The following is a 230686-nucleotide window of genomic DNA, read 5'->3' as shown; positions in this document are numbered from 1 at the left end:
TTTACTTTGTTATGTTCTTTCCCCTGAATCGTCTCTAATTAAAAACAAGACATGTTCCCCTTGCTTTTTAAAACACTTGTTTTATTCAAAATCGTTTAGTTTGGTTTTGATTTCATGTATTTTAAATGTAAATTTGAAATACAGTCTTGACGTTTATTTAAGAATGTCTCGATGCCTTTTTTCCTTGGATCATTCTTGCCTAAAATTTTGTTCTGTTTAACTAAACGGGGCACTATAATTGAACTATAGGTTCATAGAAAGAAAACAAAATATTATAAGGAGGAATTTTGTGTTTCAAACCTTAAATCATTTTTTAAAATCTTGGGAGTTCGAAGCCGGTGCAACACAGAAAATACTAAATAGTTTAACTGATGAATCACTTAAACAGGAAATAACTTCAGAAAGTTGGACTTTAGGCCGTATTGCTTGGCATACTGTTGCTGCCATTCGCATCATTACCTCAAACACAGACTTAACGTTTCATGCCCCAGCTGAAGATTATCCTGTTCCTACTTCGGCTCAGTTTATAGCAGACAGTTATCATCAAGCCAGTAATGCATTTGTAGAGGCATTAAAAACCCAATGGACTGACTATACACTCCAAGAACGTATCAACTTTATTGGGCAACAATTGCCGAATGGTTCACTTTTGATGTTTTTAATTCAACATCAAAATCACCATCGAGGACAAATGACTGTTCTTATGAGACAAGCAGGGTTAAGTGTTCCAGGTATTTATGGTCCAGCAAAAGAGGAATGGACAAAATTTGGTTTGGAACCCCCGCAAATGTAATAAAAAGAAATTAACCAAGCATGTTTTGATCAATCTTATTTCAAAACATGTTCTTTTCTTTTGTTCATTTATCTGTTGTTATTAACATAAATTTGATTAATTTTTATTCCAAAACTAGACTAACTAAATAATATTGCCTGCGTGATCAGGATTATTCGACTTCATCCATTTTTGCTTAAGATCAGCTTTTCCCATTGTTTACACTTTATTTGACCTCACATTATTTTATCCATACTTTTCACATCTCTTTTCTGATTAAAATTATTGTTTTATTGAGATTCCTCATTAAAAAAAGCGCTCTGCTTTATGCTGCAGGTGCGCTTCATCTCTCAATATATGAACATAAGGTGCTATTTTGTTTGTATCGCCAATGTTGCTGCATTCAATAATAGAACCTTTTATTCAAGAGGTAAGAATTAAAAACTCTTAATAGTTCTCTTCCACTCTTCCTTTAAAATAGCGTAATAATATTCATCCCACCATTCATTGTCTTTGGGAATACATTTTTTAAAAAAGCCTTCTCTTCTCATACCGATTTTCTCCATAACTCGGTATGATGGAATATTCTCAGGCTGACACGTAGCTATAATCCTATGTAAGTTCATTTCTTTAAATCCATATTCCAAGATAGCTTGTGCTGCTTCAGAAGCGTACCCTCTATTTTGATAATTTGGATTAAACACCCACCCAATCTCATATGTATGTTCACCAAAATACTTATAAAAAACAATATGACCTATAAGATAATCTTCATCTATTAGTACTACAGGAAATTTTTCAGCGTTATCACCTTTGTTTTTATTTACAAATTTTTTAGCATCTTCTTCAGTAAAAACCCCTTCTGGTATGTACTTCATAACATTAATATCTGATGTATACTCATATACAGCTTGCCAATCATTTAATTCAAATTCACGTATCAATAACCTTTTTGTTGTTATATACATTAAAGTGACTCCCATCAAAAGTACTTAAACTTAATGTTTATTTCAATATTAAGACAACAATAACCTCTTTAAATACTATTCTTATTCAACAACTCAAGAAATCTCTGACCAGTGAACAGGCCATGGGATATGATTCATCACAATAAAAGCCCCGCCCTTCTCTTTAATGGGGGGATATTTTTTTGTTTTTTAAGGTAACATTAATCTTCCTTATACGTTTAAATATGATAAAATTTTACATATTAAGATAATTAATCTAGGAGGGATTCTGTTGGAACAAATGATCTTTTCTTCCAAGGTCGGAGTGAAAATGAATGAGTGGTACAAATACATAAGAATGAACCATGAAGAGGCCGTTACTTTTTATGAGAAAGCGCTTTATGCCCGCAAACAAATTCAGCGAGGGGATTGTCTTTATGAAACTTAAACATGCATCTGTCTTAATTTTAGCCATTGTTTTAATTGGATTTGCTAGCATTTATTTAACTATCACTCAAAAAGATGTCCAGGAAGCACGTAGAGGTCATACAGCCAGTATTGGTTATACTGATAGTCATTCGTTTGGGGTTTCTAGTAGAGGTCATACATCTAAAATATGTATTAATTCCCCTTCTAAATTTTGAAGAGGTTTTATTAAAATTTTTGTCCGCCAGTAAGTCCAGCTCTGTGAAATACTGTTCCAGCAGGTGTATAAGAACCTGCTCTCAGGATCGCTTTTGATCCGTATTACTTCTAATCCCATCCATAACGAATCCAAGCTTTCTTCTCTTTTCGTTAGCCAATTCAAATAAACTCAACTGCTGATTAACATATCCTCAATATTTGATAACATGACTGAGTTACTTCGTACAGAAAAACTTCTTAGAGAGCATTAAGCAGCATCTATAAATATCAAAGGTGATATTTGTGGGAAGATTAAATGTCTTCGACCATAAAGCAAAATAATAAATCATTCCTCTTTCCAATTTTCTAAAAATAAAGGGATGATTTTAAGAAATATCTCATCCCTTTATTTTTAATTAATCCAATAAAGCCTGTGCTGTTTGTTCATCTGTCACCAATACATGGACTAACTTGCCTTCCAATGCTGCTTTTATTGCCTGCACTTTTTCTAATCCACAAGCCACTCCAATAACAAGTGGAATCTCCCTTAATTGATCTAATTCCAACGCAATCACTCTTTCATTCCATGAACTAAGAGATGAGCGGCCATTTTCATCAATGAAATTATAACAAATGTCTCCGACGACATCCGTATGATCAAAATACTCCTGATGTTCCTGACCTAGATAAGACTTCACCATAGTTGAATGTTCAGGAGTTCCCCCGATTCCAACAATCGCTATATGGGATTTGGATGATAAGTTAAAAATGTCTTGTATAGAAGTTTGCCTCATAAATATGTCTTTTGCTTCTTTAGAATCTACCATTACGGGAGCATGAAGAAGCTTGTATTGTGCTTGTAGACTCTCTGCTAGCTTAGCTACAATATGATTAGCATGTATATCTACCCGTTCGTTTCCCATTCCTCCAACTAGCGGAACAAATGTAGCGGACGGATAGGGCTGGCTAGAGGTCATGGCCTTCGCAACTTCATATAAAGTGGTTCCTGCGGAGACCCCTATCGTTTGCCCGTCTCTCATAACTCGCAACAAGTATTTACATGCTGCAGATCCCAATCTGCTTTTCGAGGATTCGCCTCCCAGATTGGGAATGCATACGACTTCACGCAATCCATATAAACGTTCAACTTTTCCTTCGAGTTTTCTATAAGGATGTATCATTTCATCATGAATAATAATTTCTACGATTCCCAAATCTCTTGCTTTTGAAAGATATTTAGATATAAGAGAGCGACTTACACCGATTTCTTCCGCAATCTGTGATTGATTATGTCCTTCCTCATAGTACATGTGAGCTATTTTAACAAACAACCTATTATCTTCAGGTAAGTTCAAATTCGTAACTCCTTTTTTTCTTAATATGTGATCAGATCTCTAGGGGCTCTTATGACATTATTATTTAAATTCAATGACACTGCCATTTTTAACTTGCGGAAGCACGTACGGGCTTGCAAACACAGCACCAGGAAGAACTTCTCCGTTAGGCTCGTTGAAGTAAATAGAAATATGACCAAGTTCCTTTAAATTGTTATTGGCTGCGGATCCTACAGCAGTAATACTAAATTCTTGATCATCAACTTTTAGAATATGCCCTTCTTTAATCGGGCTTTCTGATTGATCTTCTTTAACCTCATGAATGACAGCCACGTCTCTTAACCCCTCTGGTGTTTGTGGCCCAAATAAAATCATTATCTTTTCTTCCTCAAAGGATAAAGCTAATTCTCCAATTTCTTTTACAATTGACTTATACATACTCATACCTCCATTTGATAATCATTTTAAATTTATTAAAACATTCCAATACTTGCGACATATGCAATTATAACAGCAAGAACCCCAGTGATAAGACGACTATATAAAACTGCTGGTACACCATATTGTACCGTTTCTGCTTTCGCCTCGCCAAGCGACAAACCAACTGGTATAAAGTCAGCTCCCACTTGGGCATTAATAGCAAATAAAGCCGGCAAGGCAAATTGAGGCGGAATATTTCCTTTAGCGATTTCAGTTCCAATTAAGACTCCTATAATTTGGGCTATAACGGAACCTGGTCCGAGCACTGGCGATAGGAATGGTAAGGTACAAACAAATGCCAGAATGATTAATCCCCACAAAGAACCAGCCAAAGGTGACAAGATGTGAGCCATAGCATCGCCAATACCTGTGTAGTTAATTATCCCAATGAGCATACTCACAAAAGCCATAAATGGAATGATGTTTTTGATAAGCATGTCTATTGAATCTCGACCAGCTTGATAAAAGGTTCCTGTTACTTTTCCAATTCCTTTCGAAAATCTCATCAGGAAGTTATCTCTATCTTCTCGCTCTTCTTTTTTTACATCATTCTTACTCACATTTTCCTTCTCATTTGTATTGAGTTGGCTAGGTTCTGATGTACCTTGGGATTCTGATGGGATTTCTGCTTGCTCGCCAGCCAACCTGATTTCTTTTTCTGTAACACCAGAAACAAAGATATCTTCTTTAATATGTTTAGCCAACGGACCTGAAGGTGAAGATGGAAGGACATCCACTGTAGGAATGCGTTTCATCGGATAAAGTCCAATTCTTGCTGTTCCCCCACAATCAATAACAACACACATCATTTCATCTTCTGGAACTGAATTTTTAAAGCCGTCTATAGCTTCTGTTCCCGATACCTGAGCAATCTTTCTTGCGACTGGGTGAATCCCTCCGCCTGTAATAGAAACAACCTTCGTCTTTTTTCCATGAGGTTCAATCCTTAGGCCTGTTCCCCAGCCACCAGAACCTTTTTCAACAAAAATTGCACGTTGCTTATTCATCTTATTAGGATTTTCTTTATGACTTGTGTTGATTTGACTAGCTTCCGATGTCTCTTCAGTTTCTGAAAGGCCCTCTGCTTGCTCGTCAGCTAATCTGATTTCTTTTTCTGTAACACCAGAAACAAAGATATCTTCTTTAATATGTTTAGCCAACGGACCTGAAGGTGAAGATGGAAGGACATCCACTGTAGGAATGCGTTTCATCGGATAAAGTCCAATTCTTGCTGTTCCCCCACAATCAATAACAACACACATCATTTCATCTTCTGGAACTGAATTTTTAAAGCCGTCTATAGCTTCTGTTCCCGATACCTGAGCGATCTTTCTTGCGACTGGGTGAATCCCTCCGCCTGTAATAGAAACAACCTTCGTCCTTTTTCCTTTAGGTTCAATTCTTAGACCTGTTCCCCAACCACCAGAACCTTTATCCACAAAGATTGCACGCTGTTTATTCATGATCGTTCCCCCTTGAGTCATGGTGATTTCTCCTTCAATTAAGAATTCGCTTCCATTCTATTAGCCAGATATTTTGTGATAAGTTCAGTAATAACCCCGCGTAAAAGCATGATGACAATCGCTATTAGGAAATAGCGAACGGCAAGATCAGACATAGGGTAACCAGCCTCTTTTATCCCGTTAGCAATTCCTAAATAGACGAAAAGCTCTCCTGCATTTGCGTAAGGGAATAAAGCTGTAACAGGATGAAAGAAAGTAACTAGTGAATCGAAAAACGCTGGTTTTTGTTTTTCTGGTAAAAACCTTCCAAAGGTATAAGCCATCGGGTTTGTTAATAGTAAGATTGATAGGATAGGCATTAATGTATATCTTAATAACGTATACTTTGCGGCGAACTGAATAACCTTATTGACTCTTTCTTCTCCTATGAACTTAATCATTGCATAGGTAAATGTTAGTAGTACAACTAGAGTAGGAACTATTCCAGTCATTAAATCCATAAACTGTTTACCACCGGCATCAAACATTCCTATAAAGTGTTCGCCGAACCATTGAATCCATTCCATAGAAATCAACACTCCTTTCCATTAAAGCATAGAGATATTTTTTGTAGAAATTGACAATAATGCATTTTCTGCAGCCTTTGAAAGGGCTGTATTAATTGCTGGTAATCGCCTATAATTCCCTTTTTGATTTGTTTTACATTCTTGTAAATCATCTAATACAGTTCCTATATGTTGCCCCTTATATTTACTTATTTCTTTAAATTTAGATAAAACTGAATAACCATTGACCACATGGCATTCCTGAATGATATAGTGACTATCAACGACAAGCATAGCAATGGCTCCAGGTCGAAACTTTCTTCTTTCCGTACCAGAAAATAAATAATATCCTTGTTTTTCTCTGTAAGTGCTTACAATCTCACTCATACTCTTTCTATAATAACGAACTTGTATGAAGGTAAATACATATTGAACGACTAGCAAAAAGCAGAGAATGAAAACAAATCTCATAGGATGTCATGCCCCTTTTTAAGTTCTATTTGGAAGAAAAAGGGCGCGGACAAAACTCTTTTTCAGAAAGAGTTTTGCTGCACGCCTATGAACTTACAAAGTAGTTACAATTTTACTATCAGCCGTCTCTGCCGGGAATAAACTATCTTGTAGCGATCTTAATTTCCAAACTGTTGTTGTAGGGTCTAATTCTACATCATCAGTTGTTAAGAATTGGCCTTGACGAATATCTTTTTTCGCCACAACATTTCCGCTGATTAAACCAATTGGAATATGATTATTTCGCTTCAAATCTTGATGAGTTTCAAGAACCCCGCGTACAGAGTAACCCCCAATACCATCTAGTGCTTCTCCGGCTTTCATATCACGTTTTGCAACGGCAACCGTATCAGAAATAGGAGCCCCTAGTGGTTGAATAGATCCTTCATTTTGTAAAACAGCTTTTGCGATAGTAATCGGCGTTTCTAAACTAGCTAAATGATATGGTCGATATAAAATGTGATGGTCTCTTTCCCCTTTTTTCAATAAGTAATCCAACTCATGCGCTACAGCATCATTTTGCCCTTTTACAATTACAAATACTCCAGGTGCAAGCCCATCTACATAATCAACTACCCCAAAATGATTTAACATCCCACCATTTTCTTTAAGGTCTAAATCTTTAATAACTGAATCTAGATCTCCAGAAATCCCATGCATTCCAACTACATCCGGTACAAATCCAATAGCATTAGACAATAAATTCATTTCAGCCATTGTCTTAGTACCATCTTGGAAAGCAGTAAGCATATGAGAAGCCATTTTTTTCTTATTTGCTTCTTCTTGCGCAGTGCTAGGGTTTGCTGTGACATTTAATTTATTATTTTTCCCTTTGCCAGCAACCAGAACTTCCATTCCCATCGTTTTGGCAAATTCAAATAATTCAAGTATTGCCGCCGGCTCATCCCCAGCAGAACCACTGTAAACTAGGCCAGCATTAGTAAACATTTGATGCATTACTGAACCGATAGTAATATCCACTTCTACATTCAATAAGACAAGATGCTTTTTAGACCTTAAGGCTTCAAGTGAAATGTTGGCTCCTACTTCTGGAACCCCTGTTGCATCAACGACGACTTCTATATTGGCAGATTGAATAACTTCACGAAAATCATTTGTTACCATAATGGATTCTTTTCTGGAGGACTGTGAATTATAGTAATTTGCAGCTCTTTCTGCTGCTTCAATATTTATATCACTAATTCCAGTTACGCTCATACCAGGAATATGAGAGATTTGACCAATCATCCCAAATCCCATTTGTCCAGCACCGATGACTCCTACTTTAATCGGCTCGTTGGCACGTTCTCTTTCTAAAAGTTGTTGATAAATTGACATATGTTACATCCCCTTTGTGAAAATTCGAAAAATTAAAATCGTAAAACGTTTACATTTTGAATATAAAACAACCTGCATATCATGCTATCAACAATTAACATTAGTTACACAACATATCAAATAGAGTTTTTCTGTAACATTTGTTACGTCGTTTAACATTTGTTAATTGTTGTGAGTTTATTGTAGAATGTTATGAAAAGGCTGTCAATAAAAAATGAAGAATATAAGAAAGGTTGTATGTAACAAAATGAATAGAATCGATTATTATTACAATGATGATGCTCCAAAACCACTAAAAATTGTTCCTGCTGTCTCGGCTGTCGTTCTTCATAAGGAAAGAGAAATCCTACTTCAGGAACGTGTTGATAACGGAAAATGGTCTTTACCTGGTGGCAATGTTGAACCGGGAGAAACAGTGGAAGATGCCATAAAAAGGGAGGTTATGGAGGAAACTGGTTTAGATATAGCAGTAAAACATCTAGTTGGCGTATACAGTGATCCCAATCATGTTATCGCATATCAAGATGGAGAAGTTCGCCAACAGTTCTCCCTTTGTTTTTTATGTGAAAAGACAGGCGGAAACATAGCAGCGAGTAATGAATCAAAAAAAGTAGAATTTATTTCGATAAGCGAATTGGATATATTGAATATTCACATTACTCAGAAGATAAGAATTCAGGACGCTCTCTGTGGAAACACTAAAGCCTTTATACGATAGCTCAAGCCAAGAATTATAAAATCTCGATAGTCGTTAATAAGGGGATGCTAACTTATTTTGTATTCAGTGTCGTGATGAGACTCTCCATGTTATTTCTTATATCAATAATAAAATGAAAAGCGTTGAATGCGAAGAATGTCATCGTATACACAGAATAAAGATAGATATCGTGAAATAATTTCACAAAGAGATTTACGAGATGTATTCTTGGATCTTCAGCTATCATAAAAAGTACCGAGCCTGTTTTGATTCGAAAATCTTTTTTAAGTTCAGAGATGCAGCTAACACTACACTTCCCTGTCTCTCCGTATTCTTTACAACAGCAAGTTCATAAATAAAAAATAGACCTCCCTTGAGTTAGGAATCTTCAAGGGTTAGGTCTACACAGATTGACCATTGAGCAAGCCATTTGATGGGCAGCTTTTTGACAAAGCCGGGGTGTTGCTGTTCCTCGGTCTTTTTATTTTGTGCATTTCCAACAATTGCGATTCTTTTTCTTATTGGAATTACCTTTATCCTATTTATCCTTGTCCGATCATATAACCTTCCAATTAGCAGTCAACCAGAATACTATTGATGTTCTTCAGATAAATCCTCATATTTCCGTTCCTCTTCAAGTTCTTCATGGCTAAATAAATGAATTCCTCTACCTCTAGTTGTTTAATTGGATACTTCGCTTCGAAGTTTTGAAGTTCCTTAAGAGTTGCTTTGTTCATCTAAGTGACTTTTTGAGATATTTACAGTCTTATAACAAAATTAGTCAATATACATCTCCCCATTTTGTTCTTTTAATGAGAATAAATGTTCGTTTTGGCATTCCAATTCCAAAAGTTGTGAACAGAACGTGATAGGCGTCCTTTTCACTGAATATAATGCCATAAATTCAAAAAAGAGGTGCCTCCAAAAAGTGAATTCTCTAACGAATGATGACATGGTGAAGATCATTAGAAACGGACTTAGCGCATCACATCATCCAAAGCGTATTATTGTTGCGGGAGCTGGATTGGCCGGTCTTGTATCAGCATCTTTGCTGAAAAATGCCGGTCACAAAGTAACGATTCTTGAAGCGAGCGGCAGAGCAGGCGGCCGTGTCTGCACGTTGAGATCTCCCTTTAGTGATGGTTTGTACTTTAATGTTGGTCCGATGCGCATTCCGAATATCCATATGTTAACCTTAGAATATATAAAAAAATTCAGGCTGCCGACAAATGTATTTATCAACAAAAGCCAAATGGACATCATTTACACGAACGGAATTAAAACACGTCTCCATCTTTTTGAACGAAATCCTCAGATATTAAGATACCCCGTTGCACCAAACGAACAAGGGAAAACCGCGGAAGAGCTGATGCTTTCTGTATTGCAGCCTATTCTGCATTTTATTAATCAAAATCCAGAGAGAAATTGGCGGATTGTTGAAGAACAATACAAAAATGACTCGTTAAGCTCTTTTTTAAACACATATTTTTCATATGGCGCGATCGATATGATAGGAGTCCTTTTGGATATGGAAGCGTATATGGGTATGTCCCTTGTTGAAGTGTTACGGGAATCCATCTTTTTCACTTCACCAACTCACTTCTATGAAATAACAGGCGGAATGGATCGGCTTCCTCTCGCGTTTCTTCCTCAACTAAAAACAAATATTCTATACCATCAAAAAATGATGAAAATTTCTCAAGATGAGCACAGCGTTACGGTCCATTGTCAGCATCAACAAACAGCAGAACATGTAGCGTTCACAGCTGACCTTGCTATTGTAACCATTCCTTTTTCAACATTGCGATTTGTCAAAGTCGAACCATACCATTCCTTTTCCTACTATAAACGGCGGGCAATCCGCGAACTGAACTATATAAGCGCAACCAAAATCGGCATAGAGTTTAAAAGCCGATTTTGGGAAAAAGCCGGGCAGCGCGGCGGGAAATCTATTACTGATCTTCCGATTCGATTTTCGCATTATCCAAGCACTGGTATTGGAGCAAATAGACATGCTGTTGTTCTGGCGAGTTATACATGGGCAGACGAGGCACTGATGTGGGACAGTCTTTCAGAGAGAGAGCGTATTCAGTATACGTTACTGAATTTATCAGAGATATATGGCGATATTGTATGGTCTGAATTTGTGTCCGGCGCTTCTTTTAGCTGGAGTCAGAATCCTTATTCTGCGGGGGCCTTTACAGCTATGGAACCCGGACAAGAATTAGAACTGTACCCCTATATCCCTGTTCCTGAGGGAAGAATCCATTTCGCTGGCGAACATGCCTCACTCACTCATGCGTGGATGCAAGGCGCAATTGAGTCTGGAATCCGTGCCGCTTATGAAGTTAATCAATTATCTTAGATTCCGCTCACCTCGTGTGTTAAAGCCGATTGAAATAAAAAAAGAGATGATTCTAACAGTCAGCAGAAGATTTTGTTCGCCTTTGTTTTTAAGTGCGTTTTAAGTGAGATAAGTGGAACTAGAGTTAATTCATTATTGGTCTCATCATTTAATCATCTCTATATACGAATTGCGTTGCAGACCTTCGTTTTTTATCGCATCTAAAACAGAAAACGTATACTCTTCTCATGCTAAAACGAATAAAAGTTTCAAAAGAGTTCTGTCACACACTGGTTCTTTAAGTTTTTTATGGCCTGTCTACTTAAAGAGGTAAGACTACTTTAGGAAATTTTCATTTAATTAAGACCTCCTATCTTGCTTATAAAATAGGCTACCTGTTTTTATAAATCAACTCTTCCACCAAGTGTTTAGATTTCGGTGCGTTTCCTCTTTAAGTTCAATTGCTGCCTTGTCTAATACTTCAACTGTAGGAATAAGCTCTTTTTTATTCAATGCCAAAAAAGTCGTGAGATTCATATCTGCACTATGAAACATATGCATTGAAATTTGTAATATCATACTCGCTGTTTCAAGTGTATATTCATCGGACGCACCTTCTGCATTTCACTGGTACATTAAAAATTCTTACTGCTGCTTTATATACAATACTAGTGATCTCTTACTAATATTTCTTGAAAACCAGTATAAATCCAAAAGGAATTTTGTAACAAATAAAGAATTTGTAAAGATAAGCGCAAAAGAGATGCATGCCCCTTCCGAAAATTGCGCTTATACTAATAGAAAGAGGTATCTTTAGAATGGTTCATTTTAAAAATTGTCCTGATCCTTCTCTAAACGCCAATTCTCAGTCTCAACCCAAATTTTCATCCGAATTAGAACATATTAAGACAAGAATGCAAAACTTTATTAAGCATTCCGTTACAGATCAGAATATCGAAGTTACTGACGCGAGGGTGACAGCTGAAGGAGAGATCACCTCTCTTTTAAAAGAACGTCTTGACAAGGAATACTACAAACTTTTATCTAAGATCACCCGGGAAGTAAATGTGGCAGACTTCGGCGCTGTTCCAGACGGAAGAGACAATACGGAAGCTTTTCGAAAAGCAATTGGGAATGGTCGCGTCAAAGTGAATGTTCCCGCCGGAGAATATCTTGTTCAAGGGATCAAACTTCCATCCTGGACAACAATTGTGGGACAAGGTAAAGGAATTACTGTAATTAAATTGCATGAAGACACTCCAGCACATGAATGGGTGATTACAAATGATGATTATCAAAATGGGAATCGTAATATTTTCGTCCAAGGAATGTCGTTAGACTGGAATCCAAGTAGACAATGCGGCGTGAGAAATCCGGGGGGACAGTTCTCGAGTTGTTTAACTTTTGCTAAAGTTGAATATGGTTGGATCAAAGATGTGGAAGCTATTAACGCAGGACTTCATGGTATTGATATTACATCGCCAACGTATGATCATTTGCCTGATACCGATTGGACAAAAGACGGGTCAAGATATATTTGGATCGATAACTGTGTGACATACGGTTCAGGAGATGACGGCATTACCACCCATTACAGCGAATACATCTTTATTTCAAACTGCCATTCAGGAAATCCGCGAGGAACTGAGTTTGCAGAAGGTGTTTCAAACTCCAACGGAATAGAAATCGACGACGGCTCTAGGCATGTGTGGCTTTTGAATAACTTTACAAGCGGAAACATTCGCGGAGTAGAAGTAAAAGCTCATGAACTCTGGCCGGCCTCTCAAAATGTCCATATTATAGGACATGTTTCTTATCGAGATGTGCGCGCATTTGATCTTCGGCATATTGGTCACCATCAAATCACAGATCCTGAAAGCACAACAGCATACGATGTCACACTCATTGATTGTTCAGCAATTGAACCAGTTTTCAACTCGCTTTATGATGCTGTTACGCCAAGAGCTCTGGTTATTTCGGCATATAAAAACATTAATGTAAGCGGGTTCACAGCAGTTGGTGATCCTGACTATGACTATAAAGGTTATCCTGTCATAGCTTTGCAATATCGCAGTCAAAATATCACCATTAATGGTATAAAAATTCGAGGATTTAAGAAAGCTGGCGTTGATATTAATTTATCAGGTGGAACAAATAAAACTGATTATGTTAAAATTTCAAACTTCGATATATATCATTCTGCTCCCAAAGGAATTTCTATCGGTGGCGGTCTCTATAATGTGAATATACTAAATGGAACGATGATTACTGATAATGGGACCGTTGGTATCCAGTCGCCTAATAATCAGGCCACAATTCTCGGTGTACAATCAGAAGGTTATAGTGTGGCTGCCTCCATCAAAGGTCAAACGTACCAACAGGTTCCAATCAATTTAAAAGGAGGCGTACAGCTTGCAACCACCTCTGGCTTTGCCTTTAACCAAACAAGCGCAGTTATCGCGGGTACCGGTGACATTACAGCCCGAGGAGAAAGGAATGCTGTCATCAGCGCTTCAGGAGGTTCCAGCACAGAAGGGTCTCGTGCTTTAATTGCATCTTCAAACAATGCACATATTAAAGGAAACAATGTGTCAAGAACAATACTATCTTCTGAAAGTATTATACTGGAAGAACCATATACCGTGGCAGGAGGTCACCGATCAATAAAATGGCTTCTTGACTCTATTGGGGGAAACGGGACATTTGCCGGTGCGATTAGTTCGTCTTTAGGTGGATATGGAGAGTATTTTGAGAGTTCAACTGGACAGTTAATCCATACAGGCACAATCGTGACTTTAAGAGGTGAAAAGATAGCGCCTGCTTATGCGGGAGATTATATGCTTGGCGTTATTTCAGAAACTGCAGCATTCATTTCAGGAACATCCAGTTTTGCCTGGCAGGGCCGCTATTTGACAAATGAGTTTGGCGGATTCATTTACGAGATTATGACTGATAAAGAAACCGGTGAACTCATACGTGTGCCTAAACAAAATCCAGATTACGACACTGCGCTGGAGACAGATTATCATTCACGGGCAGCAAGAGACGAATGGCATGTAGTAGGATTGGTAGGCCAGCATTATGTGCGTATTGACGAAACTGTCGGTCAAGGAGATTATCTTACGGCACATAATGGGATAGGAACAAAAGCATCAGAAGGCAGCTGGAAAGTAGTGAAAATAACCTCTGCCTACTCATTGGAAAAAGGATATGGTATTGCTCTGACCGTCATCAAATAGTGAGCACTGGGACCAACTCAATCTACGTTTGGCTAAAGATTAAATCTATATCAAGGCGTTTTTTCTTCCCAGTATGTTAATATCAAGTTTATTCAAGTTATATTCTTAACCTGATTTCGTTCGTTTTCTATATCGTAGACTGTTATAATCAACTTTAATATTATGAGTCAAAAAGTTTAGATAACTTCTCTTTAGAAATATTATTGAAATTTAGTGCAAATACCTTTATAAAAGTATTATTTAATAAATTAATGATAAAACTGAAATTTCAGATTCTCGATAAAATCTTCTGTTGTCAAAAAAAGTAAATATCGCAATGACAAAGTAACCCTTGCATTCCTTCACCTGCCATGCTATTTCATATAGCGATGAGCTGAATTGTGTAAGCCGATGTACATGCCCTTTGCGGCGCACACGAATGTGGCGTGTCAAAAGAGGTACTACAAAGCTTTACACAGCGAAGTTCATCGCTTTTTTTATTTGGTCAGGTCACAGGTGAGGTCACGCATTTAACAATAAATCCATCTTATCTGCTGCTTCTAATTGCATTGATTGAAGTGCGTGACTATATATTCCAATGTTTGTTTAATAATTATTTACCATATCCGAGGCATATATTGGGATTCCAACTAAAAGACCGTCGATTATTAGTAACTCACAATAATAACAATGATTATAAAAATTCTTAAGGAACGATCAGCAGCCCGTTAGCTACCCCTGATTAAAGATGATCTGTTACCACACTGTTACGTTAGAACTTCCACTACTTTGATATCCCTCTGTCGCTAAGACTTGGTAAGACCAATTACTACCCAGATTCATTCCATGACTCTTCCATGCGTTAACATGATTGCTGAAAGTGATTGTAGCGTTGCTTCCAGTAGGTCTCTTCGACTGGCGAACACTCCAATACTGTGTAAAAGTAGTGTTTTCGCCATCAATGGAAGGAGCATTATAACGTGTCGTTGTATATATGTCATATACACCCCCATCACTGTATACCGTACCTTTATACGTTCCAGTAGGTCTATAAGTACCCCATGAATCCACTACATAATATTCTATGAGAGGTGATCGCGTCCAACCATATAAAGTCAAATATCCATTGCCTTTCGGCGCCCAAACGCCAGCGTTATAGTTTATTGTCCTAAATGGAGAACCTGTAGTCCAACCTTTACCAACAACAAAATTACCGGTATTAGACCAATTCACACTGTAATTTCCGCCAGACCCATTGACAGCGTTTACTATTCCGCCCCCATCCGTCCAATTTTGCCAGTAGTCTGTGCTAGCTGCGGAGGCGGTTGCCGAAAACAAGCTTATACTCATTAAAGCTGCCGTTAATCCAACTAAGAAATTCTTTTTAAACTTAAACATATGTTACCTCCTATAATATTTTTTCTGACTTTGACATGAGGTAGCACTCGTATATATTTAAAACATTCTTAATTACTAACGCCAAAGCTTTTGATCGTTCCCTTCAATATAATACCATGAATTCACGAGTGAATATTATGACTATTTGTAATTTAATTACAAAGGACTAAAATTACATTATAGGTAGTCTTGTTCCACCATAGCCTTATCATTTTTCGTACAATCGCAATTCTTGTTTCTAATCTGATGGAATAATATTTGTAATTAATCCCCATTCGAACCATTTATCACAAAGAAAATACACATTAGAGATTGTGAAGTCATTGTAGCTTCTCCAGATGGTGCTCCTGACTTTGAAGCTGTAGTGGAACGTTTTATGTCCAAAAAATCAGCCCATAAGATTGTTTACTCTGTCTTCGATGTTATCTTCAAAGACGGTCAGTTAATTGCCTCTAAGTCGTTCATTTGCCTTGGCCAAAGAATAAACTTAGAGGCAATCGTACTCAATAAAGCTGACTCCCCTTATGAGATTAATAAGCTGAAAGTGATCAATTATGATTATACTGAAGTTCTCATAACCGGCTACAATGAAGCTGCAGCTGGGTTTATGTAATTCATTCCACATGCAGAACGAAGTAAGTTCCACGCTATGAAACAAGTAAAGTCTGAGACTCTATAGTGGAATTAGGTTAATTCATTACAAGATAATATTAAAATAATTTAAGGGAGTTCATGAGATTGTTAACACGTACTCCTTTTACAATACTTACTATAATCAAAAAGCACGCACTACCTTCTGTCCCGTTCAAGCTAGCTGTGAAGGTATTCCAACATTGGTTAATGTCAATTGTAAATACCAATTTAATAATCACAATCCTCTCAGAGATTTTTATAATTGTAGCATTTTTCCATTTTTTACACATGTTAAATATCGACAATCACTCAAATGATTTAATAATTGAATGGCTCTGTTAAATTTTAATGTTGATAAATACACAAAAATAAAAGGAAACCATAGTAAATAGGGTTTCCTTCAATCTTGTTTATGTAACGCGCCCGATTCTGGAACAATTAACTGTCTTATATAAGACGGTTGTCTAAAGATTCGATTGCCAGTTTTAGTGCAGTTAAGCGACGCTCATTTAATGTTTTTTGAGAACTGCCTTCTTTTGCTTTTGCTATTTGTTTTTCAATAGATGGAATGATATCTTGTAGAACTTCTTTAGAAGTCAATATGATTTCTTGCTCATAGCAAAAATCTTCACCATTCCAAGTACCTTTTAGGCTTTCTAAACCAATTTTTACTGCGCTTAGTCTCTTTTTGACAAGGGTTGTGTTTGAACCTTTTTCTGTCGTGCTTTTATAAGCATTTGAAAGTTTAATAAAAGTTGACCCCAAGGATTCAATAGACAAATCTTGGATTTCTTGGCTGACAGTCTTCATATTCAACCCTCACTTTTCGTTTTGCTCGTTGTCGATATACTGTGAATTTTTAACGACAAGGGGATTTATGTATAGTATAATATTTCCTGTACATAAAGTTTGCTCACTCAAGGGAGTCTTGCTCATCCCCTAATGAAAGGGGGTGACGCTATGTCAACATTCCAGGCATTAATGCTAATGCTTGCATTCGGGTCATTTATAATTGCCATGTTGACGTATATAAATAAAAAATAGACCTCCCTTGAGACTGGAATCCTGAAGGGTTAGGTCTACCTAGAACAACACCGAGCAAGCCCTTTGATGGGCAGCTTTTTGTACATGCCGGGGTGTTGGCGCACCTCGGTCTTTTTTATTTTATGCACTTTAATTAAACAAATGCATTTTTTATACGCTAAAACGTATAATCTTCATCCTAATTATAACCAGATGACAATGTTATTTGCAATAGAATTGCTTTATGGATAAAACCATTATTTTATTTAGTGTTCAAGTTATAGTTGCTCATAAGCGCTGCAATATGAGGATTAATGGTAGTAGTCACTGTATATATTAATTCATCAAACTGTTTATAAAGATCCTTATCAAGAAATTCTTTAATTACGACAGGGAAAAAATCACAAACCATAAACTCAATTAACGCTAACAAGTTTTTATTATTTAGATATAAACAAATTAAAAAATAATCGTCAAATACAACAGTCCCTTCAGTTTGTTTGAAACTAAAATCGGCTCCGTGCATAAACTGCTGTCTTAAGAAATCCAATGATTCAAACGGGGGGGAACTAATAATTTGACTTAACTTATCTGTTAGTAACTCGTCAAATCGACCTTCTTCATTCTTTATCAAAAGTTCAGCAACATTTTTAAAATAAGTTTTGCTCCCATGTAAAGAATAAGTTTTAGTAAAAAACAAGCCTAACTTATCATGAACAGAATATGTTCTTGTTAAACATAAATTCATAAAATATTGGTAATCATCTAAATTGATCATCTCCAATATTTCAATAGGCAAGTAATCTTCTACATTTTTCACCCTGTATAATAAAAAGAAATAAGAAAAAGCACGGAATACTTCATGAAACCTAAACACAATATCGCTAAGTATGTTTAATAGAGGTTTAATTTGATTTTTTTGTTTCATAAAAGGTAATAAATAATCATAGTAATTACTTATTACATTAACGAAGCCCTCATGCGCTTTATTATTATAAATAATATAATCAAAAATTCCCTGTTCTTGAACTGAAGGTAACTCAACAACTGGGAATTCTTTTATTCTGTATTTGTCAATATCAATATTAGATATGTTTATCTCTGTATTAAGAATTTCGTAATAAAACGCCTCTAATATTTCAAAAATCTTATCTTCAATAACCGAAAAATTTAAAGTATCAAACAAGGACACGTTACCATACTCAGGATTCAATCCATGGTCTATATTTTTTCTAAATTTCATGAGTAAATTATAATTATGGTTCCCCAATAAATCATTTATAAGTCTGTATACTTTATGAGTTCTATATTCCGCCACCTTTTTGGCCTCTTTTTGAATTCTCTCGAAATTGGCGGAGATATAATTATCTGGTTTAGTGAATCTAAATTTTACAAGTGTAGCAATATTGTTTATAGCTACTGACAAATAATAAACTCTGTTAAAGTTAAAGAAACTTGGAGAAAAGAACAAATTTATCCATGGATCATTATTAAATTTCAAACGTTTACTTTTATATTCTCCACATAAAACAGCATACTTTAAATGAGAAAATCCAAGTTTTATAAAATGCTGCATAAAACCGTTATATATAAGTTTGAAGTATTCGTCTTCATGCGCTTTGTTTTTATAAATCTCTAAGGTGCGCTTATATTCTCTATCATCTAGTTCATCTAAATCTTGTAATAAAGAATCTATTTTGTGTTTCTCCATTTATGTAAGGTCTCCATTTCTATAATTTTAACCGATTATTGTTTCTGCAAAATAATAACAGAGTATCCACCATATTGCGCCTCTTTATCAATTTAACACTTGCAATACTTTTGTTTAATAGATTATTCAATTTCAACACCATCATATGCATCGCCTAATGATATAAAATCATCCCTTAACCAATACCAATGCCGCCCCTTATTATCAAGCAACCGTTGAATTAAATCAGTAAACGAGGTGGCTATTACCTGTGTTTCACCAACAATTCCATGCCGATCAAAAAAGCTGTCGTAACATTTACCTTTACGATCGTCGTTTAAATCAATTGTCAGATATTCTCCTTTTCCATCTGTACAAACAATATACCACTCGGATGAAATATCTTCTTCACAAAGTTCCCCGACAATAACGGGATTAGCCAATTTAAACTCATCTGGACTTACTATGTATATTGGGTAATCCGCATTTTCAAATAAAACTGCTCCGCCGCATTGCTCATAAAACTCGCTAACATCTCTTGGTAGTTGATGCTTCTCGTCTATTACCGGGAGACCCTCAGCTTCAAACAGCCGACAGTCTGATGTAGAAGCAATCTTCTTGATTAACATATCAGTGCTCATGTCCACACCTACTTTCTAAAGTTGTATTGATTAAATGCGCTATAATATTGCTGTCTCGCTTCTTTAGGAACATTAGCAGCATCGAACATCTTCTCAGTAAGTTCTTGTATTTATCTGGGTGATACTTCTTTCCAATTTACTTTACCGCCAACTTTTTTCCCTGTTTTTTCGTACAACCATTCTCTATAAACTTTCTTGGTAGCATTGTGTTGCTCCTTAGTTAAAGCTACTGTTGGCGTATTACTACCTCTACTCACATAATTCGGAACATTATGTTTAGCCCATACATCCATTACACCATGATGATTCTCTAAAGGACTGTTACTTGGTCTATAATCAACGACATCGAAAGGTTTTACTTCTTTATCTGATCCTTTAGCAAAACTCATTAGTTGATTTTTTAAGTTTTCTCCATCCACTACATTGTATGGCACGTCCCCTGCCATAGCAAGATTGTACTTAGGGTTATAAGGCAGCAAATCTGGTATCTTAACGTCCTTGATTTTTTTCCCTGCTTGACTTGCTTTATTTATTACCTTACCCGCCGCATCTGCTTTGTTAATAGCTCCTGCACCTTTGGTTCCAACAACAGCTACAGCCACTGAACCAACAGCATACGTCACCCATCTGGATCTAGAATAGGCATCTCCATTCACCATATCTTTTTGATACGATTCTTCTATTGCTGCTGAAATGGCATCATATGTTTTGACTGGATGAATAACTGCATTGCCCAGTGCTGACAATGTTTCTCCTGGATCGGTGATGAAGTCCCATATGCCGGTTACAGTGTCTTTACCAACATCATATAAACCTACTCCTACACCTTTTACGATATCCCAGGTGATTTCTCCTGCCCCTTCTAGCTGCTTTGCTTGTTCGATTTGCACCGCAAGCTGAACTTGAGCTGGCTCAAGATTCTCGTAGCCTACTTTCTTAGCGATCTCTAAATACTCATCAGGATCAGACACACCATCATTAAGTTTTTTCTTTAATTCTTTGATTTCTCGTTCTTTTGCTTCTTCTTTTTTCACGCTTAAATAAGATTCAGAATGCTTCTCAATATCGCCTTTTTTCTTATGTATGTCACTTTCTCTGTACGCTTTGGCGTTATAGTGAATCGGAGTGGCATTTTTCCCCTTCCCTGTTGATTCCTGCAACTTTTTAAAATCTTGCTGAATGAATTGTTCATTAGGCTCAGTCTCTGCGTACTCTGTTTTTAAATCCTCATCAATCTTGTTAAGCTTATCGATTGTTTTTTCACGTTTGTCATCTGCAGAAGAAAGTTTGTCTTTGAAGTCTTCTGTTGAGAATATATCAAGTGGAAGAATATCATTGATGTCGTTTAAGATGTCTTTCATCGCTTTCTTCTGTTCAGACATAATATATTTTGATTTTGTATATGCATTTACAAGTTCATGCTCTAGAAAAGATTCTTCTATGTAAGCATCTGACAACTTTGCTTCTTCAAGTTTTCCAGAAACGCTGCTTAAAAAAGCAATTTTCATATCAATTAAATCAATCCATTGGTCTGTAACACCAACATGATCATGATAAAATGCTTTAATGTTGTTAGCACCCTTACCTGAAAACTCGCTGTCATCTAAGTCAGCTACGGACTTAAACGCTTTTTTGAGCTTCACCATTTGTGACCTTAGTTCCTTGTACTCTTTGGTTCTTTTATCCGCTTCAGAGAGTAATGAATCAGCTTCAAATACCTTCATTTCATTCTCCTTTCATGCTTACTCTATGTAAATTTTACCACAATAATCTATTTGAATAACAGAAAAAGACAGCCAAAATGACTGTCTTATACATCACACTATCTTGTTCTATAATAATTTTCTGCGGTATAGTAGCGCCATTCCCAAAAAGTTGCCCCATTGGATTCTATATACCGATCTAGAAATATCTCAAAATTTAAATTTAATGTATATTCCCCTATTTCTAATATAAAAAGATAGTTGGGATCCCCTTTATCCAATTTATCTTTGTCGATCATCAAATGGCACCCTTCTAATAAGTGACCAATTGGAATACCATTGATTCCTTCAAACAAATCCTCATATTTTAATTCTTCTTCAATCTCTTTAAGGCTAAATAAATAAAGTCCTCCACCTATATTCTCCCCATCAGAAAGAATTTCAAAAATTTTCGCACCGTTATGTAGTGTCAAGAACTTCTGATAATCCTCTGGAAGGGTAAGCTGGTGTTTAGCCTCAAAGCTTTGAATGTCATTCAGGGTTGCTTTGTCCGGTGAAAAAGTAACAAGGAACTCCATGATATCACCTTCTGAACAAAACAATTTAATGGCTCCTTTTTCATCTAAGAGACTTTTCAAACCATTTACAGTCTTATGAATAAAGTTAGTCAAATAAATCACCTCATTTGATAATGAAACTTAAATACTTTAAGCATTAATGATTTTACTCATAATAGAAGCAGCATTAGTGGTACACAAAATGTAAGTGTTATTTACTGTTTTAATTACTACCCTATCCGTAGAGCCATAAGGAAACCCAATCCTGACTGCGCTTTTCTCCTCTCCCCCATAGTTTGGGTCAACGTTAATTTCTTTGATTGGAATTTCAATTTTGGATAGCTGCCAATTGATAATTAAGTTTTCATTTGTTTTTTCAACGTTGATTCCCAGCATAAAACATTCCCCTTTTGACTATGAATTCAGTAAAATTTTAACATACGCCAGAAAGTCTTAAAGAGAAATGCAATGATATTAAGGAAAAATTAAATTCACAATAACCGCATTCACTTTGAGCCTATCGTTGGCAGCTTGTAGCACAAATGATGCTGAAAAAGTACGCACAGAAAAAGAAATTCAACAAGTCTGGAGAAATTTCCATTCAAGCTGTGCCACCATCAACAAAATAAAAGGTTGTAGATCGTTTTAGAGGGAACCCTAAGAACATAGACACAGCAGCTGAATTATAGCAAGAATTTCTATAGGTTTACCTAGTCTTAAATACTCCTGGGCTGGTATATTCGCTCAAGCTGTTTTTGGAACATCCTATCACAAAAAACCAACTCGTTATTACTCAATACTAATATGAATATGTACATCTACAATGACAGTAAATATAGCAAAATAAGATACGAATAAAAAATTACAAAGTAACCCTTGCATTCCTTCACCCGCTATGCTATATTCATATAGCGATGAGCTGAATTGTGTAAGCCGATGTACATGCCCTTTGCGGCGCACACGAATGTGGCGTGTGGTGCATCGCCTCAATACGCAAAGACGTTTGCCTTAGGCAAACGTCTTTTTTATGTTATCCGATTTTTGTGCCGTTTGGGACAGGCTGATCCGGCTTCAGCAGGACGACGTCACTCTGGCCGGGAATCCCGCCAAGGACCAGCACTTCCGATTTAAATCCGGCAATCCGGCGCGGCGGAAAGTTGATGACTCCTATGATTTGCTTGTTGATGAGATCTTCCGGGTGGTAACGCTTCGTAATTTGCGCACTCGATTGTTTCATGCCGATGTCTGCTCCAAAATCAATCACAAGCTTAATCGCCGGGACTCTTGCTTCAGGAAATTCTTCCGCTTTTACAATAGTGCCTGTTCTGATATCCAATTTCTCAAAGTCCTCAATGACTGCCATATCAATAACTCCTTTTTCTCCTATTATAAAAGAGCTTTCTAAGGCTCGTTTAACCATAGAGCCATCATTTTTTATCCAAATATAAGGTGCATCGATACAGCCGGGGCGGCATGCCTGTACTTTTTGTAAACCACCTTGTGAATGAAGAGAGATTTTGAAAGCCCAGCGCTTCGCTCACGACAGTAAGGGTTTCCTTTTTCTCCATCAGCATTCGTTTCGCTTCATCGAGACGAAGATTGGCAATATAGGTCTGCGGAGACTTCCCCGTCTGCTTCTTGAACCAGCTTGAATAGTAGGCTGGGTGGTAATGCTCGATTTCTGCCAGCTTTTTAATCGTCAGCCGCTCAGATAAATGGCTGTGAATGTAGGCAATTGAGGCGTATGTATAGGATTGCAGCTTTTCTTTTATGTATTGAACAAGCATATGCAGTGAGTTCGCGGTGCCGGCCTTTTCTTCCTCAGTCAGCAAGTACCTGATCGAAGACCAGAATGGATCGAGCGCAGCTTCAATTCCCGATCCTGCACGATACTCGTTAATTTTCAACGTATGAAGCGGAACATCCAGTACAAGACATTCATTTCTGCCGATTGACCGGAAACGATGCTCGCACTCAGGCGGAATATATAAAAAATGATCCGGCTTTAATTTCACCTCGCGTCCCTCTGTCTCAAGATCAATACACCCTTCAAGCGGAAAAAGAAATTGACTGTATTTATGCTGATGTGAATGATAAAGGCGTGTATATGTCCGTTTTTCGCAAATTATGTCTTGAAGCAAGTCCATCAGCAATCCCCTCCTTTGATCATCTTTTGATCCGGTAATGGTGTTCTGATATATGAAAAAATCCGATTTTTTCCTATAAAGAAACTGCCGCCAGATTTTCTTTCAGCACTTGCAAATAGATGTGCTTCGCTCCGTTATTGATTGCCCATTCAGTCAATGCCCTGATCACTTGAATTCATGCCCCTTTTCCTCTTTGCTCCTTGGCTATAACGATGTTACTGAGTCCCCCGTAGCCATCAATAACAGAAGCCGTTCCAAGCGCTGTCAGGTTCCCTTGGTCATACATCGTGAAAAAGGTTTTACACCGCGACATGCGCGAAAATATGTGTGTAGCCTTGATGCCGCTCCGGCGAAAATCCTTCTAATTAAATAAATGTATCAAGCCAAACGGGCGACGGCTCCTGTTCCCACTTGTAGGTAAATCGGCTGTTTTCATCTGTATGGCTCATGATGTCTAGGCACAATGCTGTCATTTGAAAGCACTCGTCTGCCTTTTCATACCCGCTGTCTGCAAGCCCTTTCGGAGATGCATGGCTGATTTGAAAACAAACGGGCAAGCCTAAGCATTTATAAAAATGCTCGGCTGCTTGCCGGAAATCTCCTTCAGGCATTTCCCTGATGTCCACACGCTGTTCGCCCTTTTGGCACGCCAAAGTTCGCTCTGAGGAGCCATTGTCCCATGCTTTTCTGAATTTAAGCCCACCATGATACTGCCGCTAACTGCTCAATTTTGTGAATGTCCTGTCTCTCCCCTATGTATACTCCCATGATATTATACAATATTCAGAAATATAAGACATCTATTAAATAGTTTACATAACATTTTTATTGTTCATTAATAATCCTGACAAAAACGTCCGAATTGAAAATGACAAGCTTTCTGAAATATCCTCTTCACGTTCAAATGCTTCTTTTGCGATCAAAGCCGTAAAGCCATGCAACAGGCTTCTTAACCCCCTTGTCGCGTGAATCGCAGTCTTTTCGTTTGCATAGCCGTTTTCAATGAGCAGCTTCGAGACAAGCTGGACAATATGATCTGAGACAATTTCCATCCTTTTGTCCTGAACCTTGAGCAAAGCTGCTTCATAATATCCGGGATTTTCAACTGCAAAATCCACATATGCATGAGCTAAAGAAAGCATAGCGGAATCACCCTTTTGTTCTATTATGGAGTCTGCCATATGATCTAAAAGCTTTGTCAGCCCGCTGACAGCGAGCTCTGTTCTGATCGCTTGTAGCCCGTTGATATGATTATACAGCGACGGAGGGCGTACATTCATTTTTTTAGACAATGCGGCAAGTGTGACACTATTCAAGCCCTCTTGATCGGCAATCTCCGCTGCGGCGTCTACAATCATTTTTTGGCTCAATCCAATTCTCGGTGACATGTTCATCATCCTTTCTTTGCTTTTTGGATCGCCTGGCGCATCCGTTCTGCGGGTGACCTAAGGAAATTCCCATGTCCGACAGCGAGACAGGAAGGCGACTTGTCGGCGAGCAATTGTGCGCTTTTGATGGCTTCCTCCTTATTCCATGTGGCGAAAGCGGGAAAAGGAAACGCCCATTTCATCTGACCTGATACAGCGATTCCTCCGCGCAATTGGAACGCATCTCCAGCTATGATAGTGCCGTTTCTCGTATCAAGAAATGACATGCTGCCCGGTGTATGCCCCGGTGTAGGAATAGCGAGCAGTGAACCTATTGTTTCACCGCCTGTCAGCAGATGGTGAGGCTTTGTTTGCACGTGTTTCGGAATACCTCCTTTTATAGGTGTCTGCGGCTCATCATGACGCAGCGATGTGTCGCCTTGCATCAGGAAAGAATCCCGTTCTGAGATCATCACCTTTGCGTGAGGAAATGCTTGTGTCAATGCATCCAGTGATCCGACATGATCACCATGGGCATGGGTCAGTAAAATATGCTGAAGCGGTTTTCCCAGCTGATTTACAGCTTGAATGATTCCTTTATAGCTGCCCAGCAGTGCGGCATCAATCAGGGTGACTTCGTTTTCTTCCTCTACTAAATAGCAATTGACCGGAAATAATCTCGGAAAAAAAGTCAGCTGCCAAACCGTTTGGTACTGAGTAACTCTCATCTTTTCATTAATAAAACTAATGGTGTTAGTTTTATTATTAACTAACACCATTAGTTTATCAAGAGTTATTATTTATTTATGGCTACATAAATATTAACCTGCGCCCGGTGAGGTACTGCTGCACTTTGATCATACACCTCAAAGTCACCTGTAAATGTACGCAGATAACGCTTATCCCAAGCCCAAATCTCCTTCCACGTTTCAAGCACAACCTCTTCAATAGGGCCGATTCTGGAAGTGAATACAGCATAAGCGGAAGCCGGCAGATCAATGTTTTCATAGGGTTCTGGAAGAGTGCGGCTGTCCTCCTGAAACGTTCCGACTGAAAACGTGTAAAACCCATTCGTCTCCTGCTCGTAATTGGAATATAAGGCGATAATGCTTTGATCTTTTTCAGCCTGTGAGAAAAGAATGCTCATATCCTGCTGCCAGAATTGATCCCACAGTGCCGGGATCCGCCTTTCTTCCGTCATTTCCAATGCGTTGCTTGTCCGCCGTGAAAGTCCGGCAAACCGTTTCTGTTTTAAGTGTGTCATATGTGAAAAACTCATACGATCCCTCCTTTTTACTTAGATTATAAAAAAAGAAACCTGACAGCAGTATGTCAGGTTTCATATACTTTTTGCATCTGGTGAATGGTATCTTTTATTTTATCCCGTATATGAAGAGGTTCCAGAATCTCAATATCCTTTCCAAACTGCAGCAAAAAACCGATCAGCCATTGATCTTCAGGAAGAGAAATCACGGCCCTGCAGTTCTCAACTTCATCACAATGAAGAACATCATATCCGAACCATTCACGTATGCGCTGACGTGCTGCCGGCTGAACAAGAATGACCAGTTCAGTTAAACGGTCCTTTTGGTACCAGTTCTTATCCCACGGCAAAGTCTCCAGCTGAATATCTTTTCTGATAAAGGACTGATGTGAGATGGTCAGATCTTTCATTCGGTTCAGTTTAAAAAAGCGAAAATCGTTTCTAACTAGACAATAGGCATATAAATACCAGTGCCCCGCCTTGCAAACCAAAGTGTAAGGTTCCGTTTCACGAAGAAGTGTTTCTCCGCTTGCGTTTGTATATGTAAATGATACCGTCGACAATCGATCAATGGCGGCACTGATTTTCTCACGAAGCGCCTTTTGATCCTCAGTTCGGCCCCAAGCCGTCATGTCAATAAACCATTTTTCTGTTTGGTGCTTAAATGCTTCAGCAGATTGCTCCGGTATGAGGTGCTTGATTTTTTGATAAGCTGTGCTGTGAGAAACAGGTTCGTACATAGATGAGACACTCTGCAAAGCAGAAGCAATCGCAAATAGTTCCTCCTCTTTCAGCCACTCTCTCTCAAGCCGATACGTTTCCATAATGCCAATTCCGCCCCCGGAGCCCTGTGAGGTCACAATCGGAATACCAGCCCTATTGATCGTATCAATATCACGGTAAATTGTTCTGACGGATACTTCAAACATCTCAGCAAGTTCAGCGGCCTGCACTTGTTTTTTGCTGATTAATAACACAACAATTGCTAACAAACGTTCCAGTTTCATTTTGTGCACCTTTTCTTCTATTGTTTTCCAGAGAAATTAATCATAACATTTTTATAACGCTTGGGCATATCTATTATGCGGCCCAAAGAACCTCCGCATATGTTATGAAAACAGGGGTTTCCCCTTCTTTTTTGTGTTCAGTATTGTTTTCAGCTACTATTTTGAACTGGATAAGCATACACTTCTCAACGGAGGGGATTTCACATCATGCATCTTACACTTCAGAGCATTTATCCTGCCATGATTATTATCTTTTTTCTGTATAAAAAAATTAAAAGGTCTATTGGATATCAGCCGCTGAAGCCTCGCTGGCTGTTTACCCGTATGATTCTTTTCTCACTGTTTGCTTTTGGTCTTTCGATCTTCAGCGTCATTCACCCTTTTTTATATGGATATCTCATTTTCGGCATTCTTGGCGGCTGGCTCCTTGTCTTTTTCGCCAAGAAAAATATCTCCTTTGAAAAACGCAGAGGAAAAATCTATTTTCGCACTCATATTTGGGTAGAAATGATTCTTTTAACCTTATTTCTATCAAGATTTCTTTATCGAGTGACAGAGCTCTATCTTACCTCGCCTGATCTAAACAGCCTTGAATCGTACAGTCAGTCAATCGGAACAGATCCTCTGACAATTGGCGTCTTTTTTCTGATAGCTGTTTATTATATCGGGTTTTCCTCTTTTGTCATTAAGCTCAGCAGAAATGAACTCGATCAGAACAGACGCAATAAAGAAAAAGACATCCTTGCCCGCTAGCAGCGATTAAGCAAGGATATCTTTTTTAATCATGTTGTGTATGATGGATCATTTGCTGAAGAACATCTAAAACGTGTTCATCCTCCGGAGAGTAGTAAATGGATGTTCCTTCTCTGCGCGATTTGACAAGCCGGAGATTTTTTAAGAATCTGAGCTGGTGGGAGACAGTAGATTGCAGTAAATTCAGCTTTTCCGCAATTCCGTTTACAGCATGTTCACCCTGGGATAATAAATGGAGAATCCTGATTCTGGTAGGATCAGAAAGCGCTTTGAATGTTTGTGCGACTAGAAACAGCGTTTCCTCGTCCAGATCAGCAGCTGCCCGGTCCGTTTCTCTAAATTCAGTCATGTGTATCACCTTTCTTTATTCATAGTTTTATCTTATAACAAATGTGCTTGGGTGCAAACCAGTCCACTTGTATTCCAATTCAATCTCATAGTTTAAATTTATGTTTCAAATCAGGTTTTTACTTGGTCTGATATACCGTTCTGTGTCATAATAAAAAGGTCATATTGCTTCAAACATTAAGGGTGAAACACAGTGAAGAAAAAGAGAAAAGGCTGTTTCGCTGCTGCGGGTTTTATAATGATTTTTGTCTTTGTCACCGCCTCTTTTTTGTTGATGTTGCTTTTTTTCAACCGGGATTTAATCAAAAAACTTCCGATCGATACAAAAACGATTGTTTTGGAACGTTTAACCGATTATAAACCGCTGGTGGAAGACGAGCTTGAAAATCAAGGACTCTCTCATTATACATCACTCATACTTGGCATGATGTATCAGGAGTCAAAAGGAAAAGGCAATGATCCCATGCAGTCCTCTGAATCTCTGGGGTTAAAACGCAATGAGATAACAGACCCTCAACTCAGTGTTAAACAAGGCATCAAGCAATTTACCCTCATGTACAAGACCGGTAAGGAAAAAGATGTGGATTTGGATACCATTATTCAAAGCTATAACATGGGGGCAGGTTACATTGATTTTGTAGCTGATCATGGAGGCGCGCATACTGAGGAATTGGCAAAACAATACTCCGAGCAGCAAGTCAAAAAAAATCCCGATTTGTATACTTGCGGGGGAAATGTGAATAATTTCCGCTATCCGTATTGCTACGGTGATTACACGTATGCAGAAAAAGTAAAAGAAAAAACAAAAACTGTTGAAGAATCTTTACAGGTTGCAACACTTGAAACTATGGAATCAAAGGCTCATGAATAGGAGTCTATCAATTTATTGGCAAAAGCCCAACTGATTTGGGCTTTTGCCATATTTACAAGCGCAAAAAAAGCCATACTCAGTATGGCTTTTAATAATACGGTGATATCATCAGATATACTACAACGCCTGTAAGGCTTACATACAGCCACAGAGGCATTGTCCATCTGGCTATTTTTTTATGGCGCTCCACCTGCATGCTGAAGCCTCTGATTAGTGTAAATAGCGCAAGCGGCACAATGATTGCAGAAAGGAAGATATGCGTAATTAAGATAAAGAAGTAAATCGAACGCATAATACCTTCTCCGCCATACAGCGTATTCTCTGCAATCGAATGGTAAACAACATAACAAATCAAAAATAGTAATGTTGTAGTGAAAGCGGCTAAAATAAAGCGTTTATGAGCTTTAATGTTTTTCTGTTTAATCATAATCAGCGCGGCCAATAAGAAGATAAACGTAAAGCTGTTGAATATCGCATTCAGCATAGGCAAAATGTGAATATTCGCATGGCTGAACTGATCTAATTTAGGCATAAAAAACAGCACTGCGATTAAACCGTTAATCAGAACTGTCAGCGTAAGGACAATCCCCGTATAATTTTTTGGTTTATTTTCTGTTTGATTCATTTGATGACCTCTCCTATTTGTACTGGCTATCCAAATCGTATGCAAATTCGAAGAGGTTGTCAACGTTTTCGTATGCTTCGTCAGAAATTAGACACACTTCAAAGGCCGGCGGCTTGTAGCCCCGGCCCTGTTAGGTTCACGCCTCTTTGATTAAATGCTCAATGGCCTTATGTTCATTTTCATTCAGAAGGTTCTTTTGAATTTTTGAATGAATCGGTTTATTCATATGCTGATCCAAAATATCCGCTGTTTCTTTATCACCGGCGATGACCATTCGTTCCCATCTTTTCGCGGCCGCTTTTTGATCAAGGTTGGCAGCCAGCCGCTTATACAGTCTTGTCTGGTTCTCTGTTACATGTTCCCTCATTCGGTCCTCTTCAAACGGTACCGCTTTTTTTGCAGAGGAATGGCGATTCTCCCACGACTCATTGATGATATCATACTCATAATGCTCAACCGCCTCAATTTCACCTAATACGGTTTCAATAATTTTCACTTCATGCTGCTGAGTTAAAATAAACGCCGTACTTGGGTACGTTTGGCGTAACCCTTTTAGCTGGTCCAGAACAGCTGTTTCTTCCCAGTAAAATCTTGTTTCTACAGGGATTTGAAGCTTAATTGGTTCCCATATACCGCTATCGGAAACAAAAAACACGAGACTGCGGGGCATGTCTTTTCCCATTTCATTGAGGTGTTGCTCAATTTTCGTTCTGATACCTTGCAGACACTTCTCTTCCTCTGGATCACTTGCTGCCAAATACTCTTTTAATCGGCCGAATCCTGACTTTAGGGCAATCTTCCATTCTCCCCCCTGCTGCTCTGGATCTCTCATGTCTGTATTAAGATATAGGGAGAGAATTTTATCGGGCGGTTCCAATTGGACATACTTTAATTTCTTAATCAATGAATCAATCGCCATTCTGATTCCTCCTTTTTCAACAAGTTAGTTTTCTTTTTCCTCTCTTAGAAACGATCAAACCTTACTTTGCGCTAATTTCTAGTAATAATGGATTTGTTATTTACAGACGCCCCTCTTATCTAATACAATTGGTAACTGTGTTTCTAAAACTGTTTTTTTGAAAGGAGTTTGATCTTGTTTACTGTTAAAGAAAAAAATCGCGAAGAACTTGAGGAAGAACTACATGATTTAGAATTTCAAATTTACCGCATGCAGGAGAATATGAAGGATCTATCTAAAGATGCCAAAGTGCTTGGTATTGATCAATCGAAACATGAAGAATGGATGATTGTTTCATCGATTGATGATGGCCAAACATGCAAAATTATGCTTACTGATTGTAAAACGGCTTACAGAGGTAAAGACTCTTTTTCAATTGTAGCGTCTTACAAGGAAGATGCCATTCATATCGGCGACATAAAAGGCCCTCCGAATCAGGGGTTTGGTTCTATTTGCATGAAATATTTAAAAGATATCGCCAGAGACCACAATATCCCGAAAGTCACCGGCGACATTGCCAAGCGTGATTGGAATCATGTAGACCGGCTGATTCATTTTTATGAAAAACATCAATTCCAAGTATGCGTCGATCATGATACACAATCAGGCAGCATTAAGTGGGTTGATTTGTAAAAAGGCCTGGAAGAACGAGCCAAGATGTGCTGTAATGGTGTAAAACCATTGATGGAGGAATCTATGTACGCCTCAAAACTGAAAAAGGGAGACGAAATCCGGATCGTGTCTCCCGCGACCAGCATGTCTAAATTATCAAATGAAGCAAAAATTCAAGCAAAAACCACATTAGAACGCTTAGGTTATCGAGTAACCATCGCTGAACACGCAAATGAATGTAACGAATTTGATTCATCCTCTATCGAATCAAGAGTTCATGATCTGCACGCTGCCTTTTTCGATCCAGGTGTCAAAGCGATTTTAACGACACTTGGAGGTTTCAATTCAAATCAGCTGCTGCGCTATCTTGATTTCGAAAAAATCAAACAGCATCCAAAACTTCTGTGCGGCTATTCCGATATAACGGCCCTCGGCAACGCCATTTATCAAAAAACGGGTCTTGTTACGTATTCAGGTCCCCATTTTTCAACATTTGCAATGAAAAAAGGGCTCGATTATACAAAAGATTATTTTCTTTCTTGCTGCGCTTCGGACGACCCGTTTCAGATTCATCCTTCGAGCGAATGGAGCGATGACCGCTGGTATTTGGATCAAGAAAACAGGCACTTTTATCCTCATAACGGCCCTGTTGTGATTCAAGAGGGTTATGCGGAAGGCACTTTGATTGGCGGAAACCTATGCACGCTTAATTTGCTGCAGGGAACGGAGTATTTTCCAGAAACAGAAAATACGATTTTATTGATAGAAGATGATTATATGTCAGACATCCACATGTTTGACCGCGATCTGCAATCACTCATCCACCTCCCCGCTTTTTCTCATGTGAAAGCGATTTTAATCGGCAGATTTCAACAAGCATCAAATGTATCAATAGAGCAGGTAACAGCCATGATTAAAACAAAAAAAGAATTATCCGGCCTCCCAATCATCGCAAATATAAATGCCGGACACACCTCGCCAATTGCCACGTTTCCTATAGGGGGAACATGCAGGGTTGAAGCTGTTGCGGGTACATCACGAATATGGATCGACAAACATTAATCAGCTTGTAAATTTTTTTACAAGCTTTTTTAGCCAGTTGTTTGTTTTTCTTCTTCACAACAAATTCATCACCTTCAACTTGTTTACCTTTATGTACGTTTAACAGTTTATTCCGTGGTCAGCTATATTTTCTGGCATTTGATCAATTAATTCTAATAGAGGTTCAACATGCCTTTCCATCTTTTCGCTTCTGCATTAACCCGTTCAGAAGAAACATAATTAGAAATTTCTTCTGCGTTAGCCATAGGTATTGTAACTAGCAGCGAAAAATAAAGAGAAACATATTAAAATGACCAACTGTTAATTTTTTTCACGATAAAACTCCTTTATAATATTTTAGTACATATTAAATAATTGGCGGTTCGTTTGTGAAAAAGTTTGTTTTTTCGATACTATTGATAGTTGTAGGTTCATTTATTATTAATATGTTCGCAGATAATGAATGTATTTCAACAATAGTTATTATTATTGGACTAATCGCAATTATTAGTATGGCCATGGTTTTAAGAATTACTTATGGTAGGTCTCTGAAAAAGTAATTCTCCCTAAAATCGGTGTAATTATAATAAACAAAATCGACTCAAACGTTGAGGGGGTTTGATAATAAGATATAACTCCAACTATAGTTAATATTATTAATATAACTAAGATGCTCCATAATGCTACTTTAACGCCTTTTGTCATATTAAGACCACTCCCTGTTTAATGGGCTATTGTACCGTCACAACACTTGCCCATTTTTTTAAATTAAATTCTTCCTTTTGCTGTCACAAAAACAAAGGGAAAATATAGACGGACTGGATGGCAGCTTAGAATTTATAGATATTTTTCTAGTCCAATAAAAATGAGAATGAAGGAGTTGTGATCGCGCTGATAATTGAGGATTACAATTCCAACGATTGAGCCCCAAGCAAAGTCTGAGAAAAATGACAAAGATGGTATAAAAATAATCGTTGCTAACGCTGATTTATAAGTTTCTTCAAAATGATATCCTCCTTTCGAAAAATGAATTACAATAAAAATGGTAATTTCATTAAATTTAACTAAACCGCGGAAGGTGGTACTGTGAGCAAAGATCATTCTTCAAAATTCATTAAAGCAATTCAGTATCTCACCCTTATTGGAATAATTCTGTTGATTATTCCGTCTGGTCTTAATCCTTGGTATTTGAACTTTGTTCTTATATTGTTTGGAATCAATATTAGTGTTCGATCAGTTGCTCTTTTGAAATCTGGCAGAAAGACTGAATTTGCAGTTACTCTGGTAGCTTGTTTGTTTTGTGTAGTGTTTGGTGTTTTTAGAATGTTTTTATAGGTTGAGGAAAAGGCGGGCTCAATGTCTGCTTTTTTTATTCACCAAATAAGAGGCGTCCGGATCGCTCTGAAATCACGGTAACACATAGTTTGGATATACAGGTTTAAAATTCCATAATCATCCGAGATGCAAGCCGCACGAGGAGCCATGACAAATGTCATATATGATGCATGATGTGTGCTACTACAAAAGCCTTCTCTGATTAGCGTATACTTAACCGAGACACACAATGAGAGGATACTTACTATGACTGAACAAACCATTGCACATAAACAAAAACAGCTGACAAAGCAAGTCGCTGCTTTTGCTAAACCCGAAACAAAAAACAGCCTGATTCAGCTTTTGAACACGTTTATCCCTTTCTTCGGACTGTGGTTTCTTGCTTATTTCAGCCTCAATGTCTCCTATCTCCTTACGATAGCATTAACAGTAATTGCCGCAGGATTTTTGACGAGAATTTTTATCATCTTCCATGACTGCTGCCATCAATCATTTTTCAAACAAAAGCGCTTTAACCATATTCTCGGTTTTGTGACCGGTGTCCTGACTTTATTCCCTTACCTTCAATGGCAGCATAGCCATTCGATTCATCATGCGACAAGCAGCAATCTGGATAAACGCGGGACAGGTGACATCTGGATGTTAACAGTAAACGAATATAAAGCTGCATCTACACGAACAAAGCTTGCATATAGGCTTTATAGAAATCCGTTTATCATGTTTATTCTCGGACCGATTTATGTTTTTCTGATTACTAACCGTTTTAACAAAAAAGGCGCAAGACGTAAAGAACGTGTAAACACATATCTTACGAATCTGGCAATTGTGGCATTGGCTGCTGCTTGCTGTCTGATCTTTGGCTGGCAATCGTTTTTACTGGTGCAGGGCCCTATTTTTCTAATTTCAGGTTCAATCGGGGTTTGGCTGTTTTATGTGCAGCATACCTTTGAAGATTCTTATTTTGAAGCAGATGAAAACTGGAGCTATGTCCAGGCAGCTGTGGAAGGCAGTTCATTTTATCAACTCCCGAAACTGCTTCAATGGCTCACAGGCAATATCGGGTACCACCATGTTCACCATTTGAGTCCAAAGGTGCCTAACTATAAGCTTGAAGTTGCTCATAAACATCACGAACCATTGAAAAACGTACCGACAATTACCTTAAAAACAAGTCTGCAGTCACTTGCATTCCGCCTTTGGGATGAAGATAAAAAACAATTTGTATCATTTCGGGATATCAAACATATCCCTTCCAGCCCTCCGCCTGATTCAACAGAAAAACAGAAACTGCGGAACGCCTGATGATGAAGGAGGTCTTCTCTTATACACAAGAAGGCTTCCTTTTTATTGTTCGAGGGTGCATTCTGGCTTTCGCAATGATAAAGTTACATGTAAGATGAAAAGTTGAAAATGAGGGAATATCATGATAAAAAAACATTTTACATTTCAAAAACTAAGCGGGATTACGCCTTATATATGGACGATATTTTTCATCCTTCCCTTCTACTTTATATGGCAATCATCATCTACATTTGTTATCATCATCGGCATCATTTTGACGCTTTTATTTTTTTCGATATATAGATTTGCTTTTGTCTCAAAAGGCTGGGCCATTTATTTGTGGGCGTTTTTATTAATCGGCATTTCAACAGCCTCCATTACGCTGTTCAGTTATATTTATTTTGCTTTTTTTATCGCTTATTTTATTGGAAACATAAAAGAACGTGTCCCTTTTCATATTTTATATTACGTCCATTTAATAAGCGCTGCCGTCGCAGCCAATTTCAGCCTCGTATTAAAAAAAGAATTCTTTCTGACTCAAATTCCTTTTGTCGTCATTACCCTCATCAGCGCGATTTTATTGCCGTTCAGTATTAGAAGCCGCAAAGAACGCGAACGACTCGAAGAAAAACTCGAGAATGCAAATGAACGGATTGCTGACCTGGTGAAATTAGAAGAGCGGCAGCGAATTGCCCGTGACCTCCACGATACACTTGGGCAAAAGCTTTCTCTAATCGGTTTAAAAAGCGACTTGGCGAGAAAATTGATATACAAAGACCCTGAACAAGCAACACGTGAACTAAAAAGCGTTCAGCAAACTGCAAGAACTTCTTTAAATGAAGTCAGAAAAATCGTATCTTCCATGAAAGGCATCCGGCTCAAGGATGAAATCATAAACATCAAACAAATTCTCGAAGCAGCCGGCATTACGTTTATCTACGAGGAAGATCAATTGCCGGATAATATCTCATTGCTTAATGAAAACATATTAAGCATGTGCTTAAAGGAAGCTGTCACTAATGTCGTCAAACACAGTCAGGCTAAGACCTGCCGAGTCGACATTCAACAGCTCTGGAAGGAAGTTGTCATTACAGTCACTGATGATGGAACGTTTCAAGGTGAAGAGAAATACTTTTCAAAAGGACATGGCCTGCTTGGCATGAGAGAACGGCTTGAATTTGCAAACGGGAGCCTACACATTGATACAAAAAACGGCACCAAGCTTACCATGTCAATTCCTAATAACTCAAAATAAACAAAAAAGGATGGCTTACATGATTAGTATATTTATTGCGGAAGATCAGCAAATGCTCTTGGGCGCTTTAGGATCACTTCTGAATTTAGAAGACGATATGGAAGTTGTCGGCAAAGGTACAAACGGTCAAGATGCTGTTGATTTTGTCAAAAATCATCAGCCTGATGTATGCATTATGGACATTGAAATGCCCGGAAAAACGGGGCTTGAAGCTGCTGAGGAGTTAAAGGATACAGGCTGCAACATTATTATCCTCACCACTTTTACCAGACCCGGCTATTTTCAGAGAGCCATTAAAGCCGGCGTTAGGGGCTATTTGTTAAAAGACAGTCCGAGCGAAGAGCTCGCGAGCGCCATCCGAAGCGTCATGAACGGAAAACGCATCTATGCACCTGAGCTGATGGAGGACATATACAGCGAGGCTAACCCTCTTACAGACAGAGAAAAAGAAGTGCTCGAACTTGTGGCTGACGGTAAAAACACAAAAGAAATCGCTCAGGAACTCAGCATCAAAAGCGGGACGGTGCGAAATTATATTTCAATGATTCTTGATAAACTTGAAGTGAAAAACCGAATAGAAGCCATTACCCGGTCAAAGGAAAAAGGCTGGTTTAAATAAAAAGGATCTTGGCAGGTGCCAAGATCCTTTTTGCTAACCCGCAATTCCCCATGGTGAAAACACAAGGTACGTCGCCGCAACTAAAATCAGAATGATACAGGACGCCAGCTTTACGTGCTTCCAAGATGTTATATCCACTTGCGGGTTGTGATCGAGCTTATAGTCCGTTTCCCTGGGATACAGCTTTCCTGTCAGAAGCATCACAGCCACTGAAAATGGAAAGAGTACGGCAAGGATGTATAGAAAATGAATGTGCCCTAAATAGATTTTTGATAAGCCATATAAAACAATATGGGCTGGTATAGCTATTTTCACAGCTAAAGCCGGCACTTTTTTTGTAAAGAAGCCAATGACGATCGCTGCTAATATCGGAACATTAAAAAATCCGAACATCTCTTGAAGATAGTTGTACAGCCCTGATGGCGCATATAAAATAAAGGGTGCGATGACAATCGATACCAGCCCGAGAACCGCGACAAAAATCCGCCCTGTTTTGACGAGATCAGCGTCATTTGCATGAGGCTTAAAGACCGGTTTGTATATGTCCAGAGTAAACAACGTAATGGTACTGTTCAGAGAGCCGTTAAACGAGCTTAAAATCGCTCCGAATAAAATAGCAGCGAATACACCGGTAAGCGATGCCGGCAATAAATCGACGATCAGCCGGGGATATACACTGTCAGCATTTTTAATCCCGCCTCCATATAAATGAAAGGCAATCACTCCGGGGACGACTAAATAAAACACGCCAATAAGTTTAAAGAAACCTGCTAAAAGAGCGCCCTTTTGTCCTTCAGCTAGATTTTTCGCTCCTAATGTCCGCTGAACAATCGCTTGGTTAACAGCCCAATAAAAGAGATTATTCACTAATAGTCCTGTTAAAATCGTCGGCCACGGCACATCCGCCGAATTGCTGATATCAATTGAATTGAGTTTGTCTGTATGTAAAGCCGTCAGTTGTGCAACTCCGCCCCTAAAGCTGCCTTGTCCGACTGCAAGAACTCCTAATATCACAATAAAAAAACCGCCTAAAATTAATCCGATTCCGTATATGGCATCTGCTGATGCAGCAGCTTTCAATCCGCCAAAAAAAATATAACAGCAGCTCGTTACGCCAATGATTAAGGATATCAGCAAAACAGCCATAAATGTGCTGATGCCAAATGTATCTGTAATGCGGAAGACTTGATTTAACACGAGAGCGCCTGAATACAGTACTGTCGGCAGGAATGAAACAGCGTAGCCGATGATAAGCAGCACCGAAACGATCTGTCTTGTTCTTTGATCAAACCGCTTCTCTAGAAAATCAGGTATGGTAGTAATTCCTGTTTTTAAATAACGAGGCAAAAAGACAAGCGCCAGAAAAATTAACGCAAGCGGCGCACTCGCTTCCCATGACATCGCTGTCATAGATCCTGCATAGCTTTGTCCATTTAACCCAACCATCTGCTCTGTTGATAAATTGGTTAACAGCAGCGAGCTTCCGATATATAACGCAGTCAGACTTCTTCCTCCGAGAAAATATCCATCGGACGATTGCAAGTTAACCTCCTTTGTTCTCCGCCATGAAAATAGAAATATCCCGATATTGATAACCAGAAAAGATACAATAATCCAAAGCAACAGTCAGCAACTCCTTCTGCAAAATAGTTAGATGATAGGGACATATACCATCTACCCATTTTTCACACGCGAAAAACATCAGGACCGCTTTTCTTTTATCAGCATAAGATAGAAACATCTTTACACAGAACGAAAAAAAGACACAAGCCAAAAGCTCGCGTCTTTTATCACAAACTATATGATTAGTTTAAGATTTTTACACTTACAGTTTTGACGCCCCAATTGGATGCATCACTTTTATTTGGTACAAATACATCGATTTTGTTACCTTTAATAGCGCCGCCAGTATCTCCTGCTGTTGCTTCACCGTAGCCTTCAACATAGACTTTAGAACCTAGAGGAATCACATTAGGATCAACCGCGATAACTTTCGCGTTCGGGTTCTTATTTAAGTCAATGCCTGTTGCTGTAACGCCGGAAATGCCGCCGTCGTTAGCAGTGTAAGCAGTAGCAGTAACTGTTAGTTCTTTTGAAGCTTCTTGATGATTTGTATTTGATTGAACAGCCTTTTCTTCTGTAGGAACAGAAGTTTCTGCTGCAGCCTTTGTTTCTTGTTTTGGTTGTTGTTGAACTGTTTCTTGTTTAGGTTGCTCTTTTTGCACAGCTTCTTGTTTTGTTTGAGTTTGAGGTGCGCTTGTTTGCGTATTCTCAGTAACTGCGTTTGCTGCTGTTGCCTGACCTTTTACTGAAAGTGTAGATCCAGCATAGATCATATCAGAGCTTAGGTTATTCCAAACTTTCAGGTTGTTGACAGTCGTTCCGAATTGTTGAGCAATCTTTGTCAGCGTGTCTCCCGCTTTAATTGTATATTGCCCGGTAGTGGTTGTTTCTTCTGAAGAAATGGTCAGTTTTTCTCCTGTAATGATTTGATCAGAAGTTAACTTGTTCCATTCTTTTAAGTCCTTTAGGTTCACTCCGTTTTTCTGAGAGATTCCCCAGAGCGTATCACCCTTTTGCACCGTGATTTCTTTTGCAGAAGCGTGAGCTCCGAATGCAGTTGATGAAAGTGCAGCAACTGCTACAAAGGACATAATCGTCTTCTTCATAAGTAAATCCTCCCTTGTTAGCTTTTTATTGGCGGCTAACAGGTGCTATCGTAACACACGTAAATGTCAAATCAATAACAAAAAGATATGATTTAGATTACAGTTCCTTTACATGAAGGATTTCTCTCGGCTGGAAAGACTTGCTGAACCCCTGATATAATAGGCTTCGCAAGTCTTTTTAATCTGAGGCAAAAAAGAGAAAATAAAATGTGTTTTTTATAGAAAAAAAGATTGATTTTCTGTTTTTTTAGTCTGTCACCCTTGCATAAGCTTGTATTTCTTGTAAAAAAAGCCGTCCGTATTTTGCTCTTTTTTGTTCTCCGACTCCTTTTATAGACAAAAGTTCCTCGTCATTTACGGGCTGTTTGCCTGACATTTCTTTTAACGTTTGGTCAGAGAAAACAACAAAAGGCGGAACACCCTGCTCTGCCGCAATATCTTTGCGAACCATGCGCAGACGCTCAAACAGCTCATCATTTTCAGTAATCGCTGCCGCTTTTAATGCTTCTTTTCTTGTGACTGATAATTCCCCTCTCAGTACATTCCTTCCTTTACTGCTGACTAAAAGAGTCGGAAACGTTCCATCTGACATTCTAATGAAATCGTCAGAAATAAGAAATTCGATAAAATCACTGATTTCCCCTACTGATTGGTGTTTTAATATCCCGTATGTTGAGAGATCGGTAAAGCCGTTTTCAAGAACTTTTTTATTTCTAGATCCGGCCAGCACCTGTGCAACCATCGTCTTGCCAAACCGTTCTTTCATGCGAATGATACACGATAAGACCATTTGCGCCTCTCGTGTCACGTCATGGGCCGTTCTAGTATCAGTACAGTTTCCGCACTGTCCACACGCATCAGGCTCCTTTTCTCCAAAATACATAAGGATAAAACGCTGCAGACAATCTTCCGTGTGACAATAGTCGACCATTTGTCTCAGCTTTTTCAAATCCTGCTTTTGTTTCTCTTCATGCTCTGATTGTTCTATTAAAAAACGCTGTACCATAATATCCTGCGGTGAAAACAGGAGAACACATTCACTTTCAAGACCGTCCCGCCCAGCTCGTCCAGCCTCTTGATAATAGCTTTCCATATCTTTCGGAATTTGGGCATGCAGCACAAATCTAATATTGGATTTATCAATGCCCATTCCAAAAGCAGAGGTTGCCACCATAACCTGCAGCTCATCATTAAGAAATCTTTCCTGCTGCTCTTTTCTCACATCGTCAGCCAAGCCCCCGTGATACCGCCCTGCACTGATCTGATTTCGTTTCAGTTTCTCATAAATCCGATCAGCTTCTTTTCTGGTCGCTGTATAGACAATGCCTGCTTCATGTTTGTTGTTTTGCACATATTCATCAATAAAACGATCTTTATTTTCTCCTTTTGCTACTTTAAACGTTAAATTGTCTCGGGAAAATCCGGTATATACCGTATGATCTTTTTGAATATGCAGCTGTTTGCAGATATCCTCATGAACTTCGGGTGTGGCCGTTGCTGTTAATGCTATGATGACAGGTTTGTCATGTAATTCTCGGAATAATATTTCAATATTTCTGTAGCTTGGCCTGAAATCGTGTCCCCATTGAGAAATACAGTGAGCCTCATCTATTGCGACTAAAGGAACATCAATGCCCTGCAAAATCCGAATAAACTCTGTAGATGTTAATCGCTCCGGTGTAATGTAAAAAAGCTTATAAGCCCCTTCTTTGAGCCCGTTCAGCCTCTCATATATTTCCTGATTGGATTGTGTGCTGTTAATGTAGGCAGCATTAATTCCCGCTTCTTCTAACGCATCGACTTGATCCTTCATCAAGGAAATCAACGGAGAAATGACGATCGTTGTCCCTTCAAACATCAGGGCCGGAATTTGATAGCAAATCGATTTGCCTCCTCCCGTCGGCATAATGCAGGCCGTGTTTTGCCTCGCTTCCGTCACCGAGCGGATCGCTTCCTCTTGGCCGCTGCGAAGCTTTTCATAGCCAAAATAATGGGCCAGAAGGGATTGGGCTCTATGTAACATAACGTGTAAACCTCGCTTTTTCTTGAATTTCTCCCATCATATCATAAAAAAGTGCTCTTCATTTCTTTCAAACAGAAACTGAATTTTCACGATATCAAGCTTTTTTAGATAAAATAAAAAGCCATTTCCAAAAAGGAAATGGCTTTCGCTACGTCTTGCCGTATGCAAGTAAGAAAGTTTTAAACCACCACTCCTCAAAGTGGGTGTTTGCAGAAGCGTTCCTGTCGTCCTCTACAATGGAGGCGTGACATTCCGGCTTCGATATAAAACTCCCTATTACAGCTTAAAGGTTAAAACTTAATTAACAATACGCACAAAGTAGCTTCTTTTATATAGTACATCATCAGCTGATTTTTATCAAGGGGCCAGAACAATTGTTCAGAAAAACTTTTTCCAGCGATTAAAACTGCTTTTTCGCTATTATATATGACAATTTGACAAACACAAAATATATTACAATAAAAAAACAGCCTTTTTCGCTAAGAGGAATGATCACTTTCTTCTATATAATATGTAAACAAAAAACTCCTATCACAACGATAGGAGTTTTGGCATAATTAGAATTTTGCAGCAAGATCTTTTGCTTCTTGTAAACCTTTTTCAACGATTTCTTGTGCTTGATCAGGCGCTGCGTTATGTCCTTCGATGACAACTGTGTGCAAGTCTTGAACACCCCAGAAACCAAGAACTGTTTTCATGAAGTTTAATGACATTTCAAGTGCAGCCATTGGTCCTTCAGAATAAACACCGCCGCGCGCGTTAAGAAGCGCAACTTTTTTGCCGCCCATTAAACCAACTGGCCCTTCTTGTGTGTATTTGAATGTAACGCCTGCACGAGACAGGTAATCAACATAAGTATGAAGCACTGCCGGCACTGTGAAGTTCCAAAGCGGGAATGCGAAAACAACTTTGTCAGCTTTTACAAACTGATTCAGATATTTGTCAGCAATTGCTGCTTGTTTTTTCTCTTCTTCTGTCATTTCCATTCCTTGACCTGCTTTAAATGTTCCGTTAATCATATCTCTTCCAAGGTAAGGAAGGTTTTCTTTATGAAGATCTAATTCAACCACTTCATCCGCAGGGTTGTTTTCTTTATAAGCAGCTAAGAAAGCTTCGTAAAGTTTAGTTGAAACGCCTTCTTCAGCTGTACGGTCGCTTGTTTTTACAAATAATACTGTAGACATTTGTATTCCTCCCGGTAAACTTTTTATATTTACTTACTAATAGTATGTTACTTTCTTTTTCACTAGAAGTCAAACATTTTATTTTAAATATGAGATTTCTCCCCAAAAAAAAAGCAAGTACATCTACTATCGGTGTACTTGCTTGCCATTTTCACTTCGAATCTTGTTCCCGATCCAAAATTTCATACGTCTGAGAGCTTTTTTGATCAACTGTTTCTTCATTGGATAGATCTTTTATCTGTTCGTGAAACTCTCTTTCAAATGACGGAGCATCTGTCTCCAAATCATCCTCCGCATCAGCTTGAGCTTCAACTGTCATTCTTGCATAGGGAACAGCTTCAAGCCTTTCATAAGGAATGTCTTGGCCAGTTTTTTCACATACTCCGTACGTTCCGTCTTTCATTTTTTGTAACGCATGGTTGACCTCTTCCAACAGCTCCCGGTCAATTTCTCTCACCGTTTGGTCTGTCATCCGATCTGTGACGAGCGTGCCGTGATCTCCCATATGGTTGTCAATTCCATTGGAAAGCTCCCCCACTTCTTCCGTCATTGATTTTGTTTCCTTTTTTTCGTCAGACAATTCTTTTTGCATATCGAGCAATTTATGGTAGAGATGCTGTGTTTGTTCTTTTGTCAGTGCCATGTGTATCCTCTCCTTTCTATCCTGATTCCCGTTTTGCCGCCTGTCAAACATGGGAACTTTGATAGAAAGTTGAGCTGCTGCTTTTTTGAACGAATCGTAATCGCAGGCGGTAATGATATTTCAGGTATTCTCTTTTTGAGGTACACAGTATGTGCACTCTGCTCTGTTTTTATATAAAAAAAGCCTAACCATTTTTGAACGGCTGGCTCATCAAATATTCAGCTGCACAAGTGCTTTGTCAGCACCGCTTGAACTTCGCTTAAATCGGTGTCTTTTGCAAATTCTAATTCAAAGGTTTTGCTTCTTGTCATCAACAATAATCCAGTGTCGGGATCAAACATGCCCGCTTCTTGGATCGCAAAGCTTTCAATTGTTTTATATGGGAGAAATACACGAACCTTCTTTTTAGAAAACATCTTATTGTCAAAGAAAATGATCCGTTTATTTGTAAAGCAAATTTGATCAACTCGGAGCTTATAAATCGATTCTATTCTTTCCCCTTCAACAAGCAAAGCTTCAAGCTTCTTTGCGTCTGTTGATCTGCTAACAGAAAAAATACCCAATGAAGAACCCCTCTTTCTGCATTTATCTAATTGTTTTAACATTCATTACATAAAAATAAGTCCTTTATCCCTATATAAGAATACGACATAGAAGACATTTAAACCATTACGAACAGATTACATTTTTCAATTTTTTGATTTGTTTTCCGTCTTTTATGCTGTTGCATCAAGTAATACGCACGTACAAAGAAAAAAGTTTCAATATTCAGCAGTATTTTTTGAAAAATTGGTTTTTTACGTTTTCTTGAATTTTGTTTTATTTTTCCTGTTTTAACCATAAAAAAACCGCAGCCCAACTGCGGTTTTATATTTCATTAAATTTTCTGCTCATATTTTAAGGATTCAGGCATTAAACCTTTTCGAAGTATTCTTTATAATAGCCGCCGACTTTATTCGTATTGTCGATCACAAACAGAAACTCCTCTGTTTCATTTTTCACTTCATATTCTTTTCCCGGAGTTAAAACGCGGTTCACGATATATTTTTTTGCGTTTGTCTGCACACATTTCACCTTTTTGATTGTTTCTTTTTCAAGCCAATTGTTATGAATCATAAATGAAATCTCCTTTACTGATCTATAAGCTTATTGTAGCTTTTTTCTTTTGTAAATTGCAATATCGGTTATTCATTGATTTTGACTTGTTTTCTATTATAGAATGTTTGTATACGCTTACTCTTACAGCAAATGTCATATCTTCTTTCTGCTATTGAATCAAGGAATCCATGTGCTATCACCAAGAATCTCAAAACAGACCATAAAAAATGACTGGAGGTTTGTTACGAATGAGTTCTTTAACGATGCAAGTGACGAAAAGGCTGGAGACATTTTTGCAGGGAACAAAGAAGCTTTATATTGACGGAAAGTTTGTTCCGAGTGCCTCAGGGGCAACCTTTGACACTCCCAACCCGGCGACCGGCGAAACCTTGATGACGCTGTATGAAGCCCAGGCTGCGGATGTAGACAAAGCGGTTAAAGCTGCCCGCAAAGCCTTTGACCAAGGCGAATGGAGAACCATGTCTCCAGCTTCCAGAAGCAGACTGATGTATAAGCTGGCAGACTTAATGGAAGAACATAAAACTGAGCTTGCTCAGCTTGAAACGCTTGATAACGGGAAACCGATAAACGAAACGACGAATGGAGATATTCCGCTGGCTATTGAGCATATGCGCTATTACGCCGGCTGGTGTACAAAAATAACAGGACAGACGATCCCGGTTTCCGGCGCCTATTTTAATTATACGCGCCATGAGCCTGTCGGCGTCGTCGGCCAGATCATTCCATGGAATTTCCCGCTCCTGATGGCGATGTGGAAAATGGGTGCGGCTCTTGCGACAGGCTGTACAATCGTGCTCAAACCGGCTGAACAGACACCGCTTTCAGCTCTTTATTTGGCAGAATTAATTGACCAAGCCGGCTTCCCGGACGGTGTCATTAATATCATTCCGGGATTCGGTGAAGATGCGGGAGAAACGCTGACGAACCATGAGGCGGTTGATAAAATTGCCTTTACCGGTTCCACTGAAATCGGAAAGAAAATCATGGCCACCGCTGCGAAAAGCATTAAGCGGGTTACATTGGAGCTGGGCGGAAAATCACCTAATATTCTTCTGCCGGATGCCAATTTGAAAAAAGCCATCCCAGGCGCTTTAAACGGTGTGATGTTTAACCAAGGCCAAGTCTGCTGTGCGGGGTCGCGTGTGTTCATTCATAAAGACCAATATGATGAAGTTATTGATGAGATGGTGTCCTATGCTGAATCACTCCGCCAAGGAGCGGGACTTCATAAGGATACACAAATCGGGCCTCTCGTGAGCAAGGAACAGCACGAACGGGTTCTTTCCTACATTCAAAAAGGAAAAGACGAAGGAGCAAAAGCAGTGACTGGCGGAAGCTGTCCTTTTGAAGAAGGGTATTTTGTCGCACCGACAGTGTTTGCGAATGTTGAAGACGAGATGACGATCGCAAAAGAAGAAATTTTCGGACCGGTGCTGACTGCGATTCCGTATGAAACAGTCGATGAAGTCATTGACCGAGCGAATCATTCAGAATATGGACTTGCGGCCGGACTGTGGACAGAGAACGTCAAGCATGCCCACTATATCGCGGACCGTCTTCAAGCGGGAACCGTCTGGGTGAACTGCTATAATGTGTTTGACGCGGCGTCTCCGTTTGGCGGTTATAAACAGTCAGGGCTCGGACGAGAAATGGGATCATATGCCTTAGATAACTACACAGAAGTCAAAAGTGTATGGATTAATCTCGAAGACTAACATGCATGTCAAAAAAACTGCTGCCAGCCAGCAGTTTTTTTTCTTTCTGTAATGGCGGCAAAAGACGCTGAATATATATGCTTCTGAAGGAGTTGAGCGTGATGAGCACACTTCAGAAGAAAGTGAGGCGTTTTCAAAATAAAACCGTTTCAGAGTTAAAAGACAGGCAAAATGCTGATGGTTCGTGGACATTTTGCTTTGAAGGACCAATCATGACAAATTCCTTTTTTATTTTGCTCCTCACCTCACTTGATGATGGTGACCATGAAAAAGAACTGATATCAGCGCTTGCAGCCGGCATTCGTGAAAAACAGCAACCCGACGGCACATTCATCAATTATCCCGATGAAACGAACGGAAATCTAACGGCTACAGTCCAAGGATATGTCGGAATGCTGGCTTCAGGATGTTTTCACAGATCTGACCCGCACATGAGAAAAGCAGAACAATTTATCATCGCCCATGGCGGACTGAGGCAGGTTCATTTCATGACAAAATGGATGCTTGCCGCCAACGGGCTCTATCCTTGGCCTGTATTGTATTTACCATTATCGCTCATGGCGCTTCCCCCAACATTACCGGTTCATTTCTATCAATTCAGCGCCTATGCCCGAATTCATTTTGCTCCTATGGCTGTAACACTTAATCAGCGATTTGTTCTTAAAAACCGCAATATCCCATCTCTTCGCCATCTCGATCCGCACATGACAAAAAACCCTTTCACTTGGCTTCGATCTGATGCTTTTGAAGAAAGAGATCTCACATCTATTTCGTCACATTGGAAACGTATTTTTCATGCACCCTTTGCTTTTCAGCAGCTAGGCTTACAGACAGCGAAAACATATATGCTGGACCGAATTGAAAAAGACGGAACATTATACAGCTATGCGAGCGCAACCATATTTATGGTTTACAGCCTTCTGTCACTTGGTGTGTCGCGCCACTCTCATGTCATCAGAAAGGCATTGAAAGGCCTTAAATCGCTAGTGACAGAGTGCAGCGGGATTCCTTATCTGGAAAACTCTACTTCCACTGTTTGGGACACTGCTCTGATCAGTTATGCCCTTCAAAAAAACGGCGTGGCCGAAACAGACGGCCCTATTACAAAAGCAGCTGCCTTTTTGCTAGACCGCCAGCATACCAAAGTAGCGGATTGGTCTGTCAAAAATCCGGATGCAAATCCCGGCGGCTGGGGATTTTCAAACATCAATACAAACAACCCTGACTGTGACGACACTGCAGCCGCATTAAAAGCGATTCCCCGCAGTTATTCTCCTTCAGCTTGGGAGCGAGGAGTGTCTTGGCTTTTATCGATGCAAAACAATGACGGCGGATTTTCAGCTTTTGAGAAAAATGTGAACCATCCTCTGATCCGCCTTCTCCCGCTTGAATCCGCTGAGGACGCGGCAGTTGACGCTTCAACCGCCGACCTTACCGGACGTGTGCTGCACTTTTTAGGCGAGAAAGCAGGCTTCACAGAAAAACATCAACATATTCAGCGCGCAGTGAACTGGCTTTTCGAACATCAAGAACAAAATGGGTCATGGTACGGGAGATGGGGTGTTTGCTACATATATGGCACATGGGCTGCTCTTACGGGTCTGCATGCCTGCGGGATTGACCGGAAGCACCCTGCTATACAAAAGGCCCTGCGCTGGCTCAAATCCATACAGCTAGATGACGGCAGCTGGGGAGAATCCTGCAAAAGCGCCGAAGTCAAAACGTACGTCCCGCGCAATAGAGGAACCATTGTACAGACAGCCTGGGCTTTAGACGCTTTGCTCACATCCGAAAACCCCGAACACCCATCTGTGGTGAAAGGTATGCAATATCTTACTGACAGCAGTTCTCATGGCGTCGATAACCTGGTGTATCCAACAGGGATCGGATTACCAAAGCAATTTTATATCCGCTATCACAGTTATCCATATGTATTCTCTTTGCTGGCTGTCGGGAAATATTTGAATTCTATTGAAAAGGAGACAATAAATGAAACGTGAATCTTATCAAACAGAGATGTTCAATTGGTGTGAAGCCCTTAAGGACCAGATTCAAAAGCGAGGAGAGCTTGATCAGTTTGAAGATCAAATCGACAAGATGATAGCAGCACTGGAAGATGACCAAACAACAGAAGAAGATTGGTATAAGCAGGCTGCTGCTCTTTATCGGGATATTACAGAATCAGCGGATGCAAATGAAAGACGCGCATATGTCCCTATAGGGAAACATGTGCTTCCAAAGCTTCCGTACAAATATTCCGCCTTAGAACCTTATATTTCACGCGACATTATGTTCCTTCATCATACGAAACATCACCAAAGCTATGTTGACGGTCTGAATAAAGCAGAAACAGAACTTAAAAAAGCAAGAGCGACAAAGAATTATGACTTGATCACTCATTGGGAAAGAGAGCTTGCATTCCATGGAGCAGGCCATTATTTACACAGTATTTTCTGGTTTTCGATGCATCCAAACGGAAAACGGCGTCCTACAGGAGCATTGTTCCAAATGATTGATCTTTCATTTGGAAGCTATTCCGCTTTTAAAGAACATTTTACTCAGGCCGCAAAAAAAGTGGAGGGTGTCGGCTGGGCCATCCTAGTCTGGGCGCCTCGATCGGGACGGCTGGAGATTTTAACGGCAGAAAAGCACCAGCTCTTCAGCCAATGGGATGTGATTCCTCTTTTAGCGCTTGACGTATGGGAACATGCCTACTATTTGCAATATAAAAATGACCGGGCGAGCTATGTCGATCACTGGTGGAATGTCGTGGATTGGCGTGAGGCAGAAAAACGTTTTGAACAGGCAAAAGAAGTCGTTTGGAAACTCTATTAAAAAAAGCCCCCTTTTCCTGGGGGCTTCGTGTTTTAAAAAATGCCTAACACATGCAAAAATACGATGATGATGGCAACAGGAGATAGATAACGAATGAGCAGCAGCCAAACTGCAAACCACTTTCGTTTAAGGTTGGAACCGCTTTTCAGCTCGTCAAACAAATCCTGTTTCGGTATTTTTAACGGGACAAATATAGAAATCAATAACGCGCCTAACGGCATTAAAATATTGCTCACAAGATAGTCGGCCGCATCAAAAATGGACAAGTGAAAAATAGTAACGTCACTTAATACACCGTATGATAGTGCAGACGGCACACCGACAATAAAAATAGCAATTCCGCCTAACCAAGCGAATCGTTTTCTCTTATTGACATCGCCTTTAGAAAGCACTGCGACCAAAATTTCCAGCATTGAAAAAGCGGATGTCAGTGCCGCGAATAAAAATAGAATTAAAAATGCTAATAAAAAGATAATTCCGAACGGCATTTGATTAAACACAGTCGGCAGCACGTTAAATAACAAAACCGGCCCTTGGTCTGGTTTGAGGCCGAATGAAAATACAGCTGGAAAAATCGCAATTCCGGCCATTACAGCAACAAGCATGTTCAATACCGTTACTGATACAGCAGATTGCACAAGATTTTCCTGTTTCTCTAAATAAGAGCTATACGTTACCATGACAGATACGCCGACACTTAATAAGAAAAAGGATTGGCCCATCGCATATAAAATCGTATTCGCGTCAATTGCTGTTATGTCGGGCATCAGGAAAAACTTGAGCCCTTCCATGGCGCCATCAAGTGTAACGGAACGCACCATTAATATGACAAATAATATAAAAAGCGCCGGCATTAACACTTGGCTGGCTTTTTCAATTCCGCTGCTTACCCCTTTGGCAACAACTAAAATGGTGATCACCATAAAGAGCAGCTGGCCTCCTACAGCTAAATAAGGATTTGAAATTGTACTTGCAAATATCGTATCAAAACCAGATGTTTGCGATAATCCGCCAGTGAAGCCTTTTGTAATATAAATTAAAATCCATCCGCCGACAACGCTGTAGAAAGATAAAAGAATAAAACACGTCGCCATGCCTAAATAACCGATCCAATGCCACTTCGTTCCCGGAGCAAGTGTTTTATAGGATTGAACGGCATCTTTCTGTGTTTTTCTGCCTATGATGAATTCACCAAACAATAAAGGCAGTCCGATTAAAACCGTAAATAAAATAAAAATAAGTAAAAATGCGCCTCCTCCGCCGGTTCCCGCTACATATGGAAATTTCCATATCGCGCCAAGCCCGATAGCTGATCCTGCCGCGGCCAAAATAAAGCCGAGCTTCGAAGACCATTGATTCGCTTCCTTCACCCTATCACTCCTAATTTTATCAAACCATTATAAAGATTCATTGTAAGAATATCTTCCTATATAGTCAAGAACATTTTCATTAGTTTACATAATATATTTATCGTCATCTATAAAAAGACATTCCAACTACTGATATTGAATTATTCAGAAAATTAATTATAATAAGAGGATGTTGAAAATCCGTCCAGAATTTTTGCTGAAGTTCTTGATCAATATGTAAGGAGTGTTTTTATGGGTATTATTAGAAAAGTAAGTCATTTCGCGGGACAAACCTTCGGCATATGGGTCATTGTTTTTGCCGTGCTGGGATTTTCTTTCCCGTCTTTTTTTACATGGATCAGTTCTTATATTACGATTCTTCTTGGCATTATCATGTTTGGAATGGGGCTTACACTGCAAGCCGATGATTTCAAAGAGCTGCTCAGAAAACCTTGGCATGTCATGGTTGGGGTGGTTATACAGTATACCATCATGCCGCTTATTGCTTTCGGCCTGGCAGTTGGACTGCATCTTCCAGCAGAAATCGCAGTGGGTGTTATTCTTGTCGGCTGCTGTCCTGGCGGCACAGCCTCTAATGTCATGACTTTTTTAGCAAAAGGAAATGCGGCCCTTTCTGTTGCTGTTACAACAATTTCTACCTTGTTGGCACCTGTTTTAACACCGGTTTTGATTATGCTGTTTGCCAAGGAGTGGCTTCCTGTCTCACCGGGGTCTTTGTTTATTTCAATCTTGCAGGCTGTGTTATTTCCGATCATTGCAGGCGTGATCGTCAAAATGTTTTTCAGAAAACAAGTGGCAAAAGCCGTACATGCCCTTCCGCTTGTTTCTGTCATTGGCATCGTTGCGATTGTCTCAGCTGTCGTCAGCGGCAACCGGGAAAATCTGCTTCAATCAGGGCTGCTCATTTTTTCTGTTGTCATGCTGCATAACGGTATCGGTTATGTGCTTGGATTTCTTTGCGCAAAGCTGTTAAAAATGGATTATCCATCTCAAAAAGCGATTGCAATCGAAGTCGGCATGCAAAATTCAGGACTTGGAGCGGCACTTGCCACGGCTCATTTCGCACCGCTATCAGCCGTACCTAGCGCGATGTTCAGTGTATGGCATAACCTTTCAGGTTCCATGCTTGCAACGTACTGGTCAAAAAAAGCGAAAAAGAAACAAACAGCATCTAGCAGCAATCTGTCTCTTTAAATACAGATGAAAAAAAGGTACATCACGATGAAGTGATGTACCTTCTTTTATTATCCCTCTAATAAAAGCTGTTCAGGATCTTCCAGTAGATTTTTAATTGTCACTAGGAAACCAACCGCTTCTTTACCGTCTACAATCCGGTGATCGTAAGATAAAGCGATATACATCATCGGACGGTTTTCGAAACGCTCTTCATCAATTGCGACAGGTCGCAGCTGAATCTTATGCATGCCCAGTATACCGACTTGAGGGCTGTTTAAAATCGGAGTCGACATCAGTGAACCGAAAGTACCTCCGTTTGTAATGGTGAAAGAGCCCCCCTGAAGCTCGCTAAGGGTTAATTTATTATTTCTTGCTTTTTTCGCAAGCTCGCCGATTTCTTTCTCGATTCCTGCAAATGTCAGGCGGTCCGCATCCCGTACAACCGGAACGACAAGGCCTTCATTAGCCGCAACAGCAATCCCGATATCATAGAACTTCTTAACGATCAGCTCATCGCCTTGAATTTCCGCGTTCAGCAGCGGATATTTTTTCAGCGCAGCGACAACCGCTTTGGTGAAGAAAGACATAAAGCCGAGTTTCACTTCATTTTGCTCAAAGAATTGATCTTTGCGGCGTTTTCTGAGATTCATGACAGCCGTCATGTCTACTTCATTAAATGTAGTCAGCATTGCGGATGTTTGCTGTACCTCTACAAGGCGTTTTGCAATCGTTTGTCTGCGGCGTGACATTTTTTGCACATCGACAGGTTTGTCAAAGCTTTGCTGTGCTTTTTGAGCCTGAGGCTGCTGTTTTTGCTGAGAAGCCGGTTTTGATGCCGGTTTTTCGTAAGCTTCGACATCCTGCTTGCGCACTCTTCCAAGCGGATCTCCCGTTGGAACCTGAGACAGGTCAATGCCTTTTTCTCTTGCCAGCTTACGGGCTGAAGGAGAAGCGATCGTTCTTGACTTTGCTTCGGTTTGCGCTTCCTCGCTCACCTCTTGCGCCGCTGGTTCAGCCTGCTTCTCTTCTTCCTTGCTTTCAGCTTTCTCTGAAGGAGCAGGGGCAGAACTTTCACCCGCGCCTTCTGAAATCGTACCGATAATTTCTCCGACCTGGACGGTATCACCCGAATCTTTCAATACCTCTTGAAGTACACCCGATTCTTCTGCTGTCAATTCAACATTTACTTTATCCGTTTCTAGTTCAAGCAGATATTCACCCTGTTCTACATAATCACCAGGCTGCTTTAACCATTGGGCTATTGTTCCTTCTGAGATTGATTCTGCTAATTCAGGTACCTTAATTTCCGCCATTTTTTCATTTCCCCCTTAGTTTTTGCGAGTCAAGCTATCAGATACAATACGTTCCTGTTCTTTTTTATGAACTGTCGGATCTCCCTCTGCAGGGCTGGATCGTCTTCTTCGTCCAATATATTGAACGCTTACTCCCTTTGGTGCAATTTCTGTCAAATACGGGCTGATATAACTCCAAGCCCCCATGTTCTGCGGTTCTTCCTGCACCCAAACGATTTCTTTCAGGTTCGGAAGTTTTGCAAGTAATTCTTTGACTCCTTTTGCCGGGAATGGATACAGCTGTTCAATTCTCGCAATGTGAAGCCATTCTTTACCGTCTTCTAACTTATTAAAATGGTCGCTGATGTCTATGGACACTTTACCGCTAGATAATACAAGTCTGGTTACTTTTTCATAGTCATGAGAAAGTCCGGACTGTTCGTAAACAGGCTGGAAGCGGCTTTCGCTGAGCTCCTGCACTTCGGAAACTGTATTCGGATTACGAAGAAGGCTTTTCGGCGTCATAATAACGAGCGGTCTGATTTCTTCACGAAGCAGCATTTTAGCCTGTCTTCTAAGTATATGGAAATATTGTCCGGCGCTTGTCAGGTTGGCAACCGTCCAGTTGTTTTCCGCGGCAAGCTGCAGGAACCGTTCGATTCTTCCGCTTGAGTGCTCAGGCCCCTGTCCTTCGTAACCGTGCGGAAGCAGCATGACTAATCCGGATTTTTGACCCCATTTCGCGCGGCCGGCCGAAATGAATTGGTCAAAATACACTTGAGCAGCGTTGGCAAAATCTCCATACTGCGCTTCCCATAATACAAGCGTCTCCGGTGAATGCACGTTATAGCCGTATTCAAAGCCGAGAACCGATCCTTCAGACAGCGGGCTGTTATGAACTGCAAAAGATGTACCACAGTCTGATAAGTTATGAAGCGGCACAAACTCTTCACCCGTCTCACTGTCATGAAGCACTAGGTTTCTTTGGGCAAACGTTCCTCGCTCGGAATCCTGCCCTGTTAAACGAATCGGTGTTCCGTCTTTCAAAATTGAAGCAAACGCGAGTGATTCAGCCAAAGACCATTCCACTTTTCTGTCATCATCGAACGCCTTGGCGCGTCTTTCTAAAATGCGCTTAAGCTTGCCGAAAACGTTAAATGACTCCGGCCAGTTGACCAATTCGCCATTCAGCTTGCGGAGCACATCAAAATCAATGGATGTGTCCACATCAGGAAAACCGTTTGAAACAGGCTCTGGAAGTTCAATCTCACAGGCGGTTTGTTCCTTTTTAGCCGGCACTTTCTGATAAGCATCCTCAATACGCTTCGTTACTGATTTTTCGATGTTTTGTACAACATCATTGTCAAGCACGCCTTCATTCACAAGCTTTTCGGCGAAAATTTGTTTGACAGTCTGATGTTTTCTGACAGCATCATACAGCATCGGCTGAGTAGTTGATGGCTCATCCATTTCGTTGTGCCCATAACGTCTGTACCCGATCAAGTCAATCAGAAAGTCCTTGTTGAATGTTTTTCGGTATTCCACCGCAAACTTAACAGCTGAAAGACAGGCTTCAGGATCGTCCGCATTAACGTGGACAATTGGGATTTCATAGCCCTTGGCCAGGTCACTGGCATATTTTGTTGATCTTGATTCAGCGCTTTCTGTCGTGAATCCGATCATGTTATTGGCGATAATATGAATCGCACCGCCTACTTGATACCCTTTTAAAGAGCTTAAATTCAATGTTTCAGCGACAATTCCTTCCCCAGGGAATGCTGCGTCTCCATGAATTAAAATGGCAAGCGATTTTGTTTCGTCTTGAATCGGATATCCGCTTTGTGTTCTCGTTTCCTGTGCCGCTCTTGTGCTGCCTTCAACAATCGGATTGATAAATTCCAAGTGGCTCGGGTTGTTTGCTAACGTAATGCGCGCTGATTTTGTTGCAGCGTCTTGAAGCTCCCGATTCGCCCCCAGATGGTATTTGACATCGCCTGTCCATCCGTAGCTGATTCCGATTGACCCCTCAGACGGGACAAGATCTTTGTTCGGCGCATGCTGAAATTCGGAGAAAATGATTTCATACGGTTTACCGAGCACATGTGCCAAGACATTCAGGCGCCCCCTGTGCGCCATCCCGATGTTGACACTCGTCGTTCCTGATTTGACAGATTGTGCAATAATGTCATCCAGCACTGGAACAAGAGCGTCCAAACCCTCAATGGAAAAGCGCTTCTGTCCGACGAATGTGCGGTGCAAAAACTGCTCGAAACCCTCTACTTCTGTCAGTCTTTCCAGCACAGCCGACAGCTTTTCAGCTGAGTTCTTCTGGAACAGCTCACCGGATTCAATCATCTTTGTCAGCCACTCGCGCTCTTTGAAGTCATGTACATGGTCAAATTCAAATGAGATGGTTCTTTTATACGTATTTCGTAAATACTGAATGGCTTCTAAACCGTTCGTAATGTTTTTAGGAGCGTCTTTGCAAATCACTGACGCAGGTATTGCTTTTATTTCCTCTTCTGTTAGCCCGTAATCGGATAATGGAAAGAGTTCACTCTTTTTCCCATCCTTTCTGAGCGGATTGACGGAAGCGTTTAAATGGCCATAGGTTCGGATATCTTCTGCAAGTCTGACTGCGGCTGCGATCTTTTGAATCAGATCGGCTGTAACACGTCCCTTTTCTTCTGTTCCCGAGGCCTCTTTTATATCGTTTGGCGGAGCACCAAGCTCGTCGAACATTTCCTTTAGATCCGGATCAATGCTGTTCGGATCCTGGGTATACTGATCGTAAAGCTCCAGCGCATAGCCGAGGTTCGGACCGTAAAAATCTTCCCAATTCATTCGTTGTTTCATACTATTTTGAAACATTTGAATATTACCCCCAACTTAGATAATCAAGTGATTGATTCACTATCTTAAAATAACTTTCGAACGCTGTGTCCAAAATTATGTAATAAAAACGCTTCCAACGATATTTTACCACTGTTTGCAATTTGATTCTACCTTGATTGTTCACAAAATAGTAAAAATCCTTTATAAAAAACCAAAAATTTAATCATTTGAAAAAAGAAACACCAAAAAGCATAGGATCAAGAGCTATCCTATGCTTTTATGGAGCAGTTTTTTCAGCAGCGGATACAGAACATCCGGGAGCTGATCGACATCCGGGACAAATATACTGAATTTTCCGTACATATCCTGAATGGTCTTCATTTGTGATTCTTCTATTTCTGTGTTGGAGAGAAAAACATTTATGACTTCTATCCCTCTTTTTCGCGCTTCAATCACCGCTTCACTAGTATCGACAATTCCGTTTTGTTCATAGCCAAACGCGGCCGGCTCTCCATCCGAGAAAACAATCAAGAACTTTTGAGACTCGCTGCGCTGCAGCATTTTTTTCGTCATCTGCCGGATCGCATAGCCGTCACGGTTATCTTCCTCAGGCTCAAGCTGCAAAATTGCCGGCCCTTCCTCTTGTCTTAATGATGTTTGAAACGGAATAACCGTATTGAAATAGTTTGGCTGGCTTGTTTCAGACGCATCATTTGTGTCCTCCCAAAAACCGACAATCTGATGCGGAACCGCTACGGATTTTAACGCTTCGTGAAACAGCACGATTCCCCGCTTTGTCTCGTCCATTTTGTCGAACATGCTGGCTGAACAGTCGACCAGCAACGTGAAAACTGCGTCAATTTCTGAAGAAGGTTCTTGCTTTTTGTAGAAAAGACGCGGATTTCGCTCAGTAAAGTAACGGAGAAGCTTATTGTTCAGCCTTCCGGCATGAAGGTCTGTTCTCGGCAATGTTTTTTTATGCTCCAGCGTTTTTTGAATCATTTGTTTCAAACGCTTTTGATACGATTCAATCGTTTTTGCCTGCTGTTTATAAGAAATCCCTTCTTCAATGGTTGCCGGCTGCGGTTCTTTGTAAATCGGAAATGCGTATTTATTTTCTTTGCCGTCAGCCGTGCCCGCTCCGTTCGGCTGGTCTTTCTGGGACTCCAGCGCTTCCAGTTGGGAATAGTCTTTCCGTTTTGTTTGTCTGGCTGATCCTTGGACAGATCCAAGGGCTTGATCTCCATCGTCGCCTTCTCTTGAAGCATCTTTTCCTAAATCTGATTTAGCGCCATGTTCAATATCAAATTGAAGGAAGCTTTTAGATGGGGCTTCTGTTTCCCGGTGCCACGTCGGCATTTCTTCTTCATGAATATCCTCATCACCGTTTGACTTTTTCGGAAGCGTGATGGCATCACTCAGCTTAGGCGCTTTTTTCTCTTCCTCAAATAACGGCTGTTCTGCAGCTATTGCGTAATCAAGCTCAGGCAAAAAGAAGTAGGTGTTCAACATGTCTTTATCGAGCACCTCTTCAAGCCCGTCCATGAGGTTTTCAACAATTTTCATAACCTGCCGTGTCGAATCTGCTTCATACACGCGCAGGAGCTGCTGCTCAATAAACGGGCGCATCAGATCGATATCTTCACGCATGGACGGAAGGGTTTCGAGCGGTGATTTCGCTGTTAGCTTGACATAGATCGCGCAAAAGAGGGCATCCGTAAAAATGCTTCGTTCCAAATTCAAGGTCAGCTGGGTGGAGAAGTGTTTTCTGTACATATCTTTTCGCTTTGCAAATACATGTTTCGTACCCGGACGCTCGTGTTTGATGCATTCTTCAATTCTGATGTCCTCAAGCAGCATAAACAGCTGCTTAGCAAAGCTTTTGAACGTCAGATGCTGATGAATATCATCCAAAAAGTTCGCAAACTCTTGCAGCGAGCTATATCTCGTTCCGACCGAACGCAGGTAGACGTCGCTTTTCAGACCCGCTTCCATGTCCTCAGCTGCCCTGTCTTTCCAAAAATGACTCATATAAATTTTCTTTTCAAATGGATTGTAATACGACTGGACGCCATACTCCACTTCTACCGCTTCACTCTTGGTGAGTGTTTTGGCCAAATCAGTGAGCATCATAAATAAAAACGAATCAATTGTGCTGTCGTTAAATTTGATAAATTTCATCGCAGCTCCCTCATTCAAACAGAGTTTCTGCGATATTTCGGACGGCCGCCTTTTCCCGGTCATCATCAAGCTTCTCTACAATTCCCCGCTCAATGGCGCGGCGCGGCGGAATATAAGCCGCTAAATCACATGTATCAATTAACGCTCTGATGGATGCAGCTTCTTCAGATACCTGTCCGTTATTGGCCTGGACGATCAGGTCAGAAGAAAGCGTGATAAACCGGTCAATCAATTTCTCATCTTTCAGAGCTGACTGAGACGTGAGCACTTGTTTCAACAGCTCGCCTTTAATATAAGGAACGTCAATGATGACAAAACGGTTTTTCAAAGCTTCATTCAGCGGAACAGTTCCAACATAGCCTTCATTGATGGCTGCAATGACTCCGAAGCCGCCTTTAGCCCGTATGACCTCGCCCGTAAACGGATTTGTCATCATTTTTCTGTAATCTAATACACCGTTTAATATGGGAAGTGTTTCGGGCTTTGCCATATTGATTTCATCTATATAAAGAAAATGGCCTTCTTTCATGGCTTTTGTGACAGGCCCAGAAACAAACTCGATCGTTGCCTGGCCAGATTGATTTTCAATCGTTTTATACCCGACTAAGGCTTCAGCGTCCAAGTCCACTGAACAGTTGACACTGTGCATCGGTTTATGAAAATAGCTGGACAATGTTTCTGCCAGCTTTGTTTTCCCTGAACCTGTAGGCCCTTTCAGCAGGACATTTTTCTCCATGGCTAATGCGATGATGGCGTCGAATAAAATCGCTTCATCCTCCGCCTCATAGCCTGACGTCCCGATGAGCGACTGAAACTCTTGGGAAATCGGCTGGTCTTTATATAATAAAAGCTTTTTTTGTATCTCTTCCGGCAATGTTAAGTGCTGTAATTGAGTTGTCATAGTCAGATTCCCTTTCCTATTCATATTCCATTAACGAGTATACTAAAAAAGCCCCTGTATGCTCAATACAAAAGGGCTTGGATGATTTTACTGTTTCTCGTTATGGCCGGAAAGGGCTCCACAGACGATACGCGCACCTGAATTTCCGCTTGGATTCGTCAAATAATCGTCGGCATGTTCATGAATAATAAACGCACTCCCATCATGATCGAGAATATTTAGCTTACTTCCTTTTTTCAGTGAGGTGTCCGGCGCATTCATAATGACATCTACTTTTCCATCGGCACCGACTTCAAGGTTCGGCAGATCTCCGGCATGATACCCCATCGGATTGTTGAAGCCGTGTTCTTTATTCAGCGGATTAAAGTGGCCTCCCGCTGATTCAAAATCCGGCCTGACACATGAACCTTTCTCATGAATATGAAAACCGAGTGAAGTGCCGGGGCGCAGGCTGTTTGCGGAAATGTGAATATCGAGTCCTTCGTCATCTGATTCTTTGATTTCTATAAAACCGACTGCTTTGCCTTCTCGATTAACCAGCTGGACATGATGACCAAACGCTGACGTTTCAATCACTTCTTTTTCCGGCACCCGCTTAGGAGGGTCTTGAGGGTTTTTTTGTCCGCATCCCGCAACTCCCAGTGCCGTCAGCATCATAAACAGCAAGAGACGGTGCATACTGTCTCCCCCTTGTTTTTTCTAACAGTGTGGTCAATCATTGTCTGATCTAAACAAAAAAGCCTATAAAAAGGCTTTTTTTCATACTCATTTTTAAAAATAGCTTCTTGCGCCCAAGTAGCGCTGTTTCCAATATGAATTGCTGAGATTGGAAATGTCGACGCCCGATGAGCTTGCATGAATAAAGTCTCCGCCGCCCAGGTAAATCCCCATATGAGAAGGACCGGATTTATATGTGGTAAAGAAGACAAAATCGCCTACTGACGGCTGGCTGACTTGTTGCATCACATTCCAATAGCCTGCCGTACTTAATCTTGATACCGATGATACTTTATTAATGAGGTAATAAATATAACCGCTGCAATCAAAACCGGCAGGCGTGTTTCCTCCCCAGCGGTATGGCACCCCGACATATTTTTTCGCTTCTGTTATCATTCTGTCAATCTTCGAGCCTATTTGAATGTTTGATCCCGAATTGTCTTTTGGCTTTGTCTGATTTGAATTGTCAGGTTTTGATGCTCCCGAAATCGTCAGAACCTGCCCGATTTGCAGAACATCAGATAATAAATTGTTTTTATCACGGATGCTTTGCACAGTAACTCCGAGCTGATTCGCGATTTTCCACAGCGAATCGCCTGCTTTCACCTTGTATGTAGCTGCTTTTGGAGAATTGGAGTTTGACGGCTTCTTGGGAACGCTGCTTCCGCTGTCAGATGAACTGTTCCCTTTTATTTTGAGTACCTGTTTAGGGTACAACGTATCTGATGTTAAGCCATTTAAGGTTTTTAATTCGGCTACTGTCATATGTAAGCTGTTAGCGATTTTCCACAGTGAGTCACCAAGCTTAACTGTATATGTACTTTTTGACGGGCCTGAAGAATTGGAACCGCTGTTTTTTTTCGATCCGTTTGAGCCGCTTGAACTGCTTGTCCCTCTGATCTTAAGCTTCTGTCCGGGCCGAATGAGGTCACTTGTCAGGCTGTTTATACTTTTAAGCTCTGAAACACTCATTTTATGATTTTTAGCAATCATCCATAACGAATCACCAAAGGCAACTGTGTAAGTTGACGTTTTGCTCGAGTGTGATGGGGATGTCGCGCTTTTTTTGCTGCTCTTAGGAATCTTAAGGCTTTGTCCGGCATAAATCACTGTTGATTTCAATTTGTTTTCGGATTTCAGAGCTGATATTGTCGTATCGTACTGGCGGGAAAGTTTCCAAAGAGAGTCACCGTTTTTCACTTTAATCGTTTTTGCTTCCGCGGGTGCTGCGGCCATCGATGACCCAACAACTGCGGAAACAGCCAAGCCGGCTACAATCTTCTTTTTCATTCATTCAACCTCCTAAACTGTTTATGCGCAAAAAACAGCTAGTATTTTCTTTCCAAAAATGGCACACATCAGTTTTATCGTCACTTTTTTCAGCAAGTTAAACCCTTTTCAAACAATTGGCAGCAATTTCAGCATCGTTCGACCTTTACACTTTCAAACAAACACCTAATATTTTACTTTAGTTGCATCTGCTTTTCGAAAGTCTAAGGAACTATTTAAGCGAGGGGTATAAATGATGGTTTTCTATTGGTGAATGGAGCAGATTTTCCTCCTTTCTTGTCTGTTTTTCCTATCAATTCTCTATCGGCTTGTCAAATCCCTTCCTCTGCATTCTCAGGAAAAAATAAAAAGCCTGTTCTTTTAATAAGAACAGGCTTTTTATACTATGCGTTAGCTGATTGCGTTTTGTGTTTCACAAATTGAAGAATACTGTCGGCCGCTTTTTTAGAACCGCCTGCCGCTTTGAGTGATTGTCCAATTTCTTTTGCCTTTTCAGCATACACAGGATTATTCATCACTTCTTGAATCGTTTCTTTCAGAAGGCTTTCAGATAATTGTTCTTTTTTCAGCACTTTTCCTGCGCCGACTTTTTCCACTTGGTTTCCGACGGCAAATTGGTCAGCTCCCATCGGAATGACAACGAGCGGGGTTTCAAAATACAAACCTTCACTTGTGCTGTTCATTCCGCCGTGGGTTACAAATAAGCTGGCTCTTTTCAGGATCTCAAGCTGAGGGACATACGGGCGTACAATGAAATTCTTCGGAATGTCGTTTAATTCACTTGTTTTAATATGCTTGCCGATGGAAAGCACGACTTTACCGTCAAAGTCTTTACATACCTTAAGGCATTGATTAAAAAACTGCTTTTGATTGTTAAAAATGGTTCCCATTGAAATTAACAGCACGTTTTCATTGTCAATCTGATCAAATGGGAAATCATTGTTTCCGGCTCTTTCCGTAATTGAAGGACCGACAAATACATAACGATCGCCAAATTGCTCAGCCAGTGGCTGAAATTCCGTTGATGTGAAGACAATTGTCAAGTCCCCATCTGCTAAAAAAACGTCAAATGGCTTCTTGATCTCTGCTTGAAAATCAGCATTTAATGTTTCTGCAAGCTGCTGATAAGATTCATAATGGGGAGAATCTTCAAGTGACTCTTTCATGTACGCTCCCATCATTTGCTTAGCAAATTCCTCATTCATTGCAAAGGTTGTACACAATGAAAATTTCGGCAGCTTCAGCAAGTTGGCAATGATTTTACCGGCGAGGAGATGGTGATCATATATGACATAGTCATACGATTCATGTTTGACTTCATCATAAATATGAGTGACGATATCAATACTGCCTTTCAAAAAGGCGCAGGTCATTTCTGTGAAATCTCTTTCTTCATCTCCGATTGCGTTTTTTCCGAAGTAATCTTCCCGAAAATCATGGTACTCACGAAACTCAACATCAAGCGCCGCAATTTTTTCTTTGTATTCCTTTACTGCATAGTAAGTGATATGTTCTCCCCGGGATTTCAGCTCCTTCATTACACCGATAGACGGATTTATATGCCCTTCACCGGGAAAACCGATCATTAATACATTAGCCATGCGGCAACACCCTTCCTTTAAAATGTGTATCATATTTTTTATACGATACTACAAATACAAAATCAGGTAAAGTGTTTAACCTAATTAATATTAATCATATATAACTTTTCTACCAGTTTATATTTTCTACCTTCAAGAAAAAAGCATTCAGCTTGAAGTGAATGCTTTAAAAAAGGTCCGAATTCAGTCATATTGACTCACAGTAGGATGCATCATCAGGCCCTTTTATTTATTTTACGTTCTTGGCGAAATTAACGGATATAATACACCGTCTTTGGCAAACGACATCTTCCCTGTCTCTTCTGAAACAACGAGCACAAGCGCATCCGTATACCCCGACATTCCAAGAGCCGCGCGGTGCCTGGTTCCCAGATGGACATCCACTTCCTTTGTTGTCAGCGGGAGCACATTAGCTGCTGACACAAGTTTGTTTTCCCTCACTAATAAAGCGCCGTCATGAAGAGGATTTCCGGGATAAAAGATACTCTCAATTAAGGAAGCGCTGATCTCTGCATAAAGGGAAGTTCCTTTTTGAATAAAATGTTCAACCGGGTCCGCTCTTTCAATGACAATTAAAGCACCGTGCTTATGTTCCGATAAGGCTTTAATCGCCTTGGCCAGCTCGATAAATGCCGGCGTAAATTGCTCAATGTATGATTGCAAATAAAAGGATGATGCGATGCCCTGCATATCCTGAAAAATGTGTCCCAATTCATCCAATTCACAAAGAAGGCACTGATCTTTTTCGTGAAGTGTTTTTAAAATGAGCGACGCTTCAACTAATATTTCCTCTAAGTATACTTGTATTTTTCCCTTAAATGCATTTTCCGGCATGTGTTCATAACGCATAGACCCTTCATCTCCTTTTCAAATTTCCACCTTTTCACGCATGCTTATCTTATTGATGCACATTCTATTGGTAAAGGAGGGATGTAAAGAATGGAAATCGAAAGAATCATTCAGTATATTTGCACCTTTTTAGGCGTGATTTCGCTTTCTTTTATTTATGCCCAAATGTTTAGAAAAACGAAGCCGTCAAAAAAAGAATAGGTCCGGCGTTCATTGCTTTTTATACATAAAATGTTATAATTTCTCTCGTTATGAAAAAGAAACGGAGATCAATGTATGAAAGAAACTCTAAACGCACGGCAAAAGACCAAACAGCTTTTGCACATTTTCATTCCCATATTCATTACCCAGGTGGGGCTTTCTCTTATGACTTTTTTAGATACGGTGATGTCAGGGAAAGTCAGCCCCGCTGATTTAGCCGGCGTCGCCATTGGCTCAAGTTTTTGGACTCCTGTTTATACAGGACTTGCAGGTATTTTAATGGCGGTTACGCCGATTGTCGCTCAGTTATTAGGCGCTGAAAAAAAACAGAAGATTCCTTTTACTGTTTTACAGGCTGTATATGTGGCTGCGCTTCTTAGCATCGCCGTTTTAGCGATTGGGTATGCTGCAGTTGACCTTATTCTTGGCCGCTTACACCTTGAGGCTCAAGTGCATGAGGTTGCCAAACATTTTTTAGGCTTTTTATCACTGGGAATTCTCCCTTTATTTGTTTACACCGTTTTGAGATCATTCATTGACTCATTAGGGAAAACAAGAGTCACAATGATGATTACACTCAGTTCTCTTCCGATCAATTTTGTATTGAATTACATATTCATCTTCGGGAAATTTGGGCTGCCGGCACTTGGCGGCGCCGGCGCCGGACTAGCGTCCGCGCTTACATATTGGTGTATCTGCATCATCAGCTTCTTCATTATTCATAAAACCGCGCCGTTTTCCGAATATGGAGTTTTCCTTACTATGTATACATTCTCTTGGAAAGCATGCAAAAATCTGCTCAAAATCGGTCTGCCTATTGGATTCGCCGTGTTTTTTGAAACAAGCATTTTCGCAGCTGTCACGCTTCTGATGAGCCATTTTCATACAGTGACCATCGCGTCCCACCAGGCAGCCATGAACTTTGCTTCGCTTTTATATATGCTGCCGCTCAGCGTGTCCATGGCTTTAACGATTGTTGTCGGCTTTGAAGCCGGTGCAGCCCGTTTTAAGGATGCACGCTCATATAGCTTGATCGGCATCATGATGGCGATCGGCTTTTCTTTATTGACTGGAGCCTGTATCCTTTTATTCAAAGAGCAAATTGCCGGCTTGTACACGTCTGACCCCGATGTACTCCGGCTGACACAGCACTTTTTAATTTATGCACTGTTTTTTCAGCTTTCCGATGCTGTTGCCGCACCGATCCAGGGTGCGCTCAGGGGGTATAAAGATGTGAACTATACGCTTGCGGCCGCTTTTGTTTCTTACTGGGTCATTGGCCTACCTGTCGGTTATACGGTCGGTACGTTTACAAACCTTGGCGCATTCGGCTATTGGATCGGGTTAATTGCAGGACTCGCCGCCGGAGCAGTTGGACTGTTTTTCAGGCTGGTTAACCTGCAAAAACGTTATTCACAAAAACAATACATTTAAAAGAGGTGATATACATGGCAAAAAACATGAAATTATACGAATATCTTTCTCAGCATGCGGAGACGATCAGTTCAATGTGGTATGAAACCATTGAGGAGACTGATCCAAACTCCATATATGCATCAGCAGACCCTGATGTCATTCAGAATTTAAAGAGCCAGAATCTTGCCTTCAACTATAAGATAAACCGTATATTTATAGATGATGAAGAGGTGTACCTGCCTATACTGAAAGAATGGGCTTTTGAAGTAACACAGGATCACGAGCATTTAAAGACTCCTATCCACTATATTATCCGGGAGTTTGTCAGAGTGAGAGATTTATATGTTTCCTATGTGAAAGAATTTGTCCATATCAATCAGGACACTGTGAAAGGCGAAGAAGCTGAAGACCTGTATCATTCCCTTATAAAAGCGTTTGATCTTGTGATTCATATTTTTATAGAAGAAATGTACAAAAACACAAGCCTCCAGCTTCAGGCTCAAAAAGACATGATTACGGAATTGAGCGCGCCGGTCATCGTGCTTTTTCACAGCGTCGGGCTTCTGCCTTTAATCGGAGATATTGATACTGTCCGCGCAAAACTGATTATGGAAAACACCCTGCATCAATGTGCGGAGAAAAAGGTGACGCAGCTGTATATTGATTTATCAGGGGTAGCTGTTATTGATACAATGGTTGCCCACCAGCTGTTCAGTCTGATTGAGGCGCTGCGCTTAATCGGCGTATCATCAACTTTGTCGGGAATCCGTCCGGAAATTGCGCAAACCGCGGTTCAGCTAGGTTTGTCTTTCGAAGATATTTCTTTGAGATCAACCCTCGCGCAAGCGATTGCATCGGACTTAAAACTAAAAAAGGTATAAGGCTTAAGGCCTTATACCTTTTTGATTAATCATTCCATTGATACGTCCAATATACTTCTTCTTCAAACCATGTTGCCATAACAGGTTCATTGTTTTTTAATTTTTCTTCAAGCTCTCTAAGCATGCCTTCTGTTTGAGTTCGGTGAGCTCTTAACGCATTCAATTTAATATCAGCTACTTCTTTGATATCAAGTACGACATCAGCTTCGCCGAGAACTTCTTCTCTATTGCGTGTAATCGCCATGCAGAGTGTGCGCGGACGGTCTTCTTTCTTTTTGCGGTACAATGCACGAATGACCGCTTCCCCGCATGCATCATGGTCAGGGTGCACACCGTGTTCAGGATAAAAAGTGACAATTAAACTTGGTTTTACATCATCTATGATCCCTTCCATGATATCAGCTAAATACTCATCGTCCTCAAATTCGAGCGTTTTGTCACGGAGCCCAAGCATCCGAAGGTCATTGATATCCATTTCTTTGCAAGCGTTAATGAGCTCTTGTTTTCTTAGCAGCGGTAACGTCTCCCGATTCGCGAAAAATGGATCGCCCATATTTCTGCCCATTTCACCTAAAGTGGCGCACGCGTACGTAACGGGAATGTCTTTTTTTCTGTTTAAGGCAATCAGGCCTGCCACTCCGTATGATTCGTCATCAGGGTGAGGCAGGATTACAAGTACGTGTTCTTTCATTATTTTTCACCCTTTTCTTTAAACTGTGAACGGTTTTTCACTGATTTGCAGAGAAATAGCCAGTTTACCGCCCGGCAGGTGTCCCGCCATTAATAAACGGTTTTCTTCATCTACAGTGTATTCAGTCAAGCCTTCAGCATAAATCCAGCCTTCTTCTGTTTTTAAGCCAATACGGTAAGGTCCGCTGCCTTTGATTTTTGCCTGATGATAGGTGACTTTTGCATTGCGGATATATGCAACAACCGTCATGTTTTTTTCATTTAAGTGCGCTGAATAAGAACCGGTTGTGGTTTCTAAATGGATATATACAGGGCGGTCCGCATATCGTTCTAAAGATGCTTGCACATCTTCTTTTATGATTGCTTTCATGATTGCTCCCCTCTTTCTTCTTTTAAATGCTCTGCACGTTCTGTATGTAATTTGATCAGCTGATATTTCACAGCCGGTTCGAGCTGTGAGTTCACAATGCGCTGGATCGCAGCATAAAATTTTTCGAGCATCGGTTTCCGGAGTCTCGGATGTGTTCGTTTATCCAAGAGCTCTAGGTCAATCGCCTCTGCTACAGCTTCTGGGGGATCACTTGCGAGAGATCGGTTGTTCCAAAGTGAAGCGTAGGCTTTCACTATCTCTTTATCATTGTCCATCGTCTCGCTCCTTTATGTCTTACATACATGAAATGATTATACATAATATATGCTTCAGCTGAAAAGCCAAAGGCCTCAATGGCTTTTTGATGCCCGTTTCCAATTTATTTGTGAAAACGTAAACAAGAGCAAAGCAGCCCATATACAGCTGAATGTAAAAGCCTTCGAAATTGAAAACGGCTCATGATAAACAAACAGCCCGATCAGCAAGGTAATGGTCGGTGCGATATATTGTAAGATGCCGACTTGGTACAGCGGCAGCCGTTTAGCTCCTTCCGCAAACAATAATAGCGGCAAAGCCGTAAACACACCGGCAAAAAAGAGAAGCATCCAAGTCCCGCCGCTTCCCGCACCCGCGGGATGGATATGGCCGCTCAGCAGCAAATACCCCAAAGCAATCGGCATAATCATGAATGTTTCCAGCGTTAAACCAATAGCGCTTGACAGGCTTGTTCTTTTTTTGCTGAACCCGTACAGCCCGAAGCTGAATGCGAGCAGAAGCGCAACATAAGGAATGGAGCCGTATTGGAATGCTGAGATGATAACGCCGGCCGCTGCAATCGAAACCGCCATCAGTTGCAGGCGATTCAGCTTTTCCTTTAAAAATAAAATACCGAGGAGCACGGATACAAGCGGATTAATGTAATAGCCAAGACTAGCCTCAAGCAAAAAGCCATGGTTGACGGCCCATATGTATACAAACCAGTTAATCGAAATCAGGATGGAAGCGAGAAATAAAGAAAGGATGCCGCCCTTGTTTTTCAAAGTGCGCAGCTCCTGCCACCCCGTTTTCCATTGACGCAGGAAAAAAAGCACGATACACATAAAAACAAAAGACCATATGATACGGTGAGCCAAAATATCAAGTGCCGGCAGCTGTTCGAGAAGCTTCCAATAAAGCGGAAACAGCCCCCACATGATAAAGGAAACGGATGTGAAGAGAACACCTTTTTTAGTTTCTGAATATTGCATTGATATCCCTGCCTTTCTTTAGAGCAACTTAGATTATATCACGTGAAAGATCGGGCGGGCATATACTATTTTGTCCGTGAAGAAAGGGTGTGACGACGATGTTTGAGTGGAACAAGTACTTTCCTTTCCACAATCAATTTTCCAAGGAAGCGTTAAAAAAAGCAGATCCAAAAGAAGTTGAAACATATGTAAATCGTGTAATGGAAAGTGTGTTCGGCAGTGATTATGCGGCGCAATTTCCTTTCCGCGATCCTCTCCCCAAAAAAGACCAGCCCGCCAAATCTGACGCTAAACCTGATATCGATCTAATTGAAACAACAGACCATGTGTTTGTAAAGGTGCCAATCAGTGAAAGCCAGCTGGAACAGTTGAAAATTAAACACACTTCTCACGCATTAATGATAGAAAATTTCCCGAATTTGGACCATCCCAAAAAGATAAACCTGCCTTGTTTAGTCAAACGCAAAGGAACAAAAGCCGTCTATAAGGACGGCCTTCTGGAAGTGATGTTTCAGAAGCAGCATGACTACAATATGTCCGAGGTAGAAATCATTCGATAAAAAACGGCCTGCACCGATGCAGGCCGTTTTTGTTAATAGAAACCGGGGTATCCGCCGTATGGCACGCCGGCACCAAAACCGTACGGTGCGCCTCCGTAACCGTAAGGGCCAGGTGGATAAGCATAGGGACGAGGATAGTTAAACAGAGCACTCCCGAGAAAGCCGCCTAATAAACCGCCGACTAAAGGAGCGCCAAACAAGAAAGGACTTCGCGCCGGGTATCCGGCTGGACCTGGATTCCCGCGATAATAGGAATGAGGGTACATGATTTTTCCTCCTTTATGTCTGCCTATATGTAAGATATTCAACAAAGAAGAAAAACGATTGGGCTAAGACCTCAATCTAGGTATTGTTACATCACAAGCTTTGCCAATACACACAGCCAAGCCCTGTTACTGAGAGAACTGTTGTAAGCAGCGGTCAAGCTTGAAATTTCTTTCATGCTCAAACCGAAAAATCCCTTTACCATCCAAAATCCAGCATCATTTACATGACATGCGATGACATCCCGCTCCTGTTTGCAGTGCCATTAATGCCGGGTTTACATAAGCTGCCATTCCCGCTTCAATTGAAAGAACGATTTTATTGATATCCATCCCAAGTCCGATGGCTACTAAAAATAAAACTACAATAAGTGAGACAAACGGATTTCATTTTACTTTAATAATGAGAAATAACAGAATCAGCACTCCGGATAGAAAATGCTTTCAATAATAACTAAAAAATGTCTTGGGTATATGATTATTATCTTTTGGTTAAATGACATATTCAAACTAATCTCCTAATCTATGTTTGTCAATCATACTATGAGTTTTTCTCGATCCCCTTTACCTATCCAAATGATTTTCTAGTTATATATTGATTAACTTTTGGTTATATGTTATGTTTTTTTAAGTTAGCCCAGTCTTAATATCTACTAATTGTCTGGAAGCAAACAATGTGAAAACAGACAGACACAACTTCACATGAGGAGGAAATTCACATGCCATTATTACGTTTTGATTTAATTGAAGGCCGTGATGAAAAAGCATTGCAATTGTTATTAGATACTGCTCACCAAGCGATGGTCGAAGCGTTCGGTGTTCCGGAAAGAGACCGTTATCAAATTGTCCATCAGCATCCGGCAAACGAGCTTATCATCCAGGACACAGGATTAGGATTTCAAAGAAGCAAGGATCTGGTCATTATCAGTATGACAAGCAAAACAAGAACAGAAAGCCAAAAGGAAAAATTGTATGCCCTGCTGGCTGAAAAGCTAGAAGCAGAATGCGGCATTTCCCCAGAAGATTTAATGGTTTCAATTACCGAAAATGGGGACGCCGACTGGAGTTTCGGTCTTGGTGAGGCGCAATTTTTGAATGGAAAACTATAAGATAATGAAAATGGCATAAAGTTTGCACGTAACAACCGGCTGCTCCATAGTAAAAAAGAGAGAGTTTCATCAGATACTCTCTCTTTTCTTCACTCATTTCTTTTTTATAAAAGCGGAAATCACCAAGACGAGGTATAGCGGAGTAATCCTAATGTGGTGGATGGAGCCTGGCTTCCCTTTTTTAAAATCCAGTTTCGATGCCAATGTAATTCCAATGGAAGCTGGCTGGGTTTTAAGCGTAAATATAAAATTCAGGCAGATAGAGTTCCGCTTTACTGATGTGCAAAACGAGATAAAACATCATCCCCATTAATCATAGGTTAGCTGCTAATAACTTTGTCACTCCTATTTTTGTATACCATCATCATATTAACCTTTTGCAAATCTGTAAAAGCTATTCTAACGAATATAAAAAGTCATGTAAACGGCATGAACCGTGAACCACCCCTCATATGACTTTTTCGTTGAACATAGGGTCTTTCCCGGACGTCTCTTTCCTTATTTCTCTTCTTCGCACACTGTTTCACCGGGCTCGCAAAATTGATCGGCCCACGCCTGCATCTCTTGGAATACAGCTTGAAGCGCTGTTCCTTTTTCAGTCAGCGTATAAATGACTTTGACTGGCGTTTCAGGAAGAACCTGCCGTTCGACGATCTCGTTTTGTTCAAGCTCCTTAAGGCGCTCCGCCAGCATTTTTTGGCTGATCATCGGTATTGTTTCCGTTATCTCTTTAAAGCGTTTCGGCCCATCCATTAGCACATGGATGATCAGACCGTTCCATCTTTTTCCCAGCAATGAGAAAGCAGATTCCATTTTAGGGCACATAGTATTTCCCACAAGTCCTCATCCCTTCATCTATTGTTTGACATGTATTCGATGATCCATTACAATAATCTTTCAAGTTACATTTAGTAAGTTTCTAACTTTTCTATTATCATACCACGTTTATCCGAAGGAGGAAACACTATGACGAATACTCTGGATGTTTTAAAAGCACGTGCATCCGTAAAGGAATATGATACAAATGCCCCTATCTCTAAAGAGGAGCTGACTGAGCTATTGGACCTTGCCATAAAAGCGCCTTCAGCTTGGAACCTTCAGCATTGGCATTTTACAGTATTCCACAGCGATGAAGCAAAAGCGGCGCTTCTTCCTGTAGCCTATAATCAAAAACAAATCGTTGAGTCTTCTGCTGTTGTTGCCATTTTAGGCGATTTAAAGGCAAATGAAAACGGTGAAGAAGTATACGCTGAATTGGCAAACCAAGGTTATATTTCAGATGAAATCAAACAAACATTGCTCGGCCAAATTAACGGTGCCTACCAAAACGAGCAATTCGCTCGTGATTCCGCTTTCTTAAATGCTTCTTTAGCCGCTATGCAGCTTATGATTGCCGCAAAAGCAAAAGGTTATGATACTTGCGCAATCGGCGGATTTAACAAAGAGCAGTTCCAAAAGCAATTTGATATCAGTGAGCGCTTTGTTCCGGTTATGCTTATTTCAATCGGCAAAGCAGTAAAACCTGCCCATCAAAGCAACCGCTTGCCGCTTTCAAAAGTATCAACTTGGCTGTAAGGATATGAAAAACCTTAGTCCGAATGGGACTGACCCCCGTTTTTGAGACAGGGATCAAAACACCTTTCAAACAGCCAATTGCCGATAGCTTATCGGTGATTGGCTGTTTAGTTTCGTTTGAATTCGAATATTGTTATAATAATAAATGTATTCTTTGACAGTGCGTTCTACGATGGCGGTCGTGGTTCGATCAATGCTGTTAAGATAGAACGTTTCAGACTTTAGTGAGGAATGAAACGATTCGATGGAGGCATTATCAGCGGGCGTCCCTTTGCGGGACATGCTCATGGTAATGCCTTTTGTTTTAACAGCTTTCTGATACTCGTAAGATGTATACACAGATCCTTGGTCACTATGTAACACGCAGTTCTCAGGCAGTGTTGGCAGCTGATCAAGTGTGTCTAAGACAAAGTCTGTGTCCTGCTTATCTCCAATCGTAAAAGCAACCACTTCTCCATTGTATACATCCAATATACTGGAAAGGTACAATTGTTTCTGTCCATAAGGCAAATATGTGATGTCCGTTACTAGTTTTTCAAGAGGGCGATCAGACTGAAAGTTCCGATCCAATATATTATGGGCTACGGCATATGGCTGCCCGTTTTTCTTGCGTTTCTTCATCTTAACCCTGCACTGCCACTGATTTTTCTGCATGATACGCTGAACCGTTTTATGGTTAATGCACATTTCCTTTTTTAATAGGGCGGTGATTTTTCGATATCCATATCGATACTTGTGCTTTCGGCATACTACGCCAATTTGTTTCTCTAAATGCCGTTTGGGGTGATCTTTCGTCAGATTCTTCTTCCAACGATAATAAGACGCTCGTGAGATACCTAAATGAACACAGATATCCTGCACGGTCATTGTGCTGTGCAATCCTTCTACAAGTTCGACTGACGTTTGGCTATCAACTTCCTTTCCAATTCGTTGTACTTTTTTAAAACTTCATTCTGTTGTCTCAGGTAACGATTCTCTGCCTGCAGTTTCTCTAATTCGGAAGAATACTCCGGACCTTTTCCATAAGTGTATTGCTTACCAACAGGCTGTTCAAATCGATGTGTATCACCAGCCTTATACCATCTGACCCATGTCTTAATCTGCGTATTATTTTTGATATTCAACTCCTGCATGATCTCTTTCATAGGTACGCCTGCCAATCTCATTTCTACAGCCTTCTGTTTCACTTCAAGCGGATAACTCACTCTTGTCCCCATAGAAAAAACACCTCCAAGTCTAATTTCGGATAACAACGATCCGTTTTCAAACTTGAAGGTGTTTTTTATTTGTCTCATTTTATGGGGTCAGTCCCGAATGACGGACTAAGGTTTTTTTATACAATCGCATCTTTGTACCATTCGCGAGCCTGTTCAGCTTCATGCTGCGTCAGCTGATGACCCCCACCCTGCCAGAAAACGGAGGCTGATGCCCCGCTGTCACGTAAATAGCGGTGAAGCTCTTCTGATTCTTCCTTCGTGCAGAGAGGGTCGTATTTCCCGGCACCGATAAAAACAGGGAGTCCCGTCATATCAGGCAGCTCGATACCGCGAATCGGAACCATCGGATGATGGAGAATTGCCCCTTTTAAGACATCTTTATAATGGAAAAGCAGGCTTGCCGCAATATTTGCGCCGTTTGAATAACCGACCGCAATCACTCGGTCGCGATCAAATTGATGCGTTTCTGCAGCCTCGTCGATAAAATCTTTCAATTCTCTTGTCCGCTCCACGAGGTCCTTTTCATCAAAGACACCTTCACTCAGACGTTTGAAAAATCGCGGCATTCCATTTTCAAGCACAGATCCTCTGACACCAAGCAAATGGGCATGAGGGTCTATAAACCGTCCCAATGAAAGCAGATCATGCTCATTTCCGCCGGTGCCATGCAGCAGCAGCAGTACGTTGTCAGATGTCCCTTTTTCATAAATATGCTTCATCGTAAATTCCCCCTTTTAAAGTTCAGGCAACATGTCTGTTATCTGTTGTCTATGTTTCTTCAGCCATTCAGGCAGTTTTAATGAGGTCCCCAGCTCAACAAACGTTTCATCTGTCATAAAACCCGGTTCATCTGTGGCGATTTCAAATAAGATACCGCTTTTCTTCCTGAAATAAACGGATGTAAAGTATTCTCTGTCAAGGATTTGTGACGAATGCTGTGACGTGATGCAATCCTTCTGTTTTCATTTTCCCACTTCTATTTATCTCGATTTCGAGATATTTATCATTTTAAACCTTTATTAAGCAGGATGCAAACGATGTGTTTTGATTAAATAATTCAAAAAAATCATTTTTTTCTAATAATTTTCTTGTGATCTTTTCTTACAACTGCTATTATAGTGAGAATTATCATGTTTCAGGAGGAAAGTAAATGGTTAAAAAAGCACTTATTGTTATTCTCATTCTTTTGCCATTCGTTCAGCTTGCGCTATTGCCGCTTGTGAATCGAATTGAACCGATTATGTTCGGCCTTCCGTTTTTCCACCTTTGGCTGCTATTGTGGATTATCATTACGCCGTTATGCTCGTTTGGCATTTACCAGATGCAAAAAAAAGATGGAGGGCTTGAATAATGCAAGGGAATCTCACTGCACTTCTCATTACAGCTGTTATCGTTTTAACCGTTGTCTGTATCGGATTTCTCGCCGGAAGAGACAAATCCTCACGCGCCTCGGTGGAAGAATGGTCTGTCGGAGGCAGACGCTTCGGCGGCCTTCTCGTCTGGTTTTTAGTAGGCGCTGACCTTTATACGGCATATACTTTCTTAGGGTTAACCAGTACGGCATTTACGGGCGGAAGTATTGCGTTTTTCGCCATTCCTTATTCTGTTTTGGCCTACTTTATCGCCTACTTCTTCCTGCCGAAACTTTGGAAAGTTGCGAAAACTCATAAATTAACAACACTGGCGGATTACGCCCGGGAACGGTTTGACAGTAAGCTTTTGGCAAGCCTTGTTGCCATTGTCGGTGTGCTCATGCTTATTCCGTACATATGCCTTCAGCTGAGCGGCATTCAAGATACGCTTCAGGTTGCTGGCACCGGATTTATTAACGTAAAATTCGTTGTGATCATCTCATTTATTCTTGTTGCTCTTTACACATTCTTCAGCGGGATTAAAGGGCCTACATTTACAGCCATCATTAAAGACATTCTAGTGTGGGTCATTATGCTGTTTATGGTAGTGTCTCTCCCTCTCATTCATTTCAACGGCTGGACGCCGATGATTGACACGTTAGTGAAGGAAGCGCCGCAAATGCTGACGATACCGGCAGAAGGGCCAAAAGGCATTCCTTGGTTTATCACAGCGTCTATTGTTTCCGCCCTGGCACTTTTTATGTGGGCACATGCAGCAACAGGTGTTTTTACAGCGAAAAGCGCCGATGCAGTAAGAAAAAACAGCATGTTTTTGCCGCTTTATAATATTGTGTTAATTTTGGTCATTTTTCTTGGCTTTATCGCCTTCCTTGTCCTGCCGGAAGATACAGATCCAAGACTGGCGCTCCTGCATTTGATTCAAACATCTTACGGCGGGGTGGCACAAGGTTTTGCATATGCCACTATTGCTCTTGCTTCATTGATTCCTTGTTCCATCATGGCAATCGGGGCATCAAATTTATTTGCCAATAACCTATATCGGGATTTGATTCATCCGAATGTGTCCCAAAGCAAGCTGACCCTTGTCACACGTTCAATGGTGTTTGTTGTTATCGGCCTTGCACTTCTGTTTGGAATGCTGTTCCCGACTGCCCTAGTGACACTCCAGCTGTTAGGCGTATCCGGCATGGTGCAAATCTTCCCGGCGATTGCTGTCAGTCTATTCTGGAAACAACAAACGAAAGAAGCGACGGTTATCGGATTATTAGCCGGTCTTGCGGTAACGTTTATTGTGTATACCACTCAATCTGCACATGGCATTTATGAAGGATTCTGGGGATTAGCAGCCAATATCATCGCTGTGGTGATTCTCAATCCGCTGTTCGCCAAAAAGGCAGGGTCCAATCCTGTTATTGAGGGGTTATTTGGTAAAAAACAAGCGCCTAATCCAAATCAGAGGGGCGCATAAAAAACCCCCTGCGCGGCAGCCGCGCAGGGGGTTTTTTACATTTCTTTTTTCAGAGTTTCAATTGCTTTCTCCATTTGCGTATCATTATTTGACAGCTTCTTTTGAAGTTCTGTCATTAATTTCGTTGTTGTATCGCCAGTCAATACGCCTGTTTCTTTTAGCTTCTCTTTTTGCTGGAACTGTTTGACGACAGATACAAAATCCTGATCATACGTACTGTTAACCTTTACCTTGTAGCCAAGTGCTTTGAACATTTGCTGAGCCACTTTGACGTTTGTGCCTGAATCACCGGATTTATACGTTTTATCCGCGTCCAAATACGGGAGCTTCGCGTAATCAGGCAGCTCTGCTTTCATCTGGGGCTTGACCCCCTTTTTGTGAATCCATTCACCGTCAGCAGTCAGCCATTTGGCGACTGTCAGTTTGACGGTAGAGCCATCATCATATTCTTTTGCTGTCTGTACCGTGCCTTTGCCAAAGGTCGTTTCCCCGATTAACGGTATGCCTGACGATTCATGAAGGGCAGCGGCCATAATTTCCGCGGCGCTGGCTGTGCCGTCATTTATTAAAACGACGGTAGGCTTGGTCACTGTTCGTTCTTTTTCGGCCTTCATCACTTCTTTAGAACCGTTTTTATATTGAACCTGCATGATGTTTTTTCCTTTATCAATGAACAGGTTGCTCATTGTAATCGCCTGCTCCATTAAACCGCCCGGGTTGCCCCTCAAGTCTAAAATAAAGCCTTTGGCGCCTTTTTTCTCTAAACTATCAATGGCATTTGTCAGCTCTTTAGCAGTTGTTTCAGAGAAAGAAGTAATTTGGATTTCGCCGATTTTGTTGTCTTTCATCTCGGAATAGACGGTCTCTACAGGAATGGTATCGCGCTTAATGGAAAGATCGATATGTCCGACTCCCGCTCTATTCAGCTCAAGCTTCACTTTTGTGCCCTTTTTTCCACGGATTAAAGCGACGGCTTCATTTACATTCATGCCTTTGACGCTTTTTCCGTTCACCTTAAGGATTTGGTCCTTCGGTTTGATTCCGGCTTTTTCAGCAGGTGAACCTTTAATTGGCGACACAATAAGGATTTCACCGTCTTTCTCCTCTACTTGTGCTCCGATCCCTTCAAAGGATGCAGAAATTGTTTCGTCGAATGATTTTGCTTCCTCTTGATCCATATATGTGGAATACGGATCATCCAGAGATTCAATCATTCCTTTAATTGCTCCGTCTACTAATTTTTCATCATCTGTCTTTTGGTAGTAATCACTTTTGATTTGCTCATACGCTTTATTTAACTTGTCGAACTGGCTGTCTCCCGCGCTAATTGATTTCTGGCCCAGGATACTGGAATTGCCCGTAATAAATAAAGTAAGCGCCGAAGCGACAACCGCAGTGATCAGCACAATAAAAAACAGTTTAAATTGCCGTTTCAATTAAACACCACCTTTTTCTTCTTACATTATTATCATGGACGAATTCTTATTCGTCAACTCGGAGCAAAAATGAAAGAGAAACGCCCTTCTTTCGCTTTTCATAAACCTATGTCTTTATACGACATATGATAAAGAAAAAGGAGGATTCGAGATTGAGCCGATATTTAGAAATGCTGTCCTTATTCGGTGTCGCAGGAGCTCATCCAGGCGGGCTGGCTTTTTCAAAAGCGGTCTTGCAAAAAGCTGCGCCCTCCCCCGATCAGCCGATTCTTGATGCCGGATGCGGAACAGGACAAACAGCGGCTTATTTAGGACATTTGCTGTATCCTGTAACAGTTGTTGATAAAGACCCTATCATGCTTGAGAAAGCGAAAAAAAGATTTGCAAATGAAGGGCTTGCCATCCCTTCATATCAGGCGGAGTTGGAACACCTCCCGTTTTCTTCCGAGTCCTTTTCATGCGTTTTGTCAGAGTCAGTCCTCAGTTTTTCCCATCTGTCATCCTCTCTTCAGGAGATTTCAAGAGTATTGAAGCCCGGCGGGATGCTGATTGGTATTGAAGCAGCTTTAAAAAAACCGATGCCACCTGCAGAAAAAAAGCGAATGATGGATTTCTACGGTTTTACTGACTTACATGAAGAAGCCAAGTGGCATAAACTCCTAAGGAGTTATGGCTTTCAAAAAACGGAAGCGATGTCACTTCTTCCCGACGACATGGAATTTGAACCAACCACTGAAATGGATTTATCGCAAACGATTGCTCCCATCTATTACGATACGCTTCAAACACATTATGAACTTATGCAGATCTATAGTGAGTACATGGGTCATTGTATCTTTATCGCGTATAAGTAAAACGGCGTATCACCCCCTGTTTTCGTCCAACCTTTTTATCCTATCTATCATATGCTGATAGAAAGTCAGTATAGGAGGGAAACAATATTGGAGAGATATTACCATCTTTGCAGAAACCATCAAGGTAAAGACGTCAGAATTACAGAGAGAGGCGGGAGAGTTCACGTCGGCAGAATTACCCGTGTAACAAGAGACAGAGTTTATATCGCTCCTCCTGTCGGTGCAGGGCCTAGAGGTTTCGGTTACGGCTATTGGGGCGGCTATTGGGGATACGGAGCAGCTTACGGTATTTCCCTCGGTTTAATTACAGGAGTGGCTCTGGCTGGTTTATTCTTCTGGTAAGCATAGAATCATTGTCTGACCAAATGCTAGATTCACTAGACACAATGAAGCCCGCTTACCAATTGTAAGCGGGCTTTCTCTTTTAGATTTTCTTCACTTTTTCAAAGTACTCTTCCAGCGTTAAATCATTGTCGTGGATGTCCTTTGCGGCCTTTTTGCCTACATAACGCAGATGCCATGGCTCATATTCATATTTTGTGATATCTTCTTTATTTTTAGGATAGCGAATGATAAAACCATATTTATAAGCATTGTCTTGCACCCATTTTCCGTCGGACGTGCTTCCGAACGCTTCATTTATCTGAAAGCCATTACTCCGGCTCGAGATGTCCATCGCCAGGCCTGTTTGGTGCTCGCTTTCACCCGGGTAAGCGACCGCTTCTCTTGCCTTCTTTTCCCCTTTTAGGTTTACTTCATTGTTAAAAATGACTTTCTGTCTGTCATACGCACGGTACCCCGAGACAGCTACCAGTTCATAGCCTTCCTTTTTCGCAGCATCGAACATCGTTTTTAATGCGTCGGCCGCTTCCTTTCTGATGTAACGTTTTTGAATCTTTTCTTCAAAAGAAAACTCTACATCAGGTATAACAAGATCGCTAGGTTCATAGTTTTCAGGCAATGCGTATTGTTTATTGACAAGCGCGAGGATGTTTTCTGGATTTTGAATGGTTTCCAAACCGTCTACTTGTTTAATATCATTGAAATATTTGCTTTCCAATGAAAACTCACTGTCCTGAGTGTTTGCTTTTTTGCTGTCAGCTGTTTTTTGTTCTGTTTGCTTCGTTTCTGCTGTGGTTTTCGTATCCTTTTGAGCATCTCCGTTCGATATGCTGCAGCCGGCTCCGACGATTGCCGTTACACTCAGAGCGGCAGCCAGTGAGAACCATTTACCGGACTTTTTCATTTACATTACCTTCCTTTTATTAATCGTTTCCGCATTCATAAAGAAGAGGCTGCCGGCACCCAGCACGCCTCTTGATTTATTTTACTGTGATACGGAATGTAAAGCCACTTCTATCATATCATGAAATGTGGTTTGACGCTCTTCCGCTGTCGTTTCTTCTCCTGTTAATACGTGATCACTCACGGTGAGAATTGACAGCGCTTTTCTTCCGTGCTTCGCTGCTAATGTATACAATGCAGTCGTTTCCATCTCTACGCCCAGCACACCGTATTTTGCAAGCTTTTCGATTTGCGAATCGTCGTTGTAGAACTGGTCAGCTGTAAATACGCTTCCTACACTCACCGGCACGCCTTTATCCTTTGCGGCATCATAAGCCTTTTTTAAAAGTTCGAAATCGGCGCAAGGCGCATAATCGATGCTTCCGAAAGCGACTCTGTTCATTTGTGAATCAGTGGAGGAGGTCATAGCCAAAATGACGTCCCGCACTTTGACATCTTTACGGATAGCGCCGCAAGAACCTACTCTTATTAGATTTTGCACATCGTAGCTTTGCATTAATTCATTCACATAAATTGAAATAGACGGAACGCCCATTCCCGTTCCCTGCACGGAGATTTTTTTGCCTTTATATGTACCTGTAAATCCATACATGCCTCTGACTTCATTGTAGCATTCTACATTTTCAAGATACGTTTCAGCAATAAATTTTGCTCTGAGAGGATCTCCCGGCAAAAGCACTGTATCCGCAATCTGTCCTTTTTCAGCACCTATATGTACACTCATCTCATATCCTCCTAAATCTAAATTATCATCCAGTCCGTTCATTTTACAACGAATGTCATGATGAAACAAACTTCAGCATTGATTATAAAGGAATATGGCGCAAAAAGAAATGTTCCGAGGCCGTTTGGGCACTTCCGGAGAAAAACGGGATAATCGAGGTGTTTATTTGAAAACCTAACCGCAGGAAGGAGGGATGAGACATGGGTAAAAAACAGCGCAATCGGATCACCGGCCAAAAAAAGAACAATCACATACCTGCAAAAGATGTCATTGCAGCTGAAGAGGCGCACGGGAAAGAGTATTCCGCTGCCAAACGCAAGCCTTAAACTGCAGAAAACTGCGGGTTTCCGCAGTTTTCTTTTTGTTATGTCGTCTGCACAATCAGACGATTGATTTTCCTCCATCCGGCGGGAAGCAGTTTGTAATATGTTTTCCCTTTTCTGCCTTCATCAATCAGAATCACGTCTCCTGTGGCCACAAATCTCGCGTCATAATCACTTGGAACGGTGTCAAATACATTAAACAAAGAGAATGCTCTTTTCAGCACGTCTTGATGATCGCTCCCGTTCAGTTCAGTTCGATAGACGGCTCTGTAGCCCTTTTTTTCGCCAAACCGGGGTGTTTGAAATATTGTCACGTCATAGGAACAAGACTTCTTTTTGAACACGGATAACATCATCAAGATCCCCTCCCTTTTATTTCTTTAACATATTGGCGTTTTTGCCCGGTTTTCCTTTCTCTATTTTTGTCGAAACCGCTTAATCTTTTCGTCAAAACCTTTTACTAGGAAAAACAGAAGCAGGCCGAGACTAAAGCCTCCTAACACGTCAGAGACAAAATGCACCCCCAGATAGACTCTGCTTATGCCGACCAAAACAGTGATCACGACTGCTATGGTATATACCATTTTTTTATGTTTGGACAAAAACGGGAGGTGCTTCACTAAAAAATAGGCAATGACAGGATAAACATAGGCAGCATTCATGGAGTGGCCGCTCGGAAAGCTGAAGGATGATTCATGAACCAGCGGTGCAAAATCAGGCCTCACTCGTTCAATCCATTCTTTTATGACTTTATTTAACAGCCGATCTGCACCGAATACCAAGAACATCAATAGGCCGTCCCATGTTTTTCTGTAAAAAAACAGGCCCGCTCCAATGATCAGGATAAGAGGGAGGAGAAAAGAAGAAGCACCAAGGTGCGTGATCCCTGTCATGACCTCATTAAGCCATGGCTGGCGGATCAAAATAGCCGCCCTGCTTATCGCTTCATCCGCAGATTGAACAGCATTTGTATGAATGGCCGCAGCTAAAAAAAGAAAAATAAGAAACAAGCTAACAGGCTTGTACAACATTTTAACCACCTCAATTTTCACAGAAGTCATAGAACATGAATAATAAAACCGGAGCTGACCACTCCGGTTTTAAGCCTCAATCATCTTCATCCAGCTCTTCATCTATCATACATTTTTCTATCAAATAATCAAAGGTAATGTCAGCGATTTCAAACAGCTCATCCTCACTAGGTATGTAGCCCCGCCGCGCAAGCTCTCTGTAAAAAAATTCAGCGATTTCTTCCGTATCAATCACAAGATCTATTTCTTTCATCTCCGTACCGCCTCCTTTTTTATGTTTTATGAAAAAACAGGCTGAATTATACCCAGTGTTCTAAACAATTCTTTCAGTCATATACATTGAATAAAAAAACAAGCCATGGGAGGCTGACACTATGATTGCTAAAATGATGGAAGCACTGGACGGAGACAGATTTGATATCTTAATGGAAAAAACGCTCAAAGGAATGACGCATGTGATGATTTGGGGCTGTCTGCCTTATTTTTTATATGTCTTAATCCGTATGTTCTCAAACTAACTGAAATGCTCTTTTAAACTTTCCAGAACAAACATCATCATATCTTTATATTCTTCATCTCGAAACATTTCGTACAGAATCTTGTAGTCATTATAAATATCCAGAAGCTCATCTACAATTGATACAGCAAGGATGTGAAGGGTATCTTGATCTTCATCATCGCCTTCAAACTGAAGAAGAGCAGACGATGCGATATCTTCGCCGATCTCATGGCCAGTTTCTCCGACATAGTGGACAAACAACATCTGGTGTACAAACTGGTCCATTTCATATTTTCTCAGCACCAGTGTGAGATCCTCTTCCTCCGTTTCAAGCCACTCTCCATCCTTTAAACGGGTCAGCTCATAAATGATATCTTCCCAGCCATCTTCTAAATATCTCCAAATTTCTGTTCTGTGACCGATAATGCGAAAGAGTTCTTTTCCATAATCTTTCACATAAACGACATCCCCAATAAGGAATTCATACTCAATATCAAGCTTTTCCATGTCGACAATGACACCCTCATAATCTTTGTACAGCTGAATGGACGATTCAAAGTATAAGACTTCATTATGATTGACTTCATAAAGATAGTGTTTATCAATTTGGTGTACTTTAGTGACGGTGCCGACTGTTCCATACATAATGACGACTACGATATCCCCTACTTGGAATTTCGGTTTATTTTGCTTCATGGTGTCTCCCCCTCGCCGCAACATTTCTCATACGCTATCGTATGCCGGGTGACGCCAATTCGCATGGGCATGAAAACCAAAGGAAATATCCAATTATGGTGTGGATGAGGACATAAAAAAATCCGCAATGATCTGCGGATAAATAGCTGCTATCTGCCGTGCACTTCAGCCTCGTATTGATCCCAAGCTTCATCAAACGTTGTCATCGTGTGCAGGTAATCAGCGCTCAGCTCCAAATATGAACTGATTTCATGATAATCGGTTGAGGTTTTCGGAAAGCTGTGATCCTCATACGCCTGATTGGCAAATTCACTGATGCTGTCCTGCGGCTTCGGCTGTCTGTATTTTAATAAATAGTGATAAAAGGATTTCATGGGTTTCCCCTCCTGATGTCTGTCTTTTGTTGTTCTATTATACAGTTCAAGTGTAAAATTACAACAAAAGAATACCAAAACATCGTTTAGGAGAAGTCAAAATAGTTGCGTTTCAGAATCCTTTCTGTCTCCATGAGCTGCTGATACGCCAGACTTCCAGGCAGGTTTTTGGTTTGAATCAAAAGCAGCTGATCCTCAATCTCCTTTATTGTGGTTTCCTCTTGATAGGTCATCCCGCAGGAAGCACACACCATGGCTGGTGTGTCAGTCAGCTCTATGGCTCTTGTTCCGTCAGGGAGCTCCCAGTACACCGTGTTCCTGCCGGGTACTGCTTCAAGCTCTCCGCACCAATCGCATGTTTTCATGAAGAATCCCCTCCGTTTTCAGCCTCTTTCTGTTTTTTCTGCTGCGCCAAAAATTTCTTTTCTTTTAGCTGATCTCTTTTCTCACGCCTATCTTTTAACGTTTCATGCTCCGGATTCGCTGTGAACGTCTCTCTCCTCTTGATTCTGGCCACGTTTTCCGGTGTAAATGAAACCTCTTTGTCAGCAAAAATAGCACTCAGCCCGATCGGCTCCTTTTTGTCAGCGGTTTCAGGGAAAACGGACTCAAAATAGGCGTCAGCCTGGTTAGGGATATAATTCTCCGGTTCTGGATATGACGTAATCACACCTTCAAAATTTCTTAAGATGACTTTGTCAGGGCTTTGCGACAGTACATAGTTTGGCTGCAGGGCGATTTTCCCCCCGCCGCCTGGTGCGTCAACGACAAAGGTCGGAACCGCATAGCCTGAGGTATGGCCTCTCAGCCCTTCAATGATCTCCAAACCTTTGGAAACGGGAGCTCTGAAATGCCCGATGCCCTCTGATAGATCACATTGATAAATATAATAAGGACGGACTCTGATTTTCACCAAGTCGTGCATGAGCTTTTTCATAATTGGAACCGAGTCATTAATACCGGCTAGCACCACGGCCTGATTTCCGACCGGCACGCCTGCGTTCACCAGCTTTTCACAGGCCTCAACGGATTCCTCTGTCATCTCGATGCTTGTGTTAAAATGGGTGTTCAGCCAGACTGGATGATATTTTTTCAATATCTCGCACAGATGATCGGTAATGCGCTGCGGAAAGACGACCGGCGCCCTTGTTCCGATTCTAATTACTTCCAGATGCGGGATGCTGCGCAGCTCCTTTAAAATGTATTCTAAAATTTGGTCATTGATCAAAAGCCCGTCACCGCCAGAAATTAAACAATCGCGGATTTCAGGTGTTTCCCTGATATAAGCAATCGCAGCATCTAGCTGTTTTTTAGGAACTCCCATTCCGATTTGTCCGGAAAAACGCCTTCTTGTGCAGTAGCGGCAGTACATGGAACATTGATTCGTGACAAGAAACAGCACACGATCGGGATAGCGGTGTGTCAGACCGGGTACCGGTGAATCTTCATCCTCATGGAGCGGATCTTCCAGATCGTATTTTGTTTTGTGCATTTCTTCAGAAAGCGGTACAGACTGCATACGGACCGGGCATCTCGGATTATCGGGGTCCATTAAAGAAGCATAGTAAGGTGTAATATTTAAGGGGATCGTTTTGGTAGAAATTCTGACGCCTTCCTCTTCATCCTCGGTCAAGTTAATCACTTTTTTTAAATCATCAACTGTTCTTACCGTATGTGTCAGCTGCCAAAGCCAATCGTTCCATTTCTCTTCCGGAACGTCCTTCCATAACTCGATCTCCTTCCAATGCCGTTTCGGTTTATACCATTTGCTTGCCAAATGAATTCCTCCTCGTGCATTATTTGTCTTACAGGTGCTTGCTCCAAATATTCATGTTTTCAAGACCTTCGGCTATATAGCAATTATTGATCAGCCTTCCGCCATACTGATAACCAGAATGGTACAACACAGCATTCATCCCAAAAGACGCAGCACGGGCGAGAGAAAATACGTGAAAGATTTCCTTCTCGGCCATTTCTTTTTCTAATTCCTCGATTAAAAAGCTTGTCAGCGAATGGCCCCGATATTCCGGAAGCACAGCGCAGTCGGTCATTTCTGCATGCCCAAGCTCTGGATTCATGTCTGCGCTTGCTGCGCTGATCAGGCGGTCATGATCAAACATGACATAATACATCGTATTTTCATTCATCGTCTTTTCAATATATGCGGGATCAAAAACCGGGGTCGGGTACGTACGAAATACTTTTTTATACAGCATCGAAAGCTGGTACATGTCATTTGTTTCTGCTTTTCTCATTGTAAAGGATGGCCTGTTTTCAGTGCGGGGGTGAGGTGCTGTGCGATATAAGGCTTCGATCATCTCCTGTTCCTTTATATAAGAATCTGTTTGACTCCGTTTTTCTGTGAGGTAACGGACCATGACACAAGCCGGATGGCCGAGATAATAGCCCTTTAAATAACCCTCCGGCGCAAATAATTGTTTGGCAAGCACAGCCACATCATGCTGTTTCGTATAGATGATAATTTTTTCCGCGTCCTCTTCTTTTGCCGCCGCCACGATATCAGGCAGGGCCTTCTCTATGGCTCCGTCATAACGAACGACTCTCATTCGTTTATTAAAGCTGTCATGGTCCAGAACTGCTGTGACACCGTTACTCTTTATCGACTTGAGCATCCTCATTCTCCCCCTCCCCGCCTGTATGAAGCCCGCACCAATCCATAACAAAAAGTGCAATAATTTTAGCAGATTCTAGCATGGCTTCAATCTCAATGTATTCATTTGCCTGATGAGCTGTTTTTGTTTCCCCAGGCCCGAAGACAATCACTGGCGTATCGCCTGCATGGTATAAAAGCCCTCCGTCCGTTCCCCATGGCGAGGCTTCGATGATGGGCTCTGTCTGTTTCATTTTTTGATAAGCTGATTGCAGTACTGAAATTAAAGGGTGATCATCAGGTAAATCATTCGGGAGCCATTGAGCGCCGAACCACTCTACTGTAATCGGATGGCGTTTAAACCATTCATCACGGTAATCTAAATCCTTCAGCCAGTTTTCCAATTCAAGTTTAACTGCTTCTGGTTTTTCATAGGGCGCAATTCCGCATCTCCCTTCTATGACGACACGGTCTGCAACTGAAGATGGCCATGCGCCGCCTGAGATGGTGCCGATATTCACCGGTACCGGTATTGGGACATGATCATACAGCGGATCTGAGATTCTCGCATTGCGGACTTTTTCCAGCTCCTGTATGGCTGTGATAACGTGCATGCTTTTTTCAATCGCACTTACCCCTTCATAGCGTGTGCCTCCATGTGCCGCTAATCCCTTCACTGTGATCCGAAACCACATCGACCCCTGCTGCTTGATAAAAAGTTTCATATTCGTCGGTTCCGGAATCAGCGCCCCGTCAGCCCGATACCCTCTCATGATGGCAGACAGTGTTCCCGCGCCGCCGCACTCTTCATCTACAACGCTTTGAAACAATACATCTCCCTTCAATTTAACATTGCAGGCGTGCAGGGCTTCTAAAGCAAAAAGAAGGGCTGTATTGCCGCCCTTCATATCCGTTGAGCCGCGGCCGTATATTTTACCGTTTTCTTCGACAGCTTGAAACGGTTCATACTTCCAATCCTTCACGCTTCCTTCAGGCACAACATCGATATGACCGTTTAAAATCAGCGACCGCCCCCCGCCCGCTCCCGTTTTTTTTGCAACGATATTCGGACTCTCGTCAAAATCGGAACGGTCTGATTTAAAATAGGGATGCTGTTTTAATTGCTTTAGGCTTGGCTCCCACACGTCAATGTCCATTTGAAATTGCCGCAGCTTCTCAAGCACAACAGCTTGGGCGTTAAATTCTGAGCCCAATGTGCTTTTTTCTCCAATCAGCCTTTTGAGAAGACGAATGGCTTTGGCCGAATGCTGATCGAGCCACCCGATTACTTTTCTCTCAATGTCTTGCATCCTCATTCCCCCTTTAAGAAAAAGGCATATCTATTTTGATTTCAGCTTCAGTCAGCCTCGTCACCTCGTCGATTGTCGAGCCATTCATCAGCTCTTTTAATATGAAATGATGGGCTCCGACTTCAAGAACCGCTTTTTCAGTAATGATCAAATTTACACAGCCTGCTGCAGTTAGCGGAAGCGTGCATGTTTCTGTTAATTTAGGCCTTCCCTTTTGATCTGTATGACTCATGACGACAACCACTTTTTTCGCTTTTTGGGCCAGTTCCATCGCTCCACCCATGCCCGGCACCTTTTTTCCCGGGACAAGCCAATTAGCCAAATCGCCTGACTGGCTCACCTGCAGGGCGCCTAAAATCGTAATGTCAATTTTGCCTCTTCTGATCATCGCAAAAGACATCGTTGTATCAAAATAAGAAGCACCTTTTACAGCTCGGACAGGAAATCCCGCTGCGTTGCATAAATGTTCATCCTCTTTTCCCTTTTCAGGGCTGTCGCCAATGCCAAGCACACCGTTTTCAGCCTGCAGCATGACCTGCATGTCAGGCGGCAAAAAGTTCGGCACCAAGGATGGGATGCCGATACCGAGATTTACAATCATGCCCGGCTTGATTTCAGAAGCGGCCCGTTTTGCGATTTGTTCTCGCTCTGCTATTCCCAAGCCCATTTCCACTTCACTCCTTCGCTTCTCACAACCCCCTCGACAAAAACCCCCGGTGTGACAATCATTTCTTCTGAAATCTCCCCCATCGGGACGATACGCTCAGCTTCAACAAAGGTTCTACTTGCGGCCATTGCCATAAGCGGATTCATGTTCCGCGCTGTTTTGTCATACGTTAAATTGCCGAATTCATCCGCAATGTGCGCATTGATAAATGCAAAATCTGCCGTCAGCGCCTCTTCAACCAAATATCGCTTTCCAGCCACAGACACAATGTCCTTTTTTTCATAAACCATTTGATTCGCAATCCCGATGTCAGTTAAAATCCCGCCGAGTCCCGCTCCGCCGGCGCGAATTCGTTCTGCAAGCGTTCCTTGGGGTGAAAATTGAACCTCTAACGTCCCGTCTGTCATCTGTTTTCCCGCTACAGGATTAGAACCGATATGCGATGCAATCAGGGTTTTGACTCGCTGATTGACTATAAGCGGGCCGATCCCTATTTTCGGAAAGCCGGCATCATTGCAAATGACAGTTAAATCCGTTACACCGCTGTCCAATATAGCTTCAATCAATGAAGGAGGCGAGCCGACTCCGCCAAAACCGCCAAACATTAGGACCGACCCGTCCTGAACACCTGAAATTGCTGTTTCGACGCTGATTGTTTTTTGAAATGGCGTCATTTAATTTCAATCCCTTTTCAGTTTTTTTTCGACCGCTGCAACTGTTTCTGAAAAAATTGATATGAGCTCTTCAGCCTCGCCGTCTGACATGGTAAAAGGCGGAGCAATAATGACAGCATCTCCTTCCCCGCTGTCTATTCCCGCTTTGGCAGGATAAACAATTAGTCCGCGTTTTTTCGCTTCGCCGACAATACGCTGGGTAACCGCCTGCTCTGGCGAAAAAACGTTCTTCGTGTTCTTGTCTGCTACAAATTCAACGCCTAATAGCAGTCCTTTTCCGCGAACATCACCAATGATGCCGCTTTGAGACGCTGCCTCAACAAGCTTCTTTTTCAGTACAGCTCCCTTTTTTTCTGATTGCTTGATCAAGCCGTGCTTTAATACATACCGCAAAACTTCCAGAGCGGCTTTGGCTGAATAGGGATGTGCACTGTATGTGTGGCCGCTCATAATCACACCTGAACCTTGTTTTATCGTTTCAATAATAGAATCAGATACAACAGCAGCGGCAATAGGCGCATACCCCGCACCTAGCCCCTTCCCCAGTACAGCAATATCAGGAACGGTGCGCCAATGCTCTGTCGCGAGCATCCTTCCTGTTCTTCCAAGCCCTGTCATCACTTCGTCTGCAATAAAGAGCACTTCGTGTGTGCGGCATACCTCACTTAATCTCTCATAATATCCCGGAGGCGGGGTGATCGCTGCACCTGCGGCACCAATAATAGGCTCAGCCACAAAGCCGGCGATAAATTGGCTTCCGATTCTTTTGATCGCAGTTTCCAGTTCATCAGCGGCAGTCTGAACAAAGTCCTCATCCGTTCCATGATTCCGCCTATACACATGAGGAGCTGAAATAGCGGGATAGCGTTCAATGAGATGGGTGAACCGGTATCTCCTTTCATAAAAACCAGATAATGAAAGCGCTCCCAAAGTTATTCCGTGGTAACTGCTCCACCGAGACAAAAAGATGGATTTTTGTGTTTGCTTTTTTTCCTGCCAATATTGAATGGCGATTTTCATCGCTGTTTCTATGGCTTCTGATCCGCTGTTGACAAAAAAAGACCAATTCACATCTCCCGGCAGCTCCTGCGCCAAGAGAGCGGCTAATTGCTCGGCAGGCTCGCTTGTAAACTGTGAGCGGTAAGCAAAAGACACTTGATCAAGCTGTTCTTTCAGCCTCTCAGTCACATCACGAACCCCGTGGCCGATATTGCATGTCACCGCACCTGATGAGCCGTCAAGATATCTTTTTCCGGTCTGATCATAAACATATGAATCCTTCGCATAACTGACAACCGGATAGGCCGAACTAAGCTCCGGCTTAATCAAATAACTGCTCATGCTCCCACCTCAACAAACCTTTTAACATATTATATGAGTGTCCAAATTGCGGCATGACGTCCCCGCAAAAACTTTTCACACAAAAAAGAGCCTTCCTTAATATAGAAAGGCTCTTTTGGAATTTCGCCCTCTAGCAAATAAAAGCGGCTCCGACAATAATTAATAAAATGAACAAGACAACAATCAATACAAACGTATTTGTCCCGCAGCCAAATCCGTAACCGTATCCAGGGTATCTATGCATGCTGTTTTCATCCTTTCTTATCACGATATACGGCATTTTATGCGGGCCAAGTCCCAAATGGTTTGTGCAAACGCCTATTTCATGTAAGGAAATAATGAAAAACAGTATGCACCCGCTCATATTTTTTAAACGTCAGCTTTTCATAAAAACGGGTTGCACCGTCAGTGCTTGTAGCCACTAAATAGGCTGCTTCCATTCCTAGTGATTTGGCAATGGACAGCATTTCTTTCACTAAGATACTGCCATAGCCCTTTCTTTGAAACTGATCCAAAATGGCGACTTCTTCAATTTTAGCTGTTTTTTCTTGCGGATGAATGAACAGCTCTCCGCATCCAATGGGAATCCTCTGTGATGGGTCGCTGTAACAAACAACAAGGATGATCGTCCCCGCTTCATAAAAGGGATATTTTCTTTTTAATTTTTGTTCAGCGATCGCTTCCCCAATATAAATGGAATCATAAATTTTCATGATAGAAGATCCATCGCTGAGGCTTTTTGCCGTTCCCCATGCCGTTAACGGATGTCCCATCTGCCCTTTCCAGTCACTAAGCTTCATGTCATACAACAGCTCATCCTCGACAACAAATCCGCTTTTGACAAGCGATTGCTTCAAACCGAGCGGAAAAACATGCTGAGGCGACGCTTTTAAATGGAGATAATTCGCATTAAGCAGCTTTGGTACGGATGGCAAAAAGTTCAGTAACCGCTCTAACGGAAACGTATCATGAAGCTGAACAAAGTTATGAGAAAAAATTTGCGGAAGCTTCGGATCTTTATATACGCTGTAATGATCAAACGATGCCGATTCAGACGTTAACAATATATATTGCTGTTCCGTTTTTGAATAATGTCCTGTCATGAACGTCTCCTTTTTATGACCTATGCTTTTACTCAGTTGCAATATTCAAATTCTTTATAATCTCATCGTACACTGGATAAAACGGCTTTCCAATTGGAAATTGCTGAATATTTCGGAAAGAAGCGGAGATTGGCTTATGATGTAAAAAGAATTTCCTTACTACTTGTTCACGAATCGGATGAAAAACGCCGTTAAGAAACAAAAACGGCTCGCGTTCTATGAAAAAAAGCCTTCGACCAGGCGGATTTTCGATCAAACCAGATCGTTCCCGCGTAATTGGCAGCCCTTCCGGCAGCGCCTCCAGTTCTTCTTTTTCAATGGTCACTATGTCTTTTCTTTTAAATTGATAAAACTGAAAAGCATACTGACCCAAAATGCGTCTTTTTTTTCCGGCTTCGATATAGAATATTGCAGGATGACCAGCTTCCTTTACTAAAATATAATTCGGAATCTTTAAAATGTTTCCGATTTTATATTGGAATAAATACGGGTCTGGAACGGCCACAGTCCGATTTAGATACAACGAATCCCACCTTTCCCCGACAGGATGCCTCACACCCTGATCAATAAAATATACGTTTTGACCTGAACCCTTTACAAAAGATCCGTCAATCAAATCGGCGGGCAGAAACCGATACGCATTTTGAAATGAATCGGGGGTTTTATAGGTTGTATCTAATACTTCATTTATCGGCAGAAATGGAGCAAAGTTGTTGATTCTGGCCCAAAAAATTGAGTCGCCATGATTCCAATGCTTCATATCATCGTCCCAATAGCTTCCATATATATGGTGAATACGATCAAGTAATGAACGGCGATGCATAACTGAGCAATGATCGACTTGAAAAGCGGCCTTATGAAGCACTTCATTGGCATTTCTATAGAAATGGGAGATTTCCTCTCCCCTTTCGTTTACTTGTACAACTTTTTGTTTTGAGTAAACGGCCTGCGCCTCAGGATTATGTGAAAACATCTGTACCATACGGCTCAGCCGCTCAGGATGATACACAGTGTCATCAGTGAGATAGGAAATGTAATCGCCGCCGGTAAATGGGAGCGCGGTGTTAATTAATGTGGCATAACGGGTTGTTTTAAATCGAGCTGCGGGATCTACGAAACTGTTTTCATAACGAATGCGAGGGTCATGAAGGTACTTGTGAATCACCGCAGTTATTTCTTCATTAGAATGATCATCCATGATAAAAAGCTCCCAGAGATCATACGTTTGCTTTATGACGCTTTCGATCGCTTTTTGCAGATAAGCAGGTTTGTTATAACTCGTTAAAATAATGGACACTTTCTCTCCCATCTATACAGCCCCCTGTTGCAAACATAAAAACGGCTCCGCACAAGCAGAGCCTCTGTCATCATTTAAAAAACATCCCAGCTTACAATACTTGAGAGTGCGACATGAGATCTCGTATGATTTAATGGGTTTTGAAAATAACCAAATCAGTCAGAACCTCTTTTACGATGACGTTTTGAAGCGTATCTCCATTCAACAGATGAAATGTTGATACCGGTACGCCAAGCTCTTTTGCAAATACGAGCTGACGTCTGAGATCAGATGGATTTGCTTCAGTAGCGAATTGACGAATGAGCAAAATCAGCAAAAACGAAATAAAATGCAGTTCATCTTAATTCGCGTGTTTCTCTCAATCCAAACAATCGCTGACCTTTTTACTCTCTGTTTCACAATATGAACTGACTTCGATTTATGGTATAGGCTATATCCACTCTTTTAAAAAATCAGCATTTTGCTTAAATATATGAAAAATAGGTCAGGTACGGCGTTCGACTCATACCAAATGGCAGCCAAAAGAATATGATTAACGTGAGTTCACTATTGAATAGGAGGTGTATGTGATGAGCTCTGAAAACGCCCAATTAAAAAAGGATTTGATTAAGAGCCTTTTAAGCCCTTTATTCTCAACTCAAGGAGGAGTAAACGTGGATAATAATCTTAAAGAATTGCTTGAAGCTGCGATCGATCAAAAAGTAGATCAAAGTGAAATGATTACGGCTGAATCTACTTCCCTTCCGGCAAGATGGATTTTTGCCAGAATTACGCCAGGCACTACGATCAGCATTGTGACTGATTCGGGTGATATGATCGGTCCGGTTGTCTTCGTTGCTTTCGACCAAGTTCACGGTATCGTATTTGTAACGCAGGAAAGCTCCGTTACCCCCGAAGGCCAAGCTACAACATTAATTGATGTAGACAAAGTAGAAAGTGTTACGTTCTTTTCATAAGATCTGATGAAAGTTTTGTATATCCAGTCGGGATACGGAGGAATATACAGATATTTTGACCGCTGGGCTGAAGAATGTTTTCTGAATACTCATACAGAGTACATGTCTGCAGATACACTGGAAGCAGAATCTCTAATAAAGGTTGAAAAGTTCCAGCCGGACTTCGCACTCATGATGGTTGGAGACCGTGTTCCTCACGACTGGCTGACCTGGTTAAAGGATAAGGGTATTCCTGTGTTTGTTTGGCTGACCGAAGACCCATTTTATATTGATATCAGCCTTCGGGTGATAAAGCACGCTGACGCCATATTAACGATTGAACAAAATGCCGCTCTTTATTATCGGGAGCTCGGCTGCCAGAACGTCTACTATGTTCCGATTCCAGTTAATCATCGGCTGTTTAAAAAAATGGACACAGAACATTCTTTTCATTCAAATCTGCTTATCATCGGCTATCCTTATCCTAATCGGGTTCAGCTTATGAAAGAAGCGGTACATCTGCCTTTCACCGTTCGGGTAATCGGAAAGGAATGGAGAAAATACCTGCCTAAAAAAGTGCTCAAACAGCCGCATATTGATATCGTCAGCACATGGGTTCCACCCGAACAGGCCGTTCATTATTATAACGGGGCAGATATCGTGATCAATGCGCATCGCCCCTATCATTTTGCTTTCAATAAAAATAATATCCGCATCAAAAACGCCAGTTTTAATAACCGGACGTTTGATATCGCTGCATGCGAAGCATTTCAATTAACAGATTTACCCGCGGCACATCCTTTTTCATCCTTTATTTCTTATCACAGCATCAACGACTTTAAGGAAAAAGCCGCTTTCTATATCAACCATCCTGAGGAACGGCAAAAAGCTGCAGCATCCAATTACAAAGAGACCGTACCCGCCCTTACGTTTGATGAGCTTCCTGCAAAACTAAAGGCGATTCATCTGGCGCTTACTTGAAAAATCGTTCATTGTTATGAACGATTTTTTCATTCACAGAAAAAGCAGCTGAATGAGCTGCTTTTTTTAGCCGTCAGAACGGTCCCTCATCTTCCTCGGATTCACCTGTTTATGAAGGTCAGGCTTTTCGCCTAGATGCTGTGCTATCTGTTTCCACGACACCATTTTGAAATTTTGATTGACGGCTTGTCCATTGTCAATATTTTCACCGTCCTGAGCGACAAAAATCCCGTACGGATATTTTGGGCCCAGTCCGAAACCGAGAACATCAATACCGTCCGTATCACTAGTACCGTCTATCTTTTCGCCATCTGCAATGTCAAAGTTGGCTACATAGCGATTGCTTCCCTGCCGTTCATACATTGCATAGCTGTTATTCCCTTGACTTGAGGCCATGAGATATCCTTTGCCGTCTGGCGCATAATAGATCGTCAGTCCTTCAATATCAGCTGTCAAACGTTCTCCTGTCGCACGGTCGACAACCTGCCCCTTTGATCCTCCGTCTGGCTCAGCATTAAATTTCCAGATGGCTTCGTTTTCCTCTGCTATATACAGGTTCCCGTACTCATCATCCGCAACAAGGCCTTCAGTCTGAGAATTCAATTTAAATTCACGCACTTTTTTCCCTGTTACATAACCCTTTCCATTGTCAACAATTTCATACTGCTCAAATTCTCCTTGTTTGCCTGTCACTAATGCGTAAAATGCTCCTGTTTTCTGGCTGTGATACAGGCTGAAGCCGTATACCTCAGAAATATCAGTTGAAATCGGATGGTTTGGGTCTGTAATGCTTTTCAACTTTCCTTTATCCCCGTCAATTTCATATACTTCGATTGTATTTTTTCCTTTAGACCGGTTTGAGGCGGCAGCAATATCAATTTTTTCTCCGTTCAATGGAAATTGATAACGCAGATCGACATTATTGAGCTTGCCAAACTCGTAAGATTTGAGCTGTTTGCCGTTTAAATCATACACGACTAGTCCTGACTTCTTATTTGTCGTGATCAACTTGCTTTTTTCCGGATGCTTTTCATGCACCCAAATGGCCGGGTCATCTGCTGCGTCCTCGCCAGTAGCGACAGGATCTGTCTCCGTTTGCGCCGTCACTTTAAAATGATGTTCCGCTTTCACGTGATGAGCCGACACCGAGTTAGTTGTCAGGCTAAGCAATAAACCCGCAGCAGTGCTTAGCAGCATTGTTTTTGAAACCTTCAATTTGGTCCCCTCCTTTTAATCACTATCACTCCTTATTGTAAAATATATACAGTCGTTTAATAGAGAGGAAAATGAACCTTTTTTTATAGTATTTCTGACTCATAAATCACTTTCCCACCTAAGAAGTACGTGAAATGGCTCCTCAAATTTACTTTTGAGGTGCGAAATAAAACCAAAGTGAATATTTAGTACATTGTTTATGTAGTTTTATATTTTGTCTGTTACGTCTATCTTTCCATTTTCTATTAAAAAAGAACACTTTGTGACATGATCATTCCCCTAAATTTTGTTTTATTGGTTGCTTTCATTAACTCGATTACAAAGTTGAACATATGATGCATGGTAGAGAAACGAGAGTTGGAGGATAAGCCATGCCTAAACAGCAAACAGCAGAACTAGAACCGTTTTTCCATAACAAAACAGTTTTAGTCACTGGCGGAACAGGTTCAATCGGGAGTCAAATTGTCAAACGCCTTTTGCTGCTAACACCGAAACAGGTGATTGTATTCAGCAAAGACGACAGTAAACAGTATGTCATGAGTCAAAAGTATGCGGGGGATAAGCGGCTTTCATTTGTGCTCGGAGATGTGCGCGATCACAGAAGGGTGAATCAGGTGATGAAAGGCGTGGATATCGTCTTCCACGCAGCTGCGCTGAAACAGGTTCCGACATGTGAAGACCATCCATTTGAAGCGATCCAGACAAATCTCATCGGAGGACAGAATGTGGTGGAGGCCGCCCTATTACACCGGGTCCAGCATGTCATTAATATCAGTACCGATAAAGCTGTATTTAATGATACTAACTACAAATATACAAAAAAAGAAAGGGCTATTCTGATTTTCTCAGAGCCCTTTCAAACAAGAATTGTGCGATCTCCTTATAAAACGCTTCTTTGTCATCACTACCCTTTGTTTGCTCAATAAACCTTATTGAATAATTCTTCTTATGAACAACCTTAATTGTTTTCTTCTTCAGTTCTTCATATTCATCATAAGGCATTTATCGTACCCCCGTTTTCACAGGAGTATTATATGTATGTAACGGTTTGTCTCTTGACTGTTCATTCTTAATTAATTCTCCGCAAAGCTTGTTTAAATAATATGTATAATTCACTTTCTTTTTCATCCATCGCACTTCTGTACCGATCTCTTCACAAATCGCAATCGGGATACTGGACTTGTTAACTTTATTCTTATATGTATGTTCCGCCTGTTTTTCAGCTATGTTCTTATATGTAAGGAAGTCATCAATATGTACGAAATAAACCTTGTTCTCTGGCTCTCTAAATTGAAACAGGAAACCAGGAATTATATTTGGGTATTGTGCTGCCTCTTTTAAATGTTTAATCTGTTGCCCTTTTATGATCTTCTCACTGAAGGAAATGGACTTGTTCTTTGTCGACTTAAGCTCAAAGGGGAACAAGTATCCGTTAAAATGCAAGAAACAGTCATATTTGTTTTTCGATACTGCTGCCCCTCTTTTCAAGAGCATTGGGTTAACATCTTTAATCCGGTAAAAGAACAACTTCTGATCAGCTGCAGATTTTTCAATGTTCGCTTCAAAAACTTTCCCTTGATTGTTTGCTCCCAATCAATCACTCTCCTAATCTATATTGAAGGTAAATTATGTATGTGCTAAAATCGTTGCTGAAAGAGGTGTACATAGTGAAAAAACAATGGAGACCAGTTGATTCAAGACTCAATGAGCTTATGCATGAATATAGCGTTTCAATTGAAGACCTTGTTGAACGTACTGGATTACCTAAACAGCGTATTAATGATTATGTAAGTGGTTTTAAATCAAATATGAATATTGGAACAGCAATGACATTTGCTGATGCCATAGGTTGCTCTATCGAAGAGCTTTATGTTTGGAATTTTAAAGAGCGCAGACAATTATTCAAATAACTTACAAGGTGGTTCCCTTTTTGACCCACCTGATTTCCTGCATTAATTCCTCATTATTGTCAGCTAAGTTAATTAAGTTACGATGTGCTCTTTGCAAATCTTTTTCTTCAATGGCCTCCTTCACTGTCTTCATTTGTCTATCCATCTTGTTATACAGTGTTTGAATTGAATGATAAGCCTCGTTAATCTTCTTTATCCTCCACTAATTTTATTTTCATTCTAAATAAAAGACCGATTTTATTTAGATCTTAATTGATTAACTTCATTTTCTAGCCATTCAACATATGAAATCTCTTGAGTGACTTTTGCATATTCATTTAATAAAGAACCTTCTTCTGTAAAATCAAACGCAATTTCTGTTTTTTCATTAATAGGTAAGTAAATAGCTTCAATTCCGTTTTTCGGATAAAAAGAAGTGTCAAACCACGTTAAAACACAATTCCCTTCATCATCTCTCCAATCATGACACGCAACGCTTCGATTGTATGCTTCAAAAGGATTTAAATCTATTAAAAATCTAACGCTATCCTCATATTCTATAGAAGCTCCTATGATTTTTCCCATCATCATGGTATCGACTGATTCTTCAATCCATTCATACACATTATCATTAAATTTAATAATTGGTTTTTTACCTTCTGATACAAGTTCATATAATTTAATCGTCTTCATTGAAACAATCCTCCCCAAATTACTCCTGCAGCTATAGCAGCTATAAAGACAGAAACAAATTTCATTATTATGAAGAATTTGATATGCTTTGTTTCATCTTCAGTTAAGTTCAAATCTGATAAAGCGAATAAACCAAACATAATCAACAAAATCCAAGCTGTTACAATCATCTACTTAGAACCTCTTTCGACTGTGTAACCACTAGTAATGTCATTTAAGATCGTGCTGCTTGGGGACAGCTTTTCACTCTCAATATCTTTATTTTTAGTGTAATTAATGAAATCCTCGAACTGGATCAAATACACTCCGTAAGCTGTGTTATTCAATTTATCAATGGTATCGTCACTTGGTTTCAAAAACCAGCTGTCAGTACCTTGGCCATACACTTCAACAATTTGAACAATCTCATTCTTATACTCAAAATAAGCCAGCTTATTTTCAAATTCACATTCCTCATCAATTGGATTTCCTACTTGATTTGAAGCATATTCCATCATTGAAGTAAGCATGTAACCTAATTCAACGTCCGAGAAACTTAGTTGAGGTTTAGGTGTTCCGTAATAAATATCTGCTTCATTTAGAGATCCCCTTTGATTAACTTCTTTAATGATCTCTTCGATAGCAGTATAGCCTTCATGAATGATGAAATCTCTTCGTATCTCGTCCTCTCGTTTATATTCCTCTAAAAAACTTGTTATCTTAAACTCTGTATTCTTCATTTAACTCCTCCTTACATAGGTCAATGTATTGCTGAAGACTGCTCACAAATGAAATTATGCAACTTCTTATTTCCTCTGGATCTGCAAAGTCCATTTCGCTTTTTAGGATATACTCATCAAGTTCCAACATTGCAAGGAAACGGTCATCTTTTGGCAAGTTATTAAAGTTAATACTCTTTAATTTAGGAATTCCTTTATTTATAAACCATTCAACAAAAAGGATATCCTTGCTTTGTCTTTTAGCCTGGGACAAAAAAACATAAATATCTTTAGAATTCTTTATATTGAAGTAAATGTGCAAGCTCTCTTTCATAAGGTCAAACAGTCGCAGTAAACAACAGCTAATTTTAGACTCTGAATCAGTTCTATAATTTAAATCAAACCAGGTTAATTTGTTCTCCACTTAATCCCTCCTTATATAAATCAATTATTTCTGGTGCCCGTTGAAAGAAAGTAATAATGCAACCTCTAGCGTCAAAGGGGTATTCGCAATCAATTTCAGCACTGGATATGTAGTTTTCGTATTCGATGCTCGATATTAGTTTAGGATTATAGGGCAACTCGACTTGTAAGTACCTCCTCAGATTTGGTAGCTTCTCATTGACATACTTTAAGAACCTCTTCTCATACTCAGGAACCTGTTCATATAGTTTGTTTATCAGCTCTTCAATCGAATCTGTTTGGACTTTGTAGATATTCTCGAACAGCGCTTTGTTTATTTCCATCAACTCACTTAAAGTTTTTACGGTTTTCTGATTTCCAGTCAGAGTAACTCCCCACCATTCAATTTCCTTTGAAATGTTTTCTTGCATCTGCCCCCATAAGAAATTGCTATTGAATCCTCTTAGTGTATTAGTAAGTTGAACCGCCTCGATATGTGAGCCATTACAGAAATGAATGTCTGTCTTACTCCCTAAATTATTGTTCATTGTTGGTTAACCTCCTTAAACGTTCAACTTCAGCAACTAGCCATTCTGCATAACTAATGTGAATTTTCATCACCTTGGTCGATCTAAATTGCCGAGACATTACTTCAACAAATTTCTTAACTTCTTCAAATTCAATTTCTTTCATTGAGTCTATCCCTTCTAAATGAAATCAACATTTTAATTGGTCTTTATGATTTAGAAAAACAAATTCATCCCCATTTTCAATAATCCATTTATTTATTTTTCTTACATCATCAGAGTTAATATATAAAGTGCCTTCATCATTCCCAAGGATAAGACATAAATTTTGGGTGAGTGGAAATACATCGCCTTCAATTCCATAAAAACTTTTAGATTTTACTAAAGGATTGTCACATGTAAGGAATTTCTCTCCTTCTTTAGCAATTAAGAGTACCCATCTTTGTTTTTTAGTACTTTGGATAAGTCTCGTATCCGCATGATTAAATATTGAACATAACAATCTTTATTAACATTCACTGTGATATTGTAATTTCTAGCTTTCTCTAAACTTATATTTGTAACGACTTCATTTGTATCTTTATTTAAGACCTCAAATTTGAATATATTTAAGTAATCATTTTTAAATAGTTCTCCATTTTTGCCTTTTTCAATTGATTGTTTGATTTCATTTATAATTTGTTTTTTATTCTTTGGGCTTCTCAATGATTGAGCTGCGATAAAATATGACATACATTCCTTTTCATAGCTGACATATTCTTTTTTTAAGATTTCTTTAATAAGAAAGTTGTAATCTACTTCAATTAACTCCCCAAATATCTCTTCTAAATCGTAAGCTTTTTCATCAGTGTTTGGTTTAGTATATGCGTATATATTCTTCACAACAGATACTTTCCTGATATCCTGTTTTCTGATTTCATTTTTTGCTTTGTGAAAAACAAGGATGTTATTTTCATGAGAAGTAAAATGTTTAAGATAAGTTTTTGGTACCGTATGCTGTCTAACTGGTTTCGTATTTTTCATTACACACTTCCTGTCTGAATAAAATTAGAATTTTATTTTAACTCATTTGACATTCAGAGCCTTTTCTGTAGTTTCAAAAGCCTCTAATAATGCATATTCATCTTTATACATTGCAGACGATAAATTCTTTTGTATAGTTGCTCTACAGACTTTTAACGCCAACTCATAATGTTTGTTTTTATCCCGAAGATTCTTGATTGTATTGATAGCCTTCTTTGCAATTTTAACTACATCTTCATCTACTTCTAAATCGTCTGCTAAATCATATAACTCAATTAATGCTTTATCTACCAATTTCGTCACTCCCTTTGTATAAATCCAAAATTCCGTACATTATAACAAGATTTTTACATCTGTTGCAGATACTAATAAATCTCGCTCATTTTCTTTCATTCTTTCCTTTGTATTGAACCAAAAAAGACCTTTAACTCCGTGCTCTACTACAAAGCCTTTTATTCTCATATTGCACAATAAATATAATGCTTTCTTTTTGTTTTCATCATTTATTACATGCCTAAAATCTTTCATTTATACCACCTCTCAACAAGATAAAATTTTTGATTTAGATCTCAAATGTCTTTACTTCAAACGTTTTATACGAATCTTCTTCTTCACCAGGTATCACATTGACACTTGGATAGGTATCATAGTCATACGGGTATCCGATACAATTCATGTGAAAGCTCGTTCCATCTTTGTCAAACTCAGCTTGTAAATGATCATGGCCACAAATCCAATGTTTAGCGTTAATAAACGGTACATCAACCATATAGCATGTGTTAGGTTCAAACGGGGAATAAGGATTGTGAACAGGTGGAACATGAGACACAAATACATCAACTTGGATGTTTTTTAATGTTTCATACCAATCCATTGATTCTTTCCACATCGCTCTTACTCCATCTACTTTGTTGTAACCATTAATACAAATGTAATTTGAGTCATTAGAAACTCCTTTAAAGAAATCCCATCCATCAAGTCCTTTTGGAAGGTACCACATTACATCTCCTGCAAAGACTTTACCTTTGTATGTTTCAGTTGTCTTAATTAATGGAGTTACATTTTTTATGTTGGCAGCCTTTTTGATTAGATCATTTAACCTTCCAATTGAGTCTGAATACTTTCTTTTTTGATTCTTGCTAAGTAAATAAAGATCATGATTACCATATGTAAAGTAAACCTTCTCGTATTGCTTTGCTGCCTCATCTAAAACCCATAATGTTTGTTGATTCCATTCAGTAAAATCACCGGCAATGACTAATACCTCCCCATTACCGTTTGAGATTAACCTATTTACGATTTCTCTTGTTCGCTTCTCCCACTTAATCTGATTTACATTCCAAGGGATCCAATGATTTATATGGAGATCAGATACATAATCAATTTTCATTTTGTCCCCCACCTTTCTCAATGAAAAAATTTATTTCTTTGGCGTGTATAAATTAAAATAATCTCTCCATAATATGATTCAAACAAGCTTGTTTTCATTACACTTTAGGAGATGAATAAGATGGCTCAACAAAGTAGATCAAGATCAAACAACAATAATGAGTTATTAATTCCTCAAGCAGCTTCAGCAATTGAACAAATGAAACTTGAAATAGCTTCTGAGTTTGGTGTTCAATTAGGCGCTGAGACTACTTCTCGTGCAAACGGTTCAGTTGGTGGAGAAATCACCAAACGTTTAGTCCGTTTAGCTCAACAAAACATGGGCGGTCAATTTCATTAATTTTCATGGGAGTGGCTTTTGCTACTCCCTGATACCTTTCTCTTTAAAATACAGATTTCATTTAGATTATATCCAGCGCTCCATCACAATAAGGACATTTGCCATTCTCCTCTTCGCATGTACACATATAATTCACCTCCGACATCTCCTCAAATATCATTTAATTGTTGTTTCAGATCAAAGAATTCACCGTGAAGAAATTTAAATTTATCCTTATTTATGTATGCTTTGTCATCATTAAGTTTAAAAAGATCTAAGTACTTTCTTTTATTTCTCTTAATAATTCGTAAAGCAATCGTACAACTTACCCACTCTTCATCTACCAATTGGGTTAATACTTCACTAAGTTCGAATAATAGCTGCAGTTTTTCTTTGTTTTGCTGTGTTTCAAGTCTTAAAAGATCCCTCTGTTTTTCAAGTAAAGTTGTTTCAATTTGATATCTCTTTTGCTCTAAGGCTGATATTTGTTCGTTGGTGCTATGTATCTCACTTTCCTTTACCAATAAATCACCTCCTTAAAAGTTTAAATAAAGAAATTTACACTCAGTTCAGAAATTTCACCATAATTTCACAACATTCACCATTTATTTCAAGATTAACTGCTATAATAAAGAAGTATCATAATTTTCTAATAAAGGGAGATGTTTTTGGTGAAGAAAACAGCAATTGCTTTAGTTTCAACTCTTGGTCTTACTGGTGCAGCTGCCTCAGCCGATGCTGCTACTAAAAGTGAGCCAACTACCCTATCTCAAAATAATCTAGAGGCGTTAGCCAGTACTAGCAGTTTTCATACGCTAGGAACAGCTACAGCAGTTAAAAATGGGATAGGAAAAGCTTATTTAGGATCATCTAAATCAGGAAGCTTGTCGTATAAAACTGTTGTAAATTCATTTACTCCTAACAATGTTACAAAAATATCAATTATGGGTTATCAATACTCAGCAGGGAACGGAAACAGTTCTGCTAACGTCACTTACATCTTACGCAAATCCAATGGAACTGAAGTTGCTCGAGTCACGCCAAGTGGTGGCAACTATATAAGTAGCCAGTTCTACAAAGTGTTTAGCGTTAACCTGTCTGATGTGTCAGGTAAATCACTTTACGTGGAAGCAAAAAATAACGATAGCAACGCTGGTGTAACAGTTAATGTGGATGTTTACTGGGACTACAATACTTAATGATCTGAGAGGGCTCCCCTCTCTTTTTTGTTTTCTGGATAAAATATTAGTTTTATTGAAATGCATATGTTTTGATTTTATTCATTGAATTAAGTAACTTTTATTTCACCCTCCTTATTATCATATTATACATATTTTTTAACTTTGTCTATGATTATTTTCAAAAGTTATAAAGGAATAATTGTATTTGTTCTTTTCATCGGCTTTATTATGCTGTTTATTAGTCAATTTCCACCGATCATCTAACATAGGAAAATATGAATCTGCTTCTTTTGAGACTGAGTCAACAATTGTCAAATACACTTTATCAGCGTAGGGCAAGAATGCTTTGTATATCATACTTCCCCCTATCACCATCACTTCCTCATCAGTGTTAACTTGACCTTGAATGAGCTTTAAGACCTCCTCAATTGAATGATATACAAATGACGAATAATCTGGCTTAAAGTTCTGACCCCTAGTAAGTATAATATTCCTTCTATTCTGCAGAGGCTTACCTGTCATACCGATAATTGATTCGTATGTTGATCTTCCCTGAATACATATTTTCCCCTCAGTTTTTTCTTTGAAGTGTTTCATGTCAGCAGGCAAATGATTCAGTAATTTGTTTTGATATCCAATGGCCAGATTTTTATCACAGCAAGCAATCAGAGATAGCATTAAACTGCTACCTCAAATGAAAGCTTGTTCCCATGCTTATAGTTGATTAACTTGAAATCATCAATGGTAAAGTCATAAAAATCTTTAACTTCAGGATTGATCCATAGTTTAGGTGCTTCAAACTGTTCTCTTTCCATTTGAATTTTCAAATTGTCTATATGACGTGTGTACACATGGCAATCACCAATATTAAAGATATATTCACCAAGCTCATAGCCTGTTACTTGAGCAATCATGCGCTGCAACACATTATACTGGAATACATTGAATGGATTTCCCAAGGCCATATCATTGCTCCGCGCTCTTACCTCAAGGTGGAGTTTCCCTTGTTTTACGTACCACTGTGTCTCATATACACATGGTGTTAAGGCCATTGAATCTAATTCATCAGGATTCCATAGCATTGTAATGTGTCTGCGTGAAGATGGATTGTTCTTCAATTGATGAAGAAGATAATCAACCTGATCCACTTTTTCTCCATTTAGATTTCTGTTCTTCTTTCCCAGCTGAAATCCATATGCATGTCCGATAGTGCCGTCTTCTTGTTTCCACTGATCCCAAATATGTACGCCCATCTTGTTTAAATCATTAACATCATTAGATTTCAGCTGCCAAATCCATAGCAACTCTTTAATGGCTGTTTTCCAGGCAATCTTTTTTGTCGTTAAAATCGGAACCTCTGAGTTGTCGAATCTCATTTGCTTACTCATTACACTTAGAGTATGTGCCGGTGTTCCATCTGAGTCCCACTTGGTTCTCACCTCAAATTCTTCGTCTGAGATTCCATTATTTATAATATCCTTTATAATTGAATTATATTGTTTATCGAATTGAGTCATGTTTCTCAGTCCTTTTTTTGAATTGTATATGAAAAAACAAAGCATTAATTAAATATTTTATAAGAATACATCTGCCAAATAAAATACAACAAAAAGAAAATTCCCACAAACAAACAGCCAGTAAATATATGTATTTTGCTTAGTTTTTTCACCGTCTAATACATCTAAAACTTTAAACATGCTAAGGACAACATAAATAAGTGAAACTGCTGTCCATGCAAGCATTAGAATGTTATCGTGTGAAACTAATCCAATATAAGCCAAAGGTACAATGAAAGATATTCCCTTGAGCAAAGTAAACAGGTAAATCAAATTCTTATTCCGTTTCAAATTTTCTAATGTTGAATTATCGAGCACATTCTTTACTTTTCTATACGCATTACCTTCTCCTCGAACAATCAATCTGACCTCATTAATGTTTAATGCAATTAGATAAGCTACTAGAAATAAAGTTACATATGTTATAATAAACATCTCCTAATTTTATATTTGCATTTGATTAACTATTACTCACCCTCAAATTCAACACCATTAATATTTGCTTTTATTCAAATAGCTCCCCTTTAAAACCATTCACTTGATCAGCAATACTTTCTTTAATTGCATGCGGTAACTGATCAATCCCTTTTACAATCCGTTTCTGACCAGTTTTCCTGATTTTTGTAGTCATCTCTTTAAAACACTCTAAAGCAGTATCTGAGATTTCATCATATAGCCCCTGAATTTTCACTAATACACTTAAATATTCTTCGTCACCTTCTTCAAATAGTGACAACCCTTCTTCAAGTTTGTTGATCTTTTCAATACTTTTTAATATTTTATTTTTATCCTTTAACAATTAATCACCCACCTATTTTAATTATGGTCGATCATCTTCAAGAAATTAGATGCTGCCTTTTTGTATCTCAGATCTTTTTCATACTCAGCAACTTGTCTCATATGCTCAATAAATTCATCTTCAAGTCCTTGTAACTGAAGAAATCCAAAACAAAGACCGTTCCTATACAGCATGTCATCATATTATGCTTGTAAAGCTCTTTCTTTGTTGTTAATGATCTCTTTCCTCTATTGATTTTAGATATAAGTATTCTTTTATTTAAATGCTTAATCCATCGACACCTATATCCTAAATGTGGTAAAATCGACGTCAATTATTAAATCTGTAAAAACAAAGAAAGGAAGTATTGATATGTATTTGAGTATTATAATTTTAGCATCCATGCTTTTATGGGGTGCAGTTATCCATGAACTAAGTAAACCACCAAAAAAGCAAAGCACAAGAAAAATTGTTTCTTTGACATCTTTAGGTTCTTTATCGACTTTAGTTATTACTATTTCACTTTTTCAAAACTTCCCTTTTTAATTAAATCCTTCGTATTAAAATATTCATTTTAAACATAATATTTATATGTACCTTGGCTGAAACCTCCATTGTTCAGATCACAGCATGAGTACAGCCAAGGTTTTTAAATTTGCTTATTTCGTTCCCGTAGAACCGAGTCCTCCTCTATCCTCGTTTCCCAAATGCTCAACTTCAACCAATTCAACCGCCCGCATTTTCTTCATGATTCTAAATTGACAGATACGATCACCCTTCTTAATCTCTGTATCACGCAATGCATAAGCAGGAAAGAACCAAAAATCATTGTCTCCCTTGTATGACTCATCGATAACACCCATTGAGTTTGTTTGAATCACACCAAAGTTCTTATACGTACTCGAACGAGGAACGACATGTGCTTCATAACCTTCAGGCAATTCCATGGCCACACCTAATGGGACAAGTTTAAATTCATCTTTTTTGATCACTGCATCTTCAGCTGCACGAAGATCAATCCAATCACCTTGCTCAATTTTGCTGATTCTTGTTTGTGTTTCATCTAAGTATTTGATTTTAATTTGCATTATGTAATAGCTCCTTTTGTTTTTGGTATGTAAGTTCTTGTATTGCATTCTTCAGTTAAACAAACAGTTCGTTATTGTTCGAACTTTGCCCTCAACTCTTCATATAGTTTACGATCACGTTCTTCTTTCTCTTTGAGATACTTTTCTCTTTCAACATCTTGCTTCTTTTTTAGCTCATTCTCATACTCTTCCCACTCTGTTTCATCAATCACTCCTTTGTCATGCAAGTCTTTTTTTAGAGGATGTAATATTTTCTTAGCTTCATGCGGGTATAATATTCTTGTCTCATAGCCATCATCCCAGTCAGATTGTTGACAAACCGTAAACACGCCTCCATCTTTAGTAATAATCGTTGTTTGCTCACAAAATTGATTTGCCCAAACATAAGCAACTTCTTTTCCGATTAACCCTTCCTGATTTTCAATGAAATACATTTATTTGCTCCTTTAAATTTAAGTTTGTTTAAAATTACCCTTTTATTTGACTATTCAAGGTCAACTTTATATTCCTGGGTAACTGTGTGCTCGGGTAAAAAGAAATCGTATGAACTATCCTTAAACAATGGAGATTCCCCAAACATGAACCTTACAAATTTATTCTCATATTCATAATCGTACTTTTTCACATATGGAGTCTTATAGTCTCCTTCTTTTACTCTAGAAGCTTCTGCTTTAACTTTATGTACTGATTTAAATCCCTGCTTTTCACTAACGAAATAGAAATATTGTGTATCGTCAATGATTCCTGAACCAAGTACAAAATTACCGCTGACATTCGAGGAGTCTTTAATTGAATAAACATTTGTTTTTTCTTGCAATACCGCTCGGTTATCAAAGGGACAAATCACCCCAATCAGTCCAACACAAAAAAGTGTAACAATGGCTGCCACGATCCCACAGAACAAAGAATAAATCAATTCCCCGTATGTATCTATTAAAACAGCTATTGTTGTTATAACAAGCACAATTCCAGCCAATATCAATAATCCCACTAATTTATCTCCTCTATTTTTAATTATAAAGTTTTAGCTCCTTGACCCAATCGGGTAGCTCTTCAGGTGTCATAATGCCGTAGTTAACACAAGTCAGAGTATTAGGTTGAAGCTGTGTATAGCCTTTATCCCTAATAACAGCATGATCTCCTTCACTTTCAAGCTCTTCAAGTTTCCATTGTGGGCATTTTAAAATAATTTTCTTTTGTTCTTTCATGTATTCATCTAGGCTTATAATTTCTCTTCCTTCACTTAATGGCTTGACCGCTTTGTGATATACATAGCTCATTACTGCATGTCCAACCTGCCCTGCTAACTTCCCTTTGCTGATTTTGATATCCTCGTTAACTAAAATATACATTCTATAATCTCTCATATTTAACCTCATTTATTATTTTTACTGAACGATTTCCCACTGTTCCACATTCAAACTCTTTACTGTATGAGGAGATACTTCATCGCACCAGATGACTGGTGTACCGGTGTTGTCTGCACTATCTCCATACACTATGTAATTGCAATTAGTTTCAAAATGCCAATCACCTTTAAGGCATTTAAGTGTGTCACCAATCTTAATTAAAGACTTTTGTTCTTCTGTGATTTTAAACAACCTCCCTCACTAACTCATCAAGCTCATCAGGTTTAAAGCCAATGCTTCGGTTTACTTCCTCTCCTTGATCACTCAGTAAAATGGTTACCGGTACTCCCATAACACCAAATCTAGCTGCTACTTCTGGTTCCTGTGTAACGTCCACTGTCTCAAATTGAATATCTGCTTGTTCTAAGTAATTGGACACCATTTTACATGGATTGCAATTAGGCTGCTCTAATTTAATTAATCTCATTGATACATCCTTTCTCGGTAAAAATGAAATCTGAATCCTTTAATGGTTCAACCGTTGCTTTTTTGTACCCATTCCCTTTAGTTGAAAAAAAGTCATGGGATTTAGTCTTTGTGCTCAATCCATTAATAACAATTGGGTTAACATCTTCTTCCTCGAACAGATGATCGAATCCCAGGTTGTTTAAAGCTTTATTTGCGTTGTATCTGATGAATTTCTTTACATCTGGAGCTAAAACAACCTGATCATAGACATCTTCTGTATACTCCAATTCATTTTCATAAAGCTCCTGCAGCAAGCTTAAAGCCCATGCATACAGTTCTTTTTGCTCCTTAGGCGTTTGTTTCTTGTATATCTCTTGAGCTAACAATCCGATGTAAACGCCGTGTATCGCCTCGTCACGGATAATAAGGTTGATTATTTCTCCACTTTGCATGAGCTTTCCTTGTCCGTAAAAGTAAAGTGGATAATAAAACCCTGAATAGAACAGAAAACTCTCCAGGAACACAGATGCAACCATTCCTTTAAATAAAGAGATTTCATCGTTTTTCTTAATTGATTTATAAATTGAAACAATTATTCCCGCTTTCTTTTGAAGAAACTTATTGTTTTTTACCCATTCAAACACTTCGTTGATCTGCTCGGTTGGAGCTAATGTAAGAAAGATATTGCTGTAAGACTTCGCATGAACAGCGTTTTCCATCATGGCCATGAAGTTTAAAACTGCCTTTCTTTGATGTCCATCTACATGTTCTGCAATGATAGGCATGCCAGTGTTGCCTTGTTCTGTATCCAACAACGTCAAACCAGCCAATACCTTCATATAAGTGTCCTGCTCGTTTTTTCCGAGGTACTTCCACGTTAAGAGGTCGCCATTTAACGAAATCTCTTCCGGAAGCCAGAATTGCTTAACGTTTTGGTTATAGAACATTTGCGTAAAGTCGTCTTCGTGACTCGACCAATCGGCAGCCGTGTGGATTGCGTTTGCGTTCGTCAATTATTCGTCCTCCTTTAATTTCGGATACCCAATAGCTATTGCAATGTAATAACAATATAAAAAGAACGCCTCCTTTTCCTTTTTAAAGAATATAGGAATCCGTCTTTTCCTCCCCTTCTCATACCAAACCGTTTTCCCTAACGCAAATATCATTCGAAAGTTTCCAATGCTTATAGATTGATATCGGAAGACCTCACCGGCTTCTGTGATACGTTTGTCTCTATAGACCTTTAGACTACGCATGATAAACAGCCCTCCTGCCCCGTATCCTTTGTTCGCGCATAATACAACGTTTTGATTCCTTTGTGATGCGCGTATAAGTCAATCCGGTTCAGATCGCGCGTCGTCATCGTATCTTTCAAGAACAGCGTAAACGAAATGCCCTGGTCGACGTGCTGCTGAATCGTTGCGATCATATCGACGACCTTAAACATATCCATGTCGTACGCTTCCTTGTAGAAGAACCAATTCTGCGGCGATAGCCCCGGCATAGGATAATACGTCTTACTGTTACCGTATGTACGTTCCTCTATTCTCTCCATAATAGGCATTACACCAGCTGTGGATGATTGAACATATGAAATACTTCCGGTAGGTGCAATAGCCTGCCTATACGAATGGTATAAGCCATATTTCATCACATCTTCTTTAAGCTTCATCCAATCTTCAATATTAGGAATATGTTGATCTCCAAACAGCTTTTTAACTTTTTCAAATTTCAGGCTATAATCATTCGTTACGTACTTTTCGAAATACTCACCTGATTTATAAGTCGAACCATCAAACTTGTAGTATGTCTCCCCTGTTTCTCGTGCAATTTCCATTGAACGTTGCAGAGAGTAGAAGTTAACCATCATAAAGTATGTATTAACAAAATCCTTAGCTTCTTCACTTTCATAAGCAATATTATTTTGAGCTAGAAATCCATGGAGGTTCATCTGCCCTAGACCAATTGATCTCATTAGTGTATTTGCTCTCGCAACTGCTGGAGCATTTACAATGTTTGTTTTCCTTGTGACAGTTGTCAGTGAGTCAATTGCTATTCTGACTGTTGAAGCAATTGATTGATTACTCATTACATTTACAATGTTCATTGAGCCAAGATTGCATGAGATATCTAAGCCAATTTCATCTTCTTGATCGTAATCTGTATAGACTGATACTTGGGATGATTGGAGGACTTCAGAACACAAATTCGAAAATTTCACTTTTGAAATATGTTCATTTGGATGAACTTTATTTACATTGTCAGCGAACATAATGTACGGATAGCCTGATTCGCTTCTTAAAATGGCCAATTGCTCTAACAGCTTCCGAGTATTCCCTTTAGCTTTTCTAACTCTAGGGTTTTCGACAAGCTCATCATACATTTTATTGATGTCCATCTCATCAAGATACTGTCCATATTCTTTGTAGACTGAATGAGGATAGAACATGTAATAGTCCTTATCTTCTCTTGCCAATTCAATAAACTTATCAGGAACAACTACACCAATGGATAGTGTTTTAACTCGGACATCTTCATCAGCACTTATTTTTTTGGTCAACTATCCCCTTATTTCTAAGGGGGCTGGACTATATCTTCATCTTAGTAAGATGCTTTGCGCTTCAACCGGCGCTAATCTCCGGCTTACAATTAGTCTCTACACCTTCCGAGCACCTGAAATAATTTTTGAATTTTGGGTTGTTTACACGACTATTTATTGTGTTTCTGCTAATATTTAGTCGCCTACCTGCTTCTGACATAGAATGATAGTAAACTCCGTCTACAATAATCCCGACCCTATTTCCGTTGTTAAGACTAAGCTTAAGACAAGTTTCTTTTGTCTTTTTTCTTCCCTTACGAGATAAAGACATTTTTCGCTTAGTTTCCTCAGTGTGCTTCCTTCCATCAAAACGCTTCTTTATCTTGCTCCGCATTTTCTCCATATGTTCAGGCTTATCGTACCAATAATTATTTTTCCCTGAATTAATTTTGGATGAGTTACGTCTAACCGCCTCTGAATGAGTCTTCCCAAACATAGGATTTTTTTCTCCCTTGTAAGACATTCCAAATGCATTGTCATAAAGATTGTACAACTGTTCTTTTTCAGAATTGGATAGGAATTCCTGTTCTTTTTTATATAGATCAAAACGATTTATGTTGTTAAAGTGATATAAAACTTCAAACAGAAAATTATTCTCTCCATATGTATCAAAGTCTTCTTGTAATGGCTTATTGTGGTGTGAACCAGACTTTAGTAATCTTAAATGCTCTGTCTTCCTTTTTCTAAAATTTGCGCTACTTCCTATGTAGAACTTGCCGTTTTTAATATTTCTTATTTTGTATACAGCCTTCAATGTTTCACCTCCTTTCGTGCTCGGCTTGGCACGGGATTGCCACCACCATTGTGTGCTGAGGTTCCCCCGTTAGCCCTGATCCAGGACACCGCTTTTGCTTGCGTTCACAAAGTTTTCACTGCCATATTGCTATAACAGGCGACTACCAATTAATCGAGAAAATCAATAATGTCTGGATGGAATACACTTAGATAAGCCGCTCCTGACCCTTGCCTTTGTCCCATCTGATCTGCATATCTAAAAGCAGTATCCAATAGCTTCATGACACCTACGACACCCTTAGTCGCATTCTTTACGTCTTTAATCGCTTCACCTTTGGCTCTTAGTTTGTTTAGATTCAATGCTACTCCTCCACCTAACTTAGAAAGCTGCATGGAGATATCAATGGCTCTAGAGATAGCATTCAAGCTGTCATCCACTTCAAGTAAGAAGCAGCTCACCATTTCGCCTCTTCTCTTACGTCCAGCATTAAGAAAAGTAGGTGTTGCCGGCTGATACTCTTGTTTCATCATAGTATGTACTTCCTCAACTGCTTTCTCGTAATCACCATCAGCACAATATAGAGCTACAATTGAGACACGATCCTCATACCTTTCCAGGATCTTTGTTTTATCGTTTGTCTTCAAAGCGTAGTCATTGTAGAACTTAAAGGCACTCATAAAAGAAGGGAATCTGAATTTGTAACTGTAAGCAATCTTATATATTGATTTAATCTGCTCAAATGTATATTTGCTTAAGAATTCTTCTTCGTAATAATCATTATTAATTAAATAATCAAGTTTCTCTTTTAGATCATGGAAAAAGACTGTGTTTTGATTTATGTAATCAACAAAGTAACTATGTACGGCCTCCTTATCCTTTTCGAATTGATACTTCCCATCTTTCTGAATCATGATCTCATTATTGAGCTTGATCCACTTTGGTATTGTGTTTATCAATAAGTTGTACCTCCTGAATGATCTTCTGTAAGTCTTGTTCCGTTCCACTAAGTTCAAACTTTAATAACAATGGTGTGTGGAACTTAGCTGAAAGCTTGTCTCCAGCTAAACCATAGTTATCACCCCAAACCCTGTTACCACTAACAGAAACTCCTCTAATTTTATTTTTATTATTATTGATGAAATTCAAAGTCCTTTCAGGTACTTCCCCAAAGCCTATCGTATATGTAATATGTATGAACTCTTGATTGATGATCGTATCATCAGTTATTTCAATTGCCTCAATATCTAACTTGTGTTGCAACGCTTTTACAAACCTTCTTACATTGCCAGTTTTACTCTCATATGTAATGATCACTAATCGTTATATGCCCCTGTAATTAATCTTGTAGTTGTACATTCAGCTTCATTTTCAACATGGTAATATGCTTCAGCTATTTCACTATTAATAGCTCCCATCTCAGCATAACCTTTGGCCATTTGAGCCTCATATGGAGACAATTCCTCCAATTCAACAGGGATATAGTTATCTTTTTGGCTTTGCGGGATAACCATTTGATGTCCTTCTAAGTCAGTTGCAATAAGTTCTCCCTTAAATACTGTAAATGACTCACCATTTTGCATATGTATCTTCTTATTTTCTTTTGCTTCTTCCATAGTCACCAGATCATTACGCTTTACGTATAACTGTCTAGCTGCCCCCATTTTACATCTCCTTATTATTTGTTTTTATTTTGAATAAAACTATGATTTTATCTAGATTCTTATTTGGCTTTCCTTTGGCTTTATCTTTGTTAGATTCACCTCCTTAAAATATATCTAATGTTTCTCGTTCTGTTCTTTTTTGTGCCTTATAAGGTACCCCTTGCCTCAAAATATGAATTTTCCATAAAAACAAATCTATATATTGTGTTTTCTGAATTTGATAGTATACTATATTTAGTATTACAGAACATATTTTCCCTCGACAGGTGGTGATTTCCTTGGCGAAAACAAGTAGCCGGAGAGTTTCTTCTCCAAAAATGGCTTCAAAGGCATCCAAAGTCCTAAAGTCTAAATCTTCAAGCAAAACTGCTAAGAGCTTAGCAGCTTCAGTTCTTTCACAGGCTAAGTCTAAGAAAAAATAGGGATGGCTTTTGTCATCTCTTTTCTCTTTAAAATCATCCTTTTATTTAAATTCATAGAACTGAAAATTTAATCTTTATTAAATCAGGAGTAATTTCAGTTAAGCTTTTACTTGCCCTAATAATCTTTGTTTCTCCTTGACGACTAGTGACCTCTAAGAATATGGGAACTTCATTGTTATGAGTACTAGATTCTCTAGGTTCAGCATCAACTTGATTAGCAACCTCTAAGAATACACTCCCTTCCTCTTCATACATTTCGCAATCATCAAAATCCCCTATAAATGTTTGTTCATTGGGAAGGTACCTGTTGTCAGTTGTTTTATACAGCTTCTCATTCTTCATTTTCATTTTTTCATCCTTTCGATAAAATAAAACTTTTATTTAGATTTCCCTTTGTTCTGCCAATGGAGTTTAATTTTTTTGTAGCATCACGCTTAGTTTCGATAATCCCATTTTCAATTACTGTTTACTCTAAGCCAGTTTTGCCACCACTTTATTTTTAAATCTCCATTCTTCAAAGCCTTTAAATTGTTATGAAGGTTGTCGGGATGAATTCCATAAACCATTTTTCCTTTAATAAAAATAGCTACCCCTTCATTTTTATAAAAATCATAAGTTGGTTCCCCACTGTAGTCCTTCTCTTCTTCCAATACCGTAAAATCATTAGATAAAGCATTATAGTATGTAATTCGATTTTTCTCTGAGTTTCTTACAAAATCAACTAATATTGAAATTTGTTTTTGAGTTTCTCCCTCATACTTATTGCTGTGCTTGTAATGACATAATAAATTTTCAAATTTATAAAGCTCAGCCTTCCCAATCGTTTTGATTAACTCCCTTAATGCAGTTCCAACCTTATAATTAAGCTTAATTTTATTCATGAAAAATCCCCCTCGTCATCCTTTAATTAAGAAGTACCAAAATCTCTTCCAACACGATGTTTTACTCACATCATTTTGTTTTTCAACACGCTGATTCTCTTGTCTGACATGCTGCTGCCATTCTTCTTCAAGTTTCGTTTGCTCTTGAATGGCTTTTTCTAAGCTTTTTTTGTCTTCAATTATTTTAATGATCTTATCAGTCTGATACGTCCATTCATTATTTGTGTTCCGCTGCCGGTCAATTACAACAACATATTCATTTAAACCAGGGATATATACTTTGCCTCCAATTTCAATTGGCACTAAATCAATAACCCCTTCGAAGAAACAGTTGAATTCTATTTTTTCCTTTTCAGAAAAACGACCGAGTACATCCAATCCATATGTTTTATTGATTATCTGGCCTTCAAACTTGGCTTGATGTCGTCCCACTTATTCACCTCCTTGTAAAAGATGTTTCTTTACAAATTGAAGGAGTGTATCAACGTCTTTCGTAGTTGCTTTATCATTGATCAAGAAGAAATCTGCTATAACATATTTTGAATAGTCACCACCGCCATGATATTCATCTGCCACAATTACTTTTAATTGAATATTTTCGGTTATAGGAATCATATGAACATCTGTTCCATCTGTAATTGGAAAGTCTAAAGGGTACATATCAATATCGTTTTCTGTTAAGTATTCGTTAATTGAATATAGGATTTCTTCCCCTTCAATTTCATCAAAGCTGCCAGTATAGTCGGGAAGTCGCTTTCTAAAATAATCACTTAATTCATTGTTTAAATTGGTTCGCTTTCTCTCAATCAGACCCGTCATACCGACCATTAAGCCTTGTTCTTCCGCTTCTCGAACTATAACCCAGTCTGCTTTTTTGAGCTTCATGTTTATTCCTCGTTTCTATATAAAAATTGAATTTTATTTAGATTACTTCATAATATGTTTGTGATATTCCATAATCATTTCCTTTGCAAAAAACCGTTCCAGTTTCTAGCGCAATCACCTCTTTAACTACCCATTCACTTCCAACCGGATATATAATGTGCCCCCAATGACCTTGTGCTTCCTTTATGATTCTAATTTTGTCTCCTTTTTTAATGCTCATATTTCTCCTTTTGACTCCTCATTATTTGTTTCATCAAAACTTGTTAATCTAAATTCTCCATTACAATTTTTAGATAATCTTTATAGTCAGTAGCAACCACACTGTCTCCTTTAACAAGCTGTTCAGTTTTAACTCCAAAGAACCACCTGTCACCTATCCATTGACGACCAGTCATGTTGTTTAAACCAAGTTCATCATGAGATCTAAAGGGATTCACCTCTTCAATTTGCTCAATCATAGCTTTTATTACTTTAAAGTATTTAGATCGTTTTTTTAAAGCAAAGAAGCCGTCTACTGGATTTTTAACAATGTCGTTTTTAAATACTTCATACGCTTCTGTTCCTTCGTAGACTCCGAAATACTCAGAGTGATAAAACGAAAAACCCTCTTTGACTCCATACTTTTCTTCAAATTTATCAAAGAATGCATTAATATCTTCTTTTCGTTTCTTCTCAGACTTATACCAGTCGCTCTCCTGTTTAACTTCGTAAATTGGTGCATCTAATGTTTGCATACTTTCATCTCCCTTTGTTTTCTTCTTGTTTTAATTTGTCGTGTACTGCGCTTCCCCGGGAAATTAATTTCTATTTCCAATTAGGATTCCTTGCTCCTTCCCACCTTTTTCTGTTAATCCAATCCATCGTAACTGGTTTAAAGTCAGTATTCTCAACACTTACACATACATGACTTAGCTTTTCTAGACCAGTTTCCTCACTGTGTGTATGTCCTTGTACATTGCAGCATACTTTAAATTCCTCAATTAATCTGTTCATATTTCCCTGAGAAATTGGTTCATGAGTAAGGATGTAATCCTCATAGAGATACATCCTATGTGGATCAAAACCAAGTCTTCTAAACTTTGTATCCGAAATTCCTTTGTCATGATTTCCTCTAATAAGTATGTTTCTAGTTTTCTTTAACCGACTCACTATGTACTCAATTCTTTTTGAATTACAGAAAAACATATCTCCAAGCCAAAAGACTGTATCCCCTTCGCTAACCGTTTTATTGAAATTCTCAATAATCACATTGTCCATATGTTCAGTATCTTTAAATGGTCGTTATCACCTTCATATTTGATGATATTCTTATGGCCAAAGTGCGGATCACTGATGAACCATGTATTTGTCATTAAAATACCTCCCTCTCTTTACTCACTTATTCATGAGTAGATTCACGATTAGCTTTCATTGTAGCGACAAAATTGTTATCAAAAGCTTTTTCAGTTAATACATGCTTACTGTACGGTTCAACCAATGTCCATAACCCTCTACCTTCTGTTTCAATTCTCATTGCGAATTTTTCTGCTTCTTCCAGGTTTGTGAAAATCAAATCTTCTCCAGTAACAAAATTGTTATATACTTTTCCATTGTTTTGATCTCCATCACGTCTAACTACGATTACCCATTTTTCTTGATTCACTCATCATCTCTCCATTCTCGATAAAAGGAATATTTTATCCTCTATTTTTGTATTTGTTGTTCAGTCCTAAATAATCTAATGTCTTTTTTACACTTAAATTGCTGCATTCATTCTTCACTCTCTCGGAATAACTCTTTGCACAACGTTCACAACAGTTTAAGTTTTCATAAGTTTTTTCATCACTGATTCTAAGACAAATTGTTTTTCCGCTTATGTACTCTTTACAGATGTCACATATATGATTCATTAACACTCTCCTTTGTCTTAATTTAAGTTTATTATATACATATTCTTTGTATTTGTCTATTGGTTTTTAAATAATTTCTTTAATGTTTTTTAGCTTTGCAAAAACAGACATTATATCTTTATCACACCGCTCCCAAACACGCTTTTCTTCAGGCCTTAAAGTGTTTTCTAAGTAAATATAAAGCTTATCCAATACTCCTTCAGCAGCATCAATATCATCAATTACAAGATCTCTAACAATATCCTTAATGATACCCTCTCCTTATGAAAATATGGTTATGGCTTTTCCATTGTCATTTTTTATGTATGGAGAATATTTTCGCTCAAGATAATTCCTTGACGTTCCTTCTCCCAGACTTACATTATAAATATTCCTTACCTTATGTACTTCATATGCTTGTTCTTTTGCTTGTTCAGGTGATAGCGCCTCAATAACTAGAGACGCATTCTCACCTTTGCTGTCTTTACACCTTACATAATACTTTTTCAATAAACATCCCTTTATCCTTTCGTTTTTTCTTGAAACAATTCAATGAATCAAGCCTCGATATGTATTTGGTTTAATATTGTGTAGATCGATTAGGTTAGTTAACCGCTCGATTTCCTTACTCATCACATAACATTGATCAACATAAAATTTCTTTGGCATAATCACAAACTGACCATCTTTAAATCCTTCCGCACCGGCTTCTTGCATTGCCGCTGGAAAGATATCAATTAAACTCCCTTTTTTAAAGCTCTCAATATACTCATCTACTGAAATATTGTGCAAAACCCTAGCTAATACTCCATTGGTCTTTTCATCGTTATGTACGTAAATGCTTTGTGTATGTGGTTCAATAACTACAAAATCAAGAGCGTTTACCAAGTCAATTTTTTCTTGATCAGTTAGCATATTCACTCTCCTTTTAAATACGACTTGAAAAACTCACTTAAGTTATCAGCCATAGCTGCAGCAACTTCAGAAAAGTATTTATGTCTTTTCTCCTCTGATTTCAAAAACTTAACTGTCGTTTCTGCAATTTCTTTAATCCTGTCTTCTTTGATATTTCCATTCCTAACACGCTCTTTAATTTCCTCTGTCTCTCTTTTTAAAGACTCTGGGTAACTATCCATCTGCTTCACCTCTCAATTCCTCTTATTTTGCATTTGTATAAAAGACAAATTTTATTTAGTTTTTGAAATTTAGTGCTTTCTCTACCTGGATTCCTAATTTATATGCAATTAGAGATGGAATACCGCTGCATCTCTCGTATTGCTTGTCTAGTTTTATACTGTCATCAAAATAAAACCAGTCTGGGACAGATTGTATTCTTAAGCACTCTCTAACTGTAAATCTCCTTGGTGGATCGCAATCATAATCATCAATTTTTCTAATATCGTAATTTGAAGGGCTGGGATGTAAAGGCAGTTGTCTTGCAGTAGCTACTATGGTAAAACTCGGTTCATCCCATTGTCTTTGTCTGTTTCTTGATAAGTATCTTGATGAGAATCCCCCATTGTAATATGTATTGTGATTTTTAATTCCATTGTCTTTATGAGGAGTGGGAAGATCTCCAATAGCATCTTTTAATGTCTTTCTTTCTGAGTATGGAACTTTTTCAGGAAACTCGAATTTTCCTTCTACATCATTCCTTATACCAACTATAAATACTCTTTCCCTTTCCTGAGGAACTCCGTAATCATAACAATTCATCAGTTTCCATTGCACTGTATACCCAATGTCAGAAAAACTAGTGATAAGCCATTCAAAGAACTTTTCATGCTTTTTATATGTCATCCCTTTTACGTTCTCAACTATGAAAGCTTTCGGTTTCTTTTCTCTGATCAGCCTATAGAAATGTGCTCCAAGGTCTCCATTTTTTAAATCTAACTCTCCTCTTCCTGACCCTGCCTCACTAAATGGAGTACAAGGGAAACCACCTACAATAAGATCGGCATCCATGATATCACTGCCAGTAAGTTTTCTTACATCTGCTAATCGTGCATGATTTCCTATGTTCTGATTGTATGTGTCAACTGCATATTTTTTATTGTCAATTGCATCAACAATAGTGTAACCTGCTTGTTTTAGACCGACTGCGCCTACTCCAGCCCCACAGAATAAATCCACTACTGTTAATCCATTATTTTGTCTCTTGTTTATTTCAACTTCCTCCTTATTTTACCGCTATAATCCCAACGAAATTGCACCATTTAAAAAACACATCAGTATCCTTAAAACCAGCTTGGTGTAACATTTTTAAATTTTCATTCAAAGATAAAGGCTTCAAAATACCTCTTATTGCTCTAGATTTATCCATGACTTGTTTTTCATTCAGACCGTTTTCTATTTTTTTCTCGTGATAAAGCTCAATCCACATCTCATTGAAGAACGGATTATTGCCTTTAATTTTCTCAACAATTATGTATGCCGAACCTTCATTTAATCCGCGATAGACTTTATCCAGAAGAACGTTTCTTTTATGTATGGAAATAAACTGATTTGTTAAAATTGACGTTACTAAACTAGCATTCTTTATTTCAAATGAATCATCTAGTATGTCACCTTCAATTATGTTGGCATCAATATTATTCTTATCCATATTGACTTTAGCTTGTTCAACCATCTCTTTAGAACTGTCAATGCCAATTAAGTTGAACAGCTTATTTGGAGATGACCTTTCTATATTTTTTAAAAACTCGCCCGTTGAAGTACCGATGTCATAAACATTTGTATAATCTTCAATAAACCACTGACTTGTTGAGGATATGAGCTTATGTATTTCATCATATAAAGGAACATGTTCTCTTACATGTGAGTCAAAGGTTTTTGTCACGTCTTGATCAAATTTCCAGCCAGAAACCAACAATATAACAACTCCATATATTTTATTTTTACTCTAAATAAAATTGATCATTTATTCAGTCTGTACAAAATATCCAATGTACCCTGGCTCTTTGGGTTTTAATTCGCCCCAAATATTTTTATTCTTATCTACTATTTGAAGCTTGAATTTATTGTCTACACTCTTCTCAACTAACTCTAATTCATATTCATCAATATATTTTTGAGCTTCATTTTCATTAAATGACCAAGCTGCCATGTCTTCTAATAAACGGTGTAATTGTAAGGACATTTTTCTACGCAATTCCAGTGTTTGATTTCTAAATTTTAATTTAAGCAACCCTTCTCCACCCTTTCTGATAAATAATCAGTTTCACAAACACTTCACACATTTCAAATATTTAACATGCTAGACTAGAGTTGTAATCACAATCAAAACCTAGGGGGTAATTCTTATGAAAAAATTTTACAAAGGATTGATTGTTTCTGCTTTATCCCTTACAACACTAGCTCTCCCTGCATTCACATCACAAGCTTCTGCTCTTGAACCTATTAAATCTAACCAAGTTGTACAACAAGGGGATCCTATAGCTACAGTTGACTACCATATGCTAAGGAATTCTAATGTCTCCCTGTTAAAAGGTTATACACGTTGGGAAATAGTATCTGGCAGCAACCTAATTAGCATTAGTTCAAGTGGTATTGTATCTTCTTATTCATCACTAGGCACAGCAGTAGTTTACGCATATGACATTAATGACAATTATGTTATTTATAAAATTACTGTCGAAGCACGTTAGTTTACTAGGGAGTGTTAGTTCACTCCTTCCTTTTTTGTTTTACTCAAATAATTGAATCAAATCCTCTACAATCTCATCGCTGCCCCATTGTTCAGTATCCCATGAATATGTATGTAATCCAGCACTGCTCATAACTTCTCTGTATAACTCCAAAATTGAATCGATGTCTTTTCCTTCTATATACTCATCTCCCCGAACGCTTAACCGTTCCTTAATAATGTTTTGATCAGCATGTAAGTATACAACCTTAGCTTTCACTTTAATTTTATCCTCAATAAATCTAAGCTGGTGCTCTGTAAGGATCGAATAATCTTTGAAATTCTTTGCATAAACCAAGTTAGAATAAACAAACCGGTCGATAATCACATTGTCTTCATCAGCTAATTTGTTGAAGTGTTCAAATAATTTCTCATTTCCACTTGTGGCCAACTCAAAGCTTGAACCTTTGATAATTGGATACTTCAGTTCTTTGCTTAGCTTTGCTGCAACTGTTGATTTAAAGCAGCAATCAGGCCCCTCCAAGATAATTAATGCCATTAATCCTCCACCTTTCTTATTTTATGAAATCCAACAACCTGGTAAGTGCCATCAGGATACTTTACTTCTACCTGGTTGTATCGATAATCAACTTTCGCAACAGCTCCAATCTCGTCTGTAAAATCAACAATTACCTTTTGACCTTTTTTAAACATAAGTTAAACCTCCCTTTAGTGGTGTTAATTCATGTTCTTTAAAGTAAGTAATGTCACCTGTTTCATCACTAACTGCATAGTCATATGTAGCTGAATGTAAATGCTCGATAATCTTTCCTTTTCTCCCCACATGATGTGGGCATCCATATCGTGCATTATTGTTAATTTCTACAGCTAGCCCAACAGGATAACTCCAGTATTTAGGCAATTTAATACCACCTCCCCTCAATAAAAAACCTCTTAATCTTCTATTACTATTCTAGAAACCTGTTTTTCATTAAACCCAAGGGACGACAAGAACCTCTTAAAATCATCTAACAACAATCCAGGGATTTCCCCTTTATGTTCTTCAATAATCGACGGTTTATAAGTCTTATTTAATTTGGTTACCTGTCCATATTCGTCTGTAAATGACATTTCAATTTGAATACACTTCAATTATCTCACCCTATTTTTTAATTTTGTCTTGAAATTTTAACTACTTGTTGCCATAACAACATCATCAAAACTCCTTTCATCATAAGTTCCATCATAATAACAAAGTTCCACTGTCTTTGTTTCGGGATAGATCGCTTCAATAACCCCGCACTCCCCAGTTGATTTGACCTTAGCCTCTTTATCTAAAATGAACATTCTCTTCACTCTCTCTATGTAATAGTTTTCCTTGGGATATATTTCATGTTATGTATTGCATCGAACGAATTGTTGAAATGTTTATACCTTTCAGTCATTTGGATCGATTTACCAGCTGACTCTGACAGTTTTACGACCAAATGCGTTTGCTTCTTTTTCGCTATCCATCAGAATATCAATACGATTGTTTTTAATGTCCCCTCCTGTATCTATTGCATATGCTTGAAAGCTATTTCCTTCATATGAAACTTGCACTAATGAATACAAAGGAATTACTTCTGGATCAACAGCAATTATTCTTTTTCCATTGTAATAGGATGTGTTTGATACATCGTAGCCGGTTCTTGTTTTCCCTGTGCACCCTGTAGAGCAAAACGCTGTATAAGCAGTAGCAACAACTTCATGACTCTTCATTGCCTTTGCATTTGTACTTTTTGAAACTGCTTTATCAACATCTCTCTTCGTATTGTTTTTTTGCACTTTTTTTGTTTTTGTATGTTTTGCTGCTTTTTTATTTTCTTCTGTTAGATATGTAATCATCGCATTAAGATACTTTTTTCTACTTTCAGCCTGCTTTTCTTCCTCACTCTTTAGCCTGGGAAGGATTCTTGGAACGTCCATTTCATGAATAAGTTTTTGCCTCACCTCTTTTTTATTTAAATAAAATGACTCTTTTATTAAGACTTGACTATCTTGATGTGTATACAAGTTTTTAGCGCTATATACGAGCCCTACTCCTAACAAACCAATTGTAGCAAAAAGTGTCATTTCGTTAATTCTATCATATACATATTTTTTGTGTTTGTCTATAAGTTTTTTGAAAATTTTCATCTCTCCTATCATCAGTTAAGATTTATATTTCTGCCCTTTTAGTTGTCAAACTCATATTTCCTTCATTATCAACATTGTCTATTCTGCAGACAGTGTGATTATATATACTATCTTTATAGACTTTCGGAATGAAATTGTTACCTCTTCTGAAACCAGTAAACATGAGCAATGTTCCTCTGGTATACCAAGATTTCTCGACCACCTCTTTCTTTCCGCCGCCAATGGATCTAGAAATCTGTTTATTGTAATGGCTAAAGCTGCCTGACCACTGTTTAACTGTAACCACCCCTGTAGGTGTTAGAAGAGTAATTGTATGTTTGTTTTTATCCCTATCTAAAACAGTACCTATAATCCGTGTAGTCTCATATTCATAGAGAGTTTTCCCTCTCCATTGATAAGGTTTACCTTTAACCGGCTCTTCTGGCAGTTTATAAAAGTCAGCAATATCATACTTGGCAAAGTTAGCTCCAGAAAGCTCATGGTCATTATAATAATAGCTCAATGAATCCATTTCCCACTTACCTAATGATCCATCGGCATATTTTTCCCACTCTTTTATTAATAAACAATCATTCAGTTTCTTCAGTGGCTCTTCTGTTGTTATCCAGTCTTTGATTTTGGACATTTTGCTGTCATATTCTTTTTTAAACACTCTTTCTGATACAACTAGCTGTCCATTAATCATGTCAACAATTCCGCTCTCGCTAAAATGCTGATTGTAAAAGTTGGATGACATATCATCTAATAAGAAAAGCCTGTCTTTTGGAGATTTCACTGTCTTGTATACCTTTTTACTAATGTAATCTTTGAAACGAAAGAATCTAATTTCTAAAGCATATTCTTGGGGAACAATATCATTTTCAATTAGCATTTTTAAATTTGATAAAGTAAGTTTGGTTTTAGGCTCAGATATCTGTCCAATAAAAGATTTCATTATTTCTTGTCTATTACCGAAAGAGTCAAAACAACCGCCTTTTATTAGTTGGATTACTTGTCCCTTTTTAAGGATACGACTTCTAAACATTCTTTCCATGAAGTCGTTAAAGTCACTGTATGGCCTATTTGCAATTAACTGATGAACAACATCGTCTCCGATTCCATTCATTCCTTTTAACCCAAATACAATAGAATTACTATCTATATCTGCTTTAAAACCAAAATTTGCATTATTAATATCAGGTAAATCAACTTTGATTCCTCTTTTTCTAATATTCCCTATAGCTGCGGCCACTTTCCCATAGTTTGTGGCGGCTGATTTTTTAGTAGCCTGATCTTCTTCGCTTTCAATACCACCGCTATTTACAGTTAGACACGCTGTACTCCAATACAATGGGTTGTATTTATAGTTAAGGTTTAATTCTTGAAGAGCGATAATAGAGTATGCAAGTGTATGAAGAGTGCTGAACGAGTATCCGAATTGTCTTTTAAATTGGACATCCCAAACATATTTCAACATGTTTTCAGATGTTCCTAAGCTTCGCCCTTTCTCAAAAAACATTTTCTTTATCTCATCAATCATTTTTTTGATTTTTTTGGCTATCCCTTTTCTTAGCTTATTAGACTCTTCAATACTAAATCCAGCAATTTCTTTATCCATGGATAGCATCATAACTGATTCCTGTGTATCTGCTATCCCGTATAAACCTTCTTCTGGTTTATATAGATGTTTTTTTAGTACATCTATTTCTTTTGAGCTTAAATTGTGATTTCTCATTTCTTGATACCATTGGTTGATGTCTTTTTTAAATCTTACATATGTATCTACAAGTTGTTCTTCTCCTTCTGACATCAGTCTCATTAAAGAATTCGTTACAGCTGTTTCCAATAAATTTTTCGGCTTAACTTTAACAACGGATTGGTTGCCCACTTCTGTATCAAACTGAAACAAATCCATTATTTCTCCTTCGCCAGCCATTTCCCATATTCTCTTAGAGTTATACTCCAAAGTATCTGGATGCAGATACTTATTATAAGTTCTTTTTAAAGTTCCTTGAGATTGTATTTGATTGTCTTCAATAAGCTGATCTAAAGCTACTCGAATTTTATCTAAGCCTTCAATAGTCAACAGATCATATTTAACTGAACCCATTGCTTCACTGTCGCCCATATTGAACTGTGTGATATATGCTCCTTTTGGTGTCCTCATCATTGCGTTTGATTTGGTATATTCATCATTGAATATTAGAACACCAGCTGCATGAGAAGATCGTTTGTTAGTTAAACCTTCAATTTTAAGACAGGTTTCTTTCAAATTAGGAAATCCCTCAACCTCTCTAATAAATTCCTTAATAGGCTTTCTTCCTAATTCTTCATTGCCAAAGAAGCAATCGGAGAGAGTCCAGTTGGCTCCCCTTTCAAATGGAATCATTCCACTTAAATATTGAGAAATATCGTTATCAATCCCTAAACCTCTGCAAGCAGTTTGAAGTGCAGATTTAGATTTCTCAGTTCCAAAAGTGCAAATCTGCAGTACTCTTTTTTCTCCAAACTTGTCCCTTAATGCTTTCAGGATTCTTGGACGCTTAGATCCTTCAGTATCAATATCGATATCCGGCAAATCTGGTCTCGATTTATGTATGTGGCGCCAATGAGGAAGGTTGTACTCCATTGGGTTAATTTGCGTAATGTCTAACAAGTAATTTACTAAGAAACCTGCAGCGCTCCCCCTTGCTGCTCCAACTAAGCTGTCTCCTCCACATTCATCATCCCAAATTGTATTGATGATTTCTCGGACGGTAACATAATAAGATGACATAGCCTGTTTTAGCTTCTCACTAATTTCCCATAGCTCACCCAATTCTAAATCAATCCGTTTTAAAATTGAGTGCAACTCTTTTTTAGACATATCCTTTTTCATTAACTTTGTCTTAAAACCATCTTCAATTAGCTTTAACAAATACCTGTCCTGTTCTTCATCAGATTCTGCCATTAATTTTATATATTTATATTTCTCATAAGCCGGCTTGAACAAATGGGATAATTCAAACTCAGGTAAAGCCATTTTTGGAATAATTGGTTCGTGCTCAATAGTATAGTCTTCAATCATCTCTCCTATTAGCAATGTGTTTTCAATGGCCTCATTGATGATCTCTTTGTCCATGTAGTTCATTCTCTCATGAATTTCATCAACATTCTGAACAAAACATGCCTCATAAAAAGAGTCGACTTCTCTCTCTCCATCCTTGGCGTTTAAAAAGGCTTGATGAATTGCCCTATCTTCCGGTCTAAGAAAGTGTGCATCAGTTGTGACAATCATTTGCAAGTCATACCCGTTGGCTATATCTATCAGCTTCTTGTTACAGTAAATCTGTTCTTCACTCAGTGCAGGTTGAAGCTCGATAAAAAACTTATCCTTCCCAAAAACCTCTATACACCAAGTTATAAACTCATGAATCTTTAGTTTGTGCTGCTTAATTGACTGAGAATCACCAGTTTCTTCAAAAGCCTTTATCTTTAACAGGTGAATGTTTACCTCAGACCCCAAGCAAGCTGTGGTAGCAATGATGTGGCCTGGATCTTTACTTAATAGCTCCTCTACATCCTTTTTTACTGTCGGCACTCTTTCCATTGTTCCTGTATAAAATGAGTTTTCCCAGGCTTGAGAAGACAGTATTCTTAACTGCTCATGTCCTTTTGGATCAATTGCCAACATCAAGAAATGCGGAAATTTTGTCACTCCCGATTTATAGTTATCTCGAACTTCCTCTAAAGAATCGACTAGGTACGCTTCATTGCCCAATATCAGTTTAAAATCTTCTGGCATATCCCCCTTCTTTTTCATTTCTCTAACTGTTCGAATAGCATCTAAATGTGCTGAGAGGACTTCATGGTCTGTTATGGCCAATCCCTTATATTCCATCTTTACTGCAGTTTTGAGCAGTTCTTTAACTGAGTTTGTTGAGTCTAGAAGCCTTATGTTACTCCTATCTGTGTGACAGTGACATCCTATCAACTTTTCTCCCCCTTAAAACACAAGTTCTTTTTGTTTTGTGCGAACCACCTCCAATTCATAAATCTCGATTTGAGGTGTTTTCTTGCCTTTGTATTCATTTGCCTTTGCTTTGCCAATTACATTAATGACTAACGTTCCATTTGATGCAGTAAGCTGATTAAAGTAATTCTCATCACTTTTAAACCTTATGTATTCAATATCGCCATGCTTAAATTTAACAGTTGTCTTATTCTTTTTCCCTAAATGCTCAATTTGTTCGACTTCAATTTCAAGATCCGTTATAGCTATTAAGGGTTCTTCAACTTTGTAACCCCAATAGTCTTTGTAACCATCAAGTTGAAGGATAAATTCTTTTCTCAATCGTTTTGCTGGGATCTCAAAATCAACATTCTGAATATCTTCTTCGATATTTATGTCTTTAAATTTTTCATTCAGCACTTTGTTCACCAGGATTAAGTTCTGTCGTTTAATTGCAAAGCCAGCTGCATTTGGGTGACCTTCAACAAACTCAAATAATCCAGTATCTATAAGCTCTTTCTTAAAATCCTTTATAAACCCTTTATCATATCCTCGTATAGAGCCACTCAAGATATCTTTACCTTTTTCGGGATCGTTTCTGGCTAACAAGACCGGCTTTTTATATTCTTCTGCAAGCTGATTGGCCACCAGTCCAGTTAGGCTTTTATCTAGAATTCCTTCAATGTAAACAATCAGTACTTTATTCGCTGTTAAACTTTTCTCCTCTATTCTATTTTTAATTTCAGCTCCAGCTGCATCTGCAATCCGTTTCTGCTTTGCTTTTAGATTTCCTAGAATCCTAACTGTGTCATCATGTATTGACACAAGCTCAGTTTCACTTTGTCCACGTTTTTTGTAGGGTACCTTTTCTTTAGAAAGGAGGAATGCTCTCATCATTTGATCTTTTTCTTCACTGCTTCCAACCCTAATGGCAGCGTTAATTAAAGGGTTAATAAAGAACTGTGTATTCTGTATGCTCTTGTCACCCTTGGTTGAAAACTCTTGCTTCTTAAACAGTTTCTTTAATAATGGATGTTTTATTTTCTTCAAGCCTTCATTCATAAAATACCTGGTTTCAAGGTTTCTTGAATCAGCCGAATCAGCAATGTTACCAATAGATACAAGGTCTAAGAATTGTTCGGCTTCATTTTTATTTAGCTTTTCATCAATTGCCTGGCAAAATTTATAGGCCATTCCTGCACCTGTCAGAGTTTTATTCGAATAATTAGGCGAAAGTTGATTATTTACTACGATCGCATGTTCAGACACTCGTTCACATTCATGGTGATCAATAACAATTATTTCTGTGCCTCTCTTATTAAGAGCCTCATGTTCCTCAAATTGACTTGAACCTGCATCTGGGATTATGACTAAGTCAACATCATCAGGAATTGTATCAATAAAAATCCCATGCTCTTTCCCATCTTGAATTCTGTAGTGTATATTAGCTTTCGGACAAATCTTCTTTATGTAATTTATAATGATTGAGCTGGATGTGTATCCATCAACATCACTGTCTACCTGAACAAACAATTTATTTTTATTATTTAAATGCCTGATAAGACAATCTGCAGCTTTATCAATATTATTAAGCTTTGAATGATGAATAACTGAATTGTGATCAACATTAACAAACAACTTTGGATCTTCTATGCCTCTATTTTTTAAGATAGTAGCTAAAGGATCGAAATTATAATCATTGTCGCCAATTAGTCTATACTCCATTAAACTCCCCCTTCATCTGTGCCAATCTCAATTTTCCTTCTCATTAGCTCCTCTAGAGTTTCCTTTCCCTTGTCAGCTGGGCTGTCCTTGTAATCCAGTAAGCCTTCATAATCCCACAAAACATACACACGAACATAAGGAGTAAATTTTGCTGCGAGCTTTAGAATTTTCTTCTGATATTCAACCAATTTTTCTTGATATTTCTCCTCTGTCTCATGTTCTTTTGGTGGTCGGTATTTATCAAGAGCAATAAAAACTTCTTCAACACCAAGAGACAATAAAATGTCACGGTGAAAATTAGAAATATTACTTGAACAAACAGCACAGGTGAAGTTTGATTCACCGTAAAAGTCTTGGCATTTTAATACTGATTTTTCTGATTCGAAAATCAATACTTTCTTGAACCTTTCTATCGAATTTTTTGTTTTATGTAATCCATATAGATTCATCATTGTTTGGTGGTTATATAAGATATTGCCAACTTTTAAAGGCATATATTTATAGCCTGCATCAACTTCTTCTTTAATCATTGAGCGCCTACGTATACCAATCAACCTATTATTTAAATCTCGATGGGGAATGGTAATCCCTTCTGTATGTGGTCTAAAATAGTACCCAATCTCAAACTCTTTTAATGTCTTATGACTTATTCCCTCACCTAGCCACAATTGGTGAGGATAAGGCACAAACACATCTAGAACAGTTTCATTAAAGCTGGGGAGCTCAATATGTATTTTTTTCTTCTTTTTGAACTTCCCCATCCATTCCCAGTCATCAATCAAATCATTGTTTATGTATGTCTCTCTATTCCCGAATCCAAATGTTCTTCCTGCTATTTTGGCAACATATTCGATAGCCTGGTTAAAAGAAATATTAATTCCTTTTTGGCTTTTTGCTCTTATAACAAGTTCAAATACATCAAAATTATCTCCACACTCTGTATAACAGTGAAACTGTTTTGCTTCATGATAGTAATACAGCTTATAACTTCCACCAGCAGCATTGTGACAAACGGTTCTGTAGATTGGATTTCCTTGTTGATCCCACTGATTGTTCTCACTACCTAAATCTTTTAAAATCTTATGTATATCCTCAATGGTCAGGCTTTCTTTTACTCTGTCTTTATCATACTTCAAAGGGCGCTACACCCCTCATCCTGCTTTTATATTCAATTTCTCAACTGTGATTAGTTCATTGTCAAGATTTGTTGTGAAACAGTCCTTTATCCGCATGTTGCCCATATTGATATAAGAGAAGACTTTAACTTTGTCATACTCATTTCCCCTATTTTTAAATACATGTGTAACAAAATTTGGCTCTGTATAAAATCCTTCTTTTAAAATTGGATCAATTGCATCCTTCTCTTTTTTACTTAAAGGAAGAATAATCATTGCAGCATCTGTTTTATCTGCGATAGCCTTACTTCCTCTCAAATAAGAAGCATCTATTACTTGTCCTTTTAACCATGCTTCTTTCCAATCACCATTCAACTGAGTTGCGCTCATCATATAGACATCATATTTGTTACATAAGCCCTTTAACTTATCCGACATAAGCAAAAGAATTTGGTCTTCCCTTAAATTGACCCCACTTTTTTTGCTCATCTCTGAAAAAATGGTTACTGATGAGTGTATATAATCGAAATAAACGTACTCTACATTGTTTTTAATGACGTTCTTTTCAATGGTTCTTTCAATCTCCTGAACATTAAAATCAGGCAGATGTTCAAACCATATGTTAGACTCCTGAAGAACTTTAGCAGCCTTACGCACAAGTTGTTTTTCTTGTTCATTGATTGTGTTTCTAAGGATTTTTTTCTCTTCTACACCACTAATGTAGGCAAGTGCTAAGCTTTGCAATTCTTCGGCCATCATTTCTGTTGAAATAACCGTAGAACTTTCACTCCATGGGTTTGATACCCATTCCTTCTTTTTAGGATCATAAAGTTCGGTTGCACTTAAGCGACAAGCGTCAGCGACCATGTTTCTTGTTTTACCGCCACCTGTAATACTTGAGCGCAGATAGAACTTTTTCTTCCGTGATCCCCGAAAAATTGAAGTAAGCATTTCGCTATTTAATGGAACTCCAATATCCGGCGACTCTTCGAATGAATCCAATAATTCATTAATACCTTCTCCACCCTGGATTCCCACACTTTCAGATGAAGTTCTGAATTTTTCTTTTATGTCTACAATCTTCATTTCATAAGCTGCTAAAATCTCATCAATCGACTTCTTATCAAACTGTTCTTGCATCTTTTCCTGTTCTTTTGGGTCAATCAGAGATTCATCATATATTTCCTTAATATCGAATCCCAATCCATCCATTTCTCTAAGCAGACTAAACTTTTTTAATCTTTTATAGTGGTAATCAAAGTTTTCGACAACTGCCAACTCTTGAATTCTTTCTATATATTCATGACCGTTATTATCATGGAAAATTTTATACTGAATATCGTAATCCTTTAGATATCCATCTATTTCAACCTCATTCAATACTTCAGTTCCTTGATGAAATAGATTGCTCATAGCAAAAAACAATATTGAATGAAACCTTGAAGGAAAATCATCCGAAGTTATCTTATATTTATTGCTCTCTGACAAGATTGTGGGATCTTTTAGAATACTCCCTAAAACTTGAATTATTGCCTGTTTGTCTTGTAGCAAATGGACTCTCCTTCCTATAGCGTTGAGATATCAACTAGCCCTCTTTTCTTTCTCATTCCTTTTTTTATGACCAAAGTAATTTCTTCTCTTTTATGATTCTTTGGGTCTTCAGCTGATTTTCGGATGGCTTTTTGTCTAATGTAATGCCGCTTTGCTTCATCATAAACAAATGGAACGATTCCAATGCCATCTCCTTCTCTGGGTTGATTGTCCAAAGTTTCATAAAAGTATCTAAGCGCTAGTTCAATGCCTTTAAGCTTATACCCATATTCCTCTTGATACTCTTTAATTTGTTTCAACATCATGCCAGTTGGAGATGTAAGACCATATAAATTGCATATGTATTGAATTAACTCTTTTCTGCGATCTGCTTCTTGCTTCCAGGTATTGAAACACTTTTCATGGTAATATCTTTTTTTATAAGGAATGGCTGAGTCTTTGTCTAACTTGGTCTCGCAATATGGACATTTAACTTGTCTCCCCAAATAATCACTCCTAATAAGGAGGAGAGAATAATCCCTCCTCTTTTATTCAGCTAGAAGGTCTTTTAGATCATCTAGAATTACAGACATAACACCTACTTGCTTACGGCTGCACTCAGTAACTTTTACACCCTTACCTAAATGTTTTTCTGTAATCTCATTAACTTCTTCTAAACGACCTTCTTCATTAAGCTTCATGCCAATTTCTTTAATTTGATCCATTAATGAGTTGAAATCAAGTTCTTCTGAAGCGTTGTTTTGTTTTTGCTCTTCGTAAGTAACAGCAACAATTCCTTCTTCTTGCTCCTGTCTTTCGACTGCCTCAATAATTGCTTTTTCTAAGTTTTCTGCAGTAAATTCAGGAAGGTATGTGTCAATGTAATCAAATCTGCTACGAGCAAAATGTTTTTCAGTTTCAGCCAACCAGGCGCTTGATTTGATTACCTTTCTATCTTCATCAACACCATTAGAACTTAGATAGAGAACAATATCACTGTTATCAATTACTGGAGCTAAAACTCGTTTATCTCCCTTTGGATGTATTTTACCTTTTTTGTCTTCAGCAGCATGAGCAATAAAGATAACCGTAAATCCTACGCCAATTAATTTATTGATTTCTTCCCATACTTCAGTTTCATACTCTTTCCAAAGGCCAAACCCATCATTACCATCTTTAATCCGTTCTACATCATATTGCTCGCAGACATATCTAGTCGCATATTTAGCAAAAGCGTCTACTTCATCAACAATGATTGTCTGATACATCTCTTTGGCCTTTTCAGCATTTTTGGTTAACTGCTTGTTTACTTTTTTAAAATCAGCCCAACTATTGATAGGCATGAATTGGACACCGGCAATGGCATTTAATCCTTTTTCGAATGGCAGATATAACGGTTTCTTCATCCGAGTGCTTTGCTTAGTTTTACCTAAGTTGTTAGAACCGTAGATTGTAATAACTTTTCCTTCTAATCCTTTTGCTACTACAGAAACTTGTGGGTTGAAAATATTGATTGCCATTTCAGTTCTCCTTTTATTTTGAATTTGTCGGGTGAGTCGGAGCTCACCCCAGTTATGTATTAGATTAATGATCTATTATATTTTAGAAAGGGAGATCATCATCTGAAATTTCAACCGGCTTTGAAGGCTTGTTATTAGGAGCACTTCCACCAAAGCCAGATTTTTTATTGCTTTCATTGCTGCTTTCGTTCTTAAGTCCTTCTAGATAAGTCTCTCTTTCAGTCAATGCTTTTTTAATTACTTCTGGATTAAAAGCATTTTTACTATCTTCATCATAAGGATCGTTCCCACCTGTAACTAGATACTCTCTTTTTGTAATGGAGGTGATTTCTTTTTTGTCTTCTCCAAATGCAGCAGTTTTGGTTGTTACTTTTTGTTCTTTATAATTAATAATCTTTCCGAAGACATTAACCGTAGATCCTTTTTCATAATTGTTTTCAACATATTGAGAACCTTCTTTAGTCACTACAAAAGTAAAAGGAATGACTTTCCCGCCATACAAAGGGATATAACCATTTAAATTAACTCTTCCTGTTTCTTCTCCTTTTACTTTTTCTTCAGTTACATTTTTAACAAATAGTTCAACATCAAATTCAGCTTTAGGATTAAATTCTTCATTAGCGTCTAGTCTGTTTACAAAGTTGGTGGTTAACTGTGGGTACGCCTTTAAAATCCCTTGAGAGTAATATTCATTTAATCCAATCTTTCCTTGGGTGATTCGCACTTTATCAGCTTGTTCTCTCCCATGTTCTGCAATGGACTTATAATCACTTATGATTGTTTGGTACCCTTTTGCAATAGCATTATCTGTACCATCAGCTTTCTTATATTTTGAAAAACCTTTAACAGTATGTACTTCGTTAGGTGCAACCTCAATATCTAATTCAATATTTAGTCCATTTCCATTTTTCCACTCAGTGTGTCTTACTTCTGCCAGAGTTCCTTCTAGTGTTACAACGTTTGATGCTTCACGTAAAACTGTTTTGTTTTCTGTCATATATTTTTATCATCCTCTATTTTTATTTTTGTCTATTGTGATTTTTCTTTGAATATGTAATTTTGCTAAACTTGCAGTCTTTAATTCCAAGTTCTTTGCTGAGTTCTATATACCTTCTTTTTGGGAACTTCCAATCAGTTTGGGCAGAAAAGCATCCTGACTTATTTACAATTTCAAATACCTGCTTTTTTCTGTTAACTTTGATTATCATATTTCCGTAAGCGTACTCTGTGCAAAATAAACGTTTTTTAACTCGCTCAGGATGAGTTTCTTTGACAAGTGAGACATTCCTTATCATCTTTAACAGTGCCTGATCAGGAGTAATTGTCTCGTTGTCTTTAACGTTTTCTCTGTAATAACTTAATGCTTTCTCTGTTATCCCAAGTACCTCCAAGTAATTCGCCTCCTTCCCTTTAACTTGATTTTATTATATACATATTTTTTATCTTTGTCTACATGTTTTATAAACTTTTATATTTTTTGTTCATTTACAATCTTTCTAATTCGAATAAAATTATCATTTTATTGAGTATAAGTGTCAAAGAGCCACACAATGGCAGCTCCTAGAGTTGATCAGCCTCCGACTCTAACTTCCATATTAGCTCATCCCCCAATAATATTAATCACTTTTTAACCCCCAAAACCATTTTAATACTCTCCCTTAGGATTAAAGAGAATTATATCATGGATTTATAATATTTAAACAATTTCACTCCATAGCCACATATCCATTGTTTGCAATGTAAATCCATCAGGTAGGTTCTTCATTTCCACATTAACATTGAACCTCTTGCCGGTTGTTTTATGTACAATAGCCAGTTCTTCTCCATTAAAAAAACGTACTATAGCCTCATCAAATGCAATTGGTTGATTAACCACGTATCCCTCTTTTAATGCTCTGATAAACAAATAAGGATCATTTTTATACAGCTCATAAAGAATGTTCGCATATTGTTCGTTCTTGTCTCTAAGTAGTTCAAAATTAATCAATGGTATGTATAAGTCTTTGTCTGATAAATTTAATTTATTTCTAAAGTATTTAATTGCTTCATCTTGCTCTTTAGAAATTATGTTTGGCATTCAGTTGGCCCCTTTATTCGTTATTTATTAACGGGCTAGTCTAAGTCTAAACTAGCCCATCTTGACTCTAATTAAAATTCCACCAGACCATCGTCCTTAACCCCTTCAGCTATTAAACTATAAGCAGCCAGAAGATGCTCTTTGATTTTCTCTTTTGTTTCTTCCCCGAAAGCATCAAAACCAATTTTAACATCGTTTGAGTAATTAATTTTCCTATTCCCTACTTGAACTACATTTTCCTTTTTAATTTCAGCAATAAAATACTCATTAGCGAGAGTTTTTCCTAAATACTCCCCTGTGAATGGATCATAATCATCAAAAACCTCATACCGTATTTCTCCGATTCTAAGCTTCTGCTCACTCATACTCTCATCCCCTGTTTTGTAATTTTTGGTACTGTTAAATTATATACCAAATCACAAAAGGGAACAAGCGTTCTTATTTGTGCTTTTTATTTATAATCGATTACTGTATCATCTAATGCTAATCTAGGTGTGCCGCTGTCGTATGTATTATGTATTAAAGTTGTACTGAAAGCATTAAACGTTGCATATGGATGCGAAAGAATTCTTGAACCAATACCTTGAACATCATTCCTAATTAAACGAACCTTTTTTGTCCCGTTTAAATATATCCCATAGCCTTGATCTGAATCTCTGTTAAACATGATTTCATTTCCTCTAACCATATGCTCAGAACCGCCTATTAAGTGGATCGCAATGATTGCCTTGCAATTATATATCTGGTTATCACTTATTCTGATATTGTACATATCAGCTGCTCCCATAATTGCAACATTTCTTGGTTCAAATATCTCATTCCTTGTCAGGAAGACTTCTGAATCTTTATCCCAATATACTCCGTAACCTTTTCCACTTAATAAGAAATCATTCTGCTTAATTCTGATGGATTGAGACCTTTCACAATATAGACCTCCATATAGATTGGAAAACTTATTGTTTATAAAGGTGATATCATTAGAATCCATCACTTTAATCGCATATGCTGAAGTTGTACCTTTCCCTTTATTATTGCTTACTTTAATATCTGATGAATTTCTCACCTGGATCTGAATACAATCGCTGTTCTGTATTCTGTTGTTTGAAATGGAAACATCTTCGGCCATATGTGTTGCTATTGCACAATTTGAAGCGTTCTTTACGGTATTATTATCAATCGATACCCCTTTCCCTCTAATCATCATGCCTATTTTAAACCCTTGAATATTGTTATCAGTTATTTGAATTCTGTTGCCAGTCTCAGTGCTCGAAACGCCTACAGAGTCTATTCCATACTCCTTAGACTCCCCTTCATTTATTATCTTGTTACCCTTAATACTCACATCTGTACTGTAGCCATATGAAATAACATTGTCACAGTAGTTATCTTTGATGGAAACTTTACCGCTTGTATGAGCAGTAACCGAACCACGTCGATTTTTTCTAAACCTGCAATCAGAGATTGTTAACTCATAAGGATGATCATACTTTCTTCCGTTTTCTCCGTAGCCCTCTAAATCAATACCTAGTTGAGGGCCAATTGTATCTCCTCCAGCTTCCTCTATATCACAATCTTCAACCAATAATCCTTCACAACCGTTAGTAGCTAAATTGTTCCGTCTCCCTCTTTTCAGTTCGCATTTTCTTACGGTCACACTTTTGGAAGGTGTATAAATCATCCCTGGATAATTCATCATTCCGTGTGCTGCAATCCAAATGTTGTCTCCAATACAATCTGAGATTTTAACATTTTCAATCAAAACATTTTTGCTCCCATGAACGTGTATTCCAAATCCCCATTCATGTGTTTTTCTATCGGTATCATTTAGAGAATAATCATGTTGATATCGGTCGCCTATAATACGACCTCCTCTAATTATTACGTTCTCTGCAAGCCCAATATAAAAACAAGCATAGCCTTGATACCCATTAGGATTAACTTGAAATACTGCTTGTGGATCTAAAAGAAGCTCCATATTGGATGGGATTTTAATTCCCCCGCCAATTTCAGGATTTCGTTGATTTAATGCATTTACTGAATCAATAATAAAATTCCCTTTTGGAATTTCCACAATAGGGAAATTATTTTTTGATGCGTATAAAAGAGCCTCATTAAACCCTTTAGTTGTTTCATTTGGATTCGAGTTAAAGGCATTTATTCCCCACTGATCAAAGTCAACATAGTATCGTAAGGTATTATTAGACAATGTCATGGTGCTACACCGGCCATACAATACACATTTTCATTAATGAATTTAGTTAGAACAGCAATATAGTCATAAAAAACTTGATTCTGCGTTCCATTGCGTCCAGCCAGTGTAAAAGTATTAAACATTTCTCTTCGTTGTTCAGTGCTTATTTCAAGTTGAATACTCATACCAGTGCTATTTTTATTAGCAATGTTCTGCTCATTTGTGCCAGCTAAACGGGAATCTTCAGACAGCAATTCTGCAGAAAAGCCTGCATCGGTAAGTAATGATGTAATCTTTGCTGCTTTTTCTCTGTCTGTCCCACCAACTAAAGTGTGTTTCTTACTTGATGCATACCCATGAATTGAGATTGTTAAATCATGCTTACTCAATAAATCTAAAGCTTGAGGTTCATCAAAATTCGTACTTGTAATATGCAACTCAGAAGCTCCTGGTATTCCTTAAAAATTCAAATAGATAGGCAGAGTAAGACTTACTTAATTCTCTTGCAAGCTCACTAGTCCCTCCTTCAATACCTCCACTATGGGGAGCCAGAATAAGCACTCTCCTGTCAACATCGGTAGTTAGAATGTTATAGCTCAAAGGTGACTCATTTTCTTTCAACTCTTCAAAATTACTATACTTATCTGCAGCTAGAACTGAACTGGGATTACATAACGCAAACAATGAAGTAGCTAGGATTGGAAAAGACTTCTTGTCTGTGATATACTTATATAGCTTCGTAACCTTGCGAAGTGTCAGGTAGAGAAGGTTAGGCCCGCCAAAGCTCGCCTTCTCTGCCCCCTTAACCTCTTTTTCTTCTATTCTGTTTTTAAACTTCAACAATTAACAACTCTCCTTATATAATTTTATTTTTATTCTTTATTTTCATCTTATAAGCAATCACATTAGTACCACCCCCTTATCTGAATAAAAAATTACTTTTATGCAAACTCCATACTGATGCCAGTATCTTTTAACAATTCAATTTGTTCCGTTGGAACATCCGATTTCACCATACGCCACCCGACTAAGGTCATTCCGTAATAAAGATCGGTTAGTTCAACTTCATCATTCAACTCACCTTTTAATCGAATCATTCGATCTTTATATTTTTCATGACCAACAATATCAAAGCTCTGATTATAAATTGCATATGTTTTACCGTCTGCTTCGTTGTCTTGATATGGGGTATAGACTACCCTGCCGTCAGATAGGCTTGGATCAGTTTTCAACCATTCATATACCTCTTCATCAGATTGAGCAAGCACGTATGTAAAGATACCCCGCTCACTTCCCTTGGGTGCAAAGTGCTCTAGCATAATTTCATATAAGTTCATTTCATTACCTCCCTGGATTCTGGTTAAAATATCGTTTTTATTTAGATTCTTTCCTTATCCATTTTCTTACCTTCACTTCTTTTAACTCCACTTCATAACAATCCACTTGATCATCAAATTCCCAAGGTCTCTCACATTGATTTTCAGTTGCACCTTTACTATAGAAAGTTTCAAAAAAGCGACCCTGATATGAGAACACAATTCTATAGTGAATGCTCCACCTAGACGTGTCAGTGATTTCTTCTAAAATTGAGGATTCCGGCAGTCCCAGTTCATTTACCATGTAATCTTTGTCCAATTTAATTTTCATTTAAAATAACTCCTCTTCCTTTGCAGCATTTACATTCGACTAAAGGCTCGTTGATTTTAGCCATCAGATCATCTAGAAATTTCTTAATATTACTCTTCAAATCCTCAACGTCCTTACCACTAAAAGGCTCTACAATTGGGTAGCTCTGATAGGCTTTAGGTGCAACATTGTAAATTTCAACTTCCCGCTTTGCTTGAAATCTTTTCTCAAGTTTAGGCTTTCTCCGTTTGTACATTGCATTAAGATCAACTATATACTCGTGAGGTTTGTAAAGCTCCAAAACTTTGACCACAGTTAAACAGAAATCATAATCACTCGTGATTCTTGCAAATTTAGGGTTTATATTGGCTTTAATATGGTTTCTGATAATCTTATAGCTTTCTTCTCGGGACAAGTAACACGGCTTTGTTTCAAGAAGCATTGGATGAGTTTGAATTCTATCCAGTAAGTTATAATTCAAGTTAAAATTATGACTTTGCAACTTAAGTTCTCCGTCAATTTCTTCAATTACGTTCATTTCAAACTCAATTTTTTCATTTTGTTGTGGGACTTCTTCAAATTTCAATTCATATAGACCTTTTACTTCGTAGTATTCACTTTCTTCATCTATGTAAGAAACATTAATTACTTGTGGTGTTAAATCAGTTTCCTGGAATCCCTCTTTTAATTCATACCTATGATTGATTTTTTTAGCTGGCATTTGCCTTTCAATGGCCCTAGGCTCCTTATCTAACTTAAACCAGTCTGACTTATACGTTTCAGTTGCCCGTTTTCCATCGAAAAGCAATTCATCTAATTTACTATAAAAATGTCTCTTGCCCTCAATATTGTCAGACACCAAAAAACAGTTGTTTGTTTTAATACCAATTAGCTTCATGAAAATTCCCCTTTTTTAATTTTATTTTTATCTTAATAAAATCTCTGTTTTATCTAGATTTCTGTTTACTTACTTCTTCTAATTTTATTTTTATCAAACAAATCAATAATGTAAGTCTCATACATGTCATCCCAATAAGGATCTGTTCTCGCTATGTATTTCTTTGTTCTTCCGTTCTCCTCAACCTTAAAGGTTTGCCCTTTTTGAATATCAGTGAACTTTTTCTTTGTCCAGATTCCCCTGATCAACACTTCAACTTCTTTAACCTCTACTGTTTGCTGCATCACATTCCTCCTTTTTGATTTTTCGTGTATCAAGCCTGTACAATATTCAAAAACCCTAAAGGATGATGAACATGTGTGGCAGGTTCACTTTATTTTCTGAGTTTGATGACATCATTGAGCAATTCAACATAGATCAATTCTTACCTGAAGGTGAATATCACCCTAGCTATAATGTCGCTCCTTCACAAAACATCCTGACAATCATTAACGATGGATCCAATAACCGTCTGGGCAAACTTAGATGGGGTCTTATCCCTCCATGGGCTAAAGACGAAAAGATCGGCTATAAAATGATTAATGCCCGTGCTGAAACATTGTCCGAGAAACCCAGCTTTCGAAAGCCACTCGTAAGCAAACGTTGTATCATCCCCGCTGACAGTTTTTATGAATGGAAACGCCTTGATCCAAAGACTAAGATTCCTATGCGGATTAAAATCAAATCATCCAATCTCTTTGCTTTTGCTGGTTTATATGAGAAGTGGAATACACCTGAAGGCAATCCTTTATACACTTGTACAATCATCACGACAAAGCCTAATGAACTTATGGAAGACATTCATGATCGGATGCCGGTTATCCTTACTGATGAGAACGAAAAGGAATGGCTCAATCCTAAAAATACTGATCCTGATTATCTACAAAGCTTACTGCAGCCATATGATGCTGATGATATGGAAGCATATCAGGTTTCATCTTTAGTGAATTCACCTAAAAACAATTCACCAGAGCTCATTGAATCCCATTAAGTACCACTGCCATATCGCTTTATATATCACCTTCTCTTAGCTAATATGTTCTAAGTAGGAGGTGATATTTTGTTTGTATCGCCAATGCTATTGCATTCAATTAAAGAGCCTTTTGATGACGAGAGCTATATCACTGAGCTTAAATTTGATGGAATCAGACTCATCCTTTCTAAATTTGATAATCAGATTAAGCTGTATACTCGTCACAATAATGAAGTAACAAGCAAGTTTCCTGAACTCCTGGATTTAGATATCCCTAATGAAACAGTACTCGATGGTGAAGTTATTGTAGCTGCCCCAGGCGGTGCTCCTGACTTTGAAGCTGTAATGGAACGTTTCATGTCCAAAAAATCAGCCCATAAGATTGTTTACTGTGTCTTTGATGTTATTTACAAAGACGGTCAGTCAATAGCAGCTAAGCCGCTCACTGAGCGTAAAACAGTTCTGAACTCACTTGAACTGAATCATCCAAATGTTTGTGTTATCGAAGGAATTCAAGGTAACGGACTAGCTTACTTTAACCTGGCCAAAGAAAAGAATTTAGAGGGAATCGTAATCAAGAAAGCTAACTCCCCTTATGAGATCAATAAACGTTCGCATAATTGGCTTAAAGTGATTAATTATGATTACACTGAAGTTCTCATAACCGGCTACACGAAGAACGATATTAAATTCCTTCTGTCTTATCCTGATGGAACTGCAGCTGGATTTATGGAATTCATGCCGAACGCGGAACGAAGTAAGTTCCACTCTATGAAACAAGTAAAGTCTGAATCTGATGAGTATGTATTTATTGAGCCTATATTATGTAAGGTTAAGCACAGATTTAAGACTAAGCACGGAAAACTCCGCATACCTTCCTTCGAATCCTGGAGAGTATAATCTCTCCGTTACATAATTCCTTAAGCCCAGCCTTTAAAAGCAAAGTGAAAATTTAGTACATGGATCAATTAGTATTCATCCATTTATCGAAACTATAAGGATAATCAACATTCTCTATAAACCCTATTTCTTTTGCCTTCTGACGGATTTTCATACATCCTTCATAGCTGTAAGCCCATATTTCTTTATAATCCCTCAGTTCGCCGCATTTCCCTGTTATGATGAACTTTCTAAAACTGTTGACCAGTTGCCACATGTTGCCTCCATGCGAAAAGCCGTTTGGACTACCGTATCCCATTTCATATGGGTAAACGTCAGCTCCCGTGTAATCATCAACGAAAAACAGTTTCTTCTTAAACCTGAAATACGCTATGCGATTCATTGACTTACAGAAGAAAGTACATCTATCAATGCTTGCGATAAGCTTTATCAAATCGTTTATGTCGCTCATTCTTTTCAATTGCTCTGCTGATTCCATCTACACCCTCTCCTTCCATAAAATAACTTTTTTATTTTTACTCTCCGATCGTAAGACAGAATTGGATTATTTGTAAAAATTATGCTATATTAGTAATACATTCGAATATTCAAGGCTGCTCCTACACCAAAAACAAGCCAGCGATAAAATACTCCTTCTTATTATTTTTTATCTTAGTATTAAATTTTTTTACAGGGGCTGATTTTATGTTTTTAATAAACAATTCTTTTGACTTTATGAGCAACGTAACAACACTAGTTGATTTTGCTGGCATTGTAGGTGCGGTAGGCTCTGCCTTGAGTATTTGAATAATAACTATCTTTTATTCAATCTCTATATTCAACCCAGTTGCTCCCACTTTAATTTCCTTCATCTCTCCAATCTGTGGCATATATAAATGTTTCTTTTCATTCACCGAAACAATTTCACCCTTCCAACAACCGTTTTGCACAAAGAATTTTGTCCCAATTGGTAAAGTTCGAAGATCTGCGTTCTCTATGTATTCTCCTTCCTCTCTATACACCTCTCCTTGTTCAGAAACCCTCCTTTTAGAAACTTTAATATCGATTTTGTATAGTGAATTTTCATCTTCAAGCATTAATTTATGTAACCAATCAGTTACTTTTGATTGCCCATCAATAACGTTAACCGTATCGAAAATCTTTCTGTACATGTCATTCCTCTTCTCTTGAAAAATACTTATCTACCACTTGTTTTTCTAAGTAAACGACACCGTCTATTAATATGCCTCTATGTACATCTACATCTTCAACAGTAACGGTTCCGCCTTTCCAGAAGTTATTTAGGCAATCTTCTTTAACAGTTAATGTTTGACCCTTATAATAATCTTTCGAATCTTCTTTATTACTATTCAATTCAAGAATTTGGCCATTAAATTGAATTGTCACACCATCAGCAATTATCTTATCTCGCCCAACTTTACTTAGCGATTCCGCTAAAATAACAAACTCCTGATTATATTCTCCTCCATTAACATCCACTGTAATTGAGTATTGATTTCTTTTATTCATTGATTTCCCTTCCGACTTCATCAGCTTGCCTAATAGTATCTAACAGTTCTTTCTTCTTGAAATACGTCTTTTCCAAACGATCCACTTCTTTTTGTAATTCAGTAGCAGCATCATACTTCAAAATCCATTCTCCTACTCCATAGACTTCTCTTTGTTCTTTCTCAAACGTTTTTATGTGATGGCCTTCAAACCAAACCCTTACTCTTATTCCGTTTTCAAATTCATTATTAAAAGCTGCTTCTTTTTCGGATCCCACATAAATGCATTTAAATTTACTGTTATCGACTACATATGTATTCATTAATTTAACTCCTTCACCTAGACTAATGCTTTTTCTTTCTGTCTTTCGATCAACTTTCGAGAAAATTTTTGAGTTCTTATTTTGCGTTTCTCCTCAAGTATCTCTCTTTCGTTGGCTTCTAACATCTTCTTCAGACTCAGATTTTTTCTAATAAGCTCTTTCATTCTGTCCAATTTCTCATCCCCCTTTAAGCAAGATATTTCTTTCTATGCGGTCTTTTATGTATGAAATCAAATGCTAAATCAACTTTCTCCGGTTCCCTTTCCTCTGTTACTCGCTGCGTAACAACAATTAGTTGACCATTTTCTTGGCGATCAATACTCTGCACTGAATATCCTTTAGCAGCGTAATATTCTCCGATAATCTCATCAACTTGGTTGCTAAGCAGATTCCTCTTTATCATTTCCATAACCCCCACTTATTTTATTTTTACTCTTTAAACATTTATATGTATTCCATCCGCAGCCATCAAATACGCTTATGTCCGCTCCTAGGTGCCATTTAAACCAAACTATGTTAAACCAAGCTGTTTCAATTATGTATTTAATGTAGCCTATCCTCTTATCCTCCGTTCTGAATAAAATAATCCTTTTATTGTGATTCTGTGATCTTATTTAGAAATCTCATCCTTTCCTTCTTTGTTCTTGTTGAATTGTAGCTTTCCCTTAAAAAGTCCTGAAACCTGTGAAATGGGATAGGTTTTAAACCAAGGTTTCTCACTTGATTACAATAACCCCCATAGTATTCTTGCTCATATCCTCTCTGTTCGGATCTGTAGTTAAAAGGATTCAATGCTTTATTACCTCCCGCTGGGTTATTAAGGTGTATATGATATATCTAATTCAAAATCACATTTTGGATGCAGTCTCCAAATTTGATGTCCTAAATATGTTTTCCTAGCGTAATTCAGACAGTTCCTTGTACCACTTTTAGTTCCATCATAAACAGCTACTATTGCTTCACTGTGATCAATCATGTATTCATTTCGCTTTTGCATCTTAATCGGCGAAAACTCTCCTGGTTTATCTCCACTAACTTTATATTTATCTAATTCTTCAACATTAATAATCTCATCTGCTACATCAAGCATACGTTTGTACCACATTTTTTGGTCTGCAGACCAAACTTTATCTTGTTCCTTGAAAGGTGTTGCAATTATGTTTTTGATATGAGGGTATTTCTTCTTTAGAATATGTACGCACCAGCAAGCAGCCTGATCAGTTCCTAACGCTCCTCCAGTTATAAACCTGGACTTTTCTTCTTTTATGATTAACTCCTCAATGACTTCAAGCAGCTTATCTTTGAGTTTGAGCATTGTTGGATTTTTCATATCGTAACCACCCAATTTGTTCGGCCTATGACCAGTGAAGCAAACTGTCTTCTTTCTCAGTGTTTCTCGTTCATCTAAAAGCCACTCACGTTCTTTTCTCTCATCAGCCCACTGCTTTTTCCATTCAGGATCATTTAGCTTTGCAAAATCAATTGCCATGATTCATTTTCACTCTCCTATAAACAAATCTTTTTAAGCTGGTCATCTAACTTTCTAAACAACTGCTGAACTTTATCAAACTTTTCATCTTCAAAAATAATAGCATCTTCTTTAAGAACTGCAGCTTTTGACAAAGGAGTGTTTGAATCATGATGTACGCTGTGAGCTATCACTCCTTTATTTAATACATCGTAATACATACCTATCTTATCTCTGTACCAGTAGCTTGTATCTGAACATTTCATTATCCTCAGTTTCATTAACTATTCACCTTTCTTTTTCGTTAAAACAGTCTTTTTATTTAGTGTAAGAATGCTTGACAGACCCACTTGTCTAAACCCTCATTCCTTTAAAGTTTCTTCACCGTCTGCTGGATTAAAACTCGCTAATCTTTCAAATTGCTTTGAAAAGTGCTTAATCTTTTTAATCCTAAGTCTAAGGAACCCTCTTTAAGTTCAACCTCGCAGATGTACTCCATTGTTGAACGACTCCCGCATATTCCACAAAACGCCCTCTGTCTCTTATAAAATTTATCAATGGTAGTGGTACGGCCACAGCCAGTTCTGCAAATGTACTTGTAATGTGTCAAAAAAATTCTCTCCTTTCTTTTCCAATAAAATTTTACTTTTATTGAAACTTGTGTTTATTTTTTAACAGCTCTTCTTTGATTTCTGCGTAATCTTTCCCCAATTGAACCAATACTGAAATAGCTTTTTCAGCTTGTACTACTTTTCTAAGATCTTCTGTAGTCATCGCATCTCTTAGCTGATCCTTTTCATCCAAATCATATACTTCCATTAAACCCTTTTTGTTTTTATCAAAACACACCATATACACTAGTTGGGTAAAGTTTGTGTATGCATGAGAATCCTTCATGTTACCTTCATAAAACTCCTTAATTGCATCTGTGAGTTGTTTTCTTTCTGTTCTTGCGATTTCTCTTTGTGCTGCCCAGATAGCAATTTGCTTTGGAGTTGCTTCCTCTACATTCAACAAGTAATGTCTAATTGATTTTCCTACTTCTGATTCAGTAAGCAACATACCTAGTCTAAGCAGGCCTCTTCGATTAACGATTTGCAAACTTCTGACTTTTGGACTTATCAATTTGCGAGGTTCATCATGAACCTGACAAAATTCTTTTAAACTCTTACCTTTCAAAACTCTAATTTCAGCATAATCATTAAATTCATTTCTGTTTCTTTTGATGACAGTTTTAATCGTATCAACAGGTACCATATAGTACTCCGCTGCCATCTCAACTGTAATCTCTGTAGAGCTCCCTAGAAGAGGCACAGCTTTTATTCGATCCAAAATCTCATCCCGGTACATATGTTGTTCCCGGATAGTTCTGTGTTCAAATACTCCCATTTCATTATTTTCGTTAATGGTTGCTTCAATTTGTTCACTTTTATTTTCTTTTTCCACCTTAATCACTCTCCACTTATTTTTAATTTAGTTTAAAATGCATCTTTTATATAGATCTCAATACTTCTCGGCAAGGTTACCAACCTTCTTCATAGAAAATATCATCATATAAAACTTTTGATTCATCGGCCATTTCTCTCTCTTCTTGGTATTCATCCATATGATTAGTAATAAACTCACTTGCTTCTCTAATTGTATTACCGGTGAATCTTGCACTTATGTATTGCTCCATGCGTCCGATCAGTCTCAACTGTTTTTCTGTTGCTCTAATCACTCCGCGCCCTCCTTTCCTCTAATTCTGTATCGTGTTTTACAATCCTTACTAACTTGTTTCAATTCTGCAGTGAAACAGTCAAGACAAATATTTTCTTGTTTTCGGTGGTCGCCAGTGTTTTGTTTTAGCTGTTTAATATCTGATCGAAAAGCAAACCTTAAAGGCTTTTCAAAGATAGGCACAGCATTTTCATGTGTATCTAACCCACACGTTTCACAACATAAATTCTTCATAATAAATTTTCACTCCTCACTATCGCCGGACGGCCTACATTCTGTATTATTAATTAATCCCTTATTCCAATCTCGATAAAACTTACATTTTATCCACTAATTTTATTTTTGTTACCTGAGTGAAAATTTCACCATTCAATATGTACCTACTTCTTTACTCTTACTCTCTTCTTCTCTTAACATATCTTCAGCTATATACATCCCCTCGTAAGCATAATCAATTATTGAATGAAATTCTCCGATTACCCTTCGTAAATTTTCTTCTTCTTTGTATGCTTTTAATTGCAAAACTGTTTTCATTAATTTTTCGAGCTTTTCCTCAAGCAACATAGCTCTCTTTACCAACTCCTATATACATATTATTTGTATTTGAATAAACTATAACCCATCAATTAATATCTGTCAATTAGATTCGGCCAATTTATGTGACCGAATCTAATTTTAATCTGAGAACATAAAGATCAATTCATTGATGTCATCCCTAAGCTTAACGAGGCTTTGTGGTGTAACTGAAATTGTAATATCTAATTTCTCTCCCTTGAAACCAAGTAGGAATTGATAATGTTCTGAAGTCAGCATTTTTTTTGTAAGTCTTAGACTAACCTCTTTGTAATTATCTTGATCAACAAATATATTCAAAACAATACCTTCATTCTCCTCTTGCTGCTGATTACATTATGTTTAACGGAGTCTTTCTTTTTTTTTATTTTTACTTAGGCAATTCTTCTGTATTTGTTATTTCATATTCCATATCATTTAATTTAAAACTTTCAACTGATCCATCAGCTTTTAAAAACGAAACTTCTTTAGATAAGAGTAGATTTTCACAAATCCTGGTGACCAATGTTTCTGAGACTTCTGGACTATCTGCTTTGTTTTTAAGTACAATCTCCAGATTAAGTGCAATATTGTTTAAATAACCTGCCATCCTCATTCTCCTATGTTCAATTTTCTGTGATAAACCCTTAAGGCGTTAAGGGAACGTGCGTTCTGTTTTGTATAATCATTATACATAGAAAGTAGGTGTTATGCTAGTGGTTATTTATCAGCTTCATATGGTATGATATGTATTATGTCTTTCCATAACAGAACGCAGGAGGATGTCCGATTATGATTAAAGTTGAGATCGGGCAATGCTTGATACCTGAACTATGTAGAAAGAAAGACATTACAATCAATGAACTTTCAGAGATAACTGGAATTAAGAAACAGCAGCTGAGCGACTATAATCGGTTGGTTAAAGTAGACATGTCTATTAGAACTGCAAAAAGAATTGCGGCTGCTTTAGATTGTAATGTCGAAGACCTCTATGAATTCAAGGTTGAAAGGCATTGAAACGACTAAGACTTTGGTCTTGGTCTCCTCCTTAGTAAACCATATGGTTTACATGACCATCTTACTACATTTAAACATGCATTTAAAGTGATTATTTTGTCTATTTTTGTCGAAATGCGAATTTTTTCACAATTCTTCGAGATAAAAGAAAAAATCCATTTAACCAATATAGTCAAATGGATTTCATATTTAAATCGTGGTCTCTTTTAGACCTAGTTCTTCTGCGTAATATTTCTTAACTTCTTCCTCATTAATATAATCTTGCATTGAATAAACTGCTCGATATTTCGATTTTACTCTTAAATTAAAGTCATCTATAATCTGATACCTTACAGAGTTATCAATAACCCCTTTCTCTTTATAAAGTTGATATGCTCTATACAAATGACCAGATCTAACAATAGTGTTTGGTGTTAAAAAGTTAATTTTAAAGAACTCAGATATATCAGTAATTAAATTAGTTATAACAAATTTGCTTGCTTGGCCGTCTCCTTTGTTTGACGTTCTTTTTGTTTTAACTACATAATCATTTTCAACTAAAAAGACTTCTTTTGTTTGGCCTTTTGCCTTCCCATTCTTTAATTTATATTTAGTTTCCTGAGCTGCATTTAAGGCAATAACAAGACATTCACTACTTACTTTTAGTTTTCGCTCACCGTGTTTTGAATCATACAGGGTTAAAACGTTACCGTTTAGCATTGCATCCTCAACTTGCTTCTTCGTTAAACTTAACAATTCAGAATGAGCTAAACCTGAAACCCCTTCAAACAACAATCTTAATACAGCCTTAGATTGATAATTAACTAATTGACTTTCCATTTCCTCTAATTCACTATAAGTAATATATAATTTTTTATCCCCGAGACATTCATAAAGCTCTTCTTCTGAAATAGTTCTTGCTAAATTGGTTAATCCTTTACTTAACTTATATGAAATTGCCCAATCAATATACAATGACAATAATGCTAAGGTTCTCCGAACACTACCGATAGTGGTTTGATCGAATGATCGTATTAGCTCTAAAATTTGCATTGATGTAAAATCATAAATGTCTTTATTATATAAAGTCTCAGTAATCTCTGCTTTTGCAAAAATAGGCCTCATCTGCATAACCATACCCTCAGATAAAGTATCTAAATATTTTTCCTTAATCTCACTATTGAACATTGCAGCAAACAACTCCTAAGTAATTACTCGTCTATTTTTAAATTATTAAAGAAATCCCATATCTTTTGTGGTGATTTAGCGTTTCCATTCTTATCTACTACACCTAATTCATCCCACAACTTATTTTTCTTACTAAAGTCTATAGAGCTTAAAACATCATTAATCTTACTTTCTAAATCGTCCAGACTTACCCCATCTAATTGCAATTTCTTAGCTAATACCACATATCCATTAAAGAACAAATAGTTGTTTACAAAACTTCTCTTCCGTTCTTTTGCTATATCACCTAAGAACTCATCTACATATTGTGTAGCTAAAGCATCAAAGAAAGATGTAAGGTATCTTGCAGTTTTTAATATATCTGCCTGAGTAGAAAAATCTTTTTTAGAATAGCTTCTTTCAATTGCCTTTTTGAAGTCAGAAAAAGTTATAAGTAAGTTCTGATTCTGATTTATCCAGTCTCCATTTGTCTTTATATAATCACCAATTATGCTATTATCCTGAATAAACTTAACAATTTTATTTGAATAAACATTTTGGCTCATCTCAGCCACTTTAGATTTTTTAACTGGGTTTATTGTGTTTTGCTGCCCAAAATGCTCTCTCGCCCTTTTTTGAGTGTAGTTATAGATGTCCACTTTAAAGGTTTCTTCATACAAATGATCTAACTCAGGATGTTGTCTAATAGCCATAGTAATACCTATTAGCCGGTGATACCCGTCTAAAACGTCTAAAATGGTGTCTTCAGTCACTGTAAGCGACATACTGTCTTCATCATATATTAATTCTTCTCCACTACTTGCACTTCCAACACGTGCATTAAACGTAAAAACTGATTTAATTAATTTCCCCTCTAAGAACAGATCCTTTATTTCCTCAACCGATTGTTTATTGAGTTGCGGTACTGGTATCTCAATATTTGAGCCCTCTAGTTTTTTGGTTTTGTTCGTTCTTTGAGCATTAGGATTATAGTGTAATAACTTATTTTCAAATAACATAAACAACTCTTTAGCAGTGATTGGGAAGAAATAATTATCATCCGAATACTTTACAACTTGTTTGAATGTATACGGAAATTTTATATCTTCCTCTACAGATCCTTCCCATAACGTTTCAATTTCTTTCATATCCGTTTCTGTGAAGTAATTTCGTGGGTTAAACCTTTCACTTTCAAGAACAGAGTACAGTGACTTGGCTAAAAAGTACATATACTCTTTAGAAATTTCGACTTCTGGATTTTCTATATCGTAAATTAACTTTTGTGTTGTTCCTGGAGTAATTTTATTTTTAGCCATCTCTAATTGAATATCGTTAATAAAAGATCTTATGTGCTTATTTTTTGAGATAGCGTCTTTCATTTCTGAAAGCAGTTTCTCATTTGCAGACTGATCAAAGATCACTGTCATATAGCCTTTCACCTCATGTCATGTTGCTAAATTTAAAGTTACCAAAGGCAATCTGGTTAATCAAGAAGAATTATCAATAGAACAGCGTAATAAATGATTACCGCTCATTCATATGCTTTATAAACTTTTTTAATGTAACAAGATCAGTGTTTTCAAAAAAACTAATAAAATCCTCTTTAGTTGCTTCATATAGTGGATTTAAATCGATTTTTTCATCCATTGTTACACCAGCAGAGTTCGCTATGTTAATCTTTCTGCTCATGTATCTCTCTGTTGTTAATGTGTTTTTATGATTTCCTTGTTCTTTTGCTGCAAGTAAATCATGTCCAGAATTCTCATAGACATAGTCAATTCCTACACCCTTAAATGAGTGTAAGACTAATTCTCTTTCAGGAGGTATACCTAACCTTTTCTTCGACCTTTTCAATGAGTGTCGCAAAGATTGTTCCGAAAGTCCCTGAAAAACCAATTCATTTTCACTGACATCCTCTTCCTTCAGCTGCAACAATTCCTCATAAAATACCTGGTTAATGCCTGTAGACACAACCTGAGATCCTTTATCAATAACCGTTACTATATAATGGCCTGTACTTTCATCAAGCTTTATATCTTTCCATCTCGCACGCAATATCGCACTTACACGAAAAGAAGTTCTGATGGCGAATTTAACAAACAGCTTTTTCATTAAAGGCTTCTGTCTTTCATTTATATACATATCCTGGGCAATTCTTTCCGCTTCTGTCTGGGTTGTTTTATCCCAGTTTTTAGTTACTGTTTTAAGCCTTTCGACAGTATTGAACACCGACAAATCAATATAGTCCTTATAATCATGCTCTAAATATGTATAGAGCATCTTCAGGGAGGTCATTTTTCTGTTAATACTATTATTAACTAATCCTTTTTCCTGAAGATACTTAACATAGTTGCTTAATTCGCTTTTACTTACAACTAAATCATCGGGAACTAAACTTTTGACATCTTTCCCTTTAATCACACTAAAGAACTGCTTAATATCCCCTTCATAATTCTTTCTGGTGTTAGACACTCTTCTAGTTGATGAAGGCATTATATAGTTAGAATTCCCAGAGCTACTTCTTATATCTTTATTGATTAAAAAGCCCTCGATATCATCGTAAACCGCGTAATTTTTTAATTGTTTAACTTTATTTTGCATTATCTTCTCCTCCTTTCTTATCTAATAACTCATCAATAGAGACATTCAACACCAGAGCGATAAGCTTTATGGTTGTAACATCTGATTCATCTGGCATTTCAATGATTTTGTTTAATGTTTGAAAATCAATCATTGTCTCCCTCGACAATTCCTCTATTGTGATGCCACGTTTGACCATTAGCTGTTTTATTCGCTCTGACATGTCAACCTCCTATTTTTATGTATACTATAGACTGCAGTGCGTGTATGTTATGGTTTATAAATGAACTCTTCAAATTCAATTGCTATATGTCTTTTTAAATTCTTAACAAAATGTATTAGGGATCTAAAATGTGGATTATTTTCAATGCTTCTTTTTAGTCCATCTCCTCCTAATAATACTCTATTTAGATCTTTTAATAATGCTGCTATCTCTATTTTTGCACTATGTAGATCATCTTCAGTTTTTGCATTAACAATTATTTTTCTTATGTTTAGTACACACTCTATGTAAGTTTGTTTCGCATTTAAAACAAAATCGGCATCAATATCTTTATGATTTGTAGACCTAAGTTCTACAGCATGCATCATTAATCCTCCTTGTATTCGCTTAGCAATTTCATGTATCCTTTAGTTAGTTGTTTTCTAACATTTTCATTCTTCATTATTTTTGACTTTTCAATGCTTTTTTCATGAAAGAATAAATCATTTTTAACTAAGCTTTCAACTTTCTTTTGGTAAATGGTTTTATGCATTGTCATACTGTTTTTTAAGTAACTAATTGCGGACATACCACCAACCTCCTATATACATATTTTTTATCTTTTGCATCTATAGCAATTGTAATGCATTACATAAGGGAAGTAAAGATTTTTTTAACGACAAATAGCACATTCTACGCAATTTTTTTTGCGAATGTGCTGTTTTGTAATGCATTTCATTGTACTGTTTTGTAATGCATTTCATTTTAAATTAGGGTGTATGTACTTGAAGTTGATCACTAGATGTTATAAAAACTTAATATTTAAGTGATGGCCTTAAAACTACAAAAGACGCTTAGCTCAAAAGAGCCAAACGTCTTCCTTTTCTGGTTAATTTAATTAAGTAAATAATAATACTAATAACTTTATGTGTCAATGGATTTTATGCTCCACGTGGCATTCCAGCTACTTCATAATCACCTGAAGCTTGTTGGATTGAAGAATCTGCGCTTATGTAAGAAGTGCCTAGTGCGCCCAAGACAACTAAAGCCATAATAAGTTTTTTCATCGTCTCACCTCCTTTAAAGTAAAAGTAAATCTAAAAGTTTTTGATTTTCACCCATTTTTTGCAGTTCCAACAACGGCAGTCTAATAAGGAATTTGTCATTAGACTTTTTAAAATACTCGATTGAAGAATAGAAACATGCTTTATTTTGTTCGAGTCTCCCTTTCAAATAATGATGCATTGCAAGCTCATTATCGTTATGACGTAAAAGATCTAGTTTATCCAAAACTTCTTTTGCTTTGGAATTTTCATTAAAGTTGATAAGACAATGAGCTTGCTCCTGCAAATCCATAATTGACTCAGATTCAAAATTAATCCACTTATTTTCTTTGCGCCATACATTATTTAAGAAGCACAAAGCCTGCTGGAAAATCATGTTGTAATTTTCATTTTGAAAAGAAACGCTTAGCCCTTTTAAAAAGTATTCATGAGCCAATTCATAATTCGAAAATAAAAGAGAGTTACCAATTGTTAAGTAGCTGAAAACCTGAAATCTCTGGATATTTGTACTTTCCAATGCCATTTCAGAGTACTCTCTGCACTCCTCTAATGAATTTTCATTTAGCTTTATATTAGACATTAGAACATGAACTCTTGTTTGATATGTATTTCTAATGTACATGTTCTCAGAAATCTCACTAAGGTCAATTTGTTTTATAAGTTGGGCCATCGGAGAAAAGTTACCAGTGCTTAAATAATGATAAAGCAGCAAGAGTCTTGAGAAAGAATTCATTTCAGGTGTTTTAATATTTAATTTACCGAGTCTTTTCACTGCCTCAAATTCAGTAATATCACAGTTAGACAGTTCTCTATGTATTTTATACACTTTTCCATATTCTTTACTTTTCATATTACTGCAAGAAATCATTGATTCTATTAAAACATCTTCTATTTCAAAAAACATATTTGCATCAGCATACTCCAATGCACTTCTTGCTGCCTTTGTCTTAACATCTAGGTTTAAACAGTAATCTTTCATTAATTCATATTCACGGTCTGGATACTGACTCTTAACAATGTTGACTATTGAAGAAAATTCATTAAAAGTTTTCCCATCATGGTTTAAGAAGTCATAAAGAGGATTGGGGTTTTTAAGGTCAGCTACTGTTGCCCATTTATTCATTAAAGAGTTGTCATTTTCCAAGTCTTTCTTCATAGCTATCCTTATTAACTCCATTATTTCCCCTCATTTCTTTTTGTTGTCTTTATTGGTTAACTTAATAATACTATAGATCACATTACGAGTCAATTATTTTATACATATTTTTTGTATTTGTATTCTCTTTAAAATTCCTATTTTATTGAGACACAATGAGGGTTAATCCTCATTGTGCATAATTGGCCAAATACAGCTTTCCACCTTTATTTTAAGTTCTTCTTGTGCTTTATCATCTAACTTGTTGTAAAGCTCCCTTATGAGCTTTCTTTGATATTGAATATGTTCAATTAAATAGTCTTTATTGTAATTCTTTTTTAACCCTGGTTTAGTCAGTAACCATTCGTCTTCATACCCAATAAACTCAAGCAAAAGTGTCTTAAATGCCTCGTTTTCTTTTTCCAGAATCTTAAGCCGCTCTTTTGTTATATGATCTGCAGTCATAATTTCATTCTCCTTAACTATTTGTATAATCAAGCGTTGACATCCACTGCAAAAATTGCTGATAAGGATAATAGACTGTTCCTTTTAATTCCACCTTTGGAGCACGAGGTAATTTTTCTAGTAACTCTTTAACCTCCGCTTTACTTAGACCAAGGTGGTAATGCAAATCAGACTCCTTAGTTAAAGTTGGATAGTCTGAATAACTTTCTTTAGGATTTTTGAAGTTTTTCAAACCATCGTTAATAAAGTAACCTAACGCAACCAAGCCAATTCCTATTCACATGATATCCAAAGGTAACACCTTTTCACTTATTTAATCAGAATCACAATTATTTTATTTAAACATTCGTAAAAATATGGAGTTCATCCATGTGAAGCCGTAACATTTTATGTCATGATCAATCGTAGCTATTTTTTTCTTCAAAATAAATCTTAAATCGTTTGGTTTCAGTTTACCTAGATTATACTTATAACATGAATGGATTATTTGTTTTAGTTCTTCTCTATCCTTTTGTCTGAAAGAAATACCCTCATTTGATATATCTTTTTTATCTCGTTTAAGCAATTCATCTGGAATGTTTTTTTCAAATTCAGTGTGAATCATATATCTCTCAAGCCTAGTTCTCAAGGCCGTAAGAGAGTCTAATACAAGAGTATCGTGCATTCTAAAAGTAAAATATAATAGACCATTATAAACGGTAAAACAAAAGACATAATTTCTAAATATCTCAAAGAAATTCAGTTTTTCTTCTGATATACCAAATAAATATATAAGAATTGTGGTAGCTGTTACTGCTTCTATTAAGTACAGAGTAGTATGGACAACTGTATGCTTATTCATAGTTGGTTTTTTATTTTTAAGAAACACAGTAATAGTTAATAAAACAAATAGAAAAATAATAATCGAGACTGATATCCAAATATAATTCATACTATATACCTTCTTTATAGGTTATACATTTTTAAATCATTTAAACCTCTCTATAATGATATTCGGAGTTCTATTATAATACATCTATACTTTTTAGTTTTCGTGTATTCGCACGCCTAAGGCATATGAAATGTGTATTGTGAACTCCCTTAGCTTATGTTTTATCAAAGGCATAGGAAGATAAACAAATCAGTAACTAGTTCATTTGGCGTCATCCTATGTACTTTTACAGTGTCAAGAAAACGACACGAAAATTAAGCAGGCTCTGGTTCTGATTTTAAAGTTTTTATAAACTGCATTGTTGATAGAGTGTTAAATAGTCTTACAGCATCTGCTTTACCCCATTTTTGAGGATCATCTCTCCCATGAAGAACCCAGTTCCTATTGATGATTTCTCTTCTATTTTTGTAAAATTCGTGTCTTTTAAAAAGCCTTTTATCGAAGAATTTCAATGCAGAATAGCAAGATATAATTATGAGCTTATCTGTTTCACTTGAAAAACTATTCTTAAAATCACCTATCAACTTCCAGCCAACTTCTGCGCTTTTAGCTACTTCGCTTATTTCCCCTTCGACGATGGTCATGAGAGTTGGTATCAACATTCTAAATTTACCATTTTCATAAAGCGAGAAGGAATCTTCTATAAGTCCGTGCCATTTTTTATCCAAACCATCTAGCAACGATCTTTTTAATCCTCTCATCTCTTTAAAATCATTTTCTTCATAATACGATAAGAAGAAGTTATCTATTTCTTCTTGGCTCATAGTTAAAAATTCATCATTAAGATAAATATGCGTTGGAATTTCTCCTGTTAAAGTCCATCCATGAAGAGAGTTGTGGTCTGTAACTTTTTCTATTCTCTCATAATCAATATTAATTTTTGGTAATTTAATATTGATATGAGGTAGTTTAGGTATTGAAGGCATTGATAAAGATACTGTTGCGGATTCAATTAATTTCTGCTTTTCGATCATTTTTGATTTAACAATACCATCTACCTTCATTTTAGGAGCAACTAAAGAATTTCTAGTCGCCAAATGGACGATACTTTTTTGTGGTGCAGATGAAAATGAGTTAGTCATCCTCAAGATAGCTCTATTTCTTGCCTCTATCTGTGACATTATTTTTGAAAAATCATTATAATAGTTTGTAAATTTCATTTTGCACTCTCCTCTTAATGAAATAACTTTACTCAAATGTCACTTCTGCCTTTTTATTGATATCCTCATCAAACTCATACAAGTAACGACCTGTCTCAGGTTTAACCTGCCATCGCATTGTAAACTGCCATATTCATTTACCCTTATTTGTATATGCATCGAATGAGTCTTTCCTATTTGTCATAATTTCTATTTCTCCGTTTTTAAATGTTATAGTTGCCTCCATTAACGAAACCTCACTCTCGATAAAATGATTATTTTATTACTATTATACTACAATTTTCCACCCAATTGCTCCAAAACCTATACCGGTTCCCATTAACTAACTTCCTCAATAATAATCATTGAATGAAAGATAAAAAATAATCCTCATCTCCTTAAGATGAGGTCTCAATTATAAACCTATAAGCTTATTTCAAAACTCCAATTTCATACTCCGCTTTTATCTGTATTTGACTAGTTCTAGCCACTACTTTCTGTGCTTCTTGTGGATACCAAAGATTAAATTGCTCAAGGCTAATTAATTGATACACCCTATTTATTATAAAAAAAGCCATGTTACAGTAAAAAGGCATTTCTTCAAAATTCCTTACTGAAACCCCTCCATTTCCACCGGAAACTTTGATGTTCCTTAAGGTAGCCCCAGCATGAATAAAATCAGAAGCAGTTTTATAAAGCATGATATACAAGGTTTCAATTCCTAACTTCCTAGATAACTCTCTTAAATTTTTACAGTTTGTATATAATGAATACCATTGCTTGGGTTTTTTCTCGATCCAATCCTGATAAACCTCTTTTACTTCATCTTTTTCAAGAAATTGATATAAATATTTTGTCTTATCATGATCTAACGAATTTTCATCAAGGTTAAAATGAGGCAATTCTTTTCTTAACACTTTAAATGTTTCTTTCCCTGAATTCGTAGAGGTATTGAACATATTTCGATATTTAATCTCTTGTTGAATATAATGAACATAATATGCAATAATTCCTTCTTTTCTCGGTTCCGTATACGCATGTTCAAAATAAACTGCTGCTTCAAATAATGACCTACATAGCGGAATAATTCCTTCAGTAGCTCCCTTTTTGCTCATAATAGATATGCTATCGATCATATTTAGTATATGTATAAAGATAGTAAATAAAGGAGTGCTCAGTTCATCTTCTTTAAATTCCTCAAATAACTTTTTATACATCTCTTCTCCAAAATCCACATACGAATCAAATGTTCTTCCAATAGAGTCAAACTCTTTTTTAATATCCTTATCTAATTTCCTATTTATTAAGCTTTTTTTCAAATAGATTCCTCCTGATTACATTTTATCTTTTTGGATTATTGAACTTAAAGCCGTTTCCATTCCACATACTCAAATCGCTTTTGATACAGGTCTTCAAGTATAGCAGCCCATTCAATCCAACCTTCTGCAACAATGCACTTCTTTTTCTCATCCTCAATCCACTCTATCCAATACACCTGAACACCCCTAACGTTTTACGACTTGTATTTCCCTTACCTCACATTGTACATTACACTTTGTTTTGAGCTCACTTGCTACCTCAATGACTTCATACATTGTTTGCAATTTAGAAGCGCCGTGGATGTCTCTAGATGTCAAAAAACCGTCCTCATCTAACTTAAATGATTTGAAGTATTCCTTGTTTTCAAACTGCAGTACATAAAAATAATCAATCAAAGGCATAAATCAACCTCTTGTATATAATTTTGTAATCCTCATTACAAATGGCAGCAGACGCATTAACATGAAAAAGGCAATAACGTTAAACTTGTTTTCGAAGAACAGGTTAGTCAAATTCCTTTCCATGCCCGCTGCTGTTTCTTTATCCATGAGTTTTTAAACTCTTCATCATAGACCTGATTAACAAGTCATATTGACATATATGTAAAGGCATAAAATACAGCAAATATCATTAATACCCAACCGAACAATAGAATTAATTGGCTACCTTTATCTTCTTTATAGCCTAGTTTTCCTACCTTAATAAATAATAAACCGACAGCAACAATGAACAACCAAACAAAAAACACAGGTTCTCGCCCCCTAAACTATTACATTTTCTTTTGGATGATATATCAGTATTGTTTATTGATTTGATAAGTTAAATCGTTTATAACGTTATAAAGATATTCCGTTTCTAATTTGTGTTGTTTGATTTCTTTTTTAAGTGCCCTAGCAGCTAGGTGAAGGATTATTGTTATAATTGTCGACCAAGCAAAAATCTTCTGTGTTTCAATTGGTGCCAGGAATAGAAATATGATACAAGGAGCAGTGAATAACCAGCTAAATATTATTGTCAGCATTATCCGATCTAGCCACTTTTCTTTTTTACTAATCAAAATTGATAAATAATTTATCTCTTGAAAGCACTGTTCTTGGATACTTATTAAATCTTGTGAACTTTCCTGCTTGGTTAAATTAATCACTATATGTTGCTCCTATGCTTATTAATTTCATCTGTATCATATAGAAAGATAGCATCATCCCACTGATATCCAGCTAAATCTCTGCATGACATTTTCAAGTGGATAATCCTTTTTATTTTTCCCTGATCTTACGATTTCCAATGAAAATTCTCTTAAATCCCTATCTGTTTTACCAAATAAACTTGAGGATGGAAGCTTCATGTAGCGTTTAACCTCTACCCCTAGTTTTAAATTCCGTTTAATTGATGCACTGTGAAAAAGCTTAAATGATTGTTCTGCACCTAGGTTTTCATAAGACTTACTTTCGTCTAAATATAGATTGATTTTTGGATTTGTTTCATCCAAATCAGGAAGCAACTCATCCTTATGGATTTCAATTTCAAAAATAAAAAAATAAGGAGACTCAGTATCCTCAATAATAGTTGCTAAGTTCCCAAAATAAGCGGAAACTGAAAATTTGTCTGACACATATATGTAGCCATCCGTTGTCTTTGTACGTTCTAGAGTATGGACTCTATCAACTTTATGTTTAATTAATTTATCAGCTAATATTTTTTGCGCCCGTTGTTCTGATGTTCCGTGATAGACAATCATGAATTTGCTCCTTTAATTAATTTTCAATATATGATCGTAGTTTCATTTAAATAATTTTTTGCAAAATATCTCTCATTAAATTTTTATCTCTATTATTTTCAGTCTTTCCCCTGTTTACATCTGCATCAGAAAAATGTGTATTTGTTGTTCCTGCCTGTTCCCTGTCTAAACAATATTGAAAAACGTCTCTGTCATCTTCCTCTAAAATAGACTCAAGTGTAGTTGTGCTCATTATATGATATTGCGAGTCGCTCATTCTAGCTCCTTGCATCGCAATTGCTTCTTCAATCCCTGTTCCATCTACAATATTAAATTCCTCAAGTGTTATTGCAATATGTGATACCCTTGAAATATTTTGTGGAATTTTAGGATGCTTTAAAAATCCCTTTTTAATATGACTCTCCTTTTTGAAACATTGGGCTAATGCTGCACCATACGATTTTCTAAGTTCTTCTTTATAACTTTTTCTATTTGTCGTTCTAAGGCTAATCATCGGTGCTCTTGCTTTCAATTCTATAAAAATAATATGGTCGTCTTTAATTAAAATGAAATCAGGCGATCTTAATTTATTCTTATTTACCTCATATTCAAACTCTTTTATATAGTCATACTCATGTAGTGATAGTATATGCTCTACATAATCTTCAAAAGCATGTTTTCCAAAGTCACTTTTAAACTGGAGTCCCTTTATCGTACAAAGTTGTTGATATAATCCTTCAGTAACCGCTATAAATACAGCAAACGGCATTGGAAAATAACTATTTGATCCATAGGTTAAAATCGGTTTAAATAAAAGAGGGTTGAAATCATATATCCTCATATTTGCATCTTCCGTTGCAAATTTTTTATATAAACATTGATAATCCTCTCTATTTATCGAAAATGTACTAACAATCCTCCTTGCTTTTTCTTCAGAAAAACCGAGTATTTCCACACAATTTTTTATTAGTCCATCTAGATTAAAGGTAGTAGATTTTGCAGAATAAACATAAAGCACCCAAGCAAACAACAAATAATCTTCATAACAGTATCCAAATTCGCTTATAAAGATGTCTTTAATATTTAGGTTTGAGTTTATAAAGTTAAAAAAATAATTGTATCTGTAAAAACTTCTAAACGGATACCTTTGATAAATAAACTGTTGTAATCCTGTCCGGACTGAAAATTGCGAAATCATTTCTTCGTTTGATAAATTACTATCTTCTTTATGGCTAAATGGCACGTTATAATCTCTATATAATTCTATAATTTTCTTTAGAGCATTAAAATCAATATCATCTATTTGACCATTCCACTCCCCTTTTACAATTGCAGCTAGAGAGAGGTAAGCCAATTCATGATTATAAACTCTGCCTCTAACCCTTTTTCTAAAGGGGCTTTGAGGCAAAATACTTCGCAAAAAATCATCGTTTGGTAAATAAGGGCTAGTTGCGTGATAAAGCACCCTTAACAATTCTAACTTTGAATCAAGACTATATCTCCTAAGTCGTTTATCTATTGTATTTACACGTTGAATATTTGGTTCATAATTGTCCATCCAATATCTCCTTAAAAGTACGATTTTATTGAAACTTAATTTATTCATTATCCCTAACAAACTCTTGCAGCGCTTTGATAACACGCTTAGCTTGCTCTACATTTAAATGAGGAGGAAAATACTTATCTGGATGACTGCTTACACCGTTATTTCCTAGAATGAAAACGCAATTCTCTTCAGCTAAAGAGCTTTTTTGAACTTTTACAATTGTTTGTTGAGTGTCACTAAACTCTTCATATATGACAAAGCCTCTTTCACTATAATTTTTTGGCATATTATAAACTATCCTCTCAAATAATATGTAAATGTTTCCACTATCTCTGCAACTTTAGTATACCATTTTCATCCTGAGCGATCGATATGATTATGACCTTTTTCGAGTATCAGCAATTCCTGCAGCTCGATGTTTAGATATGTACAAACTTTATCTAACAGATCTCTTGGATACCGCTCCATTTCGTCATGATAAAGCTTTCTGACAGTCGGATATTCATGATCAATATCTCTAGATAGCTGCCTAATACTGATCTTCCTTTCGTCTATTATGTGCTTTAAATTTGATTTAATCATTGTTGTTCACCTCTGGTTACTTTTGATCACTTAAAATGATCATCAAACTTAATAATAAAAGGGTCGAAGATTCTCTTGACCCTTCATTAATCTTGATCTTCCAGCAGCGTAAAAAACTTTTCTGCCCACTTGTTTTGGCTAATATCAAATATATCTCTTAATTTAATCAAATCACACATGAGGTCAATCGCATTTTTATTATTTTTTTCATATTTATTCAACAATTCATCGAATAAAACGTTTTGCAATTCAGACGAAAAATGTATTAGTTCTGAATAAGTAAGCATGGTATATGCTAAATCAAACCATGTACTTATATCAATATGCATGTTTGACAATATTATTTGATAATCGAGTTCATTTATTCCAGCATTGAAAATTTCCAACGATGGTTCAAACTTATTCATCAAATTAGGATTATTTATTTTTCCTAATAGATTATAATATAATTCAATTAGAAAAAAAGAGTTTACATTTATTTGATTCGAATTAAACCTACTGTAAAATTGTTCGTAAAATTGATCATGTAATATTTCAAAAAATATGCGGACAAACTGTTTACCTGCGTTTTCCTGTATAATATTAATTATTACATCAAGGTTCATGTACGGAGCTGTAACAAAACATCTTCCTATATCTTCAAGACCATTGATTGTCCAAGCGTCATTTGCAATTACGTATAATATTTCGTTTAAATTCCTTAATGTTCTGCTGATTATCAAAGGATCATAATTCCTAACATCATCTTTATTACTTATTTTTCCATTCAAACCATAATACCTAAATTCAAGAATGTTAAAATGCGTCTCTTCATGGATAACATTTAATGTTGTTTCTAACAACAAAGCTGATTCTCTATGTTTGGAATAGTCTGGTTTATTTGCTTTTGTTAACAAGCTAGTGCCGAAATCAAGTATCTTAACCCCAAAATCATACACATTATTGCCTGTATCATCGTCAGTAATAAGAATGTTTTTCGTATGTAAGTCACCATGAAATAAACGAATTTGATGACATTTTTCTATAGACTCAATAATCTGTTTAAATAACAAGTGTCTAAAATAAAAAGATATATTTTTGTTATTCTTTAACCAATTATGTAGAGTCTCTCCCTCAACCCATTCCATTATTGAATAGGAATATCCTTCCGTAGTCTGGTCAGCTACATACACCTTTGTAATGGAGGGATCATTTAAGTTAGCTAATTTAGTTACTTCCTCTCTATACTGTTCAAAAACTATGTTATAGTTCTTCGCTTTTTTATTTGGCATCCAAAACTTAATAGCACATTTCCTATTTAAAGTTTCTTGGATGCTTTTGAGAACAATGCCATTAGCGCCATCACCGGATAATTCAATAAATTTAACATCTTTTATGACTACGTCATTCCATTCGGTTTTATTATTTGCGTATTCAGCAATCCAATGACTTCTTTTACTTGTATTTTTCGAGTCTAAAGGCATCAATTTTAACACACCTTCAGTAAATTCATAATCAATTGGCGTCCTAGGCATAATAATCTCCTATTTTTATATTATTTATTATAATATAAGTATACCTTTTTCCCGTTTAAATATATACATTTTTATACAAATTGTGCTTCTATTTTATTTAGATTCCATGGGCGATGTTTGAAAAGCTTCACTACTTTTTATTGATAATGTTTTAATTAACCTTAGCTTTTTCATAAAATTGTTGTTTTATTCAGAGATAATTTCATGCACCCTTCTTAATTGATCCAACGTTAAATCAACCGTCGACCATCTATCAAAGACCGATCGTATATCGGACATTAACTTTTTCTTCTCTTCCTTATCAATAATCTCTTGTTTTGATAAATAAAGCTCCCAGTCAGCGCTATATTCTGTCACTTCTGTCATATCTTCTAATGAAAATTTAAACATACGTCTCGTTTCTGTCTCTCCCGTATTTCCAACATAGAAATATTTCCTTCCTTTTTTTAACACAACTTTCTCTAATATATCTTTTCTTCCATAACGTGCGGCATTATTAACTGGTTTTAAATATACTGTTGAACCAACCTTTATTAATTGACTTTTACTCAAATTAATTCTCTCCATTCTGTTTAAAATATGCATTTTATTTAAATTTAAGGAATTTATGATGTAAGCATGAGAAGTTCTGATATATCGATGATGTAATATGATTTGTTATTTACCGTTTCACTGTACGATTGCTCGCCCTCAAAATCATTTATCACATCTTTTTCTTCTGTATTCATATCTTGATACTTAACCTTCCCATATGATGGAGGAAGCCAGCTTTTCTTTTGGCTGCCAAAAGTATTAAACTTCTTAAGTATTTCCTCATCTTTAAACTCGATGTGACATGTTCCTTTTTTATAGAAAGTTACATAGAAGTACTTTAATTCTATTTTTTTCGTCTCCCCATAATGCTCAGTTAATTTAAGAGTTTCATCAATATTTATGTCCTCTGTCAATCCATTGTCAAGATAATTGAAAACTTTTTCGATATCTTTCAACTTTTCTAAGACCTTATAGTCTGTTGGGTTATACCGACCATCTAGCCAGCTATAACCGTTCAATGGAATAATCACTTTTTTGTTAATCTTGTACGCCTTATTTGTTTTCCACCCATTATATAAGTGCACATTTTTTGATGATTCATCATAGTAATGCTTGTGGCTAAATTCTTCAAAAAGATTAAGTATTGTGTTTTCTATCCCCTGTGTCATCTCTTTGCTCATCTGAATTCTTAATGTATAGATATTGAATAAAGAAAAGTCATAGTCTTTTAATTCCTCAACATTCTGCAAATATGTTTGCTTCAGATTGCTTGTAAAGAGCCCCATAAATTGATCATTATTAAATAACGTATTCCAATACTTCGCCCTAATTTGTTTTATATATGCATTCTCTATATCATTTTCTTCGTTATTCTTATCAATTTGCAGCCTCAATATCGGAGTACTATTATCATTAAAACTATGCAGCATTAAGGGTTTTAAACTATTGTATTCATTGATTAATTTTAAACCCGCTTTAATTTCATAATTGAATTGTTCTACAATCCCTTTTATAAAGTCTGCATTCACTAACTGTGTTGCTTTATATTCCATATTAACTCTATGAGACTCATCTTTTTTCAATTCTTCTATTAGAACACTGCTATATTCTTGTTTTTTAATACTTATGTATATTAGTGCCGTTTCAACTTCTGTACTTCGTTCTGAGTTCGAAAAAGCATTTTGAATGTACTCAACTTCTGCGTTTATTTCCTCTAGCTTACGAATCAGAAATTTCCTGTCATTTGAATAAGGATTTTTTAATGTCTCGGCATTCAACAAGCAAACAATTTGGCCTGATCTTTGTTGGTTCTCAATTAAATCAATCGCCTTTAATAAGTGCTTAACACCGCTGCTAAAAGGTGGATTCATAAAAATCAAATCGTACTTCTTGTATGTTCTAAACGTCAGAAAATCATCCGCTATCACTCTATAATCTTTGCCTTTAAGTATGTGCCGTAAGTTTTCATCTTGTTCAATTGTGTCAATGTCATATTTCGAATTCCTTCTATAATTGTTTGTGTTTTTAAATTGATTGTAAATGGCTTCTGCCAAATTCCCTTTACCTGCTGACGGCTCTAAAACAGACTTAATATGCTTCCACTCTATTTTTGATGTCATTTTTCTGATTAATTGCGTTGGTGTTGGATAAAAATCCAGATTATCTTTAAACATTTCGATCTCCTTTTTTATAAGGGAATGAGATATTAACCCATCCCCCCTCATTTTATAGACTAGGCTTATAAGTATTAATTAAAGGTTTGAAGCTTTTTTCGTTTAAGTAATCTAAAACCTCATCAAATTGTCTTTTGTCACAAGAGTGGTACTTACTATGAATTATTTTGATCCCCTCTGGTCTAACCTCAACATTATTCAATACTGTATCGGGTAGTGAGTGCCACCCTTTGAACATCAATAAATCTGAATAGAAGTGACGATAATATAAATTTCTTTTATTTTCGGGTTTGTATGTCAACTTGATTGCATTATCATATTGAGCATATTTCATTGGCTGATAACTATCATATGTTACTCTTTCGGTAATCAAAGACCCAAAATCAGATATGTAGAATAGAGTATATTTTTCACCTTTTTCAAGTTCAGCATTTTTGAATTGCTCTTGAATACTGTCAACTTCCTGGAGAATTCTGTATAAAGAAATTTTCAATTCTTCAATTTCTACTTGCTGGATAATATTTTTATTCAACTTCAAACTTTTTATTTTTAACTTTTCTTTAAATAAAGATTTGTATTTGTTCCAGTCTTCCTTTTTCCAAGTCTCAAATATATTTAATTCTTCAATGACCGAAGTTGAAATATCTTCTAACATATCTGCTTGATATTTTAACTCGTCTAATTCTCCTTCTTTTAACGCTTGCTTATGAGAAATTGACTTTTCAATTTTTGCATTGTCCACTAAACCAACGTATCTTGCATAAGAATAGCCTTGAGCGTCTACAATAAATTGCAATTTCCCGCCGTAGTACACTCCTACACCATATAAATTCCATTTAACTGTATTCTTTTCTAGATCGTCCATATTGTAATAATCAATCATTGAGTTGATTCTATTATCCTCTGTAAAGCTGCCTCCTGTTTCCGCAAGAAAATCAAAATCATTTAAAAGCATGTTAGAAAAGTTGTTTAAAGCTTCTTCAGTATTGAAATGTACTTCTTTTGTAATTTTTACATTTTTAAGTCTGAAGTCACCTTTTGCAACCTCGTCTTTATATTGATCGAGTGTGCAATTCTTGTTTAAGTTCGCAAACTGTGCATCAATAACACAATACTCCTGATCTTCATTCAGTTGTTTTACTACAATGCTGCTATAGATATTTTCGACTTGTTTCTTTTCTTCTTGTTGCTGTCTCTTATATTCAGCATTTTTGAGCTCTTGCTCTTTTAAATATTCCAGAAATTCTTTTTCTTTTTTCTCTTTCTCGGCTTCTTCGAATTCTTCCATCTTTGAATCGAACAGTGCCATTTCTTCTTTAATTTCCTCTGTCTGTTCTGTCTCTTTGTATTCCCAGTCTAATGAAACATGACCATAAAAGTTGTAACTACCTGCGTAATCAGTGTACGGATCTGCTGGGCTGTAGCAATGGCGATAATTGTTTAAAAGACTGTTGCAATAATCATAAATCGCAGTCAAATAAGCTGAGCCTTTTTCATAAGGACTTGATTTGATTTTGATGTTAATAGTGCTATGTAAATAGCTTCCCCCAGTAGTAACAGAGAATTTGCATTGTGGGAAACGTTGTCTTACATGCTTTCTTATTTCCTTTGCCATTTCTTTAACTTCCTGTTCCTTGTTAACCTCGAACTCATTCCATTTCGTTGCATCCCACAGACTCATTTTCACACCCTTATCTTTCTTGCTGATGTTAGTGATTGTGTTAGACGATGTATTTTTTTGTTTGGTAATGTCATTAGCGACCTGCATTGATTTTTCTGTCCGTTTGTTCCACCAGCATTTTTTGAATCCAGAGAATCGAAAACCGTTTGATTTAAGATGAGTTAATACCTCTTGTTCTGGTTTACTATCAAAATAAAGTTCAATTCCGTTTAACTCTTCATTAATTCTTAAAACAACTGTCATTTTCAACCTCTCCACTCTTTAATTATTGTTATACATATTTTTTGTATTTGTTAATTATATTATATCTTGATAACCAATAATAATCAATACATTTATACATATTTTTTGTATTTGTTATAGTGTTAAATACTAATTGCTCATGAGGGGGTTTGGGGGTGGTGTGAGCAAAAATTGTTCAGGTGAGGAACGAACCGTTTTGAACAATTAGCAGCACCCCCATTCTCTTATTTTATTATTTAATTTATTTACTTCTTTTCTTCTACGAGAGACCCCTATAAAACCCTTATGTACCAAGGGTTTCAAAAACGATTTATTGCTTTTTTTTTCATACACTATCCTTATCTCTCGTTCTCTAACCAATCTTTTAACAGCTTTCTCATTCGTGATGATGGGACATATATATTAATATCCTGTCCATTTCTTATAGCTGATCTCCAAATCCATTGAATCATCTCAGATAGAGCAAAATTGTCCTCGTTAATGATTATTCCCTTGGATCTAAAATAATCATCAATTGCAGGATTAACGAATCTATTTATTGAATAAACCAAAGATTTTTTGTGACTGTATTCGTTCGTTGCTTTGATGTTACAGGCTAAAAAGCCTTTCGTATAACCTTTCCCACTTAGTTTACTTTTATGTGATTTAAAAGTTGTCCAAAGATTATCCTTAGACTTTGATTTAAGTATATTCTGGTAGTAATTCAGAATATTATTCTTAAGCCGTTTATGTAACACTGAACGTTTTTCAAACCAGTTTTTTGATAATGCATAATAATCATCACCAATCTTATTCAAGTCACCTTCATATATTTTAATTTTATGTCTTAGGACATCCTTCTTTGCTTTATCAAATTGCCTACTGTGCTGCATTAATTTATAACTGTCATTGTCTTTGACTACTGCATAAAGTTCATACTCTATTCCGTTAATGTCATAATAATATTTCTGAATCTGAGCATCAAACAAATATGTAAGATTATAGACCTGTTTAAATTGGGCAAAGATGTCTGCAGGAAACTGCCAAAACAATACAGACTCATTATGCAATATTAAGTTTTTACTCTTGGCCAAATGTTTAAGCGTTTGGAACTCTCCTTTATATTCCCTATTAAGGTTTCTTTCTTGTTCATCATTCCAAATGATTGTGCCATTATTGTTTTTAATCCATTCATTTTGGAACAGCATATCCAGATCATCCTTGGATATATTTAATTTCTTAACCACTTCCATAGTTTCATCCAGGATAAGAGTATAATTGCCTGAGTAAATCAATTCTTTAGTTGTTTCATTAGCCATACTGAATAAAGCATGAGTTGTTACAATGTCATTGTTATCTGCTAAATGTTTATGTAACGAATCCAGTTTATAAAGCGTTTCCCCTTCCTCACTATGTATTTTTGGTTCATAAAACTTTCTATTCGTACACGACCTCTTTATTCTTGTTACCTCATCAAGATATGGTGTGATAAAGATAAAATGCTCATTCTTTGGTGCCTCATTCATCATCTTAATAATGTAAGTTGTTTTACCAGATCCCATAATAGAATCAATCACTTTAACTTTCTCCATATATCCTCCTTATATTTTAATTTTGCATTCAAAAATAAGGAACGATAATTGCCTTACCGCTCCCTTATTTATAACGCATATTTAATTATCCTTATCTGTTCGCTGATTGATTAGCAAGAATCATCTTGTTTAACTTTGCTTATCTCTTCTCTGTACTCTAAAAGGTCTTTATCAATTCTGACTGTTGCTTCTTTGATGGAGTCAATATCTTTCTTGAGCATTTCCAATTCCTTAGTGAACTGCTGAATAGCATCCAGGAATTTATTCTCCACTCATCTCACCTCAATGATTTAATTATACCATGAGGCCTATAAGATTAGCGTGACTTGTTTCTTAGTTTAAGGAATGCAAAATAGATGATCCACAACAATATGGCAATGATACATGTGACTATGAATATTATATTGATTAGTGTTTGTGCTTCGCTGCTGAAGTAATCCTTAATGAGTTGAAACATTAAGAATAAGCCAATGAATGTGATATGGGTAAACCATAATGAGAATCGTTTCATGTTTACAATGTGCTTGATCATGTTATAATATGGGTAGGAACTAAAGGAGAAGTTCATTCCCCTTTAGCTTGGTACTCATCTGCGTATACGTTTGCGTTGTCTCTTGCTACGGAGTCGCTTACGTGTACGCTTTTTCTTTTTGCTTGTCCCATTCTTTAGGTTTCTTATCTTCTCAACTATTGTTAGACTGTTGATTGTAAGAACCGTTAAAGATATGAGGAAAGCAACTATGATACCCACTTTCTCAAGCACTATGTACACCTCCTTTCCTATGACTCTATTATAACATAATTCATGATTTTTATATACATATTTTTTATATTTGTGGTAAGTTATTTATGTGTTGATGGATGGTGGTTGAGATGCTTTGTTTGCTGTTTGAATGAACAAGAATGTAATTGGATTGGGAATTGATTAAGGATGCTTAGAGAGGTATTATATTGATTCTGAGAGCGTGTGAGTGTGATTAGGTTGGATGACTGATGATGAGTTGTGTATATGATGTGGGAATCGGATGAGGTTAGTGTAGGATATATGATTGGATATAAGGATAAGTATAGTGGTGAGGATAAGGTTAAAATAAATATGTCTTCGATTCCCTCGGATTCGTTATAAATACGATTATTTTTAATGAATGGTTATTCATTTTCAAATTACTAATCAATTTATTTTTTTAAATTTATTCTTGTGTTTGGCCTGGAATTATGTTAGCACTGTTGTAGACCTACCCAAATCATCAAATGCACGTATAATGTACCTTATACACGTATTACAATACCAATATATGGGGGTATATTTACATCTAATGGTAAAATTAAGGGAACAGATGTACCCATAGCACTTCCATTTCCACACCCTATCCAAATTTTCATTTTCCTAATTCCACCTCAAAATCACACTTTTTCACATCGTAATCGCTATCGTAAAAGCCTTAAATATCAACGTTTTCCCCTCTTCAAATTTACTCGATTTCTTCAATATTTAGATAAAGCAACCACTTTCCCCTACTCTCACTTATGTTTTACGATCGTTTGTCCCCTAATCACCATTCGATACAGCAAATAACCTTACGTTTACTGGCTTTTTGAACTCTATAATAATTTTTACGATAAGCATGTTTTTAGATTACGATAATCACCCCTTCTCTATATGCCTCACAATTCATCTCAATAACCTGGAGCTGTTAACATACTAGCAAAAAAACAATATACAAATACAAATAATATGTATATAATCATCTCATAGGTGAGGAGGTGAGATAATGCAAAAGGATTCAAAGAAAGTAACGTACATGTTTAGTAATTTAATTGGATTTTTAGAGACTACTATTATTGAAGAAACTGCTTCACAAGAAGAAAACACTCTTTATGAGGACTATAAACTTTTTGGAACAATCGATAAACAGAGCTATACATACAAAAATCTTGTACATAAGTATCTAAAAAGCGGCTATTAAATCAAAAAATATGCATAATAGTAATAAGGGGAGAATTTATTGAAAGGAAAAAAAGACGGTCTTAATAAGCAAGTACATATTTACAGTATTGATACTTCTGCTTTTTATAATGATCAAGAAAACAAATTACATAACAAGATTTTAAAATCATATAGGTACAGAGATCATCTCAAAAAACTTGAACATGTTGATAAAAAACATAAGAAGTACATAACGCAAAGGATTATTTCCTTAAAAGAAAAGCTTTATAACGCCTTTAACGATCATATTCAAATAAGAACACTTAGAACAGATTCCCTGAAAGATAATAATGTGATTTCATTATTTGATTCAGTCTTAACTCGAACATTGGGAATCAAAGAAAACTCTCTCTCTGAAGAGATCATGGTTGTCCAAACTTATCACTTTCAAATTTTAAGGGACATTATTGATAAAGGATTCATACATAACAATGAGAAATACGTTTATTTCACTAGTAGTGCTGGTCAAATACGAACAAAAAAATCTTGTTTTATCAAGCAAAGCACCTTACATAAGTATCAAAATGCTTTAACTTGTGGTCTTAGTGCGGAGCAAATCAATGCTCAAGGTGGGAGCAGCATAAACAAATGGAATAGCTACATGGCCTTATCGAATAGCGCAAGTAGTCCATGGGAAATTGATATTGATAAAGCAATTGTCGTAAATGACTTAGAAACAAACGTTACCAGCCAGGTTGATTATATTGACCGTGATACATATGAAATCACTCGTAAAGTTATGGATATTCCTATAGAACATACAGATGGTTGTGGAATGATGCTTCCTAGTTTGAGCCAGAAAAGCTTTATGGTCAGATTGCCTTGGGTTAAGGGTCTACTAGTTCCATTTGATTTTAGGAAGTTTGCTGAAAAACACAGTTCATTTACAGTTAAGGACGTCTACGGTAAAGAATGGGACATTATTAAAGATGATATCCAAATAATTTTTACGAAAAGCCAGTTTAAGATGTGGAAGTACTATGATTCTTGGGATGATTATCGCTCTAAATTTAAAAAGTATGGATGTTTAGGAGCTAAATTAAATGAAGAAGATCCATCTGTTGAGGGAAAACTGACTTACCAAATGCTACAAACACTCACTGATATCACAGATGAGGAATTGAACCAAATCAGCTCAAAGACTGTCAGAGAGATTACTCAATTAGGCACTGATAAAGGAACCATGATGAAAGTTCTGGGGGCTACCGAGAAAAATAAACATAAAACAAGCCTTCAAGAAGCTCTACTGATATATCCAGAGCTGTTAAATGATGATCACACTAAAGAAATCATTAAGAATAAGAAAAAGAGTATGATTAAGGACGCCAAATCAGGAAAATTACTTGTCAGTGATGCTAGGTATACGTATTTATGCCCAGATCTATATGCTTTTTGTGAAAGACTGTTTCTTGGGATTGAGAATCCAAAAGGACTTCTCACCGGCAACAATGTTTATTGTTCTTTATATGATGAAGGGCATGTTGATATCCTCCGCTCCCCTCACCTATTCAGAGAGCATGGTGTTAGATGGAACAAAAAAGATGAGGAATATGAAAAGTGGTTTATTACCCCAGGTGTTTATACCAGCATTCATGATCCGATATCGAAACTGCTGCAGTTTGACAATGATGGGGATAAGGCCTTAATTATTTCTGATGAGTTAATCGTCAATATTGCCAAACGTAATATGGAGAACATCGTTCCGTTGTATTATGAAATGTCAGTAGCCCAGAAACAAGAGATTAATAGCAGGAACATCTATGAAGCACTAACTCTTGCTTATGGAATCAATATTGGGGAGTACAGTAACAACATCACTAAGATATGGAACAGTGACAATATAAACCTGGACGTGATCAAATGGTTATGCATGGAAAACAACTTTACTATCGATTAAATTTATAGTCGCGTCGCATAGCGATATGCGGATGAAAAGTCAGTGAACCTAGAAACCTAGGGTGTGCATTCAGCGAAAAGTAACGATAGGAAATGATCGTCAATGAGTGTGCTAACAGGGGAATTCTAAGTCCTTATCGATACGATAACCCTGTGCCAAGCGTTTACATCATGCTGGGAAGCACTTGTAAATGAAGGTGCAACGACCATCCTTTATGGAGTAATAATAAGGTGAAATTCCTTATTATGAAGCGCTGACCATCTGTCTAGCACAGATGATGATATGGTCTATTCCCTAATAAAATATCGGGAAACCGAGGGTATCAAAGTTCGCAAAAACCTTATTCATGCCTACTCGTCCTGAGCATGTTGATGAGAAAATCAAAGATTACATAAAGAACAAAGTACCTCACTTTTTCATTAATGCAAAAGACAAAGACGATCACTGTGTTGAACCGATTAATGATAGTACTGTAAATAAACTGGATTCAATTATTCCTAATGATCGAATCAACTTTGCTGCAGTTGCAGGAAGATTTGATTACCTCTTCTTACTCAAAAACAAAGAGATTAAACTTAATGAAGCCATAATTAATGAATACAAACGTCTTGATCGAAACAAAAAATGGCTTATGAATGATGAAGATATCAAACCAGGACAAAAACTTTATGTCTATAAGATTATCAAACAAAAACTATTGGAAATACATAATGATGACAGATTTATTACAGATGTATTGGTAAAACATCTATATAAGAAAAAAAGTAAATTCAAGTCGACACTGTGGGAGTGCTTTGGCGATATTGTACTGGAGAATATTAAGCATAATTTAAAGACCTTTAAAGGATGCTGTATTTGTGGAAAAGCTTTTAAGCCAACATCTAACAAAGCGAAGTACTGCCAGTCTTGTGGAAAGAAAAAAGAATGTGACAAATACAAAAAATATAACAAAAAGAGGAATAACCACCGTTAGAAAGTGCCTTGAGCCTTACTCCCCCAAGGTGTACAGCGATTTTACCGAAAAAACTTCAACAAAAAAGCGCCTTGAACCCTTGGTGTGACTGGGTTGAAAGCCCCTTTTGAGATAATCGTCATAAGGGAGACAGAAAGCTAATTTCCACATAAAAGGGCTAGTACGTTTCCCCCGTCTATATAAGAGACAATCTTTATTGTTTATTTAGAATAAATTTAAATTCACTTAGGAGGAAATTGATTATGAATAAAACAGGACTAATCGCTAAAGTGGCAGAAAAACAAGGGGAATCTAAAAAAGAAGCAGCTCCAAGTGTCGAAACAGTTTTTGACACTATTTCAGAGGCATTAAAAAGTGGAGAAAAAGTAAGTATTCCTGGTTTCGGAACATTTGAAGTTCGTGAACGTGCAGCTCGTAAAGGGAGAAATATTCAAACTGGTGAGGAAATCGAAATCCCTGCTTCAAAAGCAGTAAAATTTAAGCCTGCAAAACCTCTCAAAGACGCAGTGAAAGCTAAATAATAAGTTAATGAGGACGACAGGAAAGACTACCTGCACGCTTTGTCACAAAGAGCTTATGCTCCTAAAAGTGACAGAGTTAGAAGTTATGGAGGAAAATGTCGCCCTCTCCTCTTTTCACCTTCATCTCTGGGTTAATTAATTAGTTTTTTTTTGATGGCATGGGGGTGTCGTCAATTAATAAGTTGATTACTGGTATGTGCGATATCAGTAATCGGCAAATATTCATTTGTTTGAGGACTTGGAGCATCAGGGATTCAGATAAGTGAATATGGGGTAACCCCCCTTTGTGGACTAAACCTCAAGGAGTTTCATATTGGGGCTTTGTCCTACTTTTGCCAACTATTAATAATCATCATATTGCTTCCTTGCCTCTAGTATATATTCAACAGAAAAACCAACTAATTGATTATCCTTTTCATTTTTTTGTTATTTATGCAGGAAAAATGACATTTGTGTCGAACTATTCTAGTTGAATATAAACTAGGAGTGAGTCTTTTGTCATCTAAAGAAATAACTATTAGAGGAAATTTCTTTAATTTTTCCGAACCAAACGGCGAAGAGAATGGAATGGATAAGCTGTTTGCATACCAGAAAAGTATAATCGACCAGCAAAAAGTGGATAATATAGAAGCAGGTGGGAATGTCTTACGAATCACATTCTTAGAAAAACAGAAAGTGAACGAAGCCTCTATCAATCATTATTGGGTCGGGGTATTAGAAAAGCTTGATGTAACATCTGAGGGTGAAATAGCTAAACTTGATGGCTCAAGGACAAAATATGCAGCTGGTCCTGATGAGGGAACTATAGTTAATACTGGATTTCTATATTACCCTTTGACTAAAACACTTTTACTTCATAAAAAATATGGTGGAGTAAATGACAAAACCTTTGGTATTTTTATTAGAAAATTGATAAAGTATACCCAAATTTCCTCTCAGTATTCTAAGTATATGATGGACGTTGTGCCAGATGTCGAAAAATTGGCAAGACTGTCCAATGCAAATGCAATCGAAAAGGTCGAATATTCTTTCGTAATGCCAAAAAACTTAGACATTAACAAGCTGGAAAACCGTCCTATACTAGGCGATATGTTATTAGCTCATTCTCTTGGGGCAGATCGTATAAAAGTTACTATAAGCGCAAAAGAACAAGGTATGAAAGTGCTTAAAACTGTCAATAAGATAAAGAATCTGACGCATTTAGGCCAAAATGTATCAACGCTTAAGGCAGTATCAAAACATGGTGATATAACAGAACCACTTGACTTACTAAGTGATCGATTTACTGATTATATTCGTGTCAAGCTAGACAAAAACCAAAAAGAAACAGCTACTTTAATAATGGATTCCTTGGAGAAAATATTTTCGAATCAAAAGACTTTGATAGAGACAATGTATGTGAATAGTGATGATTAATTTGCAATTTAGGCGGTGTTAAATTGGGCATTTCTTTAAAATTGAGCCTTTTTGTAATACCTTTGATCGTTGTATTTATTATTCAACCTAGTTATGACAGTATTGTTAACTTAAAAGATGTATTGCTAGGCTCAATTGCTTTTGGATCAACTTCTGTTGGTTTTTTTATTGCGAGTGTTTCGATATTACAAACATCGAATATAAGTAAATTTTACAAGCATCTAGTTGTGTTAGGAACAAATAAAAAAATTATATCTTGGCTTATGACGGCAATTGCGTATATGTTTGTTTTATCTCTCCTTTCCCTAATTGTATTAATATTTTTAAATGGAAGTTTTAGCAGCTCCCTTGAAGTACTTTTGAATTTTTGGTTTGCATCCCTTTGCGCTTCTTTTTTGTCAACGTTCTGGATTATCTTGCTTTTCTTAATAATCTTTTTATTAAAAGCACATAATTGACATTTTTGATATTTGAAATTCCCTTACGCAATCAGAACGAGGCTTCCACCATCATGGCGGAGGTCTTTTTGTGCTTGCGTTTCACTTTACTGATCAGCCGGAATGTGCTTCCGAGCCTTCCGGTACGCAAGTTATCAATAATCTCCTTCGGGCGTTTCCCCAACGCCTATCCGACTTATCTTTCATCTCCTTTATATCCCCTTCTCGGACGTTACCGATGCTTCGGATCATCGGGCTTCCGAAGGAGCTTATTGTACGTAAATAGAAAATTATTGGAGGAATTTAAATGGCAAGCAAAAAAGTACATCAAATTAATGTTAAAGGCTTTTTCGATATGGACGTAATGGAAGTTACTGAACAAACTAAAGAAGCTGAATACACATATGACTTCAAAGAAATTCTCTCAGAGTTTAATGGAAAGAATGTTTCAATTACTGTAAAAGAAGAAAATGAACTTCCTGTTAAAGACGTTGAGTAAGGAGATGACTGCCTGAATGATCGATCCTATTCAAACTAAGCGTCACTCAGATGAAAACCTTAAAGAATGGAAAATAAGAATCTGCTCTAATAAAGACATTTATAATCTAAGCTGGGAAGAAATCAAAGAGTTAATCAACAAAGAAACCGGCGAATCTAAAGGTGAATCAGCTTACAGAAAATGGTTCAACAACTTCATTGAGGGGGTTGAATACCAAAAAGAAAAGTCAGCTGAATCAAACTATTCTCTCCTTGAACTGGAAATGAAAAAGGTTGAAATCATGGAAGAGAGAAAGAAGCTTCAAGCTGTAAAGCATGAAATACATAAAAGCACACGTGTCAAAGGACGAACAGAGCTTCTATATGAAAATGTAACCGAAGCAATTGAGAAAGTAGGCACTCTCCCTCCCCCTTCCTTCTATCCATTGAAAAGAAGCGAAAGAAAAAGAGCTGCAGTTCTAGGATTTGGAGATGAACACTTCGGGAAGCAATTTAAAAGCAACAACAATGAATACAACGAACAGATTTATTTGCAGCGGATGAATCAGATTCTTTCTGAAACTGTTGAGTACATTCAAAAAGAAAATTTAGATGAGCTGGTCGTGTTAAATGGTGCTGACAGTGTTGAAGGTATGGCATTGCGCGTATCGCAATTAACTGCCCTTCAGTACGGTTTTATTGACCAAGTGATTAAATACTCTAGGTACAAAGCTGAATGGCTTTTAGAGCTTTCTAAGCACGTCAAAATTAAGTACATACATATCCCTTCTGCAAATCATACTGAACTAAGATTACATAATACAAATCGCTCGGAAATGCCTAAAGAAGATGTAGAGCGTATTATCGCTACTTATATCCATGACGTACTCAAAGACAATGAGCGAATTGAAGTTCCTTTATACGACGAAGGAATTGTGGATTTTAAATTACTTGAATTTGAAATTGTTGCTTGTCACGGACACCAGATTAAAAACAAAAAGAATGCCATTCGTGACATCTCACAGATGAAACGAAAATTCTACGATTACATGTACATCTCCCACTTCCACCACGGAAACATGCTCACTGTAGGTGAAGCAGCCACTCATAATATCCAAGTTATACAACTCCCTTCTGTAATGGGTTCCGATGAATACAGTGACAGCTTAATGACAGGTGCCAAAGCTGGAGCAAACTTATCAATTTATGAGTCTGGTAAAGGTCGGACTATTCAGTACGATTACATATTGAATTAATAAGAAGGAGTAAAATCAAATGAAGACAAAAAGTTTGTTAACGAATTAAGTGGTCATTGGGTTAATTTCTCAGATGAATTTAAAACGGAGCTTTCCTTAATTATTGCCAGTTAATTTGTACAACTTAGCCTAATCGAAGTGTTAGGACATTATTTTTCAACTAAGGGAGCCTCGATGTAGGCTCCTATAAATTTTGCTTAAAACTTTAATTTTATTTAGATTGGAGTCACATTAATAGCTGACTACAAAAAGGTTTTTTAAAGTAATACAAAAAACGATTGAGGATGAAGAAGAAAATGACGAATGAAGACTTTAAATATCTGAATAAGCACTTAGAAACTCTCTCAGAGTTAAAACAGTCTGGTTACAGATGTGATTCTGAGATAAAGCGAGTATTAGAAGCTATTCATTTAACTATTTTTGGAGATAAAATCGAACCGCCATTCAAACGAATGAAAGTTGTTTTTAATGACGTTGATAAATCACTACAAGAAAAGTTCCATAAAAATGCACCTAAGGTTCTTCTGGTAAATGATTCTCAGAGAGGTAAAGGCAAAACAACTCTTCTTCTTAGGTTATCACAAGAGAATAATATCCCTTTACTTGTAGGTGCTCATAAAGAGATTTATAAAGACTTGGCTAAAGAAAAAGGAATTAGTTGTACTATTATCTCAGTCAATTATTTAGAAGGTAATCATTTCCCAAATGGCGTTTATATTGACTGTACTGTTACTAAAGATCAACTCAAAACAATTAAAAAATTAGGAATTGAGATCAAAGGAGGATTTCATCACGATGAAGTCCTCTCTTCTTTAGTTTAAACACCTTTTTAGAACGCCCAGGATGATTGCGGTACTCCCCTTCCGCTCTATTACTGGGCGTTTTATAAAACGTGTTTACATCAACTAACTTTATGGAGGTGAAATATGTCTGCTGAAAAAATAAAATGCTCATGCTGCGGCAAAGAACAAAATGCCAATCAATATTATATCTCGGAATCTCCTTTCAATTCTGCAACCGGCAAGCTGTCAGTATGTAAGAGCTGTCTCCAAAATGAATTCCAAAAAGACAAAGATAACTTAAAGAATGTTCAAAACATCTTAAGAATGATTGATCGTCCTTTTGTTTACGACTTGTGGGTTTCCGCTGTTAATGAATCAGAGTCCAAGAAAAAATCAGCTGGAAATGTGTTGGGTACGTATATGAAAAATATCGGAATGAAAGATTACAAGTCAAAAACTTGGGCAGACAGTGAGTTTGACTTTGAAGAAGAACAAGAATACACAACACAATTGTTACTAGCTAAAAGCACAGAAGATATATCTAAGGAAGACATAGATGAATTAATGCAATTCTGGGGTCGTGGTCTTGATGTTGAAGATTACATTTGGCTTCAGAATGAATACATTGACTTCACGAATAGGTATGAATGCGATTCTAAGGGAATGGAACTTCTTATAAATGAAATATGTTTGACTCGGTTAGATATACGCAAACGGCGTGAAAATGGTGAAAAAGTCGATCAGCAGCAAAAAACTCTTCAAGATTTACTTGGGTCAAGTAATTTAAAACCGGTTCAAGAAACTGGAGCAAGTGGAGTTGAACAAGAGTCTTTTGGCACTCTGATCAAAAAATATGAGAATGAGAGACCTATTCCTGAGCCAGAGCCTAGATGGAAGGATCCTGATAAAATCGGGAAATACATTAAGGTATTTTTCCTTGGGCATCTGTCCCGAATGCTTGGTTTTAAAAATCAATATTCAGAGGAATATTGGGAAGAAATGAATAAGCACACTGTTGAAGAACCTGTTGCAGAAGAAGAGGATCGAGAAAATGACCTCACATAAAAATTTTATAACAGATCGCAACAAGCACAGTCGAGGAATCAATATTTTTAAAAAGGGAAACAACTTTAAAAAGAAATCAAAATCCGAACGATTAATGGATGGTATCGGCGCATGGACTTCGTTCTATAGAGCAAATCCACATCGTTTTGTAAAAGAATACTTAGGTATTACGCTTAAATTGTTCCAATGTATTTTAATTTACATGATGGTACATAACCATTATTTTATGTACCTGGCCAGTCGTGGTCAGGGTAAAACTTGGTTAACCTCTGTATACTGTTGTGTGCAAGCCATCCTCTTCCCAGGAACTAAAATAGTTATCGCATCAGGCACAAAAGGGCAAGCTCGTGAGGTCATAGAGAAAATTGATGACTTACGTAAAGAATCGCCTAATTTAAGGCGAGAAATAGAAGATTTAAAAACCTCAACGAATGATGCCAAAGTTGAATTTCATAATGGCAGCTGGATTAAAATCGTAGCCTCAAATGATGGCGCCCGCTCCAAACGTGCAAACCTCCTTATTGTAGATGAGTTCAGAATGGTTGATTTTGAAATCATCAGTAAAGTACTTCGAAAATTTCTAACAGCTCCCCGTTCTCCTAAATATCTTGAAAAAGAAGAATATGCTCATCTAAAAGAGCGAAACAAAGAAATTTACTTGTCATCCTGCTGGTACAAGGTTCATTGGTCATTTAACAGATTCATAACTTACTACAATGCCATGATGAAAGGATCCAAATACTTTGTTTGCGGTCTTCCTTACCAGATCGCAATTAAAGAAGGTCTTTTGGATAAAGATCAGGTTAGAGATGAAATGGCCGAAGAAGACTTCGATCCTATTGGTTGGTCTATGGAAATGGAAGCTCTCTGGTTTGGTGAATCTGAAAAAGCTTATTTTAAATTTGAAGACATTGAAAAGAACCGCAAGCTTGCTTCTCCCCTCTTCCCTCCTGACTATTACAGTCTAATCAAGGATTCCAACTTCAAATATGAAGGCAAGAAACCAGGAGAAATTAGACTGGTAAGCAATGATATCGCTGGAATGGCCGGTAAGGATAATGATGCCAGTGTTTACACTGTATTCAGACTGATTCCAAACTCCAATGGGTATGATCGTCATATTGTATACATGGAAAGCATCGTAGGCGGTCACACAGGAACTCAAGCAACAAGAATTCGACAAATATACGAAGATTATGATTGCGATTATATTGTATTGGATACGCAGAGTATCGGACTAGGTGTGTATGATGCATTATGCCAGCCTTTATACGATAAAGAACGTGCAAAAGAATATGATCCATTTTCATGTATTAACGATGAAAGAATGGCTGAGCGTTGTACTTATCAAAATGCCGCAAAAGTAATTTATAGCATTAAAGGTAATGCACAATTGAACAGCGAAATTGCTGTATTACTCAAAGACGGATTTAAACGAGGGAAAATCAAAATTCCTATCAACGAAAATGAAGGAAAAGAATATCTGAAAAGATTTAAAGGCTATGAAGGGCTATCTCCTGAAGTTAAAGGAAAATTCCTTTCAAGCTATGCTCAGATTACCCTTCTGATAAATGAAATGATCAACTTAGAAGCCGAATATAGCGATAACGGACAAGTTAAGCTTAAAGAGCCAAAGAGCAAACGAAAAGACAGATATAGCTCGGTGGCTTATGGCAACTACATTGCCACTGTATTAGAAAGGCAGTTAAACAAACAAACTGAATATGACGTTGAAGATGAACTAGTCTATTTTTAAAAGAAATGAGGTGAAACATGGTAACCTTAAATAAAGTTGACATTGAGTCTGAAGAGTATAAGCAAATGCTGAATGACTATTCAACTTATACTTCTACATTTGCTTCCGGCTTTATCTCAAATATGTTTTCCAATGGCATTGTTACGGAAATTGAGGCCGAACAATTAAAGAATTATTTTTCTAACCCCGATGAATTTCAAGAAGAAATCGAAGAACTTGCTGAATATTTCTACATTTCGACTGCAGAGATTCACCAATTGTTTGAATTGATTGAAGCCCTCCCTACCCTCAACTATAAAATTGACTCCTTTAATAAAGTTAAGTCTTCAGATAAGCATATTTCCCTTTTGAATAAATCCTTACATAAGGTCAAACATAAAAGACTTACTAGGGATCTGTTAAAACAGGTAGCTACAGCTGGCACTCTTGTTGGTATATGGCTTGGGGATGCTAAGAGCCCCTATCCGTTTATCTTTGATGAGATTAAATATGTGTTCCCCTCCTTTAGAAGAAATGGAGATTGGGTATGTGTAGTTGACATGAAGATGTTCACTAAGTATAAAGATGATCATAGAAATGAATTGTTAAAAAGCCTCTCCCCTTATATTAAACAAAGCGATTATGAAAACTTCATGAAAGATCGAGAGAAATATCGATATAAGGAATTACCACAAGAAAGAACTTTTCCACTCCGCACAGGAACACTAAAGAGAAATCAGGGATTGGGAACATCTTGGGTTACCCCAGGTCTATATGACGTTCTCCATAAAAAGAAGCTTAAGGATGTTGAAAGATCCATCGCAAATAAAATTATTAACGCTGTTGCAGTTCTAACGATTGGAACAGATAAAGGCGATGGCGAATACACAAACATGAAGCTGCCTAAAGCAGTTAAACAAAAAATTCATGGTGGAGTTAAAGCAGCTTTAGAAAAGAACCAAAAAGATGGAGTAACTGTAGTATCAATCCCTGACTTTGCCGATATCAACTTTCCTGATGTTAAAGCAGATGGATTAGATGGAGCAAAATTTGACCATATCAATAGCGATATTCAATCTGCATACGGCTTATCCGGCTCCCTTTTAAATGGTGATGGGGGTAATTACGCAACTTCGTCGTTAAACTTGGATACTTTTTATAAGCGTATTGGAGTTTTAATGGAGGATATTGAGCAAGAGGTTTATCAAAAGTTATTCAACCTTGTTTTGCCTGTTGCCCAAAAAGACAACTACTATATGAATTACGATAAGGACAAGCCACTCACTCTCAAAGAAAAAATGGACATCTTAATTAAATTAAATGATAAGGGCTGGTCTATTAAACACGTTGTTGATAATTTGGCAGGAGTGTCTTGGGAAAGTTACCTTGAACAAACTCTATATGAAACTGAAGAGCTGAAACTCCAAGAAAAAATTAGACCTTATCAAACTTCATATACCTTCACTGGGAATAAATCTGGCCGCCCAAATGAAGGAAATAAAAACAACGATAACACAGTGAAGTCAGCCACATCCAACGGTAATGACAATCCTATTTAAAACTTCACTTTTGAAGGGAGGTGAAATTATTTGACAAAGAAGCAAAAGAAAAAACTATGCCAACTTCAATTGAATGAGATTAAAACATCAGATGACCCAACAAAGTTGTCATGTAGCTTTGTCATTTTTGATTTCGATGTCTCTCACAATAACGCAGTAATTTCTAAGGATGTTGCTCTTGAAACTGCTTCAACAATTATTAATAAACCGATTGTTGCAAAATATTACGAGGTTGATGAATTAAATACTTCTACAGATGCAATGGGAACTCATGAAGCTTATCTAGACACAGACAAGCACGGAGAACTTGAAGTAAAAAGAGATACTGCTCCAATTGGTGTCTTTACATCTGAGGGATACATAACTGAAATTGAAACTCCAGAAGGTAAAAAAGAAGTATTGGCAGCAGATGCAATACTTTGGAGCTCCCGATTTAAAGATGCATGTGAACTTTTACTTGAATGGTATGGTCGGGGTATTAACATTAATACAAGTTGTGAGATCCTTTATTCAAATTACACTATGCAAGATGGCATTGAACACCTACAGTCCCCTATCTATTTCGAAGGTCATGCTATTTTAAATTCAGAGAAACGTGGTGAGCATGACATTGTCCTCCCCGCTTACGATTCTTCCAAACTTCTTAGCTTTAATGAAATTCAACAATTTGAAAGATTAGTTGCTCAAGCAGCTACAAGACAAAATAATGAGGAAGGTGAAAAAATGAATAAGTTTAGAAAAGTATTTGAATTGTCTCATTCTGACGTTCGAACACTTCTTTATAACCAATTAGATCCAACCCTTGACAAGGAGTCAGCATCTTATATTGCAGATGTATATGATACATATTTCATCGTAAACGTGTATAGCTGGTCAGATGAAAATAGCTACGACAAATACTTTAAGTTCAATTACACAAGAACAGGTGATACTGTTTCAATTGATTTTGACAGTAAAACCGAGGTATTCATGACACGTAACTGGGAGGAAGTTCTTCCTGAACCTATTCAAACACAACTTAACCAAAAAGATGAACAGATTAAAGATTTAACGAAACAAGTAAATCAAATCAATGAGAATAAGGCAGATATTGAACAGCAATTCAACACTGCCAGTGAAAAGCTTGTGCAATTAAATTCTGAAGTGGAACAATTGAAGCCTTATAAAGAAAAACACGAGAAAACTTTATTAGAGCAAAAACTAAATGAGAAAAATGAATTCTATAAAGCGAAATTTGAAGCTTTAAATGCTGAGGATAAATTCAGCACGGAAGAAGTACAAAACCTTATCCATGCTTCCATTAAACAAGGTGAAGAAGGAGAAAAAGCTGTATTACAACTTAACACAATGTTAGTTGATTTAGTTAGTGTTCCTGCTGAAACAAATGTAACCATTAGAGAATTTTCAAGTAAACGGGAAAATTTAATCCCTAACGATGACTCTTTTGAATCCCGCTTTTCACAATAAACTTTAAACTTGGAGGAATAAAATATGGCTACAAGATTACAAAAATCCCTTACTGAAGTAGGTAATCATACTACTGGAAACTTGAATTCTTTAAAAATTAAAACAGTTGCTCACGGTGCAAAAGTAACTGGTTCAGACATTGACAATTTCATGCTTGTTGAACTTGGTTTTGATGCTGAGGGAAACCGTACTGCTTCAAAGCTATCAGATAAAACAAAAAAAGCATATTTAATTGCATCTCCTGAAGCACGCTATCTTGGTGAATCAATGAGAGATTTTTATAACGGTGTAGGAGAACATGCTCGAATTGTTATCCTTGAGCCAGCTTATACTCGTTTTGATGTTTCTGCATTTTCATTTAATACAGGAGTGACTGAGGTTAAACAAGGTCAAGTGGCTCACTTTGATATTGCTACTCAAAAGTATATTCTTAGTGATCCTACTTCACCTCATGAGGATTATGCTGATTCTTCTGCTAAGTTCCTAGTTGTAAATAATGAAGATGACCTTGTTTACACAATGGGACAAAAACTTGTTCGCCTTGAAGTAATCGAGGCCTAATACATAACAAATAAATTTCAATAAAAGGAGTATTTTATAAATGAAATTAGATACTGTGAAAATCAAAGGCTTGTTTAGCCGTGTATTAAATAACAAAATGGACGGTACAGACCAAGCTGATATCCAAACTTACATTAAGAAAGTGTTTGGTGATGGCGGTACTACACCTGACCCTTCCATGCTCCATCAATTTAATAACCTTGTTGTTGAACAAGCAGATGAAATTGCAAAACCAAAAGTAACTCAGCTGCTCTCCCTTTTGGCCAATGTCCAACAAGAAAAACGAGGCAATATTAAAGAAATTAAAATCCCGAAAAAGAATAAAGCAAAAGTTATTTGGTCTGCTACTGGTTCTGGCGTTGATTTAGTTCGTGTTGAAGGGCAAGAATCAGTTCCAGCTGTTCCGAAAACTATGTCCACAGGTTTCTATTATGAGCCTCTAGATCTCGTAACAGATTCAATTGCTTACTTTAATAAATTGGTGAATGATATTGCAGATGCTAAAGTCCGTTTATACCTCGATAAAATTCATCAATTAACTGCAAGTGCAATTACAGCAGGTAAAATCCCCGCAAAGAATGTTCAAACAGGCTCAAACCTTACTCTTCAACAATACAACAAAGTAGCCTCTGTGCTTCAACGTTATGGCGGGAAACCTATCTTCGTAGCTGACACCCTTCTCATCGACTACTTCGCAATCCAACAAGGAACAGACTCAACGTACAAGAATTTCTTAACAGAAGAAATTAAAGGGGAACTCCTTACTGCATTGAATCCTGCTACAATCGGTAGAACAACTGCTGTCAACCTCACTAACCCATTTACTGACGATACAAATAGTAAAGTCGAACTTCCTGTCAATAAAGGATATATGTTTGCCGGCGGCGTTTCCCAAAAACCATTTTCTGTTGTTGAGTATGGCGGCCTGCGTCAATTGACAGAACAAGATATCGAAGATGAAAGAATTAAAATGAAAATTGTTCAAGATGCTTCTGTTAACCTTCTTTTTGGAGAAGCAATCGGAATTATTGAGGAACAAGCTGCAGTATCTATCTAAATCAAAATATGAGGATTTTTTAGGAGGATATAAATTTGACAGAAAAAATTAAGTTAGCACGATACAGAAGCACATCTTATTTTGTAGGGTATACCGGAGATGGCGGACATAAACAATACACTTGGGCTGGAAGTAAAAATGGTAAGGCAGATATTAAAGAAGTTCCAAAAGAAGTTGTTGAGTGGCTCACAATGAATAGCGTTTGTTTTGATAAAGGTGAATTAGTTATTGTTGAAGACAATGAAACAACAAAAGAGATTAAGGACTCCATTGTTGAATCTGATGCTTATGAAAATAACATCCACACCAAAGAAGAAATTGAAAAGATGATTAAATCGGGAAATATTGCACAACTAAAAAATAAGCTCGATAAAATTACAGTGGATTCTGAGAAGCAATTTATTATTGACGTTGCTTCAGAATTTAGCGATAACATTGCTGCAGGCAAATTAAAAGTTTTGGCTGATTGGATGGGAGTCGCTGATCCTTCCCTTCTCTTTGACTAAGAGGAGGGGTTTTTATGACATCATATGATCAAATATGGGAAACCTTTTTAAACAACTGTGAAACATCTGATTTTGATGTTCCTCATGAAGAAGAGGACATTTATAAATCAATTCGAAATGCAATCCTTCATTTCAATAACAGGCTCAGAGACAATTTAAAGGCTGATGATTCAACAGAAACTGTAAATAGAGATTTATCTGAGGATGATCTTCTTATTCTTGCACATTTCTTGAGATACATCTTTTTGTTAAATAAAAAGACCTTGTTTGAGAATACGTGGCAACCCTTCACTAATGACGTTGGAATCAAGAACTTTGGTGCACAACTCAATTCCCTTAAACAAAGTGTAATAGATCAGAAAAACGAAATTGAACGCTTAATATTGAACGCTGCGGTGGATTATCTATGAGTTCAATTAAAGTTAAATCGGCACAAAAAGATGGACAAATAAAGCTTGAGGACTTAGATGTTTTTTGCAATAAACTGTGTAAAAGAAACAATTCCGTCCTCTTCAAATTGGAGAAATACCTTAATAAAAAGCTGCTAAGTGATCCTGAACTCATAGAAATCAGGGACACTATATTAACAGTAAGTGGTGAAGTAAACAGACTTAGGGATAACTTAGCAACAGACGGTGATTCAAATGAAGGACTACAGTAATTACCACAAAGTTAACATTAATAATAAACTTCGTCATGATGGTAAGCTTATTTTCCAACAAGGTCTTAAGGGGCTAGAATCTGAAAAAGTCATAATTGATGAAATCGAAAAAACAGTAATGATTACCTCTAAGTACTCTAGTGGCGATGGTTCTGCAAGATATATACTAGGTGAAATTGCTGATATTTATCGTGGCGGGGTTGTTAAGTTTAATGACGAAACATGGCTCATCACCTCCCACCCTCTCAGTAATAAGATTTACAAAAAGGCTGAGATAAAATTATGCGGAACATCATTTTTTCTGACTTCAGAAGACAAGCTAGTCGATACTGGCAAAATTAACGAAATCACCGGTAAGCCTATTTATGAAAAAGTACCTGGTGACAAAACTGAAGTCCCCTGCATATTCGAAAGGACAACTTCAATAAATGGATCTGAATTGGCTGTAAATCTTCCAGATGGTCAAGCAAACATTACAATTCCTTATCTTGTTCATGAAAAATTGAAAATTGGACTTACTCTCACCTTCTTTGGCGAAGATTATCAAGTCGATGATATAGACTTTTCTAAAGTTTATGGAGACCATGGAACAATAAAATTGGTAGCCAAAAAGAAAGTTGGTGAAAAGACATGAGCATGACTGTTGAACAGATGACAAAAATCTTCAGATTAGTTATGGATGATGTTGAACTGAATCGGCTCTTGTATTACAAAACTGATCCTCTCTCCCCTTCTCATCCAGATGTTCAATCACTCGAAAATTATTATGTCTCCACAAATGACTCTCCCGCTATAATCAATACCATATTCAAGCGAGCACCTAAAACAGACGATCTATCGGATTCACCATTATGTAGGATGTGTGTTTATTTAGGGAATGCATTGCCTAAGCCGACAAACCAAAGCGCTATGCTTCTGGATCAAGACTTGATGATTGATGTTTTCACCCATATTAACACCTTTGAAGAAACTGAATTTAGAAATCTTAAGATTAATGACAGAATTAATAAACTCTTGTTCAATCAGAATTTTGCTGGTATTGGTAAAACAAACTCTTATAAAAGACTGTTAATCACTAATCCACCTGACGGTTACCTCGGATATAAATTAATATATACCTTTGGGGCGATGAAATGATTGATAGTGAATTCTTTATAACCGGTGAACCAATCCCTACTGAATTTGGCGATTGTCGATTTATAAAAGTTAAGGAATATGCACTTTTAACTCCGTACCTCAGCTGGTTTAAGATGTCTAAGAAAGAGATTATTTATACTTACAGCAAAAAGGAAAATAATCAATTTGGCCAATTAGATGGTCTTATTGCCGAACTTAAAAAACTGTCTTTATTTGAAATTACAAGTATCCTTCCGAATTTTAAAGAAGCGTATGAAGTAATATTTAGTACAGTTTTTAATGGTGTTGAAATTCTAGAGAAACTTACACCGGAAAACTTCGAAGCCCTTAGAGAATTGGTCTTGAGAATGTCTTGTCTAAAAGAAGAAAAAATCAGCTCTAACCCAGAGATACAGCGAGCTAACGAGCGCAGCAAAAGGGTGAAAAGTCAGGAATCAGATATGGTTGATATGGCAGACATCATGAGCAGTGTTGCTACTCACACTGGATATCTGTACAAAGATATAAATGAAATGACTCTGTTTCAGTTATACATGACTTACTACAGAGTTGGTCAATTTAAACAGTACGATACATCCACCCTGTTTGCGACCGTTTCACCTGATGCAGCCAAACACATGGAAAGCTGGGGAAAACATATCGACTTATTTGAAGAAGAAAAACACTACATAAGTAGAGAAAGTTTCATGAAACAAACTAAAGGTTTTGGTAAAGGCAGTGCATAGCTGTCTTTTTTATTATTTAAGGAGGCAACAATTAGATGAAAACAGTTATTCAAGATACAGCTGACGTTTATTTCAAACGAAAATCTGACGGTAAGCTTGTATTCACAGCCGAGGCACAAACAGCATCATTCTCCCAAGCAATCTCTGAAGAAAAACTCAGAGGTGGGATCGGAAATAAACCACTTTACATTCTTAAATCTGAGAAGGAAATTAACCTAACTGTCAAAAATGCTTTCTTTGATTTAGAATGGCTTGCAATGACACAGGGTGAAACAATCCAGGAAGAAACAAAAGTAAAGGTTTTCGATAGAGAACATGGACTGATTGTAGATGATACAAACAAAGTTACATTAAAAGGAAAAACTGTAAGCGATGTAACTTTCTATAACAAAAAAGGTTTAACATATAAGATTGCTATTTCAACTGATGGTACATATACAATTCCAACAGCATTTGCAGCTGCTAAAGACAAACTAACAGCAGTGTATCAAATTGAAAAAGTCGGTAGACGTTTAGCCATTAAAGCCAGCAAGTTCTCAGAACGATATGAGGTTGAATATCGCACTATTGCCTATAATCCTGATACAGAAGAAGTTTACAGTGACATCTATATCCAGTTCCCTAACGTTTCTCCTTCAGGGGAATTTGAAATGTCATTAGAAAATGGAAATGCTCTAGCACCAGAAATTAAGTTTGAAGCATTAGCAGATACAGATACAGACGAAATGGCTGTAGTAATCGAAGCAAGTAGAGATGAAAATACTGCAGCTCCGGTTGAGGATACAACAGGTTCAACTCAAAGCTCAGATCTTGGCGGAACAACTGAATAATTAAGGAGGCGTTTATTATTGCTTTTTTAAACCAGGACGGTGATAAATACACCTCTGCAAAAGATGATGGGACAGGTAATCCCATAACTGCTGTATCAATTGAATGTTCCACTGTCCCTTTGGAGGTTGGTCTTAATAATGACCAGCCTCTTAATGTTAATGTGGCCAATACATCACTTGATGTAAATATAGCTAATACGGCTTCTGTCCCTGTTTTGGTTAAAAACACTGCAGCAATTAAAACCCAAGTTCAAAAATCCTATTCTGAATTTGTTGTTACTGATGCTGATACTGTAGCTACAGGTGCAACTAAGTCTTATACAGTTGATCTAATCGATTCACTTGGTGTTTTCAGAACTTACGGTGTTGCTATGTACACAACTCAAACAGACAGCTCAAACAGCAAAGTTTTAGCAAGTATTTATTCCGTCCCGAAAAACATCCCATTTTATTCTGCAACTACATCAGGTAATGATAGTTCTGTTTTATTCAACAGCATTGCCTTTGTTCAGAATTACCCTTTGCAAAAACAATTAACTTTCACTGCTCCAAAAATACATCTGACAGTTAAAGCAGCCGGGACAGTTGATCTAACTGGGTTAAAAATCGTTGTTTGGGGGATGGAATAATGACATTTGATGAAGTGTGTGGTCTGTTCAAACAATTTGATGTCTTGGAACAAAAATTCCTATTGCTATTAGATGAATCCTATATCAGTGTTGATGATTTCAAGCAACGCTTTGAAGGCGACTTCAATGAATACGAACCTTTAAGTTCGCTTCAGTCATCCCCTTCTTCTACCCCAGCTTGGGAAGGTATATGGAATAAGCTACAAGAGGATGGGCTTTTTGAATAAGTCCTCCCCTCTTGTTTTTCTAGATAAAAGACAGTTTTTATTCAAATTAAGGAGGTGGAGTTGTTGACAGAAACGACTGAAAATGTCGTAATCACGATTCCGGACAAAACTTCATTTACTTTTCATGAAGCAACAACTGCCCCATCTGAAGGTGAAGAATTTATAGTGGGTCATTTTCGGGAACTTACTGTTAAGATCTCTGGCTCCTCAACTTTGCGGGAAGTTAAGTTTTATGCTATTGATGAAAATGGAGAAAAAACAGAATTAGGTGGAACAAATAAAACCGGTTTTCAGTTAGGTGTCGGTTCTCAGGGAACTAACGAGTATTGGGATTTTGATATAGCTGGTCTACATAAATTTAGGGTCGAGGTTATTTCAGTTAGTGGCAGTTTGACAGTGAAAGGAATTGCGGTGAGTTAATGGGTAACAGTTTATTCATAGGACAACTTAAACAAAATAATATACAAATCAATAACTTAAAAGACTCTCTTTCACGAACTGAAAAGCATATGACAGATCATGAAGAAGCTTTAACAACAAAAGTAAGTGAATTTATGGAGAAACAAAATCATAAGTTAAAATCACACACTGAGAATACTGAAAATCCTCATCAGGTCACAAAAAAGCAGGTTGGACTTGGAAATGTTGATGACGTTCAACAAGCTAGTAAAGAAGAATTCGATTCACATATAAAAAACAACTCAAACCCTCATAATGTCACTGCAACACAAATAGGACTCGATAAGGTTATTAATGAAAAACAAGCTACAAAAGTGGAATTTGATCTTCATACCGAGGATGTAGTAAGACATGTGACATCTACTGAAAGAAACATATGGAACTCAGCTGAAAGCAATGCAAAGGCATATACTGACACACACGAAAACAGGAAAGACAATCCTCACGACGTAACAAAAGCTCAGGTTGGATTAGGTAAGGTTGACAACGTACAACAAGCTTCTAAGCAGGAATTCGATGCCCACAATAATGACTCCGCCAGACATGTTATTCAGGCTGATAAAGACAAATGGAACGGCGGTCAGCTATTTAAACTAACGCAAGACAATGGTCAGCTATTCTATAAAAGCAGCAGTGAGACAACGGATTATAATGAATTGACTGCAACTGGAATGTATCTAGTATACAATGCAGGAGTTAACGGGCCAGGTTTAACCAAATGCTTTCTTTCAGTTATGAGTTATGGGAATACGCTTGTTCAAACTGCGTATGATGCGTCCACTGGGCTGAGGTTCTTATACAGAATCCGTAGAAATGATTCGGAAACTTGGACATCTTGGGTTGAAGTTGCAACAACAAATCTCACCGTACAATGGCAGACACCTTCATTATCAAATGGATGGAAACAGTACACGGTAGACGGAAGTGAGCACCCACTGCAATTTTCTAAGGATTCGCTAGGTTTCGTTACCGTCAGAGGTGCGATAGCAGGCGGAACACTAGGCGCATCCGTCACTGCCTTCTCATTGCCAGAGGGTTGTCGGCCTCCTTATCCTTACTACCATATAGGCACAGCTTCGAGTAGTGGAGCAGGTGGGGCACCTCAATTTTTCCGTTCTGTCTTTAACCCTGACGGAACTGTATGTGTTCAGAGTTGTTCTAATACGGAAAACCCAAATGGTTTCATGTCATTTTCAGCTAGATTCTCAACAAAAGGGGGACTTTTATGATAATGCTTTTTAAATACGATACAGATTACAACTATATACCAGGTGCTGAAATGTTTATCGAAGAAGGATTAACCATACCAAGGAGTTTTACCGATATACGACCAACTGACGGTTTCTATAAAGCGAAATTCGACCCTGACAGGCAAATATGGTATGAGACAGCGACACAAGAATATATAGACAGCCTTCAACCCCCTCCTCCTGAGCCGTCGGAATTAGATAAAATGAAAAAACAGTTATCTGATCTTACCTTTAAACTTTTGGTGAACGGTGTTGTCAAATGAACAGTTGGTTTGACACAATAAAAGATTATTATGACGATGATTTGTGGACTCCTGAAATGATAAAACAAATGGTTCCTCTTGGGATTTTAACTTCGGATGAGTATGAAGCAATCACTTGGGAAAAATACGAAGTATAGTAAAGCTAATTTTTTCGATAAAAGTTACTTTCCCATGTAAGGCAGACAGTATATATCACAAATGATCCAGTCAACTGACCAATTAATAGTAATAAATTTTCACCAGGTATATCTTCCCTATAAGGTGTCTGTTTTTATTTAAAGGAGGATTTTAAATGACATCAAAAAAGTTAAATTTAGGTTTAATCGAAGAAAGCATCACTAAGTATGATAAGAAGGAAAAAGTCGCATTAACTGATGACGTTCATGTATTCATTTATCCATACTTTTCCCCTTCTCGGTTAACAAAAATGTTAATAGGATTAATTTCAGATCCACAAGAAGCAAAAGAAGCAGGTATTAAATCCTTCAAGGATATAAATCAAGTTCATTGGGCATTCTTTTCACTAATCAAAGAATTTACAGACTTAGGTATTCCAAATGACATTAAGAATAAAGTCAAATGGTATCTTAAACTGGTAGATTCAGAGTATTTTCCTTTGATTATTAAGAGTTTTCCTAAAGAAAGCCTAGAGAAGCTGGGAAAAGCCACTGTAATGTTGCAGCAAAATATAGATGAGTTATCAAAAAAATCTCAGGAAGAAGCAAATAATCTTATCCTGCAGAAGGTCGAGGAAATTGAAAGCAGCACTGATGGACAGTAATGGCAAAAAACATAAAAGAAATTAAACTAATGATTGAAAAAGCTGCTATTCAGTCTATACATAAATCTTCCTCTAACGTTAAGCAAGTCATGACGAAGACTGGTCAAGATCATGTTGAAGAAGATGTTTACAGTGCATATAATCCCCTTCTTTATGAACGCACAGGACAAATTAAAGATTCTTTTATAACCGCCAATGAAAGTGAAGGGGTGTCATTGGATAATATTAGAGAAGATAATGGGAAAGATGTTGCTACAGTCATTGAAACCGGACAGGGTTATACTTACCCTGATTTATATGGATATGGCTACGGGAAACCTCGTCCTTTTATGAAGAATACTGCCGAGGCTCTAAAAGATGGACGTTTAACAGAGGCATTAAAAAGTGATTTAAAAGCAGACGGAATTAAAACGTACTAATGGTGGTGAATTAATGACCAAAATTAAGAAAAACATGTTACGGGATAGAGCTAAAAAACTCCCTGAAATTACAGACGAAATGTGGCAATACGTAAACGATGAATTAAGAACTATTGTTGATGAGTTCATTACTGTTCAAAACTTTAGTCCGGCAACAAAGAAACAATATCAATCTGGACTAAGACAGTTTGGATATTACGTATATCAATCAATGAATAACAAACCCTTATATAAGCTTACCAAAAGAGATATTCTTCGTTATTTAAGCTACCTTCGTGATAATCGCAAACTCTCCTCTTCTGCACAAAGCTTTAAAAAAGCTTGTGTTTCGTCCATGTTTAACTATATCGAGAATGTAATTGCTGATGACGAGGATTTCAAAGAGTACCGCAGTTTTAGAAATTTGACTCGTGGGCTCCCTCCTATCCCCAAGAACAAAGTATATGATAAAGTGAAAATTACTTTTGATGAGTACAAAGATATGATGGATGTACTTGAAAAGGACGAGAATTATTTAGGTATGGCCTGGCTTGCGACAGCCTTTAACGTCGGAGCCAGAAGGAGTGAAATTATACAATTCAAAACAGAAATACTGGATTATCCAATACCTGATGGAAAGACATTTGTATACAGCCATAATGTGCGACTAAAAGGACAAGGTGATGATGGCAAAGTAGAGCCTTATATGATTAACCTTGAGGCATTAAAGTACATGCGATTATGGGTTGAGAAAAGAGGCTATGAATCGGAGTACATATTTTCAACTAAATACGGTGGCGAAGTTAAACAAGCTTCAAAGTCATGGGCAGATTATTTTTGTTCAAATGTTTTAAGCGATATTCTCCAACGAAGAGTCAACCCTCATATATTTAAAGCCTCTTGTGTAACTTACCTTCTTGAAAGTGGAGTGGATTTAAAACTCGTTTCAAAGTATGTTGCACACCACGAAGATGTATCAACCACTATTGCACACTATGATCTCAGGGAATTTGAAGAAGAAAAGAACAAAATATTCTCCTAACACTCCCCTCTCCTTCCGAATAAAATCCCTCTTTTATGCAGAATCAAGATTCCTCGTCTGAGGGATTTTGCTTATGTATGAAATTTTATTAAACTAGTAAAAAGAAAAAAACACCCCTTATCAAGGGGTATAATTCGTAAAATTGAGCTATCTTCTAGAGTAATTTCCACTTGAGCTTGTAAGTGCATAAATAAGGGCTAGTATTAAAATAAATCCACTAACAACTCCTGAAAATTTCCCTAAAAACATTTGTACAAGTGTTATTAATCCTATAACACCAGCAATAGAAATAGAAAATGGGAATATAGATTCTCTCCATTCTCCGTATCTCAAGGATACTGCTCCTTGTTTAAAGGACAAAAAGACAGTTAGTCCTGTATATGCCAATGATAAAATAAATGTAATCAAAGGTGCTACATAAAATGTAGGGTCTATTTGGGTGTTATCTAAGAATTCTCGTGCAGTCTTTACAGAATTTGTGGTGAAATGGAAATATAAGAAGATTATGTATAAAACCAAGTTGCCACAGACAAGATAAAAAAGATTTTTATTACTCAATAATAACCATTCCTTCCCTTTTATGATTTAAGAACCTCTGTTTGTATTATAACACTTAGCACTGATAAAACAAAAGAATTTTACTAATATTTCTGCATTTTTTGACACTTGCGTTAATTGTTTTGCAGGATAATACGCTCACTCCATATCTCACCCGTTCTATACTTTTGGAAAACATGGTATAATGCAGGTAAATGATACCGGCGGTGGTTAAATGATTTGGGCAATTATTTTGGTTTTGGGGATTGGAGCTTTTGTTATAATTGGATCTCTTGGTATGGATAAACAAAAAGTGGAGGAAAAACAAAGGTTAAACAAAATTAAATCTGCCGGAAACTTCTCTTCACAACACAGATATGTTCTCAATCCTGATAAAAATAAAAAACTAACTTTAAAAGAGTCTGAAAATAAATTTATTGTTCATCAATTTAATTCAAACAATGAACTTGAAGAAATCCTTATTTCATTCGATAAAATTATTGAAGCTGAAATTTCTATTGACGATACTTCAATATCAACAGTATCTAGAGGCAGTCAAATGGCAGGTACAGTTGTCGGCGGGCTTGCTGCAGGCGGTATTGGTGCTCTTATTGGAGGGTTATCATCAGATAGAACTGAGTCGAAACTTTTTAAAAAAATTGACCTTAAATTAAAGCTTGATGATTTTTCAAATCCTATATTTAAATTTGATTTCTTACCAAGTAAAAATGATCTTGGTTTAGAAAATACAAAAGGATTTAAACAAGATGATCAAAAAGTTAAAGAAGCCTTATCGAATGTTGAAATTTGGCAAGGAATTATGGAAATAGCTATACGCAAAGGAAGCAAAGCCGCTCAATAGCTGAGTGGCTTTTTTATTTTCCTCCCTCCCCTACTGAAAGGAAGTGATTCTTACTTGAGTCAAAACCTCAAAATCATATTAACCCCGCAAGCTGATACCTCATCAAAAACTGTGGAACAGTTAAATCAGCAAATCAAATCTTTAGAAAAGAAGCTTAACTCCCTCAAACTCAACACAAATATTGATTCTACAACTTTAAAAGCTCTGCAAGAATTCTCTTCTGCTGTAGATGCGTATCAAAAAAACCTAAAATCCTATAATCAAACAGTCAAAGAAACGTCCACAGTAATTAAGAATGCTGATGGATCAGTTGAAAAGCTCACCCAGCAATACAAGAAAAACGGTGAGATTCTTCAACGTGAAACAAAGGTAATTAATAATCGCAATGCTGCTCTAAGGCAAGAAACTCAAGAAGTTAACAAGCTCGCTCAAGCTACTGAAAAATTAGGTCAAGTACAAAAAAAGACCGAACAAAAGAACTTACAAGGCCAAACCACAAAGGTTGTACAGAAAAACCGTAACGGTTTTGAAGACATTGTTTATACGACTGACCCTAAAACTAATGCAACTTCTTCAAGAACCACAACCAATTACAATCAACAAAGGAAAGCAATTGAACAACTAAACCAAAGCCTAGAAAAGTTAAGAGAAAAAGGATTAGTCTCTTCCCAGGCGCTCTCTCGACTTTCCACTTCAATTAATGGTGCTCAAACTGCTGCTCAAATTGATCAAATTGCAAATCGTATTAAACGACTTGATGATTCCTCTACCGCTAAAGCAAAAACAAAAGAACTTGAGCATCAAGTTCAATTATATCAACGTCAAGCGCAAATAAATGTTCAAAACCTCAATACTCGTTACGGCAGTTCACTTAGCACTGCTAACTCCTCTGTCCTACAGAATTATCTCAACTCAGTAAACCAACTCTCGGCAAGAACCCCTAATTTAAGAACACAGATGCAGAATCTAAATATGCAGTTCAGAGAAGTATCTGCGAATGCATCATCTGCTTCTTCTAATGTTTCAGGCTTTGGAGAACAATTAGCACAATCATTTAGTCGTATGCCCGCATATTTTCTGAGTGGGACGATGTTCTATTCAGGAGTTCAAGCATTAAAGTCAATGGTGGAACAAGTCATTCAAATCGATACTTTAATGACAGACATTAGACGAGTCATGGACTTACCTGATTACAAATTTAATGAACTACTACAATCCTCAATTGACCTTGGTGATCAGCTATCTAATAAAATTTCAGATATCCTTGAAATCACTGGATCATTTGGACGTATGGGATTTAGTGAATCTGAGCTTGGTGACGTAACTAAAACAGCTCAAGTATTACAGAATATTTCAGATTTAAATCCTAACGACACTGTTAACACTTTAACAGCAGCAATGCTTAACTTTAATGTTGCAGCCGGCGATTCAATCTCAATTGCTGACAAACTTAATGAAGTTGATAACAACTATGCTGTTAGTACAATGGATCTGGCCAACAGTATTAGGAAAGCTGGATCTACCGCCTCTACTTTTGGTGTGGAATTAAATGATCTTATTGGTTATACAACGGCTATTGCTAGTACAACCCGTGAGTCTGGAAATGTTGTAGGTAACTCACTAAAAACCATTTTTGCTCGTATTGGCAATAACCAAAGTTCGATCAAGGCATTAGAAGAGATTGGTATTTCAGTTAAAACAGCTGGCGGTGAAGCTAAGTCTTCGAGTGAATTAATTGAGGAACTTGCTGGGAAATGGGATACATTAAGTGATGCTCAGAAACAAAATACATCTATAGGCGTTGCGGGTATTTACCAGTTATCTCGTTTTAATGCGATGATGAATAACTTCTCCATTGCTCAAAGTGCTGCGAATACTGCTGTTAATTCAGTCGGTAGTTCATGGAAAGAACAACAAAAATATGCTGATAGCTTGCAAGCTAGAGTTAACCGATTATCTAATGCTTTTACAGAAATGTCTGTGGCATCAGGTGAAGCATTAATATCTGATAGTATCGTAGTGTTCGCCGATGCATTAAAAAGTTTGATGCAATTAAGTGCCCAAGTAACCAAGTCCGTTGGATTACTTCCACAAGTATTTGGAGCAGCGACAGCTGCAGTTATATTATTTAACTCTTCACTTCGTGCAAGTGCTTTAGCTTCAGGCACTGCAATGGGTGCAGCTCTAAAAAATCTTATCCTAAATTTTAATACTTTTACGGTTGGAGTGACAGCAGCTTCAGCCAAAACGGCAATTTGGAGTAAAATCACCACTGCTTTTTCAACTTCACTTACAAGCTTAAAAAAGGCAGCAATGACTACAGGAGCTTTCTTAGCTGGCAGCTTCCTCCCTATGGCAGCAATGATGGCTTTTGGCGTTGTAATTGAAAAATTAATATCTTCGTATTCAGAGTTAAAACAAGCCCGCGAGGACTTTGAACAAGCTAAAATCACAAGTATTGAAGCCATTACAACTAATAAAGACTCGACTGATAAGTTAATTGCTCAATATAAAGAATTACAAAAAGCAAAGGAATCTGGAACCCTAAGTTCTGAAAAAGAGCAAGAATACCTTCAAGTTACACAACAACTAGCTCAGACTTTTCCAAATTTAGTTGCAGGATACGATTCACAAGGTCAGGCAATAATCAAAAACAATGACGCTCTAAAAGACGCTATTCAATACACTAAAGAACTCGCAGATCTAAATAAAGAAGATATTAAGACTGGTGCAAACAGCAATTTTAAAGAGAGTTTAAAAGATATTGAAAAGCTGAATGATAAAATTGAGCAATATAAACAAATTGCTGATTATTATAAAGACGGAAAAAGCTGGGACATTTTTTCTTCGGACAGTGATAAAAAGAACCAAGGAATTAAAGCTGAGCAAGACGCTCTGCGTACTGAACAGGAACTGTCTAGCTACCAGGCTAAAATCAGAGAACAGGTACTTCAAACTGTCGATGCGTTTAACTCAGTAAAGATCAACCCAAACCTCTCTAAACAAATTAATGATGCATTTAATAAAATTGATTTTAGTAAAATGAACCCTGATGAGCTGGAGTCATTTTCCATTAATGTAGCAAAATATATGGACGAGATACAAAAAGCTCTTCAATCAGGCAATAAAGATAACTTCTCAAAAGCTTCACACGGGCTTGAACTGCTTATAAATCAATCTATAAGTGGGAAAGACAAAAATAATGGCCTTGTACTCTCTTATGGAGATCTTAAAGAGGCTATTGACTCAACAAACAATTCAGCCGAATCAGCTAAAGTAACATGGGATGAAAATGGAGAAGGTGTGGATGCTTTAGGAGAATCTGTTGGTACCCTATCTGACAAACTTAAAGATGCCAAAGGTGACTACGAAGCAATTAGCTCCATTATTAGTGACCTTGTTGATTCTAAACAAAATGATTTAGCAATTTCCGCACTGCAAAACGATGCTTATGATGCCATGGCTGATAACATCTCCCCTTTAAATGAATTGCTTGAGAAAATGGCAGAAGGTAAGAGTTTATCAGCAACAGAAGCTATGAAGCTAATACAGAAGGAAAACGATCTTGCAGATGCTATTTCAGTAGAAAATGGCGTTGTAAAAATAAATAGAAATGCAGTTGTTAAGCTTCGTGACACAAAGCTAAAAGCGTACAATGATATGCAGCAGTCTGTTAAGCAGGATCTAATAAATCAAGCTAATGCTTTAAACAAGAAGATTAATATGTATAAATCTGAAGTTAAAGCGATCAAGACAGTTCAAGATGCTTATAATATGAAGTCAGATATTGAAAAACAAAAGCAAAAAATTCTTGATGAAATGAAAAAAGGTAATGGGGGAGCTATTCAATACCTTCCTAAAACTCAAGAAGATTTAAATCAAGTTACTGATATTACAGATCAACTTAAAGAACTTGATAAATTAGCTGATTTAGCCTCTTCTTCCCTATCAGAGACTGGTACATCAATGGAAGACATGTCTTCGTCTGCAGAAAAAGCTTCTGAAGAAGTGAAAACTTCAATGTATGTTGCTGATAAATACAAGGAAGCATTAGAAAAAGTTAATGCTGAAATTGACCAGTATAATAAACAGGTAAATGATTATCCGAAGTATTCTCAGAAATATAGAGATGCTATAAAAAAAGAAATCAAAGCTCTTCAGCAAAAGAAAAAGCTTATGCAGGAACAAGCTAAGCTGCTTAAAGATCAAATTAAATCCGGTAACGTTACTCAATATGGTATTGTAACCTCTACAACTTCTTCTGGTGGAACTTCTTCTACAACCGGTGGCTCATATTCAGGCAAATATTCAAGTTACATAAATTCTGCAGCTAGTAAATACAATGTTGACCCTGCCCTTATTGCAGCTGTAATTCAGCAAGAATCAGGGTTCAATGCTAAAGCACGATCTGGCGTAGGCGCTATGGGATTAATGCAACTGATGCCAGCAACAGCAAAAAGCTTAGGAGTAAATAACGCTTATGATCCTTATCAAAATGTTATGGGTGGAACAAAGTACCTCGCCCAACAACTTGAAAAGTTTGGTGGTAATGTTGAAAAAGCATTGGCTGCATATAATGCTGGGCCTGGTAACGTAATTAAATATGGCGGTATCCCTCCTTTTAAAGAAACACAGAATTACGTCAAGAAGATCATGGCCAACTACAGCAAATCCCTCTCCTCTGCCACTTCTTCAATCGCCAGCTATTATACAAATAATAGTGCTTTTAGGGTAAGCTCCAAATATGGACAACAGGAATCCGGTCTACGCTCCTCTCCACACAAAGGAACTGATTTTGCTGCAAAAGCAGGTACAGCAATTAAATCTCTTCAAAGTGGTAAAGTCCAAATTGCTGGCTACAGTAAAACTGCAGGTAACTGGGTTGTTATTAAACAAGATGATGGAACAGTTGCCAAGTACATGCACATGCTTAACACTCCTTCTGTAAAAGCAGGTCAATCAGTTAAAGCCGGTCAAACTATTGGTAAAGTTGGTAGCACAGGGAACTCGACTGGGAACCATCTTCATTTACAGATCGAACAAAATGGAAAAACAATCGATCCTGAAAAGTACATGCAAGGTATTGGAACTTCTATTTCAGATGCGTCACAAGCTGAGGCAGAACGGCAACAAGGGATAGCCCAGGCTAAATCTGATCTTCTCTCCCTCCAAGGAGATATCGATTCAGTCAATGATCAGATTCAAGAACTTCAGTATGAACTAGTTCAATCTAAACTCGATGAGTTTGATAAAAGAATTGGGGATTTTGATGTTCGGATTGCTAAAGATGAATCAATGGCTAACCGATACACTTCTGACAGCAAGGAATTCCGCAAATACACCTCTAATCAGAAAAAAGCTGTTGCAGAACAAGCTAAAATACAACAACAAAAAGTTAATTGGATTCAAAAAGAAATAAAAACAAATAAAGCATTGAACTCGGCTCAACGTGCACAGCTTCAAGAAGAGCTAAAACAAGCCAAGTTAGATTTAATTTCTGTTCAAGACCAGGTTCGTGAGCTACAGAAACAACTTGTTCAATCTAAAGTTGATGAGACACTCAAGTCAATTGAAAAGTCATCTTCTAAAACCCAAGGGAAAATTAAAGATGTCGATAACAAAATTTCAATGACTGAAGAAGATGAAGACAAGGTTAAATACTATAGCAAGCAAATAAAGCTCATCCAACAGCAACAAAAGGAAGCGAGGAAATACATTAAGCAGCTTGAAGAACAAAAGAAAGCTGCGAAAGGTTTCCCTGACATCCAGGAACAGATCACTGAAGAAATTGAAAACTGGAAAGATAAACAGAAAGATTTCAATCTTGAGCTTTATAACACCAAGAAGTCGATCAAGGATATCTATAAATCATTGGCTGATGAAGTTGTATCCATCTACAAAGAGATGTACGAAAAGATGCGGGATATTGAGTTAGAAGCCCATCAGAAAGCAACCCAAGATAAGATTGATGAGATCGACAAAGAAGACGAAGAAGCTAAGTATCAGAAGGAATTGAAGGAGAAAAACCAAGCAATACAAGAAACAAAAGATAAGATCAATAAGCTTTCCATGGACGACTCCTCTGAGGCTAAATCACAAGTTAAAGACTTAGAGAAGCAGCTTCAAGAACAACAACAAGCTTTGGATGAGTATATTAAAGATCGTAGCAACACAAAACGAAAAGAAGCCCTTCAGGATCAGCTTGATAAAGATGAAGAATCAATCAACAATAAGTACGATGACCTGGTCAATGATGAGCGAGCATTCAAAAAGCTTGAAGATAAGCTTATGGATGGTAAAATCACTGATATCGCTAAACAGCTTAATGAATTCACCAAGTTCATAAACGAGAATATGAAGTCGATTGGGAAAAGTATCTCGAATAACTTGATTGATAAGCTTAAGGACGCTGCCAGTGCATTAAATACCGTCACAACTGGAAATACAACAGGTAAAAAGGTGTCATCATTTGCTTCTGGTGGATATACAGGCACAGGACTTGGAGCAGGAAAGCTTGCATTCTTACATGACAAGGAACTTATTTTAAACAAGACAGATACTGAAAACATGCTGGAAGCTGTAAAGCAAGTTCGTCAAACGTCTACTGATAGTTCAACAAAGACTGCCTCTAAATGGGGTCAACCTGGTAAAATTTCAGATGTTTTAAGTAAGAGTATCGCCCTTGTCACCCCAGCAATGAACGCTGCAGTTACTAGCCAAACAAATCTAACTAAAGGCTTAATTCCAGCTCTTAAGAACTTATCAACACCTACTGTATCCCCTTCTACATCTCAAGGGAATACATCAAACAATCAGAACTCATTCACAATTAATGTAACAGAAGCTAGTAATGCTAAAGAAACTGCAAGCTTAGTGTACAAACAATTAGCAAATGGTCTTAAAAATACTGGACTGAATTTCAACATAACATGAGTCGGCTAAGGCCGGCTCTTTTATATTGGGGGTGAAAAAGTGATTAGACAGAGCCAATATTTCATGTTTGATAACGTAAAGTCGATCGACTACGGTGTAGAAAACGTTAATACAGAATCAGGGTTAGTTGAAGAATCTTTTTTGGGCTCACGATCAGTTAATGAAACTTATGTAAAAGGAAGATCAGAGCCGTACACTGAAGGAGTCAAAAGAGAATCAAAACAATTCCCTTTAAACTTTTATGTTGGTGAAAATTATGATGAGAAAAAAATAAGAGCAATTAAGCGCTGGTTAGATGTCGATGATTACAAGCCCTTAGCTTTCAGTGAAAATTTAAACATTGTGTATTATGCAATGCCCGTAGATACCAGTGATCTAGTCCATAATGCGGCTAGACATGGATATGTTCGTTTGACAATGAAATGCAACTCCCCTTATGCATACAGTCGAAACTCAAGTACTCATTCCTTTGATATATCATCAGGAATGAAAATCATTGAACTCCATAACAAAGGTGATGTTGCGATTTACCCTACTGTGGAAATTCTTAAAATTGGCGACGGCGATGTAAAAATCGAGAACCTGAGTGATTATACTGATCCCTTTATATTCAGCAATCTAAAAGACAGAGAAATTGTTAAAGTGAATGGCATCAAAGAAATTATTGAGTCGTCTTTATATGGGAATGAAAGATATGATGATTTTAATGACAATTTTATTAGATTGGATTACGGGAAAAATCGATTAAAAGTGACCGGAAAATGCAAACTGAGATTCACTTTCAGATTTAAGTATCGGTAAGAAGGTGAAAAATTGATAACTATTCGCAAGGATACAGAAATAAAAAACATACGCTTATCCCTTGCTAAGCCAGATAAGACTAAAATAGCCAACATTGATGAAGTTCTGAATCCAGCTGTAACTTTAAATCATGGAAGCAGCGTTCACGAACTCTCCTTTTCTATTCCGCTTAATGCCACCTATGATGGGGTCGTTAAAAGAAATCATGTTGTAGATTTACTAAAACCCTGGTACCTAATTAAAACAGAGTTCTATGGGCTTGCGATTTGGTTTATTATCACTAAAAGAACCAAGTCTTTCAGCAGTGAAATGGATACTGTACAAGTTGAATGTAGATCACTTCAACATGAATTAAGCAGAATGAGCGTTCTTAAATATGAGGAGACATCTAAAAACCTACAGGAAGTAGTTACAGACTGCTTAAAAAATACCAGCTGGACGATTGGATACATAGATACTCTCTTTAACATAAAACGAAGACAGTTTGATGTATCATCAACTAATAAGCTTGATTTTTTATATTCAATTTGCGAAAAATTCGATGCAGTTCCACTCTTTGATACAGTAACTGAAACTGTCAGCTTTTATAAAGAATCAGACATCTCCAAATACAAAGGTCTTAAACTGAACCCTCGGCAATATATGATTAGCATGGACGATGCTGATGATGCAGACGAATTAATAACAAGACTATATGCTACTGGAAAAGATGGTATAAGTATTAATTCAGTGAACCCAACTGGACAATCCTACATTGATGACTTCTCTTATTTCCTCTTCCCTTTTCAACGTGACGAACAACGAAATGTTATCACCCACAGTGCATATATGCCAGATGAACTCTGTCATGCAATCCTTGATTACAACGACCTGGTTAATAACGAAGGAAATGCATTTAATAAACTTCTCACCCAAAAGAACGCAGCTGAAACTGGTTTAACCAAAATGAATAATGAGCTTTACACCCTTGATCTTGAAGTACAAAAGCTATTGGATCGAATTGAAGTTGCGAAGAAAGCTGGAGATGACACAAGTCAACTGAAAGCTCAACTTGCAGTAAAGCAGAAATCAGTAGCAGAAAAGAAAAGCCAAATTGCCACAATTGAATCGACAATTTCTCAAATCTCCGCTTCAATTTCCAAACTTAAAGAAAAGCTCTCATTTGAGAACAATTTTACTGAAAATCAGCAAAAACTACTCTCACGTTTCATTTCAACAACTGAATGGTCAAATGACAGTATCTATGATGAAAATGAACTTTATGATGATGCTAATGAAGAACTTGAAAGTCGCAATGCACCGCCAGTGAATGTAACACTCGATATTGTAAACTTTTTCAATTGTCTCAGCGAAAAACACAACTGGAAAAGGTTAAGTTTAGGGGACATTGTTCGGGTTCAACAGAATGATTTAAATACAGAGGTTAAAGCCATAATTTCATCCATAACAATTGATTTTGAGCAATCTAATATTAGTGTCACTATTACAAATGGGAAAAGGGTTCAGTCTAATTTCGAGAAAATTATAAAGACTGTTTACAGAACTAACAAGATTAGTACTGAATTAAACAAAAGGAAAATTGAATGGGACAAAGTAACTGAAAACTTCAATATTCGAAATGACAGAATTTCAGTGCAGCCGGCATCCCCTGCTATTGCTTCTGATGGCACTGCAATTACCCATAAGGTAAATGATAACGGGTCAGTTGATATTACCATTCAGTGGGACTATGTTGATTCCGATGAGGACAAATACAACATCGATGGATTTGAGATTTACTTGCACGGTAGTGATTACAATGAGGAGTACACATTTGGGTCTGTGCAAGCTAGTGAGAACTTACAAAATGTTAAGTATGACAGGCGTACAGCCACTTTTACTGGATTACCTTCAAATATGTACTACACTATTGGTGTTCAAGCATATCGAAGGGTAGATGCAGATATAGATATAAATCAGATTCTTCTTTCGGATATAGTTAAATCTAGTCATCCTTCTGAAAACCCCTACCTCCCTTCTCCTTCTGTTGAAGTTAAAGGAAGCCTTAGTGGAAAAGTTAATGGCCTCTATACAATCTCTACAGAAACAAAGCCTGAAATCCCTGAAGCAGGAACAATTTGGATTGATCCCAAAACAAATAAACAAGAGCTTTTTAACGGCGAACAATGGATTGTCTCTTCCTCTGGCTCGGCAGATTCCTTGAACGGATACATAGCATCAACAACTAACTCTCCAAATTCGATACCTGTTCGTAATGACTCAGGTGTAATTAATGCCTCTATTGATGGGAATGCAGAATTATTAGGTGGCAGATTAGCCTCAGAATATGCTCTAGTTGAAAGCATTCCAGTCATACCTAAGTTTGCTAAAGGAACTTATATTGGTGATGGGAATACGAGCAAACTAATCCCTCTCACCTTTTCTCCAGACATGGTCAAGATCACACCTATCTCTTCTGAGGATAGCCAGTTGGTTATTGAAAGCTCTTCTGGAGGCTATGCTTATCAAATAACTTCTTCTGGACTCTCTTTAATTGGAGGAGATTTAAGTTATGGTGCCTTGGGAGACAAATTATTTGTAACTGGATCTGATGCTAATTGTAGAGGAAATAAATTAAACGTCAAATATATTTGGGAAGCATACCAACAAAATTAATGGAGGTGATTAATCTGACTGATTTTGCTGAGCTATATAACGATCCGATTTTAAGCAAAAAAAGAAAAGGAACAGTTGAAGATCCCTACTTAACATATAATGAATCACTTACGGTTTACAATGGTAGAGTTCTTCTAACTGAAGTTCCCAACCGTGAATTCCGTGTCGAAGTTATTGGCGATAACAAAGAATGGCGAGAAATTGAAGATGGTGAACTTGAAGACAACTATTTTAAAGTTGATTACCTAATGGGTGTTGTATTTTTCAAGGCTACAAATGAAGGAAAATCACTTACATTCAAATATAGTGGCGAAGGAGCCTCCTTCTTCCCTGCCTCTCGAATTTGGATTAAACGCCAAGGAAACATGGTTGTCGAAACTCTTCAGGGGCTTATTGATGAAGCCGAAGATGCAATTATTAGAATGAATGAGCGAATTGCTGAATGTGAGCGTGTTACAAAACGCTGTATTGAAATTACAAACTGGTGTAGACAAGCTACTTCTGATTATGAGTATGTTGTTGAAAACACTAGAAAAATATATTTGCCAATGGTCTATACATATCAGGATTTATTGGATACTTATCCAAATCCTCAAATTGGATGGGTTGTTACTGTTAGAGAAACCCGTATTGAATATCGTTGGGACGGTTTTGACTGGATTAATATTAGCATTTCGGATCAATTCGATGGATATAACGTTGTTTCAAGTTATATCGAACCTTACAATATTCGAACAATATGGCTTAGAACTAATAATCCACCTAGTAAAAAGAGAGTAAAACCTTCAAAAAACGCTCCAGATGCTAGCATGATTTGGATAAGAAAAGAATAAGGAGGAAAATATGGTCTTAGAAAATGATATCCCCCCTATTGGTACAATGAGTTACAAAGATGAAAATACAGGAGAATGGGTGCCTGTTGATGCTATAGCTCTAAAATCCCATACCGATAGAATGACTGTCGAAGATATTAGAAATAGTTTTAGTGAAATTAATGATTCAGTTGGAAATCCAAATGATATACCAACCGTCGGTAATAGTTTAATAGAGAAAATTAAAGATGAATTTAACAATAGAGGAATTAATGTTAAATGGTTAGGTGCTAAAGCAGATGGAAAAAAAGATGACACTGCGGCTATTCAAGCTACAATCGATTATGCAAGAGATAATGGTCTTTCAGATGTTTTTCTTCCGAGTGGAAAATATTTAATCACTAAAGGACTAATTACATATTCAAACATTCATATATATGGAGTTAAAGGTACAAAATTGGTTTTTGATAATATCCCCGTTGTATTCTCGGGAAGTGGATCATTTGGGTCGGAAAAAAACTTAGCATCAATACTAACTGTAGATGTTGAAGACTTTGAAACCACAGAGGATCATGAATTTGCAACAGGAGACTTTATATATCTTCTATCTCAAAGAGATTGTCTTTCTAAAGATGCTGGAGATAATTGGCGACTCGGGTATGCAACTCCTAATGTACCAGGGTGCTATTTTGGAGAGTTTCAAAAGGTAGCTGAAACTCCTACTCGAAATTCAGTTAGGTTGACTAATGGAGTCCTATTTCCTGATTATAGAACGGATAGATCACAAGAGACCTCCCCTCTTGCAAGAAGCAATGCAACCGCTCAAAAATTTAATCCAATAGTTAATTCCACAATTTCAAATATTGAATTTATAGGAAAAACAAGTAGACTTATCTCTTTCGTTGCAGCATATGACTGTTATGCTGAGGATATCAAATGGTCTAGTTATGGTGATGGAGTCGCAATTGTATTTGAAAACTCATTGAATTGCGAAGCTCGCAAAGTCAAAGCCTACTACCCTAATAATACATTTCCGGCTTCAATCTATAGTAGAAATGCATTTAAGGTCATATCTTCTCAAAGATGTGGATTCGATGATTGTTATGCAGATCATGGATCTCAGTCTTTTGATATTACCTATAAATCAAAATCTTGTCCATCTGTCCATTGTTATGTGACTAATTCTAAAACTAGAGGTGCTTCTCATAACCCACTAACAACTCACGCAGGTACTTATGGCTTCACTTCTGCTAATAATGAATTTTTAGACAATCGCAGAAATGGTATTGCCATTAGAACTCGTAATAGCAGGATCATAAACAATACTGTATCCGGGTCTAACGTTATGCTAACAAGCAGCTATGGAATTTGTTTATATGAAGGCTGGGCTAGAGATTGTATTATTAGTATAAATACAATAAACGGCTTTAATAGTGGCATTGCAATCTTAGACTCAACTGATCCTGAAGAATGGTTCACTTGGGTAGGAGCAGAGATTACAAACAACACAATCACTAATGTGAACAAAGTTTTTAAATATCAAAAAAACGAGAATAACAAATCAATTTCTAACTCTGGAATAAGATTTATGAGCAATACAGGTAATAATATGACTGGTCAATATGCAAAATTTGCTCACCTTTCTCCCTATGTAGCAGGAATAAAAATTGAACACAATACTTTTGATGGAAACAACGTTGCAAATGGTGGCGTATACTGCTCAGAAAATACAACTGATATTCACGTTGACAATAATACATTTTTAAATATTACTAGTCGTGGTATTTGGGCATTGCAACCAACAGATTATAAAGCTTTTCCAAATAAGGAGTCAGATATTTATGTAGGATATAACACTTATGAAGGGGTTAGCACCAAAACATTCTTAGAGAAAAATGTTCGATTGTTGCCAACATATGTTTCTGGCTCTCTTCATCCAAATGCTACAAATGGACAAAAACAACTGATAGGTTGGTCAGGTGCACCTTGGGATGCAGTATACACCACATCTGGTGTAATCACAACTTCTGATAAAAACAAGAAAAAAGATATTAAAGACGAAAAACTCGGACTAGACTTCATTAACAAGTTAAGAGCAGTTACTTACAGAATGCTTGACGGCGAGCGCACACACCATGGTTTAATTGCTCAAGAACTTGAAAAAGCGGCAGAAGACTCTGGCATTAATATCAATGATTTTGCCCCGATTACAAAAACTAAAACAGAGCAAGGAGTAACTTATGGAGTAAGACACAATGAATTAATAGGTATCATTATTAAAGCTTTACAAGACCTTGACAATAAAATTGAAGAAATAAAATCATAATTTCATTAATGTCAGAGATAGTAACTAGAGCATACGTGAGATAAAGAGAGATTGGGTTTAGTCCCCTTCTCTCTTTTTTGTGCTTAAATTTATTAGTAGGAGAGATATTTTATGACAATTCAAGCTAGACTAATGTTGGTACCATCAAGTAAATATTCAATTAAATGTCCTTATGCAATGACGGCAAGGTATGTTACTTTTCACAATACAGCCAATGATGCATCCGCAAATAATGAAATTACATACATGAGAAACAATAACGCTGAAGTATCTTATCACTTTGCAGTGGATGATAAAGAGGTTGTTCAGGGTATTCCAGTGAATCGAAATGCATGGCATACGGGAGATGGATCAGGTCTTAACTCAGGAAACCGCACATCTATTGGTGTAGAGGTTTGCTACTCTAAATCTGGTGGAGAACGATACAGAAAGGCAGAAGCACTGGCAATCAAATTCATTGCACAACTACTCAAAGAACGTGGCTGGGGAGTTGAGCGAGTTAAGAAACACCAAGAGTGGTCAGGAAAGTATTGTCCTCATCGTGTTTTAGATGAAGGTCGTTGGGATGAAGTTAAAAATAAAATTGCTGCCGAACTAAAAGCGCTTGGTGGCAAATCAACTACTCCAACTAAAATATCAGCCAAACCAACAACCTCTTCTTCTTCCTCTTCATCAGCAAGGGGTTCCCTTAAATCAAAAGTTAACGGTCTCCGTTTCTACTCAAAGCCATCATGGGAAGATAAAGATGTTGTCGGCACAGTAAATAAAGGTATTGGATTCCCTACAGTTGTAGAGAAAGTTAAAGTTGGATCTGCGTATCAATACAAAGTTAAGAACTCTAAAGGCGCTACATATTACATCACTGCTTCTAACAAATATGTTGATGTTACAGGATCAGTTAAAACCTCTTCCTCTACCCCAAAAACAAAATCAACTTCTTCAAGTTTTTCATCTATCAAATCCGTAGGAAAAATCAAAATTGTCGGTGTATCAAGCGCTGCAATCATAATGGACAAACCTGATCGTAATAATTCTAAAAATATTGGCACAGTCAAGCTTGGAAACACTATTTCAATCTCAGGCTCTGTTAAAGGAAAAAACAACTCAAAAGGTTACTGGGAAGTTATCTATAAAGGTAAACGTGGATACATCTCAGGACAATTCGGTTCAAAAATCTAATTATATACAATTATCTTGGAGGATGTTTGCTGTTCTATACATATCAGCGAATATCCTCTTTATTTTAGGAGGTGATGTAATGTCACCTTTCTATATTCATTAAAGGTTGGTGACAAATGGATAACTTTGAGCAAAGCACCATTTCAAGATTAAGTGCACTAGAAGAAAAAGCAAAACACACTGATAACAAGATTGATTCTCTTGAAGAAAGAACAAATGTTATCGGTCGTATCGCTACGCTTGTTGAGCAACAAGTCGAAATTAATAAAGACTCTCAAGCACAATCAAGAGAACAATTCAGTACTCTTAACGAAATGAGCAACAGTTTAAAAAATCTAAGTAAATCATATGAAAAACTGGACAATCGAGTTGAAATCTTGGAGCGCTCTGATTCCACTCGCAAAATTGATCCCTCACAATTTACAAAAGACCTTGTATTCAAGGTGCTGCCAAGTGTAATTGCCACTATTATCGGCGCATGGTTGCTCATACATTTTGGCCTCAAATAAAATAAAATTAACAGGAGACGATTAAATGACTAAAATCAACTGGAAAGTAAGACTGAAAAAGAAAACATTCCTTGTTGCAATTTTCTCTGCAACGCTCTTATTCGTACAAGCAATTGCCTCTGCTTTTGGATACGACCTGACTGTATTTGGTGACGACTTAACAGAGAAATTTAATGCCCTCCTAACTTTTTTATCAGCAATGGGCATCATTATCGACCCAACAACTCAAGGTATTTATGATAGTGAACAAGCAATGGATTATGATTCACCGAGATAACCCCCCTACCCTTCTCTTAATTGAGGAGGGTATTTTTTTCGCTTTTTAAGATAACATTAATCTTCCTTATTCATTTAAATATGATAAAATATTACATATCAGTCTATTGGATACATAGAGGGAGGGATTTCAATGGAGCAATTAATTCCGTCATCCACAGTGGGAGTTAAAATCAATGAGTGGTATAAATACATACGGATGTTCGCCGTTCCAGATGCAGAGATATTAAAAGCAGAGGTTGAAGAAGAAATAAAACATATGAAGGAAGACCAAGACTTATTGCTGTATTATTCTCTAATGTGTTTTCGTCATCAGCTAATGCTCGATTACCTTGAACCTAAGTCCTTGAATGAAGAACGCCCTAAAATTTCAGACTTATTAGAAAAGATCGAAAGTAGCCAAACAAAACTTAAAGGTGTCCTGGAATATTACTGCAATTTCTTTAGAGGAATGTATGAATTTGATAAGAAGGATTATATAAAAGCAATAAGGTCATATAAAATTGCTGAGAAAAAGCTCGCTTTAGTAACAGACGAAATTGAACGAGCTGAGTTTTATTTCAAAATGGCTGAAGTGTATTATCACATGAAACAAACCCATGTATCGATGCACTATGCTGAAGCAGCCCTTAACATTTATAAAGACCAAAAAACTTATACTGTTCGCCGAATACAATGTGCATTTGTTGTAGCAGGGAACTTTGATGATTTGGAAAGTCATGAAAAAGCTGTTCCACACCTTCAGAGAGCCTTAAAAGATTCGAAAGCTATAAACAAGCACAAACTAATTGGGGCATCATTATATAATTTAGGGAACTGTTATTATAAAATGAAAGAGTATGACAAAGCTGCTGAATATATTGAACAAGCAGTCTCATTGTACGAAAACGATAAAAGTGATCTTCTCCCTCATACGTTATTTACACTTACACAAATTTACTTCAAAATGAAGGATATTGAAAAAGCCTTTATTCTTTATAAAAAAGGAATCGAGAAAGCACAAGCCCTAAACGATGATGTCTTAGTTGCTGAGTTTAATTACTTAAAGGCTTTATATATCGACTCTATAGATAAACGCACAGTTTTCCGAACTTTTTCTGTACTTAAAGATAATGTTATGTATCCAGATTTAGAGGAATTAGCACTCGACACGGCTAATTATTGTAAGGAGATAGGGCAATTTGAAAACTCAACCACCTTTTTTGACCTTATGGTGGATGCCCGAATCCAAATACAAAGAGGAGAGTGTTTATATGAAATTTAAACTTGCATTAGCCACCTTGTCAGTTGTCGTTGGATTAGCAATTTTTAGTGGCTTTTCATCCTCGAATGACAAAGAGTTCCATGAAGCTAAAAGGAATATTACTTCTATTCAACCGACCAAGTTTTTTGTTTAATGTTTAGCCCTTCTCTTTGAGAAGGGTTTTAACTCTTATGTCCACCAGTCAGCCCTGCTCTGTGAAGCGCAGTACCAGCAGATGTATAAGAAACTGCTCTAAGAATCGCTTTCGATCCGTATTTACTTCTAATCCCATCCATTACAAACCCAAGTTTCCTTCTCTTTTCATTATCCACTTCAAATAAACTCAACTGTTGATTAACATCATCCTCAATATTTGATAACGTAACTGAGATACTTCTTACTGTTTTACCCGAGTAAAACTTATCAAACAGCATCAAGCAATATCTATATATGTCCATCGTGATATTTGTGGGAAGATCTATTGTTTTGGCTCGGTGAAATCCACCACCCAGATCATCTTTACTGTATCCAATACCCAGGCTAATTGTTCGACCAGCTTTGTTGTGTGTACGTGCCCTTCTTGCGACTTCCTCACAAATTTCCAAAAGAACAGCCTTAATCTCTTCTCTCCTTGTATAATCCCTCAGTAAAATCTGACTCTTACCAAAACTAATCTGACCTTGCATTAATGGAGCACCTATTTCTGATAAATCAATTCCGTGAGCATGATAATACAACTGGTTCCCCATTATTCCGAACTTCTTTTCAAGCAATTCTAAGGGAAACTTGGCTAACTGGCCTACAGTCGATATCCCCATTCGATTTAGGTTTCTTTCCATCCTCCCTCCTATTCCCCACATCTTAGACAACGGGTGAACCTTCCAGAGTTTATTTGGTACATCTTCATATCTCCAACGTGAAATACCACTTTTTGTTTTCTTACTCTCCAGGTCAAGTGCAAGCTTACTGAGCAACATATTATCTCCGATGCCCACTGTGCACATTAGTCCAAATTCTCTCCACATGCTGCTTTGAATTGCTTTAGCCATTTTTTCAGGATCTTCTTTTCCTGCATCTAAAAAAGATTCATCAATTGAATACGTATGGACACATTTTTCAGGAACAAATCTGTAAAACAGCTTTGTAATCTCAGTTGAAACTCTGATGAAAAGCTTCATTTGCGGATTTACAATGTGTATTCTTGGATCTTCAGTTATCTCAAAAAGTCTCGATCCTGTTTTGATTCCAAAATCTTTTTTAAGTGCAGGAGATGCGGCTAACACTACACTTCCCTGTCTCTCTGTATTTCCTACAACAGCAAGATAACATGTTAAAGGGTTAAGCCCCATTGTTACAGCCGATACAGAAGCATAAAAGGATTTCATATCGACACAAAGTATATTCTTTCGTGGAAATTGTGAGTAATCAATCATTGTATGTAACTCCTATGATGTTATTCATGTTGATATAAACTGTATTGTCGTTCTGGCCTTTTACGTGAAGCTTTTGTTGTTCAAAATTAATGTAATGGACTCTGCCGGTGACATTTTCAACAAATCCATTGTTAAAAAGTTTAAATTTCAACTCTTTGTTAAATTCAAGTGCCTCAGAGACGAGAATATCCATCTCTTCAATTTGTTGATCATCCAAGGATGGCTTTTCAATTTTTGATACATCAATCAAATCTTGTTTAAGCTGTGTTAAATGTTCTGGAAGCATCATTGATGTCCATTTGATTGTTCCTCGATCCCTAAGCATATCGACCCACTCCTTTATCGATCTAATATTAACAGAACAAGCGTTCTTTATTCAAGATAAATAAGAACAAAGGTTCGATGTAAATGTTGGTAACGGTATTCTTCCAATAAATACCCTAATATTCGTTCATGCAGATGAGAAAAATTAAAAGCACCCTAATATAAGGTGCTTTAAAACTGTTCTTTTTAAATAGATTATTTGTCTTCCATTTATAAGGCTTTTCCCCAATCCCCTTTCTACAAATAATTTTTATTCACTCTATTCGCTTTTTAGATTAGACTTCTTCATTTCCGCAATTTCAGTTTCCAGTTCTTTAATCCTTTTATCTTTTAGTTTAACTTCTTTTATTTTTTGTGGAAGAAACGCAATCACTGCTCCCAATCCAACTAAACTATAAAAATTTGTATAAGCTCCCAAATCATTAATTGTATCAATAGGTAAGTGGGGCATTACTATTATCGCAAAAATACCCATGAAATATAAAAGGATTTTTAATTTTTTTTGTTTTTGTTTTTCTGTATCCATTAAATCGGAGAATGTAAGAAAACAGGCACAAACTGATATTCCAAAAAGATAATTGTTGCCTAATTCTAGCCCACATAAACTCAAAACCCCTAGAAACATAATACATACACCTAATACTTTTACTATTTCTTCATTATCATCCATATGAACCCTCTTTCTAAATATCGACTACAAATATTTAATTGTGTTTATCTAGTGAGTATGCGCTTATCATTATTATCTAATAAGTCTTTATTGAAGTATATCCACCTGTTGAATATCGGTAAATGGGTAAAAATGTTTAACAGTTGATATAAAAAAGAACCTGCATTTTGCAAGTTCTTTTTATATTGTCAATTTATTGTGAATTTTTAACGACAAGGGCATTTATGTATAGTATAATATTTCCTGTACATAAAGTTTGCTCACTCAAGGGAGTCTTGCTCACCTCCATGTCTCAAACAGAGGAGGTGAGGCCAATGTCAACTTTTCAAGTATTAGTACTCATGCTTGGATTTGGGTCATTTATAATTGCATTGTTGACCTATATAAAAAAATAGACCTCCCTTGAGCCCTGGAAAAGTCTAAGGGATGGTCTATTCGGTAGATCTGAGCAAGCCCTTTTGTGGGCAGCTTTAGTACAAACAATGACCTGTGGGTGTTGGCGCACCCCTGGTCTTCTTTTATTTTATGCATTTCTTAAGAAAGAAATACGCTGTAACCAATCAAATGTCTTACAGTTCTGATTATAACACATTAAGTGAAACCATTGAAATAATTTGCAAAACTTTTGCTTTATGGATAAAACCATTATTTTATTTAGATTGAGGATTTAGGTTCGACAAGCAACAATACTTTGGTATTGTGTTAATCATATCAGCAGCCTTTTCTTCAACTAAGCCCACAGTAAGCTACTCAGGCATAACAACTTTCAAAAAGTGAGATTAAGGAAACATCTATTTTAAATCAAAAGCGAGCCCCATCAAACCTAGCGCATCTTTATGAGTTTCCAAAGTTTATAAGCACCTAGAGATAATAAGCCAACACCGAACAAAAAGGTTAAAATCAAACCACCAAAGAAATAAAATCCTCCCATGAACCTCACTCCTTTTTCAGTGTCATGCCATCAACGGCCTTGATACCTTAATGTATATTATATGAGCTCAGATTCAAAAAGTACCAGTCTTTAAAAACTGTCAATTTCAATACTTTTGTTTAGTTGTCTAAACTAACTTTCAATGCATCAGCTAGCATGGCGGTAAAATTATTAAATTTGTTCATCAGCGTTCCAGAGGGTTTATCAAGCTCTAAGTATTCATTCTCAATTACATCTAAACAATACCAAGCTGTATCTGAGTCACCAAAAAATAGATATTTTTTCTGCTCATCATTTTCGTGCCACTGTTCATTTGTTTCAATAAAACCATAAACTTCTTCATCATTTTCTTCTCTCAGTAATTCTTGATCCAATCCATAGATTACCAAGCCATTATAATCTAATCCGTTTACAGTTTGAAGGAATTTTTTATATCCTGAAGGAATTTCATTTACAGGGAACTTACCTAATACCGCTTCTTCAAAATTTCTTATTTCTTGGTCTGTAACAGGAGAATTTAATTCATCTCCATACTTTGCTTCAGTTTTTCGAATTTCCTCTAATAAATTTACCCACATAAAACTGCCCCTAATTTTTATTACTACGCCAAACTCGTAATCGAACAAAGCTCCCTTAGCAAGAGCTTAATCATCAATTGCAATACTTTTGCTTAATCGTCCCAGTCTTCATCCTCCTCCCAGTTTTCTTTTGCCTCTTCAAGCTCTTTCATAAGAAATTGCAGAAAGTTATCTGCAACTGTGTCTCCATGCCCAGCTTCATTTGCCCAAACAATAACTGGACATTCGCCGTTTTCCATTTTGTTTGTATCAAGGCAATAAGAAAATTCATCTACATACTCTATAACGACAATACCATCACTTAAATCATAATGAGTTCTATATTCTTCAGTAACTGTCACAACTCTTGCAGAAACTTTCCCATGGCCAAGTATATTCACCCCGTAGATTCCACCTGAACCATACTTATTTAAAAACCACTTATAACTCTCGGGAAGTTTTACATTTAAACTGTTTTGTATCTCTCTTATTTTTTCTTCACTTATCCCGCCTGTAAAATCATCATCTTCATCGTTTTCTTTAATAAATTCTTCAATTTCATGATAATTCATGGTTACATCTCTCCTTTCTCAAATTGACTTGCTCTCCATTTCCAATATCTTCGTTGGAAGCTTTTATACTGATTCCGCAGCTCCCTGTCATTTCTAAAACTTTCTCCACCTTTTTTCAATCCATGAAGAACTTTTTTATTATTTTGATGCACAGAAGCAGGAATTTCCACCATCGTTCCTGGCTCTTCTTGAATTAAGTGATGTAAGTTGATCTTTGTACCGTCATTAGCAAAAGGAGCGTCACCTTTTTTCATAAGTTGTATATTTGTTTTTCCACTTTCAGCATCAACTTTGTTTATATCAATATCTTTCAATGTGTATACTCTACGACTCACATCTTTAGTTTTACCTGAAGCTTTAACCTTTCCTTTAACCTCAAAGGCACCGTACTTTTCTTTATTTAGCCAAGGGAGAGTTATTTCCTTACCTGTAAACGGCTTTCTGGTCTCATCAAGTTTCTTCGCATTAGTCAAAAGTTCGTTCTTAAGGTTTTGGCTATCAACCACATTGTATGGTACGTTATCTGCTAGAGCAAGTTTATATTTAGAGTTATAAGGCAACAAATCTGAAATGTTGACATCCTTAATTTTCTTACCTGCCTGACTTGCTTTGTTTATTACTTTGCCCGCTGCATCTGCTTTATTAATGGCTCCTGCACCTTTTGTACCAACAACAGCTGCAGCTACTGAACCAACAGCATAGGTAACCCATCTTGATCTAGAATAGGCATCTCCATTCACCATATCTTTTTGATACGATTCTTCTATTGCTGCTGAAATAGCATCATATGTTTTCACTGGATGAATAACTGCATTGCCCAGTGCTGAGAGTGTTTCTCCCGGATCGGTGATGAAGTCCCATATGCCGGTTACAGTGTCTTTTCCAACATCATATAAACCTACTCCTACACCTTTTACGATATCCCAGGTGATCTCTCCTGCTCCTTCTAGCTGCTTTGCTTGTTCAATTTGCATTGCAAGCTGAACTTGAGCTGGCTCCAGATTCTCGTACCCTACTTTCTTAGCAATCTCTAAATACTCATCTGGGTCAGACACACCACCATTAAGTTTCTTTTTCAATTCTTTTATTTCACGTTCCTTAGCTTCTTCTTTCTTCACGTTTAAATAAGCTTCAGAATGCTTCTCAATATCGCCTTTTTTCTTATGTATGTCACTTTCTCTATACGCTTTAGCGTTATAGTGAATCGGAGTGGCGTTCTTCCCTTTGCCTGTTGATTCCTGCAGCTTTTTAAAATCTTGCTGGATGAATTGTTCGTTTGGCTCAGCCTCAGCGTACTCTGTTTTTAAATCCTCATCAAGCTTGTTTAGCTTATCGATTGTTTTTTCACGTTTGTCATCTGCAGAAGAAAGTTTGTCTTTGAAGTCTTCTGTTGAGAATATTTCAAGGGGGAGAATATCATTGATGTCATTCAGAATGTCTTTCATCGCTTTCTTCTGTTCGGACATAATGGATTTTGATTTTGTGTATGCATTGACAAGTTCATGTTCTAAAAAAGATTCTTCTATGTAAGCATCTGACAACTTTGCTTCTTCAAGTTTTGCGGATACGCTGCTTAAAAAAGCAATTTTCATGTCAATCAGATCGATCCATTGGTCTGTTACGCCGACATGATCATGATAAAACGCTTTGATATTGTTAGCGCCCTTACCGGAAAACTCGCTGTCATCTAGGTCGGCTACAGCTTTAAATGCTTTTCTGAGCTTCACCATTTGTGACCTTAGTTCCTTATACTCTTTGGTTCTTTTATCCGCTTCAGAGAGTAGTGAATCAGCCTCAAAAACCTTCATATCATTCTCCTTTCATGCTTACTCCATATAAATTTTACCACAATTCCCCATGTTAGACCTAACACACAACCAATTAACCTAGGAATTTAGAACTTTAAATGTTTCTTAACTCTCAAATAGTCTATTGTAATTATTTGGTTAATTTGATATTATCCTGTCTGGAGGTGGAATAATATGTAACAATATAACATTTATTAGCTATTAATTTGTAATGTAAACCAGAAAAGGGAGATGATTGTTTATGAAAAAGTTTTTAAAGTGCTTTGGATTAACTGCTCTAACTGTTGTTTTACTTCTTTCCGGACTCTTCACACATGAAAAGAAAGTAGCTGCAAGTGAATCATCTAACAAAACAAGTATCCAAGGAATCGACCTTACAAAACGTATATCTTCAGTTAATGGAATAAAGCAAAAAACTGAAGCATCAAAACAACCAATTTCAAACGCTTCTACCAAGCTAACTCAAATTGCAAAAAAAGAAGGACTTGAAGTTGAAAACTCTTATCAAACTTATATTGCTTATGATAAGAAAGATGGCAAAATTTCAACTGGACAAGTTACTTCTGATAGTCAGCGTATAGGAATACAGAAAGGTTCAAAAAGTGTTGTTTACCTAAGCCATACTTTCTTAGGTGGGAAAGTGAACAAAGTTATTCATGGAGTAGAGATTTCAAAAGTGGTTGGGGTTCGACCTGCAACACTTGAAGTTCAACAAGCGTTATGTAAAAGTGGCTACTATAACAAGCAATTTACGTGTCCACATGTTATTAGAAAGACCTTTGTTGGAGGACAGATTAAGAAAGGTGCTGAAGTTCATCAGCTTCTTAACGTTAACTATACTTCTTTTTGGAAATATTCAGGAAGCGCCATTGCAACATGGGCAGGAAAGCCCCCTACGCTTCGAACTCTAACATGGACTGAAGGTTTATACTTGACCAATAAAAAAGGTACTTTCTTTCCTGTTTATACAGATAAACAATCAGGCTTAGACTTGCTTGCACCTGCGAACGTGTACTTTAAGAAAGTTAAGAAAAAAGTTGACTGGGGAAATAAAGAAAGAAAAGCATATCGAGCATGGTATGAGAAAAAGTATGGGAAAAAAACTTGGTCAAAGTTTGAAATACACCATCAATTGCCTAGAGAATATGGTGGCGGAAACTCAACTAGCAACTTAGTTCCTTTAGATAGCGCCTTTCATAGAAGTGAAGTTAATCCTTGGTGGAGAGCGTATTAATATAAGAGAGACTCCTAATCATAGGGAGTCTCTTCTAAATCCATATTTTCATAATACAGCTTTACATCTTTGTTTACTTCCCAATATTTGAATCCATTAGAGCATACCAACCTGTCTAACCAAATTTCAAAACTTGGAGCAACCTCAATAGCTTCATCGAAGTGATCAATCGCATCCAAATAAAACATAAAGTCAAGACCCTTTTCATACCGTTTAGTATCAATTACATAACGTCCATCAAAATGATACCCAATTAAAAAACAATTTTCTGGAAGATCTTCTGTTTCATTATATTCCAAAACATCTTCAATACTAAGTATTTCAACCCCATCAAAAAACTTCATTCCATTATGTAGAGCTAGGAATTCTTCATAATCCTTGGGTAGACTTACATTGAAATGAGATTTTAATTTTGTAATTTCATCTTGTGTTGCGGGTTCATTAAATTCAAATGTAGCATCTTCTAATACGAAACCGCCTGGTTGAATCATTGGAAAAATGCCGTACTTAGAAACAGCTTCTTTAATACCAGCAAGTGTCAAATGAATAAGTTTGCCTTCTTCCATATCCTATCCCCCTAACAACAATTAACTAGATTTTACCATGTTATGATACACAAGGAAAGCATTACTATAGGACATGCTTATTAGGAAACAATTTTACTCATAATTGAAGCAGCATTTGTGGTGAACAAAATGTAAGTGTTATTTGCTGTTTTAATCACTACCCTATCCGTAGAGCCATAAGGAAACCCTATCCTTACTGCGCTTTTCTCCTCTCCCCCATAGTTTGGATCAAGAAGTACATCATTGATTTCTTTGATTGGAATTTCAATTTTGGATAGCTGCTAATTGATAATTAAGTTTTCATTTGATTTTTCAACTTTGATTCCTAATTTTTTTGACTTTGAATTAATTTTATAAGAGCCCTTTAAGGCCCTTATTTTTCTTTTACCCTTGGTATGAATTTGTTACAAACTCTTTTGCTTTATTAGCAACAGCTTCCCAAGTGGCTGCAGCATTATCAAGATCCGTAGAAAGCTTATTTATATCCTCATTCTCAAACCCATGTGCGAGTGAATAAAATTTATTTGCTATAAAACGCCAGTTTCCTTCAATTTGTCTTATAAACTCCATAGACCTTTCTGCCTGGTCTATTGCATTATGCAAGTCTATATTGATGCCGTGAAACAGATTTAGAACTTTTACAACTAATGCAAATTGTGCATCTGCACCGTTTAAACTCTGAAAATGATCAATTTTTTGTTTAACCATTTGAACATCAGAATACTCTAACATTTCGGATACTATAAACCCGATTAAGGGGCCTAACTCAGAGCTGAATTTTACTTTCTCATTTATTTCATGCTCTTCAAGAATTTCACCCAACAATTTTTTAATTGCATGAATATATTTAATAAATTATGTATCTCGCTCTCATCATTGTATTGTGAATCTAAATAAGTCATTACTTCTTCAAAAGAATTGTTCAATTGTGTAACACCTATGCAGTTGTTACCTCCTTGAAGAAAGGAATTTAGTAGATTTTGAACCTCTTTCATAGATTGTTGATTTTCATTGAGCTCTCTCATAAGTATAAGACAGACCATTTGAAAATCTTTAATAGCATCTTGTTTATCTTGATCATTGCTTGCAGTTGTAATTGCCCTTAAGCTTGGTTGTAATTCTTCGTTTATCTCTTCCGAAGTGATAGACCCAACATTGTAAATATCGTTAGCCATATTATTAACACAGCTGAATAAATTCTCCAACCACCAGTCACACAACTGTTTATATTCGTTATAAACATCATATAATTTCTGAAAATCTTGATGTATTTCAACGTTATCCGGTAAGTTCAAATAAGTTTTCATCTCTTCATTGCTCACAGGCAAACCCGTTCCAGTAAGAATATTCGCTTGAGTTTTTGCCCAATATCCAGTAGATATTAGCCCATCTCTTTCTAAAAGACCCTGTGGCCCATATTGGGATGTTGAATCTAAAACATTATCATATTTCATTTCTTGACCCACCTTTCATATTCTCTAAAGTTTATATATTTAATATAACAAAAAATCTTCCAATTTATTTTATTTTTTCAATTATTTTAAGTTCATCAAAAAAGTGAAACAGGAATCTAATTTTGTAAGGCAGATCAAAATTTAAGAATAAATTAAATTCACAATAATTGGAATGGAGATTATAATTATTAATGGTCTACCGATATAGATAGAGAACAAACATTCTAAAAGGGGAAATGAAGTTGAAGAAAGTATTATTAGGTTTTGCAGCATTCACTTTGAGTTTATCTTTAGCAGCTTGTGGCTCAAATGATGCTGAAAAAGTAAGCACAGAAAAAGAAACACCACAAGCGTCTACGGATGTAGAAAAGAAAACAGAACAAAAGGAATCTACTAAAGAAAAAACTGCTGACAAATCTAAGGGAAAAGACAAAAAGGAATTGGTCGATGTTAATCTAGATAGAGCTGTTGATGGTGACACAATTAAAGTTAGCTACAACGGAAAGGTAGATACAGTCCGCTACTTGCTTGTTGACACACCTGAGACGAAGAAACCAAATTCTTGTGTTCAACCATATGGTGAGGATGCATCTAAGCGAAATAAAGAATTGGTCAGCAATGGTAAACTGCAGCTTGAATTTGATAAAGGTGACGGGAGAGATAAGTATGGAAGACTGTTAGCTTACGTTTACGTTGATGGTAAATCTGTTCAGGAAACATTGCTAAAAGAAGGATTGGCCAGAGTAGCATTTGTATATGAGCCAAATACGAAATACATAGACCAATTCAAGAATGACGAGCAAGAAGCAAAATCAGAGAAGCTTTCTATTTGGAGTAAGAATGGATATGTAACTGACCGAGGATTTAGTGGCTGTGTGAAAGAGAAAAACACTGCAGTTAAAAAAGAAACAATGTCTAAACCGGCAGCAACGCAGCCTACAGCTCCAAAAGCATCAAGTGAACCATCGACTACAACTGAAGATGAAGCTTCCTCTGCATCATCCACTGGAGAAACAGAAACGTTTAAAAATTGTACTGAGTTAAGAAAGAAATATCCGAATGGAGTGCCTAGTTCACACCCTGCTTACCAATCTAAAATGGACAGGGATCATGACAACTATGCTTGTGAACGCTAATTGAAAGCCCTTTGTGGCTTTCTTTTTTTAATATGTAATATAAAAACCCCCTCCTCTAAATAAAGGAGAGGAATAGATTTATAGAGAACCCCAGATAGATTTACCACCTGTATGTCCAGTTTTTTCATGTATAGTTCTATTTACTAATTGCAATCTGCCTGTATTTTCATGATGGTGCCATATATACCCTCGTGGAGTTTTCCCATTTTTAATGTCTTGAATCTGATACTTATTAAATTTTTTCGCATGCTCCCAAGTATTAATTGCCTTCTTCAAAGATGCGTTTGCATTTTTAAACTGAGTACTATTTGAAGATTTAATTAGACTCATAGGGAGATTGTAATTGTATTTAGATGCGAAAACAGGAAAACCTTTAGAATTAAATTTCACACCAGTCTTAGGGTGCTTCTTTCCTGCGAGCTTACCATTTCTGACTGCAATTTTCTTTGTTGTTGACTTTAACGTCTGCTTAACTAAGAGCTTACCTCCGACACGACTAACAACAGCAATTGCAGGTGGAATTAACCAAGCCCATTGAGCATGATAAGATTCATCCTCACCTACATCATCAGTTTCTGGTTCAGTGGCGCTTTCAGTCGGAGTTACAACATTCTCTTCAAATTCACTATCAGGAACACTTTCGTCTTCAATGATTTCTTCTTGCGCTGCGTCCTCTAATAAATTTTCATCTTCATAGACTGGAGCATCTACTAAATTATCATAATACGAATCTTCCGAAACATCAGAGTAATCTTCGTATGATTCCTCTTCGTAGTTAAAGTCATCCTCATACTCTTCATACTCGGAATCAACCGGATTTTCATCAGATCCTTGAACTGACTCTGTTCCAGATTGAACCGGCTGTTCAATTGACTGTGCTTCAGCAAAGTTCGGTAATACAAAAGTTAGCAGCAGAAGCAAACTCAAAACAACACTCAAAATCTTCTGATAGCTTTTCATTAATTCCCTCTTTTCTTTAGGATTTTTAACACATTTACATTCTAGTACAAATAATGTTAAAAATAAACAAAAAGAGGAAAATTATACTCATTTTACAAGAAGTCTTTGAGTTGATCTAATATAATCTCAGTATCTTCATTTTCGGACTTTCCTAACTCATTAACAGCTTCTTGTACGACAGCTCTTAGATTATTTGATTGTATTTGAGGTGAATATGAAGAAACAATTGACATCAAAACGTCAGCCAATTCAAAAGCCATGTCACCTTGTGCTCCTATAGAATTATCTTTAATAATGTTCAGCAACCACTTTAGGTCTTCAACACTTTGGATTGGAAAAAGAGAAAGCCTATGAATCTCCATGGGGTTCTTATTAGCCAGGATTTTTTCAATACCTTCCTTCTGAATAGCTTCTGGATCATTTGGATCAATACTTGGAATTTCAGCAAAATCTAAATTTTCATCTTCTTGAACTTCTTCGTATTCATGTGTATAGAGTTTAGATAAGAATTCATCAAATGAATCTGCAATGTTAAAATCATTATTTAATTCAAGGTCAAAGTAATGAACAGGTGGATTTTCATTAGTTAGACGATAATCTAAGGCAACCCAATTATGTCCATCTCCCTGTATTAACAATAATCTTTGTGGTAGACCCCACTCTTTTATTAGATATTCACTCTCTAAGATCCCCAGCTCCCTCCCTATACCTCTAATATGATCAACTTCAATGTGGTCATCAGCCCAAGATGTTTCCTGATCTGTTGGGAATGCATTAAAATTAATCAACCCACCATTTTGTTGAATGATCAATTTCTTATATTGATCAGGCAAAGTTAAGTTTAACTTTTTTTCAACATTCTTTATTTCATTTTCACTGATGTCTTTTAACCTAAAAGGATCATATTCACTGTTCTCCCAAATCTCACTCATGGTATTTCCCTCCTATGGGCTATGTAATGATTCTTCAAGACATATACGATTTTAAATTTGGAAAGTTTCATTCAAAGTAGTGCTGGAAATTTAAACAGGTGGTCAGGCTTACCTTAGAAGAAAAGCCAGAGAGTATGTGAGGGAACTCTCTGGCCTATAGTGGCTGATATACCAACTATGATACATATACAGGATACTTTATATTTGTGGTGTATTCAAGCAGCTTTCAGGTTTAAATAAAATGTGAATTTTATTTAGATCACCTCCTAATAACTATGTATATTAAAATAGCAATAATCAGCAGCAGAAGGATTATTACCCATACATAAATGTTCAGGCCAATTAAGAATGTTCCGATTGCTGGAAATAACTTCGGGAACATAGCAATTAATAGATCTTTGATCTCACCAATAGCAGCGATGATTAGTGATAAAATTACGATTTGTGTTTGATCCATTATTCTTTCCTCCAATAATTTCATTAGATTTTTATTGAGAGTTAAGCAAGGGTGTACAATTTTGCTCACAAGCATTATAGATAGTTAGTTGAAATATTTAACAAGGCTTTAGAAGAACCTTGTTTATCCAAATGTTACTCATAGTCAATGATTCATCCCCTCTCTTATATCCTTCAATTTGTTAACCGCACAATTCAGCGAGTATTTCTTCCTGCATATATAACTGCGTATCGACCTCCGGAATGGCACAACCTTTTCATAAATAACTGCGTTAACTTTAAAAACGGACATTATTTAGTTAAGTTTTCGTGCTTCACAAGTAAAACCCCATCATTGTATTCGTTTTTGCGACATCCTGATAAAAACTTTTACAACCATCATTAATAACTGCAAGGGTAATCTCAAAAATGGACACACTCTCACGATGAACTCCACTCATTAAATAGATGCGTAGGAACTTCGGTGAATGGACAAAACCCCGTCTATAAAAGACGAGGTCTAATTTAATCTAAGAATTCATAACACATATATCGAAATCTAAAACTAGATAGATATATATTCAAAGAATACAAATCTTTCAAATTATTTTGTTGTTTTCGTATTCAATGTTAGATAGAATGTTTTTACAGATACTTCTGTTTTGACATTAAACACAAATAAAGAGGTGCTAAATTTTTGGAGTTAAAAAACATTGTTAATTCTTACAACATCACAAATATTTTAGGGTATCTTAGACGTTCTCGTCAGGACATGGAACGAGAAAAAAGAACAGGTGAAGACACACTCACAGAACAAAAAGAACTTATGAATAAAATACTTACGGCCATTGAGATCCCCTATGAATTAAAAATGGAGATTGGATCAGGAGAAAGCATTGAGGGTCGACCTGTTTTCAAAGAATGTCTTAAAGATCTTGAGGAAGGCAAATATCAGGCAATTGCTGTTAAAGAAATAACAAGACTTAGTCGTGGGAGTTATAGCGATGCAGGACAAATTGTTAACCTCCTTCAAAGCAAACGATTGATCATAATTACACCATATAAGGTTTATGACCCTAGAAACCCTGTTGACATGCGCCAGATTCGTTTTGAGTTATTTATGGCTAGAGAAGAATTCGAAATGACCAGGGAGCGTATGACAGGCGCTAAATACACTTATGCAGCACAGGGGAAATGGATATCTGGCCTGGCGCCTTATGGATACCAGTTAAACAAAAAGACCTCTAAGCTAGATCCAATTGAGGATGAAGCAAAGGTTGTTGAACTAATATTTGATTTATTCTTGAATGGTCTCAACGGAAAGGATTACAGTTACAATGCAATTGCCACTCATTTGACCAATCTGCAAATCCCCTCCCCTGCCGGAAAGAAAAAGTGGAATCGATTCACTGTAAAAGCAATTCTTGAAAATGAAGTTTATATAGGAACTGTTAAGTATAAAGTCAGAGAGAAAGAAAAAGACGGTAAGAGAACAATTAGACCTGAGAATGAACAAATAATTGTACCTGACGCACACACTCCCATTATTGATAAAGATCAATTCGAGGAGGCGAATAAAAAAATCGAAAACAAAATACCTTTGCTGCCAAATAGAAGTGATTATAAATTAAATGAATTGGCCGGTGTATGTATTTGTGCTGACTGTGGTGGCCCATTGTCAAAATATGAAGCCAAAAGAAAGAGACAAAACAAAAACGGTACTGAAAGCTTATATCATGTTAAAGTGCTCAGATGCCTCAATAACAAGTGTATGAATGTCCGATACAATGATGTTGAAGAAGCCATTCTAGACTATTTAAAGTATCTACAGGCGCTAAATGACAATGACCTTACGAAACACCTTGGTAGTGTGATTCAGTCTCATGAAAACAAAAACAATATCAGATCAAAAAAGCAAATGAATGAACAGTTTGACCAGCGAGAAAAAGAGTTAAAAAACAAATTGAATTTCATATTCGATAAATATGAAAGTGGCATTTACTCTGATGAAATATTCCTGCAGCGGAAATCAGTCTTAGACAAAGAGCTGCAAGAGCTTAAAAAAGCAAAAGACGAGATAAATGGCCTTGTTGATTTTAAAGGTGGTCTTGATATCAATCAACTTAAAGAGAACATAAAAAATGCAATTGAACTATATGAGTCATCTGAAAACAGAGAAGAAAAGAATAAACTGCTCAGAATTACGTTGCAGAAAGTTATAGTTAAAATGACAGCAAAGAGAAAAGGCCCAATACCTGCACAATTTGAAATTACACCTATTCTAAGATATAACTTCCTAATCGGGGAAACAGTCAGTAGTAACGAATCGTAGTCATTATCTTGATAAACAGATAAAGCTGTATCTCCTGTGAACACAATGGGTGCCACCAAGCTGTTATCTGAAAAGCTGTTTCATCAAGCAAACCGCCACGTTCAAAACAGAGGAACTGTGTTTTGTTCAGTCCGCTTCGGAAATGTTCTCGGCTCAAGGGGTTCGGTCATTCCAATTTTATTTGAACAGATGATGGAGGGTGAACCGCTAACCATCACTGACAAAAATATGACCAGGTTTTTCATGTCAATAGACGATGCAGCTACACTGACATTGCAATCAGCTGCTATTACAAAAGGCGGAGAAACTTTTATTTTTAAAATGGAATCACTGAAACTTGAAGAACTGATCCATGGGTTTGAAGAATATGCATCGCAGCACGGGCTCCCGCAGCCGTCTGCGGTAGAAGTCGGCAAGCGTTCAGGTGAAAAGCTTCACGAAGAATTAACATCCCCTCATGAAATTGATTCTCTGTATGAATGGGGCAATCTTTATGCGATTCTTCCAGAACCTGAAAAACATCCTGATTTTCGCAAAGTCCATCTGCCTGGATATCAATCAGATCAAGCTCCACTCATCACAAAAGACAGAATTGCCCAGATTATTGAGAAATTGCACCAAGAAAAAAAGGCATAAAAACAAGCCTGTCTATCCATTAGGCAGGCCTGTTTTTTGTGTTTATTTATCAAAAAGATGCAGATAGCTTTCGTATCCTTCTTCTTTCAGCTTATCCTTCGGCACAAACCGCATTGCCGCTGAGTTTATGCAGTATCGAAGCCCGCTTGGACCCGGTCCGTCATTAAATACATGACCAAGATGAGAATCGGCAGTACGGCTTCTCACTTCTGTTCGAATCATGCCGTGGCTCGTGTCTAGTTTTTCTTCTACTTCTTCTTCTTCAATCGGCTTTGTAAAGCTTGGCCAGCCGCAGTGGGAATCAAATTTATCCTTGGATGTAAACAATGGCTTGCCTGACACAATGTCTACATACAGCCCTTCTTCCTGATGATCCCAATATTCATTTTGAAAAGGCGGCTCCGTGCCGTTATTTTGCGTCACTTCATATTGCATGCGGTTTAGTGACTTGATTTTTTCTTCTTTATTGTGCCCCATTATTTCGCCCCCCCAATGCTCGCTGATAAATCCGGCTCGTCCAGACCCCGCCTGGTAGCGCTGG

The 230686-nt window shown here is 37.3% G+C and carries 267 protein-coding genes, 1 other RNA gene and 21 pseudogenes (1 of these 289 cut by a window edge); 90 read left to right on the top strand and 199 right to left on the bottom strand.

Annotated elements, in window-relative coordinates; genetic code table 11:
- Positions 1-289: 289 nt before the first annotated feature.
- Entirely contained in the window at positions 290-793 is a 504-nt protein-coding gene (locus ACMX2I_RS11690; RefSeq protein WP_202327514.1) for a DinB family protein, read from the top strand.
- Positions 794-1209: 416 nt separating this feature from the next.
- Here the strand turns inward: ACMX2I_RS11690 and ACMX2I_RS11685 are convergent, their stop codons facing one another.
- Positions 1210-1740 (bottom strand): GNAT family N-acetyltransferase, encoded by a 531-nt coding sequence (locus ACMX2I_RS11685; protein ID WP_414957019.1) that lies wholly within the window; start codon positions 1738-1740, stop codon positions 1210-1212.
- 271 nt (positions 1741-2011) lie between these two features.
- On the opposite strand from ACMX2I_RS11685, the gene ACMX2I_RS11680 reads away from it, so the two are divergent.
- Complete coding sequence (locus tag ACMX2I_RS11680; RefSeq protein ID WP_414958377.1) at positions 2012-2167, top strand: hypothetical protein; 156 nt, start codon at positions 2012-2014, stop codon at positions 2165-2167.
- A complete protein-coding gene (locus ACMX2I_RS11675; RefSeq protein WP_414957018.1) occupies positions 2157-2363 on the top strand; it encodes an aspartate phosphatase in 207 nt (68 codons plus the stop codon). The genes ACMX2I_RS11680 and ACMX2I_RS11675 overlap by 11 nt, the downstream gene beginning before the upstream one ends.
- 10 nt (positions 2364-2373) lie before the next feature.
- On the opposite strand, the pseudogene ACMX2I_RS11670 reads toward ACMX2I_RS11675, so the two are convergent.
- The 8 genes and pseudogenes from ACMX2I_RS11670 to ACMX2I_RS11635 form a co-directional block, all read right to left on the bottom strand.
- Positions 2374-2669, bottom strand: a pseudogene (locus ACMX2I_RS11670) (UV damage repair protein UvrX); the annotation flags it as partial.
- 90 nt (positions 2670-2759) lie between these two features.
- On the bottom strand, positions 2760-3698 hold the full coding sequence (locus ACMX2I_RS11665; protein ID WP_148961632.1) for a sugar-binding transcriptional regulator: 939 nt from the start codon (positions 3696-3698) through the stop codon (positions 2760-2762).
- A 60-nt stretch (positions 3699-3758) separates the two neighbouring features.
- Positions 3759-4115 carry a PTS glucitol/sorbitol transporter subunit IIA gene (locus ACMX2I_RS11660; RefSeq protein ID WP_414957017.1) on the bottom strand — a complete coding sequence of 119 codons (357 nt, stop codon included), beginning with the start codon at positions 4113-4115 and terminating at the stop codon, positions 3759-3761.
- 35 nt (positions 4116-4150) lie between these two features.
- Entirely contained in the window at positions 4151-5164 is a 1014-nt protein-coding gene (locus ACMX2I_RS11655) for a PTS glucitol/sorbitol transporter subunit IIB (RefSeq protein WP_414958328.1), read from the bottom strand.
- Positions 5165-5620, bottom strand: a pseudogene (locus tag ACMX2I_RS11650) (PTS sorbitol transporter subunit IIB); the annotation flags it as partial.
- A 38-nt stretch (positions 5621-5658) separates the two neighbouring features.
- A complete protein-coding gene (locus ACMX2I_RS11645) occupies positions 5659-6186 on the bottom strand; it encodes a PTS glucitol/sorbitol transporter subunit IIC (RefSeq protein ID WP_289347500.1) in 528 nt (175 codons plus the stop codon).
- A gap of 21 nt (positions 6187-6207) precedes the next feature.
- Positions 6208-6636, bottom strand: a complete 429-nt coding sequence (locus tag ACMX2I_RS11640; RefSeq protein WP_414957016.1) for a transcriptional regulator GutM — start codon at positions 6634-6636, stop codon at positions 6208-6210.
- A 93-nt stretch (positions 6637-6729) separates the two neighbouring features.
- Positions 6730-8013, bottom strand: a complete 1284-nt coding sequence (locus ACMX2I_RS11635) for an NAD(P)H-dependent oxidoreductase (protein ID WP_414957015.1) — start codon at positions 8011-8013, stop codon at positions 6730-6732.
- A gap of 247 nt (positions 8014-8260) precedes the next feature.
- Between ACMX2I_RS11635 and ACMX2I_RS11630 the strand changes: the two genes are divergently transcribed.
- The gene (locus ACMX2I_RS11630) at positions 8261-8731 is read left to right on the top strand and encodes an NUDIX domain-containing protein (protein ID WP_414957014.1); all 471 of its coding nucleotides are present in this window, start codon (positions 8261-8263) and stop codon (positions 8729-8731) included.
- 124 nt (positions 8732-8855) lie between these two features.
- On the opposite strand, the pseudogene ACMX2I_RS11625 reads toward ACMX2I_RS11630, so the two are convergent.
- Positions 8856-9058 (bottom strand): annotated as a pseudogene (locus ACMX2I_RS11625) (UV damage repair protein UvrX); the annotation flags it as partial.
- A gap of 580 nt (positions 9059-9638) precedes the next feature.
- Here ACMX2I_RS11625 and ACMX2I_RS11620 point away from each other — a divergent pair.
- The gene (locus ACMX2I_RS11620) at positions 9639-11075 is read left to right on the top strand and encodes a flavin monoamine oxidase family protein (RefSeq protein WP_414957013.1); all 1437 of its coding nucleotides are present in this window, start codon (positions 9639-9641) and stop codon (positions 11073-11075) included.
- 797 nt (positions 11076-11872) lie between these two features.
- Positions 11873-14293 carry a peptidase G2 autoproteolytic cleavage domain-containing protein gene (locus ACMX2I_RS11615; RefSeq protein WP_414957012.1) on the top strand — a complete coding sequence of 807 codons (2421 nt, stop codon included), beginning with the start codon at positions 11873-11875 and terminating at the stop codon, positions 14291-14293.
- 735 nt (positions 14294-15028) lie between these two features.
- Here ACMX2I_RS11615 and xynA read toward each other — a convergent pair.
- Positions 15029-15670, bottom strand: coding sequence for an endo-1,4-beta-xylanase XynA (gene xynA / locus ACMX2I_RS11610; protein ID WP_087993973.1), 642 nt, complete (start codon positions 15668-15670; stop codon positions 15029-15031).
- A gap of 304 nt (positions 15671-15974) precedes the next feature.
- Between xynA and ACMX2I_RS11605 the strand changes: the two are divergent.
- Both ACMX2I_RS11605 and ACMX2I_RS11600 read left to right on the top strand, forming a co-directional pair.
- Positions 15975-16127 (top strand): annotated as a pseudogene (locus ACMX2I_RS11605) (ATP-dependent DNA ligase); the annotation flags it as partial.
- Between the two features lie 21 nt (positions 16128-16148).
- Positions 16149-16343, top strand: a pseudogene (locus ACMX2I_RS11600) (ATP-dependent DNA ligase); the annotation flags it as partial.
- Between the two features lie 407 nt (positions 16344-16750).
- Here ACMX2I_RS11600 and ACMX2I_RS11595 read toward each other — a convergent pair.
- Entirely contained in the window at positions 16751-17113 is a 363-nt protein-coding gene (locus tag ACMX2I_RS11595; RefSeq protein WP_414957011.1) for a hypothetical protein, read from the bottom strand.
- Positions 17114-17263: 150 nt separating this feature from the next.
- On the opposite strand from ACMX2I_RS11595, the gene ACMX2I_RS11590 reads away from it, so the two are divergent.
- Complete coding sequence (locus tag ACMX2I_RS11590) at positions 17264-17347, top strand: putative holin-like toxin (protein ID WP_414958327.1); 84 nt, start codon at positions 17264-17266, stop codon at positions 17345-17347.
- Positions 17348-17588: 241 nt separating this feature from the next.
- On the opposite strand, the gene ACMX2I_RS11585 is transcribed toward ACMX2I_RS11590, so the two are convergent.
- From ACMX2I_RS11585 to ACMX2I_RS11565, 5 genes and pseudogenes are all read right to left on the bottom strand, one after another.
- Positions 17589-19037, bottom strand: a complete 1449-nt coding sequence (locus tag ACMX2I_RS11585) for a Cthe_2314 family HEPN domain-containing protein (RefSeq protein WP_414957010.1) — start codon at positions 19035-19037, stop codon at positions 17589-17591.
- 122 nt (positions 19038-19159) lie between these two features.
- Positions 19160-19657 carry an SMI1/KNR4 family protein gene (locus ACMX2I_RS11580; protein WP_414957009.1) on the bottom strand — a complete coding sequence of 166 codons (498 nt, stop codon included), beginning with the start codon at positions 19655-19657 and terminating at the stop codon, positions 19160-19162.
- Positions 19658-19665: 8 nt separating this feature from the next.
- A pseudogene (locus tag ACMX2I_RS11575) lies at positions 19666-21381 on the bottom strand (T7SS effector LXG polymorphic toxin).
- Between the two features lie 98 nt (positions 21382-21479).
- On the bottom strand, positions 21480-22031 hold the full coding sequence (locus ACMX2I_RS11570) for an SMI1/KNR4 family protein (protein ID WP_414957008.1): 552 nt from the start codon (positions 22029-22031) through the stop codon (positions 21480-21482).
- Positions 22032-22067: 36 nt separating this feature from the next.
- Positions 22068-22313 carry a hypothetical protein gene (locus tag ACMX2I_RS11565; protein WP_087993867.1) on the bottom strand — a complete coding sequence of 82 codons (246 nt, stop codon included), beginning with the start codon at positions 22311-22313 and terminating at the stop codon, positions 22068-22070.
- Between the two features lie 88 nt (positions 22314-22401).
- Between ACMX2I_RS11565 and ACMX2I_RS11560 the strand changes: the two are divergent.
- Positions 22402-22500 (top strand): annotated as a pseudogene (locus ACMX2I_RS11560) (hypothetical protein); the annotation flags it as partial.
- A 447-nt stretch (positions 22501-22947) separates the two neighbouring features.
- Here the strand turns inward: ACMX2I_RS11560 and csaA are convergent.
- The 7 genes and pseudogenes from csaA to ACMX2I_RS11525 all read right to left on the bottom strand — a co-directional run bounded on the left by csaA (position 22948) and on the right by ACMX2I_RS11525 (position 27702).
- Positions 22948-23280 (bottom strand): chaperone CsaA, encoded by a 333-nt coding sequence (gene csaA, locus ACMX2I_RS11555; RefSeq protein WP_414957007.1) that lies wholly within the window; start codon positions 23278-23280, stop codon positions 22948-22950.
- A gap of 64 nt (positions 23281-23344) precedes the next feature.
- Positions 23345-24070, bottom strand: a complete 726-nt coding sequence (locus tag ACMX2I_RS11550) for an AraC family transcriptional regulator (protein WP_414957006.1) — start codon at positions 24068-24070, stop codon at positions 23345-23347.
- Between the two features lie 67 nt (positions 24071-24137).
- Positions 24138-24757, bottom strand: a pseudogene (locus ACMX2I_RS11545) (GNAT family N-acetyltransferase).
- 119 nt (positions 24758-24876) lie between these two features.
- Positions 24877-25452 (bottom strand): TetR/AcrR family transcriptional regulator, encoded by a 576-nt coding sequence (locus ACMX2I_RS11540; RefSeq protein ID WP_414957005.1) that lies wholly within the window; start codon positions 25450-25452, stop codon positions 24877-24879.
- 5 nt (positions 25453-25457) lie between these two features.
- Positions 25458-26159 carry an MBL fold metallo-hydrolase gene (locus tag ACMX2I_RS11535; RefSeq protein ID WP_414957003.1) on the bottom strand — a complete coding sequence of 234 codons (702 nt, stop codon included), beginning with the start codon at positions 26157-26159 and terminating at the stop codon, positions 25458-25460.
- Positions 26160-26227: 68 nt separating this feature from the next.
- The gene (locus tag ACMX2I_RS11530) at positions 26228-26710 is read right to left on the bottom strand and encodes a GyrI-like domain-containing protein (RefSeq protein WP_414957002.1); all 483 of its coding nucleotides are present in this window, start codon (positions 26708-26710) and stop codon (positions 26228-26230) included.
- A 53-nt stretch (positions 26711-26763) separates the two neighbouring features.
- Positions 26764-27702 (bottom strand): helix-turn-helix transcriptional regulator, encoded by a 939-nt coding sequence (locus tag ACMX2I_RS11525; protein WP_414957001.1) that lies wholly within the window; start codon positions 27700-27702, stop codon positions 26764-26766.
- 207 nt (positions 27703-27909) lie between these two features.
- On the opposite strand from ACMX2I_RS11525, the gene csk22 reads away from it, so the two are divergent.
- Positions 27910-28455 (top strand): mother cell-specific sporulation protein Csk22, encoded by a 546-nt coding sequence (csk22, locus tag ACMX2I_RS11520; RefSeq protein WP_087993874.1) that lies wholly within the window; start codon positions 27910-27912, stop codon positions 28453-28455.
- 25 nt (positions 28456-28480) lie between these two features.
- Here csk22 and czrA read toward each other — a convergent pair whose 3' ends face one another.
- Positions 28481-28804 (bottom strand): Zn(II)-responsive metalloregulatory transcriptional repressor CzrA, encoded by a 324-nt coding sequence (gene czrA, locus ACMX2I_RS11515; RefSeq protein ID WP_414957000.1) that lies wholly within the window; start codon positions 28802-28804, stop codon positions 28481-28483.
- 192 nt (positions 28805-28996) lie between these two features.
- Between czrA and ACMX2I_RS11510 the strand changes: the two genes are divergently transcribed.
- Positions 28997-29674, top strand: a complete 678-nt coding sequence (locus tag ACMX2I_RS11510; protein WP_087993875.1) for a lysozyme family protein — start codon at positions 28997-28999, stop codon at positions 29672-29674.
- Positions 29675-29762: 88 nt separating this feature from the next.
- Here the strand turns inward: ACMX2I_RS11510 and ACMX2I_RS11505 are convergent, their stop codons facing one another.
- Positions 29763-30299, bottom strand: coding sequence for a DUF420 domain-containing protein (locus ACMX2I_RS11505; protein WP_087993876.1), 537 nt, complete (start codon positions 30297-30299; stop codon positions 29763-29765).
- Between the two features lie 136 nt (positions 30300-30435).
- The gene (locus ACMX2I_RS11500) at positions 30436-31218 is read right to left on the bottom strand and encodes a VLRF1 family aeRF1-type release factor (protein WP_087993877.1); all 783 of its coding nucleotides are present in this window, start codon (positions 31216-31218) and stop codon (positions 30436-30438) included.
- A 174-nt stretch (positions 31219-31392) separates the two neighbouring features.
- Here ACMX2I_RS11500 and ACMX2I_RS11495 point away from each other — a divergent pair, with 174 nt between their 5' ends.
- From ACMX2I_RS11495 to desR, 5 genes are all read left to right on the top strand, one after another.
- Positions 31393-31890 (top strand): hypothetical protein, encoded by a 498-nt coding sequence (locus ACMX2I_RS11495; RefSeq protein ID WP_414956999.1) that lies wholly within the window; start codon positions 31393-31395, stop codon positions 31888-31890.
- 63 nt (positions 31891-31953) lie between these two features.
- Entirely contained in the window at positions 31954-32931 is a 978-nt protein-coding gene (locus ACMX2I_RS11490; RefSeq protein ID WP_414956998.1) for a S66 family peptidase, read from the top strand.
- Between the two features lie 1560 nt (positions 32932-34491).
- Positions 34492-35547, top strand: a complete 1056-nt coding sequence (desE, locus tag ACMX2I_RS11485; protein WP_414956997.1) for a fatty acid desaturase DesE — start codon at positions 34492-34494, stop codon at positions 35545-35547.
- 121 nt (positions 35548-35668) lie between these two features.
- Complete coding sequence (locus tag ACMX2I_RS11480; protein WP_087993834.1) at positions 35669-36781, top strand: sensor histidine kinase; 1113 nt, start codon at positions 35669-35671, stop codon at positions 36779-36781.
- 19 nt (positions 36782-36800) lie between these two features.
- Positions 36801-37400, top strand: coding sequence for a two-component system response regulator DesR (desR, locus tag ACMX2I_RS11475; RefSeq protein ID WP_394716178.1), 600 nt, complete (start codon positions 36801-36803; stop codon positions 37398-37400).
- 33 nt (positions 37401-37433) lie between these two features.
- Here desR and ACMX2I_RS11470 read toward each other — a convergent pair whose 3' ends face one another.
- The 8 genes from ACMX2I_RS11470 to ACMX2I_RS11435 form a co-directional block, all read right to left on the bottom strand.
- A complete protein-coding gene (locus ACMX2I_RS11470) occupies positions 37434-39023 on the bottom strand; it encodes a solute:sodium symporter family transporter (protein ID WP_414956996.1) in 1590 nt (529 codons plus the stop codon).
- 182 nt (positions 39024-39205) lie between these two features.
- Positions 39206-40069, bottom strand: coding sequence for a LysM peptidoglycan-binding domain-containing protein (locus ACMX2I_RS11465; RefSeq protein WP_414956995.1), 864 nt, complete (start codon positions 40067-40069; stop codon positions 39206-39208).
- 247 nt (positions 40070-40316) lie between these two features.
- Entirely contained in the window at positions 40317-42092 is a 1776-nt protein-coding gene (recQ, locus tag ACMX2I_RS11460) for a DNA helicase RecQ (RefSeq protein ID WP_087993838.1), read from the bottom strand.
- Between the two features lie 141 nt (positions 42093-42233).
- Positions 42234-42420, bottom strand: a non-coding RNA gene (gene ssrS, locus ACMX2I_RS11455) — 6S RNA.
- A gap of 229 nt (positions 42421-42649) precedes the next feature.
- Positions 42650-43276 (bottom strand): FMN-dependent NADH-azoreductase AzoJ, encoded by a 627-nt coding sequence (gene azoJ / locus ACMX2I_RS11450; RefSeq protein WP_148961599.1) that lies wholly within the window; start codon positions 43274-43276, stop codon positions 42650-42652.
- Between the two features lie 151 nt (positions 43277-43427).
- Entirely contained in the window at positions 43428-43919 is a 492-nt protein-coding gene (locus ACMX2I_RS11445) for a TraR/DksA family transcriptional regulator (protein ID WP_414956994.1), read from the bottom strand.
- Positions 43920-44137: 218 nt separating this feature from the next.
- On the bottom strand, positions 44138-44482 hold the full coding sequence (locus ACMX2I_RS11440; protein WP_003220141.1) for a PH domain-containing protein: 345 nt from the start codon (positions 44480-44482) through the stop codon (positions 44138-44140).
- A 349-nt stretch (positions 44483-44831) separates the two neighbouring features.
- Positions 44832-45035 (bottom strand): DUF6501 family protein, encoded by a 204-nt coding sequence (locus ACMX2I_RS11435; protein ID WP_350273078.1) that lies wholly within the window; start codon positions 45033-45035, stop codon positions 44832-44834.
- A 230-nt stretch (positions 45036-45265) separates the two neighbouring features.
- Here ACMX2I_RS11435 and dhaS point away from each other — a divergent pair, with 230 nt between their 5' ends.
- The 3 genes from dhaS to ACMX2I_RS11420 all read left to right on the top strand — a co-directional run bounded on the left by dhaS (position 45266) and on the right by ACMX2I_RS11420 (position 49588).
- A complete protein-coding gene (gene dhaS / locus ACMX2I_RS11430; protein WP_414956993.1) occupies positions 45266-46753 on the top strand; it encodes an aldehyde dehydrogenase DhaS in 1488 nt (495 codons plus the stop codon).
- Positions 46754-46854: 101 nt separating this feature from the next.
- Entirely contained in the window at positions 46855-48753 is a 1899-nt protein-coding gene (locus ACMX2I_RS11425; RefSeq protein ID WP_414956992.1) for a prenyltransferase/squalene oxidase repeat-containing protein, read from the top strand.
- Positions 48743-49588: a superoxide dismutase gene (locus ACMX2I_RS11420; RefSeq protein WP_414956991.1), complete on the top strand. Its 846-nt coding sequence runs from the start codon at positions 48743-48745 to the stop codon at positions 49586-49588. The genes ACMX2I_RS11425 and ACMX2I_RS11420 overlap by 11 nt, the downstream gene beginning before the upstream one ends.
- Before the next feature lie 32 nt (positions 49589-49620).
- Here ACMX2I_RS11420 and ACMX2I_RS11415 read toward each other — a convergent pair whose 3' ends face one another.
- Positions 49621-50958 (bottom strand): sodium-dependent transporter, encoded by a 1338-nt coding sequence (locus tag ACMX2I_RS11415; RefSeq protein ID WP_202327489.1) that lies wholly within the window; start codon positions 50956-50958, stop codon positions 49621-49623.
- A 231-nt stretch (positions 50959-51189) separates the two neighbouring features.
- Here ACMX2I_RS11415 and ACMX2I_RS11410 point away from each other — a divergent pair, with 231 nt between their 5' ends.
- Entirely contained in the window at positions 51190-52152 is a 963-nt protein-coding gene (locus ACMX2I_RS11410; protein WP_414956990.1) for a bile acid:sodium symporter family transporter, read from the top strand.
- A 50-nt stretch (positions 52153-52202) separates the two neighbouring features.
- On the opposite strand, the gene odhB is transcribed toward ACMX2I_RS11410, so the two are convergent.
- The 8 genes from odhB to cdaS form a co-directional block, all read right to left on the bottom strand.
- Positions 52203-53447 carry a 2-oxoglutarate dehydrogenase complex dihydrolipoyllysine-residue succinyltransferase gene (odhB, locus tag ACMX2I_RS11405; RefSeq protein ID WP_087993847.1) on the bottom strand — a complete coding sequence of 415 codons (1245 nt, stop codon included), beginning with the start codon at positions 53445-53447 and terminating at the stop codon, positions 52203-52205.
- 15 nt (positions 53448-53462) lie between these two features.
- On the bottom strand, positions 53463-56297 hold the full coding sequence (gene sucA, locus ACMX2I_RS11400) for a 2-oxoglutarate dehydrogenase E1 component (RefSeq protein ID WP_414956989.1): 2835 nt from the start codon (positions 56295-56297) through the stop codon (positions 53463-53465).
- 228 nt (positions 56298-56525) lie between these two features.
- Positions 56526-58442: a vWA domain-containing protein gene (locus ACMX2I_RS11395; protein WP_414956988.1), complete on the bottom strand. Its 1917-nt coding sequence runs from the start codon at positions 58440-58442 to the stop codon at positions 56526-56528.
- A gap of 10 nt (positions 58443-58452) precedes the next feature.
- The gene (locus ACMX2I_RS11390; RefSeq protein ID WP_394716166.1) at positions 58453-59367 is read right to left on the bottom strand and encodes an AAA family ATPase; all 915 of its coding nucleotides are present in this window, start codon (positions 59365-59367) and stop codon (positions 58453-58455) included.
- A 63-nt stretch (positions 59368-59430) separates the two neighbouring features.
- Positions 59431-60021, bottom strand: coding sequence for a superoxide dismutase family protein (locus ACMX2I_RS11385; protein WP_414956987.1), 591 nt, complete (start codon positions 60019-60021; stop codon positions 59431-59433).
- 93 nt (positions 60022-60114) lie between these two features.
- The gene (locus ACMX2I_RS11380) at positions 60115-61350 is read right to left on the bottom strand and encodes a LysM peptidoglycan-binding domain-containing protein (protein ID WP_414956986.1); all 1236 of its coding nucleotides are present in this window, start codon (positions 61348-61350) and stop codon (positions 60115-60117) included.
- Between the two features lie 383 nt (positions 61351-61733).
- Entirely contained in the window at positions 61734-62951 is a 1218-nt protein-coding gene (locus ACMX2I_RS11375; protein ID WP_414956985.1) for a macrolide family glycosyltransferase, read from the bottom strand.
- A 234-nt stretch (positions 62952-63185) separates the two neighbouring features.
- Positions 63186-63800, bottom strand: a complete 615-nt coding sequence (gene cdaS / locus ACMX2I_RS11370; protein WP_148961585.1) for a sporulation-specific diadenylate cyclase CdaS — start codon at positions 63798-63800, stop codon at positions 63186-63188.
- Between the two features lie 276 nt (positions 63801-64076).
- Here cdaS and ACMX2I_RS11365 point away from each other — a divergent pair, with 276 nt between their 5' ends.
- Positions 64077-65435, top strand: coding sequence for an MATE family efflux transporter (locus tag ACMX2I_RS11365; protein WP_414956983.1), 1359 nt, complete (start codon positions 64077-64079; stop codon positions 65433-65435).
- Between the two features lie 14 nt (positions 65436-65449).
- The gene (gene rsbRC / locus ACMX2I_RS11360) at positions 65450-66298 is read left to right on the top strand and encodes an RsbT co-antagonist RsbRC (protein WP_087990420.1); all 849 of its coding nucleotides are present in this window, start codon (positions 65450-65452) and stop codon (positions 66296-66298) included.
- Between the two features lie 25 nt (positions 66299-66323).
- On the opposite strand, the gene bshB2 is transcribed toward rsbRC, so the two are convergent.
- The 4 genes from bshB2 to rarD all read right to left on the bottom strand — a co-directional run bounded on the left by bshB2 (position 66324) and on the right by rarD (position 68605).
- A complete protein-coding gene (gene bshB2, locus ACMX2I_RS11355) occupies positions 66324-66989 on the bottom strand; it encodes a bacillithiol biosynthesis deacetylase BshB2 (protein ID WP_087990421.1) in 666 nt (221 codons plus the stop codon).
- An 18-nt stretch (positions 66990-67007) separates the two neighbouring features.
- Complete coding sequence (locus ACMX2I_RS11350; RefSeq protein WP_148961582.1) at positions 67008-67358, bottom strand: YojF family protein; 351 nt, start codon at positions 67356-67358, stop codon at positions 67008-67010.
- Complete coding sequence (locus ACMX2I_RS11345) at positions 67355-67633, bottom strand: hypothetical protein (RefSeq protein WP_414956982.1); 279 nt, start codon at positions 67631-67633, stop codon at positions 67355-67357. The genes ACMX2I_RS11350 and ACMX2I_RS11345 overlap by 4 nt, the downstream gene beginning before the upstream one ends.
- A 75-nt stretch (positions 67634-67708) precedes the next feature.
- A complete protein-coding gene (gene rarD / locus ACMX2I_RS11340) occupies positions 67709-68605 on the bottom strand; it encodes an EamA family transporter RarD (protein WP_414956981.1) in 897 nt (298 codons plus the stop codon).
- A gap of 98 nt (positions 68606-68703) precedes the next feature.
- Here rarD and ACMX2I_RS11335 point away from each other — a divergent pair, with 98 nt between their 5' ends.
- Positions 68704-69165 (top strand): Hsp20/alpha crystallin family protein, encoded by a 462-nt coding sequence (locus ACMX2I_RS11335; RefSeq protein ID WP_289347539.1) that lies wholly within the window; start codon positions 68704-68706, stop codon positions 69163-69165.
- A 32-nt stretch (positions 69166-69197) separates the two neighbouring features.
- Here ACMX2I_RS11335 and ACMX2I_RS11330 read toward each other — a convergent pair whose 3' ends face one another.
- Both ACMX2I_RS11330 and ACMX2I_RS11325 read right to left on the bottom strand, forming a co-directional pair.
- Positions 69198-69431: a hypothetical protein gene (locus ACMX2I_RS11330; protein ID WP_087990426.1), complete on the bottom strand. Its 234-nt coding sequence runs from the start codon at positions 69429-69431 to the stop codon at positions 69198-69200.
- An 86-nt stretch (positions 69432-69517) separates the two neighbouring features.
- Positions 69518-69728: pseudogene (locus ACMX2I_RS11325) on the bottom strand (gluconate permease); the annotation flags it as partial.
- Between the two features lie 419 nt (positions 69729-70147).
- Here ACMX2I_RS11325 and ACMX2I_RS11320 point away from each other — a divergent pair.
- Both ACMX2I_RS11320 and ACMX2I_RS11315 read left to right on the top strand, forming a co-directional pair.
- Positions 70148-70537, top strand: a complete 390-nt coding sequence (locus ACMX2I_RS11320; RefSeq protein WP_333519490.1) for a tautomerase family protein — start codon at positions 70148-70150, stop codon at positions 70535-70537.
- Between the two features lie 151 nt (positions 70538-70688).
- A complete protein-coding gene (locus ACMX2I_RS11315; protein WP_414956980.1) occupies positions 70689-70850 on the top strand; it encodes a hypothetical protein in 162 nt (53 codons plus the stop codon).
- Between the two features lie 185 nt (positions 70851-71035).
- Here the strand turns inward: ACMX2I_RS11315 and yodB are convergent, their stop codons facing one another.
- Positions 71036-71374 carry a transcriptional regulator YodB gene (gene yodB / locus ACMX2I_RS11310; protein ID WP_003220087.1) on the bottom strand — a complete coding sequence of 113 codons (339 nt, stop codon included), beginning with the start codon at positions 71372-71374 and terminating at the stop codon, positions 71036-71038.
- A gap of 129 nt (positions 71375-71503) precedes the next feature.
- On the opposite strand from yodB, the gene ACMX2I_RS11305 reads away from it, so the two are divergent.
- Positions 71504-72112 (top strand): nitroreductase family protein, encoded by a 609-nt coding sequence (locus ACMX2I_RS11305; protein ID WP_087990428.1) that lies wholly within the window; start codon positions 71504-71506, stop codon positions 72110-72112.
- A gap of 66 nt (positions 72113-72178) precedes the next feature.
- On the opposite strand, the gene ACMX2I_RS11300 is transcribed toward ACMX2I_RS11305, so the two are convergent.
- The 3 genes and pseudogenes from ACMX2I_RS11300 to ACMX2I_RS11290 all read right to left on the bottom strand — a co-directional run.
- Positions 72179-73329, bottom strand: a protein-coding gene (locus ACMX2I_RS11300) for an IS3 family transposase (protein WP_414956979.1) whose coding sequence is annotated in 2 segments (ribosomal slippage) — positions 72179-73056 and positions 73056-73329 — 1152 coding nt in all. Because the reading frame shifts where the segments join, the coding sequence is not laid out codon by codon here.
- Between the two features lie 116 nt (positions 73330-73445).
- The gene (locus ACMX2I_RS11295; protein WP_414956978.1) at positions 73446-74048 is read right to left on the bottom strand and encodes an alpha/beta hydrolase; all 603 of its coding nucleotides are present in this window, start codon (positions 74046-74048) and stop codon (positions 73446-73448) included.
- A gap of 15 nt (positions 74049-74063) precedes the next feature.
- Positions 74064-74261: pseudogene (locus ACMX2I_RS11290) on the bottom strand (ring-cleaving dioxygenase); the annotation flags it as partial.
- Between the two features lie 218 nt (positions 74262-74479).
- On the opposite strand from ACMX2I_RS11290, the gene ACMX2I_RS11285 reads away from it, so the two are divergent.
- Complete coding sequence (locus tag ACMX2I_RS11285) at positions 74480-74680, top strand: DUF3311 domain-containing protein (protein WP_087990430.1); 201 nt, start codon at positions 74480-74482, stop codon at positions 74678-74680.
- Positions 74680-76170, top strand: a complete 1491-nt coding sequence (locus ACMX2I_RS11280; protein WP_414956977.1) for a sodium:solute symporter family protein — start codon at positions 74680-74682, stop codon at positions 76168-76170. Before ACMX2I_RS11285 ends, ACMX2I_RS11280 begins: the two co-directional genes overlap by 1 nt.
- Before the next feature lie 35 nt (positions 76171-76205).
- Here ACMX2I_RS11280 and ACMX2I_RS11275 read toward each other — a convergent pair whose 3' ends face one another.
- A complete protein-coding gene (locus ACMX2I_RS11275) occupies positions 76206-77606 on the bottom strand; it encodes a S41 family peptidase (protein ID WP_414956976.1) in 1401 nt (466 codons plus the stop codon).
- Between the two features lie 152 nt (positions 77607-77758).
- On the opposite strand from ACMX2I_RS11275, the gene ACMX2I_RS11270 reads away from it, so the two are divergent.
- Positions 77759-78460, top strand: coding sequence for a class I SAM-dependent methyltransferase (locus ACMX2I_RS11270; RefSeq protein ID WP_087990433.1), 702 nt, complete (start codon positions 77759-77761; stop codon positions 78458-78460).
- An 87-nt stretch (positions 78461-78547) separates the two neighbouring features.
- Positions 78548-78802: a hypothetical protein gene (locus ACMX2I_RS11265; protein WP_087990434.1), complete on the top strand. Its 255-nt coding sequence runs from the start codon at positions 78548-78550 to the stop codon at positions 78800-78802.
- An 82-nt stretch (positions 78803-78884) separates the two neighbouring features.
- Here ACMX2I_RS11265 and ACMX2I_RS11260 read toward each other — a convergent pair whose 3' ends face one another.
- Positions 78885-79706, bottom strand: a complete 822-nt coding sequence (locus tag ACMX2I_RS11260; RefSeq protein ID WP_414956975.1) for a D-alanyl-D-alanine carboxypeptidase family protein — start codon at positions 79704-79706, stop codon at positions 78885-78887.
- A gap of 81 nt (positions 79707-79787) precedes the next feature.
- Positions 79788-80489 carry a purine-nucleoside phosphorylase gene (deoD, locus tag ACMX2I_RS11255; RefSeq protein ID WP_087990436.1) on the bottom strand — a complete coding sequence of 234 codons (702 nt, stop codon included), beginning with the start codon at positions 80487-80489 and terminating at the stop codon, positions 79788-79790.
- A gap of 200 nt (positions 80490-80689) precedes the next feature.
- Here deoD and ACMX2I_RS11250 point away from each other — a divergent pair, with 200 nt between their 5' ends.
- Positions 80690-80815 carry a hypothetical protein gene (locus ACMX2I_RS11250; RefSeq protein WP_003218142.1) on the top strand — a complete coding sequence of 42 codons (126 nt, stop codon included), beginning with the start codon at positions 80690-80692 and terminating at the stop codon, positions 80813-80815.
- A gap of 38 nt (positions 80816-80853) precedes the next feature.
- On the opposite strand, the gene yodL is transcribed toward ACMX2I_RS11250, so the two are convergent.
- The 3 genes from yodL to ACMX2I_RS11235 form a co-directional block, all read right to left on the bottom strand.
- Positions 80854-81168, bottom strand: a complete 315-nt coding sequence (yodL, locus tag ACMX2I_RS11245; protein WP_087990437.1) for a shape determination protein YodL — start codon at positions 81166-81168, stop codon at positions 80854-80856.
- Between the two features lie 60 nt (positions 81169-81228).
- Positions 81229-81840: a phosphatase PAP2 family protein gene (locus ACMX2I_RS11240; protein ID WP_414956974.1), complete on the bottom strand. Its 612-nt coding sequence runs from the start codon at positions 81838-81840 to the stop codon at positions 81229-81231.
- A 79-nt stretch (positions 81841-81919) separates the two neighbouring features.
- Positions 81920-82096, bottom strand: coding sequence for a YozD family protein (locus ACMX2I_RS11235; protein WP_003241581.1), 177 nt, complete (start codon positions 82094-82096; stop codon positions 81920-81922).
- Between the two features lie 121 nt (positions 82097-82217).
- Here ACMX2I_RS11235 and ACMX2I_RS11230 point away from each other — a divergent pair, with 121 nt between their 5' ends.
- The gene (locus tag ACMX2I_RS11230; RefSeq protein WP_414956973.1) at positions 82218-82361 is read left to right on the top strand and encodes a hypothetical protein; all 144 of its coding nucleotides are present in this window, start codon (positions 82218-82220) and stop codon (positions 82359-82361) included.
- Here the strand turns inward: ACMX2I_RS11230 and ACMX2I_RS11225 are convergent.
- The 13 genes and pseudogenes from ACMX2I_RS11225 to cgeC form a co-directional block, all read right to left on the bottom strand.
- Positions 82358-83038, bottom strand: coding sequence for a hypothetical protein (locus ACMX2I_RS11225; protein WP_087990439.1), 681 nt, complete (start codon positions 83036-83038; stop codon positions 82358-82360). The two genes, ACMX2I_RS11230 and ACMX2I_RS11225, sit on opposite strands and share 4 nt — an antisense overlap.
- 149 nt (positions 83039-83187) lie before the next feature.
- Positions 83188-83412 (bottom strand): YozE family protein, encoded by a 225-nt coding sequence (locus ACMX2I_RS11220; protein WP_414956972.1) that lies wholly within the window; start codon positions 83410-83412, stop codon positions 83188-83190.
- An 86-nt stretch (positions 83413-83498) separates the two neighbouring features.
- Positions 83499-83777, bottom strand: a complete 279-nt coding sequence (locus ACMX2I_RS11215; protein ID WP_087990441.1) for a YokU family protein — start codon at positions 83775-83777, stop codon at positions 83499-83501.
- Complete coding sequence (gene ablA, locus ACMX2I_RS11210) at positions 83774-85189, bottom strand: lysine 2,3-aminomutase (protein WP_087990442.1); 1416 nt, start codon at positions 85187-85189, stop codon at positions 83774-83776. The genes ACMX2I_RS11215 and ablA overlap by 4 nt, the downstream gene beginning before the upstream one ends.
- A gap of 28 nt (positions 85190-85217) precedes the next feature.
- The gene (ablB, locus tag ACMX2I_RS11205; RefSeq protein ID WP_414956971.1) at positions 85218-86045 is read right to left on the bottom strand and encodes a putative beta-lysine N-acetyltransferase; all 828 of its coding nucleotides are present in this window, start codon (positions 86043-86045) and stop codon (positions 85218-85220) included.
- The gene (locus ACMX2I_RS11200; protein ID WP_414956970.1) at positions 86023-87339 is read right to left on the bottom strand and encodes a peptidase; all 1317 of its coding nucleotides are present in this window, start codon (positions 87337-87339) and stop codon (positions 86023-86025) included. Before ACMX2I_RS11200 ends, ablB begins: the two co-directional genes overlap by 23 nt.
- Before the next feature lie 7 nt (positions 87340-87346).
- On the bottom strand, positions 87347-88000 hold the full coding sequence (locus ACMX2I_RS11195; RefSeq protein WP_087990445.1) for a 3-oxoacid CoA-transferase subunit B: 654 nt from the start codon (positions 87998-88000) through the stop codon (positions 87347-87349).
- Positions 87985-88674, bottom strand: coding sequence for a CoA transferase subunit A (locus ACMX2I_RS11190; protein ID WP_414956969.1), 690 nt, complete (start codon positions 88672-88674; stop codon positions 87985-87987). Before ACMX2I_RS11190 ends, ACMX2I_RS11195 begins: the two co-directional genes overlap by 16 nt.
- A 6-nt stretch (positions 88675-88680) precedes the next feature.
- On the bottom strand, positions 88681-90015 hold the full coding sequence (locus tag ACMX2I_RS11185; protein WP_414956968.1) for an aspartate aminotransferase family protein: 1335 nt from the start codon (positions 90013-90015) through the stop codon (positions 88681-88683).
- 130 nt (positions 90016-90145) lie between these two features.
- Entirely contained in the window at positions 90146-90379 is a 234-nt protein-coding gene (locus ACMX2I_RS11180; protein WP_141113370.1) for a YjcZ family sporulation protein, read from the bottom strand.
- A complete protein-coding gene (gene cgeE / locus ACMX2I_RS11175; RefSeq protein WP_394716150.1) occupies positions 90339-91118 on the bottom strand; it encodes a spore maturation N-acetyltransferase CgeE in 780 nt (259 codons plus the stop codon). The genes ACMX2I_RS11180 and cgeE overlap by 41 nt, the downstream gene beginning before the upstream one ends.
- Positions 91119-91146: 28 nt before the next feature.
- Positions 91147-92427, bottom strand: coding sequence for a glycosyltransferase family 2 protein (locus ACMX2I_RS11170; RefSeq protein ID WP_414956967.1), 1281 nt, complete (start codon positions 92425-92427; stop codon positions 91147-91149).
- Between the two features lie 62 nt (positions 92428-92489).
- A pseudogene (gene cgeC / locus ACMX2I_RS11165) lies at positions 92490-92749 on the bottom strand (spore maturation protein CgeC).
- A gap of 235 nt (positions 92750-92984) precedes the next feature.
- Here cgeC and cgeA point away from each other — a divergent pair.
- A complete protein-coding gene (gene cgeA / locus ACMX2I_RS11160) occupies positions 92985-93371 on the top strand; it encodes a spore crust protein CgeA (protein ID WP_414956966.1) in 387 nt (128 codons plus the stop codon).
- A 6-nt stretch (positions 93372-93377) separates the two neighbouring features.
- Entirely contained in the window at positions 93378-94331 is a 954-nt protein-coding gene (locus ACMX2I_RS11155; protein WP_414956965.1) for a CgeB family protein, read from the top strand.
- A gap of 66 nt (positions 94332-94397) precedes the next feature.
- Here the strand turns inward: ACMX2I_RS11155 and ACMX2I_RS11150 are convergent, their stop codons facing one another.
- Positions 94398-95546, bottom strand: a complete 1149-nt coding sequence (locus ACMX2I_RS11150) for a phytase (protein WP_289347549.1) — start codon at positions 95544-95546, stop codon at positions 94398-94400.
- A 371-nt stretch (positions 95547-95917) separates the two neighbouring features.
- Between ACMX2I_RS11150 and ACMX2I_RS11145 the strand changes: the two genes are divergently transcribed.
- On the top strand, positions 95918-96472 hold the full coding sequence (locus tag ACMX2I_RS11145) for an SDR family NAD(P)-dependent oxidoreductase (protein WP_414956964.1): 555 nt from the start codon (positions 95918-95920) through the stop codon (positions 96470-96472).
- A gap of 76 nt (positions 96473-96548) precedes the next feature.
- Here the strand turns inward: ACMX2I_RS11145 and ACMX2I_RS11140 are convergent, their stop codons facing one another.
- Positions 96549-97139, bottom strand: coding sequence for a hypothetical protein (locus tag ACMX2I_RS11140; protein WP_414956963.1), 591 nt, complete (start codon positions 97137-97139; stop codon positions 96549-96551).
- 74 nt (positions 97140-97213) lie between these two features.
- On the opposite strand from ACMX2I_RS11140, the gene ACMX2I_RS11135 reads away from it, so the two are divergent.
- A complete protein-coding gene (locus ACMX2I_RS11135) occupies positions 97214-97456 on the top strand; it encodes a helix-turn-helix domain-containing protein (RefSeq protein ID WP_041336530.1) in 243 nt (80 codons plus the stop codon).
- A gap of 1 nt (position 97457) precedes the next feature.
- Here ACMX2I_RS11135 and ACMX2I_RS11130 read toward each other — a convergent pair whose 3' ends face one another.
- Genes ACMX2I_RS11130 through ACMX2I_RS11075 form a run of 12 tightly spaced genes read right to left on the bottom strand, consistent with a single transcriptional unit; the run spans position 97458 to position 102168 of the window.
- Positions 97458-97643, bottom strand: coding sequence for a hypothetical protein (locus ACMX2I_RS11130; RefSeq protein WP_072692887.1), 186 nt, complete (start codon positions 97641-97643; stop codon positions 97458-97460).
- Positions 97644-97693: 50 nt separating this feature from the next.
- The gene (locus ACMX2I_RS11125; protein WP_414956962.1) at positions 97694-98128 is read right to left on the bottom strand and encodes a hypothetical protein; all 435 of its coding nucleotides are present in this window, start codon (positions 98126-98128) and stop codon (positions 97694-97696) included.
- Positions 98125-98298, bottom strand: coding sequence for a hypothetical protein (locus ACMX2I_RS11120; RefSeq protein WP_064814932.1), 174 nt, complete (start codon positions 98296-98298; stop codon positions 98125-98127). The genes ACMX2I_RS11125 and ACMX2I_RS11120 overlap by 4 nt, the downstream gene beginning before the upstream one ends.
- Positions 98299-98847 carry a hypothetical protein gene (locus ACMX2I_RS11115; protein ID WP_414956961.1) on the bottom strand — a complete coding sequence of 183 codons (549 nt, stop codon included), beginning with the start codon at positions 98845-98847 and terminating at the stop codon, positions 98299-98301.
- A complete protein-coding gene (locus ACMX2I_RS11110) occupies positions 98828-99250 on the bottom strand; it encodes a hypothetical protein (protein WP_223257240.1) in 423 nt (140 codons plus the stop codon). The genes ACMX2I_RS11115 and ACMX2I_RS11110 overlap by 20 nt, the downstream gene beginning before the upstream one ends.
- The gene (locus tag ACMX2I_RS11105; RefSeq protein WP_106021330.1) at positions 99225-99776 is read right to left on the bottom strand and encodes a hypothetical protein; all 552 of its coding nucleotides are present in this window, start codon (positions 99774-99776) and stop codon (positions 99225-99227) included. Before ACMX2I_RS11105 ends, ACMX2I_RS11110 begins: the two co-directional genes overlap by 26 nt.
- Positions 99766-99921: a hypothetical protein gene (locus ACMX2I_RS11100; protein ID WP_106021332.1), complete on the bottom strand. Its 156-nt coding sequence runs from the start codon at positions 99919-99921 to the stop codon at positions 99766-99768. The genes ACMX2I_RS11105 and ACMX2I_RS11100 overlap by 11 nt, the downstream gene beginning before the upstream one ends.
- Positions 99922-99945: 24 nt before the next feature.
- Entirely contained in the window at positions 99946-100257 is a 312-nt protein-coding gene (locus ACMX2I_RS11095; protein WP_414956960.1) for a DUF4238 domain-containing protein, read from the bottom strand.
- Positions 100182-100778 (bottom strand): DUF4238 domain-containing protein, encoded by a 597-nt coding sequence (locus ACMX2I_RS11090; RefSeq protein WP_414956959.1) that lies wholly within the window; start codon positions 100776-100778, stop codon positions 100182-100184. The genes ACMX2I_RS11095 and ACMX2I_RS11090 overlap by 76 nt, the downstream gene beginning before the upstream one ends.
- Before the next feature lie 42 nt (positions 100779-100820).
- Positions 100821-101072, bottom strand: coding sequence for a hypothetical protein (locus tag ACMX2I_RS11085; protein ID WP_106034966.1), 252 nt, complete (start codon positions 101070-101072; stop codon positions 100821-100823).
- A gap of 39 nt (positions 101073-101111) precedes the next feature.
- Positions 101112-101306 (bottom strand): hypothetical protein, encoded by a 195-nt coding sequence (locus ACMX2I_RS11080; RefSeq protein WP_213385455.1) that lies wholly within the window; start codon positions 101304-101306, stop codon positions 101112-101114.
- Positions 101307-101340: 34 nt separating this feature from the next.
- The gene (locus ACMX2I_RS11075) at positions 101341-102168 is read right to left on the bottom strand and encodes a metallophosphoesterase family protein (protein ID WP_414956958.1); all 828 of its coding nucleotides are present in this window, start codon (positions 102166-102168) and stop codon (positions 101341-101343) included.
- A 120-nt stretch (positions 102169-102288) separates the two neighbouring features.
- On the opposite strand from ACMX2I_RS11075, the gene sspC reads away from it, so the two are divergent.
- A complete protein-coding gene (gene sspC, locus ACMX2I_RS11070) occupies positions 102289-102507 on the top strand; it encodes an acid-soluble spore protein SspC (RefSeq protein WP_017474724.1) in 219 nt (72 codons plus the stop codon).
- 149 nt (positions 102508-102656) lie between these two features.
- On the opposite strand, the gene ACMX2I_RS11065 is transcribed toward sspC, so the two are convergent.
- Positions 102657-103010: a hypothetical protein gene (locus ACMX2I_RS11065; protein ID WP_414956957.1), complete on the bottom strand. Its 354-nt coding sequence runs from the start codon at positions 103008-103010 to the stop codon at positions 102657-102659.
- Between the two features lie 147 nt (positions 103011-103157).
- On the opposite strand from ACMX2I_RS11065, the gene ACMX2I_RS11060 reads away from it, so the two are divergent.
- Positions 103158-103685 carry a hypothetical protein gene (locus ACMX2I_RS11060; protein WP_414956956.1) on the top strand — a complete coding sequence of 176 codons (528 nt, stop codon included), beginning with the start codon at positions 103158-103160 and terminating at the stop codon, positions 103683-103685.
- Between the two features lie 138 nt (positions 103686-103823).
- On the opposite strand, the gene ACMX2I_RS11055 is transcribed toward ACMX2I_RS11060, so the two are convergent.
- The 32 genes and pseudogenes from ACMX2I_RS11055 to ACMX2I_RS10900 form a co-directional block, all read right to left on the bottom strand.
- Positions 103824-104345, bottom strand: coding sequence for a dihydrofolate reductase (locus ACMX2I_RS11055; protein ID WP_414956955.1), 522 nt, complete (start codon positions 104343-104345; stop codon positions 103824-103826).
- Complete coding sequence (locus tag ACMX2I_RS11050; protein ID WP_414956954.1) at positions 104345-105184, bottom strand: thymidylate synthase; 840 nt, start codon at positions 105182-105184, stop codon at positions 104345-104347. Before ACMX2I_RS11050 ends, ACMX2I_RS11055 begins: the two co-directional genes overlap by 1 nt.
- Before the next feature lie 57 nt (positions 105185-105241).
- On the bottom strand, positions 105242-105586 hold the full coding sequence (locus ACMX2I_RS11045; protein WP_414956953.1) for a hypothetical protein: 345 nt from the start codon (positions 105584-105586) through the stop codon (positions 105242-105244).
- 142 nt (positions 105587-105728) lie between these two features.
- Positions 105729-106022 (bottom strand): hypothetical protein, encoded by a 294-nt coding sequence (locus ACMX2I_RS11040; protein WP_414956952.1) that lies wholly within the window; start codon positions 106020-106022, stop codon positions 105729-105731.
- 17 nt (positions 106023-106039) lie between these two features.
- Complete coding sequence (locus ACMX2I_RS11035) at positions 106040-106195, bottom strand: hypothetical protein (RefSeq protein ID WP_326145002.1); 156 nt, start codon at positions 106193-106195, stop codon at positions 106040-106042.
- A gap of 465 nt (positions 106196-106660) precedes the next feature.
- A complete protein-coding gene (gene dutA, locus ACMX2I_RS11030) occupies positions 106661-107089 on the bottom strand; it encodes a dUTP diphosphatase DutA (protein WP_414956951.1) in 429 nt (142 codons plus the stop codon).
- Between the two features lie 71 nt (positions 107090-107160).
- Positions 107161-107523: a hypothetical protein gene (locus ACMX2I_RS11025; RefSeq protein ID WP_414956950.1), complete on the bottom strand. Its 363-nt coding sequence runs from the start codon at positions 107521-107523 to the stop codon at positions 107161-107163.
- A gap of 50 nt (positions 107524-107573) precedes the next feature.
- Positions 107574-108080 (bottom strand): hypothetical protein, encoded by a 507-nt coding sequence (locus tag ACMX2I_RS11020; protein WP_414956949.1) that lies wholly within the window; start codon positions 108078-108080, stop codon positions 107574-107576.
- Positions 108081-108099: 19 nt separating this feature from the next.
- Positions 108100-108456 (bottom strand): aminoacyl-tRNA hydrolase, encoded by a 357-nt coding sequence (locus ACMX2I_RS11015; RefSeq protein ID WP_414956948.1) that lies wholly within the window; start codon positions 108454-108456, stop codon positions 108100-108102.
- A gap of 226 nt (positions 108457-108682) precedes the next feature.
- Positions 108683-108925, bottom strand: coding sequence for a thioredoxin family protein (locus ACMX2I_RS11010; RefSeq protein WP_144460203.1), 243 nt, complete (start codon positions 108923-108925; stop codon positions 108683-108685).
- Positions 108912-109901, bottom strand: a complete 990-nt coding sequence (nrdF, locus tag ACMX2I_RS11005; protein ID WP_414958326.1) for a class 1b ribonucleoside-diphosphate reductase subunit beta — start codon at positions 109899-109901, stop codon at positions 108912-108914. The genes ACMX2I_RS11010 and nrdF overlap by 14 nt, the downstream gene beginning before the upstream one ends.
- A gap of 248 nt (positions 109902-110149) precedes the next feature.
- Positions 110150-111463, bottom strand: a pseudogene (locus ACMX2I_RS11000) (ribonucleoside-diphosphate reductase subunit alpha); the annotation flags it as partial.
- A 64-nt stretch (positions 111464-111527) separates the two neighbouring features.
- Positions 111528-112259, bottom strand: coding sequence for an NUMOD3 domain-containing DNA-binding protein (locus ACMX2I_RS10995; protein ID WP_414956947.1), 732 nt, complete (start codon positions 112257-112259; stop codon positions 111528-111530).
- A gap of 152 nt (positions 112260-112411) precedes the next feature.
- Positions 112412-113197, bottom strand: a pseudogene (locus ACMX2I_RS10990) (ribonucleotide reductase N-terminal alpha domain-containing protein); the annotation flags it as partial.
- A complete protein-coding gene (gene nrdI, locus ACMX2I_RS10985) occupies positions 113160-113555 on the bottom strand; it encodes a class Ib ribonucleoside-diphosphate reductase assembly flavoprotein NrdI (RefSeq protein WP_414956946.1) in 396 nt (131 codons plus the stop codon). The gene nrdI and the pseudogene ACMX2I_RS10990, both read right to left, overlap by 38 nt.
- The gene (locus ACMX2I_RS10980) at positions 113555-113902 is read right to left on the bottom strand and encodes a hypothetical protein (RefSeq protein WP_305090386.1); all 348 of its coding nucleotides are present in this window, start codon (positions 113900-113902) and stop codon (positions 113555-113557) included. The genes nrdI and ACMX2I_RS10980 overlap by 1 nt, the downstream gene beginning before the upstream one ends.
- A gap of 473 nt (positions 113903-114375) precedes the next feature.
- The gene (locus ACMX2I_RS10975; RefSeq protein WP_414956945.1) at positions 114376-114672 is read right to left on the bottom strand and encodes a hypothetical protein; all 297 of its coding nucleotides are present in this window, start codon (positions 114670-114672) and stop codon (positions 114376-114378) included.
- A gap of 107 nt (positions 114673-114779) precedes the next feature.
- Positions 114780-115205: a hypothetical protein gene (locus ACMX2I_RS10970; protein ID WP_414956944.1), complete on the bottom strand. Its 426-nt coding sequence runs from the start codon at positions 115203-115205 to the stop codon at positions 114780-114782.
- Between the two features lie 15 nt (positions 115206-115220).
- Positions 115221-115583, bottom strand: a complete 363-nt coding sequence (locus ACMX2I_RS10965) for a hypothetical protein (RefSeq protein ID WP_414958325.1) — start codon at positions 115581-115583, stop codon at positions 115221-115223.
- A gap of 54 nt (positions 115584-115637) precedes the next feature.
- Complete coding sequence (locus ACMX2I_RS10960) at positions 115638-116090, bottom strand: hypothetical protein (RefSeq protein ID WP_414956942.1); 453 nt, start codon at positions 116088-116090, stop codon at positions 115638-115640.
- Positions 116091-116127: 37 nt separating this feature from the next.
- The gene (locus tag ACMX2I_RS10955; RefSeq protein WP_414956941.1) at positions 116128-116310 is read right to left on the bottom strand and encodes a hypothetical protein; all 183 of its coding nucleotides are present in this window, start codon (positions 116308-116310) and stop codon (positions 116128-116130) included.
- A gap of 43 nt (positions 116311-116353) precedes the next feature.
- Positions 116354-116888 (bottom strand): annotated as a pseudogene (locus ACMX2I_RS10950) (hypothetical protein).
- A gap of 6 nt (positions 116889-116894) precedes the next feature.
- Positions 116895-117347, bottom strand: coding sequence for a metallophosphoesterase (locus ACMX2I_RS10945; RefSeq protein ID WP_414956939.1), 453 nt, complete (start codon positions 117345-117347; stop codon positions 116895-116897).
- A 121-nt stretch (positions 117348-117468) separates the two neighbouring features.
- Positions 117469-117732, bottom strand: a complete 264-nt coding sequence (locus ACMX2I_RS10940; RefSeq protein ID WP_032721785.1) for a hypothetical protein — start codon at positions 117730-117732, stop codon at positions 117469-117471.
- A 34-nt stretch (positions 117733-117766) separates the two neighbouring features.
- A complete protein-coding gene (locus ACMX2I_RS10935) occupies positions 117767-117979 on the bottom strand; it encodes a hypothetical protein (protein ID WP_414956938.1) in 213 nt (70 codons plus the stop codon).
- Positions 117980-118045: 66 nt separating this feature from the next.
- Complete coding sequence (locus ACMX2I_RS10930; protein ID WP_106021389.1) at positions 118046-118228, bottom strand: hypothetical protein; 183 nt, start codon at positions 118226-118228, stop codon at positions 118046-118048.
- A 12-nt stretch (positions 118229-118240) separates the two neighbouring features.
- The gene (locus tag ACMX2I_RS10925) at positions 118241-118468 is read right to left on the bottom strand and encodes a hypothetical protein (protein ID WP_414956937.1); all 228 of its coding nucleotides are present in this window, start codon (positions 118466-118468) and stop codon (positions 118241-118243) included.
- A 39-nt stretch (positions 118469-118507) separates the two neighbouring features.
- Positions 118508-118873, bottom strand: a complete 366-nt coding sequence (locus ACMX2I_RS10920; protein WP_414956936.1) for a hypothetical protein — start codon at positions 118871-118873, stop codon at positions 118508-118510.
- 2 nt (positions 118874-118875) lie between these two features.
- The gene (locus ACMX2I_RS10915) at positions 118876-119094 is read right to left on the bottom strand and encodes a hypothetical protein (RefSeq protein WP_414958324.1); all 219 of its coding nucleotides are present in this window, start codon (positions 119092-119094) and stop codon (positions 118876-118878) included.
- A gap of 55 nt (positions 119095-119149) precedes the next feature.
- On the bottom strand, positions 119150-120091 hold the full coding sequence (locus ACMX2I_RS10910; protein ID WP_414956934.1) for a DNA cytosine methyltransferase: 942 nt from the start codon (positions 120089-120091) through the stop codon (positions 119150-119152).
- A gap of 46 nt (positions 120092-120137) precedes the next feature.
- A complete protein-coding gene (locus ACMX2I_RS10905) occupies positions 120138-120848 on the bottom strand; it encodes a methyltransferase domain-containing protein (protein WP_414958323.1) in 711 nt (236 codons plus the stop codon).
- 30 nt (positions 120849-120878) lie between these two features.
- Positions 120879-121145: a hypothetical protein gene (locus tag ACMX2I_RS10900; protein WP_414956933.1), complete on the bottom strand. Its 267-nt coding sequence runs from the start codon at positions 121143-121145 to the stop codon at positions 120879-120881.
- Between the two features lie 115 nt (positions 121146-121260).
- On the opposite strand from ACMX2I_RS10900, the gene ACMX2I_RS10895 reads away from it, so the two are divergent.
- Positions 121261-121605 (top strand): hypothetical protein, encoded by a 345-nt coding sequence (locus ACMX2I_RS10895; protein ID WP_414956932.1) that lies wholly within the window; start codon positions 121261-121263, stop codon positions 121603-121605.
- Positions 121606-121644: 39 nt separating this feature from the next.
- Here the strand turns inward: ACMX2I_RS10895 and ACMX2I_RS10890 are convergent, their stop codons facing one another.
- From ACMX2I_RS10890 to ACMX2I_RS10785, 22 genes and pseudogenes are all read right to left on the bottom strand, one after another.
- Positions 121645-122142 (bottom strand): hypothetical protein, encoded by a 498-nt coding sequence (locus ACMX2I_RS10890; RefSeq protein ID WP_326145023.1) that lies wholly within the window; start codon positions 122140-122142, stop codon positions 121645-121647.
- Positions 122142-122297 (bottom strand): hypothetical protein, encoded by a 156-nt coding sequence (locus ACMX2I_RS10885; protein WP_010331040.1) that lies wholly within the window; start codon positions 122295-122297, stop codon positions 122142-122144. Before ACMX2I_RS10885 ends, ACMX2I_RS10890 begins: the two co-directional genes overlap by 1 nt.
- Positions 122290-122505, bottom strand: a complete 216-nt coding sequence (locus ACMX2I_RS10880; protein ID WP_019712328.1) for a YorP family protein — start codon at positions 122503-122505, stop codon at positions 122290-122292. Before ACMX2I_RS10880 ends, ACMX2I_RS10885 begins: the two co-directional genes overlap by 8 nt.
- 32 nt (positions 122506-122537) lie before the next feature.
- A complete protein-coding gene (locus tag ACMX2I_RS10875) occupies positions 122538-122735 on the bottom strand; it encodes a hypothetical protein (protein ID WP_160243793.1) in 198 nt (65 codons plus the stop codon).
- Between the two features lie 36 nt (positions 122736-122771).
- A complete protein-coding gene (locus tag ACMX2I_RS10870; protein WP_041352033.1) occupies positions 122772-122930 on the bottom strand; it encodes a hypothetical protein in 159 nt (52 codons plus the stop codon).
- Positions 122931-123038: 108 nt separating this feature from the next.
- Positions 123039-123755 carry a 3D domain-containing protein gene (locus ACMX2I_RS10865; protein ID WP_414958322.1) on the bottom strand — a complete coding sequence of 239 codons (717 nt, stop codon included), beginning with the start codon at positions 123753-123755 and terminating at the stop codon, positions 123039-123041.
- 28 nt (positions 123756-123783) lie between these two features.
- Complete coding sequence (locus ACMX2I_RS10860) at positions 123784-127713, bottom strand: PHP domain-containing protein (protein WP_414956931.1); 3930 nt, start codon at positions 127711-127713, stop codon at positions 123784-123786.
- A 12-nt stretch (positions 127714-127725) separates the two neighbouring features.
- Positions 127726-129456 carry a single-stranded-DNA-specific exonuclease RecJ gene (gene recJ, locus ACMX2I_RS10855; protein ID WP_414956930.1) on the bottom strand — a complete coding sequence of 577 codons (1731 nt, stop codon included), beginning with the start codon at positions 129454-129456 and terminating at the stop codon, positions 127726-127728.
- Complete coding sequence (locus ACMX2I_RS10850) at positions 129456-130592, bottom strand: hypothetical protein (RefSeq protein WP_219144933.1); 1137 nt, start codon at positions 130590-130592, stop codon at positions 129456-129458. Before ACMX2I_RS10850 ends, recJ begins: the two co-directional genes overlap by 1 nt.
- A 15-nt stretch (positions 130593-130607) precedes the next feature.
- Positions 130608-132122 carry a replicative DNA helicase gene (locus tag ACMX2I_RS10845; RefSeq protein WP_414956929.1) on the bottom strand — a complete coding sequence of 505 codons (1515 nt, stop codon included), beginning with the start codon at positions 132120-132122 and terminating at the stop codon, positions 130608-130610.
- Positions 132123-132136: 14 nt separating this feature from the next.
- A complete protein-coding gene (locus ACMX2I_RS10840; RefSeq protein WP_414956928.1) occupies positions 132137-132607 on the bottom strand; it encodes a hypothetical protein in 471 nt (156 codons plus the stop codon).
- A 42-nt stretch (positions 132608-132649) separates the two neighbouring features.
- Positions 132650-133621, bottom strand: coding sequence for an ATP-binding protein (locus ACMX2I_RS10835; protein WP_414956927.1), 972 nt, complete (start codon positions 133619-133621; stop codon positions 132650-132652).
- A gap of 82 nt (positions 133622-133703) precedes the next feature.
- On the bottom strand, positions 133704-134618 hold the full coding sequence (locus ACMX2I_RS10830) for a hypothetical protein (RefSeq protein ID WP_414956926.1): 915 nt from the start codon (positions 134616-134618) through the stop codon (positions 133704-133706).
- A 22-nt stretch (positions 134619-134640) separates the two neighbouring features.
- Positions 134641-135012: a hypothetical protein gene (locus tag ACMX2I_RS10825; protein ID WP_414956925.1), complete on the bottom strand. Its 372-nt coding sequence runs from the start codon at positions 135010-135012 to the stop codon at positions 134641-134643.
- Positions 135013-135317: 305 nt separating this feature from the next.
- Positions 135318-135698: a hypothetical protein gene (locus tag ACMX2I_RS10820; RefSeq protein ID WP_414956924.1), complete on the bottom strand. Its 381-nt coding sequence runs from the start codon at positions 135696-135698 to the stop codon at positions 135318-135320.
- A gap of 71 nt (positions 135699-135769) precedes the next feature.
- Positions 135770-136063 carry a hypothetical protein gene (locus tag ACMX2I_RS10815; protein WP_414956923.1) on the bottom strand — a complete coding sequence of 98 codons (294 nt, stop codon included), beginning with the start codon at positions 136061-136063 and terminating at the stop codon, positions 135770-135772.
- Positions 136064-136149: 86 nt separating this feature from the next.
- Complete coding sequence (locus ACMX2I_RS10810; RefSeq protein WP_414956922.1) at positions 136150-137910, bottom strand: right-handed parallel beta-helix repeat-containing protein; 1761 nt, start codon at positions 137908-137910, stop codon at positions 136150-136152.
- Positions 137907-138732, bottom strand: a pseudogene (gene pghZ, locus ACMX2I_RS10805) (gamma-polyglutamate hydrolase PghZ). Before pghZ ends, ACMX2I_RS10810 begins: the two are co-directional and overlap by 4 nt.
- A gap of 98 nt (positions 138733-138830) precedes the next feature.
- The gene (locus ACMX2I_RS10800; RefSeq protein WP_414956921.1) at positions 138831-139226 is read right to left on the bottom strand and encodes a hypothetical protein; all 396 of its coding nucleotides are present in this window, start codon (positions 139224-139226) and stop codon (positions 138831-138833) included.
- Positions 139227-139263: 37 nt separating this feature from the next.
- Positions 139264-139536: a hypothetical protein gene (locus ACMX2I_RS10795; protein ID WP_414956920.1), complete on the bottom strand. Its 273-nt coding sequence runs from the start codon at positions 139534-139536 to the stop codon at positions 139264-139266.
- Entirely contained in the window at positions 139526-140413 is an 888-nt protein-coding gene (locus ACMX2I_RS10790; protein WP_414956919.1) for a hypothetical protein, read from the bottom strand. The genes ACMX2I_RS10795 and ACMX2I_RS10790 overlap by 11 nt, the downstream gene beginning before the upstream one ends.
- Positions 140414-140478: 65 nt before the next feature.
- Entirely contained in the window at positions 140479-140700 is a 222-nt protein-coding gene (locus ACMX2I_RS10785) for a hypothetical protein (protein WP_414956918.1), read from the bottom strand.
- Between the two features lie 68 nt (positions 140701-140768).
- Here ACMX2I_RS10785 and ACMX2I_RS10780 point away from each other — a divergent pair, with 68 nt between their 5' ends.
- A complete protein-coding gene (locus tag ACMX2I_RS10780; RefSeq protein WP_414958321.1) occupies positions 140769-141443 on the top strand; it encodes an SOS response-associated peptidase in 675 nt (224 codons plus the stop codon).
- 69 nt (positions 141444-141512) lie between these two features.
- Complete coding sequence (locus ACMX2I_RS10775) at positions 141513-142325, top strand: ATP-dependent DNA ligase (RefSeq protein WP_414956917.1); 813 nt, start codon at positions 141513-141515, stop codon at positions 142323-142325.
- Positions 142326-142389: 64 nt separating this feature from the next.
- Here the strand turns inward: ACMX2I_RS10775 and ACMX2I_RS10770 are convergent, their stop codons facing one another.
- The 13 genes from ACMX2I_RS10770 to ACMX2I_RS10710 form a co-directional block, all read right to left on the bottom strand.
- Positions 142390-142803, bottom strand: coding sequence for a hypothetical protein (locus ACMX2I_RS10770; RefSeq protein WP_414956916.1), 414 nt, complete (start codon positions 142801-142803; stop codon positions 142390-142392).
- Between the two features lie 322 nt (positions 142804-143125).
- Positions 143126-143476 carry a hypothetical protein gene (locus ACMX2I_RS10765; RefSeq protein ID WP_041352063.1) on the bottom strand — a complete coding sequence of 117 codons (351 nt, stop codon included), beginning with the start codon at positions 143474-143476 and terminating at the stop codon, positions 143126-143128.
- Position 143477: 1 nt separating this feature from the next.
- Positions 143478-143834, bottom strand: coding sequence for a hypothetical protein (locus tag ACMX2I_RS10760; protein ID WP_414956915.1), 357 nt, complete (start codon positions 143832-143834; stop codon positions 143478-143480).
- Entirely contained in the window at positions 143827-144135 is a 309-nt protein-coding gene (locus ACMX2I_RS10755; RefSeq protein ID WP_414956914.1) for a hypothetical protein, read from the bottom strand. Before ACMX2I_RS10755 ends, ACMX2I_RS10760 begins: the two co-directional genes overlap by 8 nt.
- A 17-nt stretch (positions 144136-144152) precedes the next feature.
- A complete protein-coding gene (locus ACMX2I_RS10750; protein ID WP_161792529.1) occupies positions 144153-144308 on the bottom strand; it encodes a URC4/urg3 family protein in 156 nt (51 codons plus the stop codon).
- A 14-nt stretch (positions 144309-144322) separates the two neighbouring features.
- The gene (locus ACMX2I_RS10745; RefSeq protein WP_010330365.1) at positions 144323-144538 is read right to left on the bottom strand and encodes a hypothetical protein; all 216 of its coding nucleotides are present in this window, start codon (positions 144536-144538) and stop codon (positions 144323-144325) included.
- 414 nt (positions 144539-144952) lie between these two features.
- A complete protein-coding gene (locus ACMX2I_RS10740; RefSeq protein ID WP_414956913.1) occupies positions 144953-145624 on the bottom strand; it encodes an SLOG family protein in 672 nt (223 codons plus the stop codon).
- Positions 145625-145641: 17 nt separating this feature from the next.
- Positions 145642-145884, bottom strand: a complete 243-nt coding sequence (locus ACMX2I_RS10735; RefSeq protein ID WP_268418276.1) for a hypothetical protein — start codon at positions 145882-145884, stop codon at positions 145642-145644.
- Positions 145885-146251: 367 nt separating this feature from the next.
- A complete protein-coding gene (locus ACMX2I_RS10730; protein WP_072183749.1) occupies positions 146252-147049 on the bottom strand; it encodes a hypothetical protein in 798 nt (265 codons plus the stop codon).
- A 76-nt stretch (positions 147050-147125) separates the two neighbouring features.
- Entirely contained in the window at positions 147126-147323 is a 198-nt protein-coding gene (locus ACMX2I_RS10725; protein ID WP_053574298.1) for a hypothetical protein, read from the bottom strand.
- Positions 147324-147691: 368 nt separating this feature from the next.
- Positions 147692-147886: a hypothetical protein gene (locus tag ACMX2I_RS10720; RefSeq protein ID WP_106294002.1), complete on the bottom strand. Its 195-nt coding sequence runs from the start codon at positions 147884-147886 to the stop codon at positions 147692-147694.
- 111 nt (positions 147887-147997) lie between these two features.
- Positions 147998-148195, bottom strand: a complete 198-nt coding sequence (locus ACMX2I_RS10715; RefSeq protein ID WP_144461664.1) for a hypothetical protein — start codon at positions 148193-148195, stop codon at positions 147998-148000.
- Between the two features lie 70 nt (positions 148196-148265).
- Positions 148266-148484, bottom strand: a complete 219-nt coding sequence (locus ACMX2I_RS10710) for a YopT family protein (protein WP_414956911.1) — start codon at positions 148482-148484, stop codon at positions 148266-148268.
- Between the two features lie 182 nt (positions 148485-148666).
- Here ACMX2I_RS10710 and ACMX2I_RS10705 point away from each other — a divergent pair, with 182 nt between their 5' ends.
- Positions 148667-148891: a helix-turn-helix domain-containing protein gene (locus ACMX2I_RS10705; protein ID WP_004399410.1), complete on the top strand. Its 225-nt coding sequence runs from the start codon at positions 148667-148669 to the stop codon at positions 148889-148891.
- Positions 148892-149080: 189 nt separating this feature from the next.
- On the opposite strand, the gene ACMX2I_RS10700 is transcribed toward ACMX2I_RS10705, so the two are convergent.
- The 29 genes and pseudogenes from ACMX2I_RS10700 to yonT all read right to left on the bottom strand — a co-directional run bounded on the left by ACMX2I_RS10700 (position 149081) and on the right by yonT (position 170697).
- Positions 149081-150058, bottom strand: a complete 978-nt coding sequence (locus ACMX2I_RS10700) for a hypothetical protein (protein ID WP_414956910.1) — start codon at positions 150056-150058, stop codon at positions 149081-149083.
- A gap of 23 nt (positions 150059-150081) precedes the next feature.
- On the bottom strand, positions 150082-151464 hold the full coding sequence (locus tag ACMX2I_RS10695; protein ID WP_414956909.1) for a DNA sulfur modification protein DndB: 1383 nt from the start codon (positions 151462-151464) through the stop codon (positions 150082-150084).
- A gap of 97 nt (positions 151465-151561) precedes the next feature.
- Positions 151562-152638, bottom strand: a complete 1077-nt coding sequence (locus tag ACMX2I_RS10690; RefSeq protein ID WP_414956908.1) for a tyrosine-type recombinase/integrase — start codon at positions 152636-152638, stop codon at positions 151562-151564.
- The gene (locus tag ACMX2I_RS10685) at positions 152628-152840 is read right to left on the bottom strand and encodes a helix-turn-helix domain-containing protein (RefSeq protein ID WP_414956907.1); all 213 of its coding nucleotides are present in this window, start codon (positions 152838-152840) and stop codon (positions 152628-152630) included. The genes ACMX2I_RS10690 and ACMX2I_RS10685 overlap by 11 nt, the downstream gene beginning before the upstream one ends.
- A 47-nt stretch (positions 152841-152887) precedes the next feature.
- The gene (locus ACMX2I_RS10680; protein WP_414956906.1) at positions 152888-153205 is read right to left on the bottom strand and encodes a hypothetical protein; all 318 of its coding nucleotides are present in this window, start codon (positions 153203-153205) and stop codon (positions 152888-152890) included.
- A 2-nt stretch (positions 153206-153207) separates the two neighbouring features.
- On the bottom strand, positions 153208-153408 hold the full coding sequence (locus tag ACMX2I_RS10675) for a hypothetical protein (RefSeq protein WP_004399418.1): 201 nt from the start codon (positions 153406-153408) through the stop codon (positions 153208-153210).
- 352 nt (positions 153409-153760) lie between these two features.
- Positions 153761-153886: a lysogeny pheromone peptide AimP gene (aimP, locus tag ACMX2I_RS10670; protein ID WP_414956905.1), complete on the bottom strand. Its 126-nt coding sequence runs from the start codon at positions 153884-153886 to the stop codon at positions 153761-153763.
- 13 nt (positions 153887-153899) lie between these two features.
- The gene (locus ACMX2I_RS10665; RefSeq protein ID WP_414956904.1) at positions 153900-155060 is read right to left on the bottom strand and encodes an AimR family lysis-lysogeny pheromone receptor; all 1161 of its coding nucleotides are present in this window, start codon (positions 155058-155060) and stop codon (positions 153900-153902) included.
- A gap of 141 nt (positions 155061-155201) precedes the next feature.
- Positions 155202-155483, bottom strand: coding sequence for a hypothetical protein (locus ACMX2I_RS10660; RefSeq protein ID WP_414956903.1), 282 nt, complete (start codon positions 155481-155483; stop codon positions 155202-155204).
- Between the two features lie 13 nt (positions 155484-155496).
- Positions 155497-155748, bottom strand: coding sequence for a DNA-binding protein (locus ACMX2I_RS10655; RefSeq protein WP_414956902.1), 252 nt, complete (start codon positions 155746-155748; stop codon positions 155497-155499).
- 69 nt (positions 155749-155817) lie between these two features.
- Positions 155818-156414, bottom strand: coding sequence for a hypothetical protein (locus tag ACMX2I_RS10650; protein ID WP_414956901.1), 597 nt, complete (start codon positions 156412-156414; stop codon positions 155818-155820).
- Positions 156415-156668: 254 nt separating this feature from the next.
- Entirely contained in the window at positions 156669-157574 is a 906-nt protein-coding gene (locus ACMX2I_RS10645) for a hypothetical protein (protein ID WP_414956900.1), read from the bottom strand.
- Between the two features lie 410 nt (positions 157575-157984).
- Positions 157985-158872, bottom strand: coding sequence for a DUF5677 domain-containing protein (locus ACMX2I_RS10640; RefSeq protein WP_414956899.1), 888 nt, complete (start codon positions 158870-158872; stop codon positions 157985-157987).
- 44 nt (positions 158873-158916) lie between these two features.
- Entirely contained in the window at positions 158917-159048 is a 132-nt protein-coding gene (locus ACMX2I_RS10635) for a hypothetical protein (RefSeq protein WP_414956898.1), read from the bottom strand.
- Positions 159049-159058: 10 nt separating this feature from the next.
- Positions 159059-159274 (bottom strand): hypothetical protein, encoded by a 216-nt coding sequence (locus ACMX2I_RS10630; RefSeq protein ID WP_268388457.1) that lies wholly within the window; start codon positions 159272-159274, stop codon positions 159059-159061.
- 3 nt (positions 159275-159277) lie between these two features.
- Positions 159278-159456: pseudogene (locus ACMX2I_RS10625) on the bottom strand (hypothetical protein); the annotation flags it as partial.
- A gap of 210 nt (positions 159457-159666) precedes the next feature.
- Entirely contained in the window at positions 159667-160017 is a 351-nt protein-coding gene (locus tag ACMX2I_RS10620) for a hypothetical protein (protein ID WP_414956897.1), read from the bottom strand.
- A 54-nt stretch (positions 160018-160071) separates the two neighbouring features.
- On the bottom strand, positions 160072-160611 hold the full coding sequence (locus ACMX2I_RS10615) for a hypothetical protein (protein WP_414956896.1): 540 nt from the start codon (positions 160609-160611) through the stop codon (positions 160072-160074).
- Positions 160612-160657: 46 nt separating this feature from the next.
- A complete protein-coding gene (locus tag ACMX2I_RS10610; protein ID WP_414956895.1) occupies positions 160658-162148 on the bottom strand; it encodes a hypothetical protein in 1491 nt (496 codons plus the stop codon).
- A 40-nt stretch (positions 162149-162188) separates the two neighbouring features.
- Entirely contained in the window at positions 162189-162422 is a 234-nt protein-coding gene (locus tag ACMX2I_RS10605; protein WP_414956894.1) for a hypothetical protein, read from the bottom strand.
- 68 nt (positions 162423-162490) lie between these two features.
- A complete protein-coding gene (locus tag ACMX2I_RS10600) occupies positions 162491-162718 on the bottom strand; it encodes a helix-turn-helix domain-containing protein (protein ID WP_414956892.1) in 228 nt (75 codons plus the stop codon).
- Positions 162719-162804: 86 nt separating this feature from the next.
- Positions 162805-164232: a protein kinase domain-containing protein gene (locus tag ACMX2I_RS10595; RefSeq protein ID WP_414956891.1), complete on the bottom strand. Its 1428-nt coding sequence runs from the start codon at positions 164230-164232 to the stop codon at positions 162805-162807.
- A gap of 186 nt (positions 164233-164418) precedes the next feature.
- Complete coding sequence (locus ACMX2I_RS10590; RefSeq protein ID WP_414956890.1) at positions 164419-164784, bottom strand: hypothetical protein; 366 nt, start codon at positions 164782-164784, stop codon at positions 164419-164421.
- A gap of 53 nt (positions 164785-164837) precedes the next feature.
- Positions 164838-166439: a DUF4942 domain-containing protein gene (locus ACMX2I_RS10585; RefSeq protein ID WP_414956889.1), complete on the bottom strand. Its 1602-nt coding sequence runs from the start codon at positions 166437-166439 to the stop codon at positions 164838-164840.
- 52 nt (positions 166440-166491) lie between these two features.
- On the bottom strand, positions 166492-168363 hold the full coding sequence (locus ACMX2I_RS10580; RefSeq protein ID WP_414956888.1) for an LPD29 domain-containing protein: 1872 nt from the start codon (positions 168361-168363) through the stop codon (positions 166492-166494).
- A 338-nt stretch (positions 168364-168701) separates the two neighbouring features.
- Entirely contained in the window at positions 168702-169934 is a 1233-nt protein-coding gene (locus ACMX2I_RS10575; RefSeq protein ID WP_106293944.1) for a hypothetical protein, read from the bottom strand.
- Between the two features lie 110 nt (positions 169935-170044).
- Positions 170045-170206, bottom strand: coding sequence for a hypothetical protein (locus ACMX2I_RS10570; protein ID WP_106293942.1), 162 nt, complete (start codon positions 170204-170206; stop codon positions 170045-170047).
- Between the two features lie 44 nt (positions 170207-170250).
- Positions 170251-170502 carry a hypothetical protein gene (locus ACMX2I_RS10565; RefSeq protein ID WP_414956887.1) on the bottom strand — a complete coding sequence of 84 codons (252 nt, stop codon included), beginning with the start codon at positions 170500-170502 and terminating at the stop codon, positions 170251-170253.
- A gap of 18 nt (positions 170503-170520) precedes the next feature.
- Complete coding sequence (gene yonT / locus ACMX2I_RS10560; RefSeq protein WP_014470124.1) at positions 170521-170697, bottom strand: type I TA system toxin YonT; 177 nt, start codon at positions 170695-170697, stop codon at positions 170521-170523.
- 1009 nt (positions 170698-171706) lie between these two features.
- Between yonT and ACMX2I_RS10555 the strand changes: the two genes are divergently transcribed.
- The 31 genes and pseudogenes from ACMX2I_RS10555 (at position 171707) to ACMX2I_RS10405 (ending at position 196032) form a co-directional block, all read left to right on the top strand.
- Positions 171707-171901 carry a hypothetical protein gene (locus tag ACMX2I_RS10555; protein ID WP_414956886.1) on the top strand — a complete coding sequence of 65 codons (195 nt, stop codon included), beginning with the start codon at positions 171707-171709 and terminating at the stop codon, positions 171899-171901.
- A 39-nt stretch (positions 171902-171940) separates the two neighbouring features.
- Positions 171941-173815 (top strand): annotated as a pseudogene (yonO, locus tag ACMX2I_RS10550) (DNA-directed RNA polymerase YonO); the annotation flags it as partial.
- Between the two features lie 331 nt (positions 173816-174146).
- Positions 174147-174791: pseudogene (locus ACMX2I_RS10545) on the top strand (hypothetical protein); the annotation flags it as partial.
- A 242-nt stretch (positions 174792-175033) separates the two neighbouring features.
- Positions 175034-175312 (top strand): HU family DNA-binding protein, encoded by a 279-nt coding sequence (locus ACMX2I_RS10540; protein WP_414956885.1) that lies wholly within the window; start codon positions 175034-175036, stop codon positions 175310-175312.
- 495 nt (positions 175313-175807) lie between these two features.
- Positions 175808-176728, top strand: coding sequence for a hypothetical protein (locus ACMX2I_RS10535; protein WP_414956884.1), 921 nt, complete (start codon positions 175808-175810; stop codon positions 176726-176728).
- Positions 176729-176751: 23 nt separating this feature from the next.
- Positions 176752-177186 carry a hypothetical protein gene (locus ACMX2I_RS10530; RefSeq protein ID WP_268473153.1) on the top strand — a complete coding sequence of 145 codons (435 nt, stop codon included), beginning with the start codon at positions 176752-176754 and terminating at the stop codon, positions 177184-177186.
- Positions 177187-177472: 286 nt separating this feature from the next.
- On the top strand, positions 177473-177664 hold the full coding sequence (locus ACMX2I_RS10525) for a YonK family protein (RefSeq protein WP_010328101.1): 192 nt from the start codon (positions 177473-177475) through the stop codon (positions 177662-177664).
- 16 nt (positions 177665-177680) lie between these two features.
- Positions 177681-178898 (top strand): hypothetical protein, encoded by a 1218-nt coding sequence (locus ACMX2I_RS10520; protein WP_414956883.1) that lies wholly within the window; start codon positions 177681-177683, stop codon positions 178896-178898.
- Between the two features lie 296 nt (positions 178899-179194).
- Positions 179195-179719 (top strand): hypothetical protein, encoded by a 525-nt coding sequence (locus tag ACMX2I_RS10515; RefSeq protein ID WP_414956882.1) that lies wholly within the window; start codon positions 179195-179197, stop codon positions 179717-179719.
- Between the two features lie 105 nt (positions 179720-179824).
- Positions 179825-180745, top strand: a complete 921-nt coding sequence (locus tag ACMX2I_RS10510) for a hypothetical protein (RefSeq protein ID WP_134982307.1) — start codon at positions 179825-179827, stop codon at positions 180743-180745.
- Positions 180732-182501, top strand: a complete 1770-nt coding sequence (locus ACMX2I_RS10505) for a terminase large subunit domain-containing protein (protein ID WP_414956881.1) — start codon at positions 180732-180734, stop codon at positions 182499-182501. Before ACMX2I_RS10510 ends, ACMX2I_RS10505 begins: the two co-directional genes overlap by 14 nt.
- A gap of 17 nt (positions 182502-182518) precedes the next feature.
- Positions 182519-184039, top strand: a complete 1521-nt coding sequence (locus tag ACMX2I_RS10500) for a hypothetical protein (RefSeq protein ID WP_414956880.1) — start codon at positions 182519-182521, stop codon at positions 184037-184039.
- Positions 184040-184069: 30 nt separating this feature from the next.
- Complete coding sequence (locus ACMX2I_RS10495) at positions 184070-185506, top strand: hypothetical protein (protein ID WP_414956879.1); 1437 nt, start codon at positions 184070-184072, stop codon at positions 185504-185506.
- 24 nt (positions 185507-185530) lie between these two features.
- The gene (locus ACMX2I_RS10490; RefSeq protein WP_414956878.1) at positions 185531-186067 is read left to right on the top strand and encodes a hypothetical protein; all 537 of its coding nucleotides are present in this window, start codon (positions 185531-185533) and stop codon (positions 186065-186067) included.
- 40 nt (positions 186068-186107) lie between these two features.
- Complete coding sequence (locus tag ACMX2I_RS10485; RefSeq protein WP_108490769.1) at positions 186108-187124, top strand: hypothetical protein; 1017 nt, start codon at positions 186108-186110, stop codon at positions 187122-187124.
- Between the two features lie 35 nt (positions 187125-187159).
- Entirely contained in the window at positions 187160-187630 is a 471-nt protein-coding gene (locus ACMX2I_RS10480; RefSeq protein ID WP_414956877.1) for a hypothetical protein, read from the top strand.
- A gap of 14 nt (positions 187631-187644) precedes the next feature.
- Complete coding sequence (locus tag ACMX2I_RS10475) at positions 187645-188040, top strand: hypothetical protein (RefSeq protein WP_414956876.1); 396 nt, start codon at positions 187645-187647, stop codon at positions 188038-188040.
- Positions 188037-188291 carry a hypothetical protein gene (locus tag ACMX2I_RS10470; protein WP_414956875.1) on the top strand — a complete coding sequence of 85 codons (255 nt, stop codon included), beginning with the start codon at positions 188037-188039 and terminating at the stop codon, positions 188289-188291. The genes ACMX2I_RS10475 and ACMX2I_RS10470 overlap by 4 nt, the downstream gene beginning before the upstream one ends.
- A complete protein-coding gene (locus ACMX2I_RS10465) occupies positions 188275-188925 on the top strand; it encodes a hypothetical protein (RefSeq protein ID WP_414956874.1) in 651 nt (216 codons plus the stop codon). Before ACMX2I_RS10470 ends, ACMX2I_RS10465 begins: the two co-directional genes overlap by 17 nt.
- Complete coding sequence (locus tag ACMX2I_RS10460; RefSeq protein WP_414956873.1) at positions 188922-189428, top strand: hypothetical protein; 507 nt, start codon at positions 188922-188924, stop codon at positions 189426-189428. The genes ACMX2I_RS10465 and ACMX2I_RS10460 overlap by 4 nt, the downstream gene beginning before the upstream one ends.
- Positions 189425-190153, top strand: a complete 729-nt coding sequence (locus ACMX2I_RS10455) for a hypothetical protein (RefSeq protein ID WP_202657295.1) — start codon at positions 189425-189427, stop codon at positions 190151-190153. Before ACMX2I_RS10460 ends, ACMX2I_RS10455 begins: the two co-directional genes overlap by 4 nt.
- Before the next feature lie 35 nt (positions 190154-190188).
- A complete protein-coding gene (locus tag ACMX2I_RS10450) occupies positions 190189-190983 on the top strand; it encodes a hypothetical protein (protein WP_414956872.1) in 795 nt (264 codons plus the stop codon).
- A gap of 17 nt (positions 190984-191000) precedes the next feature.
- Positions 191001-191612, top strand: a complete 612-nt coding sequence (locus ACMX2I_RS10445) for a hypothetical protein (RefSeq protein ID WP_414958320.1) — start codon at positions 191001-191003, stop codon at positions 191610-191612.
- Positions 191612-191839 (top strand): hypothetical protein, encoded by a 228-nt coding sequence (locus ACMX2I_RS10440; protein ID WP_414956871.1) that lies wholly within the window; start codon positions 191612-191614, stop codon positions 191837-191839. The genes ACMX2I_RS10445 and ACMX2I_RS10440 overlap by 1 nt, the downstream gene beginning before the upstream one ends.
- A 63-nt stretch (positions 191840-191902) precedes the next feature.
- Positions 191903-192259, top strand: a complete 357-nt coding sequence (locus ACMX2I_RS10435) for a hypothetical protein (protein ID WP_414956870.1) — start codon at positions 191903-191905, stop codon at positions 192257-192259.
- Complete coding sequence (locus tag ACMX2I_RS10430) at positions 192259-193527, top strand: pyocin knob domain-containing protein (protein WP_414956869.1); 1269 nt, start codon at positions 192259-192261, stop codon at positions 193525-193527. Before ACMX2I_RS10435 ends, ACMX2I_RS10430 begins: the two co-directional genes overlap by 1 nt.
- The gene (locus ACMX2I_RS10425) at positions 193524-193811 is read left to right on the top strand and encodes a hypothetical protein (protein WP_414956868.1); all 288 of its coding nucleotides are present in this window, start codon (positions 193524-193526) and stop codon (positions 193809-193811) included. Before ACMX2I_RS10430 ends, ACMX2I_RS10425 begins: the two co-directional genes overlap by 4 nt.
- Complete coding sequence (locus ACMX2I_RS10420; RefSeq protein ID WP_414956867.1) at positions 193808-193948, top strand: XkdX family protein; 141 nt, start codon at positions 193808-193810, stop codon at positions 193946-193948. The genes ACMX2I_RS10425 and ACMX2I_RS10420 overlap by 4 nt, the downstream gene beginning before the upstream one ends.
- Positions 193949-194103: 155 nt before the next feature.
- On the top strand, positions 194104-194592 hold the full coding sequence (locus tag ACMX2I_RS10415) for a hypothetical protein (RefSeq protein ID WP_414956866.1): 489 nt from the start codon (positions 194104-194106) through the stop codon (positions 194590-194592).
- Positions 194592-195011 carry a hypothetical protein gene (locus tag ACMX2I_RS10410; protein WP_414956865.1) on the top strand — a complete coding sequence of 140 codons (420 nt, stop codon included), beginning with the start codon at positions 194592-194594 and terminating at the stop codon, positions 195009-195011. The genes ACMX2I_RS10415 and ACMX2I_RS10410 overlap by 1 nt, the downstream gene beginning before the upstream one ends.
- Positions 195012-195024: 13 nt before the next feature.
- Complete coding sequence (locus tag ACMX2I_RS10405; RefSeq protein WP_414956864.1) at positions 195025-196032, top strand: tyrosine-type recombinase/integrase; 1008 nt, start codon at positions 195025-195027, stop codon at positions 196030-196032.
- A gap of 147 nt (positions 196033-196179) precedes the next feature.
- On the opposite strand, the gene ACMX2I_RS10400 is transcribed toward ACMX2I_RS10405, so the two are convergent.
- Positions 196180-196590: a hypothetical protein gene (locus ACMX2I_RS10400; RefSeq protein ID WP_414956863.1), complete on the bottom strand. Its 411-nt coding sequence runs from the start codon at positions 196588-196590 to the stop codon at positions 196180-196182.
- 214 nt (positions 196591-196804) lie between these two features.
- Between ACMX2I_RS10400 and ACMX2I_RS10395 the strand changes: the two genes are divergently transcribed.
- The 11 genes from ACMX2I_RS10395 (at position 196805) to ACMX2I_RS10345 (ending at position 214319) form a co-directional block, all read left to right on the top strand.
- Complete coding sequence (locus ACMX2I_RS10395) at positions 196805-197431, top strand: hypothetical protein (protein ID WP_414956862.1); 627 nt, start codon at positions 196805-196807, stop codon at positions 197429-197431.
- 54 nt (positions 197432-197485) lie between these two features.
- Positions 197486-204364: a phage tail tape measure protein gene (locus ACMX2I_RS10390; protein ID WP_414956861.1), complete on the top strand. Its 6879-nt coding sequence runs from the start codon at positions 197486-197488 to the stop codon at positions 204362-204364.
- A 39-nt stretch (positions 204365-204403) separates the two neighbouring features.
- Complete coding sequence (locus tag ACMX2I_RS10385; protein WP_414956859.1) at positions 204404-205165, top strand: distal tail protein Dit; 762 nt, start codon at positions 204404-204406, stop codon at positions 205163-205165.
- 12 nt (positions 205166-205177) lie between these two features.
- Positions 205178-207820 carry a phage tail protein gene (locus ACMX2I_RS10380; protein ID WP_414956858.1) on the top strand — a complete coding sequence of 881 codons (2643 nt, stop codon included), beginning with the start codon at positions 205178-205180 and terminating at the stop codon, positions 207818-207820.
- A complete protein-coding gene (locus ACMX2I_RS10375) occupies positions 207820-208653 on the top strand; it encodes a hypothetical protein (RefSeq protein ID WP_414956857.1) in 834 nt (277 codons plus the stop codon). Before ACMX2I_RS10380 ends, ACMX2I_RS10375 begins: the two co-directional genes overlap by 1 nt.
- A 10-nt stretch (positions 208654-208663) precedes the next feature.
- Positions 208664-210958: a glycosyl hydrolase family 28-related protein gene (locus ACMX2I_RS10370; RefSeq protein ID WP_414956856.1), complete on the top strand. Its 2295-nt coding sequence runs from the start codon at positions 208664-208666 to the stop codon at positions 210956-210958.
- A 111-nt stretch (positions 210959-211069) separates the two neighbouring features.
- Positions 211070-212137, top strand: a complete 1068-nt coding sequence (locus ACMX2I_RS10365; RefSeq protein WP_414956855.1) for an N-acetylmuramoyl-L-alanine amidase family protein — start codon at positions 211070-211072, stop codon at positions 212135-212137.
- Positions 212138-212253: 116 nt separating this feature from the next.
- Positions 212254-212646 carry a hypothetical protein gene (locus ACMX2I_RS10360; RefSeq protein WP_099043159.1) on the top strand — a complete coding sequence of 131 codons (393 nt, stop codon included), beginning with the start codon at positions 212254-212256 and terminating at the stop codon, positions 212644-212646.
- 25 nt (positions 212647-212671) lie between these two features.
- On the top strand, positions 212672-212923 hold the full coding sequence (locus ACMX2I_RS10355) for a phage holin (protein WP_414956854.1): 252 nt from the start codon (positions 212672-212674) through the stop codon (positions 212921-212923).
- Positions 212924-213055: 132 nt separating this feature from the next.
- Complete coding sequence (locus ACMX2I_RS10350; RefSeq protein ID WP_414956853.1) at positions 213056-214186, top strand: tetratricopeptide repeat protein; 1131 nt, start codon at positions 213056-213058, stop codon at positions 214184-214186.
- Positions 214176-214319, top strand: a complete 144-nt coding sequence (locus ACMX2I_RS10345; RefSeq protein ID WP_153801665.1) for a hypothetical protein — start codon at positions 214176-214178, stop codon at positions 214317-214319. The genes ACMX2I_RS10350 and ACMX2I_RS10345 overlap by 11 nt, the downstream gene beginning before the upstream one ends.
- A 28-nt stretch (positions 214320-214347) precedes the next feature.
- On the opposite strand, the gene ACMX2I_RS10340 is transcribed toward ACMX2I_RS10345, so the two are convergent.
- The 3 genes from ACMX2I_RS10340 to ACMX2I_RS10330 all read right to left on the bottom strand — a co-directional run bounded on the left by ACMX2I_RS10340 (position 214348) and on the right by ACMX2I_RS10330 (position 216592).
- A complete protein-coding gene (locus tag ACMX2I_RS10340; protein WP_414956852.1) occupies positions 214348-215598 on the bottom strand; it encodes a DNA polymerase thumb domain-containing protein in 1251 nt (416 codons plus the stop codon).
- Positions 215591-215923 carry a YolD-like family protein gene (locus tag ACMX2I_RS10335; RefSeq protein WP_414956851.1) on the bottom strand — a complete coding sequence of 111 codons (333 nt, stop codon included), beginning with the start codon at positions 215921-215923 and terminating at the stop codon, positions 215591-215593. Before ACMX2I_RS10335 ends, ACMX2I_RS10340 begins: the two co-directional genes overlap by 8 nt.
- A 258-nt stretch (positions 215924-216181) precedes the next feature.
- The gene (locus ACMX2I_RS10330; protein WP_071581353.1) at positions 216182-216592 is read right to left on the bottom strand and encodes a hypothetical protein; all 411 of its coding nucleotides are present in this window, start codon (positions 216590-216592) and stop codon (positions 216182-216184) included.
- Positions 216593-216906: 314 nt separating this feature from the next.
- Between ACMX2I_RS10330 and ACMX2I_RS10325 the strand changes: the two genes are divergently transcribed.
- The gene (locus ACMX2I_RS10325) at positions 216907-216987 is read left to right on the top strand and encodes a putative holin-like toxin (RefSeq protein ID WP_127721184.1); all 81 of its coding nucleotides are present in this window, start codon (positions 216907-216909) and stop codon (positions 216985-216987) included.
- A 655-nt stretch (positions 216988-217642) separates the two neighbouring features.
- Here ACMX2I_RS10325 and ACMX2I_RS10320 read toward each other — a convergent pair.
- The 3 genes from ACMX2I_RS10320 to ACMX2I_RS10310 form a co-directional block, all read right to left on the bottom strand.
- Entirely contained in the window at positions 217643-218101 is a 459-nt protein-coding gene (locus tag ACMX2I_RS10320; RefSeq protein WP_414956850.1) for a YrhA family protein, read from the bottom strand.
- 92 nt (positions 218102-218193) lie between these two features.
- Complete coding sequence (locus ACMX2I_RS10315) at positions 218194-218652, bottom strand: SMI1/KNR4 family protein (RefSeq protein ID WP_414956849.1); 459 nt, start codon at positions 218650-218652, stop codon at positions 218194-218196.
- A 2-nt stretch (positions 218653-218654) separates the two neighbouring features.
- Positions 218655-220460 (bottom strand): T7SS effector LXG polymorphic toxin, encoded by a 1806-nt coding sequence (locus ACMX2I_RS10310; protein ID WP_414956848.1) that lies wholly within the window; start codon positions 220458-220460, stop codon positions 218655-218657.
- Between the two features lie 241 nt (positions 220461-220701).
- On the opposite strand from ACMX2I_RS10310, the gene ACMX2I_RS10305 reads away from it, so the two are divergent.
- Positions 220702-221694, top strand: coding sequence for a hypothetical protein (locus ACMX2I_RS10305; RefSeq protein WP_414956847.1), 993 nt, complete (start codon positions 220702-220704; stop codon positions 221692-221694).
- Positions 221695-221708: 14 nt separating this feature from the next.
- On the opposite strand, the gene ACMX2I_RS10300 is transcribed toward ACMX2I_RS10305, so the two are convergent.
- From ACMX2I_RS10300 to ACMX2I_RS10290, 3 genes and pseudogenes are all read right to left on the bottom strand, one after another.
- Positions 221709-222260, bottom strand: a complete 552-nt coding sequence (locus ACMX2I_RS10300) for an SMI1/KNR4 family protein (protein ID WP_414956846.1) — start codon at positions 222258-222260, stop codon at positions 221709-221711.
- An 80-nt stretch (positions 222261-222340) separates the two neighbouring features.
- Complete coding sequence (locus ACMX2I_RS10295) at positions 222341-222529, bottom strand: hypothetical protein (RefSeq protein ID WP_414958319.1); 189 nt, start codon at positions 222527-222529, stop codon at positions 222341-222343.
- 115 nt (positions 222530-222644) lie between these two features.
- Positions 222645-223714 (bottom strand): annotated as a pseudogene (locus ACMX2I_RS10290) (toxin).
- Between the two features lie 242 nt (positions 223715-223956).
- Between ACMX2I_RS10290 and ACMX2I_RS10285 the strand changes: the two are divergent.
- The gene (locus ACMX2I_RS10285) at positions 223957-224850 is read left to right on the top strand and encodes a thermonuclease family protein (RefSeq protein ID WP_414956845.1); all 894 of its coding nucleotides are present in this window, start codon (positions 223957-223959) and stop codon (positions 224848-224850) included.
- 78 nt (positions 224851-224928) lie between these two features.
- Here the strand turns inward: ACMX2I_RS10285 and ACMX2I_RS10280 are convergent, their stop codons facing one another.
- The 3 genes from ACMX2I_RS10280 to ACMX2I_RS10270 form a co-directional block, all read right to left on the bottom strand.
- The gene (locus ACMX2I_RS10280; protein WP_414956844.1) at positions 224929-225810 is read right to left on the bottom strand and encodes an HNH endonuclease; all 882 of its coding nucleotides are present in this window, start codon (positions 225808-225810) and stop codon (positions 224929-224931) included.
- Positions 225811-225902: 92 nt separating this feature from the next.
- Positions 225903-226742: an SMI1/KNR4 family protein gene (locus tag ACMX2I_RS10275; RefSeq protein ID WP_414956843.1), complete on the bottom strand. Its 840-nt coding sequence runs from the start codon at positions 226740-226742 to the stop codon at positions 225903-225905.
- A 259-nt stretch (positions 226743-227001) separates the two neighbouring features.
- Positions 227002-227199, bottom strand: coding sequence for a hypothetical protein (locus ACMX2I_RS10270; RefSeq protein WP_144461779.1), 198 nt, complete (start codon positions 227197-227199; stop codon positions 227002-227004).
- A gap of 675 nt (positions 227200-227874) precedes the next feature.
- Here ACMX2I_RS10270 and ACMX2I_RS10265 point away from each other — a divergent pair.
- Both ACMX2I_RS10265 and ACMX2I_RS10260 read left to right on the top strand, forming a co-directional pair.
- Positions 227875-229509 carry a recombinase family protein gene (locus tag ACMX2I_RS10265; RefSeq protein WP_414956842.1) on the top strand — a complete coding sequence of 545 codons (1635 nt, stop codon included), beginning with the start codon at positions 227875-227877 and terminating at the stop codon, positions 229507-229509.
- Positions 229510-229524: 15 nt separating this feature from the next.
- Positions 229525-230145 (top strand): annotated as a pseudogene (locus ACMX2I_RS10260) (polysaccharide biosynthesis protein); the annotation flags it as partial.
- Between the two features lie 42 nt (positions 230146-230187).
- Here the strand turns inward: ACMX2I_RS10260 and msrB are convergent.
- Together msrB and msrA are read right to left on the bottom strand one after the other, a co-directional pair.
- On the bottom strand, positions 230188-230622 hold the full coding sequence (gene msrB / locus ACMX2I_RS10255; protein ID WP_087990454.1) for a peptide-methionine (R)-S-oxide reductase MsrB: 435 nt from the start codon (positions 230620-230622) through the stop codon (positions 230188-230190).
- Positions 230623-230625: 3 nt separating this feature from the next.
- Positions 230626-230686: pseudogene (gene msrA, locus ACMX2I_RS10250) on the bottom strand (peptide-methionine (S)-S-oxide reductase MsrA) (its annotated part continues 470 nt past the right edge of the window); the annotation flags it as partial.

Origin of the sequence: Bacillus sp. SW14, from assembly GCF_047608225.1 — a bacterium.
Classification (GTDB): domain Bacteria; phylum Bacillota; class Bacilli; order Bacillales; family Bacillaceae; genus Bacillus; species Bacillus subtilis_G.
The sequence above is the reverse complement of the archived record's forward strand: the minus strand, read 5'-3'. Positions and strand labels throughout refer to the sequence as shown.

Excerpts from the sequence above, each read along its gene's own strand:
- ACMX2I_RS11685 (WP_414957019.1), bottom strand. The coding sequence starts at position 1,740 with ATGTATATAACAACAAAAAGGTTATTGATACGTGAATTTGAATTAAAT.
- ACMX2I_RS11675 (WP_414957018.1), top strand. The coding sequence starts at position 2,157 with ATGAAACTTAAACATGCATCTGTCTTAATTTTAGCCATTGTTTTAATT.
- ACMX2I_RS11660 (WP_414957017.1), bottom strand. The coding sequence starts at position 4,115 with ATGTATAAGTCAATTGTAAAAGAAATTGGAGAATTAGCTTTATCCTTT.
- ACMX2I_RS11655 (WP_414958328.1), bottom strand. The coding sequence starts at position 5,164 with ATGAATAAGCAACGTGCAATTTTTGTTGAAAAAGGTTCTGGTGGCTGG.
- ACMX2I_RS11645 (WP_289347500.1), bottom strand. The coding sequence starts at position 6,186 with ATGGAATGGATTCAATGGTTCGGCGAACACTTTATAGGAATGTTTGAT.
- ACMX2I_RS11640 (WP_414957016.1), bottom strand. The coding sequence starts at position 6,636 with ATGAGATTTGTTTTCATTCTCTGCTTTTTGCTAGTCGTTCAATATGTA.
- ACMX2I_RS11635 (WP_414957015.1), bottom strand. The coding sequence starts at position 8,013 with ATGTCAATTTATCAACAACTTTTAGAAAGAGAACGTGCCAACGAGCCG.
- ACMX2I_RS11630 (WP_414957014.1), top strand. The coding sequence starts at position 8,261 with ATGAATAGAATCGATTATTATTACAATGATGATGCTCCAAAACCACTA.
- ACMX2I_RS11615 (WP_414957012.1), top strand. The coding sequence starts at position 11,873 with ATGGTTCATTTTAAAAATTGTCCTGATCCTTCTCTAAACGCCAATTCT.
- xynA (WP_087993973.1), bottom strand. The coding sequence starts at position 15,670 with ATGTTTAAGTTTAAAAAGAATTTCTTAGTTGGATTAACGGCAGCTTTA.
- ACMX2I_RS11595 (WP_414957011.1), bottom strand. The coding sequence starts at position 17,113 with ATGAAGACTGTCAGCCAAGAAATCCAAGATTTGTCTATTGAATCCTTG.
- ACMX2I_RS11590 (WP_414958327.1), top strand. The coding sequence starts at position 17,264 with ATGTCAACATTCCAGGCATTAATGCTAATGCTTGCATTCGGGTCATTT.
- ACMX2I_RS11585 (WP_414957010.1), bottom strand. The coding sequence starts at position 19,037 with ATGGAGAAACACAAAATAGATTCTTTATTACAAGATTTAGATGAACTA.
- ACMX2I_RS11580 (WP_414957009.1), bottom strand. The coding sequence starts at position 19,657 with ATGAGCACTGATATGTTAATCAAGAAGATTGCTTCTACATCAGACTGT.
- ACMX2I_RS11565 (WP_087993867.1), bottom strand. The coding sequence starts at position 22,313 with ATGCTGGGAATCAACGTTGAAAAAACAAATGAAAACTTAATTATCAAT.
- csaA (WP_414957007.1), bottom strand. The coding sequence starts at position 23,280 with ATGGCAGTCATTGAGGACTTTGAGAAATTGGATATCAGAACAGGCACT.
- ACMX2I_RS11540 (WP_414957005.1), bottom strand. The coding sequence starts at position 25,452 with ATGTCACCGAGAATTGGATTGAGCCAAAAAATGATTGTAGACGCCGCA.
- ACMX2I_RS11535 (WP_414957003.1), bottom strand. The coding sequence starts at position 26,159 with ATGAGAGTTACTCAGTACCAAACGGTTTGGCAGCTGACTTTTTTTCCG.
- ACMX2I_RS11530 (WP_414957002.1), bottom strand. The coding sequence starts at position 26,710 with ATGAGTTTTTCACATATGACACACTTAAAACAGAAACGGTTTGCCGGA.
- ACMX2I_RS11525 (WP_414957001.1), bottom strand. The coding sequence starts at position 27,702 with ATGAAACTGGAACGTTTGTTAGCAATTGTTGTGTTATTAATCAGCAAA.
- csk22 (WP_087993874.1), top strand. The coding sequence starts at position 27,910 with ATGCATCTTACACTTCAGAGCATTTATCCTGCCATGATTATTATCTTT.
- czrA (WP_414957000.1), bottom strand. The coding sequence starts at position 28,804 with ATGACTGAATTTAGAGAAACGGACCGGGCAGCTGCTGATCTGGACGAG.
- ACMX2I_RS11505 (WP_087993876.1), bottom strand. The coding sequence starts at position 30,299 with ATGAATCAAACAGAAAATAAACCAAAAAATTATACGGGGATTGTCCTT.
- ACMX2I_RS11500 (WP_087993877.1), bottom strand. The coding sequence starts at position 31,218 with ATGGCGATTGATTCATTGATTAAGAAATTAAAGTATGTCCAATTGGAA.
- ACMX2I_RS11490 (WP_414956998.1), top strand. The coding sequence starts at position 31,954 with ATGTACGCCTCAAAACTGAAAAAGGGAGACGAAATCCGGATCGTGTCT.
- desE (WP_414956997.1), top strand. The coding sequence starts at position 34,492 with ATGACTGAACAAACCATTGCACATAAACAAAAACAGCTGACAAAGCAA.
- ACMX2I_RS11480 (WP_087993834.1), top strand. The coding sequence starts at position 35,669 with ATGATAAAAAAACATTTTACATTTCAAAAACTAAGCGGGATTACGCCT.
- desR (WP_394716178.1), top strand. The coding sequence starts at position 36,801 with ATGATTAGTATATTTATTGCGGAAGATCAGCAAATGCTCTTGGGCGCT.
- ACMX2I_RS11465 (WP_414956995.1), bottom strand. The coding sequence starts at position 40,069 with ATGAAGAAGACGATTATGTCCTTTGTAGCAGTTGCTGCACTTTCATCA.
- recQ (WP_087993838.1), bottom strand. The coding sequence starts at position 42,092 with ATGTTACATAGAGCCCAATCCCTTCTGGCCCATTATTTTGGCTATGAA.
- azoJ (WP_148961599.1), bottom strand. The coding sequence starts at position 43,276 with ATGTCTACAGTATTATTTGTAAAAACAAGCGACCGTACAGCTGAAGAA.
- ACMX2I_RS11445 (WP_414956994.1), bottom strand. The coding sequence starts at position 43,919 with ATGGCACTGACAAAAGAACAAACACAGCATCTCTACCATAAATTGCTC.
- ACMX2I_RS11435 (WP_350273078.1), bottom strand. The coding sequence starts at position 45,035 with ATGATTCATAACAATTGGCTTGAAAAAGAAACAATCAAAAAGGTGAAA.
- dhaS (WP_414956993.1), top strand. The coding sequence starts at position 45,266 with ATGAGTTCTTTAACGATGCAAGTGACGAAAAGGCTGGAGACATTTTTG.
- ACMX2I_RS11425 (WP_414956992.1), top strand. The coding sequence starts at position 46,855 with ATGAGCACACTTCAGAAGAAAGTGAGGCGTTTTCAAAATAAAACCGTT.
- ACMX2I_RS11420 (WP_414956991.1), top strand. The coding sequence starts at position 48,743 with ATGAAACGTGAATCTTATCAAACAGAGATGTTCAATTGGTGTGAAGCC.
- ACMX2I_RS11410 (WP_414956990.1), top strand. The coding sequence starts at position 51,190 with ATGGGTATTATTAGAAAAGTAAGTCATTTCGCGGGACAAACCTTCGGC.
- odhB (WP_087993847.1), bottom strand. The coding sequence starts at position 53,447 with ATGGCGGAAATTAAGGTACCTGAATTAGCAGAATCAATCTCAGAAGGA.
- sucA (WP_414956989.1), bottom strand. The coding sequence starts at position 56,297 with ATGTTTCAAAATAGTATGAAACAACGAATGAATTGGGAAGATTTTTAC.
- ACMX2I_RS11395 (WP_414956988.1), bottom strand. The coding sequence starts at position 58,442 with ATGAAATTTATCAAATTTAACGACAGCACAATTGATTCGTTTTTATTT.
- ACMX2I_RS11390 (WP_394716166.1), bottom strand. The coding sequence starts at position 59,367 with ATGAATAGGAAAGGGAATCTGACTATGACAACTCAATTACAGCACTTA.
- ACMX2I_RS11385 (WP_414956987.1), bottom strand. The coding sequence starts at position 60,021 with ATGCACCGTCTCTTGCTGTTTATGATGCTGACGGCACTGGGAGTTGCG.
- ACMX2I_RS11380 (WP_414956986.1), bottom strand. The coding sequence starts at position 61,350 with ATGAAAAAGAAGATTGTAGCCGGCTTGGCTGTTTCCGCAGTTGTTGGG.
- ACMX2I_RS11375 (WP_414956985.1), bottom strand. The coding sequence starts at position 62,951 with ATGGCTAATGTATTAATGATCGGTTTTCCCGGTGAAGGGCATATAAAT.
- cdaS (WP_148961585.1), bottom strand. The coding sequence starts at position 63,800 with ATGCGTTATGAACACATGCCGGAAAATGCATTTAAGGGAAAAATACAA.
- ACMX2I_RS11365 (WP_414956983.1), top strand. The coding sequence starts at position 64,077 with ATGAAAGAAACTCTAAACGCACGGCAAAAGACCAAACAGCTTTTGCAC.
- rsbRC (WP_087990420.1), top strand. The coding sequence starts at position 65,450 with ATGGCAAAAAACATGAAATTATACGAATATCTTTCTCAGCATGCGGAG.
- bshB2 (WP_087990421.1), bottom strand. The coding sequence starts at position 66,989 with ATGAAAGAACACGTACTTGTAATCCTGCCTCACCCTGATGACGAATCA.
- ACMX2I_RS11350 (WP_148961582.1), bottom strand. The coding sequence starts at position 67,358 with ATGAAAGCAATCATAAAAGAAGATGTGCAAGCATCTTTAGAACGATAT.
- ACMX2I_RS11345 (WP_414956982.1), bottom strand. The coding sequence starts at position 67,633 with ATGGACAATGATAAAGAGATAGTGAAAGCCTACGCTTCACTTTGGAAC.
- rarD (WP_414956981.1), bottom strand. The coding sequence starts at position 68,605 with ATGCAATATTCAGAAACTAAAAAAGGTGTTCTCTTCACATCCGTTTCC.
- ACMX2I_RS11335 (WP_289347539.1), top strand. The coding sequence starts at position 68,704 with ATGTTTGAGTGGAACAAGTACTTTCCTTTCCACAATCAATTTTCCAAG.
- ACMX2I_RS11330 (WP_087990426.1), bottom strand. The coding sequence starts at position 69,431 with ATGTACCCTCATTCCTATTATCGCGGGAATCCAGGTCCAGCCGGATAC.
- ACMX2I_RS11320 (WP_333519490.1), top strand. The coding sequence starts at position 70,148 with ATGCCATTATTACGTTTTGATTTAATTGAAGGCCGTGATGAAAAAGCA.
- ACMX2I_RS11315 (WP_414956980.1), top strand. The coding sequence starts at position 70,689 with ATGTGGTGGATGGAGCCTGGCTTCCCTTTTTTAAAATCCAGTTTCGAT.
- ACMX2I_RS11305 (WP_087990428.1), top strand. The coding sequence starts at position 71,504 with ATGACGAATACTCTGGATGTTTTAAAAGCACGTGCATCCGTAAAGGAA.
- ACMX2I_RS11295 (WP_414956978.1), bottom strand. The coding sequence starts at position 74,048 with ATGAAGCATATTTATGAAAAAGGGACATCTGACAACGTACTGCTGCTG.
- ACMX2I_RS11285 (WP_087990430.1), top strand. The coding sequence starts at position 74,480 with ATGGTTAAAAAAGCACTTATTGTTATTCTCATTCTTTTGCCATTCGTT.
- ACMX2I_RS11280 (WP_414956977.1), top strand. The coding sequence starts at position 74,680 with ATGCAAGGGAATCTCACTGCACTTCTCATTACAGCTGTTATCGTTTTA.
- ACMX2I_RS11260 (WP_414956975.1), bottom strand. The coding sequence starts at position 79,706 with ATGAAAAAGTCCGGTAAATGGTTCTCACTGGCTGCCGCTCTGAGTGTA.
- deoD (WP_087990436.1), bottom strand. The coding sequence starts at position 80,489 with ATGAGTGTACATATAGGTGCTGAAAAAGGACAGATTGCGGATACAGTG.
- ACMX2I_RS11250 (WP_003218142.1), top strand. The coding sequence starts at position 80,690 with ATGGGTAAAAAACAGCGCAATCGGATCACCGGCCAAAAAAAGAACAAT.
- yodL (WP_087990437.1), bottom strand. The coding sequence starts at position 81,168 with ATGATGTTATCCGTGTTCAAAAAGAAGTCTTGTTCCTATGACGTGACA.
- ACMX2I_RS11235 (WP_003241581.1), bottom strand. The coding sequence starts at position 82,096 with ATGAAAGAAATAGATCTTGTGATTGATACGGAAGAAATCGCTGAATTT.
- ACMX2I_RS11230 (WP_414956973.1), top strand. The coding sequence starts at position 82,218 with ATGATTGCTAAAATGATGGAAGCACTGGACGGAGACAGATTTGATATC.
- ACMX2I_RS11225 (WP_087990439.1), bottom strand. The coding sequence starts at position 83,038 with ATGAAGCAAAATAAACCGAAATTCCAAGTAGGGGATATCGTAGTCGTC.
- ACMX2I_RS11220 (WP_414956972.1), bottom strand. The coding sequence starts at position 83,412 with ATGAAATCCTTTTATCACTATTTATTAAAATACAGACAGCCGAAGCCG.
- ACMX2I_RS11215 (WP_087990441.1), bottom strand. The coding sequence starts at position 83,777 with ATGAAAACATGCGATTGGTGCGGAGAGCTTGAAGCAGTACCCGGCAGG.
- ablB (WP_414956971.1), bottom strand. The coding sequence starts at position 86,045 with ATGCTCAAGTCGATAAAGAGTAACGGTGTCACAGCAGTTCTGGACCAT.
- ACMX2I_RS11200 (WP_414956970.1), bottom strand. The coding sequence starts at position 87,339 with ATGAGGATGCAAGACATTGAGAGAAAAGTAATCGGGTGGCTCGATCAG.
- ACMX2I_RS11195 (WP_087990445.1), bottom strand. The coding sequence starts at position 88,000 with ATGGGCTTGGGAATAGCAGAGCGAGAACAAATCGCAAAACGGGCCGCT.
- ACMX2I_RS11190 (WP_414956969.1), bottom strand. The coding sequence starts at position 88,674 with ATGACGCCATTTCAAAAAACAATCAGCGTCGAAACAGCAATTTCAGGT.
- ACMX2I_RS11185 (WP_414956968.1), bottom strand. The coding sequence starts at position 90,015 with ATGAGCAGTTATTTGATTAAGCCGGAGCTTAGTTCGGCCTATCCGGTT.
- ACMX2I_RS11180 (WP_141113370.1), bottom strand. The coding sequence starts at position 90,379 with ATGAGCGGGTGCATACTGTTTTTCATTATTTCCTTACATGAAATAGGC.
- cgeE (WP_394716150.1), bottom strand. The coding sequence starts at position 91,118 with ATGACAGGACATTATTCAAAAACGGAACAGCAATATATATTGTTAACG.
- ACMX2I_RS11170 (WP_414956967.1), bottom strand. The coding sequence starts at position 92,427 with ATGGGAGAGAAAGTGTCCATTATTTTAACGAGTTATAACAAACCTGCT.
- cgeA (WP_414956966.1), top strand. The coding sequence starts at position 92,985 with ATGAGCTCTGAAAACGCCCAATTAAAAAAGGATTTGATTAAGAGCCTT.
- ACMX2I_RS11155 (WP_414956965.1), top strand. The coding sequence starts at position 93,378 with ATGAAAGTTTTGTATATCCAGTCGGGATACGGAGGAATATACAGATAT.
- ACMX2I_RS11145 (WP_414956964.1), top strand. The coding sequence starts at position 95,918 with ATGCCTAAACAGCAAACAGCAGAACTAGAACCGTTTTTCCATAACAAA.
- ACMX2I_RS11125 (WP_414956962.1), bottom strand. The coding sequence starts at position 98,128 with ATGAAGACGATTAAATTATATGAACTTGTATCAGAAGGTAAAAAACCA.
- ACMX2I_RS11120 (WP_064814932.1), bottom strand. The coding sequence starts at position 98,298 with ATGATTGTAACAGCTTGGATTTTGTTGATTATGTTTGGTTTATTCGCT.
- ACMX2I_RS11115 (WP_414956961.1), bottom strand. The coding sequence starts at position 98,847 with ATGAAGAATACAGAGTTTAAGATAACAAGTTTTTTAGAGGAATATAAA.
- ACMX2I_RS11105 (WP_106021330.1), bottom strand. The coding sequence starts at position 99,776 with ATGAACAATAATTTAGGGAGTAAGACAGACATTCATTTCTGTAATGGC.
- ACMX2I_RS11100 (WP_106021332.1), bottom strand. The coding sequence starts at position 99,921 with ATGAAAGAAATTGAATTTGAAGAAGTTAAGAAATTTGTTGAAGTAATG.
- ACMX2I_RS11090 (WP_414956959.1), bottom strand. The coding sequence starts at position 100,778 with ATGAAAAATACGAAACCAGTTAGACAGCATACGGTACCAAAAACTTAT.
- ACMX2I_RS11080 (WP_213385455.1), bottom strand. The coding sequence starts at position 101,306 with ATGAAAGATTTTAGGCATGTAATAAATGATGAAAACAAAAAGAAAGCA.
- ACMX2I_RS11075 (WP_414956958.1), bottom strand. The coding sequence starts at position 102,168 with ATGAAAATTGATTATGTATCTGATCTCCATATAAATCATTGGATCCCT.
- sspC (WP_017474724.1), top strand. The coding sequence starts at position 102,289 with ATGGCTCAACAAAGTAGATCAAGATCAAACAACAATAATGAGTTATTA.
- ACMX2I_RS11055 (WP_414956955.1), bottom strand. The coding sequence starts at position 104,345 with ATGCTATCTCTGATTGCTTGCTGTGATAAAAATCTGGCCATTGGATAT.
- ACMX2I_RS11050 (WP_414956954.1), bottom strand. The coding sequence starts at position 105,184 with ATGACTCAATTCGATAAACAATATAATTCAATTATAAAGGATATTATA.
- ACMX2I_RS11035 (WP_326145002.1), bottom strand. The coding sequence starts at position 106,195 with ATGCTGTATAGGAACGGTCTTTGTTTTGGATTTCTTCAGTTACAAGGA.
- dutA (WP_414956951.1), bottom strand. The coding sequence starts at position 107,089 with ATGCAAATTAAAATCAAATACTTAGATGAAACACAAACAAGAATCAGC.
- ACMX2I_RS11025 (WP_414956950.1), bottom strand. The coding sequence starts at position 107,523 with ATGTATTTCATTGAAAATCAGGAAGGGTTAATCGGAAAAGAAGTTGCT.
- ACMX2I_RS11015 (WP_414956948.1), bottom strand. The coding sequence starts at position 108,456 with ATGAGAGATTATAGAATGTATATTTTAGTTAACGAGGATATCAAAATC.
- ACMX2I_RS11010 (WP_144460203.1), bottom strand. The coding sequence starts at position 108,925 with ATGAGATTAATTAAATTAGAGCAGCCTAATTGCAATCCATGTAAAATG.
- ACMX2I_RS10980 (WP_305090386.1), bottom strand. The coding sequence starts at position 113,902 with ATGGGGGCAGCTAGACAGTTATACGTAAAGCGTAATGATCTGGTGACT.
- ACMX2I_RS10975 (WP_414956945.1), bottom strand. The coding sequence starts at position 114,672 with ATGAAAATGAAGAATGAGAAGCTGTATAAAACAACTGACAACAGGTAC.
- ACMX2I_RS10970 (WP_414956944.1), bottom strand. The coding sequence starts at position 115,205 with ATGAATAAAATTAAGCTTAATTATAAGGTTGGAACTGCATTAAGGGAG.
- ACMX2I_RS10960 (WP_414956942.1), bottom strand. The coding sequence starts at position 116,090 with ATGAAGCTCAAAAAAGCAGACTGGGTTATAGTTCGAGAAGCGGAAGAA.
- ACMX2I_RS10955 (WP_414956941.1), bottom strand. The coding sequence starts at position 116,310 with ATGAGCATTAAAAAAGGAGACAAAATTAGAATCATAAAGGAAGCACAA.
- ACMX2I_RS10945 (WP_414956939.1), bottom strand. The coding sequence starts at position 117,347 with ATGGACAATGTGATTATTGAGAATTTCAATAAAACGGTTAGCGAAGGG.
- ACMX2I_RS10935 (WP_414956938.1), bottom strand. The coding sequence starts at position 117,979 with ATGAATCATATATGTGACATCTGTAAAGAGTACATAAGCGGAAAAACA.
- ACMX2I_RS10920 (WP_414956936.1), bottom strand. The coding sequence starts at position 118,873 with ATGCTAACTGATCAAGAAAAAATTGACTTGGTAAACGCTCTTGATTTT.
- ACMX2I_RS10915 (WP_414958324.1), bottom strand. The coding sequence starts at position 119,094 with ATGGATAGTTACCCAGAGTCTTTAAAAAGAGAGACAGAGGAAATTAAA.
- ACMX2I_RS10895 (WP_414956932.1), top strand. The coding sequence starts at position 121,261 with ATGAAAAAATTTTACAAAGGATTGATTGTTTCTGCTTTATCCCTTACA.
- ACMX2I_RS10890 (WP_326145023.1), bottom strand. The coding sequence starts at position 122,142 with ATGGCATTAATTATCTTGGAGGGGCCTGATTGCTGCTTTAAATCAACA.
- ACMX2I_RS10885 (WP_010331040.1), bottom strand. The coding sequence starts at position 122,297 with ATGTTTAAAAAAGGTCAAAAGGTAATTGTTGATTTTACAGACGAGATT.
- ACMX2I_RS10870 (WP_041352033.1), bottom strand. The coding sequence starts at position 122,930 with ATGTTCATTTTAGATAAAGAGGCTAAGGTCAAATCAACTGGGGAGTGC.
- recJ (WP_414956930.1), bottom strand. The coding sequence starts at position 129,456 with ATGGAGTATAGACTAATTGGCGACAATGATTATAATTTCGATCCTTTA.
- ACMX2I_RS10835 (WP_414956927.1), bottom strand. The coding sequence starts at position 133,621 with ATGGCAATCAATATTTTCAACCCACAAGTTTCTGTAGTAGCAAAAGGA.
- ACMX2I_RS10830 (WP_414956926.1), bottom strand. The coding sequence starts at position 134,618 with ATGACAGAAAACAAAACAGTTTTACGTGAAGCATCAAACGTTGTAACA.
- ACMX2I_RS10820 (WP_414956924.1), bottom strand. The coding sequence starts at position 135,698 with ATGCCAAACATAATTTCTAAAGAGCAAGATGAAGCAATTAAATACTTT.
- ACMX2I_RS10815 (WP_414956923.1), bottom strand. The coding sequence starts at position 136,063 with ATGAGTGAGCAGAAGCTTAGAATCGGAGAAATACGGTATGAGGTTTTT.
- ACMX2I_RS10810 (WP_414956922.1), bottom strand. The coding sequence starts at position 137,910 with ATGACATTGTCTAATAATACCTTACGATACTATGTTGACTTTGATCAG.
- ACMX2I_RS10800 (WP_414956921.1), bottom strand. The coding sequence starts at position 139,226 with ATGAACTTATATGAAATTATGCTAGAGCACTTTGCACCCAAGGGAAGT.
- ACMX2I_RS10795 (WP_414956920.1), bottom strand. The coding sequence starts at position 139,536 with ATGAAAATTAAATTGGACAAAGATTACATGGTAAATGAACTGGGACTG.
- ACMX2I_RS10790 (WP_414956919.1), bottom strand. The coding sequence starts at position 140,413 with ATGAAGCTAATTGGTATTAAAACAAACAACTGTTTTTTGGTGTCTGAC.
- ACMX2I_RS10780 (WP_414958321.1), top strand. The coding sequence starts at position 140,769 with ATGTGTGGCAGGTTCACTTTATTTTCTGAGTTTGATGACATCATTGAG.
- ACMX2I_RS10770 (WP_414956916.1), bottom strand. The coding sequence starts at position 142,803 with ATGGAATCAGCAGAGCAATTGAAAAGAATGAGCGACATAAACGATTTG.
- ACMX2I_RS10765 (WP_041352063.1), bottom strand. The coding sequence starts at position 143,476 with ATGTACAGAAAGATTTTCGATACGGTTAACGTTATTGATGGGCAATCA.
- ACMX2I_RS10760 (WP_414956915.1), bottom strand. The coding sequence starts at position 143,834 with ATGAATAAAAGAAATCAATACTCAATTACAGTGGATGTTAATGGAGGA.
- ACMX2I_RS10755 (WP_414956914.1), bottom strand. The coding sequence starts at position 144,135 with ATGAATACATATGTAGTCGATAACAGTAAATTTAAATGCATTTATGTG.
- ACMX2I_RS10745 (WP_010330365.1), bottom strand. The coding sequence starts at position 144,538 with ATGATAAAGAGGAATCTGCTTAGCAACCAAGTTGATGAGATTATCGGA.
- ACMX2I_RS10740 (WP_414956913.1), bottom strand. The coding sequence starts at position 145,624 with ATGGCAATTGATTTTGCAAAGCTAAATGATCCTGAATGGAAAAAGCAG.
- ACMX2I_RS10735 (WP_268418276.1), bottom strand. The coding sequence starts at position 145,884 with ATGAAACTGAGGATAATGAAATGTTCAGATACAAGCTACTGGTACAGA.
- ACMX2I_RS10720 (WP_106294002.1), bottom strand. The coding sequence starts at position 147,886 with ATGTTGCTTGAGGAAAAGCTCGAAAAATTAATGAAAACAGTTTTGCAA.
- ACMX2I_RS10710 (WP_414956911.1), bottom strand. The coding sequence starts at position 148,484 with ATGGCAGGTTATTTAAACAATATTGCACTTAATCTGGAGATTGTACTT.
- ACMX2I_RS10705 (WP_004399410.1), top strand. The coding sequence starts at position 148,667 with ATGATTAAAGTTGAGATCGGGCAATGCTTGATACCTGAACTATGTAGA.
- ACMX2I_RS10700 (WP_414956910.1), bottom strand. The coding sequence starts at position 150,058 with ATGTTCAATAGTGAGATTAAGGAAAAATATTTAGATACTTTATCTGAG.
- ACMX2I_RS10695 (WP_414956909.1), bottom strand. The coding sequence starts at position 151,464 with ATGACAGTGATCTTTGATCAGTCTGCAAATGAGAAACTGCTTTCAGAA.
- ACMX2I_RS10690 (WP_414956908.1), bottom strand. The coding sequence starts at position 152,638 with ATGCAAAATAAAGTTAAACAATTAAAAAATTACGCGGTTTACGATGAT.
- ACMX2I_RS10685 (WP_414956907.1), bottom strand. The coding sequence starts at position 152,840 with ATGTCAGAGCGAATAAAACAGCTAATGGTCAAACGTGGCATCACAATA.
- ACMX2I_RS10680 (WP_414956906.1), bottom strand. The coding sequence starts at position 153,205 with ATGCATGCTGTAGAACTTAGGTCTACAAATCATAAAGATATTGATGCC.
- ACMX2I_RS10675 (WP_004399418.1), bottom strand. The coding sequence starts at position 153,408 with ATGTCCGCAATTAGTTACTTAAAAAACAGTATGACAATGCATAAAACC.
- aimP (WP_414956905.1), bottom strand. The coding sequence starts at position 153,886 with ATGAAAAAACTTATTATGGCTTTAGTTGTCTTGGGCGCACTAGGCACT.
- ACMX2I_RS10665 (WP_414956904.1), bottom strand. The coding sequence starts at position 155,060 with ATGGAGTTAATAAGGATAGCTATGAAGAAAGACTTGGAAAATGACAAC.
- ACMX2I_RS10660 (WP_414956903.1), bottom strand. The coding sequence starts at position 155,483 with ATGACTGCAGATCATATAACAAAAGAGCGGCTTAAGATTCTGGAAAAA.
- ACMX2I_RS10650 (WP_414956901.1), bottom strand. The coding sequence starts at position 156,414 with ATGAATTATATTTGGATATCAGTCTCGATTATTATTTTTCTATTTGTT.
- ACMX2I_RS10645 (WP_414956900.1), bottom strand. The coding sequence starts at position 157,574 with ATGAAATTTACAAACTATTATAATGATTTTTCAAAAATAATGTCACAG.
- ACMX2I_RS10630 (WP_268388457.1), bottom strand. The coding sequence starts at position 159,274 with ATGCCTTTGATTGATTATTTTTATGTACTGCAGTTTGAAAACAAGGAA.
- ACMX2I_RS10615 (WP_414956896.1), bottom strand. The coding sequence starts at position 160,611 with ATGATTGTCTATCACGGAACATCAGAACAACGGGCGCAAAAAATATTA.
- ACMX2I_RS10610 (WP_414956895.1), bottom strand. The coding sequence starts at position 162,148 with ATGGACAATTATGAACCAAATATTCAACGTGTAAATACAATAGATAAA.
- ACMX2I_RS10605 (WP_414956894.1), bottom strand. The coding sequence starts at position 162,422 with ATGCCAAAAAATTATAGTGAAAGAGGCTTTGTCATATATGAAGAGTTT.
- ACMX2I_RS10600 (WP_414956892.1), bottom strand. The coding sequence starts at position 162,718 with ATGATTAAATCAAATTTAAAGCACATAATAGACGAAAGGAAGATCAGT.
- ACMX2I_RS10595 (WP_414956891.1), bottom strand. The coding sequence starts at position 164,232 with ATGCCTAGGACGCCAATTGATTATGAATTTACTGAAGGTGTGTTAAAA.
- ACMX2I_RS10585 (WP_414956889.1), bottom strand. The coding sequence starts at position 166,439 with ATGTTTAAAGATAATCTGGATTTTTATCCAACACCAACGCAATTAATC.
- ACMX2I_RS10580 (WP_414956888.1), bottom strand. The coding sequence starts at position 168,363 with ATGACAGTTGTTTTAAGAATTAATGAAGAGTTAAACGGAATTGAACTT.
- ACMX2I_RS10575 (WP_106293944.1), bottom strand. The coding sequence starts at position 169,934 with ATGGAGAAAGTTAAAGTGATTGATTCTATTATGGGATCTGGTAAAACA.
- ACMX2I_RS10565 (WP_414956887.1), bottom strand. The coding sequence starts at position 170,502 with ATGAACTTCTCCTTTAGTTCCTACCCATATTATAACATGATCAAGCAC.
- ACMX2I_RS10555 (WP_414956886.1), top strand. The coding sequence starts at position 171,707 with ATGCAAAAGGATTCAAAGAAAGTAACGTACATGTTTAGTAATTTAATT.
- ACMX2I_RS10540 (WP_414956885.1), top strand. The coding sequence starts at position 175,034 with ATGAATAAAACAGGACTAATCGCTAAAGTGGCAGAAAAACAAGGGGAA.
- ACMX2I_RS10525 (WP_010328101.1), top strand. The coding sequence starts at position 177,473 with ATGGCAAGCAAAAAAGTACATCAAATTAATGTTAAAGGCTTTTTCGAT.
- ACMX2I_RS10520 (WP_414956883.1), top strand. The coding sequence starts at position 177,681 with ATGATCGATCCTATTCAAACTAAGCGTCACTCAGATGAAAACCTTAAA.
- ACMX2I_RS10515 (WP_414956882.1), top strand. The coding sequence starts at position 179,195 with ATGACGAATGAAGACTTTAAATATCTGAATAAGCACTTAGAAACTCTC.
- ACMX2I_RS10510 (WP_134982307.1), top strand. The coding sequence starts at position 179,825 with ATGTCTGCTGAAAAAATAAAATGCTCATGCTGCGGCAAAGAACAAAAT.
- ACMX2I_RS10505 (WP_414956881.1), top strand. The coding sequence starts at position 180,732 with ATGACCTCACATAAAAATTTTATAACAGATCGCAACAAGCACAGTCGA.
- ACMX2I_RS10500 (WP_414956880.1), top strand. The coding sequence starts at position 182,519 with ATGGTAACCTTAAATAAAGTTGACATTGAGTCTGAAGAGTATAAGCAA.
- ACMX2I_RS10490 (WP_414956878.1), top strand. The coding sequence starts at position 185,531 with ATGGCTACAAGATTACAAAAATCCCTTACTGAAGTAGGTAATCATACT.
- ACMX2I_RS10485 (WP_108490769.1), top strand. The coding sequence starts at position 186,108 with ATGAAATTAGATACTGTGAAAATCAAAGGCTTGTTTAGCCGTGTATTA.
- ACMX2I_RS10475 (WP_414956876.1), top strand. The coding sequence starts at position 187,645 with ATGACATCATATGATCAAATATGGGAAACCTTTTTAAACAACTGTGAA.
- ACMX2I_RS10470 (WP_414956875.1), top strand. The coding sequence starts at position 188,037 with ATGAGTTCAATTAAAGTTAAATCGGCACAAAAAGATGGACAAATAAAG.
- ACMX2I_RS10465 (WP_414956874.1), top strand. The coding sequence starts at position 188,275 with ATGAAGGACTACAGTAATTACCACAAAGTTAACATTAATAATAAACTT.
- ACMX2I_RS10460 (WP_414956873.1), top strand. The coding sequence starts at position 188,922 with ATGAGCATGACTGTTGAACAGATGACAAAAATCTTCAGATTAGTTATG.
- ACMX2I_RS10455 (WP_202657295.1), top strand. The coding sequence starts at position 189,425 with ATGATTGATAGTGAATTCTTTATAACCGGTGAACCAATCCCTACTGAA.
- ACMX2I_RS10450 (WP_414956872.1), top strand. The coding sequence starts at position 190,189 with ATGAAAACAGTTATTCAAGATACAGCTGACGTTTATTTCAAACGAAAA.
- ACMX2I_RS10440 (WP_414956871.1), top strand. The coding sequence starts at position 191,612 with ATGACATTTGATGAAGTGTGTGGTCTGTTCAAACAATTTGATGTCTTG.
- ACMX2I_RS10430 (WP_414956869.1), top strand. The coding sequence starts at position 192,259 with ATGGGTAACAGTTTATTCATAGGACAACTTAAACAAAATAATATACAA.
- ACMX2I_RS10425 (WP_414956868.1), top strand. The coding sequence starts at position 193,524 with ATGATAATGCTTTTTAAATACGATACAGATTACAACTATATACCAGGT.
- ACMX2I_RS10420 (WP_414956867.1), top strand. The coding sequence starts at position 193,808 with ATGAACAGTTGGTTTGACACAATAAAAGATTATTATGACGATGATTTG.
- ACMX2I_RS10415 (WP_414956866.1), top strand. The coding sequence starts at position 194,104 with ATGACATCAAAAAAGTTAAATTTAGGTTTAATCGAAGAAAGCATCACT.
- ACMX2I_RS10410 (WP_414956865.1), top strand. The coding sequence starts at position 194,592 with ATGGCAAAAAACATAAAAGAAATTAAACTAATGATTGAAAAAGCTGCT.
- ACMX2I_RS10405 (WP_414956864.1), top strand. The coding sequence starts at position 195,025 with ATGACCAAAATTAAGAAAAACATGTTACGGGATAGAGCTAAAAAACTC.
- ACMX2I_RS10395 (WP_414956862.1), top strand. The coding sequence starts at position 196,805 with ATGATTTGGGCAATTATTTTGGTTTTGGGGATTGGAGCTTTTGTTATA.
- ACMX2I_RS10375 (WP_414956857.1), top strand. The coding sequence starts at position 207,820 with ATGGAGGTGATTAATCTGACTGATTTTGCTGAGCTATATAACGATCCG.
- ACMX2I_RS10370 (WP_414956856.1), top strand. The coding sequence starts at position 208,664 with ATGGTCTTAGAAAATGATATCCCCCCTATTGGTACAATGAGTTACAAA.
- ACMX2I_RS10365 (WP_414956855.1), top strand. The coding sequence starts at position 211,070 with ATGACAATTCAAGCTAGACTAATGTTGGTACCATCAAGTAAATATTCA.
- ACMX2I_RS10360 (WP_099043159.1), top strand. The coding sequence starts at position 212,254 with ATGGATAACTTTGAGCAAAGCACCATTTCAAGATTAAGTGCACTAGAA.
- ACMX2I_RS10355 (WP_414956854.1), top strand. The coding sequence starts at position 212,672 with ATGACTAAAATCAACTGGAAAGTAAGACTGAAAAAGAAAACATTCCTT.
- ACMX2I_RS10350 (WP_414956853.1), top strand. The coding sequence starts at position 213,056 with ATGGAGCAATTAATTCCGTCATCCACAGTGGGAGTTAAAATCAATGAG.
- ACMX2I_RS10345 (WP_153801665.1), top strand. The coding sequence starts at position 214,176 with ATGAAATTTAAACTTGCATTAGCCACCTTGTCAGTTGTCGTTGGATTA.
- ACMX2I_RS10340 (WP_414956852.1), bottom strand. The coding sequence starts at position 215,598 with ATGATTGATTACTCACAATTTCCACGAAAGAATATACTTTGTGTCGAT.
- ACMX2I_RS10335 (WP_414956851.1), bottom strand. The coding sequence starts at position 215,923 with ATGCTTAGGGATCGAGGAACAATCAAATGGACATCAATGATGCTTCCA.
- ACMX2I_RS10330 (WP_071581353.1), bottom strand. The coding sequence starts at position 216,592 with ATGGATGATAATGAAGAAATAGTAAAAGTATTAGGTGTATGTATTATG.
- ACMX2I_RS10325 (WP_127721184.1), top strand. The coding sequence starts at position 216,907 with ATGTCAACTTTTCAAGTATTAGTACTCATGCTTGGATTTGGGTCATTT.
- ACMX2I_RS10320 (WP_414956850.1), bottom strand. The coding sequence starts at position 218,101 with ATGTGGGTAAATTTATTAGAGGAAATTCGAAAAACTGAAGCAAAGTAT.
- ACMX2I_RS10315 (WP_414956849.1), bottom strand. The coding sequence starts at position 218,652 with ATGAATTATCATGAAATTGAAGAATTTATTAAAGAAAACGATGAAGAT.
- ACMX2I_RS10310 (WP_414956848.1), bottom strand. The coding sequence starts at position 220,460 with ATGAAGGTTTTTGAGGCTGATTCACTACTCTCTGAAGCGGATAAAAGA.
- ACMX2I_RS10305 (WP_414956847.1), top strand. The coding sequence starts at position 220,702 with ATGAAAAAGTTTTTAAAGTGCTTTGGATTAACTGCTCTAACTGTTGTT.
- ACMX2I_RS10300 (WP_414956846.1), bottom strand. The coding sequence starts at position 222,260 with ATGGAAGAAGGCAAACTTATTCATTTGACACTTGCTGGTATTAAAGAA.
- ACMX2I_RS10280 (WP_414956844.1), bottom strand. The coding sequence starts at position 225,810 with ATGAAAAGCTATCAGAAGATTTTGAGTGTTGTTTTGAGTTTGCTTCTG.
- ACMX2I_RS10275 (WP_414956843.1), bottom strand. The coding sequence starts at position 226,742 with ATGAGTGAGATTTGGGAGAACAGTGAATATGATCCTTTTAGGTTAAAA.
- ACMX2I_RS10270 (WP_144461779.1), bottom strand. The coding sequence starts at position 227,199 with ATGGATCAAACACAAATCGTAATTTTATCACTAATCATCGCTGCTATT.
- msrB (WP_087990454.1), bottom strand. The coding sequence starts at position 230,622 with ATGGGGCACAATAAAGAAGAAAAAATCAAGTCACTAAACCGCATGCAA.